Genomic DNA, 178,244 nt, shown 5'->3' on the forward strand with positions numbered 1-178,244 from the left:
CCACCTCCACGTCGATCGTGCCGTTGCCGAAGTCGAGCGGCAACCATGCCATGAAATTGCGGTCCGATAGTTTCTCTCGCGCGGGATCTTGCCAGGAAGAGGCAGGCATCGTCAGCTCGAAGGACGGGGCGCCCTGATATGTCGACTCCCTGAGCGTCACGCCCGACAGCCTGAACTGTTCGACTCTCTCCTGGGCGGCTCCGGGACTGGTGAGCGCGGCCGTGGTCACCACGGCAGGAATGATAGTCTTCATATTTGGTCCTTCTACTATATCCATGCCAACAAAGCCGCTTCTACGGGGAAATGCCGCCATCGTATTGATTGCAAGCAGCAGCCATGACGCGCTCGACTTTGTCCGGCGCCTCCGTCATCGGGCGATGTTTGCACTCATACGAAGCGCGTTTGTCAGCCTTTCCCTTGCGTCCTCATTCGCTTCGAAGAGTCTCACAGCGACCTGCCAGTTTCCTGCTTGCAGAGTTTCCCGCATCGTTGACGCACGACACCGACCGGATGTTCGCCCTTCTTTGGCTCCCCGGTGTCATCCATGATCCAGGCCGCAATCGGCCGGCGGCAGTCGATCATCCGCGGTAAAACCAATCCCGATCACGCCCCACCAATCCCCAGAACGGGGCCGGCAAGATAAACGGCTAAAGATGACGGTTGCGCCGGCATGCCCCCATATTGGCTTACGTTCAGGTGAAGCCTGGATCAGATCGACTTCCTCAGATTAAATAGCCTTGGTCGAGGTCGAATTCAGCCCCAAAAGTCGTCGGTGCAGTTCGGGATCGACACCGCTGTTGGCGAAATCATCAAAGCTGTGCGGCGTGACGCGGATGATGTGATCAGCGATGAATTGTGCGCCTTCGCGCGCGCCATCCTCAGGATGCTTAAGAGCGCATTCCCATTCCAGCACGGCCCATCCCGCGAAATCATATTGCGCGAATTTGGAAAAGATGGCGTTGAAATCGATCTGTCCGTCGCCCAGGGACCGGAAGCGCCCGGGCCGCTCCATCCAGTCCTGATAGCCACCATAAACGCCTGATCGACCGTTCGGACGCAGTTCGGCGTCCTTGACGTGGAAACAGGAGATCCGCTCATGATAGATGTCGATAAACTGCAGATAGTCCAGTGCTTGCAACAGGAAGTGCGAGGGATCGAACAGTATCCGGGCGCTTGGGTGATGGTCGACGGCGGCAAGGAAGCGCTCGAACGTGGCGCCATCGTGGAGGTCTTCGCCAGGGTGCAGCTCGAACGCGCAATGCACGCCTGCATCCGCGAACACATCAAGGATTGGGCGCCAGCGGCGGGCCAGCTCAGCGAAGGCTTCCTCCACCAGCCCGGCGGGACGCTGCGGCCAGGGATAGATATAGGGCCAGGCCAGGGCGCCTGAAAAGGTCGCATGGGCGGCAAGCCCGAGATTGGCGCTAGCCCTCGCCGCTAGCTTGATCTGCTCGGTCGCCCATGTCTGCCTGGCCGAGGGATTGCCTCGCACGGCAGCTATGGTGAAACTGTCGAACAAGGCGTCGTAGGCCGGGTGAACGGCGACGAGCTGCCCTTGCAGGTGTGTGGACAGCTCGGTCGGCTCTATGCCATGGACGGCCAGCCTGCCCCGAAATTCGTCGCAATAATCCTTGCTTTGCGCTGCGGTTTCCAAGTCGATCAGGCGCGGGTCAGCGGGGATCTGGATACCCTTGTAGCCTAGGCTGGCAGCCCATTGCGCCAGCCCATCAAGCGTGTCGAATGGGGGTTGATCTCCCATGAACTGGGCGAGGAATATGGCAGGGCCCTTGATCGTCTTCACTGTTGGGAATTCTCCATTTCGATCCAGGATCGATTCTGCGAGGAAGCGACCGCCGCTGCGACAAAGCGCATGGACCGCAGTCCTGTCTCGATGCCGGGAAGGCGACCGTCAAGAAGGCCGCGCTGCCCTTGAATGGCATCGGCAAAATCGCTGTAGATCGACGCAAACGCCTCGATAAAGCCCTCGGGATGTCCCGCGGGGAGCCGCGAGGCCGCCATACCGTCCGGGCCGATCGCGGCGCTCCCGGCGAACACCGTCTCCATGCGGTTGTCGGGATGCAGGAAGCGCAGCTCACCGGGGCGTTCATGGCTCCAAGACAGAGCGCGCTGCTCGCCATAGATGGCGATCGACAGTCCGTTTCGCTCGCCAAGCGAGATTTGCGAGGCCATCAGCACGCCCGGCACGTCTCCGGCGAAGCGCAACAGTATGTTGCAATCATCGTCGAGCACGCGGTCTTGCACCACGCTGGATAGATCGGCGCACAGGCGCTCGACGCACAGGCCAGAGATATATTCTGCCAGCTGGAAAGCATGGACACCGATGTCGCCGATGCACCCACCTATGCCAGCGCGGCTAGGATCGGTACGCCATGCGGCGCCGGGCAATGTGTGCTCAACGCTGTCCGAAAGCCAGCCTTGTGGATAGGTCACGACGATCTTGCGAACCCGGCCCAGCAGGCCGGACGCAACCGACGCGCGGGCCTCGCGGATCATCGGATAGCCGATATAGGTGTAGGTCAATGCGTAGGCGCAGTCGGTTTGCGCCACGATTTGCTCCAGTGCGGTCGCCTGCGCCAGGGTCGAAGTCATCGGCTTATCGCTTATGACGTGCAATCCTGCCTTGAGCGCAGCCTCGGCAATGGCAAAGTGACTGTCATTGGGTGTGGCAATGGCGACGGCCTCGACACCGTCCTCGCGCCCGATTTCCCCAGCGATCAGCGCTTCTACGCTGGTGTAGGCGCGCGCTTCGTCCACCATGAAGGCACGGGCCTGCGCTGCGGAGCGACTGGCGTCGCGGCTGAACGCACCGGCGACGAGCTGGAAGCGCAGGTCGAGCAGCGCAGCGCGGCGGTGAACCGCGCCGATGAAAGCGCCCGGTCCACCGCCGAACAAAGCCAAGCGGATCGGCCTGTTCGGCGCGATCATGCAGACCGACATTTCATACTGTAAAAATGCAGCGCAGCCACCGGGGTCCTCCAGGCGTATTTCATTGAAGGTGCGGAAAGGCAGCGCGCACCTTGGCAAGAGTGGTTGCGGTCTGCTCCCAGGGATCGCCCTGCTGCCCTTCCCATTCGACGCTGACCGAGCCGGTGTAGCCAGAGGTTGCGACGATATTCAGAGCGCGCTCCAGGTCGAGCAGCGGCGACCCGTCGGATGCCGGATCGATCGCCTTGGCATGGACCAGAGTCGCCACCGGCGCGAGCCTGGCGATGCTCTCATAGATGGGCGAAAAATCGAGCCCCGTCGTTGGCAGTTCCCGCCCCGCGAAACGGCCGTGCGAAATGCTGATCAAGGGTTCGAAATTGCCAAGATCGAGCAGCAGCCCAAGCCGGTCGTGGCCGACGTCGTCCAGAAGCTTAAGCATGAAATCGGGATCTGAACTGGGGCCGCCATGGTTTTCGACCAGCAGCGACATGCCAAGATCATGGGCGCGCTGCGAAAGCGTTGTCAGGGCGCCGACCACGCCGGACGACGCCTCGCCTGCTCCGCCGACGGGGGCACCTGCATTGACCCGGACATAATGCGCGCCTAGCTTTTGGGCGACTTTGAACCATGCCGTGATCCGCTCAATGTCTTCGTTGCGGAAGCTGTCGGATTCGGTAGTCAGATCACCGACATCGATGGGCATCGTCAGGCATTTGATACCTTTTTCATCCAGCGCGGCGCGCAGCCGTTCCACTCGCGCATCGTCGGCGGCATCGAATTGCAATTGGCACAGTTCGATTGCGTTCACGCCCAGACGGTCGTGGGCCAGGCCCCCGAATTCCTCCAGGCTATGCTCCCGCGGAAAAGGAAAGATGATGGGCTCGAGCACGCCCACCTCATTGCGTTGTTCAAGGGCGAGCGGACCCAGGCGGCTGTGCAGGCTAAAACTGGAAACGGCGGCATATGCCATGTCATTCTCCCGAAGATCAGAGTTCGCGGATTTGGATGTTGCGCCAGCGACATTTTGCGCCTTCGCCCCACCGTGCGTCGCCGAAAAAGGCGTCATTATCGTGCACTTCGAGGGCGATATGGCCCCGGTTGCCCAGCAAGGCATGGATTTGCGCCGGGTCGTAGTCCGGAGCGTCGAGGGTTGCCGTGTCGACTTCGGCAATCTTTACGTCGTTGACCCATGTCGTGATGATCGGCAGCCCGCCCACGCAGCGAATGCGGAAACTGTTCCAGTCGTCCCATCGCCAAGCTTGCAGAAATTCCTCCACCTGCGCGGCATATGTCAATCGCGCGATCTTGTCCGGCGTGACCGGCTCGGTGGATGTGGCCGGGTCATCCGCCTTAAGGCCGATCACACGACCGGCCGCATCACGAAGGCCGCGGATGGCGAAGGGAACGGCGGAAAAACTAGCCAGGCCGTTGCCGAAAAAGCCGCCGATGCCGCCGCTTTCGCGATGGTCGATCAGCACCTGGAACCCTTCCCAACTGTCCCGCTGACGGCGCAGCATGATGCCCGTATCGGCCGGCCAGTCAGGCCTGGCTTCCAATGTCAACTCGAAGTCGCCAAATGTCTCGTTGCTGACCAGATATCCTCCATAGCTGCGGACAGCCTGTTCCCCGACGATTGCCCCGTCCTCGACATACCAGCGGGCAGGATATTTTTCCGGATCTACTGGCGGTTCGATCCCGCGGTCAGCAAAGAAGCTGTGGACCGATGGCCCGCCCGGATAGAGGTCACCATAGACGCGCGGTGCCATATGCCACCCATCCAAGGTCACGCCATCAAAAAGGGCGCGTTCGCTAGTCTGGATCGAATTAGTCATGTGCAGTTCCTTTTTCTGTCCAAAAGCGAACGCGCCTTAGATGGCTGCCTGTCGCCAGGCAGCCAGGGGAGCTCGTCGAGAGGCTAGATCTTGAAGCCAACGCGGATTCCATAAGTTCGCGGTTCACTATAGGTCGAAGTGCGGAAGGTGTTCACTGAGCTCACCGTCACGATATCCTCGATATTGGATATGAAGCCTTGAACGAAATAGCGGTCGCCCGGCGCATTATAGGTCAGGGTCGCATCGGTCTTCGTGGTCGCAGGTTGCGTGTAGAAGGTCACCGGGTCGGTCGGAATCAGCAGGCTGTAGCTCGATGTCAACTTCGAGCGAACGCTGGCCTGCAGGTTGCCGGTATTGGCCAGCGGCAATGTGTAGGTATAGCCAGCCGAGATCGCGACCTTCGGCGAACGATCTAACGGAAAGCCGTTCAGCGACGGCGTGTTGCCCGCACCCGACGGGAAATATTCGACATATTCCGCGTCCAGCAGACTAGCGTTGAAGTCGACACGGTTGCGCGGGCTGGGGGTCAGCACGCCTTCTAACTCAATCCCCTTTACCCTGGCTTTGCCTGCGTTGGTGGTGATGCCTGCAACGACACCATTGAAAACACCTGCATAGGTCAGTTGCAGATCACGATAGTCATAATAAAATACTGATCCCTGGACGCGCAAAGCGCCATCGGCAGTACGTGTCTTGAAACCGATTTCATAAGAGGTAAGCGTTTCCGGCCGATAGTAGAGCTGCTCGTCCGGTGTTTGCCCGTCGATGCCGTCGTTGAAGCTGCCTGCCTTATAGCCAGTAGAGATCGTGCCGTAGAGGAGGGTCAGATTGCTCAGGTCAAAATCGAGCCCGGCGCGCCAGGTCACCTTGCTCCAGCTCCGTCCAGCACGGCTCGGGAATTCTTGATCCACCGCAGGGTCATAGACCGGCCCCTGTTGCAGGCGGGTGCCGCCGCCGGTCAGCTTCTTCATGTCGTGCGAATAGCGCGCACCGGCGGTAACGCGCAGCTGGTCGGACAGGCTGTAGGTCGCCTGTCCGAAAATGCCGTAGGCGGTCTGTATTGTGGGAGTCCGCGCGAAGCAGAGATAGGGCGCATTGAGGTTGAGCAGACAGAGGTTGAAATCGGATTTTTCGCGGAAATAGTTGCCGCCCACCTGCGCCTTCAGCGGACCGCTACCGGATGTGGCGATGCGCAGTTCATGCGAATCCTGCGTGCCATGCCCATAGTCCAGGCGCGCCACGTTGCCGGTCGGCGTGCCTGTAAAATTCATGTCGCGGTTGATGTTGGTATCAAACACGCGGTGCGAAGGGACATAGGTGATGTCCAGCAGTTCGCCCACCGACCAGTTCACCTCAGCTTCGAACCCATAGAATTTGTTGTTCGATCGCCCCTGCCAGTTGAAGGGCGCATAGGTGGTGCGCCGGAGGTCCGAGCTGCTCGCATAGACACGTGATTCGAACGCATTCGGCTCACTCAAGGCACGCCTGGAGGAAAAGAAATTGTCCATAGACACTTCTTCGTTCGGATTTCCTTTGAGCTGTGCATAATCCGCTCGCAGAAGAATGTTCAGGTTTTCCGTAGGCTCGAAGCGCAGTTGTAGGCGCCCCGCAATATTCTTCTTGAATGCGCCGCCATTAAAGGGCGAGGAAAATGCGCGAATCTGATAGGTATCGCGCTTATCGACGGTTGCCGACGCACGGAGCGCTATTTTCTCGGACACCGGCACGTTTACAAACGCATCAGCCTGGAGCGTGTCATAATTGCCGTAGGTCAGGTTGCCGCCCGCCGCGAAGCGACTTTCCGGTTTGTTGGTGATGATGTTGACGACACCGCCCGTGGTGTTGCGCCCATAGAGCGTGCCTTGCGGCCCGCGGAGCACTTCCACACGGGAAACGTCAAAGAAGCTCACCTCGGTAAACTGTCGGCGCGCGATATAGACGCCATCCAGCAGTATAGGAACGGAAGGATCGCCACGCTCTGTGCGATCAGCGCTAGACACGCCGCGCAGGGTTACCTGCAAGCCGTCGTTGCGAATGATGTTAAGACTGGGAACGATTTCAGTCAGGCGAAGCGGATTGGTCACATTGGCGCTTCTCAACGAATCACCTGACACCGCCGTTAACGACACCGGTGTTTTCGACGCCAGCGACGAAACCCTGTTTGCCGTAACCACAATGTCGCCATTCGACCCGGCATCTGCCTGATCTTGCTTAGACTGTGCATAAGCTGCTGTATTAGCTAGCAAAAAAGCCAGCGAAATGAATGTCGCGCTGCTGTGTCGCATCGGTCACCCCCTCCTAAATCATTTTCCGTTTTTTATGAGATCGATTTCATTGCGTATCGATGATTTATCATTGCGTGGTTTTCCAAATTGAGCAACACATATCTCGATATAAAATACAGAATTATGGAGTGGAGTGCTATTATGGAGAGGGATAACAACCATTTTAGAACGGTTTATGCCGGATCTGGCGACAAGGAAGCGGCTCACGGCCACCTTGTGATTCGTCACACCTTCACTATTTGTCGCTCCGCCGGAAAAACGGCGATCCTCCTATGAAAACCGATGAGCGAATCGGAGTAGGCTTCGTAGGCGCGGGCGCAGTGGTCAAAACCATTCACGTTCCCGTTCTGGGCCAGATGGCGCAGGAATTTCGTATCGAAGCCGTTTGGGACATCAACACATCCGCCGCCGAATCGCTCGCGCAGCAGGTCGGTGCGAGGGTGATACCCGGTTTCGAAGAAATGCTGGCCGATCCGCGCGTCGAGGTGATCGTCGTCGCCACGCCAGCGGGCTGTCACGCCGAACATGTCGCAGCAGGCATGCGGGCGGGAAAGCGAGCAATACTGTGTGAAAAGCCCTTTGGATCGAGCCTGGACGATATTCGACTGGTCGAGGAAGCAGCGGCGACGAGCGATGTTCCCCTGCTGATCGGTGCCATGCACGCATTCGATCCAGGATGGAGCGCCATTTCGGAGACGGTTGCACATATGCGCGAACAGGCCGTCGCGATCCGATCGAGCATTGTGCTGCCTTTCAATGAGCGGTTCGAACAGTGGGCGACCGAGTTGCCACCCAGGGCACCGCCAGAACTCGACGCGGAAGACATCGCAATGCTGTTGATGCGGATGGGCATTATGGAACTCGCGATCCATGATCTGCCGCTCGTTCGCGCCATGATCCCCGAAGGCGCGCCGATAACGGTGACGTCGGCCATGCCGCTTGAGCCATTCGGCTATGCCATCAGTCTTAGCGCGGGTGATCGCGTCATCGACCTGTTCGGCTATATCCATGACAGTTGGAAACCCTCGTGGGAGTTGGAGGCCGTATCGGCGGATCAGTCGCTCTGCCTTGAGTTCACCCCTTCCTTTGTTCACGCTGGTTCGGCGACCGCCCGAATTTCCGGCACGCTAGAAACGGACATAGTCGGGCCTTTCGCCAGAAACGGGTATCAAATGGAATGGCAAGCCATTCGTGAACTCGCGCGCGGGCGGCCATTCCCGATTCCGCCATTGGCGCAGGTGATCGGCGATTTCCGCTTCGCCTTGGATATCGTCGAGCAGAGCTGCGCCAAAATCGCAGCGGGAGCAGGCCAATGAAAGACGTTCTCATGCTCAGCGCAGCGCCCGAACTGATCGGCCTGTTTAATGAACTTGTCCCCACGCTACCGCTATCCTACCGCCCGGTTCTGGATGTTTCGGGCGACCGGGGCGATGTCCATCTCGCGTTTGGAGAAGGCGACTGGACCGAAGCAGTGGTTGCTGCGGCGGAAGCCGGCGCCTGCTGCGTCATGGTGGTAAATCCGGCGCCCTGTCCACCCGAACAGATCGATGCCCTGATCGATCAGGTCGAACCGGCCTCAACCAGAATTTTTCTGAGCGAGGCGTTCGCCTGTGATCCGGCGGTTGCGCTCTTACGTGCCCGCCTTCCAGAGAGGGCGACGATCTGCGACTTTGCCGCATCCTGCACGATGGACATCGAACGGGCGGTGTTCGATCAGATGCGCCTGGCGCGCGCGCTGGCGATGCCCATTTCCACAATTGTGGACAGCGTCGAAACCCGATCGTCCGCACTGTTGACCTGTCGGACCCCCGACAACACGCCGATCCGCCTGACCGTATCACCAATGGTAACGGATCGGCAACACCGGCACCGTTTCCGCGCCTTTGGCGCGGACTGGGCGGCCCGGCTCGATCTTTATGGCGACCAAAATGCCCGACCGGCCGTGGCTTCGATCATCGATGCGCAGGGCATGACGCGTATCCCGACGGTCTATGAGACGGCGCATCGTTCGATGCTGCGGGCCATCCACGGCGGCCTCGGCGCAAGCCATCAGTATTTGAGGAATTTCGCAGCCGATTCGCTGCTGGCGGTGAACTTGACGCCAGCCTGAAGGGTTTGGGAGGCAAATAATGCATAATAAAATTGGAGAGTATGCGGCGGCATTGCAAGATCTGCCGCCAGAACCCGGCGCAATTATCGTCGATCATAGGTCCGACGTTTCAACCCGTTTCATGATTGCCTATGCGCTTACCCAATATGCGGCCTGGGTGGGCATTTTTGCGCCCGTCGTGCTGACCATTGCACTAAAAGTCAGCCACATGACGAGCGCCGCAGAAAAGGGCGAGCAGCTTGCGGCGGTGCTTGCCATAGGCGCATTCGGCGCAATGGCGGCGGCGCCGATCTGGGGAGCTATCTCTGATCGCACCAAATCCCGTTTCGGGCGGCGCAAGCTGTGGGTCGTGATGGGGTCGCTCTTCCTCTTCGTGGGGCTGCTCATCATGGCCCAGAGCGAAAGCATCGCGGTCTTGGGCATCGGATGGCTGATTTGCCAGATCGGTTCAAATGCGACCCAGGCCGCGCTGAATGCCGTGATGCCCGATGTCGTGCCGGATCATCAGCAGGGCCGAATGTCCGCCTTGCTCGGGCTTACCGTGAACCTTGCATTCCTATCGGCGATGTTCATCACCCGCTTCACCACCGGGGACAATATGGCGATGTTCCTTGTGCCGTGGTTGCCCGGACCCATTGCCATCGCATTCTTCCTGACCACGTTCAAGGATCGACCCGCGGGCGCCGTGACACCGTTCCGCGCAACCGACCTCCTCCGCACTTTCTGGGTCAATCCCATTCTTTACCCGGATTTTGCCTGGGCCTTTGCCAGCCGCTTTCTGCTATTCTTCGCCAATGCCTTCTTCATGACCTATCAGCTCTATTTTCTGACCGATCATATCGGCATCGGCGAAAATGATGTAGTCGGCTTCATGTTTTATTGCGCGCTGATGACGACAGTGTTGACCTTGGTCTTCACCCCGCTGAGCGGCTATGTTTCGGACCGGATTGGGCGACGCAAGCCGCTGGTCCTGGGTGCGGGACTGGTGGCGGCCGCTGGGCTGCTAGGTATCAGCACGGCGACGGTTCCAGTGCAGTTTATCCTGTGGGCAGCGGTTTTCGGAATCGGCATCGCCGTTTATTATGCGGTGGATATCGCCTTGTGCGCATCGGTTCTCCCTCACCCAGACAATGCCGCCAAGGATATGGCGGTGATCCAGATCGCCAACAGCCTGCCGCAATCGCTAGCCCCAATGGCCGCGCCACTCATCCTTGCCATTGGTGCGGGCGTCGGCCCCAATTACCCGGCGATCTTCGTCGCTGCGTCGATCGCCGGCGTCATCGGCGCCCTGGCGATCCTGCCGATTCGCAAGAGCCGGTAGGGTGGCGGTGCTAGTCGGAGTTGGGTGCAGGACCGACGCTGCGCCGCACGATCAGGCGGTGCGGCAGGGTCTCGGCCTCCAGTTTAGGCGTCGCCGTGGTCAATATCTGCAACAGGAGGGCGACGACCCGCTTACCGATCGTTTCCATGGGCTGACGAATAGTGGTGAGAGCCGGATCAACAAAGCGGGCCGTCGGAATGTCGTCAAAACCCATGACCGAGACGTCCTCGGGGCACCGGATGCCCGCATTCCGCAATGCCGCGAGCGCGCCGATCGCCATTTCGTCGCTGAAGCAGAACAGGGCGGTCGCCGAAAAGCCGGCACAAACCAGTTCGGTTGCCTTGGCCTTGCCCGAGGGCATGGAAAAGTCGCCATGCACAACGACAAGCCGGTCAAGCAGGCCACGCGCACGCGCCGCCGCCCGCGCGCCGGCGAGACGATCGCGGCTCAAAGGACTTTTCAACGGCCCCGTCATCAACACGACATCACGGTGCCCCAGCTCATACAATGTCTCCGTGGCCAGATATGCAGCCGCGCTATTGTCGATATGCGCGCTGGAAACCTTGAGGGACGGGCTGAATTCACACCCGTTGACGATCGGTGCGCGCGTGCCCATCGCCTTGAGATATTCGTTGAGATTGGCGGGCAGCCTGTGGCCCAGAAAGATCAGCCCATCCGCCTCACGCCGCAGCAGCATGGCGGCATATTGCTCCTCCCGTTCCCGGTTCTCGCGCGTGTCACCCAGCAGCACGGCATAGCCGGCCTTCTGCGCGGCCTCCTCCACCCCCCGAATGACGCTCGAAAAAAAGCTGTTGGCGATGTTGGGCACGGTCACGAGAATCTTGTTCGTGCGTGCCGTACGCAGCGTGGCGGCGGCGGAATTAGGTGCATATCCCAATTGGTTGACGATTGTGAGGACATGCTCGCGCGTTTCGGCGCCGACTATTTCCGGGTGCAGCAGCACTCTGGAAACAGTTGCGCGCGAAACACCGGCTTGTTCGGCAACGTCCTTGATCGTGACCATGTCATTTACCTCAGTTGCTGAAGATAGTTATCGCCGCAACCGGATCGATCTTCAAAAGCCAAACGAGACAGGACGATTGCATGAACGGAAGTAGTCAGCAACCGGCTTTGGAGAAGCGGCAAAATCTTCTCCGGCTCCACAGCTTCGGCAACGATCGGTCCGACCGGTTCGGGAGGCAACCACCGACAGCCTCGCGTCGGACATATTGGCAAGCGGCCAGACTTTGGATCGCCGGCCCGATAGCGCTGGCGCTGGCGGGCAATGACCGACCGCCCTCCGATCTTCTCGCCAAGCCCGCTTCGCCGTTCACGCTAGCTGCTCAGAAGCAGGCAGCAGCCTCGCTTCCGGTCGACGATGGCAAGGATGCCGATTTCGCCAGCCGTGGCTTCCTCGCGACGCGGGATGATCCGGTGATTCGGTCCGCAAATGGCGCAATGGTGTGGGATCTGTCGGCCTTCGATTTCATGAAGGGAGACGCACCTGCTTCGGTCAATCCGGGTTTGTGGCGGCAGACTAGCCTGCTGCGTCGGCATGGGCTGTTCGCGGTGGCTCCCGGCATTTGGCAGGTCCGGGGGTTCGACGTTTCGAATATGACGATCGTCCAGGGCGAGACAGGCTGGATCCTCGTCGATCCGCTCAATACGCGCGAAACGGCCGCAGCAGCGCTCGCGCTGGTCAATAGCAGGCTGGGTCGCCGCCCGGTGAAAGCAGTGATCTACAGCCACAGCCATTCCGACCATTTCGGCGGCGTGCGCGGCGTGGTCGACGAGGCCGACGTCCTTGCAGGCAAGGTCAGTATCTACGCGCCCGTCGGCTTTATGGAGGAAAGCACCAGCGAAAACCTGGTGGTGGCGCCGGTGACGGGGCGGCGCGGCATCTATCAGTTCGGTATCGGCCTTGCCCCTGGTCCGCAGGGACAAATGGGCAGCGGCCTCAGCACCAGCGTGGCGGCGGGCGAAATCACGCTGATCGCACCCACCAACCTGATAGCGCGCACCGGCGACAAGGTCGTGATCGATGGCGTGCCGGTCGAGTTCCAGATCGTGTCAGGCAGCGAAGCGCCTGCGGAAGTGAACCTGTTGTTTCCCGCGAAAGGCGTTTTCCTGTCCGCCGAAATGTCGACCTGTTCGCTGCACAATATCCTGACGCCGCGCGGCGCGAAGGTGCGCGATGCGAAGATATGGGCGGGCTATCTAGATGAGGCGCTGCGGCTGTACGGCGACCGCACCCAGACTTTGATATCGAGCCATTGCTGGCCCCGTTTCGGCCAGGATAATGTTATGACCATGCTGGCAAACCAACGCGACAATTATCGCTTCCTGCACGATCAGACCGTGCGCCTGATGAATGAAGGTCAGACGGCGGGCGAGATCGCCGAACAGTTGGCGCAGCCGCCCACACTGGCCGATCACGCCTATGATCGAGGCTACTACGGGACGTACAAGCACAATGCGAAAGCTGTCTATCAATTCTATCTGGGATGGTACGATGCCGTGCCGGCAAATCTCGACCCATGGCCCCCTGCCGAGCGCGCCAGGCGCATGGTTGAGGCGCTTGGCGGGGAACGGCGTGTCCTGAAACTGGCGCGCCAAGCCATGGCTCGGGGCGACTATCGCTGGTCCTCGGACCTGCTCAACCAGTTGTTGTTTGCCGGTAGCCGAGATCCTTGGACCCGGGAGGCTCTGGCAGACAGTTATGAACAACAGGGTTATCAGGCCGCAAGCGGGACGTGGCGAAACCAGTTTCTCTCCGCTGCGCGAGAATTGCGCCAAGGTCGCGCCAGAACAACGCTGAAGCAGAATCGAGATATGACGGCAGCGGTTCCCAGCCGCATGCTGATGGACGTAGTTGCAACTCGCTTTGACCCGCAACGCTTCGCCGGGCGGCCTAGTAGCGTCAACCTCGTCATGCCTGATCGCGGCGAGACGGTTGGGGTCGAACTGACGGAAAACATCATGTTGGCGCGCGACGGCGCTCTGTCGGCGGCAACGGTCACTGTCACGGCGCCGCGCGATCTGATCATGGCGATGGCCTTCAAACGCGAGCCACTGCCATCCCTTGAACGCGCTGGCCTGGTGATATCGGGACATCGCCACACACTTGAAGCCTGGCTCAACGCGATCGTCCCTCCATCGGGCGATTTTGATATCGTCATGCCGTGATACGCGGGAACCCGGGAAAGCACTTTTCATGCCGATGGAACCGGTTTCCCCAAAGGCCCTCCAGCAAGACTGCCGGGGCGGAATGACCATGCGGCTTGAGAAGAAGAAGAAGCTACGCCCCCGGGGCAGAGCGATTTTCCCCTCACATGAGATAAGCTGATTTTGCCGGAGGCCACACGGGGGAAATTCTCAGCCCTGCAGCAGCGGCCTCGACCTGACGCATTAGTTTCGCTCAGTCCTTTGCGAGAACAGAGAGCAGTCCGTGCGATCTTTCTAAAAGTCGGGAGAGAAGATCGACGGATTTTTCGAGTTCACCCTTGCCAGAAATAAGGTCCTGGGCCAGCGCTAATCCGCGAATGGCCGAGGTGAGGAGCCGCATCGCGCCAAAGCGAAACGGCCTGCGAACAGCCGAACTCGCCCATGGCAGCACCGAGGGGGGCCTGCTCGACCGTGCCTTGCACTGCCCCGACAGCCGACGACAAACCAGGATCACTGTTCATCCGCCATCTCACGGCACGCAGAGGTAGCCACTTTCGAGCAAGGCGCAGAAGTCAGCGAATGACCTCTATCGCAGAAACGATCGCATCGCCGACGATGGGCCGGAAGTGGAGATCCAGAATGCCATTTTTGATTGCGACGGGGAAGTTGCGTTCCACGGCGGTCCTGGCGGTCGGAGAGGCTTTGGCTAGATCCAGATCGGCAACAACAATATTGTCGTTTGCCAGAACCGAGAAATAATGCGGCTTCCCTGCTTCAGAGGGTTTGACGAAGGTCAGTTTAACCCGGTACCGCCCATTTTTGAGCGGGATACGGTAGTGGAAATTGCCTTCCCGATAGGTTGCGGCGACGGCACTGTCCGACGTGCCTGCGATCGACACCGGCCTGACGGGTTTGCCATAGTCAGCTGGCTCAACGATCGAGCCAGCCACGCCACCGTCAAAGAAATTGTCCGAGCCATAGATGCCGAAGGCACTTTTCGCGGCGACTAATGCGCCAGCGTCGATACGAACGGCCCGCGCCACCTCATCCGACAGGCGCCATTCGACGCGATCCTCTACAAGGGCGCCATCGACGCTACCATTGGCGATCAGTGCGTTAGTTCCCGCTGTCAGTTGGACGTTGCTCCAGATGCAGACATGTTGCTCGCAGCTGGAAAGGGTGCCGAGGCTTTTCCCGTTCAGCAAAAGCTCTGTCGAGGGGGAATTGCTGTAAACCCGCACCTCTGTAACGCCATAGGCGCGATCAACGTAACGACGGCCGGTAATGTAGACGGTCGGCTCCTTGGACCAGTTGGCTTTGTAGAAATAATAGGCGTCCTTGCGCAGCTTGTGGTCGAAGCTTACAAGGCCTTTTGTATTGATGTCCTGTGCGTCGCCTTCACTGCGGACTGTGCTTGCAAAATCGAAGCCAACCCAGAGCCATGTCGCCCAGAGATACTTGCGCTCAGCAATTTGCGCCCAATTGCGTTCATGGACGTAGCTTTCATATTCCTCCGGTTGCGCGCGACCACGGGAATCGACCGGTCCGCCGAGCACATTGTCGGTATGGATCGTCGTCGCACCGCCCGCGCCATATTCGGTGACGGCCAGAGCCTGGTCGGGCCGCTGCGCTTGGAGCGCGTCCAGACTGGGTCCGATTTCTTCGGGCTTGCCATAGTACCAGCCGAAATACCGGTTTGCGCCGCCCAGATCCGCTTCTGGCGCAGTAACCGGCACCTCAACGCCCGGCGCGAACAGGCGCCCTTCGCAACAGGTGGCAAGCGCTGTAGGACGACTGGGGTCCAATGCCTTCGCAGCACCATTCAGCTCCTTGAGTAGTGAAAGAGGGTCAGGCGGCGTGCCCTTGAAACTGGCCAGAAACGCGGGTAGCGAATTTCCGAAATCCACTTCGTTGGCGATGCCCCATGAGGCAACAGAGGCATGATTTTCATTCTGCCTTATCAACTCGGTTAATTGCTGGCCGGCATTTGCTTTGAGAGCGGGGGTGGCTTCCCTCGCCTCTCCCCATGTCCACGCCGACACTAAAGGTATTTCGTCCCACAATATGATCCCATAGCGGTCGGCAAGATCATGTATGGGCTGGCCGTGCTGATAATGCGTCAGGCGAATGCTGTTCACGCCCATTTCGCGCATCGTCGCGACATCCTGTTCGACATCGGCGGGCGTGATTGCCCAGCCTTTGTCTTCGCGATCCTGGTGATAGCCAACGCCGCGCAGCCGATAAGGCTTTCCATTCAGAAGGAAGCCCTGCTCGGCATCAAATTGCATGCGCCTTATGCCAAAATTCTGATCGACGCTGTCGAGAACCCGGCCTTTGGAATCCAGCACTCGGGAAGACAGGCGATAAAGATAGGGATCGTCAATACCTTGCCACAAACGGGCCGCAGGGACCTGCAGCGCAGTCCGCACCATTGTCTTGCCTGAAGTGAGGGATAGACTTGTTACCTCCTGCGCGGCCAGGTGGCCGTCCACATCCAGAAGGCGCGTCTCCACTCGCAGCCTCCGCGCTTTACCCGTTTCACTGCGCAAAGCAGCATCGACGTCGATGATCGCACCATCAGCGCCTATGGACCTCGTCGTCGCGCGAATGCCCGAGCCGCCATGGTCCATCATATCGAAGTGGACATCGTCCGTCGCGACCAACCGGACGGGACGATAAAGGCCTCCAGGTACGAAGAAATCGCCCGTCAGCGGCAGGACGTCAGCGGTGGATGAGCCGGGAGCGGGTTTGCTGTTGTCCACCCGCACGGCAAGAATGTTTGCGCCGCCGGGCTCCAATGCCTTTGTGGCATCAAGTCGGAAGCGGGAATAGCCGCCTTTATGCTCGCCCAGGAATTGACCGTTCAGCCAGATGCTCGCGATGCGGCTGGCAGCATCGAACTCGAGCCATATATGCTTGTCCCGCACCATGGGATCAGCCTGGAAAGCAAGCCTGTACCATCCTATCCCCTGCGCCTTGTTGACGGTTTCGGGGCGATTGGCCGAGGCGCTGGCTGGCCTTAAATAATATCCTACCCGGTTCCAGCTGTGAGGTACGCTGACCTCAGCCCATTTGGTATCGTCAAATCCGGGTTGCTCAGCGCCCGCATGCTCGCCGAAATCAAACCGCCATCCTTCCGACAAGAGCGTGACGGACCGCGGATCGCTATCGCCTGCTGAAGCAGGCTGCGTCTTTGACGCTACCGGCATGGCCCGAGCCGGAACGGTCATGGCAATGAGGGCGAGGATGCTTGAGAGCGGGCGCGTGAACAAAGACCTCTCCACCTGACTATTGGGCAGCCGTGAAGGCCATGTCCGGGGTGCTTTCCACCGAACATGGCCACGTTTTGACTATCAGAATTTAAAACCGACCGAGAGGCCTATCGTGCGAACGGAATCCAGCCCAAATTGCTGCGCGTAGGACAGTTTGGGCGTCGCTTGGCCGCGGGCATTGCGGGCATTGGCGTCCCCGGAATCGACACCAATCGCGGTTGGCACCAACTTGTTCGTGCAATTCTTGCAGAAGACCGCGACACGCAGCGTTCCTATTTTAGCGCCCAGGCTCGCACCCAATATATCAACAGCGCCCACTGTTGCGCCAGGCGCCCGATTGACCAGGTAATTCACCGATGACCGGTGATACCAATTGCCCTCGATGAACGGCTGAACCGTACCAGATGTGGGGAATTCATAGGTCGCCTGGAGGCTGGATGTGAATTTGGGCGATACCGGTAAGGTCAGGCCACCGGCATTGAAGGTCGAAACAGTCGCTGAACAACCCATGGTGCTCTGTGTCGGGTAGCATTGCGCGCCGGGAAAATCGTCGAATTTGGACGAGAGAACCGCCACATTGCCATTGATCGACAGGCCCTCGACCAGGGACGCGAACACGGATGCCTCGATCCCCTTCGATGTAACCTTTGCGGCATTCTGGACCTGGAAAGATACGGTCGTGGGATTGAAGGCCTGTACCTGGAAGTTGCTGAACTTTGTATGGAAGGCGGCAAGATTGAGCGTCACGCGGCGATTGAAGAAGGCGCTCTTGATGCCAACCTCGGCGGTGTTGGAATGCTCTTCGCGCACCACCACATCGGCGGCTGCGGTCGGAAAGCTGTCATTGAAGCCAGGGCCCTTATAGCCGCGACCATAGAAGCCATAGGCCATGACTGTCGGGGAGAACTGATATTGGGCACCCAGCTTCCAGCTGAAATCCGTGTTCGAATATTTCTGCGCAAAGCGTCCTCGCGGGCCTGCCAGCGCGGAGAAATAATTGAGCTGGTTCTGCGACAGGTCGATGTCGATCTTGTCCCGCGTGACGCGTCCGCCCGCGATGATCTTGAGCGCATCGGTGAGGTCGTATGTCAGCTGTCCAAAGCCGGCATAGCTTTCGGTGTTGAGCGTGTAGGACGCATCACTGCCGATCTGCGCGACGTTGCTGACCGAGCAGGTGGGAGGGAAGGCACCAGGAACAGCCGTCGCCCCGACGCAAAAGGGGTAAGCTGACGCAACAAAGCCCGGCAAGAAGCTGTTGCCTCCAAGCTGACGGGCGAGATCCAGTTTCGACTTGAAATAATAGAGGCCGACCTGCCCGCTCAGCCGGTTGCCCGAAGGCAGAGCCAGCCGCAGCTCATTTGAATATTGATCATAATGTCCGTTCGTGCGGTTCGTATTGAACCCGTTTCCGGTCAGATAGTCTGCATCGAGCGCCTGATCCTGATCATAAAAGCGCCAGGCGAACAGGTTGCTCAACTCCCAGCCTGACCCGAATGCGTAGCTGATCTTGCCCTGGGCACCGCCGGTCTTGATGTCGCGGAACTGGCTTGCGTCGCCACCAAATTCGAAATTATCGCGTCCAGGCGAAATTCCGTCGCCTGCAAGCGCTCCAAGGTTAGTGCTGGTGGCATCGACCTGGCGATATGTATTGTCGAATATCCCCGCAATACCGTGATTTTCATTATAGTCGCCGATCAGATAAATGGTCAGATCGGGCGTTGCTTCCAGCAGATACTTGGCTTTGATGGAGTAGCTTTTCGCGTTGAAATCATGACGCGTGCCGGGATTGGGCGTACCGACATAGGTGGTCGCAGGTTCCTGATAGGAATAGAGCCCCGAAACGCGCAGCGCCGAGTTGGATGACACAGGAATGTTGAGGGTTTCGCGGGCGATCAGCGTTGCCGCGCTTCCCTTAGCCGACGGCGTGTCGCGCATCCCCACTTCGATATTGGTGGTGCTCGAATATTCCCCGATCACCGGCTTGCTCGTCACGATGTTGAGGAGGCCTGCCGAGGCATTTTTACCAAATAACAGGCCTTGGGGACCATTCAAAACCTCGACCCGTTCCAGATCGTTGAGCAGCGGGCTATTGAGCAAGGGCCGGCCCAGATTGACCTCATCAATCGCCAGCGCAACGCTACTATCGACTGTTCCAGCAAAAGCGAGCGTGCCAACGCCGCGCACCGCAAAGGAGTTGTCCACGCCGACCTGCAAGGTGGGCGCTGCGCGAGCGACCTGCGTCAGGTCATTGAGATTGCGCGATGTCAGCGTATCGCTGCTGAGCGCTGTAACGCTGACCGGTACCTTTTGAAGGCTCTCGGCGCGGCGCTGCGCGGTGACGATGATTTCTCCTGCCACCGGGACATCTGCAGCGTTGCCTTGGGCGGGTGGCACCTGATCCTGCGCAGAGGCCGCCAACGACGTCGCCGTGGCAATCGCAAGAATTGAGACCGAAAAAGTGCGGCGCATATGATCCTCCCCGTTATGGTTGGCCATCTGGCTAGGCCAATTTTGACAGGCAAGAAAATCGATTGTTTGGTTCGATCATAATCCAGAATATTTATGGATGGCAGTCCAGCCGAACATGATTATTCCTCAGGGCGGCCCATATGGTCACACGAAGAGATGGGACGGCATGGGGATAGTGTGCGCTCCGGGACCGACCTCCCTCACCTCGTCGACCAAATGGACGTCAGCGACGCTGTTAGCCGGCACGACAAGACGGATCGACGGCGAACCCCGGTCCAGGTTCATCGCCACCTGAATGCGGCCCCTCACGGAATCGAGCGTGGCAGCAAAGCTGGTATTCCGCTTATCCAGCACAGGGGCTATGCGGAAGCGGGCGAAACCTGGCTGTGTCGGCTCGATTGCCCCGACCCTGCGATGAAGGAAGCCACACACAGCGCCCAGCGCATAATGGTTGAAGGAATTCATCGCGACGTCGCCAGTATCGCCATTCCAGCGCTCCCAGATCGTGGTTGCGCCATGGCGCACCATATAGCCCCAGGACGAATACGCCGTGCGCAGCAGGAGATCCCAGACCAGCTTATGTTCACCGACTTCGGCGAGCGCATCGAGCGCCATTGGCGTCCCCAGGAAGCCGGTGCTGAGCAATGTCCCCCGGCGGCGAATATCCGCTGCCAACAAGGTGGCAGCCTGTTTGCGAAGGGACTGTGGTACCAGATCAAGGCCAAGCGCCAATATATAGCTGCAATGGCTGCCATTACCGACATATCCGTCCGACTTGATGAAGGCTCTGACGAAGGCGTGGGCGACGATCGCATGGCGGGCACGCCATTTTGAAGCGTCCGCCGTGCGACCGGTCCACTCCGCCATTCTCTTGACCTGATCGATGGAGCGAGCCAGCACCGCCGTGCCAATGAGCGCTTTGGGCGTTGTCTCGTCACCGGGCACCTTGGCATCGAGCGCCAGCCAGTCACCCAAATCCGCGCCTCTGCCCTTGCTCCACAGACCGTCCGGATTTTGGGCCATGATGCCATTGAGATATGCAGTCATGGCTGACCAATTCTCGTCGACGATCGACCGGTCGCCGCTATGAAGGAAAGCGACATAGGGCAACATGACCCCTGCGTCCGACCATCCCGGTGTCGCCGTGCCATCCCCCAGTTACTCCTGCCCGAACCTGGCGGCCAGAGCGGATAGGCGCCCCTGCTGTTTTGGGCATTGCGCAGGATGCGGGTAAAGCTGCGGGTGAAGGCGCCTGTATCCATCATGAAGCTCGCCGTATCCCAGAATAGCTGGGCGTCCCCTGTCCAGCCCAGCCGCTCATCGCGTTGCGGGCAGTCAGTGGGAATGCCCATGAAGTTTGAACGCTGGCTCCATAATGTGTTCAACCAGAGCTTCTGGAGCTCGGGCTGGTCGATGCTGAACGTGCCGGTCTCTTCGAGCGCCGTTGATAGGACCAGTGCCGAGATCATGTTCGCGTCAAGGTCCGGCACGCCCTCAATCTCCGCGTAGCGGAAGCCCTGATAGGTAAAGACCGGCTCAAGCACCTCCTCACGGCCATCCCCGCGCAGCCAGTAGTGGTCGGCCGCGCGCGCGGCGCGCAAATTACGCCGATCAAGTTCTCCTTGGGCGGTCAGCAGCTCGGCGTGGCGGACACGGATTTCCTGCCCCTCACGCCCGTGGACGCGCAGGCGAACACGCCCGGCGAAAATCTGGCCGAAATCGACAATATGCCGCGCGACACCCATCTTCCTCACGGTGATCGGCTCCAGTGTGCATATCACCCTGATAGGCTCGCAGCAGGCCGCCACAATGCCAGCGCCGGGGTCGGGAGCTTCCAAGACTGGCGCCCAGTTCGCCGGCACGAAGCGGGGCCGATGCCAATCTCGTGGCCACAACCTCAGGCCCTGATCCTCGCCTGCGTAGATTTCGGACATCTGGACAGGCGCTGGCGCATGGCGCCAATCATCATCGCTCCCGACCCGGACGATCTCCCCGTTCGCCTGTGTGATGTCGAGGCACAGTTTCAGGCGTCGTGGCGCCGCACCATAGGAATAACGCCCATCGGGTGCCTGATAGCTGGCGTAAAATCCGTCGCCTGCCATGACACCCAGACTATTCTGGCCTTCGAGTACAAGATGGCTGACGTCATAGGTGCGACAGGGAATGCTGTTACTATAGTCGCTCGGCTCCGCCTGAAGCTCGTCTTTATTGACCCGCTTGCCGTTCAACCAGATGCGATAGCCACCCAAAGCTGCTACATGCAGCCGCGCCTTGTCATGCTTGCCCTCATGCATGAACGTGCGGCACAGAAGCCTTGCAGGCGTAGGAGGCCAGGGGAAATGCGGTTGCTCAGCCGCCACATCTGCACGCGCCCACATGCCCTCCTTGCCGGTTCCAACTTCCCACCCCTGCGTGATGCGCTCTGTCACGCCACCCGGGCCGACCTGACGGAGTTGCGCCGCCAGGGCGACGATCGGCTTTACGAAGTAGCCGGGCGCGGGCGCGACCCTAAGCGTGATGGCATGGTTTCCGGCGGCCAGCTTCAATGCAACCTTCAGCGCGGGCGCGCCGCCAAAAGCGGCCGGATCGCGCACAGGCAATGCAAGCGGCGATCCATCGATCTTCAGGTCGGACATAACACCATCGGCCATGACGAACAGGGTTGCCTCCCCCTCCCCGCTTGAGAATGGCAGCCTGAATGACCTGGCATCCGTCGCTCCGGATGCAGGTGCATCGACCCATTGAGCGCCTGCCAGGCGATCATTCCGCTCCACCTCATCCTCGACAGCAAGCCACTTGCCCTCCCAGTCCGCAGCAGCGACCAGCCCCATCTCCCACCGGGCAGCCGCGCTCCAGGCTTGCCTATCGCTTCGGTCCCAGATTGCGACTTTCCAATGACATATCTGGCTCGAGCGCAGTGGCTGACCGGCATAGGCGATGCCCGTGCTATGCGCGCCCTCGATCCGTTTGCTATCCCACAAATCTCCATGCCCGCCTGCAAGGAGCGCTGGCGAAGAGGCAACGAGTATCCGATAGGCCTGCTGAAATGTGCCTGCTGGTCCCTCCAGCTGCCAGGACAATGTGGGCCGCTCATCGCCGAGCCCCAGGGGCGCGTCCCGCATGGCGCAACGCAGCCTCTTCACACCCAGTCTGTCATTTGATGTCGGGGCGGCAATGATTGGCGCCGCGCCTAACCCCAGCATGGCGCCCGAAGCGAGGAACGAGCGACGGTCGGGGATCGGCATGGGGGATCAGTCCTGAAATGCTGAGTGAAGATGAGTAAGTGTGTTCAGATCCGATTGGCGCGGGCGTAACTACCCAGATGGAAGGCGCTGGGCTTGATCGTGCGCCTGAAGCTCTTCGGGTCGACCGACACCAGTCCAAATTGGGCAGTGTAGGCGCGGTTCCACTCGAAATTATCGAGCAAGGACCAGTGGATATAGCCGCGAACGTCCGTTCCGCTGGCAATGGCCCGCGACAGACCAGCCAAGGCGCGGTCGATATAGGCGACACGGCGGCTGTCGTCGGCGCACGCCACCCCGTTCTCGGTAACGATGATCGGGCGCCCGGTTTCCCTGGCCACCCATTTTACCGTTGCTTCAAGCGCTTCGGGATAAAATTCCATGCCCGTTTGGGTGACTTCAACGCCAGGCGGTGCGGGAAGATCTGCAATGTCCCCCACCACGGCGCGCCCATACGTCTGGACACCTACGAAATCATCTTTGGAAACCGCGTCGAACCATGGCGTGTAGACCTGCGCAATCTTCTCGCGAATCGCCGTCTTGCCCGGTCCTGCCTGTTCGTCCGCGACAGCGAGGCTGAGGCCGAGTTGCAGATCGGGACGGATCGCCTTGATGGCCTCGGTGGCCCGCTGATGAGCAGCGACCTGAACGGGCGTCGCTCGCCGGGTATCTAGGGTCGGGGTCGACGAGAAACGACTTGCTCCAATCGCCGTCGCGGCCGCAGCGTTAGCCTTTGCGAAAAAGGGCATCGCACCGCGAAAATCGGGCTGCCATGACAACATGGCGCCGAGGTTCGGCTCGTTAAAGGTGAGCCCGTGGTGATAATTGTTCCCAAGCCCCCTCGCCATTCGCTCGCAATAGCGCAGAAAATGATCGATATTCGCCACCTCCTCCCAGCCCCCCAGACCTGCAAACCAGCGTGGCACAGTGAAATGCGAAAAGGTGATGAGCGGCTTCAGGCCCCGATCGACACAGCCTTCGACCATTGCGCGGTAATGATCGAGCGCGGCCTGCGAATATTCCCCTTGAGCAGGCTCGATGCGCGACCATTCCACACCGAACCGGTAGCTATTGAGCCCGAGCTGCTTGACGATATCCATATCCTCGCGCCAGCGATGATAGCTGTCGCACGCATCGCCTGAAGGCGCGGCAAAGGATTTAGGTTCGACATGTTCCAGGACCCAGCTGTCACTGTTGACATTGCCGCCCTCAACCTGATGCCCCGCCGTTGCTGCGCCCCATAAAAAGTCGGTGCGCGTCGAGCGTGGGGCGGCAGCGCTCGCACCAGCGGCGAACGATATCGCTCCGCTGCCCGCAAGCTGCAGCACGGTGCGGCGGGAAAAAGCTGCTGACATGCAACCTCAGTCATGATTGTGGGAAAATTAGAAGCGAAAGCCGGCGCGCACGCCATAGGTTCGGGGCGGGCGAAGCTGATTGTAGATGACACCAGGCTTGGCCGGGCTTTGCAGCGAATTGGCGAACACCAGCTTGTTCTCGATATTATTGATGAAGCCGGTGAGCGAGAAATTGCCCGAGGGCGTCTCGTAGGTGAGACGCGCATTGGACATCATATAGCTGCCCTGTCTGCCCAGATCGAGAAAATCGAGCGAGAGATAGCGGGATGTTTCGATCCGTGTATCAGCCGCAGCGGTCACCGTGCCATGATCGCCCAGCGTGAAGCTGTGTTCATAGCCAAGGTTGAACACCCATTTGGGCGCATTGACGAGCGGCTGGCCCGAGCAATCGACATTGTAAATCCGCGCGGCAGGCGAGGCACCGGTCTGGCTGGTCGGCGTGACAGCGCAACCGATTACAGGGGCGATGCCGGTGGTCGAATAGGCCTGATAGTTGAGCACGTCATATTTGCTGTGAAGATACTGAATATTGGCGGAGAACTGATCGTTCGCCGTCGGCTGGAAGAGCGCTTCGATCTCAGCGCCATAAATCGTCGATTTGCCGGCATTCTCAGTCGTGAAGACCGGGCCATAGATCGGGCCGCCCGGCGTGCTCGCGACCTGAACGGGCCCTAGATGGGATATCTGCTGGTCTTTATATTTCCAGTAGAAGGCCTCGGCGTTGAGCTGGATCTTATTGTCGAAAAAGCGGTTCTTAGAGCCTATTGTGTACGCTCTCATATTCTCCGGCGCGGAGTAATTGCGGCCGGTCGCTGCAAAGAGCGCTCCGGATTTAAAGCCCGTGGCGGCCGATGCGTAAAGCAGCGACCTTGGCCCGACATCGAACTCGACGCCTGCCTTCCAGGTTAGCTTGTTGAAGTCGACATCGGTGCGAGGGTTGCTGACGATATCCAGGATGATTGGCGTGAAATTACCCTGCGCAGGATTGACAAAACCCACAAATGGCAAGGTATGGGCCTCGGTAGCCTGGCGCTTGTTATCGGTCGTGTAGCGCAGGCCGCCAGTGACGCGGAATCGGTCTGTCACCGAAAAAGTCGCCTGACCAAAAGCGGCCAGACTTTCGGTCTGCAGCTGCGAATTGATGCGCGTGCCGTTGCTCGCCTGATCAAACAGCTGCTGAGCACTGACATCTTCAGCGAAATAATAGCCGCCGATCACCCATTGCAGCGGACCTGACTGGCTTGCCAGACGGGTCTCCAGCGACATCTGGCTCGACTTTTCTTCAATGTCGATCAGGAAGCTCGACGCATAGGAGCGAAAATCAAGATCGGTCTTTCGGTAGGCTGGCACCACTGTCAGAGTGGCAAAGCCCAGATCTGCATTGAGCGTCAGCGCCGCGCCAAAAAAGCCGTTATCCTGATAGCCGTCGCCGCTCGCGATCGCCTGCGGCACCGGGCGCGATGGGGAGCGGGCGACATAAGCCGCGATGACGCGAGGATCGCTTGGCCCCAGACGCTTCTTGCCATCAAGCAGCGGCATGATCGTGCCGCCCGACCCCATGCCGCCAACATGGGCATAATCGACAGATAGCGTGGCATCGAGGCCCGTGCCGGTTTCGCCCCTCAGCTGTGCGCGGATCGCCTGTGTGTCTTCATCGTCATAGCCATCGCTATAATAGCCGTCGCGCTTCACATATTGGCCCGCAACCCGAAACGCCACCTTGTCGCCCAATGGCAGATTGAGCGCTGCTGAGCCCTTTAGGGCATCGTAATTGCCATATTCTGCATTGATGTAGCCGCTCGTCTCGCCCAGCTTTGGCTTGGCGGTGATGACGTTGACCGCGCCGCCCGTCGCATTGCGTCCATAGAGCGTGCCTTGCGGCCCCTTGAGCACCTCGACCCGCTCAAGGTCGTAGAAAAGGCCGGCCGGCGCGGCGGGACGCGACAGATAGACCCCGTCGACATTGAAAGCGACGCCCTGCTCGGCAAAGGCGTTTGCGCCGAAGGTCCCAACGCCGCGCAGATAAATCTGGGTGAAGGATGCCGCAGGCGCAACCTGCAAGGCCGGTACGACGCGTGTCAAGTCATTGGCCTGGGTAATGCTTTGCTGCACAAGCGTGTCGCCTGTGACAGCACTCACTGCGATCGCTGCCTTCTGGAGATTTTCGCTGCGCCGCTGCGCGGTGACGATGATGTCCGCGATCCCGCCCCCATTTACCTGATCACCTCCCGCTTCTGCCTGGGCATGAACCGGTGAGATGGGCGCTATAAATATGGCGGCGGTCGCTAGCAGGGCTGCCTTCATGATGGTCTCCTCTCCAAATTTCGCGCGCCTGACCCGGCGCGTCTTTGAGGAAAGCCTAGACAGGAATGGCACATAGGTTAAATCATTTGATCTTATCGGTATCCAATCATGGAATGGATGGATCATGCGTTTTCGCGGCCTCGACCTTAATCTGCTCGCCGTTTTTGAAGGGCTGATGCAGACTCACTCGGTCTCGGAGACAGCGCGCCAGATGCATCTGAGCCAGCCTGCCATGAGCGCGGCATTATCGCGCCTGCGCGATTATTTTGGTGATCCGCTGCTCGTCAGTCACGGCAAGCGCATGTACCCCACGGCCTTTGCCGAGAGCCTCTCGCCCCTCGTGCGCGAATGTCTGGGAGGGATTGAAACGCTGCTCGCAACATCAGCGTCGTTCGATCCGCGGTCGTCTCAGCGGCTCTTCAGGGTGATCGCGTCCGACTATGTCGTCGCCGCCGTCATCGCTCCCTTGCTGACGCGCCTTGTCGTCGAGGCACCGGCGATAAGTATGCAACTCATGTCTCCAGGCGAACAAAGCACGCCATTGATTGCCGCAGGCAAAGCTGATCTCATGATCAGCCCGCGTGAATTCCTCTCGCCAGATCATCCATCGGAATTGCTGTTTGAAGAGCAGCATGTGGTGGCAGGGTGGAGCGGCAATGATCTGCTGGCGAGGCCACTGGACGAGAAGAGCTTTCTGGCGGCCGGGCACGTCGCCATCGCAATCGGTACGCTCTCCAACGCCGCTTTTGCGGACCGCCAGTTGACCCAGATGGGGAAGCATCGGCGCATCGAGATATCTGCCGCTTCCTTTACGACCGTGCCCTGGCTCCTGGTCGGGACGCAGCGCCTTGCAATCATGCACGAACGACTGGCGCTCGCTGCGGCCCAGATGTTCCCCATTGTCTATCAGACCTTGCCATTCCCCTTCCCTGTAATGGAAGAACTGGTTCAGTTTCATCAGACCCGCGCAGCAGATGAAGGACTGCGCTGGCTGAGATCACAGTTGCGCGCCGCCGCGATCCATAAAATTGATGGATAGATGATCATCCAAACAATCGAATTTTGATATTTTTTTTCGACGCTAGACTTGCCCCCACAGGATAAGGGTGGAGAGCGAAGTTTGGACGCGCAGCGCATTCTCGTCATCGGTGGTGGCATTGGCGGACTGACCGCCGCAATCGCGCTTCGCGCGAGAGGCCATGAGGTCGACGTCATCGAGCGTGACCCGGACTGGTCGGTCTATGGCGTGGGTATCATCCAGCAGTCCAATGTCGTGCGAGCCATGAGCGCGCTTGGCCTCCTGGACGATTATCTGTCAGCGGGCGTTGGCTTTGATGCGGTAGAGATATTTCTCCCCGACGGCACGATGGTCGCGCGCGTACCCTCGCCGCGTCTTGTGGAGGGCAAACCCGCAAATGTCGGCATTGGTCGTCGCGCGCTGCACAAGGTACTGGGCGACCGTGCGTTGGCGAGCGGCGCCACTGTAAGCCTTGGTGTGATCGCCGAGACGATCGTTGACGATGGCAACGGCGTGGACGTGCGATTTTCCGATGCAACGGCGCAGCGCTACGATCTGGTCATCGGCGCCGACGGGGTCTATTCGCAGACGAGGTCGGCGCTGTTTCCCGAGGCGCCCGAGCCGCAGTTTACCGGCCAGGCCGTATGGCGTTACAATTTCCCGCGGCCCACAGGACTCGATGCGCTTCAGGTCTATAATGGGCGAACCGGGGTTGGGCTTGTCCCGATCTCGAGCACCCTTATGTATATGTATGTGACAACGCCCGAGCCGGATAATCCGCGTTATCCAAGGGAAGGCCTGGCCGCCACCATGCGTGGCAAACTGACAGAAACCGCTCCTGCCATCCGCGCGCTTGCCGAGCAGATCATAGATGATGACGGCGTGGTCTACCGCCCGCTCGAAGGACTGCTGGTCGAGGGTCCATGGCATAAGGGCCGGGTAGTCCTGCTGGGTGACGCCGTACACGCGACGACGCCGCATCTGGGACAGGGCGCCGGCATGGCGATCGAGGACAGCCTGGTGCTGGCCGACGAATTGTCGCGTCATCACGATCTGGACACAGCCTTCACCGCCTATCGTGACAGGCGTTTCGAGCGCTGCGCCTATATCGTGCGCGAAAGCCTGGCGATCTGCCACGGCCAGATTGGGCGAGGTCCGCCGGTCGACAATGCCAAGGCCACCCATGCCATGTTCGAGATCGTCGCGCAGCCCATCTGAGGCGCGTATCATTTTCCCTGGAGTTTTTTGTCATGAGCCGTGTCACTGAAATTCGTTATGTCGGCTATGCCGTCCCTGACCTGGACGCTGAACGCGCCTTCTATGCCGATCAGTGGAAGCTGGTCGATGCCGGAGAGAAGGACGGCATGACTTATTTCGCCGCTGACGGCGGGGAAGAGGGCTATGTTGTTCGCCTGCGGGCCGCTGCAGACAAGCGCATCGACGTGATTGCGCTGGCGGCTGACAGCCGAGCGGATGTGGATGCATTGCACGACCAGGTGGCGGCATCGGGTGCACGCATCATCTTCGCGCCGAAGGATCTCGATACGTTAGGCGGAGGCTATGGATTTCGCTTCTTCTCGCCCGACGGCCTGCCCTTCGAGATTTCCAGCGACGTCGCCTCGCGTACGGCGCGCGCGCTCAGCCGTTGGGAGGGCGTTCCCCAGAAGATCAGCCACATCGTGCTCCATTCCCCTGACCACAAGGCGATGGTCCAGTGGTTCTGCGACGTGCTGGGGTTCAAAGTCAGCGACTGGCTTGGTGATTTCATGTGCTTCCTGCGCTGCAATTCAGCGCATCACCGCATGGCGATCCTGCCCGGGCCGCCCTGCCTCAACCATGTCGCCTATGACATGCTGAGCGTCGACGACATGATGACCGGGATCAACAGATTGAAGCAGAAGGGGACCGACATCCGCTGGGGGCCGGGCCGGCATACCGCTGGCAACAATACCTTCAGCTATTTTACCACACCCGCAGGCTTTGCGGTCGAATATACCTCGGAACTGGAGGAGGTGGACTTTGAGAGCCATGAGGCCAAGGTCCATGTGCCTGGCCCCAAGGTGATGGATCAGTGGGGTATTGGCGTGGGCGGCCCGCAGACCATGCCGCACCCAGAGGCCGATACAGGCCTGTTCCAGGCAGCAGAAGCTTGAATAGGGAAGTATAAGCCATGGCTCTGTTTGAATATTTCCCAAATTATATCTGGAACCTGTCGGTTGCGATCGCGATGGAAAGCGGCGCGCAGATGGGTGAAATCATTGATATGTGCCAGCCGATCAGGGAGGCTGCGGCCAGTGGCGCGGACGCTGGAACCCCGCAATTCATGGCGCAATGGGCGGCGATGGGCGACAAGCTGATCGCCCTGGCGCAGGAGGATGAGGCGAAAGGACGGGCCTTTTCGGCCTCGAACAAACTCGAGCGCGCTGCTCTCTACTTGATTACGGCCGAGCGGATGCAAGGCCATGGACATCCTGGCCGAAAGGACACTTATGCCAGAGCGCTTGGCGCTTTCGAGAAGTCCGGGAAGCTGGGTGCTCTGAACCGCGAGCGGGTGGAAATTCCCCTTGGCAGCGGAACGATGCCGGCGCTCTATTCGCGCGCGCCCGGTGGAGGCCGCAAGCCTGTCGTCGTCTATTGTAACGGTCTCGATAGCTGCAAGGAACTGCTCTACTGGTCGCGCCTTCCCGAAGCTCTGGCACGGCGCGGGATATCGACATTATGCGTCGACCAGCCCGGGAGCGGCGAAGCACTGCGCCTTCAGGATCTGCCCGTCGATCCGCACAGCGAAAGCTGGGCGGGCAAGGCAGTGGACTGGCTGGAAAGGCAGGATGACGTCGACCCCGCGCGCATTGGCATGACCGGCATTTCGCTGGGCGGCCATTTCGCGCCGCGCGCCGTCGCTTATGAACCGCGCTTCGCGAGCGGTGCTGTGTGGGGCGCCAATCATAATTGGGCAGAGGTTCAGCAAAAGCGGCTGAACCGTGAGGGCGAGAATCCGGTGCCCCATTATTGGGCGCATGTCATGTGGGCGTTCGGCGCCAGCGACATGGAGGATTTCCACGCGAAGAGCGCGGACATGAATCTGAACGGGCATATGGACCGTATCACCGTGCCCTTCCTCGTTACCCATGGCGCGAAGGATCGGCAAATCAGCCTGTCCTATGCCGACGATCTCTACGACCAGCTCATCAATTCTCCCCGGCGCGAAAAGGTGATCTTCACCGATCGCGAAGGCGGCGTGGAGCATGTCGGCGCTGACAATATGGCCTATGGACGTGACACCATCGCCGACTGGTTCGCCGAAACGCTGGGTGGACATAGTGCATGACATTGCCGGCTGTGATCGTCCGTGAAACGGTGATCAGCATGGTGATCAACAGCATGATCAGCGTTGGCGTATTTCTGCTGCTCTTCGGCATCGATCGCCCCGTGTCACCTACAGCGTTGGGATGGGACTTCCTTCCGCAGTCTTTCATGATTGCCCTGATGGGCACTATGGTGCCTGCCGTCCTGCTTCGTAAGCGTCTTGGAACCAGCCTGGGCCAGATCCTGCTATGCTCACTCACGATCGCGATCGCAGCCACCGTGATCTTCGGCGGTTTGGCTGACGCCCTCATGCACAGGCTGTTCGCAGGATCGATTGCGGCGGACCAGGCCTTGCTCCTCAAGCTGGGCTACGGCGCGGCCCTTGCTGCCATCGTAACCCCCACCGCCTTGCTTATCCATGCGCGTAAATCAGGAAGTCCGACATGACCCGCACATTCATCGATCTGTCGATCACGCTGGATAATGACGTCGTATCCGACCCACCCTTCATGCGGCCCAAAATCACCTATGAGACGCATCAGGACACGGTGAAGGAGCTGCAGCATTTCTTCCCCGGCGTGACGGCGGAGCAGACGCCAGGTGGCGAGGGCTTTGCAGCGGCGGAATGGGTGACGCTGACCACCCATAACGGCACACATCTGGACGCGCCCTATCATTTTTCGCCCACGATGGACGGCGGAGAGCGTGCGATCACGATCGACGAGGTGCCGCTCGACTGGTGCTTCCGTCCCGGCGTGAAGCTGGACTTCCGGCACTTTCCCGATGGCTATGTCGTGACGGCGAGTGATGTGGAGGCGGAACTCACGCGCATCGGCCACGACCTTCAACCGCTCGACATCGTGCTGGTGAATACGGCAGCGGGCAAGGCGCTCGGCCGACCCGACTTCGTCAATGTGGGCTGCGGCATGGGCTATGAGGCGACCATCTATCTGACGTCACGCGGCGTCCGCGTCACCGGCACCGACGCCTGGAGCTGGGATGCGCCGTTCAGCTATACCGCAGAGAAGGTCAAGGAAACGGGCGACACCTCGCTCATCTGGGAAGGCCATAAGGCGGGGCGGGACATCGGCTATTGCCACCTCGAAAAGCTGCATAATCTCGAAGCGCTGCCCGGCAACGGCTTCACCGTCAGTTGCTTCCCGCACAAGATCAAGGGCGCGTCGGCCGGCTGGACCCGCGCCGTCGCCATCATCGAGGAATAGAAACATGCGATTGGCTACGATGGAAAACGGCGCCCCCGACGGACAGTTGATCGTCGTCTCGCCCGATGCCAAGCGCTATCTTCTTGCCTCAGCTGTGGCCTGCACGCTGCAAGAGGCTCTCGAGACATGGGCATCGGCAAAGCCGGGCCTGCAAGAGCTTGCATCTCGCCTGACCGATGGGGAAGGTGAAGAGTTGGAAGGACACCGGCTGCTCGCCCCCCTTCCCCGCGCATGGCAATGGCTCGATGGTTCTGCCTTTCCTCAGCACGGCACGCTGATGCAGAAGGCATTCAACCTGCCGCCGATCGAGACGGATCGACCGCTCATGTATCAAGGTCTTTCCGATCGGTTCCTGGCCGGACATGTCGATGTGATCCTGCCCAGCGAAGCGGATGGAATAGATTTTGAGGGAGAGTTTGGCGTCGTTACAGACGCTGTTCCGATGGGAACGTCAGCCAAGGACGCTTTGGCTCATGTGAAACTGATCCTTCTAATCAATGATTGGTCCTTGCGTGCTATCGCCCCTCTAGAAATGAAAACGGGCTTTGGCTGGGTTCAGGCCAAGCCTGCTTGCTCGGTTGCCCCTTACGCTTTGACGCCCGACGATCTGGGCAGCGCCTGGATTGATGGCCGCGTTAATTTGCCGTTGGAAGTTCGGCTGAACGGGCAGTGGTTCGGCCATCCCAATGGCGGGGAGATGCAGTTTGGATTTCATGACTTGATCGCCCATGCCGCGCGTACGCGCCACCTTGTAGCTGGAACGATCATCGGATCGGGAACGGTTTCGAACGCCAACTATGATGTGGTGGGATCCTGCTGCCTTTCAGAAAGACGGGCAATCGAAGCGATCGAAACAGGCTCTGCAAAAACGCCCTTCATGCATTTTGGCGATCATGTGCAGATGGAGGTTGCAGGCCCTTACTTCGGCCCGATCAGCCAGAAAATCAGAGGGTCTCATATTTGATGGTGGCGAAAAGCGCTTCTGCAAACATCCAGGCAACCTGCTGCCCCTGCTCCATACTGGCAAGTCGCTAGCCTATTGCGATCTGGTCCATGGGAGCTGTGGGAAAACCAACACCAGCACGAGCCTCATTCAGGTCAATCCAACGACTTTATGTTGATTTCGGTATTCAAACTAGCGGCTTGGTAGACTTGCCTTGAGCTTCCGGCATCATGTCGAACTTGCTAAAAATGAACGCAAGATCGATTGACGCGCGCTTGCCGTGCGCGGATTTCGCAGCGCACTTGGTGCCCAGACGAGCCGGTAAATATTCTCGGGCGGATCTTGCGGACCGTTGATGATGGCAAGCTTTCCCTCGGCTAGGCACGCGGTGCAGAAATATTCAGGCAGGACAGTCCAGCCGTAACCGCTTGCTGCCAGGGTTCTGAGGGAATGCAGATTATGCCCGATGAAATCGGGAGCGCGGGCGGATGCCCTGAGACCCTGGGCATCAAGCCAACTTCCAATGGTGGGCCAGCGAAAACTGTGCGTGAGCACTGGCATCTCGTCCAGGGCTGACTGGAGATCCACTGCGTCATTCATATGCGCGGCGATCTGCGGACTGGCAACAGCAAGTAGGCGTTGCTTGAGGATGACCTGACTATGGAGACGCTTGTCGGACACATCATATCCCGCGATACCAATATCTGCTGTCCCATCCAGCAAGCGCTCCTCTAACTGGCCAGGTCCGGCGGCATGGAGGCGCACCAGCATCCCATCTTTCAAAATACCCGCCAGCATCGGTGTTAGATACTCCGATAGAAAGTCGCTCTGGCCAATAATCTGGATAGCCCCCGACAGTTCTGCCGAGCGCGCGCGAGCAGAAGCCAGCGCAATCTCAGCGCTATCAAGATGATCACCCAGATCAGCAGCAAGATCATGGGCTGCAGAGGTGGGTGAGACGCCTTGTCCGGTGCGCTCGAAAAGAGGGCGGCCGATCGCCTCTTCCAGTCCGGCGATGTGTTGCGATACTCCTGGTTGCGACATTGCCAGAGTACGTGCAGCCGCGCTTATCGACCGGTGGCGATAGACTTCGATGAAGGTACGCAAGCGCTGAAGTGACATGACTGCTCCATAAATTATTTTATGGGCGTTCACCAGAACCGTTGTGGGTCGAATAAGAAACATTTTGTTACAGAGCGCCGCGAGAGCAGCGCGCTCGCAGCATTTTCACCGGGTTCAAGATCGCCTCAAGCGAGATTTGTGATCTTGGGAGCAAGTGCACGTCCGCACGATATCAATTTCATTATATGCCGCGGGCAACGGTCTGTCGCCTGCCGGCAGTTGGAGGCATTGTGGCATGGCAGTTGAAGCCCAATTGACGCTTTTGGATGAGGGCGACGCGCTCACAATATCAAGGCGAGCCTTTGCTGCCGGCCTTGCCATAACTGCTTTTCTAACGGCTTGCAGCCAGCCTTCCAACATGCAGCAAGCAGGCGCGCAGACCTTCGCAGTTCCAGACCCTGGCTTCCTGGCACTTTCGAAGGCGCTCACGGGTCACCCGGACCTGGACGAGATTATCGCAGCGCGGACCTCCCAGGCTTTGCGTGAACTCTTCCCTAATCTTGCAACGAAGATCGCACCACTCACTGCGCTGGCAAAGCAATATGATCGTCCCAAGGATCTGCTCGATGCCGCAATTCGTTCGGGCGCAGGGGAAGCCGCGCTCGCGATCGTGGCTGCCTGGTACACCGGGACCGTGGGCACCGGGCAGACCGCGCAATCAATCGCCTACGCTGATGCGCTCATGAACCGCCCCGTTTCCGACGCGCTCTTCCCCCCTACCTACCAAATGGGGGGACCTGGATGGTGGACGGCCGCGCCTCCTCCTGTTGCGCCCTCCTCTCCCCTCACCTCCTCCAATCCCGGCCTGTCTACCAGCCGACCGTCCAGCTCCAGAAAGCCCAACTGATGAACCAGGTCTCCTTTAACAATGGTGACGCAGACGCCGACGTCGTAATCGTCGGTTCTGGCGTCGTGGGTGCGCTGATAGCGGACCAACTGGCCGGTGAGGGGCACTCCGTTCTGGTACTCGAGGCAGGGCCACGTCTCGACAGGGCCGATGTGGTCGAGAACTGGCGCAATTTCAGCTTCGAGCGACGGGCCGGGAACGACTTTCAAGGCCCATATCCCCAGTCCCCCCTTGCCACGGCGCCCCTCTACTGGCCGGCCAACGATTATATCGAACTCTCCGGCCCCGACGGCAAAGGGTTCAAGCAGGGCTATATTCGCGCCGTTGGCGGCACGACCTGGCACTGGGCGGCTTCCTGCTGGAGGCACCTGCCTGTCGATCTCAAGATGAAATCGACCTATGGTGTCGGCCGCGACTGGCCGATTGGCTATGACGAGCTGGAACCTTATTATTGCCGCGCCGAAGAGGCGATGGGGGTATCAGGACCGAACGATCCAGCCCAGCAATCGCCTTCGGACCGCAGCAAGCCCTATCCTGCCGACATGATTCCATGGGGGAACGGGGACGAGGTATTTGCGCAAGTCGTCAACCCGCACGGCTATAATCTGGTGCCGATCCCCCAGGGACGCATGGTCAAGCCGTGGCAGGATCGCCCGGCCTGTTGCGGCAACAATAACTGCCAGCCAATCTGCCCGATCGGCGCTATGTATAACGGCATCCATTCCGTCGAGGCGGCCGAGCGAAAGGGTGCCCACATTCTGGCGGAATCGGTCGTTTACAAGATCGACACCGACGAAAATAATCGCGTGATTGCCGTCCATTGGTATGACACGAACAAGGTGAGCCACAAGGCGACCGGCAAGACATTCGTCATCGCCTGCAACAGCATCGAAACGCCGCGCCTCCTGTTGTTGGCGGCGAACGAGCGCAATCCCAACGGCATTGCCAACAGCTCCGATCAGGTCGGACGCAATATGTTGGATCATTCCGGGTTCCACTGCACATTTCTGGCCGATCGCCCCATCTGGCTTGGGCGCGGTCCTGCGCAATCGAGCTGCATGGTAGGTCCGCGCGATGGACCATTCCGATCGGAATATTCCGCCAACAAGATCATCCTGAACAATATCAGCCAGATCCATACCGCCACCAAGAAGGCGTTGGCCATGGGATTGGTCGGTGAAGAACTCGACACGGAAATCAGACGCCGCGCTGCTTATGGCGTAGATCTTTCGATCAGTCTGGAGCCGCTACCTGATCCCAACAATCGCCTGACGCTGTCGAAGACCCGGCGCGACGGCCACGGGCTGGCCTGCCCTGACATCCGCTATGAGCTGGGTGCGTATGCTCGCAAGGGCTATGACAAGGCCTGCGAACAGCTGGAGCATATCGGCAAGCTCTTCAATGCCGAGGAATTCCACATCACCACCGATCTCAATGCCAACAATCATATCATGGGCGGCGTCATCATGGGTGCGTCGAGCAAAGACTCCGTGGTCGACGGCAACTGCCGCAGTTTCGACCATGCAAATCTTTGGCTTCCAGGTGGCGGCGCAATTCCTTCGGCAAGCGTCGTCAACTCGACCCTCACTATGGCCGCTCTTGGTATCAAGGCTGCCGATGCGATCTCGCGGGAGCTTGCAGCAGCATGAGAAAGAGCAGCTTTTTCGCGTTCGCAGCGCTCGCCCTTGGCTTTGCCAATGCCGATGCCCAACCCTCGGCGCAAAAATTCTCGGCCAAGGAGATCGAGCAAGGACGCTATGTCGCGATCGCAGGCGACTGCGCGGCCTGCCATACCGCTCCGGTCCATCCAGGCGAGAAACCAAGTGGCGAGATGGCAGGTGGCTATCCGATCAACTCTCCCCTTGGAGCCATCTATTCCAGCAATATCACCCCCTCAAGCCGCTACGGCATAGGCGCCTATTCGGAAGCGGAATTTGCCCGCGCAGTGCGCAGCGGCATCCGGCGTGACGGCGCGCCGCTTTATCCGGCGATGCCCTATCCATCCTATGCCAAGCTGACGGACGCCGACATTCACGCGCTCTACGCCTATTTCATGACGGCGGTGAAGCCAATCGATAGCGCCGCGCCCACGACCAACCTCCCCTTCCCCTTCAACATCCGCACATCGATGCGGATCTGGAATGCGATGTTTGTGGATGAGCAGAAGATCGCTGCCGATCCTGCGCGCAGTGCCCAGTGGAATCGCGGGCGCTATCTTTCCGAAACGCTCGGTCACTGCTCTACCTGCCACAGTCCGCGCGGCCTCATGATGCAGGAAAGCAAAAGCGCGCCGTTGAGCGGAGGTCCGCTCGGGTCATGGTTTGCGCCCAATATCACGTCTGACAAGGTGAGCGGGATCGGCGGATGGAGCCGCGAGGAGATCGCCCGCTATCTCAGCACCGGCTCCGTTCCGGGCAAGGGACAGGCAGCGGGCGAGATGGCCGAGGCCGTGACCCACAGCTTCTCGCGCATGAACCCTGCCGACGTGCAGGCCATCGCTGAATATATAGCCACAGTTCCTGCAGTGCGCGATGACAGTGACAAACAGGCTGCGTATAGCTTTGGCCATTCGGCAAATTTTGAAACCGCCCTGCGCGGCGACAGCAAGCCAGCGCTGGGCTCCAAACTCTATAGTGGTCTGTGTGCGGCATGTCATGGACGCAATGGCGATGGTTCGCCTGATGGCACGATCCCCTCGCTTCATCATAACAGCACGGTGGGCGCGTCGCGTTCCGACAATCTTGTTTCTGTCATCCTCCATGGTGTCGATCGCACGGTCGGAGACCGGCATGTGCTTATGCCAGGCTTTGGCGAAGCCTCTTTCGTCCAGTCGCTCACCAATGCCCAGATCGCCGACCTCGCCACCTTCGTGCGGCAGACCTTCGGACCTGGAGATAGTGTGACCGAGAAGCAGGTTGCGGTCGCACGCACGGGCAGTTCGTTCTCGATCATTCTTTTGGTGGTGCGCAGCGCCATGGTTCTAGGAGCGCTCCTGCTTGCAGGCATCGCTTTCTGGCGACTGCGCCGTACCAGCGGGGGGAAAACGGCATGAGCCGGAAACTTGGGTTGATTGCAGGCCTGCTTTGCAGCGCTCAGGCGCCAATGGTCACGGCGCAGACAATAGATGCAGCTTCGCAAGAGCCGTCCGGTCGGGACGCTAGCAACGATGCTGTGCCCGTTGCCCTGCCCCTCGCGCCTGAACCTGCAGCCAACCCCGGACCGCTCGACAGCGTTGCCCAGAAACCCCTGTTCGGTGACTGGGAGCCTCGCAAGCGGCTAGAAGAAAAAGGTGTCTCCTTTGCTGCACGATATGTGCTCCAGCCAGCGGTCAATACGCAAGGCTACAAGGGCAGCGGCCTCAATGTCGTCCAGCATATCAACGTCGGCGCGACGCTGGATCTTGGCAAGCTTGGCATCGTCAAGGACGGGACGATCCGTGTGATAGTCACCGATCGCATCGGTGACGGCGTCAATACCGCCAGGACCGGCGCCTATATTCAGAACCAGGCTTTCTTCGGCCAGGGCAAGAACGTCCGTTTCAACGAACTCAGCTACGAACAAATGTTCCTCGACCAGCGGTTGAGCTTGAAGCTCGGCTTCTACTCCATGGGCAACGATTTTGGTAAGCTGCCCTACACCTGCAACTTCACCAATAATGGCAATTGCGGACATCCGCTCGGCCCTGTCTACAGCAGCGGCTGGCGAGACGATCCAACCGGACAGTGGGGCGGCCGAGTCAAGTGGACCGATCGCAGCGGCGTATATGTGCAAGCAGGCGCCTATGATGTGAACACCGTGCGAAACAAGGCCGGACATGGCTTCGACCTTGGCTTTGGCGGTGAGCGAGGCGCCTTCTTCCCCGTCGAAATAGGATATGTACGGGGCAAGACTCCATCGGACTATGCCGGGACGTACAAGGTCACCGCCTATTATGAAACGTCGCGCGCAGCTCTTCAGGGTCGACCGGACGAAAGCAAGACAGGCCGTGCGGGCGTTCTCTTTCAGGCGGCACAGCAGATCTGGAAGCCGGAAAAAAGTACCGTGCGCGGGATTTCCATATTCGGCGTCTACACCATCGCCGACAAGGACACGGGCCTGATGCCCTCCTATATGGAGGCAGGATCGAGCTGGCGAGGTATCGCCGCCTCTAGACCTGAAGACATATTGAGCGTGAGCTGGACGAAGGCGAACATCAATACAAGACTGGCCGATGCGCAGCTTCTGGCGGGAAATCCCGTGCAAACGAGTGAAGAATTGTGGGAGCTAAACTATGGCGTCCAACTTTCTCCCTGGCTTTTGATACGCCCTGGCATCCAATATGTGGTGCGGCCCGGCGGCTATGACGAGAGACCAAATTCGGTCGTTTTTGTCGGGCATCTTCAGGCCACGTTGTAGTGCGCCTGCACGGCCCCTACCATATCATCTGAAGAACATGCAGGCTGAGAAGACAGCGCTTTGTGCGCCTCAGCCTGCATGGAGAATGCCAAGCCGCTGACGAACCTTGCCATTAAGAACGCAAGGACGCCGCTATATGCCGTCTGATCGACTTTAGGTTGAGACCAGTTCCTTGAGCGGCGTCCCGACATCAGCCAGCTTTGCGATATCAGGCCTAATACCGTTCTCGACCAGTTTGCGACCTTGGACATAGTCCTTCACGCTGTTGACGCAGTCAATCGCCACTACCCTGCGGTCTTTGAGATAGACGACGGAAAATGCGCTGTCGGCAGGCGTTCCGCGTACTACAGTCTCGTCGAAGCCGACATTGATGCCGGCGGTCTGAAGCTTGAGATCATATTGGTTAGACCAGAACCATGGGAAAGCCTTGTAAGGTTTGGCATCGCCGCAAATCGCCTTCGCCACGCAGGTCGCCATATCATTGGCGTTCTGCACCGATTCGACCCGCATCACCTGACCACCGGCAAAGTCGCAGGCGAAGGCAGCGCAATCCCCGATTGCATATATGTCGGGCAACGATGTGCGGCAGAAGGCATCGACGTCCACGCCATTGCCCCCTGTCGCGCCCGCCAGAATCAAAGGTTCGACCGCCGGAACGATGCCGATACCAACGATGACCGCCTCTGCGGGAATATGTTCGCCATCCTCCAATCGCACCGCCGTTACCTGACCGTTTTCGCCCTCCAGGCATTCGACGCGGGCGTTCAATCGAAGGTCAACACCATGATCGCGATGCGCTTGCTGATAGAAGCCGGATAGTTCTTCGCCCGCGACGCGCGCCAGAACCCTGGGCAGCGCTTCCAGCAAGGTCACGTTGAGGCCCAGTTTGCTAAGGACAGCTGCTGCTTCAAGCCCGATATAGCCGCCGCCAATGACCACGATATCGCGCTTGCCCGCGTCAATTTCTGCCATCAGAGTATCGCAATCGGCGCGGGTACGAACCGCATGCACTCCGGTCAGGTCGGCGCCCGCGCAGCTGAGCCGGCGCGGATCGCCTCCTGTTGCCCAGACCAGTTTGCCATAGCCAAGGCTGCGTCCGTCGGAGAGTGATAGCTGCCTTGTTAAAGGATCGACCGCCTCAACTTGGGTGCTGAGCACAAAGTCGATATTCTTCTCGGCCCAGAAAGCGGGCGGGCGGATGTGAAGCCGCTCGAACGCTTTCTCGCGCGCGAAATAATCCTTGGACAGGGGCGGTCGCTCATAGGGGAATTCAGGCTCGCGACCAACGATCGTAACGGTGCCGGTAAAGCCATTCTGGCGCAGGGCTATGGCGCATTGCGCGCCGCCATGGCCTGCGCCAACGATGACGACATCGGCTCTGCTCGAAACGCTGCTGTCCATATCTGCCTTGGCCATGGTCGTCACACCCGTTCCAGCAGTAAGGCAAGCCCCTGCCCGACGCCTATGCACATGAAGGCCAGCCCATAGCGGCCACCCGTGCGGTGCAGCTCCTCTACCGCCGACAGCGCAATGCGCGCGCCCGACATGCCAAGCGGATGGCCCAGCGCGATCGCTCCGCCATTGGGGTTGACGCGGGGATCGAACGGATCGACGTCGAGGTCTCGCAGTGTTGCGATCGCCTGGCTGGCAAAAGCTTCGTTGAGTTCAATCACATCGAGCTGATCAACTGTCATGCCATTGCGCACGAGCAGCTTGCGCGCCGCCTCGATCGGCCCTGCACCCATGATCCGAGGCGCGATGCCGGCTGCCGCCATCCCGATAACCCGAGCTCGGGGCGTCAGCCCCTGTGCCGCTGCAGCAGCCTCGGACGCAACCAGCATCGCCGCCGCGCCGTCGTTAAGACCAGACGCATTTCCTGCCGTCACTGTACCGTCAGCCTTTACCACGGGCTTGAGCTTTGCCAGCGCCTCCAGGCTGGTGGCACGCAAATGCTCGTCGGCCTCGAACAGGACCGGATCGCCCTTGCGCTGCGGGATAGACACCGGAACGATCTCGGCAGCCAAACGACCGCTTGCCTGTGCCCGGGCAGCCTTGTCCTGGCTAGCTAGCGCAAAGCGATCCTGCTCCTCGCGGCTAACACCCCATTGTTCGGCGACATTCTCACCGGTCTGGGGCATGGTGTCGACGCCATAGGCTGCCTTCATTGCCGGATTGATGAAGCGCCAGCCCAGCGTCGTATCCTCGATCTTCTGGTCGCGGCCAAAGGCGCTGCCCGCCTTGCCCATCACATAGGGCGCTCGGGTCATGCTCTCAACACCACCGGCGATCAGGAAATCTCCGTCACCACTGCGGATCGCCTGCGCCGCAATGCCCAGCGCATTGAGGCCCGAACTGCACAGGCGATTTACGGTCACGCCCGGCACATTTTCCCCCAGGCCCGCCAGCAGAACAGCCATGCGCGCGACGTTACGATTGTCCTCACCCGCCTGATTGGCGCAGCCCAGGATCACGTCGTCAAGCGCCGACCAGTCGGCCTTCCCATTGCGCGCCATCAATGCCTTGAGCGGCAGCGCTGCAAGATCGTCTGCGCGAATGCTGGAGAGCGAGCCGTTGAGCTTGCCGATAGGGGTGCGCACGGCGTCGCAGATGAAGGCTTGCGCCATAAGTCTCAGCGTTCCAGGAAAGAGGTGATGACGCCCGCCAGCGCTTCAGGCGCTTCCAACGGGGCAAGATGCGCGGCCGCCAGCGCCACATGCGCCGCGCCGGGGATACGGGCCAGCAGGTGCTCGCCATGCCCTTCGAACGGGGTCGATGTGTCGCGCGTACCAGTGACGACCAATGTCGGGCAGGCGATATCGCCGATCCGATCGGCCAGGTCCATGTCCCGGATCGCCGCACCACAACCGGCATAGCTCTGCGCATCCATCGCCAGTAGTTGACGCCGCACCGCTTCATAAATGGCCGGTTCGGCGAGGTCGGAGAGGAAACGGCCCATGGCGAGGTCGGCAATGGCGGCCATCCCCTCCCCACGCACCTTGGCGATCCGATCGTTCCAGGATGCGCTATCCATCGTTGCGGACGTGCAGGTGGGTAGCAGCTTCTCCATCCGGCCCGGTGCCCGCAACGCCACTTCCATGCCGATCATGCCGCCTAGCGAGACCCCGGCAATCGAGAAGCGATCAAGGCCGGCCGCATCGGCAACCGCCAGCACATCGTCCGCCAGCATCGCGAGCGAATAGTCGCCCGGTTCGGCAATTGACGCGCCATGGCCGCGTGTGTCGATCCGCAAAAGCGCGAAGCGGTCGCGCAGATGGGGCAGCACGCCGTCCCACAGATCCATGTCGGTGCCGATGCTGTTCAACAGGATGAGCGCGGGAGCATCATCGCGCCCATCACGCTTCCAATAGAGATTGGCGCCGGCGCGCTGCGTGAAGGCCATGCTCAATCCTCCGGCGCGATGGCGACGCGCAGCCCGTCGAGCGCGGCCGTCATCATGATCTGACAGGACAGGCGCGAACGCTCGCCACGATGGTCGGAAGAATCGAGCAGATCATCTTCATCACCACTGGCCGCGCCGACCACGCCAACCCATGCCTCGTCAACGAAGACGTGACAGGTCGCGCAGGAACAGCAGCCACCGCACAGAGCGAGCAGTTCGTCAAAACCATTGTCGCGAATGGCTTCCATCACGGATATGCCTTCACGGGCATCAATGTTCGTTTCGTCCCCCGCACGGTTGACGACGATCAGATTGGGCACTGGATTATTCCTATTTCAGACAGCTTCGAGGATCGCCAGCGGCGCGCCGGTCTTCTCGATCACTTCGGCTTCGGTCACGCCGGGCGCCAGTTCGACAAGGGTAAGGCCGCCCTTGGCACGATCGACGGCGATCACGGCGAGATCGGTGATGATGAGGTCGACGACCGCCTTGCCGGTCAGCGGCAACGAGCAGGTCGGCAGGATCTTGGGGCTGCCATTTTTCGACACATGGTCCATCACCACGACCACGCGCTTGACGCCCGCGACCAGATCCATCGCGCCGCCCATGCCCTTCACCATCTTGCCGGGAATGGTCCAATTGGCGAGGTCGCCATTGGCCGCCACCTCCATCGCGCCCAGCACCGCCATGTCGATATGACCGCCCCGGATCATCGCGAAACTGTCCGCCGAGGAGAAGAAGCTGCTGGTTGGCAGCGCGGTGATCGTCTGCTTGCCAGCATTGATCAGGTCCGGGTCCGCCTCGCCCGCGAACGGAAACGGGCCGATGCCGAGCATGCCGTTTTCGCTCTGGAGCGTGACGTTAACGCCTTCGGGCACATGGTTCGCCACCAGGGTCGGGATGCCGATGCCAAGGTTCACATAATAGCCGTCGCGCAGTTCCTTCGCGGCGCGCGCCGCCATCTCGTCGCGGGTCCAACTCATTATGCGGCCTCCCTTTCGCGGACGGTCAATTTTTCGATCCGCTTCTCGTTGATGGTGGAGAGGACGATGCGATCGACATAGATGCCGGGTGTATGGATGCAGTCGGGATCGAAGCTGCCTTCGGGCACGATCTCCTCGACCTCGACCACCGTCACCTTGCCAGCGGTCGCCATGTTCGGGTTGAAGTTGCGCGCGGTCTTGCGGAACATCAGATTGCCGGCCGGGTCGGCGCGCCACGCCTTGATGATCGAAAGGTCAGCGCGCAGCCAAGTTTCGCGAACATAATCTTCGCCCTCGAAATTCTCGACCGGCTTGCCTTCGGCCACCACCGTGCCGACGCCGGTCTTGGTGTAGAAGGCGGGGATGCCCGCGCCGCCGGCACGGATGCGTTCGGCCAGCGTGCCCTGCGGCGTCAGTTCCAGTTCCAGCTCACCCGACAGATACTGGCTCTCGAACAGCTTGTTCTCGCCCACATAGGAGGAGATCATCTTGCCGATCTGCCGGCTTTCGAGCAGCATCCACAGGCCAAAGCCGTCCGCGCCAGCATTGTTGGAGATGACGGTCAGATCTTTGACCCCGCTCGCGCGGATTTCCGGGATCAGGCTTTCGGGATTGCCCGACAGGCCAAAGCCGCCAGACATGATGGTCATGCCATCGAACAACAGGCCTTCCAGTGCCTGGGCCGGGCTTTCAAAAATCTTTTGCATGGGATTGTTCCTTCAGCCGATATCGCCGCCCGCAACGGGCAGGACCGATCCGGTCACATAGCTGGCCTCGTCCGAGGCGAGGAAAAGGATCGGCGCGATTTGTTCATCGAGCGTGCCGTAGCGCTTCATGAAGGCCGACGACGTCACCTGCTCCACAGCCTCGGCCATCCAGGTCTGTTCCTGAACATTGTCGCCTTCAGCGTTGCGCGGCACGCGGCGCGGCGGCGCACTTGTGCCCCCAGGCGCGGTGGCAACGACGCGAATGCCGCTCTCTGCATATTCCATTGCCAAGGCCTGGGTCAGACCGTTGATCCCGCCCTTCGCGGCTGAATAGGGCACACGGCGAATGCCGCGCGTGGCGTTGGACGACAGGTTGACGATGATCCCCGCGCCCTGATCCAGCATCACCGGCAGAACGGCATGGCAGCAATATAATGTCGGCATCAGCGAGCGGCGAATCTCCGCGTCGATCTGCGCCGGTTCGAACTGCGCATAGGGTCGCATGCGAATGGCACCGCCCACATTGTTGACGAGGATGTCGATGCGACCGAACGCCGCGACCGCCGCCGCCATGGCCTGCGCTGCACCTTCATAGGTTTCAAGGTCGCAGGTCACGGAGACGGCCTTGCCGCCCGCCGCGATGATTTCCTGCTCCACCTCTGTCACGAATTCAGCCCGGTCGACGAGAACGAGGCTAGCGCCCTCGGCAGCCGCGCGAATGGCTACGCCCGCGCCGATGCCCTGCGCCGCGCCTGTCACGACCATCACCTTGCCGGCGAAGCGTCCCTGGAAGATCATCGCCCGGCTCCTTAGATATGATAGACGTCGATGACCTGATGAATATAGTCGTCCTTGAGGACGATCTTCTTCTTCAGGATCTTCGGCGTCGCGCCGCTGACGTCCAGCGTCACAAAATTCGTACCGAAAAACTGCTGCGTCTTCTGATAGCGATGGCTAAGCGTATGCCAGTTATACCGTAGCTCAACCGTGTCGCTGCCGGTTTCCAACACTTCAATGTTCGACAGAAAATGCGAGGTGCGCGCTTCGGGCGTGCTGGCGGAAGATCGTTCGGTCTTCAACCGGTAAACACGGTCCTCTAGCCCCTTGCGGTTGCCATAATAAATGAGCGAGATTTCGCTGTGCGGATCGGTGGTCAGCGCATCATCGTCGGTCCAGGCCGGCATCCAATATTCGCACTGCTCCGAATAGCACTCCAGCCATTCATCAAGTTCGCGATCGTCGAGCAACCGCGCCTCGCGATAGAGAAAGGCGCAGATGTCCTGGTAGGAGAGCGCAGCGCGCTCCTTGTCGAGAACCAGTGTCATTCCGCTGCCTCCATCATCGGTGCGGCGCTGGCATCCTTGGCCATGCCATCGAGCATGATCTTTGCCCAGAATTCGTGCTGGCGCACGAACAGGCCTTCATCCTCGCTACGTTCGCTCGATAGCAGCGGATTCATACCCATGGCGGTCGCATTTTTGTCAGGGCCAGCGATCCAGCGCGTCGCACCACGACTAAGGTCGTTCCACAGGTCACCAGCGCCCTCATAGGCCGACTGGCAGCTACGGAATTCCTCAAGATCATCAGGTGTGCCCATGCCCGTGACGTTGAAGAAATCCTCATACTGGCGAATGCGGTGAGCACGATCCTCTGCGCTCTCGCCCTTGGGCGCGTAGCAATAGATTGTGACCTCGGTCGTATGCACGTCAATCGGCCGCACGACGCGGATCTGGGTCGAGAACTGATCCATCAGGAACACGTTGGGATAGAGCGCCAGATTGCGGGTCTGTTCGAGGATGAACTTCGCCTTATCCTCGCCCAACCGCTCGACCAACTGGTCCTTGAGGTTCCAGACCGGACGGACCTCCGGGTTCAGCACCTGCGTCCACAGCAGGATATGGCCATGTTCGAAGCCATAGACGCCGCTGGCCGGCGCCTTCGACCAGCCATTGGCGTCGACCGCCTTGGTCCCGCCTTCGGCGCGGCGGCCCATGGTCGACTGGTAATTTTCATGGACCGAGCTGACATGATAGCCATCGCAGCCATTTTCCATCTGCATCTTCCAGTTGCCATGGAAGGTGTAGGTGGAATTGCCGGTGAGCAGTTCCAGCCCCTCGGGCGCCTGGTCAACCATCTGATCGATGATGACCTTGGTCTCGCCCAGATGCCACTCAAGCGGCAACACATCATGGTTGAGCGACCCGAAAATGAAGCCCCGATAGCTTTCAACCCGGACCTTCGTCAGATCATGCGACCCTTCATGGTCAAAGCTGTCTGGATAGGCACCGGTGCTGGCATCCTTGGCGCGCAGCAGCTTTCCGTCGGTCTTGAAGCTCCAGCCGTGGAATGGGCAGACGAACAGCGGCTGGTTGCCGCGCTTGCGGCGGCACAGCTTGGCACCGCGGTGGGCGCAGGCATTGACGACGCAATTGAGCCCGCCATCCTTGGCCCGCGTCAGGATCACCGGGGTATGGCCGATCCAGGTGGTGAGATAGTCATTCTTCTTCTCGACCTGGCTCTCATGGGCAAGATAGACCCAGTTGCTCTCGAAGATGTATTTCATTTCAAGATCGAACAGGTCGGGATCGGTGAAGACGTCGCGACGGCAGCGGAAGATGCCTGTCTCCGGATCGTCAACGACCGCCGTTTCGACACGATGGCGCAGAAGCGCGATAGTACTAGTCATGATCTTCTCCCCGCTCAGGCCGGTTCTTTGACCGGCTCAACAGCATCCACGACCAGGCGCTTGCGTGTCGAGAACACCTCATCGCCTTTATCGTCGGAGCGCTGCAAGTGAAAGTCGAAGGCGATATGCGCGCTGTCACCCTGACGATTGGGCACTGGCAGCAGTCCTTCGCGGGTGCCAAAAGCGAAATCGTCGGCAGCGAACGGATCGTCGCCGAAGTTGATCTGCGTCGTCAGTCGACGATAGCCCGGCGCCTCAATGAAGAAGTGCACATGCGCGGGGCGGTTGCCGTGGCGGCCAAGCGCCTTCATCAGCGTGTCGGACGCGCCACCGGGCGGCACCGAATAGCCGTTCGGCATCTTCGACGAGAAGGCATAGGTGCCATCTGCTGCGATCTTCAATCGGCGACGATTGTTAAAGGGCGTTTGCTCGTGAGTCGGATCGAAATGCGAGTAGAAGCCGTGGGAGTCCGCATGCCACACATGAACGAGGCCTTCGGTTACCGCCTCGCCATCAGGGCCCATGATACGGCCGGTCATATACAAGGTCTCAGTATCGTCGGCATCGTCGGTCAGGTACGCTCCGCTCTCAACGATCGGGGCGTCCTCCACGTAGAGCGGCCCTTCGATCGTGCGCGGCGTGCCGCCAAGCTTGCCAGCTTCGGCATCCTTGGCATCAAGGTAGAGATCGATGAAATGTTCAAGGCCAACACCGGGCATCAAGAGCCCAAGCTCCCCGGCGCCGGCCGCACCCTGAAGGAAGTTGACGGCATTCCAGACCTCGTCCTCACTGACGTCATAACGGGCAATGATGGTCATGCACGACTCGATCAGATCACGCATGATCGCCTTTAGACGATCATCGCCCCCTTGCGTATCGAGCCCCGCTACACGGTCGAGCAGGTTCTGGATTTCCGGTGTTTCTACAAAGCTGGTACCCATATTTTCTCTCCTAGGCTTACAATCTGTTGGTCAGCGATCATCCTCATGGATCGAGGAGGGATGGCGGCAGAGAGGCGTCACCTTCATGGTCATGAAAGGATAGAGCGGCAGCGCCATCAGCGTATCGTGCAAGGCTGCATTGCTTTCGACGTCGAAGATCGAGACGTTCGAATAGAGACCCACCTTGCGCCAAATATGGCGCCATGTGCCCGCAGCCTGTAGTTCCTGAAAATAGGCCTTTTCAGCAGCCTTGATCCGGGCAGCTTCGTCCGCGTCGAAATCCAGCGGAATGTTGACGTCCATTTCAACCATGAACAGCATGGGTTTCAGGCTCCTGCGGATACGGGGTGTAGAACGGGCACGCCAACGACCGATTTCGGCCGATCGCGTCTGAAAAAGGCGAGCTTATCCTCATCAAAGGCGATGCCGAGGCCGGGACCGGTGGGAACGGCGAGCGAAAAATCGCCATATCCGAGCGGTTCGCTTAGAATATCCTCGGTTTGAAGCAGCGGACCGAACAATTCGGTACCCCATGCCAGCTCCGGCAAAGTGGCAAAGACGTGGGCCGATGCCACCGTACCCACACCACCCTCCAGCATCGTGCCGCCATAGAGGCCAATCCCGGCGGCAGCGCCGATGGCAGCCACCTGCGCGGTCGCGAACAGGCCGCCCGATTGCGCGATCTTGAGTGCGAACACGCCTGCTGCATTGGCAGAAGCGATCCGCATCGCGCTTCGCGGTCCATTGAGCGCTTCGTCGGCCATTAGTGGCACCGACAGGTTGGTGGACAAGCGCGCCATCGCGGCGATCGCGTCGCCCGCAATTGGCTGTTCGACAAGGTCGCACCCGACATCGTGCAGCATCGCCATACCGATCTTGGCCTGCGCCTCCGACCAGTTCTGATTGACGTCCACGCGCACGCTCGCGCGATCGCCAAGCGCCTTGCAGATAGCGCCGACATGGGCAACGTCGTCACGTACGTCACGCTTGCCAATCTTAAGTTTGAAAATGCGGTGACGCCGGCGATCCAGCATCTCCTCGCCTTCAGCAATATCGCGCGCGGTGTCGCCGCTCGCCAGCGTCCAGGCCACCGGCAGGCCGTCTCGCACCCGGCCTCCTCCGATCAGTTCGGACACCGGCATGCCCAGCCGCTTGCCCGCCATGTCAAGCAAAGCCGTCTCGACCGCACATTTGGCAAAATGGTTACCGCGCACGCAGCGGGCGACCTTGCCCATAGTGGCGCCTACTTGCGCCAGATCGCAAGTTTCCAGAACAGGGATGATATAAGTGTCGATTGCCGACTTGATGCTTTCGGGGCTTTCCTCGCCGTAGCTGAGGCCGCCGATCGTGGTGCCCTCCCCTATTCCCTCAATGCCATCTACATCCGTCAGGCGGACGATCACCATCGATTGGGCATGCATGGTCGCCATCGCCAGCACATGCGGGCGGATCGTCGGCACATCGACGATGAAGGTATCGGCGCGGCTCAATCCAGCCATTGTGGCGACTCTCCCATTTGCTTACGTTTCATGGGATAGCTACTCCAGCACCAGGAGCGGTTCAAAGATCAATGCGGTCAACAGTCTATACTTTGGAGGTATAAGTTAGTGATAGACATGCGCCTCTTGCGCTATTTCGTGGCAGTGGCGGATGAAGGCAGTTTCAATCGCGCCGCCAACAGACTGCATATCGCCCAGCCCCCCTTGTCGCGTGCGATCCAGCAACTTGAGGCCCAAGTTGGCGCTCCCCTGCTCGACCGGGCCAGCCGTCCGCTCAGGTTAACAGATGTCGGGCGCCTTCTTCACGCTCAGGCGCTGCAACTGTTGGCGCGCATGGAGGATGTCGAAACGATGGTGAAGACCGTCGCAACCAGTCAAAGCCGTCGACTGGTGATCGGGTTTGTCGCATCGACCATCTATGCGCGCCTCCCCGAATTGATCCGGGAGTTTCGCAAAGCGGCCAAGAATGTTGAACTGGTAATGGTCGAGAGCACGACGCTTGAACAGATCGCAGCGCTCAAGGATGGACGCATCGACGTCGGTTTCGGCCGCATCCGGTTCGAGGATCCAGCAGTGCGACGCGTAATCCTGCGCCATGAGAAGCTGATCGCAGCCTTTCCGGCCGATCATGTGCTGGCACATGGCGATGGCCCGATCTCGCTGCGTGACCTGGCTGACGAACCGCAGATCATCTACCCGCGCGCGCCCCGCCCCAGCTACGCCGACCAAGTCATCTCTCTGTTCCGCGACCATGCGATCGAGCCACGCATCGTCCATGAGGCTCGCGAACTCCAGATTGCGATCGGCCTTGTTGCGGCCGAAGAGGGAATGGCGATCGTTCCGGAATCCGTTCGCCGCGCGAGAAGTCACGATGTCGCCTTCCGCGAACTGGCCGAGCAAGCAACATCGCCAATCATCATGAGCCATCGACCTGGCGATCAATCTCCTGAACTAAAATTGATGACATCGATCATCGCTCGGCAATATGCGAGTTGGGGCTATGAAGTGCCCGCTGTCATAACCGAAACCCATTAGATTTGGGTGTGCAGTGAGCGCGACATGCATGAACTGCTTTTCAGTTTCACGTTGCGAGAGTTTGCGCCTCTATCCAACGGCTCCATAAATGCTTTCCAGCCGGTCATATCGCGTATGAAAGAACATCACCGCGCAGAGCATCGTTCGCACATTATGCTGCCCCCGGCATGGGCTTCAAAATCCTGAACGCAAGCAGCCATAGCTCCTGCCCGGCGCAGCTTGGCTGAAAGCCCAGTCATCGCCTGCTGACCGGACCCAACCACCACCGTCTTACACACACCTTGGCGACGTCTACCGCCGGCGCAGCAAAGCCAAGAGAAGCGCGCCCCAAAGAACCGGACTAGCCCAGCCTCGAATTTGACATTATACAATCTTTTTTATTTTCTAAAATTATCTGATTTCAGCATTTTAGGGGAGATTTGAGGAATATGTCGAAAATCATTCGACTCGCCAGTATCGCCGTGGCGACGCTCAGTCCGCTTGGCTTTGGCAACATGACGGGAATAGCCGCTTATGCTGCACCAGCTTCGCCCGAGCGCTCGCCAATGAAGAGCTTGCCCAGTTGCGACGATGGCTTGAAAGCCCTTTTCAGACCCGATGACGAAACACGCATTGTGCAAGTGGCCTATATCAAAAAGGGCAGCCCCCTTATCCTTGAAGCGTCCACGCAGCCCGACATCCCGATTGCGACGGCAAATATCTGCATGGTCAAACTCTTGGTAGGCCCCGGCAATCCTGGCCCTGCTGATGCACCTTCAACATCGGACGGGATCGGAATCGAGGTCTGGCTGCCGGATTCGGGTAACTGGAATGACCGTCTTCATGCTCTTGGCGGCGGCGGCTGGCAGGGCGGACCGGCCGCGCAGCCAGGTGCTATTGCAAGCCTGCAAGCGGCCGAGGTGGCAATGCGCGAAGGCGCTGTGTCTTCAACAACTGACACCGGTCACAACGTTATGAGCGGGAGCTTCGCGATGCTTCCCGATGGGTCCATCAACTCTCGATTGTGGAATGATTTCTCATCTCGCGCAATCCACCAGCAAGCGGTCAAATCGAAGGCGTTGGCGGCTCTCTATTATGGCAAAAATCCACGCTACGCATATTGGGACGGCGGCTCGACGGGTGGAAGGCAAGGTCTCAATCTCGCGCAAAACCATCCTGACGACTTTGACGGGATCATTGCCATGTACCCCGCGATAAACTGGACGCGCTTCATAACCTCTGAGTTATATCCTCAGATCGTCATCCAAAGAGACCTTGGCGGACACGCGCTTGACAAGCAGAAGCTCGACCGAGTGTCCAACGCAGCAATCTCGGCATGCGATACCGTTGGAGGCCAGCATCTCGGCTATATAATTGACCCGGTACGATGCCATTATGATCCAACTCGCGACGCTTCTGTCATATGCGTTGACCAAGGCGGGAAAGCGCCCGTGCCGACATGCCTTACCGTTGCCGAGGCGCGTGCGGTGAACAAGATCTGGTACGGCATGACTTCCGATGGAAGCGCGCCTGACCCTTCGATCGACAACGGTTGGCACCCCGATCCGCAGAAGCTGGCGGCCTTGTCGCAGCCGCGCCGCTGGTTCGGCCCCGCCCGCGGGACCAAGCTTTACCTGGACTATCCCGGTTTCGAAGGCCTGGCCAATCCCGACCATCCATTCTCCATCGCTACGCATGTCGTCGCGCTGGAAATGCAGGACGCAACGATTGCAGAGCCCAACTTCCAAAATCTGACAGCAAATGGGCAGTCAAAATGGAAGAACCTTACATTTGCCCAACTGTCCCACGCCTTCGACCGTGGAATTGCGTTGCAGTCGGCATTTGGAAATATCAATACCGACAATCCTGACCTTAGCGCCTTTCGTAAGCGCGGAGGAAAGCTTTTGACATGGCATGGAATGGCCGACGAGGTCATCGCAGCGCAGGGCACGGTGCATTATTATCAAAGCGTCGCCGAAGAACTCGGAGGCATCGACCAAATACGTGCTTTCTGGCGCCTCTTTCTTGTCCCCGGACTCGGCCATGGCACACCGAACGGGACAGCTAACTCCAAGGCCGTTGTTCCAAACTTTGCGGAAGGCCAATTCTATTCGGCCCTTACCGAATGGACCGAAAAGGCCGGCAAGCCCCCTGCCCAAATGGTTCTTGAAGCCGGCGACGGCGCTTCTGCCAGACAGATGCCGATCTGTTCCTTCCCGCAGACCATAAGCTATGTGAAGGGTGACCCGAAAGCGGCTGCCAGCTATCGCTGTTCTGGTTCTGGCGGGGCATCGGCAAACAGCCGCTAAACAACACACAATGCGACAACAGGCGCCCGGAAATAGTGCCGCGGCCCTGTTGCGCCTGTCATTTGTTGAAGCCTGCACCGTTCAATTCGTGAGACTTAGCCCCGCCTCTTGTCGGCGCGCTTCCATGCGCCTGACAGCCGGACATATGATCCCCGCCGATTGGACGATGCGCGTGCTCATCCACGAGAAGATATGCTCGAACAATAGCCAAGGCGGGCTCGCTGTGGCTGGTTGGCTCCGACATACGCGATTTCAACGGTACGATCATATCTAGAATCGCGCGCTACCCCTTTCCGATCCTATCGGCCGCCATATGCTTTGGCAGGCAACCGAAGAACGCCGTTTTGCCTGTATCGCCTTACCTCCCAATATCTGGCGGATGGTCAACACAAAGAGCTGAGTCAGCTTCTCCATTGTGCAAACGATTTGACATTAAGGAATATGTTGAGCAGGATGAGCGCTACCGGCGGGAGATCGGTAGGGTAAGGAGAGGAGCTGCGCAGACCGTGGCCGCCATCCGACCAGCTCCTTTCGGCTGGGCCTTCTGGGCCGAAATTCTTGCCAAGCGTGGCCGCAAGCGTCCTGGCAATCAATCGGAGGCAAGATGAACAAGCCGCTGCCCAACGACCAGCTCTCGCAGCTTGAGGCTCTTTATGCCGAAATGGCGCCGCAAAGCCTCACCCCCCTATGGGAAGTTTTGAGCGCGCTGGTACTGAACCAACCTCAAAGCCCCGCTCAGGTGCATCGCTGGAGTTACGATCTGGCGCGCGACTATCTCATGCGCGCCGGCGACCTGATCTCGGCCGAGCAAGCCGAGCGCCGCGTTCTCATTCTGGAAAATCCAGGGCTTCCGGGGCTTTCAGCGATTACGCCGAGCCTCTACGCAGGACTCCAGCTGATTCTGCCTGGCGAGGTGGCACCTTGCCATCGCCACAGCCAATGCGCCCTGCGTTTCGTCATCGAAGGCGAGGGAGCTTATACGGCAGTCGACGGGGAAAAGGCGATCATGCGGCCTTTTGACCTCGTGCTGACGCCGGGCGGTCAGTGGCACGACCATGGCAACTTCACCGATAATCCGATGATCTGGCTCGACGGGCTCGATATACCGACGGTTCGCCATTTCGATGCCAGCTTTGCGGAGAAGCTGCCCGAGGCGACGCATCCGCAAACGGTGAAATCAGGCGACACACTGGTGCGATATGGCCACAATATGCGGCCGATGCGCGGCGGCGTGGCAGATCGTCGGCCACAGCACCAGCCACTCTTTCATTACACCTATACGAGCTGGCGTCCTGCGCTCGACGCGATGGCAGCCGGAGCGGAAATCGATCCCCATCTGGGTCATGCGCTCGAATTCCTTAACCCAGCCAATGGCGGTCCGATCATGCCAACCATCTCCGCTCATGTGCGGCTGATTCCACAGGGCTACACTACCCTTTCGCGACGCTCGACCGACGGCACGACATTTGTCGTGGTCGAGGGAGAGGGCGAGGCCCGCATTGACGGCGAATCCCTGGCGTTATCGCCACGCGACATCTTCGTAGTACCTTCCTGGAAGGCCCTTGAATTCTCAGCCCGAAGCCAGCTCGTGCTGTTCGGCTTTTCTGACAAGGCTTCCCAGCAAAAACTCAATCTCTACAAGGAGCAACTTGCGTGACCCTTTTTGAAGTTCTTCCGCCTACGCTCGCCAAGACAACCGGCGGGGACGATTTTCCGGTGCGCCGTGTCTTCTGCGTCGGCAGGAACTATGCAGGCCACGCGCGGGAGATGGGACGCGATCCCGATCGTGAACCGCCCTTCTTCTTCACCAAGTGGGCCGAGACGGTCGTTCCGAGCGGATCGACTATCGCTTACCCGAGCGAAACGTCGGACTTCCATTACGAGGCGGAACTGGTCGTTGCCGTCGGCAAAGGCGGTAGGAACATCCCGGTCGAGAGCGCCTTAAACCATGTCTACGGCTATGCGACGGGCCTCGACATGACCCGCCGCGATCTCCAGCTGACGGCGCGCGCCCAAGGGCGGCCTTGGGATACCGGCAAGAATGTCGAGCAGTCTTCGCCTCTGGGCCTCATCCACCCCGCTGCGGACGTCGGCCATCTCGAAAAGGGCGCAATTCGCCTCACAGTAAATGGCGAAGTGAAGCAAGATGCGGATTTGACGGAGCTTATCTGGCCCGTCGCTGACGTCATTGCCTTTCTGAGCGCTCTCTACCGGATCGAGCCAGGCGACTTGATCTACACTGGCACGCCCGCAGGCGTCGGTGCAGTCGTAGAAGGAGATGTCGTTCTCGTCACGATCGAAGGTCTCGAACCAACGCAAGTCACGATCGGCCCTAAAGCCACCGACTGATGTTTACCGTTTCCAAGGCGGCGTGAAGACCGCCGTTAGAGGAGGCCAGTTATGACAGTCATGGTTGCGGAGGCCGGGTCGGCCTCCGGGATCGACGCAGCGCGCTTTGGTTCCTATCAGTTCAGGATCACCGCGCTGTGCGCCCTCATTGCAGGTCTCGACGGCTTCGACACCCAGGCTATCGCCTATGTGGCGCCAACGATCGCTGAAACCTGGAAACTGGACAAGGCGGCTTTCGGTCCCATTTTTGGGGTCGGGCTGCTCGGCCTGACGGCGGGCGCATTCATTCTTGGTCCTCTGGCGGACCGCATTGGTCGCAAGCTGGTCATCATCCTATGTACGGCAATCTTTGGCCTCTTTGCGCTCCTTACGGCCGGAGCGACGAACATCGACCAATTGCTTTTCTACAGGCTGCTGACCGGCATAGGACTTGGCGGTGCCATGCCCAACCTCATCGCCATCACCAACGAATATGCGCCCGCCCGTATCAAGGCGACCCTGGTGACAGTCATGTTCTGCGGCTTTCCACTGGGATCGACGATCGGTGGTGTCGTGAGTGCGCCTCTCATCGCCCGGTTTGGCTGGGAGGCGGTCTTCATCTGTGGGGGGATCGTGCCACTCGCCCTCATTCCGATACTTTGCATTGCCATGCCGGAATCGGCCCGTTTCCTTGCGATGAAAGTCGATGGAGAAAGACGGGTCACGCCAATTCTGCGCCGGATCGACCCTCGCTTGAACCCGGCCGATTTCGTTGCGCAGGTTCGAAAGGAGGCCGACGCGGGCGCAGCCGGGAAATTTCCGATATCCGGACTGTTCCGCGGCGGACGAACACCAACCACATTGCTGTTGTGGCTGGCCTTCTTCATGAACCTGCTGGTCATGTATTTTCTGGTGAACTGGCTGCCTTCGCTTCTGCGCGGTAATGGCTTGTCCCTTAAAATCGCAATCGCATCGACCGCCACACTCAATCTTGGCGGTGTCGTGGGCGCGATAATGTTAGGAAGGCTGATCGACAAACGCGAACCAGCCATCGTCCTTGGCATTGCCTATCTGGCATCGGCCGTCTTCATCCTCATCATTGCCTATTCCAGTGCAAATGTCGCCCTGCTGCTGGCAGGCGCCGGAGCAGCGGGCTTTGGCATAGTTGGCGGCCAGATCGGCTTGAACGCTGTCGCCGCTTCCACATATCCAGACGCTGTGCGGTCCACGGGCGTCGGCTGGGCACTGGGCGTGGGCCGCATCGGATCGATCCTTGGTCCAGTGGCAGGCGGCGCGCTGCTTGGCCTTGGCTGGTCGAGCCAGCAGTTGCTCCTTATGGCGCTTGTGCCTGCGCTGATCACAGCCATCGCCGTCTTCCTCCTTCGTAAAGTCAGATAGAAAGGCTTTAATGTGCTTCTACATGGGTATTTTCGGTCAACCGCGTCCTATCGGGTTCGTATTGCGCTCAATCTTAAGAGCATCGCCTATAGCGACGCTTTTCACCATCTGCGTCGCGGCGAACAAAATGCGCCAGATTATCTCGCCCTTAATCCCCAAGGCCTTCTCCCAACGCTGGAAACCGGGGACGCTGTACTGACGCAGTCGCTGGCGATCTGCGAATATCTCGATGAGGTCTATCCAGATCCGCCGATTATCCCTTCGGGGGTAATGGAAAGAGCGCATGTTCGCGCATTCTCCCAAGCGATCGCTTGCGACATCCATCCCGTGCAGAATCTCAAAATCCTAGACCGACTGCGCGCCCTGGGCTTAGCTGATGCCGATATAAACAGCTGGGCAAGGACAGTGATCGAGGACGGGCTTGCCGCCTGCGACATGCTGATCGCGGGAACCGACACCCCCTTCTGTTTCGGCGACGCACCGACGCTTGCCGACATCTGCCTGGTTCCACAGCTTGTGAATGCACGCCGCTTCGGGGCGGATCTTAAATGGGATCGGCTTCTTGCAATCGAGGCGCGGTGCCTCGAACTTGATGCATTTGCAAAGGCTTCCCCCGAGCAGCAGCCGGACGCCGAATAGTCGTCATCAACGCCGGCTGTGGATTCAAAGCCCTGCATCCGAACTGGATGCAGGGCTTTGACACAGTAACAAATAGACAAGCCGCTCCAGCCAAAGTCCCAAGAAACGCAATGCAATTGACGCCAACGCAACCAAATATTGTCTTAACGCATATATAATCCGCCATTTATATCCCAAGTGGCCCCATTGGCGAAATAAGCGTCCTCCCCGGCAAGATGCACCGCAGTATCTGCAACATATTCCAGTGAACCAAGCCGCTGCACCGGGATGCCGGCCACAATGCCCGCCAACCTATCCTCAGATATTAAAGTTCGCACAGCAGGGCTGTCGAGCGGTCCGGGAGCGATCGCATTGACGGTCACTCCAAATGCGCCAAGATCGCGCGCGAACACTTTTGTCAAAGTTATGATCGCGCCCTTCGACGCAGCGTAATGCGCGCCTGTGGCGGTGCCGCCATTCTGCCCTGCTAACGATGCCATGTTGACGATCCGTCCATGGCCGCGCTCCTTAAAATAGCGTCCAAAGACCTGGCATCCGACAAACGTGCCGCGCAGATTAACCTGCAACACCCGATCAAATTCGTCAGGGTCGATCTCCAGCACAGGGCGGGCCGCAGTGACCACAGCGTTGTTGACCAGCGCCTCAACAGAGCCCCACAAGGCCACCAGCCGGTCGCGCGCGGTCTCGAACGCGGCAGGATCACGCACATCCAGAGCAAGCCCCATCGCAGTAGCGCCGGTAGGGTCCAACCCATCGGCGCAGGCGATTGCAGTTGCCTCATCAACGTCTGAAACGCCGACGCGGTAGCCCGCCCGGTGGAAGGCGGCGGCGAGAGCAGCACCCAGCCCCTGCGCGCTGCCGGTGATTAGGACTGTCCGTAAGCCGCTCACAGCAGATATCCGATGCTGAACTGATAATCATCGGCATTGATGAGAGTGACGATCTTCTCGTCAAGAAGAAGAGCGCCATCAGCGGCCCGGACGAGGCGATACTTCAGGTCTGCGGGCAAGACACGCATATGGCCATATTTATACTCGGCCAGCATCTGCGCCGCGCGCAATTCCATCACGCCTGTGTCCGATGCCGTTACCACGAAGCGCGATACAGTCCGTACCGTGCGCGCGGGCGGCGCCGACGACATCGAGAAGCCCGACAAAAGCCGCTTCACCCGCGCTTCGCGCATCGTCTGGTTATCATAAACGATGTTGAGGACTTCGGCATAATCTTCTGGATCACGCTCGGTAGGAACGATGTACTTGCCCTTATCAGTCCAAAGCTTGAGCCAGGGCTTATAATCCAGCCGATCGAGAAAGTCCGCCTCCGCCCAGATGAATTCCATGGCTTGAGCCAGGGTGATAGACTCGGTCATCTCCAGCGTTCCGTTCATGCCGTCATCATCCTCTTCCATTGCTGGTAAGCCGCACGCATACCGGTTTCGGCGCTGACGTCGCCTGCCTCATGGCCAGGTTCGGCTACGCCCTCGGGCGCATCCACGCCGCGGTTGAGCATGATCCACAGGTCATCGCCGGCTTGCGCGCCACGCTGGACACGCTCCCAGCCTTCAGCATCATCGGGCGTGCCAAAGCCCATCGGTCCCTGGAAATGTTCATGCAGACGCAGACGTTCCCGGTTGCCCGCCGCTGGGCCGCCGTCCATTCCGATTGCGACATGCACGATCTCCGTTTCCTCGACGGTGACCGGACGTAGCACGCGGAAGAACGCCATCGAGCAGGCAACGTTAGGGAACAGGTTGAGGTTGAAGCCCGATCCGCCCACCGCGCGCACCACCCGACGCACTGTCGCATCGTCATGCCCCTCATCACGCAATTCCTGCGCGAGGTCGGCGAAGCGGTCGGGAATGGCAGCATCGAGCTTGTCATCCAGATCAACAAGGTCGGGAATCATCACCATGACCGAGTGGCCGTTGCCCAGATCTTCCACCCAGCCACCCTGCCCCAGCACGTCAAAGACGTTACCAGTTTCCGCATCGAGGCTGTCGAGAAAAGTCTTGTGAACGATCGGGAAATGATAAGCGTCGGTGGTGTTCTCCAGCTGAATTTTCCAGTTGCCCGGAAAGCGAAACCGATGTTCGCCAAGCGTCTTGACGCCGTATCCGGCACCCTGCTTCATGAACAGATCCATCCACTTCCTCGCCGGGCCGAGATAATCGATCAATGGTTCGATGTCCTCGTCAAAGGTCGCGAAGATCATGCCATTGTAAATCTCGACCCGAAGCGAAATCAGCGAAAACTCACTTTTGTCGAAATCCTCCGGGTATCCGGCGGCGCGAGGCACTTTGCGCAGATTACCATCTGGATCATAGCTCCAGCCATGATAGGGGCAAACGAAGACGCTGGCCTTGCCTTTTTTCTTCTCGCACACACTGGCAGCACGATGGCGGCAGCGATTCAGAAGGACGTTGACCTTCATCTCTCGGTCCCGCGTCACGATAACCGGCTCACGCCCGACCCATGAGGTCTTGAAGCTGCTTTTGGCCGGAATGTCGCTTTCATGGGCGACCCATATCCAGCTGTGCTTGAAGATGCGTTCCATCTCCTCGTCGAAAATGGCCGCGTCACGGTACAGCGACGTGTGAACGCGGTCGTCGCGGACAAGCGTGGCGTAGTCGTGGTCGCTCATAGCTGCCTCCTGTGGTTTGGCGATCATTGCGGTGTTTCAGGCACCGATATCGGTGCTTCGTCGTTCCACGGCCCGATGGCGCGGGAGAAGATGTTCCTGGTAATGAAGCGGACGATCCGCCAGACGCCGTCCTGTACGACGAAATCGAGGGTCAGCGCGGCGCTGCGCAGGTCGGATCGGCCATCATGATATGTCGAGACCTGCAACAACATCCAGCTCGCCGTCGCGCTAACCTCATTGGTCACATCGACGATTTCGGAGGAGAGATAGTGCGCGTTGAGCGCAAAGTGCGGCGGCCTGGCGTAGCTCGCCAGCATCGCCACAATGGCCGCACGCCCGACGTGCCGCCCAAACGCCTCCTGGTAGCGTCCATGCCCTTCCCACGCCGCATCGACGGCAAAAAGGTCGCCCAGTTCGTCGAACGGCGTGTCCACCCCCAACGTATCGCAAAGGCGGAAGTAGCGCATCGCCACGCGGCGAACCGCCGCTTCTGCCTCCAGCAGCGCGACCCGCCGACCAAGAAGGGCCAGGTCGCTCACGCAGGTATGACCAGTTCCCGGCCGATCCGCGCCTCGACCCGGATATATTTCCAAAGCCGATATTCGCCCACTTCGACCGTACGAAACAGGTTGCAGGCGGCAACGGCGGTGGCGCGGTCGGGCACGTCCGCGAGGATGTAAAAGGTCCAGGGCCAACCGTTGGGCGATGTGCCCACCATCGTTTCGTCATCGTCGATAGTGCCCAGCACGGTCACGCCGGGTAGGTCGCGAATGCCCTTAAGCATCTCGCCGGTCGCGGCCCAGACCTTCCCGATCTCTGCGGCGGGCAAATCAAAGAAATTCTGCAACACAGCGCCGCAGAACAGGACACGCAGCGGCTTGACTGGCGTTTCGGGAGTGTCGGTCATAGTCCAATATCCTCTCAGGAAAATCAGGGAAAGCCGGGCGTCGTTTCCATGCCCAACAATATCTTTCCGGCATTCTGCCAGATGCTGTCGGCCAGGAAAGCGTGCTGCGGGACGATCATCGCGTCCTGCATGTGGCGGGCGACCGGGCTGCCCGTAGTGATCCCGGCGGTGCCGCTGAGACGATAGACCGTCTGCGTCACTTCGGTACTGACATGAGCAGCATTGGTAGCTGCCAAGCGGAGCAGCGAGCAGGTCGCGACGTCCAATGCCTCGTCTGCGCGCAACAGGTCGAAGGCCTGATCGGTGATCTCATATAAAAAGGCGCGGGCAGACCGCAATTTGGCCTCCGCCTTGGCTAAGTCGGTCTGGACATAGCTGCGGGTGCCCAGCACCGGTGCGCCGGTGATGGATGAGCGCCCGCCGGCAAAGCCAGTGAAATAGTCAAGCGAAGCGCGCGCCACGCCCAGCCCCACGACAGCGAGAACCTGCGCCGCCAGCGGCATTGAGGGGTAGCGGTAGAGGGGCGTTTCCAGAATGGATGGCCCGCCACGGATAAACGTCCACTCATCGGGCACGACGACCCGATCGACGACCATGTCGTGGCTGCCGGTGCCCCGCATACCGATGACGTCCCAGTTGTCTACGATCTGGACCCGCGATGCGGGCATGACCGCGATGAGCGGAAGGCCGACAGCAGCGCCTGCACCTTCCGCCTTGACCCCCACGCCAATGACTTCCGCGCCGCGGCAGCCAGAACCCCAGCTCCAGCGGCCGGACACTTCTAGGCCGCCATCGACCCGCCTGGCCGGCTGCGGCGGGAAAATCCCGCCCGCGAACACGACGTCGGGACCGTCGGCATACATCGCCTCCAGCGTCGCCAATGGCAACGAACTGAGATAGACCGCCGAGAAACCGAAGCTGGCCACCCAACCGGTCGCCCCATCTGCCTCGCTGATCGTCTCGATCAAACGCAGGAAATCAGATGGATGCAGTTCGTCGCCACCAAAGCGTTTAGCCACCATCGCACGATAGACACCCGCCTGCTTCATGAGTTGAACGACATCGGCACTGATGTGCGTCTGTGCCGAAAACTCTTCGTGACGCGCACGCGCGGCTGCAAGCAGGCGGTCCAGCGCTTGGGCGTCGACCTGCTTCATCGAAATATCGGCAACGCTCATTGGTCTATGTCCTCGTTTGCTGAAATCCTGGTTACGGCGGCCTCGCGCTCGAACATCCGGCCAAAAGCGCAAACGGTCTCGTCCTCCCCGCGCCGCCCGATCACCTGGATCCCAATCGGCAGCGCTTCTGGGGCGAGGACTGGGATGGTCAGGGCCGGGTGGCCCGATAGATTGAACGGACGCGCCAGCGCCGTCATGCGTAAGGCGGCCGCAGCATCGCCGCTCTCTGATAGCAGCAACGGGAAACATGGCATGGTCGGCATGACAAGCACGTCGCAGTCCTGCAAAAGCGCGTCGACATGAACAGTGAAGCGAGCACGCACAATTTCGGCATCCGCCAGCTTTTCGGCATCGACATGAGCCGCGGCAGAGAGCCTTGCAGCAACGTCGTCTCCAATTCGACCACCAGATAACAGATAGCCGAAAGCCGCATATGTTTCTGCCGCGATGATCGCCATATTGGCCTGAAAGGCGTCCGACAGCCCGACTAGCGTGACATCGGCCGTTGCCTTAAAAGGCTTCAATACTGCATCGAAAGCGGCTTCTACTGCCGCATCCACCCCCTCCACCCTCACACGGGCGAAGCGCAGCGACCTATCAGCGTGCGGAACAAAATCAGGAGCGATAGCGCTCATTGCGGTCTCGATCATAGCCATGGACCGGGCGAAAGGACCGATGCAATCAAGCGACGACATACGCGGCCACGCGCCTAGCCGACTGACACGGCCGAATGTGGGCTTAAGTCCGTACACCCCGCAACAGGCGGCTGGTATGCGGATCGAGCCACCAGTATCCGTTCCAATCGCGAAATCGACCAGATGTTCCGCAACTGAGACCGCGCAACCGCTTGACGAGCCGCCAGGCACGTAATCGGGAAAATGCGGATTCACGGGCGAGCCGGTCCACGCATTCAGACCGGTAACGCCATAAGCCAGTTCGTGCATGTTCGCCTTGCCGATAATACGGCAATCCGCCGCCAGCAGCCCCTTGACCACGGCGGCGTCCGTTTGAGCCCCGGGTGTATCGTCGAGCGCAGCGCTTCCACCTTTTGAAGGCATGCCGACTATATCGATACAGTCCTTCACGGCGACGGTGAGTTTTCCAGTCCCGCGATCTACTGGTGCAAAGATGGCGTTGTTTCGAGACATCAAATCATTCATATCTATCTCAATTGAAATATCAATTAATAAATTATACGACTCTCCCGCCCGCTAATAGCAGGACGCCGACAAGGGCGCGGCGTTATGATGCCCGGTCGGGGCGATACCATTCCACCGGCTTGGCTTTACGCATCGCGCGCACCTGGCTTTCGAACAGCAGTGTCGAAAAACGGTTACTCTCGCTTAGGCGCGCGGCCGATATACGGCACCGCTCCATGACATCATCGCTGATCTTGCGGTCGCCGCCAGGAATCATGCCCGCCTGGCACTGCACCTCGGCCGCGCGCTGGACGATATAATGCAGCATGAATGTGGATGGAATGTCACGCTCGCATACAGCGACACCATGATTGCGTAACACCAGTACGTCTTTCTCGCCAAGGCTAGCGACCATCCGGTCGCGCTCATCGGCGAACAGGGTGATGCCTTCGAACTCATGATAGGCGACACGACCGATCAGTTGTGCGCCATAAAAATTGTTATGGTCGAACCCGGCGTCCTTCATTGCCACTGCAGAAATCGGGATCGTATGTGTGTGGGCAACGCAGCGAATGTCGTGCCGATGCGTATGGATTGCACCATGGAGGGCAAAACCCGCAGGGTTCGCACCGTAATCGGAGGCACCGATCAGCTCCCCATCGACATTGACCACCAACAGGTTAGCCGGCGTTATCTCAGAATAATTCAGCCCGAATGGATTGACGAGATAACGATCGCCTTCGGGCAAACGCACCGAGATGTGGTTCATGATCATCTCATGCCAGCCGAAATGCTCGATCAGATGATAAAGATTCGCAAGGTCGTGACGGAGACTCCACTCTTCGTCGGAAAAGGCCATCATGGTCATACTCCCGTCTCGCCCTATTGGTCGGATGTGGGCGTTGAGATCTGTTGCAGCCCCGCACAAGATGCAGATGCAGACTGAAGCAACATGGCGAAAATAATTGATATGTCAATTGAATTGAATAATTTCAGATTGGTGCTTTGATGTTTTGGTTCGGATGCAGGCCGCGATGCAGATGCGATCCGCACGGCCCGCATCCAAGCCACGCATTTTCCGGGACGACGGGAAAGCAGGGAAACCTAATGAACCGCACTTTGCCTTACGGTTGGGAAAGCAATTTTCCTCTGCTAAGGGCAAATTGATAATTGATATTTCAAGTGAGATCGATGCGGCGAGCGAGACATCCTCAACTCGTCCCTGATTTGCCGGAGAATGCCAGAGATGAAGCGCGCGAAACAGGATATGGACGACCATAACCCCCGAACCGATGTTGAAGCGGGGCGTCGTGTCAACGTGTCTCCTGACCGTCCGTCGGACGGCAGCGAGTTTGATGCACGAGAGTGGCCGTTTTTCTGGCTGACCCACGCCACCGGTCTTTACCTCATGCACCTCGAACGCAGCTTGAAGAAGGTTGGGCTCGACATCGGGCGATGGCGCGTACTGATGTGCGTGCCGCCTGGGCAGGCGCTCAGCGTTAGTGAAATTTCGGAACTAGCCATCGTGAAACTCCCCACTATGATGAAGCTCGTCCAGCGAATGGAAGCCGAAGGCCTGGTATCCTGCGAAACGCGGGCCACAGACGGGCGCGTCACGGAAGTGTCGCTTACTGACGAAGGCCTGTTCGCGCGAACCCGTGCCTGGCAGGCGGCCGGCAAAATCTTCACACGTATATTCGGCGGTGACAACGGCCTGGATGTAAATGCCCTCAACCTCCAACTGCGCCAAATCGTGGTTCGCCTTGAGGACAACTGACGATATCGACAGCCCTTTAGCGACAGGCGGGATTGCCGGCGTCTGGCACGGCCACAAAAGCTATGGCCCGGCCGGCGATCGGGACGCTGCCGCGTACTGCTGTACCGACGAGACGGCCTGGATTGCCGTTACCATCGATGACGGGTTTTTTGCCATTAATCATCACTGTCTGAGCATCATGCGGTTTCCCGGTCATCACCCAGGCGCGCGCCATCTTTCCTATCGCCAACGATTGTACGCCGGCACCCAGGTTCAACGCAAGAAGGCCGACCCCACCCTTGCCGCCGGGAAGGCAATGCGCATAAAGGCGTAAATCCGCTGCCGGCGACCGTGGCGATTCAAGCACGATTTTGTCCATGATCTGGTTCCACAGCAGCGCTGCCCAATAATCAGGCCTTGGTTCAAGCGTATCGCCATCAATCAAGCCATAGTCCGAGGCTGCAAGCGTGTTGTGCATCACCACCTTGACGCCAAGTTGCGCCAATGCACCAAGTTGATTCAAGTAACGGAAACTGTCGAGGAAAGTCGAGGCCCAACGGGAGCCACCGCAGGCGGCCTGGCCGGCCTCCGTAATCCACATTGGCTTCCCTGGCTCGTATCGGTCGCGCAAGGCGGCGTAATATTTATATTCACGCAAGGTGCCGTCAAGCCATGCAGCGGTAAGTGCATCCTCCTTGACCGCCGTTTCCATATTCATACCAGCACATCGCTCCGACACGGCACCGTAAAAATGGTAGGATACTACGTCGACGCTGCCGGGATTTTCCTTCATCATCCCTTCAGTGCTGATGGGAACCGCCAAAGCGTTGACGGGCGGTCGGCTGAGCAGTCCACCCTCCCCGACCCCGCCTGGGCCCAATATCTTCATGTCGGGCACTGCCATGTGGGCCCACCGCCGAAATGTCCTGAAATCAGCAGCATAATTCGCGACGCCATAGTTTTTGGATAAGCCGACTGCGGTTTCAGGCATATTGGGTTCGTTGAAGAATTCGGCCGCAAAAATTTTTCCGCCTGAATCTTTTGTAAGATCGGCTACCCGTTGCGCCTGGTTTGACGCCCATACCCCGTCGGGTCCTCGGACGCCCGCGCTGACGGCAAAACTCGTTACGATCGGGGCATCGACCGCCAGGGAAAAGGCCACGACATTTCGCCACTGAGTGCGCGTCAATATCTGTTTATACCCTGCTGGCGGCGCCGTCAGTTTTTCACCTTTTTCCTCGAGGTAGGTGCTGTTTGCCCACGAACCGCTGACCCGAACCAGGCTAGGCCCCAGATGTCTGGCGAGATTGATCAGCCTTCGGTTGGTCAGATCGACCGGCGGTCGATAGCGATACATTTCGCGTGAACCATTCTCATAGGCCGCCCAAAAGCGGCCTCCCGTCACCTCGACCATCTCGACATTATAAGCCTGATAGCGCTCGCTCACCTCGCCCGTTTTCTTGAGATTGGCGAGATCGAGAGTCTGTGCCCTAGCGCCAGGAATACAGAAAGAGCATAAGGCCGACAAATTTAGGGTTGCAACTTTAAGGATGCGCTTGAACATATTCTGGCTCCCTGTCGCCGCCGACCCGAACCGCGGGACGAAAGATTCATGCAAACTCAAAGCAGCCTGATCATCAAAACGATCACCGTCAGGGGCACGAGGTAGCGCAACGCGAAGCGCAGCAGGGTCGCCGCCAGCCCGGTTTGCGCAATGCCCAGTTCGCTGGCGATCGTCAGGCGCGGCAATCCCCAACCCGCCAGCAATGCAACCAGAAGCCCCCCCAACGGCATCATGATCGTGGAGGTCAGATAGTCCAGCAGATCAAATGGCGTCTTGGTGGATTCCAAACCAAGCCACGTAAGGGGATGGACGTCGGCCCAGTCGTTGAACGAAAAGGCGGTGAGCGCGCCCGCCGCCCAAACCACGGCACCGATCGTCCAGATCACCACCACGCGATTGACACGCCAGCGCTCCGTCACCGTGAAAACGATCGCCTCGATCATCATCGACGTGGCGGTAACAGCGGCCAGCGCCAGCAACATGAACATGGTCACGCCCATCGCATAGCCCATGGGCATCTGACCGAAAGCCAGCGGCAACGCGATGAATAACAACCCCGGCCCCTGTGCAGGCTCCAACCCATTTGCAAAGACCACCGCAAAGATCGTCAGCCCGGACATGACCGCAATCACCATCTGCGCGAGCGCGACCATGATAGCCGATCGTGCCAACGGATATTCCGGCGGGGTATAGGCCCCTACCGTGAGCATCACGCCCACGCCGATCCCCAACGAAAAAAATGCTTGGCCGACCGCGGCCGCGATCGCGGCATAGTTGAAAGTGGCGGCATCGAAATGGAACAGGAACCAAAATGCCCCGGCGCCGTCACCCACAATGCAGGCGTAGACCATCAGCACCGCCATCACCGCGAACCGTAGAGGCGTAAGAATGCCGGAAATGCGCTCGACCCCCTTGTTCACCCCCAACGTGACGATCAGCGAAGTAACGACGATAAGCAGGCCCGAATACCCCAGCATCCGCCATGGTGAACCCATCATCATACCCAATTGCGCCTGCGCGCCGGCCGGATCGAGATGCGAAAAACGACCCTGGAGCGCGAGCACCAGGAAATCTACCATCCATCCACAAACGATAAAATAGTAGCTCAGCACCAGCGCCAGGCAGCTGAAGGACATTAATCCGAGGCCTTTCCATAGCCTGGAAATTCCATCCTTTTCACGCAGCGCCACCAGCGAGCCGATCATGCTGCCCCCACCGCGGCGACCGATCATCATTTCAGCAAGCAGCGCAGGAACCGCGATAAGGACGAGCGCGAGAAAATAGGTCAGCACGAACAGCCCGCCGCCGTTGGCACCAGCCAGGTAACTGAACTTCCAGACGCTGGCGACTCCCGCCTCGGAACCGATCGCAGTGATCAGAAACAGGATTTTGGACGACCATTTTTGGTTGCTCACGGACGTTGCCCCTTATGGATATCCGGATGCCGTGCGAACCGCCAAACCGTCACTTTTCCGACCTCGAAAGAAGTTCTGTATCCAGATAGAAGCTCATCTCGGCAATCAATCCATCCCGCACGACATAGAAGCAGGCATATTCATTATTATAATCGTCACCATTGGTGGTCTTTTCATACCCCCGACTTTGCACGGCGACGACTTCGCCTTCCGCGACAACGCGCACGATCTCCTCGCGATACCCGCCTTCGCCTATGGATTGACTGGTCTTGCCCAAGATTTCGGACCACACCTTATCACGCCCGATAACAAGGCCGGAATAGCGCGTCGTGCCGATCGTATAAAAGCGCACGTCCTGCGCCAGATGGGCGAGATAACGTTCATATTCGCCACGGCTCAGTGCCTCTATGGCGCTCAGGACGATCTGCTTGCTGGCGGCATTGTCAGTGGATGCTGTCATCACGGGTTACGAAAGCTGGCTGCGAGCTGAGGCGTAGCTTGGCACCATCAGTTGCGTGTCCACGCCATCTTCACCAAATCCCATCCACAGTTCCGACCCGAACAGGCGCGCGAATTCAGGAGGATTACGCGCAACGATGGCAGGATCCATGTCCAGGGCGACATAGGGCGCCAAGTAACGGCGTGAGTAGCCCTGAACCAGGGTTACGCGCAGCCCGTCGGTCTTTTTGGGATAGGCGCCGTGCCAGGTGTTGCCCGGCATCACGATCAAGGAACCGGCAGGGCATTCCACCGGCACCATCAGTTCGTACATATGCGCCTCATCTGCGGTGGGATGACGGCGCAGCTTGTGACTGCCAGGCACGATGCCAACACAACCGCCATCCATCGTATAGTCGGTCAGTGCGATCGTCATGTTGATCAAATGGCGATATTCGGGCAGCGGTTCGGGCACCATCAGCGTATCGCTGTGCAAGCGCAGATGCTTGTCGGTCTTGCCTTTCACATAAGCGAGGCTGTTGTTGACGATCATGTTGTCGCCCAGCAGATATTTGCCGAGTTCCAGAATGGTCGGATTGATCATCCATTCCTCGAAAACCCGGCCCTGACGGAACAAGGCGTATAGTTCATAGGACAGACCGGCGAGATAGGAATCATATTCTTTATCGGCAGCGCCTTCCCGTGTCGCTAGTTCGATAAGGAGGTCGCGCGTTTCCTCTACGCGATCGGTCATGCCCAAAAGTTCCGGACCGACGACCGTGTAGCCCAGAATGTCGAGTTCGGCGATATGCCGCTCCAGTCCCTTGGCCCGGATCCGTTCATAGGCGGCCTTGGTGTCGCCGACGAGTTGGGCAATTCCAGTAATGCTCATTGTAAATCAGTCCTATAAGCTGTCATCCGAACCCTATCCCATCCTGCCCATAGATAAATTCTTTTATGTCCGCGCATTTCCACGCGCGGCAAAACAATATTCCAGCAGCACCTGAATCGATGGAATGATTTTACCATTCATTAGCGACCGCCGGAAAGCTTGGCCACTTTGTCGACCAGCAAGCCAGCCCCGACCAACGGCCCCGACTCCTTGATCCGCTGAAGACATATGACCGTCGAGAAACGAACGACTCCGGGCAACCGACTCAACTCGTTGCGCAACAGATAATCGAGTGTTTCAACGTCGCGGGTGACGACATGCAAAAGATAATCCGCCTCACCGGCCGTCGTGTAACATTCCAGGATCGCAGGATGGCGGTTGACCGCCTCTTCAAAGCCAGCATGCGAGTTGAACGCCACCTGCACCTCGCAAAACGCGACAAGCTTGAGACCGAGCGCGCGCTGATCGAGGATGGCCCTGTACCCGCGAATGACGCCCGCCTGCTCGAGCGTCTGGACCCGGTTCCAACAAGGCGTTTTCGATATGCCCACTTCGTCGGCGAGTGCCGCATATGTCTGGCGCCCATCATTCTCAAGCGACCGTAGGATCGACCAGTCCATCTTGTCCATCTTTACCCGACTATTCCCTATATACGCATACAGCTACGTCACTATCCCAACCAGATGTCCAATGGCAGAACAATTTTCACACTTTTGAACATGCAACCGAACGCTACAAAGCCATAGCTACCATCAGGACAACCATGCGCAAAAATGATTCCTCAAGGGGCCGATCGCCTGATACGAATTCTCCTTTGGGGATAAAAGGATGATTTTTTTGTCAAGTGCAGGATATTATTCCTGTTATCCTCTTAAACGTTGGGAAACATAGAACCTCTGCCTGAAATTGCTCGCCTATAGTCGATATATGACATTTCTACCTACCTCCCCATATCCTCCACTAGCCTCCCTCGCTCCCATGGCGCCGGACCCCCTCTTGTCGCTGACAGCTCTGTTCGCGGGCGATCTGCGCGATCGCAAGATCGATCTGGGCGTCGGCGTGTATCGCGATTCCGATGGCGCTACGCCAATCTTCGATGCGATCAGGATCGCGGAACAGCGCCTCGCCATGTCGCAGCAAACCAAAGCCTATTTGGGACCGGACGGCAACGTCGCTTTCGTCGAAACGCTCGCACGCGCAGCGCTTGGCCTTAACCGACCTGTACGCGGGTTGCAGACGCTAGGCGGAACCGGCGCGCTGTTCCTGGCGTGCGTGCTGCTGGCGCGCACAGGCGGCGGGCGGAAGATCTGGCTGCAAACTCCGACCTGGAGCAATCACCTCCCGATCTTCATGTCTGCAGGACTGCCCTGCCACACAGTAGAAAACGCCGTGGAAGGCCTCACATCCGCGGCCCAATTCCTAGAGGCGCTTGAAGCAGCCTGCCCAGGCGATGCCGTACTGCTCCAGGCCTGTTGCCACAATCCCACCGGTGTCGATTTCGCTCCTGCGGATTGGGCGGATCTGGCCGCTTTATGTAGCAGAAAAGGTCTTATTCCTTTGATCGACGCTGCGTACCAAGGGTTTGGCGACGGCTGGGACGAAGATCTCGCGGGGCTGCGCGTCCTTGCAGCAGCCGTTCCGGAACTTTTCATCGCCTACTCTTGCGACAAAAACTTCGGACTTTACCGCGAACGTGTCGGCGCGCTGTTCGTCGCCGCTGAAACCACTGCTGCGATGGACGCCGCGCACGGTCACCTGATGTCCCATGCCCGCGGCATCTACTCGATGCCAGCTGACCACGGTGCCGCAGCGGTCCTCACTGTTTTGCAGGACGACCAGCTGATCGCGAACTGGGGGGATGAACTGAAATCCATGCGCAGGCGCGTCACTTCGGTCCGCGCATCCCTTTCTCAAGCGGGGCGCATCGGTTCTTGCGACCTGTCGCGCCTGGCGGAGGAACGCGGGATGTTCTCTCTTTTGCCGCTGGAGGGGGAAACGATCCGGCAATTGCGGACCAATTTCGGTATATATATGGCCGCCTCTGGCCGCATCAACCTGGCCGGCCTGCGCGAGGACGACATTCCCTATTTCACGGACGCACTGCGAGACGTGCAGGAAGCCTTCGCTTGATCGCCGGATCGAAGATCGCGGTAGCCGGGGTCGGTGCCCTGGGCGGCACCCTCGCCGCAGCCCTCGCGCGTGCAGGCCATAATCCTCTTCTGATTGCGCGCGGTAAACGGCTTGCGAATCTCCAAAACCATGGGCTGCGTTATGTCGCGGACGGTGAAGCGGAAGAAACCCATCTCTTGCCGGTATCGAGTGCCGGGGCAGCCGGGCCGCAGGACGTCCTGCTCTTGGCAACGAAATCCGATGCGCTGCCGCAGCTTTTGCCTGAACTGGTCGACTGCATTCATCCTGGCACAATCGTCATCCCTATTGTCAACGGCATACCATGGTGGCTGTTTGCCGATGGCGACCAACCACCAATCGAGGCGATCGATCCGGGCGGTGTCCTCGCGCGGCTGATACCGCAAGCCCAAATCATAGGCTGCGTGGCCTTTTTGACCGCGAGCCTTGGCGACGATGGCGTCGTGCGATCCCATGGCGCGTGCCGGATGACTATCGGCGACGTCGATGGCGGGTGCGTAGATGGTATGAACAATGGCATTCAGCGTGACCGAACCCGTCAGATTGCATGCACCTTGTCAGCCGCCGGCATAGATACTAACAGCGTCGACGCTATCCGGCCGGTGTTATGGACCAAGATTGCACTGAATCTCGCCACCAACCCGCTTTCCGTAGTCGCCGAGGCAACTTTGTCGCAGCAATATGCACATCCTGGCCTGCGTCACGCAGTTATCGGGATTTTGTCCGAAGTGCGGGCGCTTGCCGCTGCATTCGGGCAAAAGCTTGCGATGACCGATGCCGATATGTTGGCGGCGATAGAGCGAGCCGGCGATTTCCGCACTTCGATGCTGCAAGATTTCGACGCAGGCCGGCCGCTTGAACTCAATGCCATCGCGCGGGCATGCCTGGAACTGGCCGATCGCGTCGGCATATCAATGCCCACAGCCACAATCCTGTATCACCTGGCCGATTGGCGATCAGGTCGCCAAGGAACGGGATCGGGCCAATCTGTCTACCGTTAATGTCAAGCACGAGATTTGACTGTCTATAATAGAGAAATAGTTGAGGAAAAATAAGAAAAGGTTCGATTGATTTAGAGTCAACTTCGCACTTCAGGGAAAGCCGGTCCATGACAAAAAACACTATGCTCAGAAATGCCTCCGCCACCGCGATCGTCGCTTCGATCGCTTTTGCAGCACCCGCTTTTGCGCAAGGCGAGGACAGCACACAAGCGCAGGGTAGCAATATTGTCGTGACCGCTTCCAAGCGCACAGCCACGACCGTTCAGGAGGTGCCGATCGCAGTCCAAGCTCTTTCTGGAGCCGATCTGAAGGCTAAGGGCGCGCTCGACTTCGCGGATTACTTCCACTCCGTCGCCGGGCTTTCGGCCCAGGATGAAGGGCCAGGCGACAAGCGCTACATCATCCGCGGCATCAATTCGGCAGGCGCGGGCACGGTCGGCGTCTATCTCGACGAAGTCATCATCACTGGTGAGAACTCGCAGGACGGCAGCGGCCAAGCGGCAGATATAAAGCTGTTCGATATCGAACGCGTTGAGGTGCTGAAGGGACCGCAGGGCACGACTTTCGGATCAAGCGCGCTTTCTGGAACGATCCGCTACATCACTGCAAAGCCTAAGCTCGACGAGGTAGGTGGATATGTGCAGTCCGCCCTGCGCTCCACAGACGGCGCTGCGCTTGGTTTCCAGACCGATGGAGCCATCAACCTGCCGATCGTCCCGGGCGTGTTCGCGATCCGGGCTTCGGGCTATTACGCCAACCTGCCCGGCTGGATAGACAATCGCTTCGAAAAGAACGCCAACAACGAGGAATCTCGCGCGGCGCGTTTGGAAGCACGGTGGGAAATTACCGACGGACTGACGCTTGATGGCATGGCCATGTATCAGAAGCTGAATCAGGACGCGAAAAACTACTATAACACCGTAGATTATGACGGCAACGCGATCACCCGCTCGGGTTATTTCCAGAACGACTATGCCCGCTCGCCTTACGAAGACAAAAGCCAGATCTACAACGCCACCCTGACGTACAAACAAGACTGGGGCACGATCACCGCAACCGGCTCGCGGTTTGTGCGCGATACCCTGTTCATGCGCGATGCATCGCTGGCCGCCGATGTCTATCTGGGCCTCGATTATGACGGGGTCGGCCGCAGCTCGCTGCGCCAGGCCAAACACCGGCGCATCGATAGCGGCGAGCTGCGTTACGCATCCGACCTCGATGGCCCGTTCCAGGTGCTGGTCGGCGGGTTCTTCCAGAACGAGAAGCGGAATTTCTCCAGCTCATGGCCGTTCGTTTCTGAAACAGGCTATATTGATCAGGATGCAGGCGCCCTGCTCGACCGTGCAGTGTTCACCACGGTCAAGGAACGCGCGCTGTTCGGCGAACTGAGCTATGATTTCACGCCGAAACTGACCGCCACTGTCGGCGCGCGCTATTACGACATCAAGCTGCGCGAGCAGTCTGCCACATATGTCACTTTCCCGGCATCACCTGGAACCGGCCTTAGCGACCTGTTCCGCTACAAGGATAATGGCGTGATCCCGCGCTTCAACGTGGCCTACAAGGTCAGTCCTGACATCAACACTTACGTTCAGGTCGCCAAGGGGTATCGTCCCGGCGGCACAAACGACACCACGGCGGCCCAGTTCGCCAATGTCTCCATCCCGCAGGGCTATGCGTCTGACGCTGTGTGGAACTACGAATTCGGTGTGAAGACATCGTTGCTGAACAATAGTCTAAACTTCAACACCGCACTCTACTATATCGACTGGGCAGACATCCAGACAAGCAACTTGGCCTATGCTCCTGACGGTATTGCATCGTACGGCTACACCGGAAACGGTGGTAAAGCTTCGGTGCGCGGCGCGGAGGTGACGATCGACTATCGGCCCATTCACGGCCTAGAGATCAACCTGTCCGGCAACTACAGTCTGGCCCGGCTCGATAAGGACAATCCGGACCCGACGACGGGCCTCGACGGCAACCGCGTTCCCTACGTGCCCAAATGGTCGGGTTCGGCTGGTGCGACCTATCGATTCCCGCTTGAGGCGTTGGGTGTAGACGCCAATGTGGGCGGCGACGTGAGTTATCAGGGCAGTTCCACGACGCAGTTCAACAGCTCGATTTCCAATTATCACAAGCTTGATTCCTACGCATTGGTGAACCTGCGTGCAGGGATTTCGAAAGATCAGTGGTCGTTGACTTTGATTGCCAACAACCTGTTCAACGACGATACGATTACCAACTATAATAATATCCAAGTCGGCATCTATCCCGACGGATATTATATGAACCGTCCCCGGACGATCGCATTGTCTGGCTTGCTGAACTTCTGATACTCTAGCCGACAGGCTCGTCACGAGCCTGTCGGCATTTTTGGCGAAATTCAACATACGGTGTCCCGGTCATGACTCGCCGCAATGTAATCCTTGCGACCGCTTGCCTTTTCACGCTGACAACAGGCTGCGCGACCCCATCGCGTGCACGCCTGTCCCAGACGGTCGACGACCGTACGGATCGACTTGTCGCGGAGATGACGACAGCGGAGAAACTCCGCCTTTTCGAAGGAGACACAACACTCGACGCCAGCGGCAAGGGCGTCACCGCCTGCGTCGGACATGCCGGTGGCCTGCCGCGACTAGGCCTGCCAGCTTTGTGCATGGGGGACGGTGTTGCCGGTGTCGGTAACAGCCTGCCCGGGGTCACGCAATTTCCAGCACCCATTACTTTGGCGGCAAGCTGGAACACCGATCTTGCAAAACAGTTCGGCATCGCTCTGGGGGCCGAGCAATCAGCTAAGGGCCGAAACGTCGCTCTTGCGCCAACGATCAACATCGCTCGCAGTCCATTGTGGGGCCGAACTGCCGAGACACTGGGCGAGGACCCGTTCCTGACCTCCCGTCTAGCGGTCCCTATCGTACAAGGTATCCAGAGCAATCGCGTCATCGCGATGCCCAAGCATTTTGTCGCCAACAACGCAGAGTGGCTGCGTTTTGGCGACGCCCCTTCGTTCGAGGCGCTCAACGTCGTTGTGTCACAGCGCGTGCTTCGCGAAATCTACTATCCCGGTTTCCGCGCTGCCGTCACCGAAGGTAAAGCGGGCAGCCTGATGTGCGCGTATAACCGCGTCAACGGCATCCATGCCTGCGAGAATGCAACCACGTTGGCAGTCCCCCGGCGGGATTGGGGCTTCGACGGATTTGTTACGTCCGACTGGTATTTTGGCAATCGCAGTACCGTGGCGGCGGCAAACGCAGGCCTCGACATTTCGATGCCAGGCGGGAAACAGCCATTTGGCATGCCCGATTTTTACGGCCCTCCTCTCGCCCGGGCGATTGCGGAGGGAACGGTCTCTATGGAAAGGATCGACGCCATGGCGCGCCGGATCGTACGTCCAATGGTGCGCCTCGGACTTATAGATCACCCGTCAACCGGGACGCCTGATGCCAATGTACGTAGCGAGGCGCATACCGCGCTGGCGCGTCAGATCGCGACGCAGGGTATCGTGCTGCTGCGCAATGAGGGTCGATTGCTTCCGTTGGGCAAGGCGCGTTCGATTGCCGTCATCGGTGATGACGCCGGCGTTGGCGTGCACACCACGGAGCGGAACGGCGGTTTTGTCAAAAGCGACGGCATTCCGATCCCCACACCATTTGACGCAATCCGCGAGCGCGCCGGCTCTGGAATTAGCGTCACTTACGCGCGCGGGACGCTTGGCAATGGCCCGCTGCCCATCCTGCCGGATACTGCGGTGCGTACACCCGATGGCAAACCAGGCCTGCGAGCAAGCTATTTTGACAATCCGAACTGGTCTGGCCAGCCGATGCGTGTCGCCGATGTGAGCGTACCTGACACCGCCGACGCCAGGCCGCAAGGCCTCCCCGATGCCTGGTCCGGCCGTTACGAGGGCGTTCTCACGCCCGACCGAAGTGGTCTCTTTCGCTTTTCGCTTTCGGGTGGGGGCGACATGACCCTTATGGTAAATGGTCAGCCGGTCGTCAGAGCTACAAAGGAAAGCTTCAGTTCGGTATTTCATGGGACGATCCGGCTGACGGCAGGAATGCCGGTCACGCTACAACTCGACTATAGCCACGCCCCCACAATCATGCCGGCTGAAATTCGTCTGGGTTGGCAGCCTGCGAACCCGCAGATGATTGCAGAGGCGGTGGCCATTGCGCGTGCCGCCGACGTTGCGGTAGTGTTTGCTGCCGATGATGCTACCGAAGGCTCGGACAAGACAAGCCTTTTACTACCGGGCGATCAGGACGAGCTGATTGCAGCCGTTGCCAATGCGAATCCAAGAACCGTCGTGGTGTTGCATACAACCGGTCCTGTCTTGATGCCATGGAAGGACAGTGTAGGCGCGATCGTAGCAGGATGGTATGCAGGAGAGCAGGCCGGACCAGCGATGGCTTCTATGTTGTTCGGAGACGTCGATGCTTCGGGCCGGTTGCCTATCACTTTCCCTGCGTCCCAAGCACAGTCGCCGATGGCGTCGCCGGAACTATACAAAGGACAAGGAACTTCAGTCCAGTATAGTGAGGAACTCGCTGTAGGATACCGCTGGTATAATCAGCGCGGGATTATCCCCCTTTATCCGTTTGGCTACGGGCTATCCTATACGCATTTCGCTTATAGCGGACTTCATGCAGAGGCAGCCGGTGATAACTGGGCAGTAGATTTTGCCGTGACAAATAGCGGTGCCCGGCCTGGTATTGCCGTGCCGCAAGTCTATCTGACATTCCCGCAAGAAGCGGGCGAGCCGCCGCGCCAACTCAAGGCCTTCTCCCGTCTGCAACTAAATCCCGGTGAGACGCAGTCTGCTCGAGTTTTATTGCCGCGCAGCGCCTTCGAAATTTGGGACACGCAGACGAACGCCTGGCATGTGGTTCCAGGGCGATATCAGATACAATTGGCAACTTCGGCGCAAGATCCTGTTGCTACCTTCGACATCGAACTGTCCTCTCACACCATGCAAAGCAGGATATCGGCAGTTGAGATGCCTGAGATGTGATCCGAAGTTGTTGAATAGTAGCAAAGACGTGCCAACTTTCCTACATAATAACGTGAATCGGGTGCCGCCTTCATAGCTGGGGAGATCCATTTTCGGATCGACTGCCGCTGGATAGCTTCAGATTTTCCAGTTTAAGGGTTGATGCATCTGCATTCGTGCAGCTAGGCTATAATACCAGCCTGCATTGATCACCACCCACGTGCCCATTTTCGGCGTCCGATTGTCATGATGCGCCACGGCTGATCGACCAGCCGGTTCCAAGCCTCGCAGCAAAGGTCGATGATGTTGTCGTGGGCTGTGAAGATCCGGTTGGACAGCCAGTTGTCGCGCATGAACTGCCAGATATTTTCGACCGGATTGAGTTCCAGGCATTTCGGCGGCAGCGGAACGATGCTGATATTTTCGGGCACCTCCAGCTTTCCGGTCATATGCCACCCAGCTTGACCCATTAGCAGCACGCCGTGGGCGCCCGGCTCGATGGCGAGCGATATTTCCGCCAGATGCAGCGACATGATCTGGGTATTGCAAAAGGGTAAGACGAGGCCAGCGCCCTTGCCAAGCTCAGGGCAAATGGCCCCGAAGATGTAGGCCGATTTGGTCCTCTGATCCTTGGGCGCGGAGGTCCGGGTGCCGCGCCTCGCCCAACGGCGGGTGATCTTGTTCTTCTGGCCGATACGGGCCTCGTCCTGGAACCAGACCTCTACCGGCGTACCGCGCGGGAGGGCGGCTTTGATCTTTGCCAGCTCAGCTGCAAAGCCCCATTTTTGAAGTCCTCCCTCGCATATTCGTTCTGGGCATGATGGCGCGGACGCGCCGTCAGTTTGACATAGCCAAGCTTCTTCAACTCACGCCCCACCGTCGTTTCCGACAGAGACACGCCAAACTCGTCATGGAGCCACCGCGCCAGGTCGATCAACCGCCAACGCACAACTCCATGGATCGCCGGGATTAGGCCGCTTTCAACTATCTCCGCAAGGGCCTGGCGCTGGGCATCATTCAACACGGGGCGCTTGCCTGGCGCCTTCCCGTCGAGAAGTTCGTCTGGACCTTGCGCATTGAACCGAAGCACCCACTCGCGCACGATCTGCAACGTCACGCCGCCGATACGCGCGGCATCGCTTCGGCACCCATCATCATAAATTTCCGCCAATGCCAGCAGCCGCCGGCCGTGTTCGTGCTCCTTGTCGCGCGCGCCAGTCGCCTCAAGCCCAACGCGTCAAAGTCATCCCGCAATCCGATCGCTGCACCCATGGCCATGCCCTCCCACGGGGAGCCATAGATTCAGAAATTTACCGCCGTGGGAAGCCCCCTCGTGAGTCAGCCTCACTGGAGGTTGGTATAAGGAGACCTGTGCGCGGGTGGGCGTAGACAGGCGCTTTAATGGCTGATTCTATGGGCTTTCCTGGGAGGAGAGCGGCCGTGGCGCAGCGTTCGATTGGTCAGGAGCGGTTTGGGTTTTCAGGGTCCGAGCGCAAGACGTCATCGCTGGATGCGCTTGTATCGCTGATTGATTGGCACACGGTCGCGGTTCTTCTCGAACCGCTTTATCCAGCCTCCAAAGGTGAGCCCGCTTGGCCGCCCCTGGCAATGTTCAAAGCGCTCCTGTTGTCGATCTGGTATGATCTGTCCGATGTGAAGCTGGCTGAGGCCCTTGACGATCGGGCCTCGTTTCGCCGCTTCTGTGGGTTTTCCGCGAATGAGGCGACGCCAGAGCGTACCGCGTTTGTCAGATTCCGCCGACTGCTGGTCGCGCACCAACTTGACCGATCGCTGTTTGAAACCGTGACCATGCAGCTCAAGGCCAAGGCAGTGACGGTTAAGACCGGAACCTTGGTTGATGCCACCATCATAGCCTCAGCCAGTGAAGACGATGATGATGCGCGCTGGGTAAAACACAAGGGAAAGCGGGCCGTTCACGGCTTCAAGCCCCATGTTGGCGCCGATGCCGATACCGCGTTGGTCGAGGAAGTGTCGATCACATCGGCCAATATCAATGACGGCAATGCAAATCCCGATGCCTTGCCCGACAATCCCGGTGAGGTGTTTGCCGACAGCGCCTATCGCGGCAATCACTTTTGTGATGCCGTGCTGGCAAAGGGCGGCATTCCCCGGATCGTCGCCACCGGCATGTGGAGCCGCGACGAAGCTGAAACGCTCCGCAAGCTCCATGAATGGAATCAACCGATCCATCGCGTGCGCGCCCGCATCGAGAAGATCTTCGGGACATGGAAGCGATGCTACGGCCTGTGCCGAATGCGATGGCGAGGTCTCGCCAAAGCCGCCATCCAAGTCCACCTCACCGCCATCGCCTACAACCTCAAGCGCACGATGAATATTCTCTACGTTCCACCATGATATCGCCTCCGACCGCAAAGCGCAGGCCGGATAGATAACTCGTCGAATATCTGCGTGATTACATAGCTCTACGCCCACCCGCGCACTGGTCTCATAAGACCTACACCGGCCATTCGAATGATACGTCTGGCGACGGATATCCTCCGCATTTGTAGGTTTTTTGGCGGCACGAGTGTTCACGCCTTTTGTTCTCGGGCGCAAACCAACTATGCGTCGATAATTGCCTTTGCTGGCAGCAAATGTCCGGTGTCTGTCAGTCTTTCCAGGACCGTGCCGACATTCGCACGTTTACAGGCCTGCCCAGCGCTTCTGAATTGTCGCCGAGCGCGAAAGTGAACGTACCCCCTGGCATCGACCATTGCCCGTCCTTCCAGTCGGCAAGCAGGCGCGGGTCGATCGAAGCCGAGACCTTGCGCGACGACCCTGCCGCCAACTCGACCCGGCTGAAACCGACCAGCCGCAGTTTGGCATCGCCATTGCGACTGACCAGATAGACCTGCCCCACAGTTGCGCCGGCGCGATCACCTGTGTTGCGGACCAGGAACGTGGCGGTCGTTCCGTCAGACTTCAGGCCTGATGCCTCAAAGCTGGTGTAGGATAGGCCGTAGCCAAAGGGAAACAAAGCCTTTTGCCTCTTCCGTGCGTTCCAGCGATAGCCCAGATCCGATCCCTCGATATCATAGTCTACAACGAGCTTGGCATCAGGGTCTGATGGATTTCCCGCGAAACTTGGCTCAACGGTGTCAAAGCCATCGACTTTTACCCGAGGCAGTTGTGCTTCGCTGGCTGGGAAAGTAACTGGAAGACGGCCAGACGGATTGGTCTCCCCGAACAATACCGAAGCGATCGCCTCGCCGCCTCGCGCGCCGGGGTACCAAGCCTGCATCACCGCGGCCGTCTCGTTCAGCCATGGCATCAGGATTGGATTGCCCGTTTGCAACACGATGATGCTGTTGGGATTAGCAGCAGCGACAGCGGCGATGACCGCGTCTTGCCCGTCAGGGAGGCTAAGATCAGGCTGGTCCATACCTTCGCCTGACCATTTGTTGGCAAAGACGATAGCAATGTCGGCCTGCGCTGCCAGGCTGGCCGCTTCGCTGGCGGACCGTCCATTGCGGAATTTCACCACAGCCTGGGGCGCCATGGCCTTGATCGCCTTGAGCGGGACTGACGCATGATATTGCTGCGACATGAAAACGGAAAACGGCCCGGAATCGCCGAGCGTCAGATTCGCCGCAGGACCGTCAGGCCCGTGAACCTGGCTCGACCCTGCACCCGAAAGAACGCCGATATCGGCAAAACCGCCGATCACCGCAATCGACTTGGCGGTTCGCGCCAGCGGAAGCACGCCGCGCGTGTTACGGAGCAGGACAATGCCCTGTTTGGCGGTTTCCAGTGCGACGGCACTGTTTGCAGCGAAATCGATCGAGCCACCTGCTTGAGCCGGATGCTTGTCCAACCCGTTGGCATATATTGCCCATATTATGCGGCGGTTCATATCGTCGAGGCGCGCAGCATAGCGTGGATCTGACTGTGCTGCGGTTACCAGCTTGTCGTCTAAGAAAATCCCGGTATCGAGTTGCTCGCCGGATTGCTGATCCAGGCCCTTGAGTGCCGCATCGACGCCGGGCACAGCCCCCCAATCGGACATCACAAAGCCTTTGTAGCGCCAGTCCTGCTTGAGAACCTTATTCAGCAGATAATCGCTTGCGCAGGCATGCTCCGCGTTCACAAGATTATAGGCGCACATCACCGCTCCGGGATCGCCAATTTCGATGCCGATCTTGAATGCCAGCAGGTCACTTTCGCGTGCCGCGGCATCCGAGATCTTCACATCGACAAACTTGCGGCCAGTTTCCTGACCATTGAGGGCCATGTGCTTGATCGTCGAAATGATATGGTTGGACTGAATGCCCTTTATGGCGTTGCCGGCCAATATGCCCGACAACAGAGGATCTTCGGAGAAATACTCAAAGCTGCGGCCATTGCGCGGATCGCGCATCAGGTTCACGCCTCCGGCTAGCAGGACGTTGAACCCTTTCGCCCGCGCTTCGGAGCCGATCATTTGTCCGCCGCGACGAATAAGGCCGGGATTCCAGGTCGACGCCATCGCCAGAGCCGAGGGCAGTGCTGTCGCACCATCCTTGCGCATGCCAAATATGTAGGACACGCCAAGGCTGGCATCGCTTTCGCGCAGCGACGGGACGCCCAGCCGATCTATCCCCGGAATATAGCCGGCACCCAATACCCCATCGGACGGCAGGTTTAACGGTCCAATGATGGGAACCGCCATCACGCCATGCGTGAGAATGACCTTTTCCTCGGGACGCATTGCGCGCACGGTCGCATCCGCGCGCGAGTCTGGTGACGCATCGGCGGTTTCTGCTTGTGCGAAGGCTGAATATAAAGCTGCCGCAAATATCGGGGCCGCGCCGATGGCTTTGCCAATTCTCATGCATTCTCTCCCAACATTCGAAACCTTCTCAAACGCGCGGATCCGGGTTTTGGGTAGCGCTTTTCGCCATCACCATTTCACTGTCGCTGCATGCCAAAATATGCAATGAATATCCTATAAGTGAATCTCACTTGCGTAGATTTCGGTGCCTGTCAACTTGAGATAGGCAGTCAGCCTTGTTTTGGGATGCACCATATTTCACTAGCGCATGCTGTAAATCATATATAAACATATAGAAATGGCGGTGTCGTGAGCATCGGCCAATATGGGCTGGGATCGACACGGGCGCGTCGCATCCAGGCTATGATATAATCACGGTCATGGAGAGAGGGCGCGAATGTCAGGGAGAGACGCGGACATAGGATCGGTCGATCAGAGCGGAAAATCGCAACAATCCGGGAAAGCTATCTTCAGCAGCGCACTGGGATCTGCCTTGGAATGGGTCGATTTCACAGCCTATGGTGCGGTTTCTGCGACCATTTTCCCCAAGCTCTTTTTTCCCACGCTGGACCCGGCGACTGCGATTCTGGCGTCCTTTGCGACTTTTGGGGTTGGTTTCTTCGCAAGGCCGGCAGGCGGCATTATCTTTGGATTGCTCGGCGATCGTGTCGGGCGAAAGAAAGTTCTGTTGGCCACTTTCATTCTGATGGGCGTCTCGTCGCTTCTGATCGGTCTCATGCCACCCTATGCCGTCATAGGTTTCTGGGCGCCGCTACTAATCGTAGTTTTGCGTTTTCTTCAGGGGTTCGCCTTGGGTGGAGAAGCGACCGGGGCGCAACTTTTTACGATGGAACATGCCCCGTCGCACCGCAGGGGATTGTTTGGATCTTTCATCAATGTCGCCGCTCCTGTCAGTCTGGTGTTCGCCAACGGTATGCTGTTCTGCATCGCCGCCCTTATGAATGAAGCCAAGTTTGAGGCTTATGGCTGGCGTATTCCGTTTTTGCTCAGCATCCTGCTCGTCGCCGTAGGCGTATATCTGCGTTATCATGTCAGTGAGACACCTGCATTCGAGGCACTCGAAAAAGAAAGAGCGGTGGAGAAGCTCAAACCTTGCTATGCCTCACAAGATCGATCCCTTTCTCCTCACTACAGCACTATTGTACGACTTTTACTGTTCTGGGCCGCGCCAGCATCCTGCTTCTGGATCGTGAACATCTATTCTATCGCCTATCTGACCGATCATACCGCGCTGACGCGCGGCACTATCTTCGCGTGCGTCATGACGGCCAATGTCATTGCGATCGCTGCAACCGTTCTGGGCGGCGCTTCGACAGATCGTTTCGGGCGCAAACCACCCTTGATCGTTGCAGGTGTAGTGATGCTTGCGATCAGTTGCTTTTATTTCCCGCTGCTCAGCAGCGGGAACATCCTGCTAATCGTGATCGCCATGGCGCTATTTGGCGGTAGCATTCAGGCACAGAGCGGTATCCTGCCGGCATATTTCGCAGAGCAATTTCCTACCGCGGTACGCTACGCCGGATCGGCCCTCGCCTATACAGGCGCCAATCTCATATTCGCCGGGCCAACACCCTTTGTCGCAGCCTGGATCGCTGGACGATCGAACGGGAGTTCCGTCGGGCTTACCATCTTGTGCGTCGGACTCGTTGTCATCTCGCTGATTGCTTTGTTGCGCAGTCCCGAAACCCGTCATGTCGATCTTCAGCAAGTTGGCCTGTGAGAACAGCAACATAAAGCGTCGGCCCCTTTATTGCCTCGTGCCCGAAAGGACCATCTTGTGAGTGTGAAATCGTTAGGCCTTGCCGCATTGCTGGGAACCACCCTTCTTGCCTCGGCCGCGCCCGTAGCGGCAGCCAGACAAACCGGCACCAGTGATGCTGAGGGTCAGCGTTGCAGGGCGATAGCCGCTATGGCATTGCCTGGCGCAAAGGTGATTGCGAGCGCCTCCGTTCCAGCAGGTGCATTCACCCTCGCCCGCCCCGCAATGCTGCCCGATTTTGCAGACCGACTGCGCGATATGCCGGCCTTCTGCCAGGTGAAGATTTTTGCTACCCCCTCCACCCAGAGCCATATCGGCATAGAGGTATGGTTACCGCTGAAGGATTGGAACGGGCGTTTTCTGGGAACCGGCAATGGTGGGGGCGCCGGCATGATCGCCTATGAAATGGGCATGGTAGAGGGCCTGAAACGTGGCTTTGCTGTGGCCAATACCGATATGGGTACGGCACCCGATATAAATCAGAGCCTGAACAAGCCCGAGCATTGGGCGGACTTTGGCTACCGAGCGACACACGAAATGACACGGATCGCAAAGCTCGTCATCTCCGCCTATTACAAAACCTCTGCTTTTCGGGCCTATTTTGCGGGCTGCTCGACCGGTGGCCAGCAAGCGCTCAGCGCAGCGCAGCGATATCCTGCCGATTATGACGGTATATTGGCTGGCGATCCGGGCAATAACAGAACGCATGTGGCCGCATCGTTCGTCTGGAACCATGCTGCCCTTACAGCATCCCCCGCCGCTCAGCTATCTTCGGCTCAATGGGCGACCATTTCCCAAACCGTGATCAAGACATGCGCCGGCAAGGATGGCGGCGCGCCAGGTGATCGCTTCCTTACCGATCCCAGGCAATGCCGGTTCGACGTCAGCCATTTACGGCTATGTCAGGCAGGTGAAACGTCTGACTCTTGCTTCTCCGAAGAACAGATCGGCACGTTGCGCCGCCTTTATGCCGGGCCGACTAACCCTGAAACGGGGGAGCGCATCTATCCTGGCTTGACCGTTGGCAGCGAAGACCAGCCACTTGGTCCTGCCATGCAAGGATCTGCGCAATGGCCCAAACAGCAATTCTATCTCTTCGACTGGGCGCTAGGCTCCTCGTTCAAGCCATCCAGCTTCGATTTCAACCATGATCTTGATCGGGTCGATGCACGCCTTTCCAGCACACTCAACGCCAATGTCGCTGACCTGTCGGATTTCGCACGCCGCGGCGGCAAGCTTCTCCTCTATACCGGTGTCGCTGATCCGGCAGTGCCAGTGGCGGAGGTCGTGAACTATTATGATCGGTTGGCCGCCGCAGCCGGCGGGACGTCGGAGGCTGCAAGATTTGCGCGCCTGTTTCTGGTTCCGGGCATGGGCCATTGCTTCGGAGGACCAGGCGTGACGAACATAGGACAGTGGGGCGAGGCAATGCCGGTGTCGCCTGAGAATGACATATTGATGCAGTTGGTCGCATGGACTGAAGGTGCCAAGATCCCCGAGCAGATCGTTGCCCGCAAGCCGGCAGGAACCACATCTCCAGCGCAGGAACGGCCGATTTGCGCCTATCCCGCTTTCCCCGATTATCGCAGCGGCGATCCGGCAAGGGCTGCCAGCTTTGCCTGTACCCCCCACGCCAAAGGCGTGGATCAGGCGCCCGCCTCGCGATACCTCAACTGAGCGCAGCCCCGCGCGACGTCACTTGCGCATCCAAGATATGCTGGTGACGTCGCGCGGGGCATCGATCAGAATTTGAAGCCTAGCCGGGCATACCACTCAACCGGACGGCTGTAGGATCCGATGATCGCGCCGAAAGCAGGAATCGCAGTTCCCGACGACAGATAGCGCTCATTTGTAAGGTTCAGTCCACCGACCGTGACCGTATAATGCTCGGCAGGATCGCTATAGCTGATGCTGGCGTTAATCACCGATACACCCGGCCGATTTAGAACATAGGTTCTCTCGACATTGTTTGTCTGGGCAGAAATATAGGTATAATCGCCGACTAGCGTGACTTTACCGCCATTCCCCAAGGCCATTTCGTAACGGGGACTGAAATTTGCTTTCCACTTTGGCGTCTTGGGCAGAACGCTGCCAACAAGGGCGCCGGCCTGCAATGCGTTGGCACCGCTGGTGACCGCCACCGCCGGATCGAGCCGTGTATAATAAGCATCAGTATAGCCGACGGCCAGATTGAGTGTCAGACCTCGTGCGGGCTGGGCAACCACTTCAAGTTCGGCACCCTTGATCCGACCGTCGCCGACATTGGCGATCGTGGGCGATCGTCCCACCTGATAGTTGAGCTGGATCGCCTTATAATCGGTCAGAAACATGGCCATGTTAATTTGCAGCCGACGAGCGAGCAGAGTGGATTTGAGCCCGACTTCGTAGGTCGTCGCCTTTTCCGGGTTGAAGCTGCTGACGAAAGTCTGCGGGGTCGAATAACGGGTGGTCCATCCTCCTGTCTTATATCCCTTGGACCATGACCCATAGACCATCATGTCCGTTGCAGGATGTAACTGGACGCCAACTTTCGGCGAAAAATTGTTGAAGCTCAGATGATTGATACCGCCGGGGTAAATCCGCAGAGGGTTGGATGGGTCGGGATAATTACCCGCTACCTGACAGGATACACCGCCCACCATCGCATCAGGGTAGACATTGCCCGCAAGGTCCGAACATGGCGCGCCGATCAGTTTGTAGAACAGCCCGCTCAGTTCCTGCTGCCCCCCTTCAAAGCTCTTTTTCTCGTGCGTGTAGCGCCCCCCGACAGTGAACCCGATCAGGTCGCTGAATCTGTAGTCGATCTGACCGAAGGCTGCATAGGCGTTGGTCTTGAGCCAGTTGGGTCCATCGATGACATATATGCCTTCGCCCGAAATCACATAGTCGGCAAGATAGCCACTTTCCCTGAAATAATAACCGCCCAGGACATAGTGAAGCTTGTCATCCAGCGAACTGCCAATGAGTTGTAGCTCCTGACTGAACTGCTGCTGGCGCTGTTCGAAGCTATAGGTCGACATGTTGATCGGTGATCCATCACCGTCGAGACCACTCTTCCATTTGCTCTTGCGATAGGCAGTGGTGGACTTGAGCAGGATGTCGTCGGTCAGATCGACTTCGGCGATGCCGGTGAATCCCCAATTACGAAGATGCGAGAAGTTGTTCCCGGTCGCATAGCTGGTGTCGCGACTGTCGGTGATGAACCGGCTGTCCCATGGCAGCAGATCATTGTTGAGATTGCCATCTGCATTGACGCCGGCCAGCGTATAGAGGCGGTTCACCGGGGACGTCGCACCGCGGTGGACCGAAGGCAACTGAGAGCCCGACGAGTTACACATATTGATGAGATTGATGGCAGTAAGCGTATCGACCGGCGTGCTGATGCACAGATTGTAGAGGTTGGCAAACAACCCGCCTGGATCGCCGTTGGTTGTCTGCAATAATTTGGTCGGGGCAGTCCCCTTGGTAAAGGCATAGTCGCCCGACAGGGTTAACCGGAACGAGCCGCCATCATATTTGATCTTGCTGCGGATTGTCCGATTGTCTTCATCGCCTTCGCGCGATGGCGATTCATAGGCTGATGCAGGATAGACGGTGTAGGGTGGAGAATTGGCGCCGAGCGATCCGGGAAAGGCCAGACGCTTCATATAGCCATTGCGCGTCTTAACATCGACCGTCACCGACGAGTAGAGATTTTCGGCAAGAGGAAGATCGATCGATGCCCGTGCCTGAAACAGGTCGAAGCGGCCCACGGTCAGATCGCCCCGCACGCCAAATGTCTTTGCAGGGTCGCGGGTCACGATCGATACCGCGCCGCCGATGGTATTGCGGCCGAACAATGTTCCTTGCGGACCTTTGAGGATTTCGATCCGTTCGACGTCGAGCAGATCCTGATTGGCGCCGACGGACCGGGCGAGGTACACGCCATCGACATAGACACCCACGGCCGGGTCGATGTTGAAGGCAAAGTCACTAGCGCCGATACCGCGGATCGACGCCGCCAAAACGGCTGTCGAGGCAGAGAAAGATACGCCAGAGTCGAGGTTGACGTTGGGAGAGAGGGAGGCAAGCTGGCTGACATTGCCGACAGCCCGCTCGCTTAGCGCTTCGCCTCCGAAAGCTGAAATGGCGATGGGAACATTCTGCACATTTTCCGCACGCTTCTGGGCGGTCACCACAATATCGCTGATCATCGTTTCGGGATCGCTTGCCCGGCTTACCTGCGCCCTGGCCGACGTTGATGTAGAAAGCACGCAAGCCAGCAGGGCCGGAACCGCTGTCCCGACCAAAAACTCCTTCTTCATGACATTCTCCCCTGTTTTATTTATTCCTAGATCGGATAGACCAAAGAATTCGGTATTATATCATTGTCGAATACACAGAATTTCTGTTCGAATTTTAGAACGCCCTCTACCTCTACGATCCGGTCAATATAGCGACCCACGCTGTATATCTCAGCGGCGACGTCCCGCTTGGTTCGGATGACCGTGTAGTTGACCTCGACGTCGAACCTGCCGTCCGAGGCAGCCAAAATCATGGGCAGTCCAATCAAGTGCCGCTGATAATAGGGCGCGTGGAAGATCGTGCTTTCGATCCCGTAAATGCGATCCTTCATCATCGGCCGCCCTTTGAGAGACAGGGTGCTAAGCGGCAAATCCCGATCGTAATTTTCCCGCGCGACGACCCGATACCAGGCCGTTTCGGTGAAGAAATCGGGCCAGTCGCCATAGCGGCCATCGTTGACGCAGGACGCGTAAGCCGCATAAAATTGCATGATGCGCAACTGGATTAGCGGGTCGGCGGTCATAGTTCCATCACTTCCCGCCAGTAGCGATACATGCCCCGAATGAGCGTTTCGGTGACCATATGGTCTGCCGGCCCGACGCTTGTTCCATCCAGTTCACACAGCGTCGTGAAATTCTTGTCCTGCTCGAAACCTTCCTGGCTGAATTCGATGACTTCGCCGTCATCGGCAGACACAAAACCCGCCGGACCGAACAGATTGGCCTGGCGCAAGCGACGTTCGGTCATTTCCGCGTTATCGTCTTCGAAGCCGAAATGCGTCCAGACGAAGTCGAACTTATCAGGGCCAAGTGGCAATATCTGACGCGTGGATAGAGAATTTACCTGCTGCTGAAAGATGACGTTGGGGAACATGGTCGTCATGCAAACAGTGTCGCGTCCCCACCAAGGTTCATGGACGATGTCCAGCAGAAGTGGCTCGTTAAGCTCCATGTTCTTTCGAAAGCTGGTGACGCCTTCTTCGACGTTGCTGACCACTTTTTCACTGCGCCGCGATATCATTGCCGCGTGTCGCGCATGCCGATCAAGCTCGAGCCGGGACTCATTGTCAGCACGCCAAAGACCGAATGTGACGAACCAGGTGTGCAGCAAGCCGGGATGATAGGGATCCTTGATATTCTCCATCATAAGCTTCCAGTTACCTGGAATACGCTGGCGGGAATAACCATGCAGGACAAGCTTGCGTCCATCAAAAGTCCGATTGAAGGCGGCCAATATGTCCGGACCGAGATAATCCTCGATGCTCTCTACATCGTGGTCAAAGCAGGCAAATACCACGCCGTTGCGTACAGCAACTTTCAGCCGATTAAGGCCATGGTCCTCCAGCTCGAAGTCGGCGGGCATGCCGCCATTGCCCTTTACCCCGTTGCGGAATGGTACGCCCAAAAGCTTACCGTCATGATTATAGTTCCACTGGTGGTAGGGACAGACCAGCGTTTTCACCTTACCTGTGCGCTCCTGGCAGAAGCGCATCGCACGATGTGCGCAGCGATTTTCTAGCACATTGATCTCGCCCTTGCGATTGCGGATCATGATGACCGATCGCTCGCCCACAGCGGTACGCTTGAAGCATCCGGGCTCTGGAATCTCTATTTCCAGCCCCACATAGCTCCAATGTGGCCCATAGAATATGCGGTCGAGTTCACGCTCGTAAATCGCCCGGTCCGTGTAGACCGCCGATGGCACGCGGCTGGAGCCAACGTCGTGCCAGGGAGACTCGATCGTTGCATCCAGGCTTGTGGGCCTGTTCCTAGTCATGATTGGCTGTTCCGTCCCGTCGTTGCTCAAACCGCGCCGATGCGCAGGACAGGTTTGATAGTCCTGCCACTTTCACTGTCAGCTATCGCCTGGTTGATGTCCGCGAAGTCATAATGTTTGATCAAACGATCGAACGGGAAGCGTCCCTGCTTATAGAATTCGATAAGCATGGGAATGAAGCTGCTGGCGATGACGTCGCCCTGGACGATACCCATTATCTTCTTAGCGGGGATCATAACCCCGTTAATGTCGAGTGTTACCTCCGATCCAAGCGGCGAGGCTCCGACAATTCCGCAGGTACCAAAAAAGCCCAAACAGTCGACTGCCTGGCGAAGCACGGAAGGCAGACCGCTTGCTTCGAGCGAAAAATCGGCGCCCTTACCCGTGATTTCCATGATGCGGGCGACCGGGTCGCAGTCCTTCGCGTTAACCGTGTGGGTGGCGCCAAGCTCGATCGCGAGGGCAAGCCGCTCGGCATTGACATCTACAGCGATGACCTGCGTCGCCCCAGCGATCTTGGCTGCCATGACCGCAGCAAGACCGACGGCTCCCGAGCCAAATACCACAAAGGAAGATCCCGGGCGCACCTTGAGCGCATTGAGTACCGCACCAGAGCCGGTCTGCAATCCGCAACCCAGTGGCGCCAGGATTTCAAGCGGTAGATCCTTATCAACTTTTACGACATTGTTCGAGCTGGCCAACGCATATTCGGCGAATGACGACTGACCAAAGAAATGATCGTGGATCGCGTGACCATCCGCATCAGTGGTCCCGGTGGTTCCATCCATTCGGCTCCCGCCGAAATTGGTCGGCAGGATATTTGCGCAGTGGGCTGGATGTCCGGCATCGCAAAGATAACAGTCACCGCAATACATATAGCTCATCACGACATGATCGCCGGGTGCGACGTTGGTCACATTGCGGCCCACGGCCTCGACCACGCCAGCACCTTCATGGCCGAGAATCGCAGGAAGCGGCATGGGAAGAAGTTGGTCGCGCACCACCATGTCGGTGTGGCAAACACCGCAAGCCACGATGCGAACGAGAACCTCGTCATCGGCGGGCTGCCCGATCGTGACATCCTCCAGGCGCATCTCGCCGCCCTTCTCCCGCACGATTGCAGCCTTCATGCCGCGGCTATCCTGAATTCCCAAGGCCATATCTCCTAAGATTTATTCTGAAGCCGCCCAAACTGTCGCGCCGGGAAAAGCGCGCAGAAGGAATCAACTCGTAGGATATGAACCTGACATAAAATTTTATTTGGGGCAATCCGTTTTATATCATACAATACTCACATGCCAGGCGAGCGCCCCACGGGTCGCTGTGAGGGGAAATCTGGCGTAGTAAGTAGATGATAAATGGCTTGGGAGACGAAGATGGAAGTGCATTTGCTGATCGACAATCGGCAGGTATCTGCCGACAGCGGCAAGACGTTCGAGCGACGTAACCCAGTAAGCGGCGCTGTGGTTACAACGTCTGCTGCGGCCGGAGTCGAGGATGCGAGACGTGCAGCCGACTCCGCAGGCACCGCTTTCAAGACATGGTCAAAGACCGGACCGACCGAGCGCCGACAAGTTTTGCTCGCAGCGGCCGATAAGCTGGAAGCCAAGATCGGGGACATTTCCCAGGCAATGGCTGCCGAGGTGGGCGCTTCGGGCCTGTGGGGCGGCTTCAATGTCATGGCAGCAGCTAATCTCATTCGCGAAGCAGCATCGCTCACGACCCAAATCCAGGGTGAAACCATCCCGACCGACAAGCCCGACACCTTGTCCATGACGCTCCGTCAGCCGGTTGGCGTCATCTTGAGTATCGTCCCTTGGAATGGGCCTGTCATCCTGGCGGCACGCGCAATCGCTTATCCGATCGCCTGCGGCAACACGGTGATATTTCGCGCTTCGGAAATGAGTCCAAAGACCCATGCCTTTATAGCCGATGCCTTCGTCGAAGCCGGTCTGCCCGAAGGCGTGCTGAACTTCGTGGTCAACGCGCCCGACGACGCGGCGGATGTCATCGACTGCCTGATCGCCCATCCCGCTGTCCGCCGCATCAATTTCACCGGATCGACCCGTATCGGACGGATCATTGCGGAAAAATCGGGCCGCAATCTAAAACGCTGCCTGCTCGAACTTGGTGGGAAAGCGCCATTTGTGGTGCTGGACGACGCAGATATCGACGGCGCCGTGAACGCCGCGATTTTCGGTACATTTCTCTACCAGGGGCAAATTTGCATGTCGACCGAGCGCTTCGTGGTCGATGAAGCTGTGGCCGACCAATTCGTCGATGCCTTTGCAAAGCGCGCTGCCCAACTGATATCTGGCGACCCGATGGTCAATCCAGCATGTGTCATAGGCCCGATGATCGATGCCGCGTCGGGTACCCGTATCAACGCCATGATTGACGACGCACTGGGCAAGGGCGCTCAGATCGTTGTGGGTGGCCATGCCGATGGCGTAGTTATGCCTGCCACGATCTTGGATCATGTCAAACCAGGCATGACCATCTATGACGAGGAGACATTTGGTCCAGTCACCACGATCGTGCGCGTTAAAGGCATAGACGAAGCGATCAGGGTCGCCAATGATACCGAATATGGCCTCGCGGCCGCAGTGTTCGGGCGGGATGCACACCGCGCCCTCACCGTCGCGCGCCGCATTGATGCCGGGCATGTTCATGTCAACGGCGCGACTGTTCAGAATGAGCCGCAAGCCCCTTATGGCGGCATGAAGAATAGCGGCTATGGCCGGTTCGACGGTCGTGCCGTAATTGACGAATTTACCGAAGTGAAATGGATCACGATCGAACCGGCGGGCCAGCCCTACCCTGTCTGACCCCTCTATCAAAAAAGCCGGCCATCAGTGATGGCCGGCTTTAAGCTCGTTGATCCGCGTCCGCAGCCCGGACAAGCTGGCTGATCCTTCGCCAACCTTGTCTCGGGCAAGCTCCAGCAGGTGCCCGAACCACTATATAATCCGATAATCTATTGAAGCATATGTGGCGCACCAAGTGCCTGACTGATTTCCTTGCACGTCGCCTGTAGTTGCAAGGCTGACTTGCTGTTCCCGCCTTCCCGAGGGTTAGGCAATGACAAAAGGGTCGCAGCTAACACCGCGTTACCTTGAAGGTCGAAAATGGGGAACGCCTTGGCATCCAGGCCAGGAATAAGGGTGCCATCGACATGCGCCATACCGCGCTCGCGCACGCCAGCTTTTATCTTTTCTACACAGGCTTCATCGATTGTGGCGTTGCGGGCAATTTCGGCCTGTACGAAGCCTGCGGTTTCAGGCTCGGGCCGAAAGGCAAGAAAGACCTGTCCCGTCGCCGAATTTACCAAGGACAACAAGGAGCCAAGCGCAAGCGAGGTTACGACCGGTGGATGGCCCATGTGCCAGCGCACGATCGTTGGACCTTCCGGACCAAGCGCTGCGAGCAGGACCGTACTTTGGGTTTGATTGCGAAAATCAGCCAGCTTCTCATCAGCGATGCGGAAAGCATCGATCCGCGCGAGCGCGCTGAGCCCCAGTTTGAGCGCTGCGGGGCCAAGATCATAGTTGCCGTGGATATCCTGTTGCACCATCCCCGCCTCTGACAAACTGGCAAGATAGCGGTGTGTTTGCGATGGTGAAAGGCCGCATCCGCGCACGATGGCGGCCAACGGCCGCGCGCCGCCCAGCCCTGCCAGTGCCTCAAGCACGCGCATCCCGATCTCGACGGACTGAATTCCCGCGCGCTTCTTGGGCGTTTGTGTTGGCATGCATCATTCCTTCTCGGGCAACCCGTCCTATATCCAACGATCTGGCGCAAACCAGTCGGTGTCGTCAACTAGAGCGATTCCTCCCTTTGTTCGGTACCGCCGCGCAAACCGCTGGCCCGCTCAGTCTGGGCCTCGCGCTCGCGGTCCTCCTGGAAGCGGCCACCCCGAGGCTAGTCCTTCTCCCCCCCCCCGAAGAATGCGGCCCGGCGCAGGTAGGAGCATGTTCGCTCAAACTTGATTCGTATGCTGGATCCCAACCCGCCATGCGCATCCTGCTCGGCAATGACGCTCTGTCGACCTTGACCATAGTTAGCAAAATAGTACGCATCGTCAATTTCGCTGGCCAGCCGGTGCATCATTAGCATGGCTGCGACAAACACTAGCCGCATCGTAGGATGCGATGAGAAAGTTCAAAAATCCTGATCGTTGGCCTGTAGCTCTCATCTGCAACGGCAGAAAAACTGCACTTCAAAATTTCGCCCGGTACCAAGTGGCTTTCGCACACTCCGGCCGGCCAGCCGCGAAATCGATTGGGGATACGAAAAGGGTCAAAAAAGTTGGTTGCACGGACGTTGTATGCCCGTCCAGAGCGCATCTACACCATCGGTCAGCCAGCCGCTACGGCTTTCGAACCAATTGCGTTAGCGGGTGGGAGCCATGAAATATTTCGCCACGAAAGAGCTCGCATTTCCGAGACGTGGTGATCCACAAATAAAGAATCCACCATCAAAATGAATGCGATAGGCGTCGTTCACATATGAATGACCACGTCCGCCTACAAATTCTGTTGTCATGCAATCCATTCCATATTATGAAATATGCCTGCAACGAGAATGGCGGCGAACCGCCTGAATTGAGGGGATCCATGACTAAATCGAAATTATATCTGCTCGCCGGAATCAGCTTTGCCGCGATGTGCCAGCCTGTCTGCGCGCAACAAACAGCGACGACAGAGGCGGAGGCCACGACGGCTGACCCGGATATCGTCGTCACCGGCACGCGCATTACGTCCAACGGAAACGCTTTGCCCACCCCGGTCACTGTCGTGTCGCGGGACTCGCTGTTGCGCACCAGCCCCTCGAGCGTCTCGGACGCTCTCAAGAAGCTACCGGCCTTTGCGCTCTCGCGCGGCAGCGCCATCCAGGGCGATGCGACCGACAATGCGACCGGCAATTATCTCAACCTGCGCGGCTTTGGCATCCAGCGCAACCTAATCCTGCTCGACGGACACCGTGTCGCGCCGACCAGCTATACAGGCGCAGTCGATGCGAACATCCTGCCGCAAATGTTGATGCAGCGGGTTGATGTCGTCACCGGCGGCGCTTCGGCGGTCTACGGGTCCGATGCAGTGTCAGGTGTCGTCAATTTTGTCCTCGACCGAAAGTTCGAAGGCCTCAAAGTGGAAGGCAACTCAGGCATTTCCAACCGCGGCGACGCCTATTCGTGGCGCGCCGCTGCCGCTTTCGGTACCGACTTTGCAAATGATCGCGGGCACTTCATGGCCAGCTATGAGCATTTCCAGCAGGACGGTTTCGTGAAGGAAGCGCGTAAGTCTGGCAGGACCGTCTACGCGATCGCTGGCAGCGGGACGCAGGGAGACCCGTTCCGGTTGATCTCGGACGCTCGCAACGCACAAATCAGTTTCCGGGGCTCGATTTTCTCCAGTCCGTTAGCTGGACAAGTGTTCACGGGACCGGGTGTAACCGGCCCCTTCGTTCATGGTACGCCGCAGGGTGGATCGCTGGAAAGTGGTGGCGAAGGCTTCTATGGAAAGGGATCGTCGGGGACCGCAGACGTCAAGACCGACCAAGCCTATGCAAGGCTGGATTATGAACTGACCGACGGGATCAACGCCTTCGTTCAAGGTGTCTTTGCCAAGTCCAGAAACTTCAACTATTTCTATCCGAACCTAGTCTTGCCTTTGGCGGTCGGCACCGACAACGCTTTCCTGGCCCCTGCTACCCAGGCCGCGATTGGCGATCCGCTGTTCATTTTCGGGCGCGTCCTTGACGATCCGGACCATCGCATCGCCGTTCAATCAGATAGCAAGACGTGGATCGCCGCTGGCGGCCTCGACGGCAAAATCGGCGGCATGAATTGGAATGTCTATTATCAGCACGGCGTAAGTTCCACAGTCAATTCGTTCATCAACAACACGATCAATGGCAATCTTTATGCCGCGCTGGACGCCGTTGACGAAGGTTCGTTCAGGACCGGCACTGCCAATGGCAATATCGTCTGCCGCGCGACCCTCACCAACCCCGGATCGCAGGCGGGTTGCGTACCGCTCAACGCGTTCGGCGCGCCTCTTTCCACGCAGCAGGCGGCGCTCGATTATGTGTTCGGAACGTCGCGGACCCGCCCTGAGTTCACGCTGGACAATATCGAAGCCAGCTTAAGCGGAACAGCGTTCGACAATTGGGCAGGGCCTGTGCGGTTCGCTATCAGCGGTGAATATCGCTGGACCAGCCTGGACGTTACAACCAACGCCCCCGCGACGCTGACGGCCGACTGCACCGGCATCCGCTTCAATTGCACGCCGGGTGCCACGCCCTATTTCAGCAACGCGCAGGTCACGCCGATTTCGGTGAGCCAGAACGTTAAGGAAGCGGCGCTAGAGGTGGAATTTCCATTGCTGAAAGATTCCGGTCTTGGCAGTGCAAGTCTCAATGGTGCGGTTCGCTACACTGATTATTCGACCAGCGGCGGCGTCACCACCTGGAAAATTGGCGGTGAGTGGGTTCCGATCGATGGGCTTCGCTTCCGGGGCACCTATTCGCGCGATATCCGAGCGCCCAGTCTTTATGACCTATTCCAGCCTGCGACAGTGGCGACCAGCGGCTATTCTGACGCCCATACCGGCTTTAACGGGATCATTCCTACTGAAACCGCAGGCAACAGCAGCCTGACACCCGAGGTCGCCAGAACCCTGACCGCAGGTGTCGTATTTGCGCCTTCGTCACTCCGGGGCCTGAGCCTCTCGATCGACTATTATCGCATCAATATGTCCAATGCCATTTCTGAGGTGGATGGCAGGCTCGCCACCGTGCAGAATCTTTGCGAAGAAGCCGGCGGTACCGGGCCTTTTTGCAGCCTCTATGAACGCCCCTTAGACTTCAGCGATCGCTCGGTCGCCAATGCGCCAACGCTGGTCCGGTCGACCAAACTCAACGCTGCCTCGCTTAAGACCTGGGGCATCGATGCAGAGCTAAACTATAGCTTCCAGTTGGGGTCTGACGGCCAGATGTCGCTTCGCGGCCTTGCGGGATACCAACCTGAATTTACCTCCGTCTTGCTGCCAGGTACGGATCCGCAAATCCTGGCTGGCGCGGCTGCGATCCAACAGTCGGGTGGCGTTCCCAAATTGCGTCTGACGGCATTCATCAACTATACGACCTCGAATTTTTCGATCGATGTCATGGAACGTTGGCGTTCGTCGCTGCGGCAAAGCACCAACGAACAAGAGAATTCCAGTCCGGGCACCTTTTATGCAATTCCCCGCGTGCCATCGGTTGCTTACACCGACCTGACCTTCACAGCCTTCATTGGAAAAGACAAGGACAAGCAATTGTTCCTGTCAGTGCAGAATCTATTCGACAAGCAGCCACCCGCTTATGTCATCGCCGGATTTTCAGGAACGCCAGGCTTTCAATATCCCTCCGTGGTAGGAGACGATGTGATCGGACGTTACTTCACAATAGGCGGGCGCTTCAAATTCTGAAGCCCTAAGCTTTGAAACACTGGAATGAGCTTTCCCGCGCGGAAAGCTCATTCCATTTTCAATTCCTCCCCCCCCAGGCAGTGCCGACACCTGTGCGGCCAGGGCCATGAAGCCGAGGCGTGACATGAAGACTTTGGGCAGAATTATTTTTGCGGGCGTCGCCCTCGTCGCTAGCTTTCCTCTTGGCGCACAGCCACAAGGCGTAGATCCGCAAATCAAGGCAATCAGCCCTCCCCTCGAGCCCGACGCCATCCCGCTATATGGCGCCGAAACGCCAGGGCATGCGAAATCGGAAAACTGGGCAAACTATTACGGCCAATGGGCCGTCGTACGCAACGTCACGCGGCCGACGCTGACCCCTGTTCTGCCAGATCCGGCAAAAGCGACCGGTGCAGCCGTGGTCGTAGCGCCAGGCGGCGCCTTCATGCTGCTTGCGATCGATCCAGAGGGCTGGCGCGTGGCCCGGGCCTTGGCTGATCGTGGCATCGCGGCCTTCGTGCTCAAATATCGGATCATGCCTACGCCCATCGATAATGCCGAGGCCACACGCTTCATGGATAATCATGTGCGTGAAGGCCTGCCCGACCCTACGAAACAGCCCGCGCTCCAATATCCGCCATCCACACAGGATGCGATTGCAGCGCTTGCACTGGTCCGCCAGCGATCGGCGGATTGGCATATCGACCCCCGGCGGGTCGGGATGATAGGTTTCTCAGCCGGCGCCATGACGACCCTAAACGCCGTTCTGGCGACAAAGCCAGGGACAGGGCCAGACTTCATCGGCTATATCTACGGGCCCCAAGCAAGCGTGCAAGTGCCTACCGACGCGCCACCAATGTTTACCGCCATCGCGTTTGACGATCCGCTTTTCCCGACGATGGGCTTTCCGATCGTCGAGGCATGGCACAAGGCGAAGCGACCCGTGGAACTCCACGCCTATGCCCGTGGAGGCCACGGCTTCAACCTGGGTGTGCCAGGGACCACGACCACGGGCATGATAGACCAGTTCGTCAGCTGGATCGAGATGGAGGGATTTCTGCAGGCCAACAAGCCGAGCGGAGCGAAATAGAAAGACGCTTGGGAGTGCTCAGGCCCTATAAAACCTACGCGCCTTCGCCTGCCTTGCGCCCGCCCAATTGCGAGGTAAGGCGTACAGATGCAGCTCCTAACGCTTCTTCAACCTGGGGAATTGACTTTCGCCCTTCCTGGTCGATGCGTTCTGCATAAGGAACGGTCAATGCCGCGACAGCATGTCCCTGAGTGTCGAGAATTGGATAGCTTACTGCGTAGAGTCCCCGCACCTGGCCACTGCGTTTTGTTTCGAACCCGCGCTTGCGGATTTTATCCAACTTGCGGTCGATCTCCGGATCAGCATGGTCTGGCCTGCGATCCAACGCTTCGGACACCCGTGTCGCGCGGACTTCGTCCGTTTGGAACGCTAAGAGGACACGCCCTGAGACTGACACAATGACGTCAAGTTCGGACCCGACACGCACGCTAAACCCCATGCCCGTCGGAACATCTACTTTCGCAATTACAGTCTGACGCCCCATGCCCCATACGGTGAGATGGCAGGATTGCTCGAGTTCGCTTGACAGCGTCTCCATGATAGGACGGGCTTCAATCAGCAACCGATGCATTGGTGGATTAAGGTGCGCCAGCTCAAACAACTTTGTAGACAGTTGATAAGCATCGTCTGAGAGCGCAACATAATCGCGCTTCACCAGGCAATCCAGCATACGATAAATCTCGCCAACGCTGCGGTCCAGGCGCTGCGCGATGTCCTTCTGCGTCAACGGCAATCCGGTACGACAGAGTAACTCCAATATATCCAATCCCTTATCCAGCGCAGGCGCGGAATAGGTGTTGGTTGCAAGCTTATCCTCGTTATCGTTTTTCATCTGGACCATATGACGGGTTTCAGTAGCTAAAATATGTCTATGACCGGCCCTTAACCAGCGCGCAAGCCATTGCGTTGCCGCAGAGCATCTCAACTTCGCGGCTATGCACTCTCACTGCGTCCAACCAGCCGCGCGCACGCACGCCATGGGCGCTATGCGCGGCCGGTTGGGCTTCGTGCGTGCGTTCAAGCAGTAGGCTCAAGGTTTTGCTTGCCGTGTCGACCATATCCAAGGCAATACAAGCAAGAGCCTACAGGCCGCGATCATGACCGCAATGGCTAGACTCTGCTCGCGGGGTCAAGAAGGTGGGGCTCACCATAGAGCGGGTCTCATGCATCATTTCCAACAAGGCGACGCGCGGCGCGCCTAAAGGGCGATAGGCAGACAGGCGGGGACAGACCGGGCAGACCTGTCCCCGATAAGCTAGTCAGAAAAACGGTTACAGGCCGTTGAATATACCCGGCTGATGCACTTCGATAACATGGCCGTCAGGATCCTGAAGGAAGACCTGGTACCAACCTGGAATAGCCCAGCAGCCATAGTCGGAATAGCGAATACCCATTTCGTCGCAGCGCTTCATGAAACCTTTGATATCATCGGTCCTGAAACAGAAATGGCCGTGTCCCATGGGGTTCACCGACGCATTCATTTTGAAGCCGGTGTCGAGATCTCGTTCAGCCCAGTGAAACTCGATGTCGCCATCTGTCAGAAAATCTACTGCACCTGTATAGGCGCGATCAGCGCGGTCTCGGCTGATAACGGTATGTTCCTCGTCCGTGATCGCCCCCAAGCTGAACAATTGGCTGTAGAATTTTGTGAGCCGCGGCAGATTATCGGTGCACAAATTCATGTGATGGAACTTAAATTTCATTTCCGTCTCCTTTGCAAATTCATTGTCCACCGCTCCAGCATTGGCATGCAGCCGTAAAAGAGCCGAAGGACCATCAGGCCGGAAAACGGAAGATGGAGCGTCGGCGCGCCAGACTCGAAGGCCATCAAAGATTTATATATGCATTTCAGATTCTAAATATGCAATTTATTGCCGCATGTGCAAAATTTGCAACCGGGGTCGTCGCTATCGGGCGTATTCGCATGGCTGAATGCGACCACTCCCGCGAGAAACAAGGTGTTAGCTACGCAAATAAGCTAGTAAAGCCACCGCCACGGCACCCATCAGTTCGATGCCCAAATCTTAAGTGGCGAGTTTGCTGACCTACCAAACCGCACCGTTCAAGCGATGGACACATCTCTTAATCGCTGTCTGCCGAAGCAGAGCTCACACCCAGCTCCGCCAAAATGCTCTCCGTCGCCCAACCAATCGGTTGGGCAAAACCACCTACTGGCGCATATTTCTCGTCGAAACCTATGGTAGGACGGATAGTGACCGTTCGCCCTTCGACCGGATGATCCTCCTCTCCAAGCAGGCCCACCGCTGTCAGATGCGGATCACGGACAAGTTGCTCGAGCGTATTGCAAGGCTGCGATGCGATGTCGGCGCGCTGAAACAGCGCCAGCCATTCCTCAGTGGTGCGCTCGGTCAGCGGCGCTCCGCGTACCTCAAACCAGGCATCATTATTCTTGGCCCGAGCACCCACTGTCGCAAACCGCGCATCCTGGACAAGCGCTTCTCGGCCGGTCGCTTCCAAGAATGCGCGAACCTGCTTATCGGTATTGACTGTGAAGGAAATCCAGCCGTCCTTGGTCTGCGTCGGGCGATTGTTGGGCGTCAGCAAGCGGCGGTCTCCTGCCCGACCGACCATCGGATCGAAACTATGTTGCGCAAGATGTTCCTGCAACACAAAAGCCGCCATGGTTTCGAACATGGGAACCTCGATGCTACGCCCCAACCCGGTGGCACGCCATTCCACGATCGCAGCAAGAATGGCACCCGCGGCGATTTCCCCCACGATGTGATCGCAGATCAGCATCGGAACATAAGCAGGCGCACCGTCCCGCTCCAGCGTCAGACCGGTAACGCCCGAAGCGGCCTGGATGACGCTGTCATAGGTCGGCCGCCCCGAATAAGGACCGTCGGTCCCGTACCCTGTAATAAGGCAGTAAATCTTGCCAGGATTGGCATCGCGTATCGTCTGGGCGTTCAATCCCAATTTCTCAAGCGCACGCGGCCGCATGTTGGCAACGATCACATCCGCCCACTCCACCAGCTTGCCGACAATCTCACGACCAGCAGCAGATTTAAGGTCACAACTGATGTTCCGCTTGCCGCGATTAAGATGCAGATATGTCCCTGAATGCTCGCCCGAAGGCGACACGCCACCAAGGCCTCGCATCAAATCCCCTTCGGGGCTCTCCAGCTTGATGACATCGGCGCCATATTGCGCCAGCCGCAACGTACAGACCGGTCCGACCACAACACTGGTCAGATCCAGAATCCGTACATCCTTGAGCGCCGAAAAGCTCATATCGACATCTCCGCTTCGACCGCAGGTCTTTGCTGATCGTCAAATATTGTGAACATCCAGGCCCCTTCGCCCTTCTCTGCACCAAAAGTCATAGTTCGATTTGCAAACAGCGGCGCCAGAAACTTTAATTTCAGGCTGCGAGGACGCACTCCCAAATCATTCCGCGCAAACTCGGTAAGAAGCAGCGTGCTTAGTCCACCATTCACCACCAAGTCGGGATAGCCCTCGACATCTGTCGCATAGGCACGATCAATATGTATCTTGTGAGAATTGAAGCCAAGCGCCGAAAACTGAAAGAGCAGCGTATCGTCAGGTACAAATGCCTTGGTCAAGGCGAACCGCTCTAGTGAGAGAGGGCTGCCCCCCGGTTTTACTGTACGCGGCGTCTCGGATCCCAGCAGAAAATATTTGGTTTCCTCCGTGATCGAGGGCAGGCCCTGTCCAGCGATACCAAGCTGAAGGGCAATGGTTACAATAGCATAGGCACCGCTTGCGCCGGTACGATGGTCAACCGCCTCAATCCCCACCCTTCGCCAACAAATGGCACCGATCGGCAGATCTGCGTCATAGGTGACGGTACGACCGGCAAGCACAAGCCGCGGCAGCCCCAGATCGGGCATGGGAACACCTAAGCCAGGGAAACCGTCATGGCGCAGGTCCGAACGACGCGTATGTGACCCGAAGAGCGGAAAATGCCACCCCCTTGGAAGTATCTGCTCTCTGGTCAAATCAAAGGGAGAAAGATCCAGCATGGCCGCAATGCGGCGTACATTCTCGACACCGCACGTTACCGTGCTTTCGCCTGCTTCACCGGGATTGCCTCGCATCTTCCTCACCTATTTTGAATTGCTAGTTTCATATACAAAATATAAAAAGCTTCAAGGCCCGTCGTAGGCGATTTGTTGTCGCCCTGAACAGACAACGGCAAATGGCACCAATTTCTCAAGGAAGGATACTCCCGTGAAGGTCGATCGTCGTGTGTTCATGACAGGCGTTTCCGCAGGCATCGCGACACTGTACGGGCAAGCATATGCGGCACCAAGAGCGATGAAAAAGCCGTTCTTCCAACGCCACAACCTATCGCTCGGCGTGCAGATATATTCGTTGATTAACGAGGTCACCGCCGACCTCGACGGTACGTTACAGGAGGTTCGCAAGATCGGCTTCGATACGATCGAGCTGGCAGGATTTCTGGATAAAACCGCTCTGGAACTCCGAAAAAGCCTGGATCGCGCCGAACTAAAATGCACAAGCATCCACATCCCTGCCCTGCCCTCTAGGCCCGACGCCATCAGCCTGTCTGGGCAATTGGGGCCGCTCGTCAAAGCTGCGCAGATAGTTGGAGCCAGGACGATCGTCATGCCCCGCTACCTATTCGCACCAGGCGCCGATCTGCGCAGGCCTGATGAAAGTCAGTTAGACTGGGTCAAGCGGGTTGGACTGGCCATGGCCCGCCAGGATTGGGAGCGCAATGCCGACTTCATGAATGATGTCGGCCGTCGGCTGGCGAATGAAGGCCTGCGGTTTTCCTATCACAATCAAAACCCGGAATTTGCACCGCTGCCAGGTGGAGAAACCGGGCTGGAGGTGATGCTGCGCCATACAAATCCAGCGTTCGTGCAATTCGAACTGGATGTCGGTTGGGCCGTCACCGCAGGACTCGATCCTTTATCTCTGCTCAAGGCACATAAGGGGAGATTCGCCCAGATGCACGTCAAGGACATGCTACCGGGGACCAGCAACTACGCTTTCGTTCAAAATCCGACCTCTGCCGGTGATGGGCAGATAGATTGGACTACCGTGCTGCCAGCCGCTTACGCCGCTGGGGTCCGCGACTTTTTCGTTGAACAGGATCCACCGCACCGGTCCGAACCAATGGGCTCGCTCGCTCGCAGCTTCCGATATTTAACCTCGCTCGTGGCGTGACAGATGGCCCGGATGCGTCTCCAAATTATTTTTGCGCCACATCACGCTGGTCGATTGTGAGAAGGGATGACGGACCCTTCGTCAACCGGGACAAGATCGCCATATAAGCACGATTTTTCAATGAGTTTATAACCCCATTCACTCACAATGCGGCAACGAATTAAGTTTCATATACGAATATCATATTTCAACTTCTTGACGCACTCACCACATTCTGACATGACCGGACAACGCAGCCGGTCGGTCCGCAATGGACTGGCACTCGGCAAATAAGCATTCGGCTCAAGCCGAGATTTCCTGGGGAGGTTTTATGAAAGACACACATCTTCTTTTCTCGGTCGCGGCGATCGCCTTGTGCCTGATAGCGCCTCCGGCGCAGGCTGAGCAGTCGGGCGAGGCAATTGCTCCGCAACAAGATAGCACTTTGCAAGGCGGTGAAGTCATTCCCGGCGACATCGTTGTGACCGCACAGCGAACGTCCAGCCTTGCCTCAAAGACGCCCGTTGCGCTCACGGCAGTCACAGGGGACTCGCTGATCACTGCGGGCGTCACAAACCCCACCCAGATCGCCGACACTGTGCCCAACGTTTCGATCGACCGCGCCAACGGAAACGGACTGCAAATAACGGTTCGCGGAATTACGTCTGCTGACGGCTCCGAAAAAGGCGACCCCTCCGCTGCATTCATGCAGGATGGCATCTACATCGCCCGTCCGCAAGCGCAGGAGGCCAGCTTCTTCGACATAGCCCGCGTTGAAGTACTGCGTGGCCCTCAAGGAACATTGTTTGGCCGCAACACCACGGCCGGCCTCGTCAACATCATTACCAATCTGCCGACCTTTGATTTTGGCGGCCGGGTCGATGCGACCTATGGTAATTATAATCAGGTTCAGACCACTGCTGTCCTTAACGTTCCGGTTTCAGAAACAATTGCGTTGCGCGGCGCTGTCAATTACGATCGGCGCGACAGCTTTCTGAAGCCCAGTTCACGCGTCACGACCGACCTCGATCCCTTCAAGGAGAACATATCCGCACGTCTAACCGGTCTGATGAAGCTTGACCAAGGCGAACTGATAATTCGTGGTGACTATTCTCATCTGGGTGGACAGTTGCAGAACGGCGTGCGTCTCTCCAACTTCTACACCAACACCGGTTCGGGCCAGACGCCAATCTACATCGGCGACAACCAGAGCGCGAGCACGTTGGGACGCCTCGATGATGCGATTAACACCAGCCTGACCCGCAAGAACACAACCTGGGGCATCCATGGAGAGTTCAACTATGATTTCGGCGGAATCGGGGTTTCGTATCTAGGCTCCTATCGCAAATTGAAGCGCGACGAAAATACGGCTTATCTGCGGAACAACAACACGGTCATTCCCAGTACGTTTAACGGAAACTACTGGCAGAATAGCCAGGAAATTCGCGCTTACACCACGGGCGATGGTCCGATAAAGGCGCAGGCAGGCCTTTATTATTTCAAGGAAAAGAGTGGTCTCAATCAGGTTTTGTACGGCCTGATCTCTGCCACCCCCAACACGGTAGGCTATATCTACAGCTTCCTGCGGGATCCCACGATCAGCGAATCCTATGCCGCGTTCAGCCAAGTGACCTGGTCGATGACGGACACGCTGCGTCTGACCGGTGGCGTCCGCTATTCGCATGATGACAAGTCCCGTAAGGGCGGGACGCGCCGCTGCGCCACTTACGCTTGCGACGGCGCTGGCGATCTTTCCACGATCGACGATGCGCATCGCAAATTCTCGAAGGTAACCTGGCGGGCCGGGGTAGACTTCGACCTGAACACCGCAACGCTTCTCTACGGCACCGTTTCCACCGGCTATAAGGCTGGCGGGTTCAACGACGGCTGTTCGACCGGGTCGCCCAACTGCGTATCGCCCACGACTGAAGCGGCGCTCTATTATGATCCCGAAACGCTCACCTCCTATGAAATCGGCCTCAAAACCCGCTTTCTCGACAATGCCGTCCGCCTGAACGCGGCCGCTTTCTATTATAATTACAACGACATTCAGCTGACGCAGATTTCGACCCGTTGCGGCGGCCCCTGCTCGGTTACGACCAACGCCGCCAAGGCCAAAGTCAAAGGCATCGAGCTTGAAGGTACGATCCGCCCGATCGCACCTATGCTGTTCGACTTTTCCTTCGCCTATCTCAACGCGAAATATGATGAATTCCAGCTCTCGCCCACCGTCGATTTCAGCGGCCGCCATCTCGATCGCGCGCCTGGCTTCACCGTTTCGGCTGGATACACGCACACGTTCACCCTGCCCAATGGCGGCAACATCGCAGCGAACGTCCATACCCGTATCGTTGATTCCTCGAAGCTCGCCGCGCTGGCGACCTTCAACCAGTATCGCGTGCCGGGGAACATGCGGTCCGATGCAAGCATCGCTTATAATGCACCGAACGACAGCTACTATGTGCAGGCTTTCATCAAGAATATCGAGAATAAGGTGGTTGTGACCACCGTCATTCCTGGCACCTTTCCGACGGCCAACTTCTCCGACCCTCGCCTCTATGGCGTTCGCGCCGGCGTAAAGTTCTGATCGCAAGCGCGCTCTTGGCGCTGCTCGACTTCGGGCATGTAGTATCGTGGGACAGTGGCTGTCGCTACTGTCCCACTTCCTGATTTGATCTGATGGAGACAGCGCCATGGTAAATCTGGACTTGGGCGGACGGATGAGCGTCGCTGCGCAAAGGGAAATTCCAGGAGGGCCTTTCCGCAGCATAGTAGGACGTGTATCGCAACTGCGGATCATCGACCGCGCGACCGGGGTGGATCGAATTCTGCTAGAGACACCGGATCTGATTGAGGCGCCCAACTGGATGCCGGACGGCAAGGCTATCCTCCTCAACGGTCGCGGCGGCATGTTTAGATTGGGACTGGAGCCGGCTGCAGCATTGGAACCGATCGACATCGGTAGCGTCGAGGATGCCAATAACGACCATGTCATTTCGCCGGATGGGCGCACCCTCTATATTTCCGCAGGTGGCGCAGTCTACGCAGTCCCAATCGAAGGCGGCGAGCCGCGGCAACTGACACCCGAGGGCCACACCCGTTTCTTCCTGCACGGCGTGTCGCCCGATGGCCTGTGGCTCGCATGCACGACCATCGACATGAGAAGCGAGGCCGAGCGCTGGGGCATCCAGCTTCTTCCCGCGCGCGGTGGCGAAGCACAGCCGCTGCTTCTTGGGGCAAAGCCGGTGGACGGCCCCGAATGGTCGCCCGACGGTCGGTGGATATGGTTTAGTGGTGAACTTGAAGCGGATGTCCCAGGGCATGCGCAGATATTCCGCATGCGAAGCGACGGGTCGGATATTCAGCGCATGGTGCACGGCTCGGCGGTAGACTGGTTCCCCCATCCCAGCCCCGACGGCCAGGAGATAGCCTTTATACGATACCCCGTCGGCACCACCGGCCATCCACCCCACAGGCAGGTGGAGATATGGCATATGGTCATAGCCGACGGCGCGATGACCCGTCTGGCCGCATTTTGCGGCGGCCAAGGCTCGCTCAACGTCAACAGCTGGTCACCTGACGGTCAGCTGCTGGCCTATATTGCCTATCCTGCGGTCGGTGTGGTCGAATAGACGCCAGCACCGACGAGATATGCGACTGTTTTCAAAGTGCCTGCGGGCATGGCATGTAGGACATGGATGATGAAAATCGACAACGAACCCACGGGTGCGCCGATCCGCGTTGGAATCATCGGCTTTGGCAACGCCGGCCGGTTGATCCATGTACCGCTCATCAGCTCGACGCCCGGGTTCGCGGTGACGGCGATATCCAGCTCGCGGGCCGACGTGGTGCGCGCCGCGCTGCCCGATGTCGCGGCCTATGACGAAACAAGCGACATGCTGGAGGCGCCTGACATCGATCTGATCGTCGTAGCGACGCCGCCGGAAAGCCATGTCAAATGGGCCAGCGCCGCATTGATCGCTGGCAAGCATGTGCTGGTGGAAAAGCCCTTCACCATCACATTATCCGAAGCGGCGGCACTCATCGATCTTTCCCGGTCAGGCGGAAAACTGTTGTCCGTCTTTCAGAATCGGCGCTTCGACAGCTGCTTTCAGTCGGTTCGCGCCGTGATCGAGAGTGGTACGCTTGGCCGGATCAATCATTATGAAAGCCAGTATAATCGCTTCAACCAGACGATAAACGACACCTGGAAGACACCAGAAGAGCTTGGCAGCGGACTGTGGTATGATACCGGACCGCATGTGATCGACCAGATGATCCAGCTATTTGGCCTGCCCACCAGCATCAGCGCATCGTTAGCCCATAACCGGCCAGGCAGCGCAGCAGATGATTGGTGCCACGCCGTCCTACAATATCCCGAGATGCGGGCCGTGCTGCATTGTTCGATGCTGGTTTCCGGCGGGGTTCCTCGCTTCACGGTCCATGGCGACAAAGCCACTGTAATCAAGCAAGTTGCAGATGGCCAAGGGCGACAGCTCTGGGGCGGCGTGTCGCCCGATGCGGAGGATTATGGCCTGGACGATGATGCGCCGATCCTTTTCACAACCGACGGTTTGCGCACGGCGCAGCCGACATGGCGAGGTAACTATCGGCTGTTCTTCGAGGCGCTTGGGGCGGCAATTCGTGGCGAAGCGCCTAATCCGACCTCTGCACGCGATGTGCTGGGGGTGATGGCAGTGTTGGAAGCTGGCATCATGTCGGCGCGGGAAGGGCGTGTGATGACCATCGCTTTACCGGAGGGCATCGCATGACCGAAATTGCCACTCAAATTGCAGAAATTGACGCGAACGATCTGGCTCTTCTCCTCATACGCTTCACACTGGACGACGCGTGGGTGCTGGGATCACATCTTCGCGATATTGCAGCGGCACGAAATGCGCCCGTGTCCATCGAGATACGGCGGGGAGAATCTATAGTCTTCGCCACTTCATTGGAGGGGGCCACTTCGGACAATGCGGGCTGGGCGTCACGCAAGAATGCGATTGTGCAACGTTTCGAACGATGCAGCTTCGCGATTGCACTTGATCTCAAATTACGAGGTCTCAGCCTTGAGGATTTCGGACTGTCGCGCGATCGCTACGCAGCAGCAGCCGGCGCAGTCCCGATACGTGTTGCCGGCGCCGGATGCATTGCTGCCATTGCCGTAAGCGGACTGAGCGGGGCGGACGATCATGCGCTCGCCATCAACGCGATCGGCTGGCTGCAGGAGCGTCAAGCATCAGGGCAGTAACAATTGCACTGTGACCGTCGAGCAGATTTCGACGGTCACAGTCAGCGTCCTAATGGATATGATTACCGCCATTTACGTCGATCGTCGCGCCCGTGACGAATCCACCAAGATCCGAGGCGAGGAAAAGGCAGGCTCCCGCCACCTCATCAGCCGTGCCCAGGCGCCTTAACGGAATCTGGTCTATGATCGCTTTCTGCCGCTCTCCAGAAAGCCCATCGAGCATTTCCGTTTCGATCATTGCTGGGCAAATCGCATTCGCGCGAATGCCAAAAGCACCATATTCGCGGGCGATCGACTTGGTCAGGCTCAGCACACCGCCCTTTGAAGCCGCATAATGAGCTCCGCCCACAAGCCCGCCGCCTCGCTGGGCGGCAAGCGAGGACATATTGATGATCGACCCCCTGCCCTGCGCCTTCATCACCGGCAACACAGCCTTGCACAGATTGAACGTGCCCTTAAGGTTCACACCCATCATCCGGTCGAAGGCAAGGTCATCGATAGCAGAGAATGGAATGGCCTCCACGATGCCCGCGCTATTGATCAGGCAGTCGACCCGGCCGAACCGGTCAAGTGCTTGCGCCACGAGCGCATCGCAGTGGGCTATGCTTGTAATGTCGCATGCGATGCCAGCGACCACCTTGCGACCGCCCGCTGCTGCATTGATCGCCTCGGCGACGTCATCTGTCATCTGTATGTCGGATGCGACGACTTTTGCGCCATGTGATGCCAGCATGCGCGCGGCCGCATAGCCGATGCCACGAGGCGATCCGCTGCCTACGACGATGCAAACATGATTATCTAAAAGCATATAGAATTACTCCCCCCGTCGTGCGGGCGCGTGGCGATGAGATTGGTGGCTGAGGATCATCGGCAAGGATACCCATACTGATACCCTTCGTCATGAATGACGAGCCAGTAGACATCGCTTCCAACGCGGGTGAGCCGAAAGTCTGAGCTTATGCTGATTTGCCGTAGCAAAATCCTGTCCCACCTATCTGTTTTTCTAGCCTCGACCGGACGCCGATGGTTGGCCCTTTAACACCATGGTTTTATATATGATGTCAAGATTCCATTCGCAAATTTAAATGGATCCAAGATAGGCGATGCACTGGTGTAATTATAATCTCATATATGGATTGACCTAAGTGTGGCCGACGGTCAGGGTGGAGCCTGTGCAAGCCCCTTGGGGCGGCACCCGACTGAGCCAGGGGACAAACCCCGACAGTCGCTATTACACGATAGTCGCCGATGCGGACCCAGCCGGATCGGAAAGACGGAAAGGATGGAGGATGCCACGGCAAGAGAGGATGATGCGGCCTATGGGAGGGTCTCGTAGCCGCGCTATACTCAATAGCGTGCGCGAGAGGCACTGCACCGCGCTGATAATGGTGGAACATAAGCGATGATCGCTGCCGCAATCGATCCGTCGAACGATGTCGACGAAGCGGATTCTGTGCCTGCCAGGCACATGCGTCTGACGGGCCAGATCATCGGAACCGGGTTCATGGTGCGCTATGTACTGGCGCTGGTCGGAGTGTATATCGCCGTCCTGACACCCGCCTCAGTTACGCTTGCCATCCGCGTGGGCCAGATCAACCCCGACGGCAAAGCGGCATCTCTGGCCTTCGTTGCCAGTTTCGGAGCAGCCGCCGCGCTGGTGGCCAATCCTTTGCTCGGGTCACTTAGTGATCATTCAACCCTTCGCTGGGGCCAGAGGCGCCCTTTCATCATCGGCGGCGTTTTACTCGGCGTTCTTGCCGTCATAGGCATAGGCTTTGCCCGGTCGATTGGAGAAATCGCATTCGGCTGGGTCTTTGCGCAACTCGCCTTCAATGCTGCAAGCACGGCGCTGGTAGCGATCCTGCCCGAACGTATACCCATGCAAATGCGAGGCCGAGTAGCCGGATTCATGGGCATGACGGCGCAGGTGGCCATGCTGAGCGGAACCGCAATCACGCAATTTGTCGGAACATCGGGCTATGGCATGTTCTTCTGGCCTTCTATCGCCGGCGTGATGCTGACATTGCCTTTCGCCACGACATTGCGCGAACATCCGCGTTCGCGAGCACAGGTCGGGACAATCAACTTGCGCACGCTGGCCGGTTCCTTCTGGATCAATCCGATCAAGCATCGCGATTTCGCATTGGCCTGGTTAGGGCGTTTCTTCGTGTGGTTCGCCAACATGAGTTTGCTCAACTTCAAGACTTACTTTTTGATAGATCGGTTAGGCTATTCGACCGCGACCGTTGCACCGGTGCTGACGACAGCGATGCTGATCATGGCGGTGTCAATCACATGCAGCAGCATATTCGGCGGCTGGATCTCCGACAGAACGGGCAGAAGGAAGATTTACGTCGTCAGCGCATCCTTGTTGTTCGCCTGCACGATGGCGATCGTGGCGCATGCGACAACCTTGCCGGGCTTTTTCGTAGCGATTGCGCTAGCCGGTGTCGCGACAGGGCTCTACATGGGCGTCGATTATGCCTTGGTCGCCCAGGTACTGCCGGACAATAAAGACCAGGCTGCAAAGGGCATGGGCTTCTTCAATCTCACATCTACAATTCCGCAAACATTGGCGCCGGTTCTTGGTCCTGTCCTGCTATCGATAGGGGCCAGCGGCCGGACGGATAATTATACCGCCCTGTTCCTGGCCGGCGCGATATTTGCTGTCATCGGCGCTTCACTGACACAATTGATAAGGACAAACTGATGTCATCGCATGACACGGCGACACCGGAAAATGAGACTGCGCTTGAAGAACTTGCGCGGCTGACCCTGGGCGCTGACTATTGGACTACGGTCGAGAGCGCGCGATATGGCGTCCCCCGTATCCGTTTGGCAGATGGGCCGCATGGCCTTCGAGTGCAAGACGACAACAATCCCGATCTGCTCGGTCTAGGCCGCAGTCTTCCATCGACCTGCTTTCCTACAGGTGCGACGCTGGCGGCATCCTGGGACGATGCGCTGATAGAAGAAGTCGGACGCGCGCTTGGTCGTGAGGCCCGCGCGCTCGGCGTTCATGTCGTTCTTGGGCCCGGTCTCAATATTAAGCGAAGCCCGCTTTGTGGCCGCAACTTTGAATATTTCAGCGAAGATCCGCTGCTGGCAGGGCGGCTTGCTGCCGCTAATGTTCGCGGTATTCAGTCCAATGGGGTTGCTGCCTGTCTCAAGCATTTCGCAGTGAACAATCAGGAAACTGATCGGATGCGCGTGAGCGCCGACGTTGATGAACGGACGTTGCGGGAGATTTATCTGCGCGCTTTCGAAATCGCCGTACGAGACGGACAGCCATGGGCTGTGATGAGCGCCTACAACCGAATCAACGAGGTTTCGGCCAGCGAAAATGCCTGGCTTCTGACACAGGTGCTACGCGACGAGTGGGGATTTGACGGAATTGTCGTGTCGGATTGGGGTGCCGTGCGCGATCCGGTCGAAGCGGTGCGCTCCGGCCTAGATCTGCGCATGCCGGGAATGGACGGAGACCAGCGCGTTTTCGACGCCTTGCGCTCCGGCCTGCTTGACGAGAAGCACGCCATCCTTGTGGCCCAACGACTTCGTCTTCTGGCCGAACGGACCGGTGCCGGGACGGAGGTGTCATCTGACGCACCGCCATCTTACGAAGATCATCATAGTGTCGCTCGCCGCGCTGCTGCCCAGTCCGCCGTCCTGCTGTATAATGACGCTGGTCTCTTGCCACTTGATGCGAATGCAACCCAGACGATCGCCGTTATCGGCGAATTGGCGCGTACGCCCCGGTTTCAGGGCGCGGGCAGTTCCACGGTCAATCCTTTCCGCGTCGTATCGCCGCTCGAGGCTCTGCAGCATAGACTGGCAGGCACGCAATTTGAACCGGGCTATCGCCTTGATGGCCAGCCAGATCAATCAATGGTGGAGCAGGCAGTTGCGCTCGCAAGAGCGAGCGATTTGGTGTTGTTGTTCCTTGGCCTGCCGCCGATCGCCGAATCCGAAGGTTTTGACCGCCAGTCGATCGACCTTCCGGCGGCGCAAATAGCTTTGCTGCACGCTGTAACTGCCGTTAATCCACGCGTCGTCGTCGCATTGAGCAACGGGTCGATCGTGACGACTGCGCCATGGCGCGAGGAGGTAGCTGCCATTGTCGAGTTTTGGCTCGCAGGCCAAGCTATGGGCGATGCAGTGGCGGATGTGCTGACAGGCGCGGTCAATCCGTCAGGAAAGATGCCCGAGACCGTACCTGTCAAACTCGCCGACACGCCCGCCTATCTCGATTTTCCCGGCGGCCTTGGCCATGTCCGCTACTCCGAAGGGATGTTCGTGGGCTACCGTTGGTATGATGCGCGTGCCATCGAGGTCGATTATCCTTTCGGTCATGGACTATCCTACACGCAATTCGCCTATAGCGACCTGTCGGTCGAAACATATGCTGAGGACGATCCACAGGCACTTCGCATCACCTTCACGCTGGCGAACATCGGGGCTCGTGCAGGGGCGGAAGTCGTGCAGCTCTACACCGGAAGACCGAAAGCGGAGGTTGCTCATCCGGTGCGCGAACTGCGCACATTTCAAAAAATATGGCTTGAGGCAGGCGAGAGCCGCGAAATCGAACTGACAGTATCCCATGATGATCTTGCCTATTTTCACGTGGATTGCGGCTGGGTGTTCGAAGGCGGGCTTTACGAACTGGCGGTAGGCTCCAGCAGCCGCGATCTGCGGCTTTGCGCAGAGGCTGACATTGCCGGACCCACTATCAAGAGCCCACTGACGCTTTGGTCGCTATTTGGCGACTGGATGGATCACCCCAAAGCCGCTCCTTTACTATGGAAAATGATCGATGAACGCGGCGGATTACGCGGCCGCATCGGAGATCTCTACCAAGACGAGGCGGGCCAGAACACTGTGCGAGGCATACCCCTGCTGACCATTTTGCAATTGCCGGGAATCCCTTTCAGCGAAAAGGAAGCTGCTGCCATTCTCGACCTAATCTAATCCTCGCCCGGCCGATGGAGACAAGCGCATCTGCTCTTCCACCGGCCGGGCCATTGGTTCGTTATGAAACAGGCGCAAAGAGTGCTTCAGACTTATGTACGTCATAGAGTGGCCAAGAAAGCGCTGCGACATCGCTCCTGCAGTCAGCAGCAGCGATGTCGGACGATGCCTTGATGAACCAGTTCAAGAGCGTAGTCAGATTGCGCTCTTCAGCTTAAAATAGAGCGAACCAAAGGCTCAGATCATACGCGCTCGACCGCTAATGCCAGCCCCATCCCTACGCCGATGCACAAGGTCGCCAGACCTTTTTTGCCGCCGGCCACTTCCAACTGGTGCACCAAGGTCATGGCCAGACGCGCGCCAGACATGCCCAGAGGATGCCCCAGCGCGATCGCGCCGCCATTTGCATTAACATGAGGCGCATCGTCAGAAAGGCCGAGCCCACGCATGACTGCCAGTCCCTGGCTGGCGAATGCCTCGTTCAATTCGATTGCATCAAAATCTTCAATGCTCAGTCCAAGCTGCGCCATCAGCTTTATCGATGCAGGAAGCGGCCCTATCCCCATGACCCGCGGCTCCACCCCAGCAGACGCCATACCCAGGATGCGGGCGCGTGGGGTTAGCCCATGTGCCTTCACTGCTGCTTCACTTGCAACGATCATCGCCGCTGCGCCATCATTGATACCCGAAGCATTGCCGGCCGTGACCGTGCCGTCAGGCCCGAACAGTGGTTTCAGCTTTTCCAGGACTTCTGCTGTCGTGCCCGCGCGCGGGTGCTCATCAGTGGCAACCTGAAGAGTTTCGCCCTTCTTGCTCCCTGGCACGTTCACGGCCACAATTTCCTTACCCAGGAAACCGCTCGCTTGGGCCGCTGCCGCACGTTGTTGGCTTCTTAGCGCAAAGGCATCCTGGTCGGCGCGACTGATTCCATATTGCTTAGCCACATTTTCGCCTGTTTGCGGCATGGTCTCGGTGCCATACAGGCCATCGAGCGCCGGGTTGACGAAACGCCAGCCCATTGTCGTGTCCTCGACTTTCTGGGAGCGGCCAAAGGCCGCATCCGACTTGCCCATGACAAAAGGCGCTCGGGTCATGCTTTCGACACCACCTGCAAGTGCAAGCTCCATCTCGCCAGAACGGATCGCGCGAGCCGCCGAGCCCACCGCTTCGAGACCCGAAGCACACAGACGATTGAGCGTCACGCCCGGAACGGTATGCGGCAGGCCCGCGAGCAACAGGCTCATGCGCGCGACATTGCGATTATCTTCGCCCGACTGATTGGCACAACCGTAGAATACTTCTTCGATTGCTGCAGGATCTAGGCCGATGTTGCGCGCCAACAAGGCCGTGATCGGCAATGCTCCCAGATCGTCAGCCCGCACCTTGGCAAGAATGCCGCCGTAGCGCCCGATGGGAGTGCGAACAGCATCGCAGATGAATGCTTCTGTCATGACTTTCCTTGTGCGAAATTTAGGAATGAAGGGACACCATAATCAACGTGACGTCAGACGTTGGCGATCACGACGGATCGCACATTGAGGTAAGCATCGAGCGCTTCGGGACCACCTTCAGTACCGTAGCCGGAATCCTTCAAACCACCGAACGGCAGCTCAGCCGATGTCGCCGCCGGCGTGTTGATCCACAACATGCCGACCTCCACCCGGCGAGCCAGAAGGTCTGCATTCGCGAGCGACCGGGTGAATGCATAACCGGCAAGCCCGAATGAAAGGCGATTGGCTTCAGCAACTGCCTCGTCCAAGGTGTCGAAACCGCGAACGCCGGCAACGGGACCGAAAGGCTCGTCGTTGAACAGCCGCGCATCCAGCGGGACGTCTGAGAGAATTGTTGGCTCCCAGAAGTTGCCGGTTTCGCCTATCCGGCTTCCACCCGCGAGAAGGCTGGCACCGCGCGTGATCGCATCGTCCTGAAACTCTGCCATAGCGTTCAGGCGGCGCGCATTTGCAAGCGGACCCATCTGAATCCCCTCAGCTGTGCCGTCTCCCACCTTTATCTCCTGTGCAACGCTGACTAGCGCCTTCTCAAACTGAGGCTTTACGCTATTTTGCACCAGGAACCGGGTCGGTGAGATACAGACCTGCCCGGCATTGCGGAATTTTGCACTGCCGATGCTCTTGGCGGCCAGCTCGACGTCGGCATCGTCACAAACGATGACCGGGGCATGGCCACCCAGTTCCATCGAGGCGCGCTTCATATGCTGCCCCGCCAGACCGGCCAGAAGTTTGCCGACCGGCGTAGAGCCGGTGAAGGTGATCTTGCGGATGATCGGGCTGGAGATCAGATATTCCGAGATTTCCGCCGGATCGCCAAACACGAGGCCCAGAACGCCTTCTGGCAAGCCGGCATCCTGAAACGCGCGAATAAGTGCGGCAGGGCTGGCCGGCGTTTCTTCCGGCGCCTTGACGATGATCGAGCAGCCGGTGGCCAGAGCTGCCGCTATCTTTCGCACGACCTGATTGATCGGGAAATTCCAGGGCGTGAATGCGGCGACCGGTCCGACGGGATCCTTGACCACCATCTGCCGTATGGACAGGTTGCTGCGGTGCGGGACGAGGCGTCCGTAGACGCGGAACCCTTCTTCGGCGAACCATTCGATGATGTCCGCCGATGCCAGCGCTTCGCCGCGCGCTTCGGGCAAGGGCTTGCCCTGCTCCAGCGTCATTATCATTGCAATATCGTCAGCGCGCGCCCGCATCAACGCTGCGGCTTTGCGCATGATGACGCTACGGGCTGCGGGCGTGAAGTCGCGCCATGTCGCAAAGCCGCGATCCGCCGCATTGAGCGCCCGGTCGAGATCAGCACGGCTGGCGTGGGCGACCTTGCCGATTTCCTTGCCAGTGGCCGGATTTTCTACGGCCAGGGTTCGGCCATCGGCGGCATCCTGCCAGACATTGTCGATGAACAATTGGGTGTCGGGATATGTCATTCAAAAATCCTCCAAAGGGACAGACGTCCGCTCAAAGCGAAAAGCCGCCGTCTACGGCCATGGCCTGCCCAGTGACATGGGGCGCGCTGGCCAGGAATACCGCAAGTTGCCCCATATCTTCCGGCGTCTGCGCCTCGCCCTGCGGCAGTAGCGCCGACTGGTGGCGTTCCCATGACTGTTCCTCGCTTTCGCCGTCCTGCGCCCAGCGGCCCGACAGACCCGTGTCACCGCGCCACATGCCGGTGCCGACGATGCCGGGGCATAGGGCGTTGACGGTGATCCCTTCGCGCGCAACTTCCTTGGCAAAAGCGTTGGTGAAGCCGATGACGCCGAATTTGGATGCGGTATAATGGGCCAGGTCGGGGAAACCGATCTTGCCGGCGATCGATGAGGTATTGATGATACGCCCCGAACCACCCTTTCGCATCAGCGCCAGTTCCGCCTGGCAGCACAGGAATACGCCGCGCAGATTGATCGTCATCAGGTCGTCCCACTGCTGAACCGTCAGTTCGGCCACCGACCCCAAGCTGACAATGCCAGCATTGTTGACGGCGATATCCAGTTTGCCGAAGTCACGTTCGACAGTCGCGATCATGGCCTGCACACTGGCGGGATCGCGCACATCGACCGTGATGGCCGCGCTGCGCCGACCCAGTTTCTCTATCTCGGCAGCGGTGCCGCCAGCGAGGTCGGCGTCGAAATCCGCGATCAGCACATCAGCGCCTGCTTTCGCCAGGCTCATGGCGATGCCTGCGCCGATGCCACGGCCGCCGCCGACGATCAGGGCGATTTTGCCATCAAGGCTGAACTGGCTGTTCGTCATGTCAGGATATCCTCATTTTCTTGTTGGAAATCTGGGTGTTGCGTCACCGTTCCGCTGGCGACGAGAGCGGCGATCCGGTCATCGTCAAGGCCGAGCAGGTCGCGCAGCACCATATGGCTATGCTGGCCCAACATGGGCGGCGGCGCGCGATATTGGACGGGCGTGTCCGATAGTTTGAGCGGACTGGCCACCATTTCGAAGGCCGCATTTTGCGGATGCGGCACCTGCACCTTCATGTTCCGGGCTACGACCTGTGGTTCTTCGAGCGCTTGTGCGATAGAGTTGATCGCCCCCACTGGTACGCGCGCCGCATGGATGCGCGCCACCCATTCGTCAGCCGTTGCGCCGACTAGATGTTCGCTCAGCAGGCCATCGAGTTGCTCGCGATGAGCGATGCGATCCGCATTGGTGATGAAGCGCGAATCGGCCGACAGGTCCGGCAGCCCGATCGCAAGACATAATGCCACAAATTGCTGATCGTTGCCGCAGGCGATGATGAAGTCGCGATCGCTGGCACGGAACACCTGATAAGGCACGATGTTCGCATGGGCATTGCCATAACGACCCGGCACCTTGCCCGATGAAAGATAGTTCATCGTCTGGTTGGCAAGCGTTGCGACCTGCACGTCCAGCAATGCCATGTCGCAATGCTGACCGCGCCCGGTCGTCTGCCGCGCAATCAGTGCCGCCTGGATCGCGATGGTCGCATAAAGCCCGGTCATCAGGTCCGCTACCGCCACGCCGACCTTTTGCGGCCCGCCGCCCGGTCGGTCGTCCCGCTCGCCGGTTATGCTCATCAGCCCGGCAAGCCCCTGAATGATGAAATCATAGCCGGGTTCGGCCGCGCGCGGACCATCCTGCCCAAACCCGGTGATGGAACAATAGACCAGCCGGGGATTGATCGCGGCCAGGCTTTGATAATCCAAGCCGTAACGGTCGAGCGAACCGACCTTGTAATTTTCGATCAGGACGTCAGATTTGCGCGCCAATTCACGCACGATATCCTGGCCCTCGGGCGTGGAGATATCGATCGCGACGGACATTTTGCCGCGATTGGCCGCCAGATAATAGGCTGCCTCGGTCGTTGCGTCGCCTGCATCGTCCTTCATCCAGGGCGGCCCCCAGGATCGGGTATCGTCACCATTGCCCGGCCGTTCGACCTTGATGACCTCCGCACCCAGATCGGCCAGGATCTGGCCGCACCATGGACCTGCCAGGACACGGCTCAGGTCCAGCACGCGTATGCCGTCTAAAGCACTCATGTTCATTCCTTCACCCGATCGGGCTGTTTTTGGTCGGCCTTGCGCATCAATGGCGGGAGGCGGGCTGTTCTTCATGAAGCAAGGAAAGCCCCAGTGTGGCGCGACGGCGCAGCCAGGGACCGGGACGATAGCGAGGGTCGCCTGTCAGGGCATGGATGCGCGTCAATATCGACAACATCTTGTCTGCCCCAAGGCTGTCGCCCCAACTGAGCGGACCCTTCGGATAGCCAAGGCCTATCCGCACGGCATCATCGATGTCCTGCGGGCTGGCGATGCGCTGCTGCGCAATCTCACCGGCCAGGTTCACCACCATGGCCAGCACGCGCTGCGCCACGAAGCCGGTGCTGTCGCCGATGAATGTCACTTTGCCGCCATCGCGCGTCAACAAGGTTCGCGCGGCGTCCGCGAAATGCGCGTCGAGCGCTGGCGTCCCCATCAAGGTTCGATGCGATCGCACCCCTGCGAAGAGATCGATCCCGACGCTGCGGGTCGGATCGCATCCCAGGCGCAATGCCGCCGATGTGGCATCTTCGCCGAGTGGCGCGATAAGGATGAGCGAGCCGGTTTGGGGGGAATCGCCATGATCCAACGCCCCTCCACAGGCACCGACCAAAGCGGCCAGATCGGCCGTGTCGAAGTCCGCACTCGGCGCAATCCAGACCGGTGGCAACTCGGCGGCATTGATAACGGCGGCCGCCTGAACTGGGGCAGCAGACGCGGCGGCGGCGCCATAATCGTAAAATCCCCGGCCGGTCTTGCGTCCCAATTCTCTAGCGACAACCCGCTGTTCGGCGATGTAGGATGGCTTGTAGCGCGGATCGCCGTAAAATTGTTCGAAGATCGCACGGGTCGCGGGATGCGAGACATCCAGGCCGGTGAGGTCGAACAGCTCGAACGGCCCCATGCGGAAGCCCGCCGCATCGCGCAGGATCGCATCGACCTGAGCAAAGGATGCCACTCCTTCCTCCACGATACGCAACGCTTCGGTGCCATAGGCACGGCCAGCGTGGTTGATGATGAAACCCGGCGTGTCCTTTACCACGACACCGCGATGGCCCAGCACTTTGGCCAGGTCCGACAGCGCTTGCGTGGTCGCTTCGCTGGTGGCGATACCCGGTATGATTTCGACGACGCGCATCAACGGAACGGGATTGAAGAAGTGGAAGCCCGCAACGCGCTTGGGGTGGCGACACTCGACCGCGATCGCCGTGACGGACAGCGACGATGTGTTGGTCGCCAATATGGCGTCCGCCGAAACCACGTCTTCCAGCTGCGCGATCAACTGCTGCTTTGCATCCAGCCTTTCGACGATCGCTTCGATGACGAGGCCGCAATCCTTGAGCGCGGCAATATCCGCCTCGGGCGACAGACAGGCCATCGCGGCTTGCGCTGCATCAGGTTTCATCTTTCCCTTGGCCACGAGCTTGTCGAAGGTCGCACGCAATCCATCACAGGCGGCCTGCGCCGCCCCTTCACGCGCATCGAACAACCGCACCTTGATGCCCGCTGCTGCGGCAATTTGGGCGATACCTGCGCCCATAACGCCTGTACCAACGATGCCGATCGTATCTATCCGACTGTTCATTTCATAACCCCGTAAATTGCGGCCTGCGCTTTTCCATGAAGGCGGCCGCGCCCTCTTTCTGGTCCTGCGTGTCGAAAAGGAGTTGGAACGCCTTGCGCTCCAGCATCAATGCGCTTTCCAGGGGGAGGTCCGCGCCTGCCAGCATCACTTCCTTGATCTGTCGCACCGCCATGGATGGCATGCGGGCGATGTCGATCGCGATCTCCGTTGCGCGATCGATCGTCTGCGCGTCATCGACCACTTCGCTTACGAGGCCGATCCGCAAGCCCTCCTCCGCCCCGACCATGCAGCCGGTCAGCGCCATGCGCATGGCCTGAAACTTTCCTACAGCCCGGATCAGCCGCTGCGTCCCGCCTGCTCCGGGCATCACGCCCAGCTTGACTTCGGGCTGCGCGAAACGGGCCGAACGTCCCGCCACGATGATGTCGCAATGCATCGCCAATTCGCATCCACCGCCAAGGGCAAATCCGTTGACCGCCGCCACGATCGGCACAGGACAGGACGCGATCGCCCCCCATAGCTGCTCGACTTTGCGCTGGATCATTTCGATCGGGGTGGCGTTGGCCATTTCGCCGATATCGGCGCCCGCCACGAATATGTCCGGACCGCCCGTCAGGACGATGGCGCGAATATCGGATATGCCGGATAGATTAAGGAAGATCTCCGCCAGTTCGCGCCTGATCTTCAGGTTCAACGCATTTTTTGCGTGGGGCCGATCAATGCGTATCACTGCAACGCCGCCATCGCGTATTTCAAGATGGATTTCGGGGTTCGCCGTGATTGTCATGATCCTCTACCATCTTGCCAATTCCGCATAGCGGAACTATATTTCGTTGGTAAAATGAATATAGGCTTCGCGATGAGATTGTAAAGTTTCGGCGTTTTTCGAGGAAATATGATTTAATAACAGAATATTGAGTATGATTTGGCGTTTTCAATGATGAACAAAAAGCATATCGGTTCCGCACAGCGGAATATAATACCGCATTATTGACAAAATAAATCGGAGGGTTACGATGAAGACCATAAAGCTGGCTACGACGCATTTGGATGAGGCGAAAAAGCTAGGAAACGCGCCCGACGAATCAGGCGATAGCAGCGTTGGCGGCATGGAAGAGGAGAACGAAAATGACGGCGAAAAAGATCGAAACTTCGTTACGGCTTTAGCACGGGGCGTGGAATTGCTCCGTTGCTTCACGCCCTCGCAAAGCCTGCTGGGCAACCAGGAACTGGCTGCCAAGACGGGCCTGGCCAAGGCGACGGTTTCGCGTCTCACCTATACGCTCGCGCAGTTGGGCTGCCTGAAGCGGCAACCATCGTCAGGCAAATATCATCTGGACGTCGGTGTACTCGCCTTTGGCTATCAGATGTTGTCGAACCTTTCGATCAGGGCGGTGGCGCATCCTTTCATGGAGGATCTGGCGAAACATGCCCAGACCACCGTGGCGATGGCGGCGCGGGACCGGTTGCAGATGGTGTATCTCGACGTAGTTCATGGTCAGGCGAACATGACCATGCGCCGGCAGGTCGGATCCTATCTGCCGCTGCACCTCAGTTCCATGGGGCGTGCATGCCTCGCCGCGATGCCGGAGAAGGAACGCGAATTCCTGCTCAATCATATTCGTGAACGTCACGACACCGATTGGCGCGACATCCGTCGTGGCCTGGACCGCGCGTTCCGCGACTATGAAGATTATGGCTATTGCCTGTCTATCGGCGAATGGACGCGCGACGTGAACTCCGTGGCGGTTCCCCTGATCCACCCGGAACATGGGATTTTGGCCTTCAATTGCGGTGGCCCCAGCTTTCAGCTGCCCAGAGAGAAGTTGGAAGACGACATCGGCCCCCGGCTCAAGCTGATGGTGGCGCAGATACAATCCGTGGGACGGTAAGGCCCGTCCCGCCCAAGCTTAAAGAGCGCGCCCATGGGCGCCGCCAGGAGAGAAGATGATACGAGATCAGGATACACTGGACTTCCTCGTCACTACGGTCAGCCGATTTGTGGACGAAGTTCTGATCCCGCATGAAAATGAAGTCGCCGAAACGGACGAAATCCCGGACTCCGTCATTGCGGCGATGCGCGAACTCGGTCTGTTCGGTCTGACGATCCCCGAAGAATTTGGCGGCCTGGGCGTGACGATGGAGGAGGAGGTCCGCATCGTATTCGAGCTTGGCCGCGCCTCGCCCGCGTTCCGTTCCTATATCGGCACCAATAACGGCATCGGGTCGATCGGCATCCTGATTGACGGTACTCAGGCGCAGAAAGAAGAATATCTGCCGCGGCTGGCCAGCGGCGAATATCTCAGCGCCTTCTGCTTGACGGAACCGGATGCCGGATCGGACGCAGCATCGCTCAAAACCAGCGCGGTTCTGGACGGCGACCATTATATCCTCAACGGAACCAAGCGGTACATCACCAACGCGCCCCATGCCGGGATCTTCAGCGTGATGGCCCGCACGGACCCTGCCAACAAACGCGCAGGCGGCATCAGCGCCTTCATCGTAGAGCGTGGCACTCCTGGCCTGTCGCTCGGCAAGCCCGATTACAAGATGGGTCAAAAGGGTGCGCATACCTGTGACGTGGTTTTCGAAGATGTACGCATTCCCCGATCCCAGCTGATCGGCGGCGTCGAAGGCGTCGGCTTCAAGACCGCGATGAAAGTCCTCGACAAGGGTCGCCTGCATATCGCCGCCCTGGCCGTGGGCGCTGCCGAACGCATGTTGGCCGACACGTTGCGCTATGCGATGGATCGCCGCCAGTTCGGCAAGCCCATCGCCGAACATCAGTTGATCCAAGCGATGCTGGCGGACAGCAAGGCCGAAATCTATGCCGCGCGTTGCATGGTTCTGGACGCGGCGCAGCGGCGTGATTCCGGGCAACCGATCAGCACCGAGGCATCCTGCGCCAAGATGTTTTCCACCGAAATGTGCGGCCGGGTCGCGGATCGTTGCGTCCAGATCCATGGCGGCGCCGGATATGTCAGCGAATATGCAATCGAACGCTTCTATCGCGATGTGCGCCTGTTCCGCATCTACGAAGGGACGACGCAGATCCAGCAGATCATCATCGCGAAGAATATGATGGCGGAGGCCAGCTGACGCGGCGCCCGAACCGGATGCCGCACACGGCGGCAAAGACATTCGAACATTAAAATAACTGGAGGATCGAAATGGCTACTTCTCCCAACGCCATACCTATGTCCGAAATCGAGCTGGATGCGGTGGTCGTAGGCGCCGGATTTGGCGGTATCTACGCGCTCAAGAAGTTGCGTGACGAACATGGCTTGAACGTTCTGGCGTTCGATAAGGCCGGTGGCGTTGGCGGCACCTGGTTTTGGAACCGCTATCCCGGCGCGTTGTCGGATTCGGAATCGCACGTCTATTGCTACTCTTGGGATAAAGAGCTGTACCAGGAATGGGAATTCAAAACCAAATATGTGCCGCAGGCGGAAGTCCTCAACTACCTTCAAAGCGTGGTAGAGCGCCATGACCTGATGAGGGATATCCGTCTGGAAACCGGCATCACGTCGGCAGTTTTCGACGAAGCGCGGCGGAAATGGGTCGTGAAGACCGACGCTGGCGAAACCTATCTTGCAAAATATTTCGTCACGGCTTTGGGATTGCTGGCGGCTACCAATATTCCAGACATTCCGGGCCTGGCAAGCTTTGAAGGCGAGGTTTATCACACCTCTCGCTGGCAGCCCGAAACCCGTTTCGAGGGCAAACGGGTCGGCGTAATCGGCACAGGATCAACCGGCGTGCAATTCATCACAGCGGTGGCGCCGCAGGTGAAGCACCTCACTGTATTCCAGAGGTCGCCACAATATTCGGTGCCGATCGGCAATGGTCCAATTAGCAAGGAAGAGCTGGCCGACATCCACCGCGACTTCGACGCGATCTGGGATCAGGTGCGCGGTTCGGCTCTGGCCTTTGGCTTTGAAGAAAGCGACATCGGGACGTTCAGCGTTTCAGACGAGGAGCGCAAGGCCATCTTCGACCGGGCGTGGAAGAAGGGCGGCGGCTTCCGCTTCATGTTTGAGACGTTCAATGACATCGCCACGAACGAAGAAGCAAACAAGGCAGCGCAGGACTACATCCGGGGCAAGATTGATGAGATCGTCAAGGATCCCGAAACCGCCCGTAAGCTGAAACCCAAGGATCTCCATGCCAAGCGCCCCCTGTGCGACAGCGGCTATTATGAGATATTCAATCGCGACAACGTGAACCTGGTCCATGTCGGATCGGAAGAGACGCCGATCGAAAGGATCACATCGACAGGCGTGGTTACATCCGATGGTGTTGAGCATGAACTCGACATGCTCGTCTTTGCTACCGGGTTCGATGCCGTCGATGGCAATTACAAACGCATGGCACTGCGCGGTCGCGACGGCGTCCTCATTCAGGATCATTGGAAGAACGGTCCCAGCAGCTACATGGCAGTCGCGACGCCGAATTTCCCCAACATGTTTATGGTTCTTGGCCCTAACGGCCCCTTCACCAACCTGCCCCCCGCAATCGAGGCCGAAGTGGAGTGGATCGCCGACACGATCGGCTACATGGAGAAAAATGGCATCGCCACGATGGAACCGCAGCCCCAAGCCGAAGAAGCCTGGGTCCAGACTTGCGAAGACATTGCCAACCAGACCTTGTTCCCAAAGGCCGAATCCTGGATTTTCGGCGCAAATATTCCGGGGAAGAAGAATACCATATATTTCTACATGGGCGGGCTTGCAGCCTTTCGCGAGGCGCTCCAGCAAGTCACGCAGGATGGGTTTCGCGGCTTCATTCTTGAAAAGACAAGCGAAAACCAGTCTGCATAGACATAAGCCAGACAGAACGGGGCAGATGATGGACGTATGACAGGCATCATCCGCCCCTCCGTCGGATCGACACGCCGGACGAAAGACGATCGTCGCAAGATCGCTTGAGCCATATGCTTATCGCCCTGCGTGGCCTCTTTAGGAGAGTGACCATGAAATCAATCGCGTTTCTCGCGAGCATGACGGCTGCCATCACTTTGGCTGGCAGCAGCTATGCGCAAACCCCGCCGCCGTCGGGCGATCCCGCCGACACCCAACTCTCCGGCACGGCATTGCCGCAACCGGAAACCGAAGATGGGAAAGCCGTCGGCCCGCAGATGACCACAGGCATATTGGGGGACTGGGGCGGCCTGCGGTCGCGGCTATATGAAGACGGCCTGGATTTTCAGGTCGCCTATGGCAACGAACTGGCCTGGAACCCGCGCGGCGGATCGCACCGGGACGTGACCGTCATCGGACAAGCCATCGTAGGAATGACGGCCGACATGGACAAGATAGCGGGCGTCGAAGGCGGCCTTGCCAAGGTCGCCCTCTTCTACCGCCATGGTCCCAGCCTGACAGTCAACGCTGACCTCGGCATGCTTCAGCAGGTGCAGGAGGCTTATGGCCGGGGTGAGATCGTCCGGTTGGTCGAGGCCTGGTATCAACAGTCCTTCGACGCCGACCGTTTCCGGCTGAAGATAGGCCGCATGCCCGCCAACGCGGAATTCGCGGCTTTTTCCTGCGACTTCCAAAATTTGTCATTCTGCGCGTCGCCACAGGGGAATTTCAACAGCGGCATCAACTACTGGTTTTCCGCGCCTGGCAGCAACTGGGCCGCGGTCGGCCGATACAATCTGGGCGCTGATCGGAAGCAGGGCTATGTGCAGATCGGCGGCTATCTGGTCGATCCCGACAATGTAAATCCGACCAAGGGCTTTAACCTGGGCTTTTCCGGCACGACGGGCATATTGCTGCCGTTCGAGGCCGCGTGGACGCCCACATTCGATGGAGACAAGCCGGGCTATTACAAGCTGGGCGGCTGGGTCGAAACGTCGCGCACGAACGATCTGGTGCGCGACAGCAACGGCCAACTCATCGCGATTTCGGGCAATGAGGGCAAAGCATATCGCGGTCGCCACGGCGTCTATTTCGAAATGGCGCAACAACTTACCGCATCGCCCGGCGGACTGGACAAGCAAGGGCTGTCGATGTTTTTCAACATCACCCAACTCGATCGCAAGACCAGCCTGATCGACAATCAGATCGCGCTGGGCATGACTCAGACCGGCACCTTCGCCGGGCGACCCAACGACCAGATCGCCTTTGCCATCGCGCGCACCCATATCAACAGCCGCATGCGCGCGGCTGACAAGATCGCCTTCGATGACGGCCTGCTCAGCGGCATCAGGCAATCGGAATATCTCGCCGAATTGGACTATCGCTTCGTTCCGACAGCTGGCGTGCGCATCACGCCCAACATCCAATGGGGCATCAATCCGGGCGGTATTTCGCAGAATCGCAATGTCGTCGCCCTGGGCCTCAAGACGTCGGTGTCGTTCTGACCAAGGCGGCCTTTCACGCAGTTTCTTTCAACCCAGCAGAAGGATTAGGATCATGACCAAGGTTTCGGGAAAAGTAGCCTTCATCACAGGCGCAGGACAGGGCATTGGCGAGGCGATCGCATTGCGCCTGTCGCAGGATGGATTTGCCGTCGCCTGCGCCGACATCAACCTGGCGTCCGCAACGGCCGTGGCCGAAAAGCTGATCGCAGCGGGCGGCACGGCCTGCGCCGTCAGTGTCAATGTCGGCGATCGGGATTCGGTGTTCGCCGCCGTCCAGAAGGCAGTCGACAAGCTTGGCGGCCTGGATGTGCTGATCAACAATGCGGGCGTTGCGCCGATTACGCCGATCGAGGATATTACGCCCGAAATCTACCGCACCTGTTTCGACGTCAATGTTGGCGGCGTGCTTTGGGGTACACAGGCGGCGGTCAAGGCGTTCAAATCCCTCGGCCACGGTGGCAAGATCATCAACGCCTGTTCGCAGGCGGGTCAGGTCGGCAATCCCGATCTTGCGGTCTACAGCGGGACCAAATTTGCGGTTCGCGGGATTACGCAGACCACTGCGCGCGATCTGGCGCCCCTAGGCATCACCGTCAACGCCTATTGCCCCGGCATCGTCAACACCCCGATGATGCAGAAGGTCGCTCAGGATCTGGCCGATAACAACAACGAAACCTTCGAATGGGGCATGGAACAGTTCGCCAAGAATATCAGCTTGAAGCGGGTTTCGGAACCAAGCGATGTAGCTTCTTGCGTATCGTTCCTGGCTGGGCCTGACTCTGACTATATGACGGGGCAGGCAGTCATCATCGATGGCGGTATGGTTTTCAATTAACCGACATATCGCTGATCTGGGCCGTGCCGCACATATCTGTGGCGCGGCCTACGGCCTGAATTATGCGCAGCAAGTAAACTCTGTTAAGCTCCGGGTGCCGCCTAGCGTGGAGGAGCGCATCGATTGGCAAGCCAACACATTGTTCGATGATCGTTGAAGCGCTGTTTGCAGAAGCTCCGCGCACAAGAGGCAAAGTAGGCGGTCCTGTCACGCGATCGCATTCGACGGCGTCAACGCTACCAAAAGCTTGATACAGGCTATTCCCTCGGCGGCGGCGGCACGCCTGTCGATCCGGACATAGCCACTCCGAGGCCTCGCCACAGAGCGATATGGCCTAGCACCGAAACAGCGGCGCGAGCAAAGAGCTAGGTAAACAGGAAAGTCGGCTTCTTCAGAGTGCGACATCTTCCTTCAGGTTGCAATCTCGAGGGGGTCAACTCGCCAAGGTCAGATCAACGATCCGCAGCAATGTGCTTCGTTCGACATGGCACGCAGCCTGGACGATCAACCCCTGCATCACCGCAAAAAGCCAACTGGAGATTGACTGGGCGTCACAAACTTCTGGCAAATCCCCTTCCCGCTTCGCCTGTTCCAGCCGTAGCGCGAGCGCCCTACGCGCCGCAGCGTTGCGATCCACAATGTTCGCGCGAACGGAAATATCCTGCGGACCGCCGGCAACGCAGCCGATAAGTTCCAGACAACCGCGAGCGACGCCGTCCGGAAGGCCGATGGCCCCACGAAGCATATAGGCTGCGACGTCGCGCGCGGATTTCTGCTCGAGCGCGCGGCGCATGTAGGAAAAATTTTCGGCCTCGATCTCGTCGACCACCATGTTGAAAAGCCCCTCCTTACTGCCAAAGGCAGCATAGAGACTGGGGCGGCTGATCCCCATCGCAGAGGACAGTTCCTCAATGGACGCTCCCTCATATCCTTTGGTCCAGAATATCCTGCGCGCCGCAGAAACGACGTCCGCCGGATCGAACGACCTGGGGCGGCCTCTTGGACGAGGCGCCGCTCCGACATCCTCCATATGGGCAACTGGCATAATGTTATCGCCTTTGCTTCTTGGCATCTTCTCGGAGCGTTATCATCGGCCCCCGTTCGCGCAATAAAACCTCGACGCGCCAAGCAGGATCGTATCAGTCGATGCAGGGTGAAGGCCCTAGATAGAACTGGTCAGGACAGGATATATACTCGCCTTCATCAGCCCTCGGACAGAGACGGTTGATGGCCGCCTTCCAGCCAGCCCAACTCTGCGCTTATCTGACGGCACAGCACGCCAAGATGGGCAACGTCTTTCGCGATCTGGTCATTCCAGTTGTCAACGAGACCCAATACCGTAGCCACCAGTATCGCCCGGCCCTGCAAATCGAAGATCGGAAAAGCGGTGGCCCGTAGACCTGGTATCACCGAACCTGTCTCCACCGAGCGGCCGTCGCGACGAACACGGGCACGCAAGTCATCAAGGATTACGCGGTCGATGCCATCGCTGCCTTCAGCCTCCTTAGCAGCGGCAGTCTCCGCGGGCGGTGCGAAGGCGAGGAAAACCCGGCCAGTCGCAGAAGCTGCGAGCGGCAATACAACGCCGACCTGCAAGGTTGTCAACAGCGCGGGACGGCCTCGATAGATGCGCACGATGGTCGGACCGGTCGGACCGAGTGCGGCAATCTGCACAGTCTGCCCGGAAGTCTCTACATATGATTCCACTACCCGATCGACGATCTTGAATGCGTCAGTACGGGCAAGTGCGGCAAGGCCTATGCGCAGAACCCCAGGGCCCAGGTCATAATAGCCCGTGGCAGGATCCTGCCTTGCGGTTCCAGCGGCGATGAGACTATGCAAATAGCGATGCACCTGCGGTGCCGCCATATCGGTGATCTGCGCAATCGTACTGAGCGGCAACGGCCCCTCACTGGCCGCAAGGGCATCGACGATGCGCATCCCGATTTCGATCGACTGGATACCCCGCCGACGTCCCGAGCTTTCAGCTTCATCCTTATCCGTCAAAATGCTTCTCCTTGAGCATCGCTTTATTAGGGACGAGGCAATTTGACGAGCGGGTGTGATGGCGTCCGCCGCAGAAACATCGCGAGCAGCATAGCGAGCGCTGCTACCCAAAAGCAGAAGGTCCACGCGTCCGCATAGGAAAGGACGGTCGCCTCCCTTCGAATGACAGATCCCATTCCACTAATATGGAAGTCGAGCGCGCTCCCCCGCACCCGCTCGACATTGCTGCCCGCAAGCACCGAGGCAACAGCCTCACGCTTGCGCAGCAAAGTGGTGAGTATCGCAAGTCCCAGCTCTGGTCCTAGGACACGGGGTATCTGAATATATGCAACGATGGAGATAAGCTCTTCGCGCGCTGCATTCGCGACGGTCATCGCGATCATCGTCAGCAGAACGGCGGCATTGCCTATTCCGATCAGCACGCTCATCGTGATGAAGTCGCCTGCCCGCCAGTCATGCGTGATGCCACTGCCGAGCCAGCAGCCAAACATCACGAGGAGCAGCCCCCCGGCAACGGTCAGACGCGGATCGGCTCGCCGGATCGACCAGATCGCCACGGGCAGTGCGACAAGCTGTACAAGATCGACACCCCAGAGCGCGGCTCCGGACTGCTCGGGCTTGAGATGACCGACGACCGCCAGGAAGTTTGGGATCAGTACCGAGGTTGCACCACTTGTTACGCCGAACAGCGTCACGATTATCAGTGGCATGTGGATGTTGCGTCGAAGTAGCGCAGCAGGATGGGCGAATGGAACGCGTGAGAAAAATTGCCATACTACCGCAGCCAGGACGAGAAGCATTCCGCCAGTCAGGCACGCAACGACCGTTCCGGACGCGAGCCAGTCGAGGCGGTTGCCTTGGTCCAGCCCTACATAGACCAGCGTCAGCCCGACGCAGAACATCGCCACCTCGCCCTTGTTCGTCCGTGAAAACAAGCTCCATCCGATCTCGCGCTGGGGGAAGCTTACAAGCGCCAGGAGGAGGAAGGCGATGCCGAACAATGTCGCCTGCCAATATATCGCCTGCCAACCCAGATCCTCTACGAACCAGCCGCTGAGCGAGACACCTGTATGCAATGCCAGCGTCAACCGCAGACTATAGAGAGCAAGCGCGAAGAGCCAGTAACGGGGCGATAGGTTCGCAAAGACGATCGCCAGCGTCGCCGGTACGAAGCAACCCAGAAGGAACCCGATCGTGGAATGCACGACGAATATGGCGATCATTCCCGACGCCATCGGTGCCAGCGCCGTTACCAGGATGAACGCTGATGCCGACCAGCCAAGGATTCGTCGTGGTCCGAACATGACTACGCACAAAGGCACAGCGGGCGCAGAGAGGAGTTGGGCAGCGTTGGTGACGGTGCTGAGCCATGCGCCTTCGTCCACGCTCAGTCCATATGCCCCACGGATATCAGCCAGCGAAACGCCGAAATCACGGGTGAACAGGCTGGTGGTCAATGTCCCAAGCAACACGGCAACCACAGAGCCGATACGACGTGTGAGCATTCCGTCCGGCAGCCAATGACGGCTGCGCCGAGCAGTCGCGACATCACCCACGCGTTTCGATCCTTGTCGTCACGGACATGCCGGCGCGCAGCCGCTTGATGATCGCCTGTCCCGGCGCAAGATCGATCCTGAGCGGCACCCGCTGCGTAACCTTCGTGAAGTTGCCGGTCGCATTGTCCGCTGGAAGCGCTGAAAAGGTCGCACCGCTTGCGGGGGCGAGCCTTGAGACATGCCCAACGAGCCGTTCACCAGGAAAGCTGTCGACGAGAACGTCGACGCGCTGACCCGGTGCGATACGCGCCAGCTGCGTCTCCTTGTAGTTGGCGACCACATAGGGCGGCGTACTGGCGACGAAGTTCACGACGGCCGACCCAGGGCTGAGCAAGCTGCCGAGCTGAACCAGTCGCTGACCCACGATACCATCGGTCGGGGCCACGATCCGGTTGTAGGAGAGCGTGATCCGCGCACTCTCAAGCGCAGCCTGCGCTGCGAGCACGTCGGCCTCGCGCTGAGCCCTTTGACCCCGCAGCACATCCAGCTGCCGGTTCTGAAGATCGAGCGCAGCAACGCTGGCTGCCTGCGAGGCTTCAAGCACGTTCGCATTGGCGCTTGCGCTATCATTTTCCTGACCGGTTACTGCGCCAGTTTCTGCCAGTGCTGCGAAGCGGCGCTGATCCGCGCGCGCGAGAAGCAACTTACTTGCATTGCCCGAAACCGCCGCTCGTGCCTGGGCGATGACCGCCTGCTGCGCATCAAGCTCGTGATCGAGATTGGCCAGGACGGCCTTCGCCTTCGCCAACGTAGCCTCGGCATGCAGCACGGCGGCCCGCGCCTCTCTATCGTCGAGCTGGACCAGAACGTCACCGGCCTTCACCTGTTGGAAGTCGGTAAAGTTCACGGTCCGGACATATCCCGAGACTTTCGCGTCCACCACGGCCGACTCCGCCTGAATAGTCGCATTGTCAGTCGTTTGGACCGACCGATCCGCCTCGAACCGGTTCCAGTTGGTCGTCGCCAGGATCACGCCCACGACTACGAGGACCAATATCATCCACGGCACGAAGCGAACCCAGCGGCGTTCGCCATCCTCGGGTTCAGTGGGGCGGTGAGAATTTGGGGAAGTTGCAGCGGCGTCGGTCATAGGGGACTCCAAACGGTTCAGGCGCCGCCGCCGAGCGCGCGCACGAGCGCAACGTCGAGCGTGAACCGGCGGGTCTCGAGTTGCGATACTGCGCGTTTCGAGGCGATGAGCGTGTTTTCAGCGGATAATACTGCGATATAGTTGAGCAGCCCGCCACGGTAGCGTTCGGTTGCTGCCTGATATGCGACCTGCGCCGCGTCGCGCGCCTTTTGTGCATGATCGAGTTGTTCTGCCAGCGCTCGCTCACTTGTCGTGACCTGCGCCACATCCTGCAAGGCGCGTAGAAGCGTGTCGTTATAGCTCGCCACAGCTTCGTCATAATCGGCACGCGCTCCGCGCAGATTGGCCGACAGGGCGCCGCCCCGGAATATCGGGAGGCTGATGGCCGGACCGATATTTCCCGCGATCGACCCTGCATCAAAGAACTTGCCAAGGCCAAGCACTTGGGGGCCGATGAATGCGGACAGGTTGACACTAGGATAGAAGCCCGCTTTGGCCACGCCCACCTGCGAGGCGCGAACTTCCACCCGGAACCGTGCCGCGCGAACATCGGGTCGGCGACCGATCAGATCTGCTGGAAGATTTGCCGGAAGACCGAAGGTCGGCACTTCTGGATCGGCCGGGCGGGAAATTGCCAATGCACGGTCAGGACCGTCACCAATCAACGCCGCAATCCTCAGCCGGGTGAGATCTGCCACTTCCTCGGTAGCACGGGACATCTGACGGGCTGTTTCGAGCGCGCTGTCGGCCTGCCCTTCGGACGCGAGCGTCTCGAGGCCCTGCGCCCGCCTGCGACGGACCAGATCAGCGGTTCGAGCACGCACCTCCACCGTGTCTTCCGCGAGATTTGCGTCACGCATCTGACCAAGCAGGTCAGCATAGGCCCCGGCGATGGAGGTAGTCAGCAGAAGCCGCGCCTGGGCCGCTTCCGCCCGTGCAGCCTGCGCCGACGAAAGCGCCGCACCTATGGCTGCCCGATTGCGTCCGAAGAAATCCAGGTTCCAGTCCAGGCTGGCGCGCACCGATGCGGCATCGTTCACACCCTTAGGGACGCCCGCATAAGGGACGCCATTCCAATAGCTTGCCTTTGCCTCGGCGAAACTACCCGATATGCTCAATTGCGGGAGGTCGCTTGCCCTGCTCTGGTCGACAAAGGCTTCGGCGCGGCGCACCCGGGCGGCGGCGATATCAAGGCTGGGAGAGGAAGTCAGTGCAGCCTCGATGAGCGCATCAAGCTGCGTATCGCGATAGCGCCGCCACCACTCATCCTGCGGCCAGTCGATCGCAGGCGCTTCCAAAGATTGCGCACTGTGCGGCGTAACGGCCGCAAGCATGTGGGGACCATCCGCGATATGCGGTATGGAGGCACAGCCAGCAAGGGCAAGCCCGTTGAGGAGGATGAGTGAGGAGGCGCGCATCATTGTCTTGCTTTGGAAAAAGGCGCAGCCCGGTGCCGGGCCGCGCCTGCCCCTTCAGAACGGGTAAGCCTGATTGGACGGTTCGATGGTCACCCACTTGATCTCGGTAAACTCGTCGATGACCGCACGGCCGTCAAAACGGCCATAGCCACTCTGCTTCATGCCGCCATAGGGTGCCTGCGGCTCGTTCTGCACCGTCGCGCCATTGATATGGACGCAGCCCGCTTCGATCTGCTCGGCGACTGCCAGCGCGCGGCTGACATCGCGCCCGAACACCGCCGAAGACAGGCCATAAGCCGTGTCGTTGGCAATCCGGACGGCTTCATCGACGTTCGCCACGCGGACTACGGTAGTGATCGGACCGAAAGTTTCCTCGTCGTAGATAGCCATGCCAGGCTTTACATGATCGACGATCGTCGCAGGCATCTGCGCGCCTTGGGCTTTACCACCGGTCGCCAAAATTGCTCCCTTCTCGAGTGCATCCTCGATCAGACCATTGATGCGCATGCCCGAGCGTGCGTCAACGACAGGCCCGATTACGACCGAAGGATCGGAGACGGGATCACCGGCCGCAAGTGATGCTACCTTCGCCACGAATTTTTCGACAAAGGCGTCTGCGACCGACTCGTCCACCACGAAGCGCTCCGTGGACATGCAAATCTGCCCTTGATAAAGAAAGGCACCAAAGGCCGCAGCGTTCACCGCCCCGTCGAGATCGGCGTCATCCAGCACTACGAAAGGTGCTTTTCCGCCCAGTTCCAGCAGACAGCGCTTCAACTGCGTGGCGCACTTCTCTGCGATGATCCGACCCACGCGAGTGGAACCCGTGAAGTTGACGCGCCGCACCGCCGGATGCGCGATCAGCACGTCGATGACCTCGGGGGCGTCGTCCGGCGCATTCACGACGAAGTTAAGCACTCCAGCTGGAAGACCGGCTTCATAAAAGGCTTCGGCGATCAACGCATGGGTTCGTGGACTGGTCTCGGACGCCCGGAACAGGACAGTGTTGCCGAAGGCTATCGGATAGGCGATCGCACGGGCAGCCAGCAGGACGGGACCATTCCATGGCACGATGCTAAGCACCACGCCGACAGGCTGGCGCAGCGTCATCGAAAGCGTGCCTGGCTTATCGGTCGGGATAGTCTCACCCTGAACCTGCGTCACCAGACCCGCCGCTTCGCGCAGCAAAGCAGCAGACCCCATCACATTGAAGGCCGCCCAGAGCGCCGACGCACCAACTTCTGCCGCCATCGCAGCGATGAAATCGTCTTTTTTGGCTTCAAGCCGGTCAGCGGCGGCGAGAAGCAGAGCGCGCCGTTCGCTGGGGCCGGTCTTCGACCATCCCTTGAAAGCCTTGCTGGCAGACTCCGCTGCCCGGACAGCGTCATCCTTGTCACCTGCCGCAGCGCGGGTAACCACTTCGCCCGAAATAGGATTGCGGCGCTCGAACCAGCGCCCCGAGCCCGCCTCCAACGCATCGTTATCGATGACCAGACGTACGTCCATCTTCATTCTCCACATAATGAGCGGCGGCACCGCCCGATGTAATGACTGGCGCGTCGGCTTCGGGAGTCGGCAGCGTCGTTCGATGCAAAATCAAATAGGATCGAATTACGCTTTGTCAAATAGATTACGCATTGAATAACTTCCTTGATGCTCTTAGATGGCTGCCCAAGGACGCCGCGCCGTGCGGCGGTCGGTACTCAGGAGACACGACATGGCGGAATTGGAACATGCTCACCCGGTGCGCGCAGCGGTGGTTCGCGAAAAGGGCGGCGAGTTCCTGCTCGAGAACGTCAGGCTCGGAGCACCAAAGCCAACCGAGGTACTCGTCCGGGTCGTCGCGAGTGGTGTCTGCCATACCGACATGGTGGTGCGGAATCAGGATTTTACCGCTCCACTCCCTATGATCCTGGGCCATGAAGGCTCCGGGGTCGTCGAAGCGATCGGTTCAGATGTCACCACGATCGCGCCGGGCGACCATGTCGTGATGACCTATATGTCTTGCGGTTTGTGCGACACGTGCGAATCGGGCCATCCGGCGCACTGCGAGCATATGGGGCCGCTCAACTTCGGCGGAGGACGACTGGACGGAACAAGCTCTGCCACCGACGAACACGACCATCCTGTTCATGACCATTTTTTCGGGCAATCGGCGTTTGCAGAATATGCGCTCGCCAACGAGCGCAACGTCGTGCGCGTGCCCAAGGACGTGCCATTGGAACTGCTTGGTCCGCTAGGCTGCGGCATTCAGACGGGCGCGGGCTCAGTGCTCAACGCGCTCAAGGTCCGCGCCGGATCCAGCTTCGTTGCTTTTGGCACAGGGGCTGTCGGGCTGTCGGCGATCATGGCTGCCAAGGTCGCAGGTGCTACAACCATCATCGCGGTTGACGTGAACCCGGCCCGCCTCGCGCTCGCCCGCGAACTTGGAGCCACACATATAATCAACAGTCGCGAGGTCGATGCTACCGAGACGGTGCGCGAAATAACCGGCGGGGGTGCCGACTTCGCGCTGGAGGCGAGCGGTCGGCCAGAGGTCCTGCGCCAGGCGATAGACTCCCTCGGCATCTTCGGGACCTGCGGGATCGTAGGCGCAACCAAGGAAGGTACAGAAGTGGCCTTCAACGTCAACGACGTTATGATCCCAGGCCGTCGTATCATGGGCATTGTTCAGGGGGATGTAGTCGCCAAGACATTCATTCCGGTCATGATCGACCTGTACAAACAGGGGCGCTTCCCGTTCGACCGTCTTGTGCGCTTCTACGATTTTACGGATATCAATCAGGCGATTGAGGATTCCGAGCGCGGCGTTACCATCAAGCCGATTCTGCGAATCCAGCCAGTCGCCTGACGGACGATAGGCGCGACGGCCAGCCATGGCCGTCGCGTCCGGCTGGGTCGAAGAAAAGCGCTTGATACAATAAATGAAGGCAATTTTTGCCACGGAGACTGATATGGCAGAACTTCCTACGGTCGGCATCTTGGTCGGCAGCTTGCAACGTGACGGCCTCAGCAGAAAACTAGCGAAGTCCGTGATCTCCCTGGCCGATGATCGCGTGAAGATGCGGATCATAGAGATCGGCGACCTGCCGTTATACAATCCCGAACTCGAGGATGAAGGCGTGATGGCCTGGCAGCGTTTCCGTGGCGAGGTCACGCCTCTTGATGGTATCCTGTTCGTCACGCCGGAGTATAACCGGTCCGTTCCGGCCGCGCTCAAGAACGCCATCGATGTTGGATCCCGGCCCTATGGTCAGAGCGTTTGGGCGGGCAAGCCGGCCGGCATTCTGTCGCAGTCACCAGGCGCGCTTGGGGCGTTCGGGGCTAACCACCATCTCCGCCAGAGCCTCGTCTTCCTCGACATGCCCGCGATGCAGCAACCAGAGGCCTATCTTGGCCACTCGGCCGATCTTTTCACAGCAGAGGGAAGCCTGGTCGAGGGATCCGGCAAAACGTTCATATCCTCCTTCATTACTGCTTTTGCAGCCTGGGTAAGCCACTACCCCGCTAGCAAGGCATAGGCGATGTGGCGGCGCTTCCTGCTCGCGACAATGGCTGCAACCATGTCCAGTAGCGTGTCGGCGGAGCCGGCACCGGAACCCTTCCGCTGGGGGGCCGCCTCTGCTGCCTATCAGGTGGAGGGCGCGGTCGCTGCTGATGGTAAGGGTCGATCGATATGGGACCATTATCTCGACGACCTTGATCTCGCAGGCCCTGGCATGTCGGGGGCTGTTGCCATCAACTTCTACGACAGGACGCAGTATCTCAAGGATATCGCGCTCATGAAGCAGATGGGGCTGACAAGCTATCGCTTCTCGATTTCCTGGCCTCGCATCATCCCCGACGGGGTCGGCCCTGCGAACCCGGCAGCGATAGCACATTACCGGGAGTTTATCGATGATCTGAAGGCTGCCGGCATCCAACCAATGCTGACCCTCTACCATTGGGATATGCCGCTATCACTGGCACGGGCTGGCGGATGGGAAAATCGCGCCTCAATCGATTGGTTTCGTCATTATGCGGACGTGGTCTTCGACAACTTCCATGATCAGGTCGATCTATATGTTCTGGTTAACGAACCGTTGGTGGAGCGGGCGATGAAGAAGCTGGCCGAGCAGCGTATGGTTGGCGGCAAAGGCGCGTTTGCAATCGTGCCGCCGGCCAGCGACCTTCCCGGCGCTCTTCGGACCTTCAATCACCTCTTGCTTGCATCTGCGGCAGCAAAGAAGAGCTTCGATGCGAAGGGATATGCTGGTCGGCTGGGTCTCGCCCTCCCTCTCTTCCCCACGCTAACCGAAGCTGGCGCGTCCCCTGCGGATCGGAAAGTGGCGCAACTGGCTGACGGCGTGATGAACCGCTGGTTTCTGGATGCCATGTACAAGGGCAGCTATCCAGCGGATGTGCTTCAGGCCGTTTCGGCTTTGGGTGGCGACATCGACGTGCGTCCGGGGGACGCTGCCGCAATACATGCTGCCGATTTCGATTATCTTGGTATCAATTTCTATTCACCGCTCTTCATCCGCCATACTGCGGACGCGGCGACCGATGGATATGCTGCCGAGATGTTCGTCCCCAAGGGCGTTTACGCGGCCTATAATGGCCCCGTGCGTCCGGACCAGTTCACCGCCCTTTTGGACCGCATCCGCATCGAATATGGAAACCCTCCTGTTTTCATCACCGAGAACGGCGCAGGCTTTCCAGGTGACGATGAAATGACCGATGGCGCGGTTAACGATCGCAAGCGTTGCAAATATCTTGTCGACCATATCGCCGCCATGAAGAAAGCCATGACCAACGGTGCCGATGTGCGCGGTTATCATGTCTGGTCCAGCCACGATAATCTTGAATGGCTGTTTGGATATGGCAGTCGGTTCGGCATGATCCATGTCGACTTCAATACGCAAAAACGTACACCGAAACTGAGCGCTGGGATATATTCGCAGATCATCAGCGGAAGAGCCGTGACGACGGCCGCCTGCGATGTGCAACCATAGACCGGTCGCTGAACTCCCCATCATTTTCGAGCCTGGCTTCAACAAATCTATTCGATAAGGTCAGGTCAGCCTGCAGATCGCGACGACCGCCGATTTCTTCGCGATCTCGGGGGCCGCAGCTGCAGCGCCTGAGAAATCCGTCGCCGCCTCGCTTGCGGCTGGACAGCCTAGACAAGGTGCAAGAGCTGGCCTCTACGGCTGCGGATCGGCGGATCGGCGGATCGGCGGATCGGCGGATCGGCGGATCGGCGGATCGGCGGATCGTTCACCATTTTTGCAGAGCAATTGAAACTTCGGCAACTATATATGAAGCTAAATGCTTTACCGGCCCGGTTGTCCAAGCATCCCTGAGCAAGAACCTGCCAGAAACCGCAAACTGCCCGATCCTATCGCGCATCAACTCCGGCGGTTCTGACGAGATCATCGCACCGGGGAAAGCCACCGCAAACCACGCGGTTGAATGCGTCGCGCCTACCGATGCACAATATCAGGACGACCATGTACCACTGGTCGTCCTGATATTGTGTTGCAAGCATTCGACGTCAGAAATGGTAGGCGACACCGACCAGCGCCTGATGGCGATCGAACTTGCCACCGTTGCTCAGATCGCTGTAGCGATACTCCACCCGCGCCGACACCTTGTCGGTCACAAAGCGCTCGACGCCTCCACCAACGCCCCAGCCGTCAAACGTGTCGTGCCCGGATACGGCACCGTTCTGGACCTGTGCCCTCATATTCTCATAGCTTCCCCGAACATAGACGAGCGTTTTATCGCCCACTACATAACCCGCGCGGGCGCCTAGATCGAAGGAATAGTTAGGATCGATCAACGCTCCGCCGACGCGAGAAGCGTCATCGGGAGCGAGGTCGAAACCGGCTTCCACGCCCAGAACGATGTGGGGCGTCACCTGATAGTCATATCCGGCGTACACGCCGCCAACGAAGCTCGCGCGTGACTCGTGCATTTCAAGGCGACCGACATCGGATGTCGTAGCCCCGATGCTGTCCTGATTCCAGCCTGCCTGTGCACCGACATAGGGGCCTTGGAAGCTTTCAGCGTTAGCTGGATTACAAACAAAGGCGGTTCCCAAGGCGACCGCACCGATGATCATGTTCTTCATGTTTTCTCACCCTTTTCCAACTTGTTTCAAGGTGAGTGCGAAATAGATATCACTGTGGAATGAGATAACTGCTCCGATAGGCGCGAGACTGTCTCCAACATGGACACAATCAGGAATATCTTCACGACCCGTGTCATGCCGACGCCTTCTTCAAAGCGCCAAATCGTTTGTTCACGCGGACGGCAGGGTTTCCAGCAGGCGACCAACCATGCTCAATCGCCACACAATAATGTCCGACAGGTTCAAGGCCCTTTCAGAAGCTGGCAAAGCGATGGCCGCCGTGCGAGGGACGATGACTGTCGTTGGCGCTGCCACTAAAGCAAACGCGCTTGCTAGACCGATACAGCCGACTGATCGGAAATATGCCCAGAATCTGCGCGACTCATCGATCGCGCAGATTCGATGAAAGGACGTCTAATGTTTGGAGGTAGAACCCATCGACGAGGATGATTGGGAGAAAAGGCCCCGCATCATTTCCAGATGATCGTCGGAGAAGCCAGCCCTCTCAAACTCATACGCATCACGCTCGGTTATATAACCCATGCAGCGCATCATGACGGCCGTGCGCCTCAGCGTCTCGAGGCGCGGATTTGCGAGTCGGTAGTTTTGTGCTGGGCCGAAGATCATCTCCATGACTCTTTGCCGAGGCCGTTTCACGGCTCTTGCGGAAAAGAGCGGATCGCTCAGAGACAATATCAAAACCCGCTCTTCCTGAGCGGTGAAAAGGCCAGGTTCCGACGCGTCGGTGGAAAACGGCCTTCTAACTGTCTGTTGCATGTTCGCCTCTCGAGACTGATGGTCTCGTTTATCGCGCCGCGCACTTGAGGGTAGAGAGGCTATCTGGCACAGAGCGTTTCCTACATGGCCACAATGGCATCTTGCATTCATGGATTTCTACGATCTTCAAAGCTTTGCACTGGTGGTGCGATACGGTGGCTTTTCTGCGGCTGAACGCGCGACTGGAGAAACCCGCGGGAAACTATCCAAACGCGTCGCAAAGCTGGAGGATGAGCTGGGCACGCGCCTTCTCGAGCGTTCAACGCGAAGCATCAGGATTACCGATGCGGGGCAGCAAATCTATCAACAGTGCGAGATCATCCAGCAGAGCCTCGAGACGACCCGCGCTATCGCAGCCCATACCCGGGACGATGTAAGTGGCACATTGCGGATTGCGTGCCCACCTGGGCTGGCCCGCTATCTGGGTTCCCAGACGTTAGGCTCGTTCCTTGTGCGGCATCCCAACGTGCGCGTGTTCATGGATCTCACCGGTCGGCGTGTCGACATCATCCGTGAAGGATATGACGTCGCCTTCCGCATCGATCTCAAGCCGGAGTCCGATCTGTCATTGACGATGCGTCAGATCGGGCGCAGCCGCAGGATGCTGGTTGCCAGTCCCGCCTATCTCGAACAGGTGGCGCCGATCACGATCGACACCCTCCCCCAGGGCGCGACGCTCACTATAGGGGACCATGTGGATCATGATCGGTGGGACTTGGTAAATGATGCTGGAGAGGCAAGGCGAGTGGTACATCGACCACGCCTGTGCAGCAACGACTCCATGATCATAAGAGAGGCCGCACTGGATGGGCTCGGGGTAGCGCTGCTCCACGAGCAGAATTGCGTGGCAGACGTAGAGGCCGGACGATTGGCGCGGGTGTTACCGAACCTGCATACGGTCGATGGCCTGGTGCATATGGTCTTTGCCACGCGCCAGGGCATGCCTGCCGCACAGCGTGCCTTCATCGATCATTACGCCAATCAGAGCTTCTTTTCAGAAGTCGTCACCAGCTGATCGCCCGATAGCGGCACACGAAGGCGGCAATGGGCATGGTATGCAAAAACGGATAGGTGATGCCCTAAAATAGTGAATATCTCAGCGGTTTGGGATGCGCCATAAGCATGGAAAGCAAATTGCGAGGTTGTCATGCTTCCTTCTCTTTTCGTATCCCATGGGGCACCAACATTCCCCCTCACCGATGCCCCGGCGCGCACCTTCCTTGAAGGCTATGCCGCACTGCTTCCTCAATCACCCAAGGCGATACTCGTCATATCTGCCCATTGGGAGGCAGCAAATCCGACGATCAATACGCCAGCGATCAATTCCACGATCCATGACTTTCACGGTTTCCCGGCCGAACTATATCGTATCCGCTATCCTGCTGCCGGTTCGGTCTGGCTCGCAGATAGGGTCACGGCACTCCTTTCGAGCGATGGAACGAAGGTCGAACGGGACAAGGAGCGCGGCCTCGATCACGGCGCCTGGGTGCCTCTTAGCCTTATGTTCCCAGATGCGAATATCCCGGTGGCCCAGCTTTCGGTCGAATCATCCAAAGATGCCGCTTATCACTACCGTCTGGGTCAGCTTCTCGCTCCATTGCGTGACGAAGATGTGTTGATCGTCGGATCCGGAAGCTTCACGCACGACCTGTCGAGTTTTCGGGAATATTATCACGCTCTCCATGCGCCTGCCCCGCAGTGGGTGGATAACTTCGCTGAATGGATGACAATCGCCCTCGAGCAGGAAAGGGTCGAGGATGTCCTCGACTATCGCGAGCGTGCTCCCTTTGCACGTCGCAACCACCCGACCGAAGAACATCTGCTCCCTCTGTTTGTCGCGATGGGCGCGGCAGGCGGTAAATTCCCAGAACATCTCCATGCCAGCACCACGCATGGCGTGTTGCGCATGGACGCCTTCGCCTTTGGAGAAATCGCATGACCAGACAACTTATCGTCGCTCTGCACGGTGTCGGATCCAACGCCCGTGACATGACCTCGGCCCTAAAACCGCTGACCGCGCAATCAGATGTTATCGCGCTAGATGGCCCCGAACCCTTCCATGCCAATAGCCTGGGTCGGCAGTGGTTCTCGGTTGCCGGGGTTACAGAAGCGAACCGTCCCGGTCGCGTTCAGGCCGCGATCCCGAAACTGCTCGAGATGCTGGATCGGGTCGCCCAGGACCATGGCGTGCGTCGCGACGACCTTGTGCTCACAGGCTTCAGCCAGGGCGCCATCATGACGCTTGCCCTCATCGCTGGCGGTCATTTCCACGGCCGCGCAGTTGCAATCGCAGGGCGGCTGGCCGCCGAAACTGCCGCGCAGACCCAGCCCGCCAATCTGCTGCTGGTCCACGACCGGGACGATCCTGTCATGCCGCCGACCCTTTCCGTCGAGGCCGGCGCCGCACTCAGCCACGCGGGACATCAGGTCCATGGCGCATGGACCACAGGTGTCGGGCACGGCGTCGGCGAAGCGACCACTACCATCATCAATCGCTGGCTCGCAGGGGCCAATCTTCAAAACGCAGCCTGAAATTTACGAAAGGACATCACAATGACCAACACAACCTCCTCCATCACGATTTGGACGCCACGGATTCTCTCGATTTTCCGCGTGGTGACCGCTCTTTTGTTTCTGAGCCATGGCATCGTGAAGCTATTCGGATTCCCTGCTGGCGCGGCCCCTGGCCAGGTTCCCCTGTTCACTCTGTTCGGCCTCGCCGGCGTTCTGGAACTGGCAGGTGGCTTCGCGGTGATGCTGGGCATCTTCACCCGCCCGATTGCCTTTCTACTTTCCGGCCAGATGGCGGTGGCTTATTTCATGGTACACTTGCCGATGGGCTTCTATCCCGTTCTCAACATGGGCGAACTCGCCATCCTCTTCTGCTTCAACTTCCTGTATCTGGCTTTTGCAGGAGCTGGTGCATGGAGCATCGACGCGAAGCGGGGTGCATGAGGCAAAATGCTCGACTGGGATGACATCCACACATTTCTCGCCATAGCGCGACACGGATCGCTATCCGCTGCCGCCCGGGCGCTTAAAGTCAGCCAGTCCACGATGAGCCGCCGGCTCGACCATCTCCATGGTCGGGTCGGCGCTACTCTTTTGGAGCGCACGCCGACCGGCTTCCGTCTCACAGCAGGAGGGTCGGCCATACTCGACCAGGCCATGCAGATGGAGGATGCGGCGCTGGCGTTGGAACGCACCATCGCAGGGGATGATCAAAGGCTAACAGGCATTGTCCGCGTAACTGCTGTTGAAACCTTTGCGGCGCATATCCTCACTGTGGGCATTGCATCGCTCCACCAGACCCATCCTGGCATCTCCATCGAGCTCATCACCGATAATCGGTCGCTTAGTCTGGCCCGGCGCGAGGCAGACATCGCCGTGCGGCTCGGACGTTTCGACGCGCATGAAACCATCGTCCGCAAGATCGGCGACATGGCCTTTGGCGTCTATGCGTCCGGTGCGTATCTCGATCGGTTCGGCGCGCCCGATCGCTCGACGACCGGCGAAGGTCACAGAATCGTGAGGGTTCAAGATGATCTTGTCGACACGCCGGATGCGCGATGGTTCTCGGCGCGTTTCCCAAAGGCCGAAGTCGCCCTTTTCGCCAACAGCCGAGAGGTTCAGATGCGAGCGGTAGCTCGAGGCGTCGGGCTGGGCTTCCTGCCATGCTACGCGGCCGATACGGTCGATGCTCTCGTTCGCGTTCCGACCGCCGAAACCTTGATGCGTGAGATTTGGATGGGGGTTCATCAAGACACCCGGCACGCCCCACGAATCCAGGCCGTGCAAATGGCAATTATCGAAGCTGTGACGCAGGAAACAGGCCGATTACGACCATAATAGCCCGCCCAGTGGCAAGAAAGGGAGACAGACCATTGGCCATCTGCGCGAACGGAGACAGTTGACCATATGCCATCGAATGAGACGATATGCGCTGGCAACCGGACGAAGATAAATTAACGATAGGGAGATGTCTCGACCCAAGATATGCGGCCTATCGAGCATGGACTCTGCGGGGGGAACGGGATGATCGAACTAAAGCAGTTGCGTAAGTTCCTCGTCGTTGCCGAGCAGGGAAATTTCACGCGCGCAGCCGAACAGCTCAACATCGCTCAGCCGGCCCTGAGTCGACAAATCGCGCGGCTTGAAGAGCAGTTGGGTGTTGATTTGATCGACCGCCAATCTCGACCATTTCAACTGACAAGAGCAGGTCGGCAACTCCAGAAGGAAGCGGCAGCATTACTGGAACAGGCAGGAAAGATGGAGAGGGCCGTTCGCCAGATCGGGTCACGCGCAACGCGGATACTGAACGTCGCGTTCTCCCCCACGATCGTCTACGGGGGGCTACCAGCTGTAATGTCGCGTTTGGAAGAACAGCTCAGAGATATCGATGTGCGCTGGTCTGAGCTCAAATCAACTGAATTGGCAGAAAGCCTTCGCAAGGGCTCAATAGACATCGGCTTCAGCAGGCACCGTGATAGCGACGAAAAGATCGTGCATGTCCGCCTTCGTGATGAAAGGCTTTTCGCGGCATTTTCCCGCCGTCATCCGCTCGCTATGGACGATACAACCGTACGCATAAGTGACCTCGATGGCTTCGATCTGATTATCTATCCCTCGAATCCCAAGATGAAGGGCGGATTTGGCGACCAGACGGTGGCATGGTTCGCGCAGTTCGGCAGTATTAATCGGGAGATCCGCGAGGTCAACGAGATCGATACCGCCCTCGCCCTTGCTGCCGCTGGCATGGGCGTATGCCTGATCCCGGCTACCGCGCGACATTTAAGGTCCGACATCGAGTATCGGCTCGTCGACCAAGAAGATGTGCATTTGCCCGTTTATCTGTGCCACCGGTTGCAGGAGGACGAGGCGCTTGTGTCCTCGATCAAAGGCGTCATCCGCGATTTCATGGCCACAGATGCTGCAGCCTCACTCGATCCCCAATATCAGCATTTTTACGATTTTTAGCGGATATTCTGCATGAGTAGGCGGTCAGCGCCGTCGCTTGCGACGGCGCTGACCGCTCTCAGAGCATCTTACCGCTTCAACGCATAGGCGACAAGATAGTCCGCCGTCGGCGTGCCCATCACATGATGGCCGCCGGCCATCATCAGCACATATTGGCGTCCCTTATGCTCGTATGTCATAGGGGTTGCCTGACCGCCAGCGGGCAGCACGGTCGACCAAACGACCTTGCCGGTCCGGATGTCGATCGCGCGTAGCAGGTTGTCCATGGCTGCGGCGATGAACACCAGGCCGCTTCCGGTCATCATCGGGCCGCCGTTGTTGGGCGTTCCGATTTCGATCGGCAGGCCCGTGGGGATGTTGAAGGGGCCGTTCGCACGGGCGGTGCCGAGCGGACGCTCCCACAACGTCTTGCGGGTATGCATGTCGATCGCCATCACCTTGCCATAGGGTGGCTCATTGCAGAGCATGTTGGTCAGCTTCACCATCAGGATCGACGTTTCGATCGCATAGGGCGTGTCTGCCTGCGGCCCGTTGCCTTCGACCGGTGTGCCACCCGGCTTGTAGGCCGGGTCATCCATCGAACGCAGGCCCATCTTGTCTGCTTCGGCACGCGGGATCAGGCGTTCGCGAACAGGCAGGTTGCTGTAGTTGGCAACCAGGATGCCGCGATGCGGATCGTAGGACGTGCTGCCCCAGTCATTGCCGCCGTTGAAGCCGGGATAGACGATCCAGTGGTCGCCCACGCCCGGAGGCGTGAATTCGCCAAGGTAACGGCTGTCGCGGAACTTGATGCGGCAATAGAGCTGATCCAGCGGGGTCATGCCCCACATTTTCGCTTCGGTCAGCTTGGGTCCGCTCATTTCGGGCATGCCGATGGACCATGGCTGCGTCGGCGCACGCGGATCCCCCGGAACATTGCCGGCCGGTGCAGGGCGTTCGACCACAGGGGTCAGCGGCTTGCCGTTGCGACGGTCGAGGATGAAGGTCTGTCCACGCTTGGTGGGGACGATCATCGCCGGGGTGGCCCGGCCCTTCGCATCGGGATAGTCCAGCAGGGTGACCTGCGAACCCATGTCATAGTCCCAGGCATCCTTATGGACGGTCTGGAATATCCAGCGCTTTTCGCCGGTCTTGACATCAAGCGCCACGACGGAAGTGCTGACGGCATTTTCCTGCGGGGTGCGCATGGCGCTGTAATAATCGACGGTCGAATTGCCCGTCGGCACATAGACAAGGCCAAGCTTGGGATCACCGGTCATGGTGGTCCAGGAATTCGGCGTTCCCTTGCTGTAGGTTTCGCCCGGCCCGGGCAGGCCGCGCTTCCCCGGGCGGTTGACGTCCCACGCCCAGAGGAAGGCGCCGGTTTCGGCGTCATAACCGCGGATCACGCCCGAGGGCGACCAACGGCGCTGACCGTCCATGACCTGCTGGTTGACGACGATCACACCGTTGACCACAGGAGGCGGAGCGGTGACGGCGGCCATGCCGGGAATGACCTTGCCCATGCCGGTCCACAGGTCGACTTTGCCATCTTCGCCGAAGCCCGGGCAGGGCTTGCCGGTTTCGGCATCGACCGTAATGAGCTTCATGTTAAGCGTGCCTTCGAGGATGCGCGAATGGCAGCCCTGACCGACCGGTATCTTTGCCGATTCATAATAGGTCACGCCACGGCAAGCCGCGGTGTAGGGAATATCCTTTTCCGTGACGTTGGACTTGTAATGCCACACTTCCTTGCCGGTGGCCGGGTCGACGCGCATCATGTCGTTGGTGGCCGAACACAGGTAAATGCCGTCGCCGACCTTGATCGGCGTGGTTTCCGGCGCCCAGCGATTGTTTTTCAGATCGGCAGGCATCGAACCGGTGCGGAATGTCCAGGCCGTTTCGAGGTTGCTGATGTTGGCGGGCGTGATCTGCGCCAGCGGGCTGTAGCGGTTGGCATTGCCGTCGCCGCCATAGTTTTTCCAGTCGGCGGCGATGGAATTTGATGCCGTCGACATGCCGGGGATCGGCTCATCGGGGATAGGACCGGTGGGCGCCACATAGCCGTGCGGCTGGAACGCCAGTGCTACGCCAACCAGCAATATCGCGGCAATGAGGCCCGAAAAACACATCGCGAATTTACGGGTCGGCCCGCGATCCAGCGTAGGAAGGATAAGCGTCACGATAAACGCAATGAGGGTCAGCAGCCCCATACGAGGCACCCAGCCCCAATAGTTTGCGCCAGTCTCCCACATGGTCCAAAGCAACGTGGCAATCAGAACGCCAGCAAAGCCGAGGGCTCCCGAGATTTTGCGGCGCCACAATTGTACGGCGGAGAACAGCAGTGCGATGCCTGCAAGCAGATAGTAGCTGGAGCCCGATACGGTCAGCAGGATGATGCCGCCGATCATGAACCAGAGTGAAAGCAGACCAATGAACGCCGCGAGCGGGCGTAAAAGCCATCCAAGCCCAGGCCTGGGGATCGTTGAAGATGCCATGACGATGATTTTCCGATTTATCGTTATAAAGCGCTGATGATCTGCCGAAGACTGGGCGTTGACCGTTGAAGTCCGATCGGGCGCCAATGGAGCAGTTGGCATGCTCTGGAGGTCACCCAAGCCGCTGGAAGGTCATCAATCTTTCCAGTTTCACTGCCGGGACATTTTGTCCAAGACCAAAGCCTGCATGGCACTATGCCTATTTTGTTATGGTCGATCATGTTGCGCGCAACTCGCACTAAACCCGGCAATCATTCATAGGCACGCAAAGGCAACGTGCGCGGCAACAGGCTCGCAGGGCGGATATGTCACCCTGCGAGGCTGTGGGCTAAATCAAAGATTCACAAGCTGCTGGAGCCGTCAGCCGCTTCAGCTGTTACAGCATCAAGCCGCCTAGTTGCTCCTCTTCGATAGTAAGTCTGGGTCAAGAGTCAGCCTGTCGGCATATCTCCTCTAACGTCGTTCCATTCTCCGCTGCTTGAAAATGAACGCTATCTGGGGCTAGCAGAGCCTCGACATGCTCATCGGCGAACTCCCTTGTCCCGCATATGCCAAAAGCAACGGGGAGTTTCTCACCGAATTCGAACGGTTTTCGGCGAGCGGTTTCCCCAGCGTCCCCTTGACTGTACCAGCACGCCTAGAGAAATAATGACGTGAACTATACTCGGTTCAACTCTGGGCCAGCGAGCCGGACAGTATTTCCCTGGTGAAGCCGAATAGTGCGGCGTATAGCGCCGCAACGGATTTCCCGGATGCATCCAGTTGCAGACGCAATAACCACCTCCACGACCTGTTTATGCTTCCAGATAATATCGACAGTGCAGCCTCCTCTTGCCCTGATTCCCCGGATCGAGCCAGAGGGCCAAGCTGACGGCAGGGCTGGCAGAAGATGAATGGTCATGCCGGTGCTTTGCATCAGCATCTCACAGATACCTGACGTTCCACCGAAATTTCCATCAATTTGGAACGGCGGATGGGCATCGAACATATTGGGATAGGTGCGCTCCGATCCCAGCAGATAGGAAAGTATCTGATGCGCATGGTCGCCCTCGCGCAGCCTTGCAGCCAGATTGATCCTCCACGCAGTCGCCCATCCAGTAGCTTTGTCACCGCGTATTTCGAGCGTCCGTTTGGCAGCGGCTGCCAGTTTCGGCGTGTCATCAAGATTGATTTGATTGTCGGGAAACAAGCCAAAAAGATGCGAGACATGGCGATGATGCAGATCCTGCGCATCCTTGTCCCAATCGTCTTTCCATTCCATCAACTGACCTTGCGAACCAACCCTATTTGGCGCCAGTTTCATCCTCATCGTATCAAGTTCTGCGATGAATGCCGGATCCTTACCCAAAATCTTGGCAGTCTTTGCCGTGCGGGTGAAGAGCGCTCTGAGAATCTGCATATCCATGGTGGGACCAGCACAAAGCGAGCCGGCTCCATGTCCATGATTGTTTTCAGGGGAGAGGGACGGGTTTGTCACCATCCAGCCAGTTGCTGGATCTTCGACGAGCGTGTCGAGGAAAAACTCGCAAGCACCCTTCAAGATTGGATACACGCTGCCAAGATACCGGGCATCGCGCCCATAGTCGTAGCGATCCCAGATATGCAAACATAGCCACGCTCCCCCCATCGGCCAAAGCCCATATTGCGGGCCGTCAATAGGCGCCGTGGCCCGCCAGAGATCTGTGTTGTGATGACATACCCAACCGCGCGCACCGTACATTTGTTTAGCTGTAACCGCGCCGGTTTCCGCCAGATCGCGAACCAATGCGATAAGTGGTTCGACCATTTCGGGCATCGCCGTCGGCTCGGCTGGCCAGTAGTTCATCTGGGTGTTGATATTCACCGTATATTTCGAACCCCAAGGTGGATCGATGCTATCGTTCCAGATACCCTGTAGATTGGCGGGCTGCGAGCCCGGACGGGATGAAGTAATAAGCAGATAGCGCCCGTAGCGAAAATATAGCGCTGCCAAGGCAGGGTCCAGCGCGATTTGCGATCCTTCTATTCGTTCGCTCGTTGGCTTATCCGGTCCGCCTGCCTGACCAAGATCGATCGAAACACGGCGGTATATAGCGCGATGATCCACCGCAGTACGTTCAGCTATCGCTTGAAACGACTTGCCGCTGGCCTTCGTGATTTGACTCTGGGTGATCGCCGCAGGATCTGCGCTGACGTCGTCGTAGCTCTTATAGCTCGTTGCCATGGCTATAATGATCGTCACTTCATCCGCCGCCGTCGCCGATAGCTTCCCTTCACGCGCGACTATATCGCCGCCCGTCGCAATCATTTTAACACGACATTGGAATTTAAGAGACGCTGCGACGCCATACCGCGCATCGTTCGTTCCAGATAATAGAAATTGGCCGTCTGGAAGTAGCTGTGCGGACCAGTTTTTCTGCCGTGACGTTGCATGAAGGTCGACCGATATCGAACCTGGCTCGCTTGCTGAGAGCCGGATCGCAATAATCTGATCCGCTGGAGAGGTTACGACCTCACGTAGGAAATCCACTGTCCCGACGCGGAAACGAGTTGTATGTAGCGCCGCGTCGATGTCGAGCGTCCTGCGATAATTTTCGATGTCGATCTTGTCCAACCCTGGGAAGGTCAGCCACAGGTCGCCAAACGACTGGTACGGCATCTGCCGTAGTGGCGTAGCCATCACCTTTTCCGCTGAAAGCGCCTGAGCCTCGTCGTAACGCCCCTGAAAAATAAGATCACGGACTTGTGCGAGTGCGGACGATGCTTGTGGATTTACCGGATCATATGGGCCACCTGCCCATAATGTATCTTCATTTAGCTGCAATCGCTCTTCCGCGACGCCGCCAAATATCATTGCGCCGATGCGCCCGTTGCCTACTGGGAGCGCCTCAGTCCATTTCCGAGCCGGATCGCGATACCATAGGCAATGTTCGCTCTCAGCCCGCAGCGCAGCTTGGCCTTCGCCCTCAGTCAAAGGCAGCATCGTAGAGGCCGCGACAGCAGCGCTGCCCGCGATAAAATCTCGACGGTTCAGGGCTAATTCTTCCTTACCCTTCATGTGCTACTCCGTCATGAGGATTGGGCCAAGCCACGAAAACTGTGGATCACCAAGCAACGGTCAAAACGTTGAGGACTGCTACCAAAAAATATCCCGACGTCATTAGTCAGCCCGATATCGTTGGCAGGGAACTGCCCAGAGACCTGACCGGATGCAGAAAAAGAGGAGGCGGCATCACGCAATCCCGCCTCCCAGGGGAGAGCTCACCAGCTGGCGCGAAGGCCGACTACGAAATTTCTGCCCGCATATTGACCATTGTAGGGGCGTGCCTCCTGCTTGTCGAAGCGTGTCAGATTGACCTGCTTCAGGAGGTTCTGCGCCTGGATCGTAAAGACGAACCGTTGATAGAAGGGCAGCGGGAAAGAAAGCTGCGCATCCAAATAGTCTGTTGCGACTGTGTAGAGATCGCCCGCCACGTTGTCACAAGGGCAAACTCGGTTTAGATTTTCGTCGCGGTGGACATAGGACAGCCGCAGCTGGAAAGCCTTGCTTTCATAATAGGCTGTCGCATTATAGGTCCATGGCGCGAGGCCGGCAAGCAGAGCATTGGGGTTGAGCGTTGCGGGTACATTGCCCTTTAGCGACTGCTTGATGTGCGTGACGTTCACGTTGAACCCGGTTCCCTTGATCAGGAAATCGGTCGGCTGCATCCATTGGAACTCCTGGCCCGACAGTTTGATGACCAGGTCGGTGTTCAGGCGTTGCGCCACCTGGATCACATAATTGTCGGGGCCACCCCCCGCATTGATCGCCGCGCGCTGGCGATCCGTCAGTGCCGAGAAATTGATGCCCAGATCGCGGAACGCCCGCTGGGTATTCAGCACGAAGGGATAATTATGGATATTCTTCCACCAGGCGTTGAAAGTGAGCACCGTGCGTGACTTTGGATACCATTCCAAGCCGATATCGAAATTATCCGCATAGAACGGCTGAAGCTTGGGATTCCCGGATGTGAACGTCGTCGCATCCAGGTCCAGGCTGAAATTCGGCTGGAGATCAGCCGGATTGACGCCGGTCACCGTACGAGCAGCAGCGCCGCGCAACACAAGATTGCGATCCAGCATGTAGGCGAAGTTAGCGCTCGGCAACCAGTTGTCATATTTGTTGGAAAAACTTCTGATCGTAACCCCGGTACCACCGACGAGGATGATGTCGTTGACACGGCCGTTTGCGCTCTGGAACGTGCTGGCATAGCGCATGCCCGCATTGAAGCGCAGCTCCCGACCAAATATCTCCTTTTTGCCGTCGACCATCAGATATCCCGAATTGGTATCTTCGAGCAGATCGCGCCGTGCGTAGGAACTCAGATAATTGGTGGGGTCGGTACCTGGATTGATGCCCTCCTGAAAATAGTCGAGGTTTACGGTGTTCGCTATCTTGTCGAAGTCCGGGACGAGCCAACCATTGTTGAACCCGGCGTCGAACGGCGCATTCTTGAACAGGGACATGGACGGCAATGGGACCATGTAATTTGCCAGCTGAGCATCGGGTATCGCCTGCAGCAGAGACTGTTCGGTCGATGTGAAGGTCGTGCCGCACTGCCCGCGCAGAAAACATCCTGCTGTGAGGCCACCGCCATAAGCCGTGATGCGGCGATCGAAGCGGTTCTTCATGAAGCCGACGGAAAACTGGATATTCGATATGTCGCCGCCGACCAAATCGAAACGGAAAGCCTTCTGCTCGAGCTTTTGCCGCGAAACACTGATCGACGCGCTGTTCCACGCATATTTGTTGAACGTCGCCAGATCCAAATTGCTGGTGATAGAAGGCGTAAGATCGCCAGGAACATAGCTGTATGTAGCATACTGACCAGTCGCCACGGGTGTCAGATCGGTTGTTCCCAAATTCTGCTGTGGAATGCCGGCCGGACTGAACGTCAATGGTATGCGGCCGGGGGCGGACTGCATCGTATATTGCACCGCCTCGTTCAACAGGCGACCGCTGTTCATCATGCCCGACATCGAAAATTTCAGATTCGGCTGAATGTCCCAGTCCATCCCTGCCGACCTGTAGAACAAGCTCGATGGTGTGTTGCCACCATCCGACTGGTTCAGGAAATAGGTGTTGGCAAATGTTCCGGATGTCAGAACCTTGTCTTCGTTCAGCTCAAAATCCACAGGGATTTGATTGTTGTAACTACGCACCACCATCATCAACTGGTGCTGACGAAACTTGTTCTTTACGTCGCTGAACATGGTGTCGACATGGAAACGCAGGTCGGGGATGGGTCGATATTCGAAATTGAACGAACCCCCAAGGCGGCTACGCTTGCCAACCGTCTGTTCGGCTCGCATCAGTCGTGGAACGAGCGCATAGCTCAGATCCTGACAACTCAAGCCGGAGGTCCCGCCAGCCGCATTGTTGAGACACATTGTGAGACGCTGACCAGCTGCCGGCAATCCGAGCTCGGAAGGGATATTGCCTGGGACCGTCGTGAGCGTCGCCCCCGCACCGCCACCATAGCCGCCAGTCAGAAGGTTGTTCGAATTGCATCCCGTGTTAGGGTTTGCAGTGGTCGGTCGGGGGCATACCTGCGAAACATTGAGCGAAGTCCAGCCGATCGTGTCGAAGCTTTCGCTGCGATAGTCCCTCCTTGCATAGGCCAGCGCACCCAGGATGCCAAACTCCCCTATCCCGGTATCAAACCTGTCGCTCACGATCAGCGCAGCGCGCGGAGTGGTGGAGCCATTGGCATCCTGATACTGCCCCTGGGCCTGAAGGCTGATCTTGAAGCCTTTGCTGTCGAAGGCGCGCAACGGCTGGAGATCGACGACGCCTGCAGTGCCCCCTTCCACCATGTTCGCAGTCGGAGATTTGCTCAACGTCAAGCGGCGGAACAGCTCGTTGGGTAGCACATCCAATCCGGACCCACGACCTTCGTTGCCAGAATAAGCGGTCGTCGTGGTCGCAAAGCCATTGATGGTCGTTACCGTGAAGCCCGCGCTCAAACCGCGCACGTTGATGGTTGTTCCCTCACCGGAACGATCGCGATCGATTTGCACCCCTGGCAATCGCTGTAACGATTCCGCCAAGTTCAGGTCCGGGAATTTGCCGACATCCTCAGCATAGATGGAGTCGACAAAATTCGTCGCATTTTTCTTCGTGTTTGCCGAATCCTGCAATGATTGCCGGTAGCCGGTCACGATGATGTCGGCCGCCTGCGGATCAAGCGGCAAAACAACCGGGGCTTCCGACGAGACGCGATCCGGCGTCGTTTTGGGGGCCGGAGGAGCAGGACGGACAGGCGGAGACTTTGACGGCCCTGCATTGGGCGCTGCTGACGTTGATTGCGCTTCCACTGGTTGACCAGCAATTAAAGCGGCAGCAAGTCCTGTGCTTGACATGAAATGGATGAGACGCGTTTTTGCCAGCATCTTCGGCTTCATTTTACCCCTCCTTTTTGTCATTCGCAAACCTCGCGATTGCAGCCCCTTGAGCCCGCAACCCACGCAATATCCGCAGCACTCCGATTATTTCGGTAGCGCTACCATTTTGAGACCCGCATTAAGCTGTCTTTCAACCTATGAGATATTGGTAATAATTGGTCAAACAGATTGCAACAAAAATATCTGACCCCTTGGCAGCGACGCTTCAACCAACGGAAACAAACTTCCGCCTCTGCGCCGCAACACGCTTTTTGGCGAGCTCGACTTCGTGGACCTCCGTCGCAACAAGGATGGAGTCGAGCACACGACCAAGATGCTGGTGCATGGCATCGCGAGCCATGGCCGGGTTCCTCGACAGCAGTGCCTGAACAATCGCGGCATGCTCATCTACTATGGGCACGACGCCAGCCGCGTGAGCCTTATCGGCCATCAACCGATACTCAGGCGAACGCTCCCGTGCATCCCAGAGCGCTTCCACGGCGTTGACCAAAGCGCTATTCTGTGTCGCCTCGGCGATCAGAATGTGAAAACGACGGTCAGCCTCTTCTGAACGCATGAGATTTCCATCGCCACTATGGTCGATTTGAATCAGTAATCGCTGAAGCTCTTCAATCTGCTCCTTAGTGATCCGGGCGGCAGCTATCGCGCAAACCTCACCTTCGATGAGGCGACGCGCTTCAAGAATTTCAAAGGGCCCCATGTCGGCGCCTTCAGACTCCTGTGTGCCAGCGTTTGCGAGAACATATACGCCCGAGCCGACACGCACCTCGACAAAGCCACCTATCTCAAGTGCGAAGAGAGCCTCGCGGATCGTGGGCCTGGAAACCTCATATTCTACAGCGAGAACCCGCTCCGCAGGCATGCGTTGGCCGACCGCGAATTCGCCTTTGCAAATTCTTGCCTTCAACGCTTCGGCCACGCGCGCATACAGACGATTGGGAGCACCGGAATCCATGGATATCGATTACCGCCATGGCCAACAGTGTCAATATTACGTGCCGAAGTCGATTGAATTGGTAATGCAGGCATGCAATATTGGTCAAACAAATTGTGAGGGAGGGTTGATGCCACGGACTAATCCGATCGTGTCGCATGATAGACATGAATTGCCGACGACCGTCGGTCAGGGCGCGTCGAAAGCCGTAAAGATCATCGACGCCAAGGTCATCGTCACCAGCCCCGGCCGCAATTTCGTCACTTTGAAGATCATAACCGAAGACGGCGTTTACGGTCTGGGCGACGCCACGCTCAACGGCCGCGAACTCTCGGTTGCCAGCTATTTGCAGGACCATGTCATTCCCTGCCTGATCGGCCGGGATGCGCACCGGATCGAGGATATCTGGCAGTATCTCTACAAGGGCGCCTATTGGCGTCGCGGCCCGGTGACCATGTCGGCGATCGCCGCCGTCGACACCGCGCTGTGGGATATCAAGGGCAAGCTGGCCGGCCTGCCGGTCTATCAGTTGCTGGGCGGCGCCAGCCGTGAGAGCGTCATGGTCTATGGCCATGCCAACGGCACCACGATCGAGGATACGGTCAAGGTCGCGCTGGAGTATCAGGCGCAGGGCTATAAGGCGATCCGCATCCAGTGCGGCGTGCCGGGCATGGCCAGCACCTATGGCGTGTCGAAGGACAAATATTTCTACGAACCCGCCGACGCCGACCTGCCGACCGAAAATGTGTGGAATACCAGCAAATATCTCCGCATCGTTCCCGAACTGTTCAAGGCCGCCCGTGAAGCGCTGGGCTGGGACGTCCATCTGCTGCATGACATCCATCACCGCCTGACGCCGATCGAGGCCGGTCGCCTGGGCAAGGATCTGGAGCAATATCGCCCCTTCTGGCTGGAAGATGCGACCCCGGCTGAAAATCAGGAAGCGTTCAAGCTGATCCGCCAGCACACCACCACGCCGCTGGCCGTGGGCGAGATTTTCAATTCGATCCACGATTGCCGCGAACTGATCGAAAACCAGCTGATCGACTATATCCGCGCCACCGTGGTTCATGCCGGCGGCATCAGCCATCTGCGCAAGATTGCGAACCTTGCCGATCTCTATCAGGTCCGCACCGGTTGCCATGGTGCGACCGATCTGTCGCCGGTCTGCATGGCGGCCGCGCTCCACTTCGACCTGTCGGTGCCGAATTTCGGCGTGCAGGAATATATGCGCCACACGCCCGAAACCGACGCCGTCTTCCCGCACGCCTACACCTTTGAGAATGGCGCGATGCATCCGGGCGAAGCGCCAGGTCTGGGTGTGGACATCGACGAGGAACTGGCTGCAAAGTACGAATATAATCGCGCCTTCCTGCCGGTAAACCGGCTTGAAGACGGCACCATGTTCAACTGGTGATCTGCATGACGGGGCAGTTTCTCCGACAGCGACACCGTTGGGCTTTCGCTTGGCTCGCCGCCGCGTCCACGCTGTGGCCAGGCATTAGCCATGCCCACGGCTGCTCGGCCCCAGTTACAGCCTGTCCGAAGGCCTCCCCTGGCGCAATCGCTCTTGTTTCAGGCGGCCACCCCATACCAGTCGTCGTGGATGCTGATGCCGACCCTGCCATACTCGCCGCCGCCATGGGATTTTCCGAGGACCTCTCGCGCGTGGCGGCTGTCGCTCCGACCGCAGGTTTAAAGGCCTTGCCATCGCACGGCGATGCCGTCGTAGTGATAGGACAAATCGGGCGAAGCCCCCTGATTGACCGCCTGATCGAAACCGGACGCATCGCTGATGCGGAAATCACTGGAAAATGGGAAGCCTATAAGCAAATCGTGCTCGATCACCCCTTCCCGGGTATCGCACGCGCCCTGATCATAGCGGGCGCTGATCGGCGCGGCACCATCTTTGGCACCTATGACCTATCGGAGAAAATTGGCGTCTCGCCCTGGCACTGGTGGGCGGACGTACCCGTCGCCCGTCGTGCCAATCTGTTCCTGACGGCCGGATCGCGCATCGATGCACCCAAGGTCAAGTATCGCGGCATCTTCATCAATGATGAAGAACCATCTTTCGGCAAATGGGGTCGAGAGAAATTTGGTGGGATAAACGCCAAGCTCTATTCGCATGTCTTCGATCTAATCTTGCGCCTCAAAGGCAATTATCTTTGGCCAGCCATGTGGGGTAAAGCGATCGGCGCCGACGACGCAACAACCATGCCCCTTGCCCAGTCCCGGGGCATCATTCTGGGAACATCGCATCATGAACCGATGATGCGCGCACAGGTCGAATGGCACCGCGACAAGAAAGATGGAATCACAGGTGGCGCGTGGAGCTATGCGTCGAATGGCCAAAATCTGCGAACTTTCTGGCGCGGTGGCATCGAACGAATGGTGAAAAGCGCCGGAGCAAGCCGCCCTCAGGATCAACTCGTCACCATCGGCATGCGCGGCGATGGCGATGAGCCGATGAGCGACAGCAATGCAAGCGGAATGCTCGAACAGATCGTGGCCGATCAGCGCAATATCCTGGCCGACGTCACGGGGCGCCCAGCCTCACAGACGCCTCAAGTCTGGGCACTGTACAAGGAGGTGCAGGATTATTTTGACCAAGGCCTCAAGGTTCCTGATGACGTCACCCTCCTGTTCGCGGACGATAATTGGGGACAGATCCGCCGCCTGCCCACCCCCCCCCTCGACCGCCCCGGCGGTTATGGCGTCTATTATCACTTCGACTATGTCGGCGGTCCACGTAGCTACAAATGGCTCAACACCATGCAGATCGAGAAGATCTGGCAGCAGATGGACCTGTCCTACCAACGCGGCGCGCAAAGGCTTTGGATCGCCAATGTCGGCGATCTCAAACCCATGGAGTTTCCGACCAGCTTCTTCATGAAGATGGCCTGGAACCCTGACGCCATGTCCCCCGAAGCGCTTGTCGATTTTCCCACAGATTGGGCCACCACCCAGTTTGGCAAAACTCTTGGCCCCACTATCGGCAAACTTCTGACCGACTATTCGCGGCTTGCATCGCGCCGCAAACCTGAACTTGTCGATGCGGAGGGTTTTGCGTTGGGCTCCGTCTCGCCGCGTGCACTGGATGGAGGCGAGTTTGGCGCGATCGTTCGCGAGTGGGATATATTGCAGGCGCGTATGTCGAAGGTCCGCGGGCGTTTGCCAGTCGCGTATCGACATGCCTGGTTTCAGTTGGTCGAATATCCTATCGCCGCTCTAACGAATCTCTATCATTTTCACTACGCAATCGCTTGGAACCGGCGGTTGGCGGGGATGCAGGACCAGCGCGCAGACTATTTTGCCGATATCGCACAAGCTGCATTTCGCGAAGATAAGCGTCTTAGCGAACTTTATCATGCACTGAACGGCGGCAAATGGGACGGCATGATGTCGCAGACGAAGTTCGGCTACACCTCGTGGAATGATCCCAAAATGGATATCATGCCGCCGCTCGCCAGGCTTATAAACCGCAGTACAAAACCTCCCGCTGTTCGCTTCTCTTCGATACCCAATCGAATTCTAGATGGTGCGGCCGTTGAAGCGGCTGCTTTCACGAGCAGGAACGGTTCGCAGACCCTGCAATGGAGCGTGATACCTCATCTTGGTGATGCGTCGGGGGCTATCATTGCATTGCCGCAGGGTCAGCCATCAACAACCATAGAGGACGCCATCCATATCGATTACGATATGGCGCTCCGGCAGGGTGGAGAAGCAATCCTACAGTTGTCCCTCCTTCCAACGCTGGATACGAACGGAACTGACGGGTTGCGCATCGGCGTATCGGTTGACGGTGGCGACGTTAAGATCGCCTCGATGAACCTGAAGGTCGATGGCCCCGAATGGACGCGGGCTGTAAAGAACAATAGATTCCTTGTCGACGTGGCGCTTGGGACACTCAAAGCAGGCCATCACAGCGTGCGCCTATGGCGGATCGACGATAATGTCGCCGTTAGCAAGCTGTCGCTTTCGTCGATCAGTCAACCGCCGGCCAAGCGCTCTCCGGCGCCTAAGTAGTCTGCCACCGCAACCCGATAAACCGAATAAAGGAAGGGAGGATAATGAACTACCGACTTGCCATCGCACTGATAGCGCTAACGTCGTCATTCCAATCTTCGATCGGGGCGCAAACTGCGCGGTTCGAGCGGTTCAGCTATGACGGACGGACGCCGGATGAGAAGGCGATATCGGCAGGCGAATATCGCAATCCCGTCGTCTCGGGCTATTATCCTGACCCTTCAGTAACGCGTGCCGATGAAGACTATTATCTCGTCAATTCGTCATTCGCCCATTACCCCGGCCTGCCGATTTTCAAGTCGAGGGATCTTGTAAACTGGGTGCAGATCGGCAATGCGATCGACCGCCCAACACAGTTGGATTTCACGGGAAGAAAGATATCAGAAGCGGCCTTCGCCCCTGATATTTCCTATCACGACGGCATCTTTTACATCGTGAACACCTGTGTAGGGTGTAAAGGCAATTTCGTCATTACGGCAAAAGACCCCGCCGGCCCCTGGTCGGACCCCATATGGTTGCCGTTCGAAGGGATCGACCCCTCCATTTTTTGGGAAGGCGACCGAGCCTATATCGTCAACAATCGGGCACCAGATGAAGCACCGCGCTATAATGGGCACCGGGCTATCTGGATTCAGGAATTTGACTGGCGCGCCGGCAAGATGGTCGGTGAAAGCAGGCAGATCGTCAATGGGGGGGTAGATATCACCCAGAAGCCGGTGTGGATCGAGGGGCCGCATATTTTCCGTAAGGATGGCCGATATTATTTGATCGCCGCAGAGGGCGGAACCGGCCCGAACCATTCCGAGGTCGTCTTTCGATCCGACCAGCTGTGGGGGCCATACATCCCCCTGAAGACAAACCCCATCCTTACCCAGCGCAATCTGCCGTCTGATCGGCCCAACCCAATCAGCGCTGCTGGCCACGCAAAATTTGTAGAAACGGGAAAAGGTGACTGGTGGGCAGTGTTTCTTGGCGTCAGGCCATATGCCGACGACAAATATACGATTGGTAGGGAAACCTTTCTGGCGCCCGTAAGCTGGCAGGATGGCTGGCCGCACATCCTCGATCAGGGGCAGGTCGTTCCCTCCGTTGCCCGCAGGCCTCGGCTGCCGTCAAATCCGCCTTCCAACCCGCCGACCAGCGGAAGTTTCTCCTACGTCGATGCATTTGACGGGGATTACCTGGACCTCCAATGGATCGGAATTCGCACACCGAAACGGCCATTCTATAACGTCGCACAAGATGGTCTGGAGATGCGGGCAGGCTCTCGACTGGGTGATCTAAGCCAGGCGCCCAGCTTCATCGGCCGTCGTCTGCAACATCACGTTGCGACGATCTCGACCACGATGCACTTCATGCCACTTAAGGATGGCGATCAAGCTGGCCTGGCGGCAGTCCAGAGCGATCAATCCAATCTGTTCTTCGGTGTGACGCGCATTGCCGGCAAACCGGCAGTTGCGCTGTACATGCGTGACAGGGAGGCCGAGGAAACACCGATTGCAACTGCGCCGGTCGATCCACGACGGGAGGTGACCCTGACCATTCGCACCGATAACGGGAAATGGTCCTTCGATTATTCCAATGGCGGGCGGAAGCGAACCTTGAAATCCGGTCTCGACGTCACTTTTCTCACGACCGAGCGGGCCGGCGGATTTGTGGGAACCGTAGTCGGTCTCTACACCGCAAAGCCACGCTGAAAATCTGCGCAGGGAGGCGCATCCTATGGACAAACTCGCACAGCGAACGTTCCAATCGGCAGCCGTTGATGCTGTCCAGCGTCAAGCTGAATGCGATGATGGACGACGCCATCCGAACATCGCCCTCTCTCGCAGGGCAATGCTCTCCGGCATACTGTGCAGCAGCCTGCCCGCGCCTCTGTCTGCTCGGCCCAGCGCAATGGCATCCCTTGCCGGCCTGGCACAGACCAAAGGGATGCTGTTCGGCACATCCGTGGGCGCGGGCCCAGTCGGCTCTTTGACCGGCATGCTGGCCGACCCCCGCGTGATGGCGATCGTCGATCGCGAATGCGGCACGATCGTGGCTGAAAATGAAATGAAGCAATATGTCATCGCCAGCCGGCCTGACTTTTTCGACTTTGCGCCGGGCGATCTGATCTGCGATTGGGCCAAGACACATGGTAAGAAGATACGAGGCCATGCGTTACTGTGGAACCATCCCAAATATACGCCCGAATGGCTGGTAAAGCGATATTCCGATGCGCCGGCGAGCGAATTGGCTGACTGGCTAACATCCTATTGCGGGACCGTCGCGGGACATTACCAGGAGAGCATCTACGCCTGGGACGTCGTCAATGAAACGATAGACCCAGCCACGGGCGAATTGCGGGCCTCCCTCTTTCAGGACAAGCTGGGATTTGATGCCATTCGGATCGCATTCGAGGCGGCCAAAAGCAAAGCGCCTCACGCTCGCCGCGTCTATAACGACTATATGTCATGGGGCGCCGGATCAGCTAAGCATCGCGCCGGTGTGCTCAAGCTCCTGCGCCGGTTCCGCGCCGAACAGGTGCCTGTCGACGCACTGGGTCTTCAGAGCCATATAGGGACAGAGCAAAGCTCATCAGGGTCCGGTGGAGACATGGTTCAATCGCGCGAGCGCGAACGTGATTGGCGAACGTTCCTCGACGAAGTGGTCTCAATGGGGTACCGCCTCGCCATCACCGAATTCGATGTAAGCGACCGTGGCGTCACCGGCTCCATCAAGGAGCGAGACAATCGCGTGGCGTCGGTGGCAAAGGCCTACCTTGATCTGACGCTCTCCTATTCTGAGGTCGATGAACTGCTCTGCTGGGGCATGGTCGATAAATATAGTTGGCTTCAGCAATTCTCCCCCCGTGCCGATCACCAGCCGCTCAGGCCATTGCCCTATGGTCATGACTACCGGCCAAAGCCGTTGCGGGAAGCGATTGCCGAAGCGATCCGCAACGCTCCAGACCGTAATCTAGGCCGCGTTTAAAAGGTCAATTGAACGGAGTCGCTGACGCGGAAGGGGTGCGAGTACTGGCCGGAATGGCGTCGTGATAGAAAGTTTTGGTTGCTGAAGAAGCCCCCTGGTCAGGAGAGATTATTCCATGGCTGAGACCATCACGACAGTGGTGCGCCCACTGCGCCGCCATATGATTGACGAGAGAATTATGCGCAACTGTCTTCGGCGACGCAACGTTCGCATTTGCAAGGTGTCACGAAGCTCAGCCACCGATCTTTCCGAACTGCTTCCTCCACGCATACAGCGAGTGCTGACCGCCCCCAAGCCGTTCGAAATCTCCGCTACGTCCTGACCCCGCTCCGTAATCCGGGCCACCGCATCACGCTTGAACGCATCACTGAAATTGGCATTGTCTATAGTCTCCTCCTGTCCTCCAAATTGGAACCCAGGGCGTCCAGAAATCCAGGGGCTATTCAGGTGTGCTTTGGAGAGGTGAAGCGATACCCAACCCTTCGCACTGTTTGAACTGGCCATGCCAATCGAGGTCTCTTCCCTTCAATCGTCAGGCGAGCATTCGATGCTTCCCCTTTTCACCAGCGCCTTCTTACCTACATGGCTCGTAAGGCGACCGACGATCGTTGCCACTAACCGCCGGTCGTCATGCCCCGAAGGAGCTTGAATGATATACGAAGTGGCGAATATTCAGGTCAAAGTTGGCACAGGACCGCTGTTTGAGCAGCGCTTCTCACAGGCACTTCCGCTGTTCAAACGAGCCCGCGGATGCAATAGCGCCCGCCTTGAGCGATCGGTGGAACATCCTGATCGTTATCTGGTCGTAATCGGCTGGCAAACCCTCGACGACCATGTCGTCGCATTTCGCACTTCGAACGATTATGCACTTTGGCGCGAGTTGGTCGGAGATTTTTTCGCCGCTCCGCCGATCGTGGATCACACCGAAGTTGTCGTGTCAGGCTTTTGACAAAACAGGATCTAGCATGAAAATTTTTGTCACGGGCGCCAGTGGTTTCATCGGCGGATCGTTTGCGGCCGAGGCGGTCAGGCGTGGTCACCAAGTGCGTGGCCTGGTGCGTTCGCACGATAAAGGCCAGGCCTGTGAGGCATTCGGCATTGTACCAGTTCATGGCACGCTTGCAGATCATGATCTGCTGGCTGCGGAGGCGTCCGCAGCGGACGCGGTTGTGAATGCGGCAAGCAGTGATGATCGCCCTGCAATCGACACATTGCTCAGGGCCCTTTCCGGGTCAGGCAAGGCTCTCCTGCACACCAGCGGTAGCAGCATCGTGGCAGACGATGCCAATGGCGAGCCGAGTGATACGGTGGTCGACGAGGAGAACATGCCTGCACCCACCAGGGACAAGGCCGCGCGCGTTGCACTGGATCAATCTATCCTGTCGCAATCCGGCATCCGCTCGATCGTGCTTTGCAATTCGCTGATCTTCGGAGATGCTCTGGGGCCAGATGCACGAAGTGTTCAACTTCCGCTGTTGATCGACTTCGCGCGGGAGACTGGACAGGCCGCATATATCGGCCGTGGCCTCAACCGCTGGTCCACGGTGCATATCGCTGACGTGGTAGATCTCTATCTGCTTGCCCTGGACCACGCGCCCGCGGGCACATTTGCCTTCGTGGAAAGCGGCGAGGCCTCATTTGCCGACATGGCCCGATCCATCGCCGCCGGACTTGGTCTCGGCGACCCCCGATCCATCACGCTTGATGTGGCAGAAGTGCGCTGGGGACGGGGGCGCGCGCGATACTCACTTGCATCCAACAGTCGTGTCCACAGTCTGCGAACTCCCGCGCTGGGATGGAGGCCAACCCTAACCTCTGTCCACCACTGGATTGCAGACCATCTCGCGACTGAGCAAAGGCGCTAAGAGGCTGTTTGGAAATGCGCCTTTGACGCATCCGCACCGGACCACACCCCCACCCGACCGCCCATCAGGATACCATGTCTGGGAGGTCGGGTGGGGGTGTGGGCCGGTGCGGCACTGAAAATGCGCTCTTCCGCGCATTTTCCAAACAGACTCTAAGCGCTGAGGTTGCTCGCTCTTAACCATCTAAGGAAACTGATATGAACAACCTGTCTCAAGTAAACGACATGATCAGTTCGAAGGTCAGCATAGACTATCCGGATTTCTCGACCCTCCCAGAGGCTGTCCAGAAGAAGTTCGACGCACAGCCGACGAAAGTGAATTTCTTCCGCATGCTGGGTCACAGTGCGGGCGCATTCATCCCGGTCATGGATCTCACCAACGCGATCTTCCGCGACCTCACGATTTCCGACTACCACAAGGAACTTCTGGTTCTCATGGTCGGCGCACATCAAAGCGTGGCATATGAATGGGAACAGCATGTCTCCATTGCCCAGGCCGCAGGTGTTCGCCCTGAGCAGTTCATCGCAATTGCCGAAGACCAGCTCAACGATGCCGAGGCGTTCAGCGAGGATGAACGTGTGCTTTTGCGCTTCGGCAAAGCCATTCTTGAAAAAGGCAAGGCGACCGGTGTGCTGCTCAAGCATGCGCTCCAGCATTTTTCGATCCAGGATCTCAGCGATGCGATCATTGTCCTGGGATATTACCGCATGATAGCCGCCCATATCCAGACATTCGACATCGCGATCGATGCGCAGACGGACGGGAACTGGATAAAAGGATGAGATACTGACGGCGTCGATCTGCGCCCGAAAAAGGCAGTAACGTTCGCTGGGCATGAACGGCCATTTGACCACTGATAGCAGCGAACGCCCCTCTTGATCTGATGATCGATAACCCGATCATCAGATCAAGAGGTCGAAATTGCCTCTTTTCGTTTCTCACGCTGGCCCCATCTTTGACGGAGTTGCACAAGTCTCCATGGCAACCGCCGAGCGCCCTGCCTGACACGACATGAGAGGCCAGCAGCTCGCGCCGCTGCATGCCAACGATGTGCTGATAATCGGATGAGGCAGCCTCACTGACAGCCTGTCGGACTTACGGAAATATTATCACGCCATGCATGCACCCTGACATTCACACCGCGCTATCGCGCGAGATGGTTCTCTATCCACCACTGCGCGCGCTGAAGGTCAGCCGGTCGACTATGAGCAGGCGACCATCTCCACGGTCGGGTCGGCTCTACTCTGCTGAAACATATGCCGACTGACGAAATGAGAGCCGGGCAGACCGTTTTCCGATCGCACTGCTATCCCAATCGCTCTGCATGCCAGATCAGATGGTCTGCGATGAAGGTCGAAATGAAATAATAGCTATGGTCATATCCGGGCTGCATACGCAGGGTCAGCGGGATACCGGCAGCGCTGCAAGCCTCTTGCAGCAGATCAGGGCGTAGCTGTTCTGCGAGAAACTGATCTGCATCGCCTTGATCGACCAGAATCGCAGAAACCCGTGCGCCGTCTTCTATCAGCGCGATGGCGTCATGTTTTCGCCATGCGTCACGATCATCCCCCAGATAGCCAGTCAGCGCCTTGACGCCCCAAGGCACCTGGCTCGGCGCGACAATCGGGGAAAAAGCGGACACTGCCCTGAAACGCTTTTGGTGACGAAGAGCAATGGATAGCGCACCGTGGCCGCCCATGCTGTGCCCCATTATCGACTGCCGCTCCAGGTCGGCCGGGAAGTGCTGGGCGATCAGGGCAGGCAATTCGTCCGTGACATAGGTCCACATGCGATAGTTGCGGTCAAAAGGCGCCTGTGTCGCATCAACGTAAAAGCCTGCACCCAGGCCAAAATCATATGCCCCGTTCGCATCGTCGGGCACCCCCTCACCACGCGGGGACGTGTCCGGCGCGATGAAGATCAGGCCGAGTTCGGCGCACTTGCGCCGAAACTCGCCCTTTTCAGTCACGTTGGCATGGGTGCAGGTCAGGCCCGAAAGATACCAGACAACCGGCAATTTCGTTCCCGCTTCGTGCGGCGGGACATAGACCGAGAAAGTCATGTCCGTGCCGGTGGCGGTCGAGGCGTGCTTGTACACCCCCTGCACGCCGCCGAAGGCGAGATTGGCGCTAACCTGCTCCACGCTCATGACTTAGTTGCCGTCGGTGAAGGTGTACGAACAGATCTTGTTGCCTGCCGGATCACGCAGATAGGCGGCATAGGCGCCCGGCAGATGGCTGCGCGCACCAGGAGCGCCTTCGTCCGTGCCGCCGCCGGCGAGACCGGCCGCGTGAAACGCATCGACCTCGGCAGTGATCGCGCCGGCAAAGCCGATCGTCATGCCATTGCTGGTCGGCTCTTCGCCATTACCCGGGCGTGCGACGATGAAGGCGGGCTTGTTACGCCCATAGAGCACCCAGCCATTACCGAACGGCCCCAGGTTGTCGATGCCCAGCGCGGCGAGTGCCGCATCGTAGAACTTTACCGAAGCGTCTAGATCGTGGGCGCCCATCATGACGTGCGAGAAAACGCCGTCACCGGAAATAACTGCCATGATACTTCTCCTTGGAAATGGTGATCAGAATATTACGACGGAACGAATGCTCTCGCCCGAATGCATGAGTTCGAAGCCCTTGTTGATTTCCTCGAGCTTGAGCACGTGGGTAATCATGGGATCGATCTCGATCTTGCCGTTCATGTACCAGTCGACGATCTTGGGAACGTCGGTGCGGCCGCGCGCACCGCCAAAGGCGCTGCCCTGCCACACACGGCCCGTCACCAGCTGGAACGGACGGGTGGAAATCTCCTTGCCCGCTTCGGCCACGCCGATGACGGTGGAAACACCCCATCCACGGTGACATGCCTCAAGCGCCTGACGCATGACCGTCGTGTTGCCGGTGCAATCGAACGTATGGTCTGCGCCGCCATCGGTCAGCGCAACCAGATGCGCGACGATGTCGCCATCAATCTTCGAAGGATTGACGAAATGCGTCATGCCGAAGCGACGGCCCCACTCTTCCTTCGAGTCGTTAAGGTCGACGCCCACGATCATGTTGGCCCCGGCCATGCGTGCGCCCTGCAACACGTTCAGCCCGATACCGCCCAGGCCGAACACGATGACCGTGTCGCCGACCTGCACCTTTGCCGAATTGATCGCCGCGCCGACGCCCGTGGTGACGCCGCAGCCGATGTAGCAGCTCTTGTCGAACGGCGCGTCTTCACGGATCTTCGCCACGGCGATTTCCGGCAGGACGGTGAAGTTCGAAAAGGTCGAGCAGCCCATATAGTGAAAGATCGACTGACCCTTATAGCTGAAGCGCGACGTACCGTCAGGCATAAGGCCTTGCCCCTGCGTCGCGCGGATGGCGGTGCACAGGTTGGTCTTGCCGCTCAGGCAGCTTTTGCACTGGCGGCATTCAGGGGTATAAAGCGGGATGACATGATCCCCGGGCTTTACCGATGTGACGCCGGGGCCCACTTCACGCACGATGCCCGCACCTTCATGGCCCAGGACGACAGGAAAAATTCCTTCGCTGTCCAGACCGCCAAGAGTGTAAGCGTCCGTGTGACACAGGCCGGTTGCCATGATCTCGACAAGCACCTCTCCCGGACGCGGGCCTTCGAGGTCAAGCTCGACTATTTCAAGAGGCTTCTTCGCCTCGAACGCTACCGCTGCACGCGTCTTCATGATGGTGCTCCTCCTTGTTGATGTCCCCGTCTACCATCTTGCCATATGCGCGATAATATGCTCATTGCTCAAAATACTATGCCATACATGGTGCAATGATGTCTGATTGGGATGGCATTGACGAATTTGTTGCGGTGGCGACGACAAATTCCTTCACCAAGGCTGCGCGTGCGATCGGAATGTCGCCCACCCATGTGAGCCGGTCTATCGGCGAACTCGAGCGCCGCGTTCAGGCTCCGCTGTTCAACCGGACGACCCGAACGGTCAGCCTGACAGATGCCGGACGGGTGTTTTTCGAGCACTGCCAGCGCCTGGTGCTCGAACGGGATGAAGCCATCGCCCTTATCGGAGAGCAAGGGGAACCGCAGGGCGAACTCAGGATAAGCTGCTCGACGACGATGGGAGAACGGTTCGTAGCGCCGATCATCCGTCGCCTGACAATGCAGCATCCCAAGCTGAATGTGTCGATCGAACTCAGCAACAACCTCGTCGATCTGGTCGGGGACGGTTTCGACCTCGCAATCCGGACTGGGGAACTGAAGGACGGTCGCTTGCTGGGCACATTGGTGGCGGAGCGGCGATTCTACACATGCGCCGCGCCCGACTATCTCGCACGTCAGGGCGAACCAAAGACCGTGCAGGATCTGAGCGATCATCAGTGCATAAAGGGAACAAGCACCAGTTGGCATTATCTCGTCGGAGGCAAGGACATCCATCATCGGCCTAGCGGCCGATACCGCTGCAATAGTGGTCAAGCGGTGATAGAGGCCTGCGTCGCTGGCCTGGGGATTTGCCAGTTGCTGGAATTTTATGTCCTCCCTTATCTTCGCCACGGCATGGTCAAACTCCTGCTTGAGGACATCCGCCCGAAAGATGAGCCGATCTGGGCAGTCTACCCGCGCCGAAGACATCTGCTTCCGAAAATCCATGCAGCCTTAGAGGCGTTGAAACTGGAACTGGGCCCAACGCTTCACACCGACCACCGGGATTGACCGACATTTGGGCAAGTAAAATAGCCCATGGCGATGGTCTGGGCCTGGCTGATCCAGAGGCCGCCAGTAGCGGGGCTGGATTTCGTCCCGCTTTACGAAGAGGCACGACGCCACAGGGCACCCGTTTCCGCTCGCCCCACCATGAATTCGACAAATGCCTTGATGCGGGGAAGCGGTTGACGGCTCGCTGGCCATACGACGTGCAGGTGCCGGCTGTCGTCGAGAAGTCCTTCAAGGACTGGAGATAGCAGGCCGGCCTCGATTGGAGCCTCGACGCAGAAATCGGGAAGACAAGCTATGCCCAGTCCAGCCAGAGCCATGTCCTGCAACGCATCGATCGAATTGGCGGCTGCGCTTCGAGGAATGTCGCGCACGGGCATATATCGCGCGGCAAATGGCCAAGGATCGATCTTTCCGCTGGTCGGGTATCGGTAGTGAAGGCAAACATGCTCCTTCAAGTCGATGATCGAGCGCGGTGACGGACGGGTTTTGAGATAAGCTGGCGAAGCGACAAGTCGGTGCCGGTAAGATCCGAGCATACGTCCGCGAAGCCGGGAGTCGTCGAGACTACCGATCCGGATCACCGCGTCAAAACCTTCGCCGATGATGTCTACCAGACGATCGGAGATGTCGAGATCCAGCTCGATATCGGGATGGGCCAATTGGAATGCGGTGATCGACACCATTAGATGTTGCCCCAGTTGCGGGAGCCCTACCCGCAGCTGGCCGCGAGGCTTACCCGCGATTTCGGTCATCTCACGTTGGGCGCTCTCCAGATCGTTCACGATTGCTCGACATCGTTCGAGAAAAAGCAGCCCTTCTGGAGTCAATGTCATCGCTCGTGTCGATCGATGAAAAAGACCAACGCCCAGGCTTTCTTCAAGCCGACTGACCGCCTTGCCGACAGCGGAAGACGAAAGTCCCAATTTTCCGCCCGCACGGGTGAAGCTGCCGGTCGCAGCCGTCTGCATAAATGCATTTATCGCGCTGAACTGGTCCATCTGCCTCCCTTACGCCCATCTCGAAGATTTGAGAAATTTATTCCGATAAGTTCAGATTTTGAGCCTTATTTTCAAAACTGGTTGCTGCGCTATCTGGAGGCAGGAAATTCCTCTGAAAGGGATCAACACATGTCAGCAGCCCCAATTCCGCCATTTCTTCCCGCCGAACTACAACAGCATGCCGGCTATTCTCGCGTGTTCCAGCCAGGACGGCTTACTTTCGGGTTCATCGCGCCGCTGGAAAGCTATCCGCAAACCGTCGGTCCCTACATGACAGGCCATGCGGCGATGGCGCGCAAGGTCGATGATGCCGGATTTGCCGCAATCTGGCTCCGCGACGTGCCTTTCTACGATCCGCAATTTGGCGACATCGGGCAGGTGTTCGACCCGCTGGCTTATGCATCGTTTCTGACTGCCGTCACCCGGAACATTGCGATCGGAACCGCAGGGCTGCTGTTGCCGCTTCGCGATCCCCTGATTATTGCCAAGCAGGTCGCTACTGTCGACCAACTTTCAGGTGGCCGGTTCATCATGGGCGTGGCCACGGGCGATCGGCCGACCGAATATCCCGCCTTCGGCAAGAATTATGAAGATCGCGCCGACCGGTTTCGCGACGCTCTGGACCTTATCCGTACCATTCTTGGGCAGGATTGGCCGGTCCATCAGTCGAAATATTATGGCGAACTCAGGGGAAATCTGGATCTTGTTCCAAAGCCAGCCGCCCAAAAAATTCCGGCCATCGTCATCGGACATGCGGGGCAGAGCATGGAGTGGACGGCGCAAAATACCGATGGCATCATGTCCTATACCACGGACCCGCGTCGCGTGGCCGGGATCGTGGCGGATTGGCGCAGCCTGAGCCCTGACGTCTTCAAACCCTATGGCTATGGTACGATGTTCGATCTGGACGCGGACCCTGACGCTCCCTTTGTACCTGGACGGATATTGCGGGCCGGCCGGAAGGCTTTGATCGAACTGTTCAAGCGCCAGGAAGGTGACGGCGTTTCCCATGTAGGCCTGCATTTCAAACCGCAACGCCGTCCGGCGTCGGAGGTTATTGACGAACTGGCCGAATATGTATTGCCGCACTTCCCGGTGGGGCCTGACCCTTTACAAACGCCGTCCGCGCTGGTGGATGCAGCATGAGCGCTCCGCTTCACCACATGGATTTCATCTTCCAGACCAAGATCGGCACCTATCCACTAGAAACCCAGTGCGAAATGCTCGCTGAGACGGGTTATCAGGGTCTGACCGTGTCGGCCTGGAGCCCCGAATTGGGCCTGTTACCGACCGTCAAGGAAAGATGGGGCCTGGACGTTGGCGCCATCTACCTCATCTATCGTCCTGGTCTTGAACGCCATGTTCTCAACATATTCGAGACGGTGGAGGGATGTTCGACCATCGAACTCGCGCTTCATTCGGGAGAAAACGTGCAGGACGCGGATCGGCGGATGATCGAGCGGTTGCTCCCCATCGCAGAGCGTCGGGGGCTCGACATCATACTTTATCCGCATATCAGATACGGAATGCAGACCACGACCGAAGCGGTCGCTTTGTGTCGGAAGTTCAATCATCCTCGGCTCGGCATCGTCTTCAATGGCTATCATTGGTTTGCCAATCAGGAGGGGTCGCTCGAAGACCGGCTCGATGCGCTCTGGCCCTGGCTCAGGCGGGTCAATCTGTCGGGATGCCGCCTGTCTCCCCTTGGTTGGGGCGGTGCGGCGACCATTGAACCACTTGATGAAGGCGAAATGGACAATTTCGTGCTTATCGGTTCGTTGACGCGCCGTGGCTATGCCGGAACATACGGAGTTCTGGGCTGGGAGAGCATGGGCGGCGATGTCTATGGCAACCTTGAGCGCTCGAAAGCGGCATTCCGTTCAATGGAAGCGCGGCTGCGCGCCCATCCCCACTGGGCCCAGATCCAGCCTGCATAATATTTAATATGGGGAGCGCACCATGCGTCATCGGATCCATGCACTGGATTCCTTCTTCTATACGTCGATGGGCATCTATGAGTTCCAGGCACAATGCGAAATGCTGTCGCAATTGGGCTATGACGGCATCACCGTTTCAGCCTGGGGCGGCACACCCTATACCGACCTGAGCCTCCTGCCACAGGTGAAGGCAAGTCATGGGATCGATGTCAGCGCGCTCTATCTTGTCTTGCACGAGGGTCGGAACGATCAGACATTGCAAGCCATCATCGAGCGAGTGGAAGGCGTGGAACTGCTGGAACTGGCCGTGCAGACCAGTATGAACGGCGCGCCGGGCATCTTGCGGTTCATCGAGAAGATTTTGCCAATCGTCGAACAACGTGGATTGAAACTCGCACTCTATCCGCATCTGCACCACGTCACGCAGACGACGACCCAGGTCGTGCAGATCTGCGAGCGGTTTCGTCATCCCCTATTGGGGGCGTCCTTCAACGCCTATCATTGGTATGGCGCGCAGGAGGGGCAACTGGAACAGCGGCTGGAGGCAATGAAGCCCTGGCTCATGCAAGTCGTAACATCGGGCAGCGCCCTATCCCGTCTGGGCTGGGGAGGTATTGCCACGATGGAACCGCCAGATCGCGGAGAACTGGACAATTTTGCGCTTGTGGCAGCCCTTGATCGCCTTGGCTATACCGGTAGCCTCGGCGTGCTGGGATGGGATTATGGCGGCGATGTCTATCTGAAACTTGAACGCAGCCTGCGCGCCATGAGGGACATCTCCTGTAGGTTGGACCGGCATCATAGCTGGGGGCGTCTCCCTCTAAGATAATGAGGTGAGCACAGCGCTGCTGCGATCCCACATGCCCCCCTCCTAACCTCGTCTATCACTCGATATCCGACCCCACCGGTTCAGCAGCAATTACACTAGGCTCAATCCAGTCGGCCTTCGGCCGCGAAGTTTACCAACTGGTCGACGATGAAACGCACACGCGGACTCAACTGAGCCTGCTGAGGCCACACTGCATGGATATCGACGTCCACTGAGGAAAACTCATCGAGCACGGTCTGCAATCGTCCAGCGCCAATATCCGCACGGACCATGGATATTGGAACTTGAGACAGGCCGAGCCCGCCTATGGTTGCGTCCACCATCGCCTCCCCGTCGCTGATCTGGTGCGTCGCAGGTGGAACCAGCCGCCGTTCCACGCTTCCTTCCCGCACTACCCATGTAAGCGGAGGCCCCCTGTGTGCGCCGACGATGCAGCGGTGCAACCGAATATCATCCAACCCCTTAGGCGTTCCCCACATCTTGAGATAATCGGGCGATGCGCAGATGACGCGTCGCTGCGACGTCAGCCGCCGCGCGATGAGATTACTGGTGTCGGAGAGAGTTCCAAACCGAATGGCGAGGTCAACATCGTCCCGCAGGAGGTCGCTCGTCGCGTCCGTGAATGTGAGGCTGAGGCTCAGATCCGGATGTGGCCTGGTGATCGCCATCAGGATCGGCAGCAAAACCTTGCGGCCGAACACGATCGGCATGTCGATATGCACGCGACCGCTCAATATCTGATTGCTGGAAGATAACGCCGATTGCACCGATGTTACCTCGTCGATGGCGGCCGAACATGCCGCCAGATACGCTTCTCCATCAGCCGTCAGCCGCATAAGCCTTGTCGTACGGTTAAACAACCTAAAGCCAAGCCTCTCTTCAAGACGCGCGACCGTCTTTCCCACCGAGGATTTGGTCAGCCCCAGTCGCTCTGCGGCGAGCGTGAAGCTGCCCGCTCGTGCTGCCGTTACGAAAACCGTGACACCCGAAAAAGGATCTGGATCCAGCATTGTATCGCTCAATTCTACTAAGAAGCGAAATCTAACATATTTAAAGCTACCTGGCCTACAATTATATCGGGGATGCAGCGGAGCCATCGGCTCCAATGACCTTTCTTACAATGCAGGAGAAAAACCATGCCCGTCGTACGTGTCAGTTGGTTCGAAGGTAAGGATCACGGCCAGAAGGAAAAGGTCGCAGCGGAGATCACAGAAAGCATCGTCCGTAACACGGATACCGATCCGAAGTATATCTACGTCATTTTCGATGACGTAAAAGCAAGCGACTGGGCCGGTGCCGGCAAACTGTTCGGCGGTCCCGATAGCGGCGGAGAGGCCTGATCATGCGCGCCGGCGTTCGCCTCGCCCTTAGCCTCCTCGCTGGTGCACTGGCTGCCGCGCCGGCGCTCGTTATGGCCGAGCCGGCTATCACAGTCCTGGGCCGCGACTTCACCTTTCCCCACAAAATAGACGGTCTTCCTCGTCACCTATCCGATTTCAAAGGGCTTACGATCAATCGCTTCGTCACCAATGACGGCGTGACCCTCAGCTATTGGGAAGCGGGTAACGGACCGCCGCTGATCTTCATTCCCGGCTGGTCAGCCAATGGCGCCGAATATGTAAACCTTATGTATCTCTTGGCTAAGCGCCATCGGGTGATCGTGCTGGATCCACGCAATCAGGGGCTCTCACAACGCGTCGATTATGGCACGCGCATCTCGCGCTATTCGATGGACCTTAAGCAACTGGTCGACCATCTCGGCATCACTCAAGCCGATTTTTGCGGCTGGTCGATGGGCGCCTCGGTCCTGTGGGGGTATATTGATCTGTTCGGCACGTCGAGCATCCGTAAGCTCGCCTTGGTCGACGAACCAATCTCCATCGTTTCCCACGCCGACTGGTCGGCCCAGGAGCGCGAAGAGGCTGGCGCCATCGCCCCCTCGCCCGAACCGTTGCTTGCAGCACTGGGAGCAACACCTCCTGCCAATCCCGATCCGAAAGATCCAAGCTTGCTCGCGCGGCTGATGCTGATGGATTCTCCATATTTCGCCAACTCGGAGAGCTTCGCGCGTGCTGTCATAAAGGACGATCCCAAATCGCTCGGGCTGATCATGTACGACCATGCCGGAAATGACTGGCGAGACGTCGTGCGGACCAAGATTGACCGTCCAACAGCGATTTTCACGGGGGAATGGAGCGCGAATGTGCCGAGTCAAAAATGGGCGCAGTCGGTCATTCCGGGCTCCCAACTGCACATCTACAGCAAGGGGGAACAGGGGGATCACTTCCTGATGTTCAAAAATCCCGTAAAGTTCGCCGCAGACCTAGAAGCCTTTCTTCAGGACGCGAAATGAGACGTCTGTCGCGGCATACTCTGGGACGTTGTGCGGCGATGGGCTTATGCTTCGCTGCCCCCCCGGTTCTAGCCCATGTTGGTGACAACGTCGCTGACTACAGGTTGTCCGGCGTTTCCTTAGCGAAGGGGCGCCATCTTGGTAGCGCTGCGTTCGAGATGCGCATGCCGTCGAGCGCGTACCAGGATCCCGCGAAGGAGCAACTGAGCGACCGCAATTTCATGGCCTGGCTGCCGCTGGACTTCCAGGACGGGACGATCGAGGTCGACGTTGCGAGCGACCTCGCTACAGATGCCCCTGGCTACGCGCGTGGGTTCATCGGCCTGGCGTTCAGGATCGATGCGGCAGGCCGATTTGAAAATATCTATTTGCGGCCGACCAACAGTGTCGCGGACGATCAGGTTCGCCGCAATCATTCGGTGCAATATGCGGCCTATCCGGACCATCTTTTCGATCGACTGCGCCGAGAAACGCCGGAAAAATATGAGACTTACGCCGATATCGCCACCGGGAGATGGATCAGGATGAAGCTGGTAATCAGCGGGAGCCGAGCAGTCCTTTACCTCGACAATAAATCCACCCCCGCGTTGGTGGTTCAAGATCTCAAACTAGGCGCCAAGCAACGTGGCGGCGTTGGAATATGGCTCGAATCCGGAACAATAGCGCATTTTCGCAATCTCAAGATCACGCAAACCATGTCAGCCGCCGGCCTGTAGCACGCAAATAGATCAACCACTGCGCAGCCGTTGTCCAAATAGAGGAAATTTACATGAAGAACGAGGTTTACACGATCTACCATCTGTCGATCGAACCGGACGATTTTCCCGCGTTTGAGACCCTTATTGCCAAAATCGTCGACGCTACGAGTAAAGAGCCAGATACGCTAACATATGAATATGTGGTCAATGAAGATCGCACAGCAGTTCACATCATCGAGCGCTACCGTCCCGCCGGCATCGTACCCCATAGCGACACAACGTTCGCCCCCTTCGCAGAGGAGTTTCTCTCGCTCGTCCGCATCGAGAAGTTGTACGTCTATGGAGAGACAACGCCGGAGATCAGAACCCGGCTCGATCGATTCGACGCGCTCTATTTCTCCTCGTTCGCTGGCTTCAGTCGATAAACATATCGGCGGCGCATTGGCCGGGTTTCGCAATTGTCATGGGCATCTGGTCGCGCTCAACCGCGAGCTGAGCAGGTTTGCAGCCTTGCTCGCCGAGGCCGGCAGTGCGGCCTAAGAGTCTGTTTGGAAAATGCGCGGAAGAGCGCATTTTCAGTGCCGCACCGGCCCACACCCCCACCCGACCGCCCAGACATGGTATCCTGATGGGAGGTCGGGTGGGGGTGTGGGCCGGTGCGGATGCGCCAAAGGCGCATTTCCAAACAGGCTCTTACCACATCGACCTCAATCAGGGCATGCCCGGCTACGTCTGGAGCTTACTCTAAGTTACAGAAGTTCGGTGAACTTGAACATGATCATCGTCGCCACTGACGATGATCATGTTTGGTAACCCTGCATCAACGATCAGCCGAAACATTGATGATGGCGCGATCATCTTTATCGCCTGCTTGCCCTCCCCCTCAGCTTCACGCGCCTTTTCGTGACCTGATCAGCTATGTGCCGCGCAGGGCAATATCCTGCCGTTGAGTTGGCTTTTCATCCTATTAGTCTAGAGATCTTTTCTGGGCCGCCGTCGGCGTCGCGTGACCGCCATAGACCAACAGGAACGAGAACATCTTGACCAGTGATGAGGGTAACGAACCAAACCGGAGGCGTCGCGGGCTTGCACTCGAAGGCGCCATACTGGATGCGGCATGGTCAGAATTGTCTACCAACGGCTATACCAAGTTTACCTTCGAAACGGTCGCGCGCCTAGCCGGGACAAGCCGTCCTTTATCGACGTTGGCCAACGCGCGCGAGCCTCGCTTCGTCCGCCATCGTTCGGCACTTGAAGCGCAACCCCATAATTGTAGCCGACCTAGGCAATCTGAGAGATGAACTCCAGTGCGCAATGCGCAAATTTGCCGATCGGGCGCCTCCCAGTCTCATGAAGCTTGTGTTCGAAATGCATGAAGACATGGCTTCAGAAGAGGTAAATTTCACCGACGCGCGTTTCAGCGATAACCCGATCGATGATGTCATAGCACGCGGCATAGCGCGCGGAGAGATAGTTCCCGAACGCCTGAACGCTCGCGTAATGCGCGTGCTACCCAGCCTTGTGATGCACGAGATCGTCGTGACCGCGCAGCCGATTTCGGATGAGACCATAGCGGCGATAATCGATCAGATCTTCATCCCTTTAACCGCCCCCCTGCCCTGAGCACCGCACCTCATAAAGATTATTTAAGATACAAATTGTTTCTTATTGACGATGAAGCATAATATCGGCGATATGTGCGATGCGGGATTGAGGGCGCGCACCCGAGATCGAGGCCGCTGACATTTCATTCGATGGAGCGACCGGCTCGATGAACAAACTTATCAAGTTAAGTGGTGAACCGCTCTGCGTCATTGGAATGATCTGGTTTAGCGCACCCGCACAGGCGCAGGATCGTGTCGTACTTGGGGCAGGCGTCGCGGTGACACCAACCTATCAAGGTTCGGACGACTACAGGGTGCTACCGTTGCCGGCCATCGACATCAAGAAAGGCTGGTTCTTCGCGAACTTGCGTAATGGCATTGGGATCGAGCCGATTGACACCGGGGTGGTATCGGCAGGTGTGAGCGCCGTATTTGTCCAGGGGTATCGACGTCGCGACATTCCGGTGGGAATTTCGAAACTCTCGGATGGTCTGGGGGCTCGAGCACATATCAATCTGCGCTCCAGTGGCCTGACTGGTACCTTGGGCGTAACGAAGATCATATCGGGCGGCACAGGCGGGATCATCGCCGATGCGAGCATCTCTCATCCAATCCTCATCTCTTCGAAATTTTCCCTCACGCCGACCGTCGCCGCTACTTGGGCGGATCGGAAACATAACGACCGGTATTTCGGCGTAGACAATCTGGAAGCACCTGCTTCGGGGTTTTCCCCTTTCTCGACTGGCGCGGGGTTCAAGGACATCTCGGGCACGCTCACTGCGACCTATCGATTGACCGATCGGATTGCATTGAGCGCAACTGGCGGCGTGACCACCTTGCTAGGCTCAGGACTCACTGATCAAAGCCAGAAGATGACGGTGGCAGCGAGGGCGATGGCCGAGAAGAAGGCTTTGGGGCATCGGTCGTAGCGCGTGGCGACCCGTCGCCAGTCCTTGAGGCGGCCGAACATGATCTCGATGCGGTTGCGCCGTTTGTAGCGGCGCTTGTCGTGTTTGACGGCCTTGTTCCG

Annotated in this window: 145 protein-coding genes and 2 pseudogenes; 70 read left to right on the forward strand and 77 right to left on the reverse strand. The window is 58.5% G+C overall.

What is annotated here, in order from left to right; genetic code table 11:
- The 7 genes from BMX92_RS11305 to BMX92_RS11330 form a co-directional block, all read right to left on the reverse strand.
- On the reverse strand, positions 1-253 hold a 253-nt coding region (locus tag BMX92_RS11305), incomplete at its 3' end, for a hypothetical protein (protein WP_218145766.1).
- Positions 254-444: 191 nt separating this feature from the next.
- Positions 445-582, reverse strand: a complete 138-nt coding sequence (locus tag BMX92_RS26930) for a transposase (protein WP_143066769.1) — start codon at positions 580-582, stop codon at positions 445-447.
- Positions 583-727: 145 nt separating this feature from the next.
- Positions 728-1,801, reverse strand: a complete 1,074-nt coding sequence (locus BMX92_RS11310) for a sugar phosphate isomerase/epimerase family protein (RefSeq protein WP_093016459.1) — start codon at positions 1,799-1,801, stop codon at positions 728-730.
- A complete protein-coding gene (locus BMX92_RS11315; RefSeq protein WP_371262309.1) occupies positions 1,798-2,958 on the reverse strand; it encodes a Gfo/Idh/MocA family oxidoreductase in 1,161 nt (386 codons plus the stop codon). Before BMX92_RS11315 ends, BMX92_RS11310 begins: the two co-directional genes overlap by 4 nt.
- A gap of 49 nt (positions 2,959-3,007) precedes the next feature.
- The gene (locus BMX92_RS11320; RefSeq protein ID WP_177185010.1) at positions 3,008-3,916 is read right to left on the reverse strand and encodes a sugar phosphate isomerase/epimerase family protein; all 909 of its coding nucleotides are present in this window, start codon (positions 3,914-3,916) and stop codon (positions 3,008-3,010) included.
- Positions 3,917-3,932: 16 nt separating this feature from the next.
- Entirely contained in the window at positions 3,933-4,778 is an 846-nt protein-coding gene (locus tag BMX92_RS11325) for a 3-keto-disaccharide hydrolase (protein ID WP_093016463.1), read from the reverse strand.
- 83 nt (positions 4,779-4,861) lie between these two features.
- Positions 4,862-7,063, reverse strand: a complete 2,202-nt coding sequence (locus tag BMX92_RS11330; RefSeq protein WP_093016465.1) for a TonB-dependent receptor — start codon at positions 7,061-7,063, stop codon at positions 4,862-4,864.
- A 239-nt stretch (positions 7,064-7,302) separates the two neighbouring features.
- On the opposite strand from BMX92_RS11330, the gene BMX92_RS11335 reads away from it, so the two are divergent.
- The 3 genes from BMX92_RS11335 to BMX92_RS11345 are packed head-to-tail and all read left to right on the forward strand — an operon-like array spanning position 7,303 to position 10,494.
- The gene (locus BMX92_RS11335; protein ID WP_143066770.1) at positions 7,303-8,379 is read left to right on the forward strand and encodes a Gfo/Idh/MocA family protein; all 1,077 of its coding nucleotides are present in this window, start codon (positions 7,303-7,305) and stop codon (positions 8,377-8,379) included.
- Entirely contained in the window at positions 8,376-9,173 is a 798-nt protein-coding gene (locus BMX92_RS11340) for a hypothetical protein (RefSeq protein WP_093016469.1), read from the forward strand. Before BMX92_RS11335 ends, BMX92_RS11340 begins: the two co-directional genes overlap by 4 nt.
- A 19-nt stretch (positions 9,174-9,192) precedes the next feature.
- Positions 9,193-10,494, forward strand: a complete 1,302-nt coding sequence (locus BMX92_RS11345; protein ID WP_093016471.1) for an MFS transporter — start codon at positions 9,193-9,195, stop codon at positions 10,492-10,494.
- A 10-nt stretch (positions 10,495-10,504) separates the two neighbouring features.
- Here the strand turns inward: BMX92_RS11345 and BMX92_RS11350 are convergent, their stop codons facing one another.
- On the reverse strand, positions 10,505-11,518 hold the full coding sequence (locus tag BMX92_RS11350; protein ID WP_093016473.1) for a LacI family DNA-binding transcriptional regulator: 1,014 nt from the start codon (positions 11,516-11,518) through the stop codon (positions 10,505-10,507).
- Positions 11,519-11,598: 80 nt separating this feature from the next.
- On the opposite strand from BMX92_RS11350, the gene BMX92_RS11355 reads away from it, so the two are divergent.
- Positions 11,599-13,680: an alkyl/aryl-sulfatase gene (locus tag BMX92_RS11355; RefSeq protein ID WP_143066771.1), complete on the forward strand. Its 2,082-nt coding sequence runs from the start codon at positions 11,599-11,601 to the stop codon at positions 13,678-13,680.
- Between the two features lie 551 nt (positions 13,681-14,231).
- On the opposite strand, the gene BMX92_RS11360 is transcribed toward BMX92_RS11355, so the two are convergent.
- From BMX92_RS11360 to BMX92_RS11385, 6 genes are all read right to left on the reverse strand, one after another.
- Positions 14,232-16,931, reverse strand: coding sequence for a glycoside hydrolase family 2 TIM barrel-domain containing protein (locus tag BMX92_RS11360; protein WP_256213391.1), 2,700 nt, complete (start codon positions 16,929-16,931; stop codon positions 14,232-14,234).
- Positions 16,932-17,012: 81 nt separating this feature from the next.
- On the reverse strand, positions 17,013-19,400 hold the full coding sequence (locus BMX92_RS11365; RefSeq protein WP_093016702.1) for a TonB-dependent receptor: 2,388 nt from the start codon (positions 19,398-19,400) through the stop codon (positions 17,013-17,015).
- A gap of 144 nt (positions 19,401-19,544) precedes the next feature.
- Positions 19,545-20,513 (reverse strand): alpha-L-rhamnosidase-related protein, encoded by a 969-nt coding sequence (locus BMX92_RS11370; protein ID WP_093016478.1) that lies wholly within the window; start codon positions 20,511-20,513, stop codon positions 19,545-19,547.
- Positions 20,444-22,381: a family 78 glycoside hydrolase catalytic domain gene (locus BMX92_RS11375; RefSeq protein WP_177185012.1), complete on the reverse strand. Its 1,938-nt coding sequence runs from the start codon at positions 22,379-22,381 to the stop codon at positions 20,444-20,446. Before BMX92_RS11375 ends, BMX92_RS11370 begins: the two co-directional genes overlap by 70 nt.
- 308 nt (positions 22,382-22,689) lie before the next feature.
- Positions 22,690-23,997: a glycoside hydrolase family 1 protein gene (locus BMX92_RS11380; RefSeq protein WP_093016482.1), complete on the reverse strand. Its 1,308-nt coding sequence runs from the start codon at positions 23,995-23,997 to the stop codon at positions 22,690-22,692.
- Between the two features lie 27 nt (positions 23,998-24,024).
- Entirely contained in the window at positions 24,025-26,301 is a 2,277-nt protein-coding gene (locus tag BMX92_RS11385) for a TonB-dependent receptor (protein ID WP_093016484.1), read from the reverse strand.
- Positions 26,302-26,425: 124 nt separating this feature from the next.
- Between BMX92_RS11385 and BMX92_RS11390 the strand changes: the two genes are divergently transcribed.
- The 7 genes from BMX92_RS11390 to BMX92_RS11420 all read left to right on the forward strand — a co-directional run bounded on the left by BMX92_RS11390 (position 26,426) and on the right by BMX92_RS11420 (position 32,812).
- Positions 26,426-27,340 (forward strand): LysR family transcriptional regulator, encoded by a 915-nt coding sequence (locus BMX92_RS11390; RefSeq protein WP_093016486.1) that lies wholly within the window; start codon positions 26,426-26,428, stop codon positions 27,338-27,340.
- An 81-nt stretch (positions 27,341-27,421) separates the two neighbouring features.
- Entirely contained in the window at positions 27,422-28,537 is a 1,116-nt protein-coding gene (locus BMX92_RS11395) for an FAD-dependent oxidoreductase (RefSeq protein ID WP_093016488.1), read from the forward strand.
- A 32-nt stretch (positions 28,538-28,569) separates the two neighbouring features.
- Positions 28,570-29,472: a VOC family protein gene (locus BMX92_RS11400; RefSeq protein ID WP_093016490.1), complete on the forward strand. Its 903-nt coding sequence runs from the start codon at positions 28,570-28,572 to the stop codon at positions 29,470-29,472.
- 17 nt (positions 29,473-29,489) lie between these two features.
- Positions 29,490-30,647 carry an alpha/beta hydrolase family protein gene (locus tag BMX92_RS11405; protein ID WP_093016492.1) on the forward strand — a complete coding sequence of 386 codons (1,158 nt, stop codon included), beginning with the start codon at positions 29,490-29,492 and terminating at the stop codon, positions 30,645-30,647.
- Entirely contained in the window at positions 30,644-31,072 is a 429-nt protein-coding gene (locus BMX92_RS11410; protein ID WP_093016494.1) for a hypothetical protein, read from the forward strand. Before BMX92_RS11405 ends, BMX92_RS11410 begins: the two co-directional genes overlap by 4 nt.
- The gene (locus tag BMX92_RS11415; protein ID WP_093016496.1) at positions 31,069-31,848 is read left to right on the forward strand and encodes a cyclase family protein; all 780 of its coding nucleotides are present in this window, start codon (positions 31,069-31,071) and stop codon (positions 31,846-31,848) included. Before BMX92_RS11410 ends, BMX92_RS11415 begins: the two co-directional genes overlap by 4 nt.
- A gap of 4 nt (positions 31,849-31,852) precedes the next feature.
- Positions 31,853-32,812 (forward strand): fumarylacetoacetate hydrolase family protein, encoded by a 960-nt coding sequence (locus BMX92_RS11420; RefSeq protein ID WP_093016498.1) that lies wholly within the window; start codon positions 31,853-31,855, stop codon positions 32,810-32,812.
- Positions 32,813-33,019: 207 nt separating this feature from the next.
- On the opposite strand, the gene BMX92_RS11425 is transcribed toward BMX92_RS11420, so the two are convergent.
- Positions 33,020-33,913 (reverse strand): LysR family transcriptional regulator, encoded by an 894-nt coding sequence (locus BMX92_RS11425; protein ID WP_093016500.1) that lies wholly within the window; start codon positions 33,911-33,913, stop codon positions 33,020-33,022.
- Between the two features lie 235 nt (positions 33,914-34,148).
- On the opposite strand from BMX92_RS11425, the gene BMX92_RS11430 reads away from it, so the two are divergent.
- The 4 genes from BMX92_RS11430 to BMX92_RS11445 are packed head-to-tail and all read left to right on the forward strand — an operon-like array spanning position 34,149 to position 39,155.
- The gene (locus BMX92_RS11430) at positions 34,149-34,760 is read left to right on the forward strand and encodes a sugar dehydrogenase complex small subunit (protein ID WP_093016502.1); all 612 of its coding nucleotides are present in this window, start codon (positions 34,149-34,151) and stop codon (positions 34,758-34,760) included.
- Positions 34,760-36,409, forward strand: coding sequence for a GMC family oxidoreductase (locus BMX92_RS11435; protein WP_093016504.1), 1,650 nt, complete (start codon positions 34,760-34,762; stop codon positions 36,407-36,409). The genes BMX92_RS11430 and BMX92_RS11435 overlap by 1 nt, the downstream gene beginning before the upstream one ends.
- A complete protein-coding gene (locus BMX92_RS11440; protein WP_093016506.1) occupies positions 36,406-37,812 on the forward strand; it encodes a c-type cytochrome in 1,407 nt (468 codons plus the stop codon). Before BMX92_RS11435 ends, BMX92_RS11440 begins: the two co-directional genes overlap by 4 nt.
- Positions 37,809-39,155, forward strand: a complete 1,347-nt coding sequence (locus tag BMX92_RS11445; RefSeq protein ID WP_093016508.1) for a carbohydrate porin — start codon at positions 37,809-37,811, stop codon at positions 39,153-39,155. The genes BMX92_RS11440 and BMX92_RS11445 overlap by 4 nt, the downstream gene beginning before the upstream one ends.
- A gap of 153 nt (positions 39,156-39,308) precedes the next feature.
- On the opposite strand, the gene BMX92_RS11450 is transcribed toward BMX92_RS11445, so the two are convergent.
- Genes BMX92_RS11450 through BMX92_RS11505 form a run of 12 tightly spaced genes read right to left on the reverse strand, consistent with a single transcriptional unit; the run spans position 39,309 to position 49,371 of the window.
- Complete coding sequence (locus BMX92_RS11450; protein WP_256213392.1) at positions 39,309-40,571, reverse strand: NAD(P)/FAD-dependent oxidoreductase; 1,263 nt, start codon at positions 40,569-40,571, stop codon at positions 39,309-39,311.
- Positions 40,572-40,576: 5 nt separating this feature from the next.
- Positions 40,577-41,779 carry a 3-oxoadipyl-CoA thiolase gene (gene pcaF, locus BMX92_RS11455; RefSeq protein WP_093016510.1) on the reverse strand — a complete coding sequence of 401 codons (1,203 nt, stop codon included), beginning with the start codon at positions 41,777-41,779 and terminating at the stop codon, positions 40,577-40,579.
- Positions 41,780-41,784: 5 nt separating this feature from the next.
- Positions 41,785-42,555 (reverse strand): 3-oxoadipate enol-lactonase, encoded by a 771-nt coding sequence (gene pcaD / locus BMX92_RS11460; RefSeq protein WP_093016512.1) that lies wholly within the window; start codon positions 42,553-42,555, stop codon positions 41,785-41,787.
- Between the two features lie 2 nt (positions 42,556-42,557).
- A complete protein-coding gene (locus BMX92_RS11465; RefSeq protein ID WP_093016514.1) occupies positions 42,558-42,875 on the reverse strand; it encodes a 2Fe-2S iron-sulfur cluster-binding protein in 318 nt (105 codons plus the stop codon).
- A 15-nt stretch (positions 42,876-42,890) separates the two neighbouring features.
- On the reverse strand, positions 42,891-43,538 hold the full coding sequence (locus BMX92_RS11470) for a 3-oxoacid CoA-transferase subunit B (protein WP_093016516.1): 648 nt from the start codon (positions 43,536-43,538) through the stop codon (positions 42,891-42,893).
- Positions 43,538-44,245: a CoA transferase subunit A gene (locus BMX92_RS11475; protein ID WP_093016518.1), complete on the reverse strand. Its 708-nt coding sequence runs from the start codon at positions 44,243-44,245 to the stop codon at positions 43,538-43,540. The genes BMX92_RS11470 and BMX92_RS11475 overlap by 1 nt, the downstream gene beginning before the upstream one ends.
- A gap of 12 nt (positions 44,246-44,257) precedes the next feature.
- Positions 44,258-45,043 (reverse strand): benzoate diol dehydrogenase BenD, encoded by a 786-nt coding sequence (benD, locus tag BMX92_RS11480; RefSeq protein WP_093016520.1) that lies wholly within the window; start codon positions 45,041-45,043, stop codon positions 44,258-44,260.
- A gap of 11 nt (positions 45,044-45,054) precedes the next feature.
- The gene (gene benB / locus BMX92_RS11485) at positions 45,055-45,570 is read right to left on the reverse strand and encodes a benzoate 1,2-dioxygenase small subunit (protein ID WP_093016522.1); all 516 of its coding nucleotides are present in this window, start codon (positions 45,568-45,570) and stop codon (positions 45,055-45,057) included.
- Complete coding sequence (locus BMX92_RS11490; protein WP_093016524.1) at positions 45,567-46,931, reverse strand: Rieske 2Fe-2S domain-containing protein; 1,365 nt, start codon at positions 46,929-46,931, stop codon at positions 45,567-45,569. Before BMX92_RS11490 ends, benB begins: the two co-directional genes overlap by 4 nt.
- 14 nt (positions 46,932-46,945) lie before the next feature.
- A complete protein-coding gene (locus BMX92_RS11495) occupies positions 46,946-47,872 on the reverse strand; it encodes a dioxygenase family protein (protein ID WP_093016526.1) in 927 nt (308 codons plus the stop codon).
- Between the two features lie 30 nt (positions 47,873-47,902).
- Positions 47,903-48,193, reverse strand: a complete 291-nt coding sequence (catC, locus tag BMX92_RS11500; protein WP_093016528.1) for a muconolactone Delta-isomerase — start codon at positions 48,191-48,193, stop codon at positions 47,903-47,905.
- A gap of 5 nt (positions 48,194-48,198) precedes the next feature.
- Positions 48,199-49,371 carry a muconate/chloromuconate family cycloisomerase gene (locus BMX92_RS11505; protein ID WP_093016530.1) on the reverse strand — a complete coding sequence of 391 codons (1,173 nt, stop codon included), beginning with the start codon at positions 49,369-49,371 and terminating at the stop codon, positions 48,199-48,201.
- 111 nt (positions 49,372-49,482) lie between these two features.
- Between BMX92_RS11505 and BMX92_RS11510 the strand changes: the two genes are divergently transcribed.
- The 6 genes from BMX92_RS11510 to maiA all read left to right on the forward strand — a co-directional run bounded on the left by BMX92_RS11510 (position 49,483) and on the right by maiA (position 57,059).
- Positions 49,483-50,406 (forward strand): LysR family transcriptional regulator, encoded by a 924-nt coding sequence (locus BMX92_RS11510; RefSeq protein WP_093016706.1) that lies wholly within the window; start codon positions 49,483-49,485, stop codon positions 50,404-50,406.
- 428 nt (positions 50,407-50,834) lie between these two features.
- Positions 50,835-52,694 (forward strand): tannase/feruloyl esterase family alpha/beta hydrolase, encoded by a 1,860-nt coding sequence (locus BMX92_RS11515; protein WP_093016532.1) that lies wholly within the window; start codon positions 50,835-50,837, stop codon positions 52,692-52,694.
- A gap of 604 nt (positions 52,695-53,298) precedes the next feature.
- Entirely contained in the window at positions 53,299-54,351 is a 1,053-nt protein-coding gene (gtdA, locus tag BMX92_RS11520; protein WP_093016534.1) for a gentisate 1,2-dioxygenase, read from the forward strand.
- Positions 54,348-55,043, forward strand: a complete 696-nt coding sequence (locus BMX92_RS11525; protein WP_093016536.1) for a fumarylacetoacetate hydrolase family protein — start codon at positions 54,348-54,350, stop codon at positions 55,041-55,043. The genes gtdA and BMX92_RS11525 overlap by 4 nt, the downstream gene beginning before the upstream one ends.
- 51 nt (positions 55,044-55,094) lie before the next feature.
- The gene (locus tag BMX92_RS11530) at positions 55,095-56,420 is read left to right on the forward strand and encodes an MFS transporter (RefSeq protein WP_093016538.1); all 1,326 of its coding nucleotides are present in this window, start codon (positions 55,095-55,097) and stop codon (positions 56,418-56,420) included.
- A 12-nt stretch (positions 56,421-56,432) separates the two neighbouring features.
- Positions 56,433-57,059 carry a maleylacetoacetate isomerase gene (gene maiA / locus BMX92_RS11535; protein ID WP_093016540.1) on the forward strand — a complete coding sequence of 209 codons (627 nt, stop codon included), beginning with the start codon at positions 56,433-56,435 and terminating at the stop codon, positions 57,057-57,059.
- 143 nt (positions 57,060-57,202) lie between these two features.
- Here the strand turns inward: maiA and BMX92_RS11540 are convergent, their stop codons facing one another.
- The 8 genes from BMX92_RS11540 to BMX92_RS11575 all read right to left on the reverse strand — a co-directional run bounded on the left by BMX92_RS11540 (position 57,203) and on the right by BMX92_RS11575 (position 63,785).
- Positions 57,203-57,949 (reverse strand): SDR family NAD(P)-dependent oxidoreductase, encoded by a 747-nt coding sequence (locus tag BMX92_RS11540; protein ID WP_256213393.1) that lies wholly within the window; start codon positions 57,947-57,949, stop codon positions 57,203-57,205.
- Positions 57,946-58,446, reverse strand: a complete 501-nt coding sequence (locus BMX92_RS11545) for an aromatic-ring-hydroxylating dioxygenase subunit beta (RefSeq protein WP_256213394.1) — start codon at positions 58,444-58,446, stop codon at positions 57,946-57,948. Before BMX92_RS11545 ends, BMX92_RS11540 begins: the two co-directional genes overlap by 4 nt.
- Positions 58,443-59,699 carry an aromatic ring-hydroxylating oxygenase subunit alpha gene (locus BMX92_RS11550; RefSeq protein WP_093016546.1) on the reverse strand — a complete coding sequence of 419 codons (1,257 nt, stop codon included), beginning with the start codon at positions 59,697-59,699 and terminating at the stop codon, positions 58,443-58,445. Before BMX92_RS11550 ends, BMX92_RS11545 begins: the two co-directional genes overlap by 4 nt.
- Before the next feature lie 23 nt (positions 59,700-59,722).
- A complete protein-coding gene (locus BMX92_RS11555; RefSeq protein WP_256213395.1) occupies positions 59,723-60,238 on the reverse strand; it encodes a nuclear transport factor 2 family protein in 516 nt (171 codons plus the stop codon).
- Positions 60,235-60,606 (reverse strand): hypothetical protein, encoded by a 372-nt coding sequence (locus tag BMX92_RS11560; protein WP_093016548.1) that lies wholly within the window; start codon positions 60,604-60,606, stop codon positions 60,235-60,237. The genes BMX92_RS11555 and BMX92_RS11560 overlap by 4 nt, the downstream gene beginning before the upstream one ends.
- A 23-nt stretch (positions 60,607-60,629) precedes the next feature.
- Positions 60,630-61,784 (reverse strand): acyl-CoA dehydrogenase family protein, encoded by a 1,155-nt coding sequence (locus tag BMX92_RS11565; RefSeq protein ID WP_093016550.1) that lies wholly within the window; start codon positions 61,782-61,784, stop codon positions 60,630-60,632.
- The gene (locus BMX92_RS11570; protein ID WP_256213396.1) at positions 61,781-62,944 is read right to left on the reverse strand and encodes an amidase; all 1,164 of its coding nucleotides are present in this window, start codon (positions 62,942-62,944) and stop codon (positions 61,781-61,783) included. The genes BMX92_RS11565 and BMX92_RS11570 overlap by 4 nt, the downstream gene beginning before the upstream one ends.
- Before the next feature lie 82 nt (positions 62,945-63,026).
- Positions 63,027-63,785, reverse strand: coding sequence for a class II aldolase/adducin family protein (locus BMX92_RS11575; RefSeq protein ID WP_093016713.1), 759 nt, complete (start codon positions 63,783-63,785; stop codon positions 63,027-63,029).
- Positions 63,786-64,169: 384 nt separating this feature from the next.
- Between BMX92_RS11575 and BMX92_RS11580 the strand changes: the two genes are divergently transcribed.
- Positions 64,170-64,700 (forward strand): MarR family winged helix-turn-helix transcriptional regulator, encoded by a 531-nt coding sequence (locus tag BMX92_RS11580; RefSeq protein WP_256213397.1) that lies wholly within the window; start codon positions 64,170-64,172, stop codon positions 64,698-64,700.
- A gap of 16 nt (positions 64,701-64,716) precedes the next feature.
- Here BMX92_RS11580 and BMX92_RS11585 read toward each other — a convergent pair whose 3' ends face one another.
- From BMX92_RS11585 to BMX92_RS11605, 5 genes are all read right to left on the reverse strand, one after another.
- Positions 64,717-66,243: a hypothetical protein gene (locus BMX92_RS11585; RefSeq protein ID WP_256213398.1), complete on the reverse strand. Its 1,527-nt coding sequence runs from the start codon at positions 66,241-66,243 to the stop codon at positions 64,717-64,719.
- Positions 66,244-66,299: 56 nt separating this feature from the next.
- Positions 66,300-67,658 (reverse strand): sodium-dependent transporter, encoded by a 1,359-nt coding sequence (locus BMX92_RS11590; RefSeq protein ID WP_093016554.1) that lies wholly within the window; start codon positions 67,656-67,658, stop codon positions 66,300-66,302.
- 49 nt (positions 67,659-67,707) lie between these two features.
- Positions 67,708-68,118: a nuclear transport factor 2 family protein gene (locus tag BMX92_RS11595; protein WP_093016556.1), complete on the reverse strand. Its 411-nt coding sequence runs from the start codon at positions 68,116-68,118 to the stop codon at positions 67,708-67,710.
- 6 nt (positions 68,119-68,124) lie between these two features.
- The gene (locus BMX92_RS11600; protein ID WP_093016558.1) at positions 68,125-68,988 is read right to left on the reverse strand and encodes a phytanoyl-CoA dioxygenase family protein; all 864 of its coding nucleotides are present in this window, start codon (positions 68,986-68,988) and stop codon (positions 68,125-68,127) included.
- 140 nt (positions 68,989-69,128) lie between these two features.
- Positions 69,129-69,617 carry an Lrp/AsnC family transcriptional regulator gene (locus BMX92_RS11605; RefSeq protein WP_093016560.1) on the reverse strand — a complete coding sequence of 163 codons (489 nt, stop codon included), beginning with the start codon at positions 69,615-69,617 and terminating at the stop codon, positions 69,129-69,131.
- Positions 69,618-69,966: 349 nt separating this feature from the next.
- Here BMX92_RS11605 and BMX92_RS11610 point away from each other — a divergent pair, with 349 nt between their 5' ends.
- The 4 genes from BMX92_RS11610 to BMX92_RS11625 all read left to right on the forward strand — a co-directional run bounded on the left by BMX92_RS11610 (position 69,967) and on the right by BMX92_RS11625 (position 77,151).
- Positions 69,967-71,118, forward strand: coding sequence for an aromatic amino acid transaminase (locus tag BMX92_RS11610; RefSeq protein WP_256213399.1), 1,152 nt, complete (start codon positions 69,967-69,969; stop codon positions 71,116-71,118).
- Entirely contained in the window at positions 71,115-72,137 is a 1,023-nt protein-coding gene (locus BMX92_RS11615; RefSeq protein ID WP_177185013.1) for a ketopantoate reductase family protein, read from the forward strand. Before BMX92_RS11610 ends, BMX92_RS11615 begins: the two co-directional genes overlap by 4 nt.
- 107 nt (positions 72,138-72,244) lie before the next feature.
- Positions 72,245-74,473 carry a TonB-dependent receptor gene (locus BMX92_RS11620; RefSeq protein ID WP_093016566.1) on the forward strand — a complete coding sequence of 743 codons (2,229 nt, stop codon included), beginning with the start codon at positions 72,245-72,247 and terminating at the stop codon, positions 74,471-74,473.
- A 71-nt stretch (positions 74,474-74,544) separates the two neighbouring features.
- Positions 74,545-77,151 carry a beta-glucosidase H gene (locus BMX92_RS11625; protein WP_093016568.1) on the forward strand — a complete coding sequence of 869 codons (2,607 nt, stop codon included), beginning with the start codon at positions 74,545-74,547 and terminating at the stop codon, positions 77,149-77,151.
- A 188-nt stretch (positions 77,152-77,339) separates the two neighbouring features.
- Here BMX92_RS11625 and BMX92_RS11630 read toward each other — a convergent pair.
- Positions 77,340-78,402: pseudogene (locus tag BMX92_RS11630) on the reverse strand (IS630 family transposase).
- 168 nt (positions 78,403-78,570) lie between these two features.
- On the opposite strand from BMX92_RS11630, the gene BMX92_RS11635 reads away from it, so the two are divergent.
- Entirely contained in the window at positions 78,571-79,506 is a 936-nt protein-coding gene (locus BMX92_RS11635; protein WP_093016570.1) for an IS5 family transposase, read from the forward strand.
- A 253-nt stretch (positions 79,507-79,759) separates the two neighbouring features.
- Here BMX92_RS11635 and BMX92_RS11640 read toward each other — a convergent pair whose 3' ends face one another.
- Positions 79,760-81,961, reverse strand: coding sequence for a beta-glucosidase family protein (locus tag BMX92_RS11640; RefSeq protein WP_093016572.1), 2,202 nt, complete (start codon positions 81,959-81,961; stop codon positions 79,760-79,762).
- A gap of 337 nt (positions 81,962-82,298) precedes the next feature.
- Between BMX92_RS11640 and BMX92_RS11645 the strand changes: the two genes are divergently transcribed.
- Together BMX92_RS11645 and BMX92_RS11650 are read left to right on the forward strand one after the other, a co-directional pair.
- Positions 82,299-83,642 (forward strand): MFS transporter, encoded by a 1,344-nt coding sequence (locus tag BMX92_RS11645; protein ID WP_093016574.1) that lies wholly within the window; start codon positions 82,299-82,301, stop codon positions 83,640-83,642.
- Between the two features lie 189 nt (positions 83,643-83,831).
- On the forward strand, positions 83,832-85,358 hold the full coding sequence (locus BMX92_RS11650; protein ID WP_218145768.1) for a tannase/feruloyl esterase family alpha/beta hydrolase: 1,527 nt from the start codon (positions 83,832-83,834) through the stop codon (positions 85,356-85,358).
- Positions 85,359-85,423: 65 nt separating this feature from the next.
- On the opposite strand, the gene BMX92_RS11655 is transcribed toward BMX92_RS11650, so the two are convergent.
- From BMX92_RS11655 to BMX92_RS11670, 4 genes are read right to left on the reverse strand one after another with little or no spacing between them, the layout of a single operon-like run.
- On the reverse strand, positions 85,424-87,985 hold the full coding sequence (locus BMX92_RS11655) for a TonB-dependent receptor (RefSeq protein ID WP_093016576.1): 2,562 nt from the start codon (positions 87,983-87,985) through the stop codon (positions 85,424-85,426).
- Positions 87,986-88,011: 26 nt separating this feature from the next.
- Positions 88,012-88,488: an aromatic-ring-hydroxylating dioxygenase subunit beta gene (locus tag BMX92_RS11660; protein ID WP_093016578.1), complete on the reverse strand. Its 477-nt coding sequence runs from the start codon at positions 88,486-88,488 to the stop codon at positions 88,012-88,014.
- Positions 88,485-89,741, reverse strand: coding sequence for an aromatic ring-hydroxylating dioxygenase subunit alpha (locus BMX92_RS11665; protein ID WP_093016719.1), 1,257 nt, complete (start codon positions 89,739-89,741; stop codon positions 88,485-88,487). Before BMX92_RS11665 ends, BMX92_RS11660 begins: the two co-directional genes overlap by 4 nt.
- A gap of 26 nt (positions 89,742-89,767) precedes the next feature.
- The gene (locus tag BMX92_RS11670) at positions 89,768-90,871 is read right to left on the reverse strand and encodes an NAD(P)-dependent alcohol dehydrogenase (protein WP_218145769.1); all 1,104 of its coding nucleotides are present in this window, start codon (positions 90,869-90,871) and stop codon (positions 89,768-89,770) included.
- Positions 90,872-91,117: 246 nt separating this feature from the next.
- On the opposite strand from BMX92_RS11670, the gene BMX92_RS11675 reads away from it, so the two are divergent.
- The gene (locus BMX92_RS11675) at positions 91,118-92,569 is read left to right on the forward strand and encodes an aldehyde dehydrogenase (RefSeq protein WP_093016721.1); all 1,452 of its coding nucleotides are present in this window, start codon (positions 91,118-91,120) and stop codon (positions 92,567-92,569) included.
- A gap of 149 nt (positions 92,570-92,718) precedes the next feature.
- Here BMX92_RS11675 and BMX92_RS11680 read toward each other — a convergent pair whose 3' ends face one another.
- Entirely contained in the window at positions 92,719-93,492 is a 774-nt protein-coding gene (locus tag BMX92_RS11680) for an IclR family transcriptional regulator (RefSeq protein WP_093016582.1), read from the reverse strand.
- Positions 93,493-94,249: 757 nt separating this feature from the next.
- Between BMX92_RS11680 and BMX92_RS11690 the strand changes: the two genes are divergently transcribed.
- Both BMX92_RS11690 and BMX92_RS11695 read left to right on the forward strand, forming a co-directional pair.
- Positions 94,250-97,213: a TonB-dependent receptor domain-containing protein gene (locus BMX92_RS11690; protein ID WP_093016586.1), complete on the forward strand. Its 2,964-nt coding sequence runs from the start codon at positions 94,250-94,252 to the stop codon at positions 97,211-97,213.
- A 124-nt stretch (positions 97,214-97,337) separates the two neighbouring features.
- The gene (locus BMX92_RS11695; RefSeq protein WP_093016588.1) at positions 97,338-98,282 is read left to right on the forward strand and encodes an alpha/beta hydrolase; all 945 of its coding nucleotides are present in this window, start codon (positions 97,338-97,340) and stop codon (positions 98,280-98,282) included.
- A gap of 34 nt (positions 98,283-98,316) precedes the next feature.
- On the opposite strand, the gene BMX92_RS11700 is transcribed toward BMX92_RS11695, so the two are convergent.
- The 4 genes from BMX92_RS11700 to BMX92_RS11715 all read right to left on the reverse strand — a co-directional run bounded on the left by BMX92_RS11700 (position 98,317) and on the right by BMX92_RS11715 (position 102,364).
- A complete protein-coding gene (locus BMX92_RS11700; protein ID WP_218145770.1) occupies positions 98,317-99,123 on the reverse strand; it encodes an IclR family transcriptional regulator in 807 nt (268 codons plus the stop codon).
- A gap of 430 nt (positions 99,124-99,553) precedes the next feature.
- Positions 99,554-99,985, reverse strand: coding sequence for a VOC family protein (locus BMX92_RS11705; RefSeq protein ID WP_093016725.1), 432 nt, complete (start codon positions 99,983-99,985; stop codon positions 99,554-99,556).
- A 379-nt stretch (positions 99,986-100,364) separates the two neighbouring features.
- A complete protein-coding gene (locus BMX92_RS11710; protein ID WP_093016590.1) occupies positions 100,365-101,537 on the reverse strand; it encodes a CaiB/BaiF CoA transferase family protein in 1,173 nt (390 codons plus the stop codon).
- Complete coding sequence (locus tag BMX92_RS11715) at positions 101,534-102,364, reverse strand: hypothetical protein (protein WP_143066772.1); 831 nt, start codon at positions 102,362-102,364, stop codon at positions 101,534-101,536. Before BMX92_RS11715 ends, BMX92_RS11710 begins: the two co-directional genes overlap by 4 nt.
- 133 nt (positions 102,365-102,497) lie before the next feature.
- Between BMX92_RS11715 and BMX92_RS11720 the strand changes: the two genes are divergently transcribed.
- The 5 genes from BMX92_RS11720 (at position 102,498) to BMX92_RS11740 (ending at position 108,693) form a co-directional block, all read left to right on the forward strand.
- The gene (locus BMX92_RS11720; RefSeq protein WP_093016594.1) at positions 102,498-103,463 is read left to right on the forward strand and encodes a sugar phosphate isomerase/epimerase family protein; all 966 of its coding nucleotides are present in this window, start codon (positions 102,498-102,500) and stop codon (positions 103,461-103,463) included.
- A gap of 250 nt (positions 103,464-103,713) precedes the next feature.
- Complete coding sequence (locus tag BMX92_RS11725) at positions 103,714-106,029, forward strand: TonB-dependent receptor (protein ID WP_093016596.1); 2,316 nt, start codon at positions 103,714-103,716, stop codon at positions 106,027-106,029.
- A 106-nt stretch (positions 106,030-106,135) separates the two neighbouring features.
- Complete coding sequence (locus tag BMX92_RS11730; protein ID WP_143066773.1) at positions 106,136-107,074, forward strand: TolB family protein; 939 nt, start codon at positions 106,136-106,138, stop codon at positions 107,072-107,074.
- Positions 107,075-107,143: 69 nt separating this feature from the next.
- Positions 107,144-108,214, forward strand: coding sequence for an oxidoreductase (locus tag BMX92_RS11735; protein WP_177185014.1), 1,071 nt, complete (start codon positions 107,144-107,146; stop codon positions 108,212-108,214).
- On the forward strand, positions 108,211-108,693 hold the full coding sequence (locus tag BMX92_RS11740; protein ID WP_093016602.1) for a heme-degrading domain-containing protein: 483 nt from the start codon (positions 108,211-108,213) through the stop codon (positions 108,691-108,693). The genes BMX92_RS11735 and BMX92_RS11740 overlap by 4 nt, the downstream gene beginning before the upstream one ends.
- A gap of 49 nt (positions 108,694-108,742) precedes the next feature.
- Here the strand turns inward: BMX92_RS11740 and BMX92_RS11745 are convergent, their stop codons facing one another.
- Entirely contained in the window at positions 108,743-109,501 is a 759-nt protein-coding gene (locus BMX92_RS11745; protein ID WP_093016604.1) for an SDR family NAD(P)-dependent oxidoreductase, read from the reverse strand.
- Between the two features lie 594 nt (positions 109,502-110,095).
- On the opposite strand from BMX92_RS11745, the gene BMX92_RS11750 reads away from it, so the two are divergent.
- A complete protein-coding gene (locus BMX92_RS11750; RefSeq protein WP_093016606.1) occupies positions 110,096-111,403 on the forward strand; it encodes an MFS transporter in 1,308 nt (435 codons plus the stop codon).
- On the forward strand, positions 111,403-113,658 hold the full coding sequence (locus tag BMX92_RS11755; RefSeq protein WP_093016608.1) for a glycoside hydrolase family 3 C-terminal domain-containing protein: 2,256 nt from the start codon (positions 111,403-111,405) through the stop codon (positions 113,656-113,658). The genes BMX92_RS11750 and BMX92_RS11755 overlap by 1 nt, the downstream gene beginning before the upstream one ends.
- Before the next feature lie 242 nt (positions 113,659-113,900).
- Here the strand turns inward: BMX92_RS11755 and pcaF (BMX92_RS11760) are convergent, their stop codons facing one another.
- The 6 genes from pcaF (BMX92_RS11760) to BMX92_RS11785 are packed head-to-tail and all read right to left on the reverse strand — an operon-like array spanning position 113,901 to position 121,059.
- On the reverse strand, positions 113,901-115,109 hold the full coding sequence (pcaF, locus tag BMX92_RS11760) for a 3-oxoadipyl-CoA thiolase (RefSeq protein ID WP_093016610.1): 1,209 nt from the start codon (positions 115,107-115,109) through the stop codon (positions 113,901-113,903).
- A gap of 53 nt (positions 115,110-115,162) precedes the next feature.
- Entirely contained in the window at positions 115,163-116,602 is a 1,440-nt protein-coding gene (locus BMX92_RS11765) for an NAD-dependent succinate-semialdehyde dehydrogenase (RefSeq protein ID WP_093016612.1), read from the reverse strand.
- Between the two features lie 31 nt (positions 116,603-116,633).
- The gene (locus tag BMX92_RS11770; RefSeq protein WP_093016614.1) at positions 116,634-117,425 is read right to left on the reverse strand and encodes an SDR family NAD(P)-dependent oxidoreductase; all 792 of its coding nucleotides are present in this window, start codon (positions 117,423-117,425) and stop codon (positions 116,634-116,636) included.
- The gene (locus tag BMX92_RS11775; protein WP_218145771.1) at positions 117,422-118,693 is read right to left on the reverse strand and encodes a CaiB/BaiF CoA transferase family protein; all 1,272 of its coding nucleotides are present in this window, start codon (positions 118,691-118,693) and stop codon (positions 117,422-117,424) included. Before BMX92_RS11775 ends, BMX92_RS11770 begins: the two co-directional genes overlap by 4 nt.
- 40 nt (positions 118,694-118,733) lie before the next feature.
- Positions 118,734-120,272: a 3-hydroxyacyl-CoA dehydrogenase gene (locus tag BMX92_RS11780; RefSeq protein WP_093016616.1), complete on the reverse strand. Its 1,539-nt coding sequence runs from the start codon at positions 120,270-120,272 to the stop codon at positions 118,734-118,736.
- Position 120,273: 1 nt separating this feature from the next.
- Entirely contained in the window at positions 120,274-121,059 is a 786-nt protein-coding gene (locus BMX92_RS11785) for an enoyl-CoA hydratase (RefSeq protein WP_093016618.1), read from the reverse strand.
- A 229-nt stretch (positions 121,060-121,288) separates the two neighbouring features.
- Between BMX92_RS11785 and BMX92_RS11790 the strand changes: the two genes are divergently transcribed.
- From BMX92_RS11790 to BMX92_RS11810, 5 genes are all read left to right on the forward strand, one after another.
- The gene (locus tag BMX92_RS11790) at positions 121,289-122,164 is read left to right on the forward strand and encodes an IclR family transcriptional regulator (RefSeq protein WP_218145772.1); all 876 of its coding nucleotides are present in this window, start codon (positions 121,289-121,291) and stop codon (positions 122,162-122,164) included.
- A 55-nt stretch (positions 122,165-122,219) separates the two neighbouring features.
- A complete protein-coding gene (locus BMX92_RS11795; RefSeq protein ID WP_093016620.1) occupies positions 122,220-123,371 on the forward strand; it encodes an acyl-CoA dehydrogenase family protein in 1,152 nt (383 codons plus the stop codon).
- A 71-nt stretch (positions 123,372-123,442) separates the two neighbouring features.
- Positions 123,443-125,092 (forward strand): flavin-containing monooxygenase, encoded by a 1,650-nt coding sequence (locus tag BMX92_RS11800; protein WP_093016622.1) that lies wholly within the window; start codon positions 123,443-123,445, stop codon positions 125,090-125,092.
- 152 nt (positions 125,093-125,244) lie between these two features.
- Complete coding sequence (locus BMX92_RS11805) at positions 125,245-126,636, forward strand: carbohydrate porin (protein ID WP_177185015.1); 1,392 nt, start codon at positions 125,245-125,247, stop codon at positions 126,634-126,636.
- Positions 126,637-126,688: 52 nt separating this feature from the next.
- Positions 126,689-127,471, forward strand: coding sequence for a (S)-acetoin forming diacetyl reductase (locus BMX92_RS11810; RefSeq protein ID WP_093016626.1), 783 nt, complete (start codon positions 126,689-126,691; stop codon positions 127,469-127,471).
- 433 nt (positions 127,472-127,904) lie between these two features.
- Here BMX92_RS11810 and BMX92_RS11815 read toward each other — a convergent pair whose 3' ends face one another.
- From BMX92_RS11815 to BMX92_RS11840, 7 genes and pseudogenes are all read right to left on the reverse strand, one after another.
- Complete coding sequence (locus BMX92_RS11815; protein WP_256213400.1) at positions 127,905-128,303, reverse strand: hypothetical protein; 399 nt, start codon at positions 128,301-128,303, stop codon at positions 127,905-127,907.
- 12 nt (positions 128,304-128,315) lie between these two features.
- Positions 128,316-128,543 (reverse strand): annotated as a pseudogene (locus tag BMX92_RS28390) (TetR/AcrR family transcriptional regulator); the annotation flags it as partial.
- Between the two features lie 131 nt (positions 128,544-128,674).
- A complete protein-coding gene (locus BMX92_RS11820) occupies positions 128,675-129,478 on the reverse strand; it encodes an IclR family transcriptional regulator (protein WP_093016630.1) in 804 nt (267 codons plus the stop codon).
- Between the two features lie 26 nt (positions 129,479-129,504).
- On the reverse strand, positions 129,505-131,034 hold the full coding sequence (locus BMX92_RS11825; protein WP_143066775.1) for an MFS transporter: 1,530 nt from the start codon (positions 131,032-131,034) through the stop codon (positions 129,505-129,507).
- Positions 131,027-132,124: an HlyD family secretion protein gene (locus BMX92_RS11830; protein WP_093016634.1), complete on the reverse strand. Its 1,098-nt coding sequence runs from the start codon at positions 132,122-132,124 to the stop codon at positions 131,027-131,029. Before BMX92_RS11830 ends, BMX92_RS11825 begins: the two co-directional genes overlap by 8 nt.
- Before the next feature lie 17 nt (positions 132,125-132,141).
- A complete protein-coding gene (locus tag BMX92_RS11835; protein ID WP_093016636.1) occupies positions 132,142-133,545 on the reverse strand; it encodes an efflux transporter outer membrane subunit in 1,404 nt (467 codons plus the stop codon).
- A gap of 51 nt (positions 133,546-133,596) precedes the next feature.
- Entirely contained in the window at positions 133,597-135,048 is a 1,452-nt protein-coding gene (locus BMX92_RS11840; protein ID WP_093016731.1) for an aldehyde dehydrogenase, read from the reverse strand.
- 211 nt (positions 135,049-135,259) lie between these two features.
- Between BMX92_RS11840 and BMX92_RS11845 the strand changes: the two genes are divergently transcribed.
- The 3 genes from BMX92_RS11845 (at position 135,260) to BMX92_RS11855 (ending at position 138,536) form a co-directional block, all read left to right on the forward strand.
- Positions 135,260-136,393 carry an NAD(P)-dependent alcohol dehydrogenase gene (locus BMX92_RS11845; protein WP_093016733.1) on the forward strand — a complete coding sequence of 378 codons (1,134 nt, stop codon included), beginning with the start codon at positions 135,260-135,262 and terminating at the stop codon, positions 136,391-136,393.
- Between the two features lie 103 nt (positions 136,394-136,496).
- Entirely contained in the window at positions 136,497-137,063 is a 567-nt protein-coding gene (locus tag BMX92_RS11850; protein ID WP_093016735.1) for an NADPH-dependent FMN reductase, read from the forward strand.
- A gap of 3 nt (positions 137,064-137,066) precedes the next feature.
- Positions 137,067-138,536, forward strand: coding sequence for a glycoside hydrolase family 1 protein (locus tag BMX92_RS11855; RefSeq protein WP_218145773.1), 1,470 nt, complete (start codon positions 137,067-137,069; stop codon positions 138,534-138,536).
- Positions 138,537-139,078: 542 nt separating this feature from the next.
- On the opposite strand, the gene BMX92_RS11860 is transcribed toward BMX92_RS11855, so the two are convergent.
- Positions 139,079-139,657: an outer membrane protein gene (locus BMX92_RS11860; RefSeq protein ID WP_256213401.1), complete on the reverse strand. Its 579-nt coding sequence runs from the start codon at positions 139,655-139,657 to the stop codon at positions 139,079-139,081.
- 414 nt (positions 139,658-140,071) lie between these two features.
- The gene (locus tag BMX92_RS26935) at positions 140,072-140,290 is read right to left on the reverse strand and encodes a hypothetical protein (RefSeq protein WP_143066776.1); all 219 of its coding nucleotides are present in this window, start codon (positions 140,288-140,290) and stop codon (positions 140,072-140,074) included.
- Between the two features lie 253 nt (positions 140,291-140,543).
- On the opposite strand from BMX92_RS26935, the gene BMX92_RS11870 reads away from it, so the two are divergent.
- The 6 genes from BMX92_RS11870 (at position 140,544) to BMX92_RS11895 (ending at position 145,411) form a co-directional block, all read left to right on the forward strand.
- Positions 140,544-141,449, forward strand: a complete 906-nt coding sequence (locus BMX92_RS11870; protein WP_093016640.1) for a LysR family transcriptional regulator — start codon at positions 140,544-140,546, stop codon at positions 141,447-141,449.
- A gap of 132 nt (positions 141,450-141,581) precedes the next feature.
- Complete coding sequence (locus tag BMX92_RS11875; RefSeq protein WP_093016642.1) at positions 141,582-142,373, forward strand: DODA-type extradiol aromatic ring-opening family dioxygenase; 792 nt, start codon at positions 141,582-141,584, stop codon at positions 142,371-142,373.
- Entirely contained in the window at positions 142,370-142,966 is a 597-nt protein-coding gene (locus tag BMX92_RS11880; protein WP_093016644.1) for a hypothetical protein, read from the forward strand. The genes BMX92_RS11875 and BMX92_RS11880 overlap by 4 nt, the downstream gene beginning before the upstream one ends.
- Before the next feature lie 21 nt (positions 142,967-142,987).
- Positions 142,988-143,389 carry a DoxX family protein gene (locus tag BMX92_RS11885; protein ID WP_093016646.1) on the forward strand — a complete coding sequence of 134 codons (402 nt, stop codon included), beginning with the start codon at positions 142,988-142,990 and terminating at the stop codon, positions 143,387-143,389.
- Positions 143,390-143,395: 6 nt separating this feature from the next.
- The gene (locus tag BMX92_RS11890; protein WP_093016648.1) at positions 143,396-144,283 is read left to right on the forward strand and encodes a LysR family transcriptional regulator; all 888 of its coding nucleotides are present in this window, start codon (positions 143,396-143,398) and stop codon (positions 144,281-144,283) included.
- A 186-nt stretch (positions 144,284-144,469) separates the two neighbouring features.
- Positions 144,470-145,411 (forward strand): LysR family transcriptional regulator, encoded by a 942-nt coding sequence (locus BMX92_RS11895; RefSeq protein WP_177185017.1) that lies wholly within the window; start codon positions 144,470-144,472, stop codon positions 145,409-145,411.
- Positions 145,412-145,479: 68 nt separating this feature from the next.
- Here the strand turns inward: BMX92_RS11895 and BMX92_RS11900 are convergent, their stop codons facing one another.
- From BMX92_RS11900 to BMX92_RS11915, 4 genes are all read right to left on the reverse strand, one after another.
- Positions 145,480-147,888 carry a membrane-bound PQQ-dependent dehydrogenase, glucose/quinate/shikimate family gene (locus BMX92_RS11900; RefSeq protein ID WP_093016652.1) on the reverse strand — a complete coding sequence of 803 codons (2,409 nt, stop codon included), beginning with the start codon at positions 147,886-147,888 and terminating at the stop codon, positions 145,480-145,482.
- A 658-nt stretch (positions 147,889-148,546) separates the two neighbouring features.
- A complete protein-coding gene (locus BMX92_RS11905; protein WP_093016654.1) occupies positions 148,547-150,925 on the reverse strand; it encodes a glycoside hydrolase family 95 protein in 2,379 nt (792 codons plus the stop codon).
- 203 nt (positions 150,926-151,128) lie between these two features.
- Positions 151,129-154,311, reverse strand: a complete 3,183-nt coding sequence (locus BMX92_RS11910) for a TonB-dependent receptor (RefSeq protein WP_177185018.1) — start codon at positions 154,309-154,311, stop codon at positions 151,129-151,131.
- Positions 154,312-154,516: 205 nt separating this feature from the next.
- Positions 154,517-155,266: a FadR/GntR family transcriptional regulator gene (locus BMX92_RS11915; RefSeq protein ID WP_093016658.1), complete on the reverse strand. Its 750-nt coding sequence runs from the start codon at positions 155,264-155,266 to the stop codon at positions 154,517-154,519.
- Between the two features lie 109 nt (positions 155,267-155,375).
- Here BMX92_RS11915 and manD point away from each other — a divergent pair, with 109 nt between their 5' ends.
- The 7 genes from manD to BMX92_RS11950 all read left to right on the forward strand — a co-directional run bounded on the left by manD (position 155,376) and on the right by BMX92_RS11950 (position 164,894).
- Entirely contained in the window at positions 155,376-156,662 is a 1,287-nt protein-coding gene (gene manD, locus BMX92_RS11920; RefSeq protein WP_256213402.1) for a D-mannonate dehydratase ManD, read from the forward strand.
- A gap of 185 nt (positions 156,663-156,847) precedes the next feature.
- The gene (locus tag BMX92_RS11925) at positions 156,848-159,274 is read left to right on the forward strand and encodes a glycosyl hydrolase 115 family protein (protein WP_218145775.1); all 2,427 of its coding nucleotides are present in this window, start codon (positions 156,848-156,850) and stop codon (positions 159,272-159,274) included.
- A 44-nt stretch (positions 159,275-159,318) separates the two neighbouring features.
- On the forward strand, positions 159,319-160,971 hold the full coding sequence (locus tag BMX92_RS11930; protein ID WP_093016662.1) for a glycoside hydrolase family 43 protein: 1,653 nt from the start codon (positions 159,319-159,321) through the stop codon (positions 160,969-160,971).
- Positions 160,972-160,996: 25 nt separating this feature from the next.
- Positions 160,997-162,247 carry an endo-1,4-beta-xylanase gene (locus tag BMX92_RS11935; RefSeq protein WP_093016664.1) on the forward strand — a complete coding sequence of 417 codons (1,251 nt, stop codon included), beginning with the start codon at positions 160,997-160,999 and terminating at the stop codon, positions 162,245-162,247.
- 649 nt (positions 162,248-162,896) lie between these two features.
- Positions 162,897-163,196: an antibiotic biosynthesis monooxygenase family protein gene (locus BMX92_RS11940; RefSeq protein WP_093016666.1), complete on the forward strand. Its 300-nt coding sequence runs from the start codon at positions 162,897-162,899 to the stop codon at positions 163,194-163,196.
- A 16-nt stretch (positions 163,197-163,212) separates the two neighbouring features.
- Positions 163,213-164,112, forward strand: coding sequence for an NAD-dependent epimerase/dehydratase family protein (locus BMX92_RS11945; protein ID WP_093016668.1), 900 nt, complete (start codon positions 163,213-163,215; stop codon positions 164,110-164,112).
- Between the two features lie 197 nt (positions 164,113-164,309).
- The gene (locus tag BMX92_RS11950) at positions 164,310-164,894 is read left to right on the forward strand and encodes a carboxymuconolactone decarboxylase family protein (protein ID WP_093016670.1); all 585 of its coding nucleotides are present in this window, start codon (positions 164,310-164,312) and stop codon (positions 164,892-164,894) included.
- A gap of 524 nt (positions 164,895-165,418) precedes the next feature.
- Here BMX92_RS11950 and fghA read toward each other — a convergent pair.
- From fghA to BMX92_RS11965, 3 genes are read right to left on the reverse strand one after another with little or no spacing between them, the layout of a single operon-like run.
- The gene (fghA, locus tag BMX92_RS11955) at positions 165,419-166,255 is read right to left on the reverse strand and encodes an S-formylglutathione hydrolase (protein ID WP_218145779.1); all 837 of its coding nucleotides are present in this window, start codon (positions 166,253-166,255) and stop codon (positions 165,419-165,421) included.
- A 9-nt stretch (positions 166,256-166,264) separates the two neighbouring features.
- A complete protein-coding gene (locus BMX92_RS11960; RefSeq protein ID WP_093016674.1) occupies positions 166,265-166,666 on the reverse strand; it encodes a VOC family protein in 402 nt (133 codons plus the stop codon).
- 24 nt (positions 166,667-166,690) lie between these two features.
- Complete coding sequence (locus BMX92_RS11965) at positions 166,691-167,800, reverse strand: S-(hydroxymethyl)glutathione dehydrogenase/class III alcohol dehydrogenase (protein WP_093016676.1); 1,110 nt, start codon at positions 167,798-167,800, stop codon at positions 166,691-166,693.
- A 98-nt stretch (positions 167,801-167,898) separates the two neighbouring features.
- Here BMX92_RS11965 and BMX92_RS11970 point away from each other — a divergent pair, with 98 nt between their 5' ends.
- Positions 167,899-168,792, forward strand: a complete 894-nt coding sequence (locus tag BMX92_RS11970; RefSeq protein WP_093016743.1) for a LysR family transcriptional regulator — start codon at positions 167,899-167,901, stop codon at positions 168,790-168,792.
- 92 nt (positions 168,793-168,884) lie between these two features.
- Here BMX92_RS11970 and BMX92_RS11975 read toward each other — a convergent pair whose 3' ends face one another.
- Positions 168,885-169,793 (reverse strand): LysR family transcriptional regulator, encoded by a 909-nt coding sequence (locus BMX92_RS11975; RefSeq protein ID WP_093016678.1) that lies wholly within the window; start codon positions 169,791-169,793, stop codon positions 168,885-168,887.
- Between the two features lie 81 nt (positions 169,794-169,874).
- Here BMX92_RS11975 and BMX92_RS11980 point away from each other — a divergent pair, with 81 nt between their 5' ends.
- Genes BMX92_RS11980 through BMX92_RS11990 form a run of 3 tightly spaced genes read left to right on the forward strand, consistent with a single transcriptional unit; the run spans position 169,875 to position 172,559 of the window.
- On the forward strand, positions 169,875-170,939 hold the full coding sequence (locus BMX92_RS11980; protein ID WP_218145776.1) for an LLM class oxidoreductase: 1,065 nt from the start codon (positions 169,875-169,877) through the stop codon (positions 170,937-170,939).
- A 17-nt stretch (positions 170,940-170,956) separates the two neighbouring features.
- Positions 170,957-171,730 (forward strand): sugar phosphate isomerase/epimerase family protein, encoded by a 774-nt coding sequence (locus tag BMX92_RS11985; protein WP_218145777.1) that lies wholly within the window; start codon positions 170,957-170,959, stop codon positions 171,728-171,730.
- A gap of 22 nt (positions 171,731-171,752) precedes the next feature.
- Complete coding sequence (locus tag BMX92_RS11990; protein WP_093016684.1) at positions 171,753-172,559, forward strand: sugar phosphate isomerase/epimerase family protein; 807 nt, start codon at positions 171,753-171,755, stop codon at positions 172,557-172,559.
- 101 nt (positions 172,560-172,660) lie between these two features.
- On the opposite strand, the gene BMX92_RS11995 is transcribed toward BMX92_RS11990, so the two are convergent.
- Positions 172,661-173,569, reverse strand: a complete 909-nt coding sequence (locus tag BMX92_RS11995; RefSeq protein WP_093016686.1) for a LysR family transcriptional regulator — start codon at positions 173,567-173,569, stop codon at positions 172,661-172,663.
- Between the two features lie 126 nt (positions 173,570-173,695).
- On the opposite strand from BMX92_RS11995, the gene BMX92_RS12000 reads away from it, so the two are divergent.
- The 6 genes from BMX92_RS12000 to BMX92_RS12025 all read left to right on the forward strand — a co-directional run bounded on the left by BMX92_RS12000 (position 173,696) and on the right by BMX92_RS12025 (position 178,143).
- Positions 173,696-173,899 (forward strand): tautomerase family protein, encoded by a 204-nt coding sequence (locus tag BMX92_RS12000; RefSeq protein WP_093016688.1) that lies wholly within the window; start codon positions 173,696-173,698, stop codon positions 173,897-173,899.
- Between the two features lie 2 nt (positions 173,900-173,901).
- Positions 173,902-174,912: an alpha/beta fold hydrolase gene (locus BMX92_RS12005; RefSeq protein ID WP_093016690.1), complete on the forward strand. Its 1,011-nt coding sequence runs from the start codon at positions 173,902-173,904 to the stop codon at positions 174,910-174,912.
- Positions 174,909-175,628 (forward strand): hypothetical protein, encoded by a 720-nt coding sequence (locus BMX92_RS12010; protein ID WP_218145778.1) that lies wholly within the window; start codon positions 174,909-174,911, stop codon positions 175,626-175,628. Before BMX92_RS12005 ends, BMX92_RS12010 begins: the two co-directional genes overlap by 4 nt.
- 53 nt (positions 175,629-175,681) lie before the next feature.
- On the forward strand, positions 175,682-176,035 hold the full coding sequence (locus BMX92_RS12015; protein ID WP_093016694.1) for a putative quinol monooxygenase: 354 nt from the start codon (positions 175,682-175,684) through the stop codon (positions 176,033-176,035).
- Positions 176,036-176,861: 826 nt separating this feature from the next.
- Positions 176,862-177,233 carry a TetR-like C-terminal domain-containing protein gene (locus tag BMX92_RS12020; protein ID WP_093016696.1) on the forward strand — a complete coding sequence of 124 codons (372 nt, stop codon included), beginning with the start codon at positions 176,862-176,864 and terminating at the stop codon, positions 177,231-177,233.
- A gap of 148 nt (positions 177,234-177,381) precedes the next feature.
- Positions 177,382-178,143 carry a MipA/OmpV family protein gene (locus BMX92_RS12025; protein WP_093016698.1) on the forward strand — a complete coding sequence of 254 codons (762 nt, stop codon included), beginning with the start codon at positions 177,382-177,384 and terminating at the stop codon, positions 178,141-178,143.
- Here BMX92_RS12025 and BMX92_RS12030 read toward each other — a convergent pair.
- The coding region (locus BMX92_RS12030) for a transposase (RefSeq protein ID WP_143066779.1) at positions 178,074-178,244 on the reverse strand (171 nt) is incomplete at its 5' end. The genes BMX92_RS12025 and BMX92_RS12030 overlap by 70 nt on opposite strands.

The sequence above is a fragment of the Sphingobium sp. YR768 genome (assembly GCF_900111125.1).
Classification (GTDB): Bacteria; Pseudomonadota; Alphaproteobacteria; order Sphingomonadales; family Sphingomonadaceae; genus Sphingobium.

Bases quoted from the DNA above. Each gene is read 5' to 3' on its own strand.
- BMX92_RS11560 (WP_093016548.1), bottom strand. From the start codon at position 60,606: ATGACCGACACTCCCGAAACGCCAGTCAAGCCGCTGCGTGTCCTGTTC.
- BMX92_RS11355 (WP_143066771.1), top strand. From the start codon at position 11,599: ATGAACGGAAGTAGTCAGCAACCGGCTTTGGAGAAGCGGCAAAATCTT.
- BMX92_RS11385 (WP_093016484.1), bottom strand. From the start codon at position 26,301: ATGAAGGCAGCCCTGCTAGCGACCGCCGCCATATTTATAGCGCCCATC.
- BMX92_RS11545 (WP_256213394.1), bottom strand. From the start codon at position 58,446: ATGAACGGAACGCTGGAGATGACCGAGTCTATCACCCTGGCTCAAGCC.
- BMX92_RS11940 (WP_093016666.1), top strand. From the start codon at position 162,897: ATGATATACGAAGTGGCGAATATTCAGGTCAAAGTTGGCACAGGACCG.
- BMX92_RS11645 (WP_093016574.1), top strand. From the start codon at position 82,299: ATGTCAGGGAGAGACGCGGACATAGGATCGGTCGATCAGAGCGGAAAA.
- BMX92_RS11605 (WP_093016560.1), bottom strand. From the start codon at position 69,617: ATGGACAAGATGGACTGGTCGATCCTACGGTCGCTTGAGAATGATGGG.
- BMX92_RS11495 (WP_093016526.1), bottom strand. From the start codon at position 47,872: ATGGGTACCAGCTTTGTAGAAACACCGGAAATCCAGAACCTGCTCGAC.
- BMX92_RS12025 (WP_093016698.1), top strand. From the start codon at position 177,382: ATGAACAAACTTATCAAGTTAAGTGGTGAACCGCTCTGCGTCATTGGA.
- BMX92_RS11650 (WP_218145768.1), top strand. From the start codon at position 83,832: ATGGCATTGCCTGGCGCAAAGGTGATTGCGAGCGCCTCCGTTCCAGCA.
- BMX92_RS11735 (WP_177185014.1), top strand. From the start codon at position 107,144: ATGAAAATCGACAACGAACCCACGGGTGCGCCGATCCGCGTTGGAATC.
- BMX92_RS11670 (WP_218145769.1), bottom strand. From the start codon at position 90,871: ATGAAGGCTGCAATCGTGCGGGAGAAGGGCGGCGAGATGCGCCTGGAG.
- BMX92_RS11430 (WP_093016502.1), top strand. From the start codon at position 34,149: ATGGCAGTTGAAGCCCAATTGACGCTTTTGGATGAGGGCGACGCGCTC.
- BMX92_RS26935 (WP_143066776.1), bottom strand. From the start codon at position 140,290: ATGGAGATGATCTTCGGCCCAGCACAAAACTACCGACTCGCAAATCCG.
- BMX92_RS11885 (WP_093016646.1), top strand. From the start codon at position 142,988: ATGACCAACACAACCTCCTCCATCACGATTTGGACGCCACGGATTCTC.
- BMX92_RS11470 (WP_093016516.1), bottom strand. From the start codon at position 43,538: ATGAGTTGGACCCGCGACGAGATGGCGGCGCGCGCCGCGAAGGAACTG.
- pcaF (WP_093016610.1), bottom strand. From the start codon at position 115,109: ATGACAGAAGCATTCATCTGCGATGCTGTTCGCACTCCCATCGGGCGC.
- BMX92_RS11415 (WP_093016496.1), top strand. From the start codon at position 31,069: ATGACCCGCACATTCATCGATCTGTCGATCACGCTGGATAATGACGTC.
- BMX92_RS12000 (WP_093016688.1), top strand. From the start codon at position 173,696: ATGCCCGTCGTACGTGTCAGTTGGTTCGAAGGTAAGGATCACGGCCAG.
- BMX92_RS11745 (WP_093016604.1), bottom strand. From the start codon at position 109,501: ATGCTTTTAGATAATCATGTTTGCATCGTCGTAGGCAGCGGATCGCCT.
- BMX92_RS11330 (WP_093016465.1), bottom strand. From the start codon at position 7,063: ATGCGACACAGCAGCGCGACATTCATTTCGCTGGCTTTTTTGCTAGCT.
- BMX92_RS11780 (WP_093016616.1), bottom strand. From the start codon at position 120,272: ATGAACAGTCGGATAGATACGATCGGCATCGTTGGTACAGGCGTTATG.
- BMX92_RS11910 (WP_177185018.1), bottom strand. From the start codon at position 154,311: ATGAAGCCGAAGATGCTGGCAAAAACGCGTCTCATCCATTTCATGTCA.
- BMX92_RS12010 (WP_218145778.1), top strand. From the start codon at position 174,909: ATGAGACGTCTGTCGCGGCATACTCTGGGACGTTGTGCGGCGATGGGC.
- BMX92_RS11475 (WP_093016518.1), bottom strand. From the start codon at position 44,245: ATGCAAAAGATTTTTGAAAGCCCGGCCCAGGCACTGGAAGGCCTGTTG.
- BMX92_RS11805 (WP_177185015.1), top strand. From the start codon at position 125,245: ATGAAATCAATCGCGTTTCTCGCGAGCATGACGGCTGCCATCACTTTG.
- BMX92_RS11445 (WP_093016508.1), top strand. From the start codon at position 37,809: ATGAGCCGGAAACTTGGGTTGATTGCAGGCCTGCTTTGCAGCGCTCAG.
- BMX92_RS11490 (WP_093016524.1), bottom strand. From the start codon at position 46,931: ATGACTAGTACTATCGCGCTTCTGCGCCATCGTGTCGAAACGGCGGTC.
- pcaD (WP_093016512.1), bottom strand. From the start codon at position 42,555: ATGGCCTTCACGCAGCGCGCCGGCGCCAATCTCTATTGGAAGCGTGAT.
- BMX92_RS11790 (WP_218145772.1), top strand. From the start codon at position 121,289: ATGAAGACCATAAAGCTGGCTACGACGCATTTGGATGAGGCGAAAAAG.
- gtdA (WP_093016534.1), top strand. From the start codon at position 53,299: ATGAACAAGCCGCTGCCCAACGACCAGCTCTCGCAGCTTGAGGCTCTT.
- BMX92_RS11380 (WP_093016482.1), bottom strand. From the start codon at position 23,997: ATGTCAGCAGCTTTTTCCCGCCGCACCGTGCTGCAGCTTGCGGGCAGC.
- pcaF (WP_093016510.1), bottom strand. From the start codon at position 41,779: ATGGCGCAAGCCTTCATCTGCGACGCCGTGCGCACCCCTATCGGCAAG.
- BMX92_RS11915 (WP_093016658.1), bottom strand. From the start codon at position 155,266: ATGGATTCCGGTGCTCCCAATCGTCTGTATGCGCGCGTGGCCGAAGCG.
- BMX92_RS11880 (WP_093016644.1), top strand. From the start codon at position 142,370: ATGACCAGACAACTTATCGTCGCTCTGCACGGTGTCGGATCCAACGCC.
- BMX92_RS11995 (WP_093016686.1), bottom strand. From the start codon at position 173,569: ATGCTGGATCCAGATCCTTTTTCGGGTGTCACGGTTTTCGTAACGGCA.
- BMX92_RS11620 (WP_093016566.1), top strand. From the start codon at position 72,245: ATGACAAAAAACACTATGCTCAGAAATGCCTCCGCCACCGCGATCGTC.
- BMX92_RS11425 (WP_093016500.1), bottom strand. From the start codon at position 33,913: ATGTCACTTCAGCGCTTGCGTACCTTCATCGAAGTCTATCGCCACCGG.
- BMX92_RS11855 (WP_218145773.1), top strand. From the start codon at position 137,067: ATGTGGCGGCGCTTCCTGCTCGCGACAATGGCTGCAACCATGTCCAGT.
- BMX92_RS11815 (WP_256213400.1), bottom strand. From the start codon at position 128,303: ATGGTGGTCGACGAGATCGAGGCCGAAAATTTTTCCTACATGCGCCGC.
- BMX92_RS11400 (WP_093016490.1), top strand. From the start codon at position 28,570: ATGAGCCGTGTCACTGAAATTCGTTATGTCGGCTATGCCGTCCCTGAC.
- BMX92_RS11585 (WP_256213398.1), bottom strand. From the start codon at position 66,243: ATGTTCAAGCGCATCCTTAAAGTTGCAACCCTAAATTTGTCGGCCTTA.
- BMX92_RS11710 (WP_093016590.1), bottom strand. From the start codon at position 101,537: ATGAGCTTTTCGGCGCTCAAGGATGTACGGATTCTGGATCTGACCAGT.
- BMX92_RS12005 (WP_093016690.1), top strand. From the start codon at position 173,902: ATGCGCGCCGGCGTTCGCCTCGCCCTTAGCCTCCTCGCTGGTGCACTG.
- BMX92_RS11770 (WP_093016614.1), bottom strand. From the start codon at position 117,425: ATGACGAACAGCCAGTTCAGCCTTGATGGCAAAATCGCCCTGATCGTC.
- BMX92_RS11370 (WP_093016478.1), bottom strand. From the start codon at position 20,513: ATGTTGCCCTATGTCGCTTTCCTTCATAGCGGCGACCGGTCGATCGTC.
- BMX92_RS11570 (WP_256213396.1), bottom strand. From the start codon at position 62,944: ATGAATGATTTGATGTCTCGAAACAACGCCATCTTTGCACCAGTAGAT.
- catC (WP_093016528.1), bottom strand. From the start codon at position 48,193: ATGCTGTTCATGGTTGAAATGGACGTCAACATTCCGCTGGATTTCGAC.
- BMX92_RS11870 (WP_093016640.1), top strand. From the start codon at position 140,544: ATGGATTTCTACGATCTTCAAAGCTTTGCACTGGTGGTGCGATACGGT.
- BMX92_RS11405 (WP_093016492.1), top strand. From the start codon at position 29,490: ATGGCTCTGTTTGAATATTTCCCAAATTATATCTGGAACCTGTCGGTT.
- BMX92_RS11985 (WP_218145777.1), top strand. From the start codon at position 170,957: ATGGATTTCATCTTCCAGACCAAGATCGGCACCTATCCACTAGAAACC.
- BMX92_RS11905 (WP_093016654.1), bottom strand. From the start codon at position 150,925: ATGAAGGGTAAGGAAGAATTAGCCCTGAACCGTCGAGATTTTATCGCG.
- BMX92_RS11970 (WP_093016743.1), top strand. From the start codon at position 167,899: ATGTCTGATTGGGATGGCATTGACGAATTTGTTGCGGTGGCGACGACA.
- BMX92_RS11680 (WP_093016582.1), bottom strand. From the start codon at position 93,492: ATGCCAACACAAACGCCCAAGAAGCGCGCGGGAATTCAGTCCGTCGAG.
- BMX92_RS11875 (WP_093016642.1), top strand. From the start codon at position 141,582: ATGCTTCCTTCTCTTTTCGTATCCCATGGGGCACCAACATTCCCCCTC.
- BMX92_RS11675 (WP_093016721.1), top strand. From the start codon at position 91,118: ATGGAAGTGCATTTGCTGATCGACAATCGGCAGGTATCTGCCGACAGC.
- BMX92_RS11840 (WP_093016731.1), bottom strand. From the start codon at position 135,048: ATGGACGTACGTCTGGTCATCGATAACGATGCGTTGGAGGCGGGCTCG.
- BMX92_RS11975 (WP_093016678.1), bottom strand. From the start codon at position 169,793: ATGGACCAGTTCAGCGCGATAAATGCATTTATGCAGACGGCTGCGACC.
- benB (WP_093016522.1), bottom strand. From the start codon at position 45,570: ATGACACTGGTTCTCGACAAGGAGCGCGCTGCGCTCTCCTACCAGGAC.
- BMX92_RS11785 (WP_093016618.1), bottom strand. From the start codon at position 121,059: ATGACAATCACGGCGAACCCCGAAATCCATCTTGAAATACGCGATGGC.
- BMX92_RS11610 (WP_256213399.1), top strand. From the start codon at position 69,967: ATGGCGCCGGACCCCCTCTTGTCGCTGACAGCTCTGTTCGCGGGCGAT.
- BMX92_RS11765 (WP_093016612.1), bottom strand. From the start codon at position 116,602: ATGACATATCCCGACACCCAATTGTTCATCGACAATGTCTGGCAGGAT.
- BMX92_RS11715 (WP_143066772.1), bottom strand. From the start codon at position 102,364: ATGCGAGGCAATCCCGGTGAAGCAGGCGAAAGCACGGTAACGTGCGGT.
- BMX92_RS11655 (WP_093016576.1), bottom strand. From the start codon at position 87,985: ATGAAGAAGGAGTTTTTGGTCGGGACAGCGGTTCCGGCCCTGCTGGCT.
- BMX92_RS11515 (WP_093016532.1), top strand. From the start codon at position 50,835: ATGTCGAAAATCATTCGACTCGCCAGTATCGCCGTGGCGACGCTCAGT.
- BMX92_RS11930 (WP_093016662.1), top strand. From the start codon at position 159,319: ATGAACTACCGACTTGCCATCGCACTGATAGCGCTAACGTCGTCATTC.
- BMX92_RS11690 (WP_093016586.1), top strand. From the start codon at position 94,250: ATGAATGACCACGTCCGCCTACAAATTCTGTTGTCATGCAATCCATTC.
- BMX92_RS11575 (WP_093016713.1), bottom strand. From the start codon at position 63,785: ATGATGGCCTTTTCCGACGAAGAGTGGAGTCTCCGTCACGACCTTGCG.
- BMX92_RS11600 (WP_093016558.1), bottom strand. From the start codon at position 68,988: ATGAGCATTACTGGAATTGCCCAACTCGTCGGCGACACCAAGGCCGCC.
- BMX92_RS11700 (WP_218145770.1), bottom strand. From the start codon at position 99,123: ATGGTCCAGATGAAAAACGATAACGAGGATAAGCTTGCAACCAACACC.
- manD (WP_256213402.1), top strand. From the start codon at position 155,376: ATGCCACGGACTAATCCGATCGTGTCGCATGATAGACATGAATTGCCG.
- BMX92_RS11625 (WP_093016568.1), top strand. From the start codon at position 74,545: ATGACTCGCCGCAATGTAATCCTTGCGACCGCTTGCCTTTTCACGCTG.
- BMX92_RS11935 (WP_093016664.1), top strand. From the start codon at position 160,997: ATGGACAAACTCGCACAGCGAACGTTCCAATCGGCAGCCGTTGATGCT.
- BMX92_RS11730 (WP_143066773.1), top strand. From the start codon at position 106,136: ATGGTAAATCTGGACTTGGGCGGACGGATGAGCGTCGCTGCGCAAAGG.
- BMX92_RS11775 (WP_218145771.1), bottom strand. From the start codon at position 118,693: ATGAACATGAGTGCTTTAGACGGCATACGCGTGCTGGACCTGAGCCGT.
- BMX92_RS11850 (WP_093016735.1), top strand. From the start codon at position 136,497: ATGGCAGAACTTCCTACGGTCGGCATCTTGGTCGGCAGCTTGCAACGT.
- BMX92_RS11325 (WP_093016463.1), bottom strand. From the start codon at position 4,778: ATGACTAATTCGATCCAGACTAGCGAACGCGCCCTTTTTGATGGCGTG.
- BMX92_RS11945 (WP_093016668.1), top strand. From the start codon at position 163,213: ATGAAAATTTTTGTCACGGGCGCCAGTGGTTTCATCGGCGGATCGTTT.
- BMX92_RS11435 (WP_093016504.1), top strand. From the start codon at position 34,760: ATGAACCAGGTCTCCTTTAACAATGGTGACGCAGACGCCGACGTCGTA.
- BMX92_RS11345 (WP_093016471.1), top strand. From the start codon at position 9,193: ATGCATAATAAAATTGGAGAGTATGCGGCGGCATTGCAAGATCTGCCG.
- BMX92_RS11895 (WP_177185017.1), top strand. From the start codon at position 144,470: ATGATCGAACTAAAGCAGTTGCGTAAGTTCCTCGTCGTTGCCGAGCAG.
- BMX92_RS11750 (WP_093016606.1), top strand. From the start codon at position 110,096: ATGATCGCTGCCGCAATCGATCCGTCGAACGATGTCGACGAAGCGGAT.
- BMX92_RS11390 (WP_093016486.1), top strand. From the start codon at position 26,426: ATGCGTTTTCGCGGCCTCGACCTTAATCTGCTCGCCGTTTTTGAAGGG.
- BMX92_RS11795 (WP_093016620.1), top strand. From the start codon at position 122,220: ATGATACGAGATCAGGATACACTGGACTTCCTCGTCACTACGGTCAGC.
- BMX92_RS11665 (WP_093016719.1), bottom strand. From the start codon at position 89,741: ATGACTAGGAACAGGCCCACAAGCCTGGATGCAACGATCGAGTCTCCC.
- BMX92_RS11695 (WP_093016588.1), top strand. From the start codon at position 97,338: ATGAAGACTTTGGGCAGAATTATTTTTGCGGGCGTCGCCCTCGTCGCT.
- BMX92_RS11835 (WP_093016636.1), bottom strand. From the start codon at position 133,545: ATGATGCGCGCCTCCTCACTCATCCTCCTCAACGGGCTTGCCCTTGCT.
- BMX92_RS11755 (WP_093016608.1), top strand. From the start codon at position 111,403: ATGTCATCGCATGACACGGCGACACCGGAAAATGAGACTGCGCTTGAA.
- BMX92_RS11725 (WP_093016596.1), top strand. From the start codon at position 103,714: ATGGACTGGCACTCGGCAAATAAGCATTCGGCTCAAGCCGAGATTTCC.
- benD (WP_093016520.1), bottom strand. From the start codon at position 45,043: ATGATCTTCCAGGGACGCTTCGCCGGCAAGGTGATGGTCGTGACAGGC.
- BMX92_RS11800 (WP_093016622.1), top strand. From the start codon at position 123,443: ATGGCTACTTCTCCCAACGCCATACCTATGTCCGAAATCGAGCTGGAT.
- BMX92_RS11350 (WP_093016473.1), bottom strand. From the start codon at position 11,518: ATGGTCACGATCAAGGACGTTGCCGAACAAGCCGGTGTTTCGCGCGCA.
- BMX92_RS11340 (WP_093016469.1), top strand. From the start codon at position 8,376: ATGAAAGACGTTCTCATGCTCAGCGCAGCGCCCGAACTGATCGGCCTG.
- BMX92_RS11440 (WP_093016506.1), top strand. From the start codon at position 36,406: ATGAGAAAGAGCAGCTTTTTCGCGTTCGCAGCGCTCGCCCTTGGCTTT.
- BMX92_RS11320 (WP_177185010.1), bottom strand. From the start codon at position 3,916: ATGGCATATGCCGCCGTTTCCAGTTTTAGCCTGCACAGCCGCCTGGGT.
- BMX92_RS11660 (WP_093016578.1), bottom strand. From the start codon at position 88,488: ATGACCGCCGACCCGCTAATCCAGTTGCGCATCATGCAATTTTATGCG.
- BMX92_RS11450 (WP_256213392.1), bottom strand. From the start codon at position 40,571: ATGGCCAAGGCAGATATGGACAGCAGCGTTTCGAGCAGAGCCGATGTC.
- BMX92_RS11860 (WP_256213401.1), bottom strand. From the start codon at position 139,657: ATGAAGAACATGATCATCGGTGCGGTCGCCTTGGGAACCGCCTTTGTT.
- BMX92_RS11530 (WP_093016538.1), top strand. From the start codon at position 55,095: ATGACAGTCATGGTTGCGGAGGCCGGGTCGGCCTCCGGGATCGACGCA.
- BMX92_RS12015 (WP_093016694.1), top strand. From the start codon at position 175,682: ATGAAGAACGAGGTTTACACGATCTACCATCTGTCGATCGAACCGGAC.
- BMX92_RS11990 (WP_093016684.1), top strand. From the start codon at position 171,753: ATGCGTCATCGGATCCATGCACTGGATTCCTTCTTCTATACGTCGATG.
- BMX92_RS11315 (WP_371262309.1), bottom strand. From the start codon at position 2,958: ATGTCGGTCTGCATGATCGCGCCGAACAGGCCGATCCGCTTGGCTTTG.
- BMX92_RS11740 (WP_093016602.1), top strand. From the start codon at position 108,211: ATGACCGAAATTGCCACTCAAATTGCAGAAATTGACGCGAACGATCTG.
- BMX92_RS11950 (WP_093016670.1), top strand. From the start codon at position 164,310: ATGAACAACCTGTCTCAAGTAAACGACATGATCAGTTCGAAGGTCAGC.
- BMX92_RS11890 (WP_093016648.1), top strand. From the start codon at position 143,396: ATGCTCGACTGGGATGACATCCACACATTTCTCGCCATAGCGCGACAC.
- BMX92_RS11640 (WP_093016572.1), bottom strand. From the start codon at position 81,961: ATGAGAATTGGCAAAGCCATCGGCGCGGCCCCGATATTTGCGGCAGCT.
- BMX92_RS11960 (WP_093016674.1), bottom strand. From the start codon at position 166,666: ATGGCAGTTATTTCCGGTGACGGCGTTTTCTCGCACGTCATGATGGGC.
- BMX92_RS11900 (WP_093016652.1), bottom strand. From the start codon at position 147,888: ATGGCATCTTCAACGATCCCCAGGCCTGGGCTTGGATGGCTTTTACGC.
- BMX92_RS11565 (WP_093016550.1), bottom strand. From the start codon at position 61,784: ATGAGCGTTGCCGATATTTCGATGAAGCAGGTCGACGCCCAAGCGCTG.
- BMX92_RS11845 (WP_093016733.1), top strand. From the start codon at position 135,260: ATGGCGGAATTGGAACATGCTCACCCGGTGCGCGCAGCGGTGGTTCGC.
- BMX92_RS11580 (WP_256213397.1), top strand. From the start codon at position 64,170: ATGAAGCGCGCGAAACAGGATATGGACGACCATAACCCCCGAACCGAT.
- BMX92_RS26930 (WP_143066769.1), bottom strand. From the start codon at position 582: ATGATCGACTGCCGCCGGCCGATTGCGGCCTGGATCATGGATGACACC.
- BMX92_RS11550 (WP_093016546.1), bottom strand. From the start codon at position 59,699: ATGAGCGACCACGACTACGCCACGCTTGTCCGCGACGACCGCGTTCAC.
- BMX92_RS11810 (WP_093016626.1), top strand. From the start codon at position 126,689: ATGACCAAGGTTTCGGGAAAAGTAGCCTTCATCACAGGCGCAGGACAG.
- BMX92_RS11420 (WP_093016498.1), top strand. From the start codon at position 31,853: ATGCGATTGGCTACGATGGAAAACGGCGCCCCCGACGGACAGTTGATC.
- BMX92_RS11965 (WP_093016676.1), bottom strand. From the start codon at position 167,800: ATGAAGACGCGTGCAGCGGTAGCGTTCGAGGCGAAGAAGCCTCTTGAA.
- BMX92_RS11705 (WP_093016725.1), bottom strand. From the start codon at position 99,985: ATGAAATTTAAGTTCCATCACATGAATTTGTGCACCGATAATCTGCCG.
- BMX92_RS11410 (WP_093016494.1), top strand. From the start codon at position 30,644: ATGACATTGCCGGCTGTGATCGTCCGTGAAACGGTGATCAGCATGGTG.
- BMX92_RS11365 (WP_093016702.1), bottom strand. From the start codon at position 19,400: ATGCGCCGCACTTTTTCGGTCTCAATTCTTGCGATTGCCACGGCGACG.
- BMX92_RS11595 (WP_093016556.1), bottom strand. From the start codon at position 68,118: ATGACAGCATCCACTGACAATGCCGCCAGCAAGCAGATCGTCCTGAGC.
- BMX92_RS11505 (WP_093016530.1), bottom strand. From the start codon at position 49,371: ATGGCTGGATTGAGCCGCGCCGATACCTTCATCGTCGATGTGCCGACG.
- BMX92_RS11830 (WP_093016634.1), bottom strand. From the start codon at position 132,124: ATGACCGACGCCGCTGCAACTTCCCCAAATTCTCACCGCCCCACTGAA.